The organism is Enterobacter cloacae complex sp. P38RS (assembly GCF_014930775.1).
GTDB classification, from domain to species: domain Bacteria; phylum Pseudomonadota; class Gammaproteobacteria; order Enterobacterales; family Enterobacteriaceae; genus Enterobacter; species Enterobacter bugandensis.
This window is the reverse complement of the sequence record NZ_JADBRS010000010.1, coordinates 1-177,756: the sequence shown is the minus strand read 5'-3', so window position 1 is coordinate 177,756 and position 177,756 is coordinate 1. Positions and strand designations below refer to the sequence as shown.

Here is a 177,756-nt window from a genome sequence, read left to right as displayed (position 1 = left end):
ACCATGGGTAAAGGATGTTAAAAAGTGTTCACCATGTCCCCGAACACCTGTCTACCATGTCCCCGGACTGTACACTCAAAGGGGAGAGGGTTAACACACTTTTGTGACTCAATAGTTAAAAAATATGATGTGACACGTAAAATCCAGCATTTTACTCTTCCGCCTTTCCCCGCTTTCCTTGATACTCAACCAGGCAAACAAATATTTACATCCTGAAATAAATGTGACTTAGAGCACATCCAGGATGGAACACAATTTCACTTAGGAATTTAGTATGAGCACACAATCTAAGGGCCTGCTTGCGCGTCTGACGCAGGGTAGCTTGGTTAAACAAATCCTGGTAGGTCTGGTTCTGGGTATTCTGCTGGCGCTGGTGTCAAAACCTGCCGCGGAAGCGACGGGGCTTCTCGGAACGCTTTTCGTGGGCGCGCTGAAGGCCGTTGCGCCGGTGCTGGTACTGATGCTGGTCATGGCTTCTATCGCCAATCACCAACACGGACAAAAAACCAACATTCGCCCGATTCTCTTTTTATATCTGCTGGGCACGTTTTCTGCTGCGCTGACCGCAGTGGTCTTTAGCTTCCTCTTCCCCTCCACGCTACATCTGACCTCTGCGGCGGGCGACGTCACGCCGCCTTCAGGCATTGTGGAAGTGCTGCGCGGCCTGCTGATGAGCATGGTTACGAACCCCATTGATGCCCTGCTGAATGCCAACTACATTGGCATCCTGGTGTGGGCGATCGGCCTGGGCTTCGCCCTGCGTCACGGCAACGAAACGACGAAAAACCTGGTCAACGACATGTCCAACGCCGTGACCTTTATCGTTAAGGTCGTGATTCGCTTTGCGCCCATCGGTATCTTCGGCCTGGTGTCGTCTACCCTGGCCACAACCGGCTTTGACGCGCTGTGGGGCTACGCGCAGCTGCTGATAGTGCTGGTCGGCTGTATGCTGCTGGTGGCGCTGGTGATCAACCCGCTGCTGGTGTTCTGGCAGATCCGCCGTAACCCGTATCCGCTGGTGCTCACCTGCCTGCGCGAGAGCGGCGTATACGCCTTCTTCACCCGCAGCTCGGCGGCAAACATTCCGGTCAACATGGCGCTGGCAGAGAAGCTGAACCTGGATCGCGATACCTATTCCGTGTCGATCCCGCTGGGTGCGACCGTGAACATGGCGGGTGCGGCGATCACCATCACCGTGCTGACCCTGGCGGCCGTGCAAACGCTGGGTATTCCTGTGGATCTGCCAACGGCGCTGCTGCTGAGCGTGGTGGCGTCGCTGTGTGCCTGTGGCGCATCCGGCGTGGCGGGCGGTTCGCTGCTGCTGATCCCGCTGGCGTGCAATATGTTCGGCATCCCGAACGAGATCGCCATGCAGGTTGTGGCCGTCGGCTTCATCATCGGCGTGCTGCAGGACTCCTGCGAAACCGCGCTGAACTCCTCTACCGACGTGCTGTTCACCGCAGCGGCCTGTCAGGCGGAAGACGCGCGTTTAGCGAAGAACGCGCTGCGAGGTTAACAGCAAAACGGCAACCCTGAGGTTGCCGTTTTTAGTGTTTGTACCCTCTCCCTGTGGGAGAGGGTCAGGGTGAGGGCATCAGGCCGCACCGATTAAAGTTCAGTAGGTCGGGTAAGCGCTAGCGCCACCCGACAAAACACTTAAAGCGTCACACCACTCTTAAAGATCGCCAGCTCGCGGAAGTCGTTCTTCTCGTTACAGGTCTGCCTGCCGTTAGCAAACTCCACGATAGTATCCACGAACTCCGTCAGCAGCTGCGGCATCGCTTTGCCGTGGATCAGCTGGCCTGCGTCGAAATCGATCCAGTGCTTTTTCTTCGCCGCCAGCTCGCTGTTGGTGGCGATTTTGACCGTCGGCACAAAACCGCCGTACGGCGTACCGCGACCGGTGCTGAACAACACCATGTGACAACCCGCCCCCGCCAGCGCGCTGGTGGCGACCGCATCGTTGCCCGGTGCGCTCAGCAGGTTCAGGCCGTGGGTTTTCAGGCGTTCACCGTAGCGCAGAACGTCCACCACCTGGCTGGCCCCCGCTTTCTGGGTGCAGCCGAGGGATTTCTCCTCCAGCGTGGTGATTCCGCCCGCCTTGTTCCCCGGCGACGGGTTCTCGTAAATCGGCTGATTGTGGGCAATGAAGTACTGTTTGAAGTCGTTCACCATGGTGACGGTCTTCTCAAACGTCTCTTCGTCGCGGCAGTGGCTCATCAGAATGCGCTCCGCGCCAAACATCTCCGGCACTTCGGTCAGCACCGTCGTGCCGCCGTTGGCAATCACGTAATCCGAGAAGCGGCCCAGCATTGGGTTAGCGGTAATGCCGGAAAGACCGTCAGACCCGCCGCACTCCAGGCCAAACTTCAGCTCGCTCAGCCTGCCCGGCTCGCGCCTGTCGTGGCGCATCACCTCATACAGCTGATGCAGCTGCTCAACGCCCGCTTCCACTTCGTCGTCCTGATGCTGGCACACCATGAAGTGAACGCGCGCAGGGTCGAATTTTCCCAGCGTGTCGCGGAAGGCGTCGACCTGGTTGTTCTCGCAGCCGAGGCCGATCACCAGCACCGCGCCCGCATTCGGGTGGCGCACCATGTTTTGCAGCATGGTGCGGGTGTTGATGTGGTCGTCACCCAGTTGGGAACAGCCGTAGGTGTGGCTGAACAGATGTACCCCGTCGATGCCCTCGGCATCGTGGGTCTCCTTCAGAAAGCGGGTCTGGATCTGACGCGCAATGCCGTTCACGCAGCCGACGGTCGGCAGGATCCACAGCTCGTTGCGGATCCCCACATCACCGTTTGCGCGACGGTAGATTTGCACCTCACGATCCCCCGCCTGCACGCCTGCCTTCGGTAGTTCAGGCTGATAGCTGTACTCGTCCAGATCGCTGAGATTGGTGCGGGTATTGTGGGAATGAATATATTCACCCGGCGCAATATCCGCCAGCGCATGGCCGATGGGCAAACCGTACTTCACCACGTTCTCCCCTTTTGCAATGGGGATCAGGGCAAACTTGTGTCCACGTCCAATGGCCTGGCGCAACGTGACCGACTGGTTATCGAAGGCTACTTCCGTGCCTTCGGTTAAATCTGCCAGCGCGACGGCCACGTTATCCAGCGAATGGATTTTGATGTATTGCATATCAACCTCAGACGGCCTTAGTTCAGTTCAATGGCGAAGTAGTCACGCGCATTGTTAAAGCAGATGTTTTTCACCATTTCGCCCAGCAGCTGGAGATCCGCTGGCGCTTCGCCCGCATGCACCCAGCGGCCAATCATCTGGCACAGAATGCGGCGGAAATATTCATGACGGGTATAGGACAGGAAGCTGCGGCTGTCGGTCAGCATACCTACGAAGCGGCTTAACAGACCGAGCTGCGCCAGCTGCGTCATCTGACGCTCCATGCCGTCTTTCTGATCGTTGAACCACCAGCCGGATCCGAACTGCATCTTGCCTGGCATCCCCTCGCCCTGGAAGTTGCCGACCATGGTGCCCAGCACTTCGTTATCGCGCGGGTTCAGGCAGTACAGAATGGTTTTCGGCAGCAGGTTTTGCTCGTTCTGTTTGCTCAGCAGTTTTGACAGCTCTTCCGCCAGCGGACGATCGTTGATGGAGTCAAAGCCCACGTCCGCGCCCAGCAGTTTGAACTGGCGCTGGTTGTTATTGCGCAGCGCACCGATGTGGTACTGCTGTACCCAGCCGCGATGGGCGTATTCCGCGCCGAGGAACACCAGCACCGCGGTTTTGAACTGCGCTACTTCATGCTGGCTAAGCGATTCACCGGAGAGGCGACGCGCCAGGATGCTGTCCAGTTCGGCTTCGTTGGATTCCGCGAACAGCACCACGTCCAGCGCATGGTCAGAGACTTTACAGCCGTGCGCCGCGAAGTGGTCCAGGCGTTTGGTCAGCGCGGTTTGCAGATCGGCGAAACGACGGATGTCGGTATCGGACACTTCCGCCAGCTTCGCCATGTAGTCGGTGAAGGTGGCCTGTTCGATGTTGAAGGCTTTGTCCGGGCGCCAGCTTGGCAGCACTTTAATGTCAAAAGAGGTGTCTTTGGCGACAACGGCATGATGCTCCAGGGAGTCAATCGGATCGTCGGTGGTGCCCACCATCTTCACGTTCATCTGCTTCATGATGCCGCGCGCGGAGAAGTTATCCTGCGCCAGCAGTTCGTTGCACTGGTCCCAGATTTCATCCGCCGTAGCGGGAGAAAGCAGCTTGCCGGTGATGCCAAACGGACGACGCAATTCGAGGTGCGTCCAGTGGTAAAGCGGGTTGCCGATAGTGTGCGGAACGGTCGCCGCCCAGGCGTCAAACTTCTCGCGATCGGTCGCGTCGCCGGTACACAGTCGCTCGGCCACGCCGTTGGTGCGCATTGCGCGCCATTTATAGTGATCACCCTTCAGCCAGATATCATACAGGTTTTTGAAACGGTAATTTTCGGCAACCTGCTGCGGGGGTAAGTGGCAGTGGTAGTCGAAAATCGGCTGGTCTTTAGCGTAGTCATGGTAAAGGCGGCGGGCAAATTCGGTATCTAATAGAAAATCGTCGGTCATAAACGGCGTCATTATCGTCTTCCTCATTACGGGAGCGTCAGAAAGCGTATGTTCATATGCTGCAAAGTTATCACACCAATTTCCACCCACCGAAGCTTTTTTCGTGAGTGAGATCAATAAACGCTAACAAATAACTTACCCTCAATGGGGTAAACCCTTCTACAGGCCGCGCCGTTGCTGGCTTTGCGCGCAGCGATTAATGCCCCTACAAAGAATCATACATTTGTGATGTCACTCACCTTTTAAAGTTGTATGACAAGTTATCGTTTCGCCGTCGCAAACACTAAGCCGACGGAATGCGTTACCGGTGTGAGACACATCGGATTTAACGGTACGGATACCGACTTATGCACGCTTACTTATGGCAAGGTTCGGGCCGTTCCGGGACATTCTCCCGGCTACGCCCCTCCCGTTACACAACTGCTCCCGGCAACGGTTGAGAGGTTGCCGTGCTCTGGCGCGGAAATAACATAACGATGAGGTTTTAGATGCGTAAAATTAGAGGGTTACGTTGGTATATGATCGCGCTGGTGACGCTGGGCACCGTGCTGGGCTACCTGACACGTAACACCGTGGCAGCCGCGGCGCCGACGTTGATGGAAGAGCTGCATATCTCCACGCAGCAATACTCTTACATCATCGCGGCCTATTCTGCCGCTTACACCGTCATGCAGCCTGTTGCTGGGTATGTTCTCGATATTCTGGGTACCAAAATCGGCTATGCCTTCTTCGCCATCGCCTGGGCGGTATTCTGCGGTGCAACCGCACTGGCAGGCAGCTGGGGCGGTCTGGCGCTGGCCCGTGGCGCGGTCGGTGCGGCAGAAGCCGCAATGATCCCGGCGGGGCTGAAAGCCAGCTCTGAGTGGTTCCCGGCAAAAGAACGTTCCATCGCGGTGGGCTACTTCAACGTGGGCTCGTCCATCGGCGCAATGATTGCGCCGCCGCTGGTGGTGTGGGCCATCGTGATGCACAGCTGGCAGATGGCATTCATTATCTCTGGCGTGCTGAGCTTTGCCTGGGCAATGGCGTGGCTGGTTTTCTATAAACACCCGCGCGATCAGAAAACACTCTCCGAGGAAGAACGCGAATACATTATTGGTGGTCAGGAAGCGCAGCATCAGACCAACAATGGCAAGAAGATGTCCGTCTGGCAGATCCTGGGCACCCGTCAGTTCTGGGGTATCGCCCTGCCGCGCTTCCTGGCTGAACCGGCCTGGGGTACCTTCAACGCGTGGATCCCACTGTTTATGTTTAAAGTCTACGGCTTTAACCTGAAAGAGATCGCGATGTTCGCCTGGATGCCGATGCTGTTCGCTGACCTGGGCTGTATCGTAGGCGGCTACCTGCCACCGCTGTTCCAGCGCTGGTTTGGGGTGAACCTGATTGTTTCCCGTAAGATGGTGGTGACCATGGGCGCCCTGCTGATGATTGGCCCGGGCATGATCGGCCTGTTCACCAGTCCGTATGTGGCTATCGCCCTACTGTGCATCGGTGGATTTGCGCACCAGTCCCTGTCCGGCGCGCTGATTACGCTCTCCTCTGACGTCTTCGGTCGCAACGAAGTGGCCACCGCCAACGGCCTGACCGGGATGGCCGCCTGGACCGCAAGTACGATGTTTGCGCTGGTCGTCGGCGCACTGGCGGATACCATCGGCTTCAGCCCGCTGTTCGCGGTACTGGCTATCTTCGACCTGATGGGCGCGGTGGTTATCTGGACGGTGCTGAAAAGCAAATCCGCAGAGGAGCTGGCGAAAGAGTCTCTCGGGCGACCGGCTACGCAGAGTTAGCGAAAATGCGTTTTACCGAAGCCGCCCCCGGGCGGCTTTTTTAATGGCAAAATCTGGAGAGTATCCCGTGAAAGTGGTATAACAAATCATCTGCCGTACCCTGCCTGGAGCGCATATGGAAATCACCGAACCACGTCGTTTATATCAACAACTTGCTGCCGAGCTGAAAGATCGCATCGAGCAAGGGGTCTATCTTGTCGGTGATAAACTTCCCGCCGAGCGCTTTATCGCGGATGAAAAAAGCGTAAGCCGAACCGTGGTGCGCGAAGCGATTATCATGCTGGAAGTGGAAGGCTACGTTGAGGTACGCAAAGGTTCCGGCATTCACGTTATTTCTAATCAGCCTAAACACTCTCCGGTGGCGGATGAAAGTCTAGAATTCGCCAGCTACGGTCCGTTTGAGCTGCTCCAGGCTCGCCAGCTGATCGAAAGCAATATTGCCGAATTTGCCGCCACGCAGGTGACCAAGCAGGACATCATGAAGCTGATGGAGATCCAGGAGAACGCTCGCAAGGAAAAATGTTTCCGTGATTCCGAGTGGGACCTGCAGTTTCACGTTCAGGTCGCCCTGGCAACCCAGAATACAGCGCTGGCGGCAATCGTTGAGAAAATGTGGACTCAGCGCGTTCACAACCCGTACTGGAAAAAACTTCACGATCATATTGATTCCCGTACCGTGGACAACTGGTGTGACGACCACGATCAAATTCTTAAGGCGCTGATTCGTAAAGACCCCCACGCCGCGAAGCTCGCCATGTGGCAGCACCTGGAAAACACCAAGCAGATGCTCTTCAATGAAACCAGCGACGACTTCGAATTTAACGCTGACCGTTATCTTTTTGCCGATAATCCTGTCGTTCATCTCGATACGGCCCCGAGCGGCGCAAAATAGGCGACCTTTCTACCGGCAGGCGCTTCGCTGCGCCTCCCCGCCTGAATGGGTAAGCAAAACATATATAGTGTCAGCCTTTGTAAAATCCCTCGCTCACTTTCAGGGCTTACGCCAAAATCACCTCACCCTGCAAATTCTGTGACGCAGAACGTTGGGCTTTGTTACAATTGGATTCACTTCGTTATTTTGAAGTTAGTGCTTGCTAACCAGCCAATTAACAGGGAACAGTGTTGGCCACACCGCAATGTGTCCGCGAGCGACCATAATGAAATCACAACAATGTCGCCGTGCTGTTTGTCCCGGATAACAGGCGAGACGTTAACCGATTTCCAGGAACACTGAATGGAACTTTTGACCCAACTGCTGCATGCCCTTTGGGCGCAGGATTTTGAAACGCTGGCCAACCCTTCCATGATTGGCATGCTCTATTTTGTCTTGTTTATGATTCTGTTCCTTGAGAATGGTTTGCTGCCTGCAGCCTTCTTGCCGGGTGACAGTTTGCTGGTGCTTGTCGGCGTGCTGTGTGCTAAAGGCGCAATGGCGTTCCCGCAAACCATTTTATTACTGACCGTCGCGGCCAGCCTTGGCTGCTGGGTGAGCTATATCCAGGGAAGATGGCTGGGCAATACCCGAATAGTACAGAACTGGCTTTCCCATCTGCCTGCGCACTATCACCAGCGGGCACACCACCTGTTCCATAAGCATGGGCTTTCCGCGCTGCTGATTGGCCGCTTTATCGCTTTTGTGCGCACCCTGCTGCCCACCATTGCCGGGCTGTCCGGGTTGAGCAGCGCACGCTTCCAGTTCTTCAACTGGATGAGCGGCCTGTTATGGGTTCTGATCCTGACGACGCTGGGCTATGCGCTGGGTAAGACGCCGGTCTTCATGAAATATGAAGATCAGCTGATGTCCTGCCTGATGCTGCTGCCTGTTGTTCTGCTGGTCTTCGGCCTGATCGGCTCGCTGGTTGTCCTGTGGAAGAAAAAATACGGAGCGCGAGGTTAACGATGGTTATCTCACCGCTCGCCATGCGCCGCTTTGCCTGTGCCTTTATTGCACTGGTGATGCTCAGCGCCGTACTGCTGGCCTGGAACACACTTTCACATCAGGACGCTACGCTGGCCATTCGCCCGGTAAACCAGGGGGGCGGTGTGCCTGACGGTTTTTCTGTCTGGCATCATCTGGATGCAAACGGCATCCGCTTTAAAAGCATCACCCCGCAGGACGATGTTTTACTGATTAAGTTTGATTCCCGTGCGCAGAGCGCTGCCGCGAAAGCGGTTCTTGACCGTACGCTGCCGCACGGCTATATCATTGCCCAGCAGGAAGATGACAACCCGCCAGCCGCGTGGTTATCATTGATTCGCGATACGTCGCATCGGTTTGGATAACTTCCTGGATTCCGAATCTTTTCACTCACTTTGGTGAATCCCCCGTTTACTTACTATGCTTAAGTACGCGGAGCACCCCTCGAATGTACTCCGCATCATTTTGGATAGCGGCTAACCCCGCAGCACAATGGAAGGTTTCGATAATGAAATTCCGCATGACCCTGGCTCTGGCCCTTTTTTCTTTAAGCACAACGACCTTCGCAAACTCTCTCTGTCAGGAGAAAGAACAGGATATTCAGCGTGAGATCGGTTATGCCGAAAAGCATAACAATCAGCACCGTGTTGATGGTCTCAAAAAAGCGCTGAGCGAAGTGAAAGCGAACTGTTCAGACAGCAAGCTGCGTGCCGATCACCAAAAGAAAATCGCTGAACAGAAGGACGAGATAGCCGAGCGCCGTCAAGACCTGCAGGAAGCGAAAGAGAAAGGGGATGCGGAAAAAATTGCTAAGCGCGAGAAGAAGTTGAAAGAGGCGCAGGACGACCTGAAAGCGCTGGAAGCTCGCGATTATTGAGTTAACGGAAATCTCAACAGGAGAGAATCATGTCAAAAGATACGACGTCTGAACATCTGCGCGCTGAACTGAAATCCCTGGCCGATACCCTTGAAGAGGTGCTGAACTCCTCTGCCGATAAGTCGAAAGAAGAAGTAAGCAAGCTGCGCAGCAAAGCGGAGCAGGCGCTGAAAGAGAGCCGCTACCGCCTGGGTGAAACCGGTGATGCACTGGCGAAACAGACCCGTGAAGCGGCTGCGCGTGCAGATGAATATGTGCGCGACAATCCATGGACGGGAGTTGGTATTGGTGCCGCAGTGGGTGTGGTACTGGGTGTCCTGCTGACGCGTCGTTGATATGGAAGATCCTCGTCACGCACAAGGGCCTGCTAATAACGTCCTCGGCATCGGCCAGCGTATTTTAACGACGCTGGTTGGGATTGCCGAAACGCGCGTCCGGCTGGCAGTGGTCGAACTGGAAGAGGAGAAAGCGAACCTCTTCCAGATGCTGCTGATGCTCGGGCTGACCATGCTCTTCGCCGCGTTTGGTCTGATGAGCCTGATGGTGTTAATCATCTGGGCCATTGACCCGCAGTATCGACTTAACGCGATGATTGCCACGACCGTCGTTCTGCTGGTCGCGGCGCTGATTGGCGGCATATGGACGATGCGTAAAGCGCGCAGGTCCACTTTCCTGCGCCACACGCGCCAGGAACTGGCTAACGATCGCGCCCTGCTGGAGGATGACAAGCCGTGAGCGATAAAGCGGAACGTCAGAAGCGAAAAGCGTACCTGTTAAGTCAGATCCAGCAGCAGCGGCTGGATCTGTCTGCCAGCCGCCGTGACTGGATCGACGCGACGCGACGGTTTGACCGTGGCTGGAATACCTTCCTGAGCCTGCGTTCGTGGGCGCTGGTCGGCAGCAGCGTGATGGCTATCTGGACGGTTCGTCATCCGAATATGCTCATCCGCTGGGCCCGACGCGGTTTTGGTGCCTGGAGCGCCTGGCGTCTGGTCAAAGCAACGTTGCGGCAACAACAGCTGCGGTGATAAACGCAAAACGGTAACTCAGGTTACCGTTTTTGTTTTTGCCCTTCTCCCCGTGGGCTGAGGGCACAAGCGCGCACCTGCCCTTACTCAATATCTTTGAAGAAGATTGACAGTTTTCCTTGCTAACAATTGCTACCCGCCCCGTTTACACTCCTCTCCATCGACAGCAGAGCCGCGGTATCTACCCGGAATTGCAGACAAATAATGTTCAGCCGCTTATGTGGTTTCCTGGAGAGTAAAATGAAAAAATTAGAAGATGTTGGTGTACTGGTCGCGCGTATTCTGATGCCAATTCTGTTTATCGTGGCAGGCTGGGGCAAAATCACCGGATATGCGGGTACCCAGCAGTATATGGAAGCCATGGGCGTTCCGGGGTTCCTGCTGCCGCTGACCATTCTGCTTGAGTTCGGCGGCGGTCTTGCAGTCCTGTTCGGCTTCCTGACCCGCACCACCGCGCTGTTTACCGCAGGCTTCACCCTGCTGACCGCGTTCATCTTCCACAGCAACTTTGCGGAAGGCGTGAACTCACTGATGTTTATGAAAAACCTGACCATCGCGGGTGGCTTCCTGCTGCTGGCGATCACCGGCCCAGGCGCATACAGCATCGACCGCGTTCTGAATAAGAAATGGTAAGCACGCTATACTGAATAAACACAAAGCGAGGAGACATCTCCTCGCTTTTGCTATCTGACGGAGGAGTAAAAAATGGGACAACTCGTAGACGGCGTCTGGCAGGATGTCTGGTATGACACCAAATCCACCGGTGGACGCTTTAAGCGCTCTGTTTCGGCCTTCCGTAACTGGCTGACCGCCGACGGCGCCCCCGGCCCGAGTGGCGAAGGGGGCTTCGCGGCGGAGAAAGATCGTTATCATCTGTACGTTTCCCTCGCCTGCCCGTGGGCGCACCGCACGCTGATCGTGCGCAAGCTAAAAGGCCTCGAATCCTTCATTCCGGTTTCAGTCGTCAACCCGTTGATGCTGGAAAACGGCTGGACGTTTGACAGTGATTTCCCCGCCGCGACCGGTGATGACCTGTATCACCACGATTTCCTCTACCAGCTCTATCTGCGCGCCGATCCGCACTACACCGGACGCGTGACCGTGCCGGTGCTGTGGGACAAGAAAAACCAGACGATCGTCAGCAATGAGTCCGCGGAAATCATCCGCATGTTCAATACCGCGTTTGATGCGCACGGCGCCCGCGCCGGGGATTACTACCCGGTTGAACTGCGCGATAAGATTGACGAGCTGAACAGCTGGATTTACGACAACGTCAACAACGGTGTCTATAAGGCCGGTTTCGCCACCAGCCAGGAAGCCTATGACGAAGCGGTCGGAAAGGTGTTTGAATCGCTGGAGCGCCTGGAGCAGATCCTGGGCCAGCATCGCTACCTGACGGGCGATCGCCTGACGGAAGCGGACATTCGCCTGTGGACCACGCTGGTTCGCTTTGACCCGGTCTATGTCACCCACTTTAAGTGCGATAAACACCGCATCAGCGACTACCTGAACCTGTATGGTTTCCTGCGAGACATCTACCAGATGCCGGGGATCGCGGAGACGGTCGATTTTGACCATATTCGCACCCACTATTTCCGCAGCCACAAGACCATCAACCCGACGGGAATCATCTCCATTGGCCCGTGGCAGGATCTGGATGAACCGCACGGGCGCGACGTGCGTTTCGGATAATTATTTAGGGAATCAATTGATTCCCTTTTTTAATTCACAGCATACATCTATCCTTACCTCGATCGCTTAGAAAACAAGTGATTGACTGATTAAGAGGCAAGGAAAATGGACTGGTATTTAAAAGTACTGCGCAACTACGTTGGATTTGGTGGCCGCGCCCGCCGCAAAGAGTACTGGATGTTCGTTCTGGTGAACTTCGTCCTGATTATGGTGCTGGGCATCGTGGATAAAATCCTCGGCTGGGAGCGCGCCGGCGGTGAAGGTGTACTCACTACGATTTATGGCTTGCTGGTTTTGCTGCCTTCATGGGCCGTGCTGTTTCGTCGTCTCCACGACACCGATCGTTCGGCGTGGTGGCTGCTGTTGCTGTTAATCCCGCTTGTCGGCTGGATCGTGATTTTAATTTTCAACTGTCAGAGCGGGACGCCGGGCGAAAACCGCTTTGGTCCGGATCCTAAGATCGGCGCGTAAATTACTGCCCGGTGGCGCTTACGCTTACCGGGCCTGCTCGCTTATTTGTTGTGATGCGCAAAGAGCTTTGGAATTTCGCGCAGGCACCACGATTTGGCTTCGCCCATGCTGTCGCGGCGCCACGCCATAATAATGTCCACTTCGCTGGTGTACTCCGGGCTCACCACCCTTAGTCGCCCTTCCGCAATATCTTTTTCCACAAACGGGTAAGGCATCGTCGCCACGCCCAAACCGGCCAGCAGCGCCTGCCGCTTGTCTTCCAGTGACGTGACCGTCAGACGCGGCTGTTTATCCAACAGCTGGACCGTCAGCACCGGACGCTCGCGCGCGGTATCCGCCACCGCCACGCCGCGGTACTTCACGCGCGTCACTTCAGAGAGCGGCTCCGGCTCCTGGTGAATCGGGTGATCCGGCGCGGCGACGTAGACGTTCATGACGCTGTAGAGCTTGCGCGAGTTGATTTCTGACGATGAGCGGAAATGCATGTCAGGCGCAATGACGATATCCGCCCTGCCCGTCTCCAGACGCTCCCACGCCCCGGCCAGCACCTCGGTGATGATCGACAGCTGCGTATTGGCCTTCGCCGCCAGGCGGTCTACCAGCGGGAACAGCGCTTCGGTCGGCACCAGCGCTTCGGTGACTAACGTCAGGTGGGTTTCCCAGCCTCGCGCCAGCGCTTCGGCGTCCGTGGTGAGCTTGTCCGCCGCTTCCAGCAGCACGCGACCTCGCTCCAGCAGCATCCGCCCCACGTTGGTGAATTTTGTTCGATGACCGGAGCGATCGAAGAGCACGACGTCCAGCTCTTCCTCCAGTTTTTGCATGGTGTAGCTTAGCGCAGACGGAACGCGCCCCAGTTCATCTGCCGCCGCGGCAAAGCTGCCGCGGCGGTCAATCGCGTCCATGACGCGAAGCGCCTCAAGCGTCAATGCTCTCTCTTTAGCCATCTCGTTCTCATTCAGGAAATTTGAACATACCAGGCAGAATATCTGGCTAACAATGCAGCGTCCATACCTTTACCATTGTTTTAGTGTAAAGAGAGGTCAAGTTTATGATTACGACAAGAACAGCGAAACAGTGCGGACAAGCCGATTTCGGTTGGCTGCAGGCCCGCTACACCTTTTCCTTTGGACACTACTTTGACCCTAAACTCCTCGGTTACGCTTCACTGCGCGTGTTGAACCAGGAAGTGCTCGCCCCGGGCGCCTCCTTCCAGCCGCGTACGTATCCGAAAGTCGATATCCTGAACCTGATCCTGGAAGGCGAGGCAGAATACCGCGATAGCGAGGGCAATCATGTCCAGGCAAAGGCTGGCGAAGCGTTGTTAATTTCCACGCAGCCGGGCATCAGCTACAGCGAGCATAACCTCAGCAAAGACAAAACGCTGACGCGCATGCAGCTGTGGCTCGACGCCTGCCCTGAGCGAGAAAACCCGCTGGTGCAGAAAATAGATCTGAAGGGCGATAAACAGCAGCTGATTGCCTCGCCTGACGGCAGCAAGGGCAGCCTGCAGCTGCGACAGCAGGTATGGCTACACCATATCGAACTGAAAAAAGGTGAACAGGCAAGCTTCCAGCTGCACGGCCCGCGCGCCTATTTGCAGTCCATTCACGGTACGGTGCATGCGGTAACGCACGCGGAAGAGAAAGAAGCGCTCACCTGCGGCGACGGGGCGTTTATTCGTGACGAAGCGAATATCACCCTGGTGGCAGATACGCCGCTGCGCGCGCTGCTGATTGATTTGCCGGTGTAAGAGTTGCTCGATCGGTCCCTCTCCCCTTTGGGAAGAGGGACGAATGCCAATCGCTACACCTTACTCGCCATAATCTCAATAATCTGCCGGTCCGTTGCCTGCATTGAGCGGCACGCCAGGGCGCACAGGTTAGAGATAGACTGTTCCACGTCGTGGGCCACAATTCCTTCGTTACCCGTCACGGCTGTATCATCCAGCGCCATCATCACGGCTTTCCAGGCGCTGGTGACGCTGGTCGAGACTTTCATGGCGCAGCTGTTAGACGCCCCGTCGCAGATCATCCCGCTGACGTCACCGATCATACTGCCGATGGCCATTGCTATCGTCTGATAGCTTCCGCCCATCAGCCACGCCATCCCTGAGGCGGCCCCCATACCGGCCGTTGTCGCCGCACACAGCGCGGACAAACGCGGAAGCTGGTAATGGATGTAGATAGCCGACAGATGCGAGAGCATCAGCGCCCGCGCCAGCCGTTCGTCATCGGCCTGAACATGTTCAGCGACCACGACAACCGGCATGGTGGCTGTAATTCCCTGATTCCCGGAGCCCGAGTTGCTCATCGCCGGCAGCGTCGCGCCGCCCATGCGGGCATCCGAGGCCGCGCTGGTGCGGATAACGATGTCTGAACCCAGATCCTGCGCCATCCATCCGCGTGCGCGCTGCTTATTGAGGGTGGTGCCAATGTGTAGCCCCCACTTCCCGCTAAGCCCTTCACGAGAGAGCGCGTCGTTCAGTTGCCCTGCTTCCAGGATAAAGCGGATCGCCTCGAACGGTACCTGTTCGACAAACTCCAGGATCTGCGAGAGCGTGGTGTTTGACAGTACAGCCAGCGGATCGTTACTTACCTCGGCCTGCCGCTCGTCAAGACTGAAGCGCGTTTCGCCGTGACAAACCACCTCCACCACGCGGGTATGTCCGCCCGCAATGGTCACCATGGCCGAGGCCTCACCGGCGTAGACGCAGGCACGTGAATAGAGGATCTCATCGCACGGCTCCTGCAATTTCACCTGCACCAGACCGGCGTTAAGCATTGCTTTGGCCCGCGCCAGCGCATCGGCGGTGACATCTTTCAGCACTTCCAGCCCCGCCTGCGCATTGCCACCGATGGCACCCAGCGCCGCCGCAATGGGCAGCCCGACCATGCCGGTGCCCGGCACCGTTACGCCAAGCCCGTTCTTCATCAGATTCGGCGATACCCACGCCTCAATCTTCGTGACGTCGCCGGGCAGTTGCTCTGCGGCAATCGCACAGGCAAGGGCCAGAGAAACGGGCTCGGTGCACCCCAGCGCAGGCTTAACTTCTTCCTGCACTACGCGAATAAAAAGATTCCATAAAGGATGAGTTTGCTCAGACATCGTTACGACCTTATTTGCCCTCAGGAAAATGCGAGGAAAGGAGAAACACAAAGCAGCAGCCCAGTGATGACAATAATCACCAGCGATACGCCCTTATATTTATGCAGCGCCGGTACCTTGTAGACCAGCCATGCAGGGATCAGGCAGCCCACCATGCCGAAGATGGGGCTACAGATAGAGGTGAAGCTCAGTACCGGCGCGTTTAACACGATCGCGCTCCAGGCCAGCAGGATAGCGAACAGCATGATCCCGCGCTGGACGATGCTTTCATTAATACGTTCAGCCGGCATTTTACGGCGCAGGATATTCATCACGATCCCCTGCGTGGCTTCGCGGAAGCCGAGATAGACGCCGAAAAAGGCGGTCATCACGGCAAAAATATTGAGGATCACGCTGACGATTTTGACCCAGCCCGCGCCGTCGCCGCTGATAAACTGCGCCGCAATCGCCAGGGCTGAAATGTTCTGCTCGTAGGCTTTCACCGCTTCGTCGTGTCCCATCGCCAGGGTGAAAGAGACGGCGTAGAAGAAGACCGTGACAAAGAGTATGCCAAAGGCGATATTCATCGCCCGCAGCGCCTTATGACGCGCCACCTCAACGGATTTTTCCCGTGAACGATAGGAAATCACCATCGGGCTTAAGGTCTGGATAAACAGAATGGAGGTTAAGGTAAAGGGCAGTGTAATAATGGCATTTTTTATCAGCAACCCCATCGGCGGCAGCATACCGACATTGGCTAAATGCCAGAGACCAATCATCGAAAGCCCCAGCGCCGCCACCACAAATAATTTGGTCAGCACCATTAGGCTGGACACTTTAAACAGCAGCTTTTCACCGCGCGAAGAGATGGCGACCAGAATACAGATCAGGAATAAGCCGTAGAAGGGATTTTCCGACAGCAACCCCTCGGTGACACCGAAGGTGTGCAAATAAGATGCGCTGTCGTTGGTGATAGCCGTGGAATAGACAAACATCCAGATGACCAGCATCACGAAATAGAGCGCACCTAATAAGATGCCCCAGTTTTTACCTAAATAACCGCTAATCACGCTCGGGTAGTCTTTACATTCCGGGGATTCCGCCAGCGTATTAATAAATAAACGCTGGAAGAGGTACATGGCCGGATAGCCAATAATCGAGGAGAGCAAAAAGACCCACAGCCCCATTAGTCCAACCTGCACCGGAAGAAAAACGATACCCGCGCCGATAGCCATCCCGATACTCATGATGACCCAGCCCGTGTCGGTGCTGTCGAATTTGATCGCCTCTCGCCATTCGCTTTCGCTCATTCCCGCCCGCCTTGCCGCAGGGGAATCACTCACAATCACACTGCTGTTTGTTGCCATATTCATTGGGCACTCGCTTATTTTGTAGGGTAAACAATTGTTTTTATTAGGTTCCGAACGCCAGCGATTGCGATTCGGAGAGTGCAGGTGTGTGTTGTTGGTATGGGAAGATCATATCCGTAGCGCGGGAGAAAAAAGTCACAATCTTTATGCGGACTTCCTAAACTTAGAGAAAAAAACGCCTCATTTTTAATGATGTTTGGTAAAAAATTCTAAAAGTGACGCATTTCACAGAATCAATATATTTAAGAAATGGATCTTTTTTAGGAATTTATAAAGATGATTGTTCTACTTTATGCCTTCAAATTTTTATACGATAGCATCACTGAAACCACTCTATTATTATGGCTATGATATGGATACCGTTGAAGAGCTCAATGGAACATACTTCTATAAAGGTGTATGTAATATCTCGGCGTCTGAGTTATTTTTTTGGATTTTCCTTGATACTACCGATGAACAATTCGGTGGATTAAAAGATGCAGTAATGATGGCTACTATGATCCTTGGTTTACCTATACTTGAGACCAGAACAAAGCCAGAAACGGCTACTATAGGTACTTCCGTGGCTTCTAAGTATCTTCGTGATCTTCTGAATGTACAGCTACCACACCGATTACCTACGATTACCCTCGCAAGCTTTAAATACCGAAAACCAATGTATACCAAAAACTTAGGTGCATTCATTGGTCGATGGATCCCTGCATTGGGGATAACCATACTTGCTGCTGATCTTGCAACGATAAGTTACAAAACACTCTCACGATATAATACGATTGCTCACCCTAAAGATCGGATTTGGTGAATATGAATAGTGAAAATGATGTTTTGAAGTTCTTCAGGGAACATTTACCAGAACAGGGAACATTTACGGGCAAGAGGATCCCGCTCGAGTTAGACGATGTTTTACAGGATTACACCGATCTGGATGATATCGTTTATGTCATTGAGAAGTTTGAGAAAAAGTATCTTATCAATGTGCCCACGCAAAACTATTTCCCCTGGACTCAAACCTGGTTTTTCAGAAAATGGTTTACGCAAGAACCCGTTAAACAAATATCGAAGCCATTAACCGTAAGAATGTTTGCTGAGGCGGTAAAAGCAGGCACATGGATCCACCACTGATTTTCGAAAGGAGCATGATTTATGGCTGTACCGGTTCATATGTGGTTTTTTGACGATGGCGGCTCACTTATTAAGGGTTCAAGTGATGTACAGGATCGGGAAGGGAGTGTTGAAATTAGAGGGTTAACCCATAATTTAAGTATTCCAACAGATCCTCTTTCCGGGAGATTAACCGGAACGCGCAAACATGCCCCTTTCTTGTTCGAGAAGGAGATAGATAGTTCATCTCCGTATCTTTATAAGGCTGTGGCTACAGGGCAAAACCTAAAAAAAGTTGAGATAAGATATTATCGAATTAACGATGCGGGAAGGGAAGTAGAATACTTCAGAACTGAACTGGAAGGTGTAAAGGTCGTATCAATCTCCCCTATTGTTAACGATACACGTAACTGTCCCGGTACGGGCCATCTTGAATCCATTCAGTTGAGATACGAAAAAGCAATCTGGACTTACTGCGATGGCAATATTCAATTTTCTGATGCATGGAATGAACGAACATCTGCATGATTTTTAGCAGACAAAAAAGCCCCCTTATCTGAAGGGGGCGGATTATTTGGCCTGCGTCACATCGCCTGCGTAAACGTCCTCGAAATCACGTCCTGCTGCTGCTCGCGCGTCAGAGCGTTAAACCGTACCGCATAGCCGGATACGCGAATTGTCAGGTTCGGGTAGTTCTCCGGATGGGCAATGGCATCCAGCAGCATCTCCCGGTTCATGACGTTGACGTTCAGGTGCTGCCCGCCCTCAATAGACGCTTCGTGATGGAAGTACCCATCCAGCAGCCCCACCAGGTTGGTTTTGCGCACCAGTTCATCCTTGCCCAGCGCCTGCGGCACAATGGAGAAGGTGTAGGAGATCCCGTCTTTCGCGTAGGTAAACGGCAGCTTGGCGACCGACGTTAGCGAAGCCACCGCCCCTTTCCTGTCGCGACCGTGCATCGGGTTGGCGCCAGGCGCAAACGGCGTACCGCCGCGGCGTCCGTCCGGCGTGTTGCCCGTTTTCTGACCGTAGACCACGTTGGAGGTGATAGTCAGGATCGACTGAGTCGGCACCGCGTTGCGATACGTCGGCAGCGCCTGGATCTTCTTCATAAAACGCTCCACCAGGTCGCAGGCGATGCTGTCCACGCGATCGTCATTATTGCCGTACTGCGGATAGTCCCCTTCGATGACGAAGTCCACCGCCAGGCCGGTGTGGTCGCGCACTGGTTTCACCGTGGCGTATTTAATCGCCGACAGGGAATCCGCCGCCACCGACAGCCCGGCAATGCCGCAGGCCATGGTGCGATAGACGTCACGATCGTGCAGCGCCATCAGCGAGGCTTCGTAACTGTACTTATCATGCATGTAGTGAATGAGATTCAGCGCGCTGATGTACTGCACCGCCAGCCAGTCCATAAAGTGATCCAGGCTCGCCATCACGGTGTCGTAATCCAGCACCTCATCCAGCAGCGGCTCGGTTTTCGGGCCGACCTGGATCTTCAGCTTCTCGTCCACCCCGCCGTTGATCGCGTACAGCAGCGTTTTAGCAAGGTTGGCGCGTGCGCCAAAGAACTGCATCTGCTTGCCGATCACCATCGGGCTGACGCAGCAGGCAATGGCGTAGTCGTCGCTGTTGAAGTCGGCGCGCATAAGATCGTCGTTCTCATACTGCAGCGACGAGGTGACGATCGACACCTGCGCGGCGTATTTCTTAAACGCGATCGGCAGCTGTTCAGACCAGAGGATCGTCAGGTTCGGCTCCGGCGCGGGCCCCATGGTGTGCAGGGTATGCAGGTAGCGGAAGCTGTTTTTGGTCACCAGCGTACGGCCATCCAGCCCCATGCCGCCGATCACTTCCGTGGCCCAGATCGGATCGCCGGAGAAGAGCGTGTCGAACTCCGGCGTGCGCAGGAAGCGCACCATGCGGATCTTCATGATGAAGTGGTCGATCAGCTCCTGGGCCTGCACCTCGTTCAGCCGCCCCGCCTGCATGTCGCGTTCAATGTAGATATCAAGGAACGAGGCCGTACGCCCCAGCGACATCGCCCCGCCGTTCTGGGATTTCACTGCGGCAAGGTAGGCAAAGTAGACCCACTGCACCGCTTCCTGCGCGTTCATCGCCGGACGTGAAATATCAAAGCCATAGTTCGACGCCATCTGCTGGATCTGCAGCAATGCACGCTTATGCTCCGCCAGTTCCTCGCGCAGGCGGATCGTCGCCTCCAGATCTTCACCGCGCTCCAGCCTGCCCTGCAGATCGGCGAACTGGAGTTCGCGCTCGCGCACCAGATAGCTGATGCCGTACAGCGCCACGCGGCGGTAGTCGCCGATAATGCGCCCGCGCCCGTAGCCGTCCGGCAGACCGGTCAGCACGCCAGATTTACGGCAGCGCATCATCTCCGGGGAGTAAACGTCAAACACGCCCTGGTTGTGGGTTTTACGCAGGTCGGTAAACAGGTATTCGAACTGCGGATCCATTTCCCGCCCGTAGGCTTCGAACGAGCTGCGGATCATATTGATCCCGCCGTACGGATGCAGGGCGCGCTTGAGCGGCTTGTCGGTTTGCAGGCCGACGATCGTCTCAAGATCCTGGTCGATATAGCCCGGTCCGTGGGCGGTAATGGTCGTGGCAATGTTGGTGTCGAAATCCACCGGGGCGTGGGTGGCATTCTCCTGGCGAATGCCGACCATCACCTTCTGCCACAGCGCCGTCGTTGCTGGCGTCGCCTGCGCGAGGAAAGTTTCATCGCCTTCATAAGGGGTGTAGTTATGCTGAATAAAATCGCGGACGTTAACGGCATTTTTCCATTCTTCACCGCGAAACCCGGCCCATGCGTCGCTGTAAGGCGCGACGCCCGTATCGATTGTTACTTTCATGTGATTCTCGCTTTATCAGGCGTAAGCCGCAGCCGGGGTGACCTTCCCAAGACGGAGGGCGTCCAGCGCGATCATTTTTTCTTCGTTGGTAGGGATAACCGCGCAGGTCACGCGGGACGACTCGGTGGAGATGACGCGCTCACCCGCGCTGCCCGGCAGAGCGTTTTTCGCCTCGTCGAGCGCGATGCCAAACACCTTCAGATGTTCCGCCACCAGCGCGCGGATCAGCGTGGAGTTTTCACCGATGCCGCCAGTGAAGATCACGCCATCCAGACGGTGCAGAGACGCGACGTGACCGGCGATATGCCGCGCTATGCGGTGGACAAAGGTCTTTATCGCCAGCTGTGCCCGGTCATTGCCGTCATGCCAGGCTTTCTCCAGCGCACGTAAATCGGAGGAGATACCGGAGATGCCAAGCAACCCGGACTCTTTGTTGACCACGCGCTCCAGATCCTCGAACGACTGGCCGGTCTGCTGGGCAATCCACGCCATTGCGCCGAAGTCCACGTCGCCGCAGCGCGTGCCCATCACCAGCCCCTCCAGCGGCGTCATCCCCATTGAGGTATCGACGCTTTTACCGTTGCGCACCGCGCAGATGGACGCCCCGTTGCCGAGATGGGCAATCACCAGGCCGCTGTCATCGTATGACAGCCCGAGGAGCGCGTGTGCCTGCGCGGACACGTAGCGGTGAGAGGTGCCGTGGAAGCCGTAGCGGCGCACGCCCAGCTCTTCAAAATAGCGGTACGGCAGACCGTACAGATACGCCTGCGGCGCCATGGTCTGGTGGAAGCTGGTGTCAAATACCGCCACCTGCTGCACGCCGGGGAACAGGCGCTCTGCGGCTTCCACGCCGCTCAGATTGGCGTAGTTATGCAGCGGCGCCAGCGGGGAAACCAGGCGGATCTGCTCAATGACCTCTTCCGTGATGAGGGTCGACTCGCTGAAGAGATCGCCGCCGTGAGCGATGCGGTGGCCAATCAGGGCCACGCTGCTCATCAAGTCGCGTTTCTCCAGCTCGAGGGCGATGGCGGCCAGCGCCCCTTCGTAGTCCTGGTGAGCCAGTCTGACCGGCTCACCCCCGTTCACGGAAATACAGGCTTTTTCAGTGTTGATGCCGTCCGCAATGCCCGTCAGCAGGGCATCGCAGCCTGCTGCGTCCAGCACCGAAAACTTAACGGAGGACGATCCGCAGTTAATAACCAGTACTACCGGAAATTCAGTCATGTATTACTCCGCTCTTCCTGAGCTTTGGCTTAAAACAGTTTGTAAACGATATTCAGAATGGTCAGCAGGCCGACCACGGTCACGAAGATGTTCTCGGTCCGGCCTTTGTATTTCGCCAGCGCGGGCGCTTTACGAATGGCGTACATCGGCAGCAGACACAGCAGAGAGGCGATAATTGGCGCCCCCATGGCTTCAATAAGGTCGAGAATGTTCGGGTTGGCGTAGGCCACAATCCAGGTGGAGCCCATGATGAAAATCATGCTGATGGTGTTCAGCTTGCCGACGGAGACGTTCTTCTTATCGCCCTTGTAGCCGAACTTGAGGATCAGGCCGTTCAGCCCCTCCAGCGTGCCCAGGTAGTGGCCGAAGAAGGATTTAAAGATAGCGACCAGCGCGATGATGGAGGCGCCGTATTCCAGCACCGTGGCGAACGTGGATTTACTGCCCGACATCGAGGCAAAGTGGTTCGCAAGGTAAGAGAGCACCGGAATGTTCTGCGCTTTGGCATCCGCCATGTTCTGCGGAGAGAGCGTAAACAGGCAGCTAAAGGCGAAGAACATCACCACCGCCACCATCAGCAGGCTGGCGCGACCGATGATTTTGGAACATTTCTGCTCGGTGAATGCTTTCCCGAACTCCGGCTCGTACTCTTCGCGCTTGGAGACCACAAACGAGGAGACGATGGGCGAGAAGTTAAAGGAGAAGACCATGATGGAGATCCCCAGCCACACCGTGACCAGAATGCCGTCATGACCGGTAAAGGCGATATCGCTCAGGTTGACCTGGTCGATCACCGCCGAGTTCCAGTACGGGATCAGCGACAGGGAAATCAGCACCAGGCTGGCAATGAACGGGAACACCAGGTAGCTCATCACCTTCACCATCAGGTCTTTCCCGAACCAGATCACAAAGGCCATCAGCAGCAGCAGGAACAGCGCCACCACGCCGCGGTTCAGCGCAGGCATCTGGAGCTGGTTTTCCCAGAAGGTCATAAAGGTGTTAGTAATGGTGACGCCGTAAATCCACAGCAGCGGGCAAATGGCGAAGAAGTAGAGGAAAGTGATCACCACCCCACCGGTTTTCCCGAAGTGCTCTTCCACCGTTTCGGTGATGTTGCCGGAGACGTTGCTGCCGGACAAACAGAGGCGCGCCAGCGCGCGGTGGCAGTAAAACGCAATCGGGAAGGCGAGTACCAGCATCAGCAGGATGGGGATCAGTCCGCCAAAGCCTGCGCGAATGGGGAAGAACAGCACGCCTGCGCCAATGGCGGTACCAAACAGGCCGAGCGTCCATGTGGTGTCAGACTTACGCCAGGAGGACGTTTTTGTCTGGCCAACGATAATGCTTTCTGTGTTGCTCATAGGTCACCTTTATGCGTCAACGAAGCCGGTAATTTGGGAAACACGGGAGAGATCGATATTGCCGCCGGAAATAATGCAGACGGTTTTACGGCCCTGAATATAGTGGTCAAGCTTGCCGCTTAATAACGCCGCGCAGGCCAGCGCGCCCGCACCTTCCGTCACCACTTTATTTCGCTGAATAAGGGCAATCATGCTGTTGCGAATATCGTCTTCACTCACCAGCACAATGTCATCGACCAGTTCACGAACAATTTCGAAGGTTAATTTACCCGGACGAGACACGTCGCAGCCGTCGGCTAATGTGCCGGTAACGCGATGGTTGGTTATTTCTCCGGCCTGCCAGGAAGCCGCCATTCCGTGAACGTTTTCAGACTGTACGCCGATAATATTGATTGTCGGGTTGATGGATTTAATTGCTGTCGCAATACCGGCAATTAAGCCGCCGCCGCCGATAGGGACAATCACGTTATCCACGTCGTAAAGATCTTCGAGAATTTCGAGGCCGATGGTGCCCTGCCCGGCAATGACTTTCGCATCGTCATAAGGCGGAATAAATATGCGCCCCTCCATCTCGACGATTTCGCTCACCTTAGCGATGGTGTCGTTAAAGTTCTCGCCGTGCAGCACCACTTCCGCCGAATAGTCGCGGGTAGCGGCGACCTTGGATTTTGGCGCGCCCATCGGCATCACCACTTTGCCGTCGATACCGAGCATGGCGCAGGAGAGCGACACCCCCTGAGCGTGGTTTCCTGCGGAGCAGGCCACTACCCCTTTGCGTTTTTCTGCGTCCGTCAACGAACTTAACTTATTAAACGCCCCGCGTATTTTAAACGAACCGGTACGCTGCATATTTTCAAACTTAAGAAATATCTCACCCTTACAGCGTTCGCTGAGATAATTTGAGCGCGGCATGCCGGTTTTATAAATTTTTCCCGCCAGGCGTTTTCTGGCGTCCTGAATATCTTCAATGGTCACCGGGAGATCGTAGGTAATGTGCATAATATCCTCGTTATAATAATTCATTGTTTTCAGGCAAAGTCAGGGTATCAGAGCGTTAAAAAGCGTCGCTCCGGGTGTTTTAAAACTTAATTATTTTTATCGTCGTTTATCGATATCCATCGACGAATATTGTTTTGCCAGTTCAACTAATACTGACGCCGATTTTTTAATACTGTAATTTTTCGACCACACGGCGGCATAGCGCGCCACGGGTAATTCATCTTCCACCGGCAGGACGATAAACTGGTCCGAACCGAACGGCGCAATCATGTCACGGGGGATCACCGTCAGGTAATCGGCATTAAGGACAAGGTTATAGATAGTGACGACGGAATCGGTCTGGACGATGTTTTCAATGCTGATGCGGTTGTCTTGCAGGGTGGTCAGGAGTTCGTTGTAGTAGCCCATATCGGTTTGCGGCATCACCCACTGCTCATGCGTAAGTGATGCCAATCTGGTCGGGCCGGTGCACGTTCGTGATTTACTCGCCACCAGCACAAACTCGGATTCAAACAGTGGCTCAACGTGAAGATCCTGAAGCAACATTCCGTCGCTCAGCGTGCCGATGGCAAAATCCAGCCGACCGTCGCGAATGGCGGGCAGGAATGAAGAGAGCTGCGCTTCATACATGGAGACGCGCGCTTTCGGGAACACTTCCCTGAATTTTTTGATCATCTCAGACAGGAAGGTGAAGCCAATCAGCGACGGATAGCCAAAGGAGACGTCCATGACGGTACTGAAACTGAGGCTGTTGATTTCGCTCACCATGTTTTTCATTTCGCGGGTGATCGACTCAGCGTATGACAGCAGCACCTGACCAGCAGCAGTGAGTTTTACGCCGGTGTTTTTACGCACCATCACTTCCACCCCGAAGTAGGATTCGATGTCGCTGATGATTTTGCTGACGGCGGGTTGCGTCAGGCCTAGTTGTCTTGCGGCAGAACCTATGGAGCCACTTTTAATGACTTCCTGAAATACCACGAGGTGCTGAGTTTTCGGTAGAATAATAGTATTCATAATATTCTGCGCTTATTTCCCTATGACGCAGCGGATTCTACCCAATAATGTTTCAGGGGGTATGTGCTGTTACTCACAATTTGCTTCCCCGCGCATTTTACGGGCACAACAAGAACCTAAAAAACACTTTACAATCAATATTATACAAAATTAAAAGCACACCATTACGCTGATATCGATCAATAAAATCAGCAGTAATAAATTTATTTTATGGCGATAACCTTGATAAATTTCTCTACGTTAAATAAATCAATAAAGATGAACTTTCAGACAATTAAAGGCCAATAAATAACCGTTATTCCTTTTAAACATTCTTTCAAATTATCAAATTTTGCAGAGGATTTTTGGACAGCTTTTTATAAACAGTGGAATACGTCACACATTCATAGCCTGAATGTTTTTAATTTCAATATGTTTATATCAAATAAGAAAATATTTGCGATCGTTCAGTTAACATTCGCAACAAATTAACAATACTGTAAATTCACCATTTTTTAGGGTGAAATCTTGTGATAACGATCGTTTGCGGTAGGCATAGCGATGCCAGAAAGGTTCATGCAGTGAAATGTGCTTAATGTCGCAAATATGAGAATTGATGTCGTTTGTGCGAGTTGCCGGGTGGCGATGCGCATACCTGGGCTACGAAACCCTAAAAGCAAAAACCCCGCCGAAGCGGGGTTCTGGAAGAAGTTGAAGCTGACCGATAAGCCGGGTTCTGTCGTGGACAGTCATTCATCTAGGCCAGCAATCGCTCACTGGCTCAAGCAGCCTACCCGGGTTCAGTACGGGCCGTACCATGTGAACCCCTATTTGGCCTTGCTCCGGGTGGAGTTTACCGTGCCACGGACTGTTACCAGCCGCGCGGTGCGCTCTTACCGCACCCTTTCACCCTTACCTGATCCCGCTTGCGCGGGCCATCGGCGGTTTGCTCTCTGTTGCACTGGTCGTGGGTTTCCCCCCCAGGCGTTACCTGGCACCCTGCCCTATGGAGCCCGGACTTTCCTCCCCTCCGCCCGTCTCCCCCGAAAGGGACGACGACGAAGCGGCGACTGTCTGGTCAGCTTCGGCGCGCAGTATAGAGGGTTTGCGCGCCGCTGTCACCCTCAGGTGCGGGCAAGATGCTATTAACGCGCCACTTCCACCTTCGCCAGTTTTTCGTAGTAGCACGCAATCGCGCTGTGATCGGCCGTACCCAGGCCATCCGCACGCAGCGCCTGCATCATCTCCATAACCGCAGCGGTCAGCGGCAGCTGTGCACCCACGCCGTGAGACGTATCCAGCGCGTTCGCCAGATCTTTGATGTGCAGATCAATGCGGAAACCGGGTTTGAAATTACGATCCATCACCATCGGCGCTTTGGCATCCAGCACCGTACTGCCCGCCAGACCGCCACGGATTGCCTGATAGACCAGGTCCGGATTGACGCCCGCCTTCGTTGCCAGCGTCAGCGCTTCAGACATGGCGGCAATGTTCAGCGCCACAATCACCTGGTTCGCGAGCTTGGTAACGTTGCCCGCGCCAATGTCTCCGGTATGCACTACGGAGCCCGCCATCGCCTTCATCAGGTCATAGTATTTGTCGAACACGGCCTTATCGCCGCCCACCATCACCGACAGGGTACCGTCGATGGCTTTCGGCTCGCCGCCGCTGACGGGCGCATCCAGCATCTCTACGCCCTTCGCTTTTAACGCCTCGCTGATTTCACGGCTCGCGAGCGGGGCGATAGAGCTCATATCAATCAGCACCAGGCCCGGCTTCGCACCCTCGATGATGCCGTTCTCCCCAAGCGCGACCTCTTTGACGTGAGGGGAATTTGGCAGCATGGTGATGATGACATCGCACTGCTCAGCAATGGCTTTAGGGGTAGTAGATGTTTCCGCGCCCGCCGCCATCACCTCAGCCACAGACTGTGGATTGTGATCGGATACCACCAGTGAGTAACCCGCTTTAATCAGGTTCTTACTCATTGGTTTACCCATGATCCCAAGACCAATAAAACCCACTTTCAGCGTCATAATCTGTTTCCTCAATGATGGTTATTTTTTAAAAGCGTCCGCTAATTTCTGCGTCGCTGAGCGGAACACGCCGAGGTCGCTGCCGACGGCAACGAACGTGGCTCCCCACTCCAGGTAGCGGCGAGCATCGGCTTCAACCGGCGCCAGAATGCCGCACGGTTTGCCGTGCGCTTTGGCGCGGGCAAAGATGTGCTGGATTGCGCGCTGTACGTCCGGGTGGCTGGCGTTGCCCAGATGCCCAAACGCCGCAGCCAGATCGCTTGGACCGACGAAGATACCGTCCACGCCGTCTGTGGCTGCAATCGCATCGACGTTATCAACGCCCTGCTGGCTTTCAATCTGAACCAGAATAGTGATGTTGCTATTGGACTGGGCGAAATAGTCCGGCACGGTGCCAAACATGTTGGCGCGGTGCGATACCGAGACGCCGCGGATCCCTTCCGGCGGATAGCGCGTTGTAGCCACGGCCAGCGCCGCCTGTTCTTCCGTTTCCACAAACGGGATCAGGAAATTGTAGAAACCGATATCCAGCAGACGCTTGATAATCACCGGCTCGTTAGTTGGCACGCGCACCACCGGAGTGCTGAGGCTACCTTTCAGCGCCATCAGCTGCGGAATAAAGGTGCTGATATCGTTCGGCGCGTGTTCACCGTCCAGCACCAGCCAGTCGAATCCGGCCAGGCCTAACACTTCGGTGCTGATAGGGTTTGCCAGCGCGGACCAACAGCCAATCTGAATCTGGTGCGCCGCGAGGGCAGCTTTAAACTTATTCGGGAAGATATCGTTATTCATCACTTAACCCTTTTTTAATTCCGCAGTTTTAGCCAGTAATATTTATTCCAGAACAGATTCTTTATATTTATTTCTCTGACTGAATGGTGGCGTTATAAAATCGTCATTCAGTATAATCGGCTCTACACGTCAGCACATTGTTTTGATGCTCAAGTATTGCGTTACATCTAAATGCTATTTTGAGCATATGCACAAAGCAGTGGGCGCTAATGCACAGAATCAAGGATTAGTCCGCCTGAAACGATCGCGATCACATTTTCACTTTTCTTCTCCTGACATGCTTTATTTCTACGTTAAGAAAACGATTATCCAACGAGTTATTTTTCATAGCTGAAACTTTGCCGGAGAAGAGTGAATAATGACCGATATTGCAATTAGAGAGGCACCCCCGACGGCGTTTTATATTAAGGTTCACGATACGGATAACGTGGCGATTATTGTCAACGACAATGGCTTAAAAGCAGGCACCCGCTTCCCGGACGGGCTGGAGCTGATTGAGCATATTCCGCAGGGGCACAAGGTCGCGTTGGTCGATATTCCTGCCCACGGTGAAATCGTACGCTACGGCGAAGTCATCGGCTATGCGGTAAGCGCTATCCCGCAGGGTAGCTGGATTGAGGAGTCGCTGGTGGCGCTGCCAGAAGCACCGCCGCTGAATACGCTTCCGCTGGCGACCCGCGTTCCTGAAGCTTTGCCGCCGCTGGAGGGCTATACCTTTGAAGGCTACCGCAATGCGGACGGTAGCGTCGGCACCAAAAACCTGCTCGGCATTACCACCAGCGTGCACTGCGTGGCGGGCGTGGTGGATTACGTGGTGAAAATCATTGAACGCGATCTGCTGCCAAAGTACCCGAACGTCGACGGCGTGGTGGGTCTTAACCACCTGTACGGCTGCGGCGTAGCGATCAATGCGCCCGCGGCGGTCGTGCCGATCCGTACTATCCACAATATCGCCCTGAATCCGAACTTTGGCGGCGAGGTGATGGTCATTGGCCTCGGCTGTGAAAAATTGCAGCCAGAGCGCCTGCTTCAGGGCACCGAAGATGTCAAAGCCATCCCGGCTGACGGGGCCAGCATCGTGCGTCTGCAGGACGAACGTCACGTTGGTTTTCGTTCAATGGTCGACGATATTTTGCAGGTAGCAGAGCATCATCTGGACAAACTCAACCGCCGCCAGCGCGAAACGTGTCCGGCGTCGGAACTGGTGGTGGGAACACAATGCGGCGGCAGCGATGCGTTTTCCGGCGTGACGGCCAACCCGGCAGTGGGCTATGCGTCCGATCTGCTGGTTCGCTGCGGCGCCACGGTGATGTTCTCCGAGGTAACCGAAGTGCGTGACGCCATCCATCTGCTGACGCCACGCGCAGTCAACGAAGAGGTGGGCAAACGCCTGCTGGAGGAGATGGCCTGGTACGATAATTATCTTGATATGGGCAAAACGGACCGCAGCGCCAACCCTTCGCCGGGCAACAAGAAAGGCGGCCTGGCGAACGTGGTGGAAAAAGCCCTCGGTTCGATTGCCAAATCCGGCCAGAGCGCGATTGTGGAAGTGCTCTCTCCGGGCCAGCGGCCAACCAGGCGCGGCCTTATTTATGCGGCAACACCTGCCAGCGATTTTGTGTGCGGCACCCAGCAGGTGGCCTCCGGTATTACAGTGCAGGTCTTTACCACCGGGCGCGGCACGCCGTACGGGCTGATGGCGGTCCCGGTGATCAAGATGGCGACGCGCACCGAGCTGGCAAACCGCTGGTATGACTTAATGGATATCAACGCGGGCACCATCGCCACCGGGGAAGAGAGTATTGAGGACGTGGGCTGGAAGCTGTTCCATTTTATTCTGGACGTAGCGAGCGGGCGGAAGAAAACCTTCTCGGACCAGTGGGGATTGCATAACCAGCTGGCGGTGTTTAACCCGGCGCCGGTGACGTGATGGCCCCTCAGCCTTCCCTCTCCCTATAGGGGAGAGGGTAAAAAATCTTAAACCAACACCACCTCAATCCCGCTTTTCCGTAATCCTTCCAGACTCTCCGCCGGAATACCTTCATCAACGATAATCATATCAATCCGTTGCGTATCAATGATTTTATGCAGGCTTGAGCGGTTAAACTTGCTGGAGTCGGTCACGACAATAATACGCTCTGCCACCTCGCACATTTTGCGGTTCAGGCGTGCTTCATCCTCGTTGTGCGTGCTCACACCGCGATCGAGATCGATAGCGTCGACGCCCAGGAACAGCAGATCAAAGTGATAATTCTGTAAGGACTGTTCCGCCTGGTCGCCGTAGAAGGACTGCGACTGACGACGCAAGTGACCGCCGGTCATCAGCAGCTCTACCCCTTCAGCTTCCAGCAACGCATTCGCCACGTTCATCCCGTTCGTCATCGCAATGACATCCGTGTGCTGGCGCAGCATACGAGCGATCTCAAAAGTCGTGGTGCCGGAATCCAGAATAATGCGGTGCCCCGGCTTCACCAGCGCGGCGGCGGCCTGAGCGATGCTGCGCTTCACCGCCGTATTGAGCGAGCTTTTATCCTCAACGGAAGGCTCGATGCCAGGCGCATTCCCTTCGCAGATCAGCGCCCCGCCGTAGGCACGAACGGCGATGCCCTGCTTTTCCAGAAACGCCAGATCGTTACGGATCGTCACCGTCGATACGCCGTACAGATGAGACAGATCGTTAACCTGCACGCTTCCCTGCGCCCGCAACCGCTGAATGATCTGCTCCCGCCTTTCACTGGTGCCGGTGATGCGCTTCTCTGCGGATGAATCGCTGCTGCTCATACGAGATCCTTAATCAATAAACTTTCATTTCATTTCGTTTTGTCTATTAACGCCTTTCTTTTTAGCGAATGCAAGCGCTGTCTGGAGGACATACGCTAGCCTGTGAACAGCTGAAACCTTTCATTGTGTTTCTTTTGTGAAACAGATCGGAAAACCATTATCTTTCGTTTTATTTTTACACCGCCATAATGCAGGATTAAATGAAACAAAACGAAAGATAAAAATCATTACCATCCGAAATGGAGAGGAAAGTGAAACATCTGACAGAAATGGTGGAACAACATAAACGGGGGAATGCAAACGGGATTTATGCCGTCTGTTCCGCACATCCACTGGTACTTGAAGCTGCCATTCGTTACGCCCATTCACGCCAAACGCCACTGCTGATTGAAGCCACCTCAAACCAGGTGGATCAGTTTGGCGGCTATACCGGCATGACGCCCGCTGATTTTCACGGGTTTGTCTGCCAGTTGGCGGACTCGCTTGGTTTCCCGACGTCACAGCTGATCCTCGGCGGCGATCATTTAGGGCCCAACCGCTGGCAAAACCTGCCGGCTTTGCAGGCGATGGCGAACGCCGACGATCTGATCAGGGACTACGTGACGGCCGGATTTAAAAAAATTCACCTCGATTGCAGCATGTCCTGTGAAGACGATCCGGTTCCTTTAACCGATGTGATCGTTGCCGGGCGCGCCGCGCGTCTGGCAAAAATTGCCGAAACAACCTGTCTTGAGCAATTTGGTGTAGCCGATCTGGTCTACGTTATCGGCACGGAAGTTCCGGTTCCCGGCGGCGCGCACGAAACGCTGACCGAGCTTGAGGTCACGACGCCAGAGGCGGCGCGCGCCACGCTTGAGGCACACCGCCACGCATTCGAGAAGGAAGGGTTAAGCGACATCTGGCCGCGCATTATTGGCCTGGTGGTTCAGCCCGGCGTTGAGTTCGACCATGCGCACGTTTGTGACTATCAGCCACATAAAGCCGTCGCGCTGAGCAAGATGGTTGAAGCCTATGACACGCTGGTATTTGAAGCACACTCTACCGATTACCAGACGCAACAGGCGCTGCGCCAGCTGGTGAACGATCACTTCGCTATTTTAAAAGTCGGCCCTGCCCTGACCTTTGCCCTGCGTGAAGCGCTGTTCTCACTGGCCGCCATTGAAGAAGAACTGCTCCCGGCGAAAGCCAGCTCGGGCCTGCGTCACGTTCTGGAAAACGTGATGCTCGATCGCCCGGAATACTGGCAAAGCCACTATCACGGTGACGGCAACGCCCGACGCCTGGCCCGCGGCTACAGCTACTCCGACCGCGTACGCTATTACTGGCCGGACAGCCAGATTGACGATGCCTTTGAACGACTGGTGCGCAATCTGGCAGACGAACCCATTCCGCTGCCGCTTATCAGCCAGTATTTGCCGTTGCAGTACAGCAAAGTTCGCGAGGGCGCTCTCAAGTCAACGCCGCGGGAACTCATCATTGACCACATTCAGGACATACTCCAGCAGTACCATGCCGCCTGCGAAGGCGTAACGACTCCACACGCATAATTAAAAAGAGGAAAACGCTATGCCAAACATTGTCTTATGCCGCATTGATGAACGCCTGATCCACGGACAGGTGGGCGTGCAGTGGGTGGGGTTTGCGGGGGCAAACCTGGTGCTGGTGGCAAATGACGAGGTTGCAGACGATCCGGTTCAACAAAACCTGATGGAAATGGTGCTCGCGGAAGGGATCGCCGTGCGTTTCTGGTCGCTGCAAAAAGTGATCGACAATATTCACCGCGCCGCTGACCGTCAGAAAATTCTGCTGGTCTGCAAATCACCCGCCGATTTTCTGAAGCTGGTTGAAGGCGGCGTGCCCATCACCCGTATCAATGTCGGAAACATGCACTACGCCAGTGGCAAACAGCAAATTGCCAAAACGGTCTCTGTCGACGCGAACGATATCGCTGCGTTCAACGGCCTGAAAGCGGCCGGGGTGGAATGCTTTGTTCAGGGCGTCCCAACAGAGACCGCTTTGGATCTCTTTAAACTGCTTTGAGGGATTCACAATGGAAATCAGTCTGTTGCAGGCTTTCGCGCTGGGGCTTCTTGCCTTTATCGCGGGCCTGGATATGTTTAACGGCTTAACACACATGCACCGCCCGGTGGTGCTTGGTCCTCTGGTCGGCCTGATACTGGGCGATCTGCATACCGGGATCCTGACCGGCGGTACCTTAGAGCTGGTCTGGATGGGTCTGGCGCCGCTGGCGGGCGCGCAGCCGCCAAACGTGATTATCGGCACCATCGTCGGCACCACGTTTGCCATCACCACGGGCGTGAAGCCGGATGTCGCCGTTGGGGTCGCGGTGCCGTTTGCCGTGGCGGTGCAGATGGGTATCACCTTCCTCTTCTCCGTGATGTCCGGCGTAATGTCCCGCTGCGATCGCATGGCAGCCAACGCGGACACCGACGGCATAGAGCGAGTCAACTATCTGGCGCTGCTGGCGCTCGGCATTTTTTATTTCCTGTGCGCGTTTCTGCCCATCTACTTTGGCGCTGAACACGCGAAAACCGCCATTGCTATCCTGCCGGAGCGTCTGATTGACGGTCTCGGCGTCGCGGGCGGCATCATGCCAGCGATCGGCTTCGCCGTGCTGCTGAAGATCATGATGAAAAACGTTTACATCCCTTATTTCATTATCGGTTTTGTCGCCGCGGCCTGGCTGAAGCTTCCGGTACTGGCGATTGCCGCAGCGGCGCTGGCGATGGCGCTGATCGACCTGCTGCGTAAATCGCCTGAACCGACGGCGCCCGCAGCCCAGAAAGAGGAATTTGAAGATGGCATCTAATCAAACCACCCTGCCGGGCACGTCTGTCAGTGAAGAGACGCTGCTGAGCGGCGTGAATGAAAACGTCTATGAAGACCAGACCATTGGCGCGGAGCTGACCAAAAATGACATTAACCGCGTGGCCTGGCGCTCCATGCTGCTGCAGGCCTCGTTTAACTATGAACGTATGCAGGCCTCCGGCTGGCTGTACGGGTTGCTGCCCGCGCTGAAAAAGATCCACACCAATAAGCGGGACCTGGCGCGGGCGATGAAAGGTCATATGGGCTTCTTTAACACCCACCCGTTTCTGGTGACCTTCGTTATCGGCATTATTCTGGCAATGGAGCGTTCCAAGCAGGATGTGAACAGCATCCAGAGCACCAAAATTGCGGTCGGTGCCCCGCTCGGAGGCATTGGTGACGCCATGTTCTGGCTGACCCTGTTACCCATCTGCGGGGGGATTGGTGCCAGCCTGGCGCTGCAAGGCTCCATTCTTGGCGCGGTAGTTTTTATCGTGCTGTTCAACGTGGTGCATCTCGGCCTTCGCTTTGGCCTGGCGCACTACGCATACCGAATGGGCGTTGCCGCCATTCCGCTGATCAAAGCCAACACCAAAAAGGTGGGCCACGCGGCCTCTATTGTCGGGATGACGGTGATCGGCGCGTTGGTGGCAACCTATGTCCGACTCAATACGACGCTTGAAATTAAGGCGGGTGATGCCGTCGTCAAACTGCAGGCCGACGTTATCGACAAGCTGATGCCCGCCTTCCTGCCGCTGGTCTACACCCTGACCATGTTCTGGCTGGTGCGCCGCGGCTGGAGTCCGCTGCGGCTGATCGGTATTACCGTACTGCTGGGCGTTGTCGGTAAATTCTGTCACTTCCTGTAAAAGCAAAGAGGTTGCGATGTTAGGCATAATTTTGACGGGTCACGGCGGCTTTGCCAGCGGGCTTGAACAGGCGATGAGGCAGATCCTTGGCGAGCAGCCGCAGTTTATCGCCATCGATTTTCCGGAAAACTCCACCACTGCCAGGCTGACCGCTCAGCTTGAGCAGGCGGTGAGTGAGCTGGACCCAGAGCAGGATATTATTTTCCTCACCGACCTTCTCGGCGGCACGCCGTTTCGCGTGGCGTCGACGCTCGCGATGCAAAGACCGGGTAGCGAAGTGATTACCGGCACCAACCTGCAGCTTTTGCTGGAAATGGTGCTGGAACGTGACGGATTAAGTAGCGAAGCGTTTCGTCTGCAGGCGCTGGAGTGCGGCCACCGCGGCCTGACCAGCCTGGTGGATGAGCTTGGTCGCTGTCGCGAGGAAGCCCCCGTAGAGGAAGGAATATGATCCGGTTACTTTCACAGCGTTCACCTTCGTAGTTTACATTGCGTGTCCCGGCGGCCTTACGGCATCAGATCGTAAGGCCTTTCTTTTCCTTTCCTTGGTTTTACCCTTTCCTTTCACGATCACACTTTTCGTTTTATTCCTTTTCCATTATTGAACTTTCGATTTCTTTCCTATAGATTTTGTTTAACTGCTAATGTGAATAAGTGAAACGAAACGAAAGATAGCGACACGTTTGCCAGCGTCTGATGTGGAATTCACACGACTAAGGACTGAGTTATGCAACAAACCACCGCCGCCACAACCGGCACCTGGACCGAAAAAGAGATCCGCCAGCAGCCTGCCTGCTGGATCCGCTCACTCAACAACATCGATAATCTGCGCACCTCGATTGACGGTTTCCTGACGCCGCTGCTGCGTAAGCGAGACCTGCGGATCGTCCTCACCGGCGCGGGCACCTCCGCGTTTATTGGCGAGATAATTGCCCCCTGGCTTGCGAGCCACACCGGTAAAAACGTCTCCGCCATACCGACAACCGATCTGGTCACCAACCCGATGGATTACTTCAGCCCGGCACACCCTCTGCTGCTGGTCTCTTTTGCCCGCTCCGGCAACAGTCCAGAGAGCGTCGCCGCCGTTGAGCTGGCGAACCGGTTCGTGCCCGAGTGCTACCACCTGTCGATCACCTGCAACGAGGCGGGAAGCCTGTACCAGAACGCCGTCGAGAGCGATAACGCCTTTGCCCTGCTGATGCCAGCCGAAACGCACGATCGCGGGTTCGCGATGACCAGCAGCATTACCACCATGATGGCGAGCTGTCTGGCCGTATTCGCACCAGAGACGATCGGCAGCCAAAGCTTCCGGGACGTAGCCGATCGCTGCCAGGCGATCCTCACCTCGCTCGGGGATTTCAGCGAGGGCGTCTTTGGCAACGAACCGTGGAAACGGATTGTTTACCTGGGAAGCGGCGGTCTGCAGGGCGCGGCGCGCGAGTCTGCGCTGAAGGTGCTGGAGCTGACTGCGGGCAAGCTGGCGGCGTTCTACGATTCACCAACGGGCTTTCGTCATGGGCCTAAGTCACTGGTGGATAACGAAACGCTGGTGGTGGTGTTTATCTCCAGCCATCCGTATACGCGTCAGTACGATCTGGATCTGCTGGCCGAACTGCGCCGCGATCGTCAGGCCATGCGCGTGGTCGCCATCGCCGCCGAAAACGATCCAGCCATTGAAGCGGGGCCGCATATCCTGCTGCCGCCTTCCCGTCCGTTCAACGATATGGAGCAGGCGTTCTGCTTTCTGATCTACGCCCAGGTCTTTGCGCTAACCCAGTCTCTGCATGTTGGCAACACGCCGGACACACCATCCGCCAGCGGAACGGTCAACCGTGTGGTACAGGGCGTGGTTATTCATCCGTGGCAGGCTTAAGAGGATCGTATTATGAGTATTATTTCGACCAAATATCTTCTGCAGGACGCGCAGACAAAGGGCTATGCCGTTCCGGCCTTTAACATCCATAACGCCGAGACGATCCAGGCGATCCTCGAAGTGTGCAGCGAAATGCGATCGCCGGTGATCCTCGCCGGGACGCCGGGTACTTTTAAACACATTGCGCTGGAGGAGATCTACGCTCTGTGCAGCGCATACTCCCTCAGCTACGACATGCCGCTGGCGCTGCATCTCGATCATCACGAATCGCTGGATGACATTCGTCGCAAGGTACATGCCGGCGTACGCAGCGCAATGATCGACGGTAGCCACTATCCCTTTGAAGAAAACGTGAAGCTGGTGAAATCGGTGGTCGATTTTTGCCACCTCAACGACTGTAGCGTTGAGGCGGAACTGGGCCGTCTGGGGGGTGTTGAAGATGACATGAGCGTCGACGCCGAAAGCGCATTCCTGACCGACCCGCAGGAGGCGAAACGCTTCGTTGAGCTGACCGGCGTGGACAGCCTCGCCGTTGCCATCGGCACCGCGCACGGCCTCTATACCAAACGCCCCAAAATTGACTTCCAGCGCCTGGCTGAGATCCGCGAGGTGGTAGCGGTTCCGCTGGTGCTGCACGGTGCGAGCGATGTTCCGGATGATGATGTGCGCCGCACTATTGAACTGGGCGTGTGCAAAGTTAATGTCGCAACCGAGTTGAAAATCGCCTTCTCTGATGCGGTCAAAGCCTGGTTTGCCGAGAACCCGCAGGGCAACGATCCGCGCTTCTACATGCGCGTCGGGATGGACGCCATGAAAGAGGTGGTCCGAAGCAAAATCGCCGTTTGCGGTTCGGCTAACCGTCTGCGTATTCCGGCAGAAGCATAACTAAGAGGATCTTACTTTAATGAAAAAAGTGCTCACCCTCTCAATGCTTGCCCTGTGCGTTTCCCATGGCGCGATGGCAGCGAACTACACGCTCACTAACGACAAGATTGCCCTGTCCTTTGATGACGCCAATTCAACGGTGGTGGTAACTGACAAAAAAGCCGACCACCCCATCACCCCGCAGGAACTGTTCTTTCTGACGTTGCCGGACGAAACCAAAATCCACACCGCTGATTTCAAAATCAAGCACGTCGAAAAGCAGGACAGCGCCATTGTCATCGACTTTTCGCGTCCGGATTTTAACGTGACGGTAAAGCTCAACCTGGTGAAAGATAAATACGCCAGCATCGATTACACCCTCGCGGCGGTAGGCCAGCCGCGTGACGTGGCGAAAATCACCTTCTTCCCGACGAAAAAGCAGTCACAGGCACCGTATGTTGACGGGGCGATCAACAGCTCGCCGATCGTTGCTGATTCGTTCTTTATTCTTCCAGATAAACCGATCGTGAATACTTACGCCTATGAAGCGACGACCAACCTCAACGTAGAGTTAAAAACGCCGATTCAGCCCGCAACGCCGGTCAGCTATACCACCTACTTCGGCACCTTCCCGGAAACCAGCCAGCTGCGCCGCAGCGTAAACCAGTTTATTAATGCCGTGCGTCCGCGTCCGTATAAGCCCTACCTGCACTACAACAGCTGGATGGATATTGGCTTCTTTACCCCCTATTCCGAACAGGACGTGCTGGGGCGGATGGATGAATGGAATAAGGAATTTATCGCCGGACGCGGCGTGGCGCTGGACGCCTTCTTGCTGGACGATGGCTGGGACGACCTGACCGGGCGCTGGCTGTTTGGCCCGGCATTCGGCAACGGTTTTGGCAAGGTACGGGAAAAAGCCGACAGCCTGCACAGCTCGGTCGGACTGTGGCTCTCACCGTGGGGAGGCTACAACAAACCGCGCGACATTCGCGTCTCGCATGCAAAAGAGTATGGGTTCGAAACCGTCGACGGGAAGCTGGCCCTGTCAGGGCCTAACTACTTTAAAAACTTCAATGAGCAGATCGTTAAGCTTATCAAAAACGAGCACATTACCTCGTTCAAGCTGGACGGGATGGGTAATGCCAACGCGCATATCCCGGGTAGCCCGTTCGCCTCGGATTTTGACGCCTCCATCGCTCTGCTGCATAACATGCGCAGCGCCAACCCGAATCTGTTTATCAACCTGACGACCGGCACCAACGCCAGTCCGTCCTGGCTGTTCTATGCGGATTCCATCTGGCGTCAGGGTGATGACATCAACCTGTACGGTCCCGGCACGCCGGTGCAGCAGTGGATGACCTACCGCGATGCCGAAACGTACCGCTCCATTGTGCGCAAAGGCCCGCTGTTTCCGCTGAACTCGTTGATGTACCACGGGATCGTCAGCGCGGAGAATGCCTACTACGGTCTGGAGAAGGTACAAACGGACAGCGATTTTGCCGATCAGGTCTGGAGCTACTTCGCCACCGGCACCCAGTTGCAGGAACTGTATATTACCCCTTCAATGCTGAACAAGGCGAAGTGGGATACGCTGGCGCAGGCCGCAAAATGGTCGCGTGACAATGCCAGCGTGCTGGTGGATACGCACTGGATTGGCGGAGACCCGACGGCACTGCAGGTTTACGGCTGGGCTTCGTGGAGTAAAGAGAAAGCCATACTCGGCTTGCGTAACCCCTCGGACAAGCCGCAAAGCTACTATCTGGATTTAGCGAAAGAATTCGAAATACCCACGGGAGACGCGGCGAAGTTTAGTCTCAAAGCGGTGTACGGCAGTAATTCAACCGTACCGGAGGAGTACAAAAACGCCGTGGTGATTACGCTGCAACCGCTGGAAACGCTGGTGTTTGAGGCGATACCAGTTAGCTAAAAGACGCAAAGATCTGTAGGCCGGGTAAGGCGCAGCCGCCACCCGGCAAAACTGGCAGGGGATGCCTTACTCCCCCTGCTGTTCCAGCGCATATTTATACAACGCATTTTTCTTCACGCCGTGAATTTCTGCCGCCAGCGCAGCGGCTTTCTTCAACGGCAGTTCCGCCTGCAGCAGCGCCAGCGTACGCAGCGCGTCGGCAGGAAGCGCGTCTTCTTCCGCCTTGTGCCCTTCGACAATCAGCACCATTTCGCCTTTGCGGCGGTTTTCGTCTTCCTTCACCCACGCCAGCAGTTCACCGACTGGCGCGCCGTGAATGGTTTCCCAGGTTTTGGTCAGCTCACGCGCCAGCACCACGTAGCGGGATTCGCCCCAGACGGTGACCATATCTTCCAGGCTTTCCAGCAGGCGGTGAGTGGATTCGTAGAAGATCAGGGTACGCGGCTCGGCTTCCAGTTCCTTTAATACATCGCGACGGCCTTTGGATTTGGCAGGGAGGAAGCCTTCATAGCAGAAACGGTCAGACGGCAAACCTGCGGCGCTCAATGCAGCAATCGCGGCGCACGGCCCCGGCAGTGGCACAACGCGAATCCCGGCTTCGCGACAGGTGCGCACCAGATGGTAGCCAGGATCGTTAATCAGCGGCGTCCCGGCGTCAGAGACCAGCGCGATGTTCTGCCCCTCTTTGAGCTTCGCCACCAGCGTTTCGGCTTTTTGTTGCTCATTGTGATCGTGCAGGGCAAACAAACGGGCGTTAATCGCGAAATGTTGCAGCAGTAAACCGGTGTGTCGGGTGTCTTCAGCGGCAATTAAATCAACAGTTTGCAATACGTTCAGCGCACGTTGGGTAATATCAGACAAATTCCCGATAGGAGTAGGTACAATATAAAGCCGGCCTTGAGAATTATCTGCCGTTTCGTGTTGTTTCATTGTTTCGTCCGTATTGCCGATTTAATATTGAGCATTGCGTAAAAAAAATCACTGGATACAGTATGGTACCGTTAACGTTTCTTCGAAAAAAAGCCACGCGCAGCGTGCCGCTGCTGCTCGCAGCCCTGATTTTTGCAGGCTGTGGCACCCAGGCACCTGACCAGAGCACCGCCCATCTTCAGGGCTCCGCTCAGGCTGATTCTGGCTTTTATCTGCAACAAATGTCGCAGAGTACAAATGATACCAGGATCAACTGGCAATTACTCGCCATTCGTGCACTGCTGAAAGAGGGCAAAACCCAGCAGGCTGCCGAGCTGTTCGGCCAACTGCCGAAAGAGCTTAACGATACTCAGCAACTTGAGCAGAGCCTGCTCTCTGCCGAGCTGAAGGTCGCGCAGAAAGATTATGATGGCGCGAAAAAGATCCTGGGGAGCATCGACCTGAGCGCGCTGGATAAAAACCAGCAGGCGCGCTTCTGGCAGGCGGGCATTACCGCTGAGCAGGGGCGCCCTTCCCTGACGCTCCTGCGTGCCTTGATTGCCCAGGAGCCGCTGCTCGCCGGTGCCGACAAGCAGAAAAACATTGATGCCACCTGGCAGGCGCTTGCCTCGATGACCCAGGATCAGGCAAAGGCGCTGGTCATTAACGCGGACGAAAACGTGCTTCAGGGCTGGCTTGATCTGCAGCAGATGTGGTTTAACAACCGCAGCGATCCAAAAATGCTGAAAGCCGGTATTACCGACTGGCAGACCCGTTACCCGCAGAACCCGGGCGCGAAAATGCTGCCAACCCAGCTGGTGAATGTGCAGAACTTTAAGCCTGCGTCGACAAGCAAAATTGCGCTGCTTCTGCCGCTGAATGGCCAGGCGGCAGTGTTTGGCCGTACGATTCAACAGGGCTTTGAAGCGGCGAAAAACGGCACCACGCCGGTAACGGGCAGTGCGGTTCCGGTGCAGGCAGCGCAGGCGGCCAACGTGAACGATGTTGTCAGCCCCTCCACCGCCGAGACCAGTGACCTGACCACCGCACAAACCCCGGCGCAGGGTACAATGCAAAACCCGGTTACCGCACCGACTACCCCTCCAGCGACGGCAGCACCGGCAGCACAGGCTCCGGCTGAGGCACAAGCGACGCCTGCACCAGAGGCAACGGCAGAACAGCCTCAACAGCAGCCGGCACAGCCAGCATCACAACCTGCCGCACAGCCGCAGGCCGTGGCGACCGCCAGCGCGAACCCTGGCGCTGAGCTGAAAATCTACGACACCAGTTCGAAGCCGCTTGACCAGGTGCTGGCGCAGGTTCAGCAGGACGGGGCAAGCATCGTTGTCGGCCCGCTGCTGAAAAACAACGTGGAAGAGCTGATGAAGAGCAATACCACGCTGAACGTACTGGCGCTCAACCAGCCGGAACAGGTTCAGAACCGGGCCAATATTTGCTACTTCGCACTCTCTCCGGAAGATGAAGCCCGCGATGCGGCGCGTCATATCCACGAGCAGGGTAAGCAGGCTCCGCTGCTGCTGATCCCGCGCAGTACGCTGGGCGATCGCGTGGCCAATGCCTTTGCCGATGAGTGGCAGAAGCTTGGCGGCGGCGTGGTGCTGCAGCAGAAATTCGGTTCCGCCTCGGAACTGCGCGCGGGCGTCAACGGCGGGGCAGGTATCGCGCTTAACGGCAGCCCTGTTACGGCGAGCCTGCCACAGCAGCAGAGCGTGACGATTGGCGGCCTGACGATCCCTGCGCCACCTACCGACGCGCAGATTAGCGGTGGCGGTAAAGTGGATGCGGCCTATATCGTTGCCACGCCACAGGAGATCGCCTTTATCAAGCCGATGATCGCGATGCGTAACGGCAGCCAGAGCGGCGCAACGCTCTACGCCAGCTCCCGCAGCGCACAGGGCACCGCAGGCCCGGATTTCCGTCTGGAAATGGACGGCCTGCAGTACAGCGAAATCCCGATGCTGGCGGGCAGCAACCCGGCGCTGATGCAGCAGGCGCTAAGCTCCGTACGTAACGACTACTCTCTGGCGCGTCTGTATGCGATGGGTGTTGATGCGTGGGCGCTGGCAAACCACTTTACCCAGATGCGTCAGGTGCCGGGCTTTGAGCTTAACGGCAACACCGGCGATCTGACCGCCACTCAGGACTGTGTGATTAACAGGAAGTTATCATGGCTCAAATACCAGCAGGGGCAAATCGTCCCGGCCAGTTAAGCCGTAAAGAGACCGGCGATGCGTGGGAGTTAAAAGCGCGTCGCTGGCTCGAAGGCAAAGGACTGCGCTTTATCGCCGCCAACGTCCGCGGGCGCGGCGGCGAAATTGATCTGATCATGAAAGACGGTCAGGTGATTGTGTTTGTAGAAGTCCGCTTTCGACAGTCTTCCCGTTTTGGCGGTGCTGCCGCCAGCGTGACGCTCGCCAAACAACATAAATTATTACAGACTGCCCACTTGTGGCTTGCCCGCCATAATGGGAGCTTTGATACTGTGGATTGCCGTTTCGATGTGATAGCCTTCACCGGAAATGAGATCGAATGGCTTAAAAACGCTTTTGGCGAAGACGCATAATTAAGATTTAAAAGGGATAACGTGCTCGAAAGAATTAAAGTGTGCTTCACAGAAAGCATCCAGACTCAGATTGCCGCGGCGGAAGCCCTTCCGGACGCGATCTCTCGCGCTGCAATGACGCTGGTGCAATCCCTGCTTAACGGCAACAAAATCCTCTGTTGTGGCAACGGAACCTCAGCCGCCAACGCACAGCATTTTGCTGCCAGCATGATTAACCGTTTTGAAACCGAACGCCCTAGTTTACCTGCCATTGCACTTAATACCGATAATGTGGTCTTAACAGCGATTGCTAACGATCGTCTGCATGACGAAATTTACGCAAAGCAGGTGCGCGCCCTGGGGCATGCCGGCGATGTGCTGCTGGCGATCTCCACGCGCGGCAACAGCCGGGACATCGTCAAAGCCGTTGAAGCCGCCGTTACCCGCGACATGACCATCGTCGCCTTAACCGGCTATGACGGCGGTGAGCTGGCGGGTCTGCTCGGGCCGCAGGATGTGGAAATCCGCATTCCGTCTCACCGTAGCGCACGTATCCAGGAGATGCATATGCTCACGGTGAACTGCTTATGCGATTTGATCGATAACACGCTTTTCCCTCACCAGGATGATTAAGGAGTTTTTATGAAGGCTTTATCGACCCTCGCAGTCCTTATGTCTGCATTACTGCTTCAGGGATGTATTGCTGCGGCCGTTGTGGGTACTGCCGCAGTAGGCACCAAAGCGGCGACCGATCCGCGCTCTGTGGGAACGCAGGTGGATGACGGTACGCTGGAGCTGCGGGTCAACAGTGCGCTGTCGAAAGACGAACAAATCAAGAAAGAAGCGCGTATCAACGTGACGGCTTATCAGGGCAAAGTCCTGCTGACGGGTCAGGCACCGAATACCGAACTCTCCAGCCGCGCGAAGCAGATCGCAATGGGCGTTGAGGGCACCACGGAAGTCTTCAATGAAATCCGCCAGGGTCAGCCAATCAGCCTGGGCACCGCGTCGTCTGACACCTGGATCACCACCAAAGTCCGCTCCCAGCTGCTGGGTTCAGACCAGGTGAAATCCTCAAACGTAAAAGTAACGACCGAAAATGGTGAAGTGTTCCTGCTGGGTCTGGTGACCGATCGTGAAGGGAAAGCGGCGGCGGATATCGCCAGCCGGGTGAGCGGCGTGAAGCACGTCACCACCGCGTTTACCTACATTAAGTAATCCACGTCTGACTAAAGGCCCGGTAGGCGCGAGCGCCACCGGGCTTTTTTTACATCAACGCAATACTCCCCACCATCACTCCGCTCAACGCCACCAGTCCCGCCGTCAGCCACAGCGCTTTCGCCGGGAAAGACTTACGCAGCATGATGAGCGACGGCAGGCTGATTGCCGGCAAGGTGATAAGCAGCGCCAGCGCCGGTGCGGTACCCATACCGGCCAGCATCATGGTCTGGACAATCGGAATTTCTGCCGCCGTGGGGATCACAAACAGGCAGCCTGCAACGGCCATCGCAATCACCCACATCAGCGTGTTGTCGATTGCGCCAACCGCATGCGGGAAGAGCCAGACGCGCGCCGCGCCCAGAACCAGTACCGCCAGGATATAGACCGGAATGGTGCTCCAGAAAAGCTGCCACAGCGCCTTACCCCAGCGAGTGAAGAAACCGCCCTGCGGTTCGCTGACGTCCAGTTCAACGGCTGCGGGTTCGACGGCAGTATCCTTCACCAGTTTTTGTACCAGCGTCGCCACCACCAGCACCGTCAGCAGCCCGGCAACCAGACGGATAGCGGCAAAATGCCAGCCGAGCACAAAGCCCATAAACACCAGCGTCGCCGGGTTGAGCAGCGGGTTCCCCATCCAGAATGCCAGCGCACCGCCCATGGATACGCGCTGGCGGCGCATACCCGCCGCTACCGGTGCGGCACAGCAGGAGCACATCATGCCCGGCAGAGAGAAAATCGTCCCCAGCAGCGTGCCCTGAAAGCGCGGCTGCCCGAGTGTTTTCACCAGCCAGTTTCGCGGAATAAGTACCTGAATCAGCGATCCCAGGATTACCCCTAAGACGGCAGCTTTCCACACCGCCAGGAAGTAGACCATGGCGTAATCCCATGCCGCCTTCAGCGGGCTGGCATCAGCCTGAGCGAGTATAGATTTACCGATGCTGTGCGTTTCGGCGGCGGTGAAGGCTTTGCCGTAGTACGGCTGCCATTTCACATACCAGAGGCCAATGATGACCACGAGAAAGAAGAGTGCGGGCTTCCACCATTGGACAGGTGTTGCCGCCTGAGATGAAGACTGACCAGTCATACCATTCCCCGGAGAGTGTTATTTAATAAGCCGGAGAAGTTTACGCCTCGCCCTGCGCGATTTCACGCAGTTTTGCCGAAGGGATGATATTGACGCCCTCCTGCGACGGTGCCAGCGCCTCTTTCAGCATCGCCTGCGCGACGTCCCGCGCCTCGATGGACTTCCAGTTACCCGGCAGGATGCGAAACAGCGGGGCGAAGAAGGATTCGTTAAAACGCCGTTCGTCGCGGTGGCCCATCAGCATGGAAGGCCGCACGATTGTCAGGCGCTCCCACTTCTGCGCAATCAGCGCCTCTTCCATTTTGCCCTTCACCTGATTGTAAAAAAACGGTGAGCCGGTGCTGGCACCGTGCGAGCTCACCACCAGGAAATGTTTTGCCCCCAGCTTTTTCGCCGTCAGGGCGGTATCCACCACCAGCGTGTAGTCCGCATGGACGAACGCTTCTTTACTGCCCGCCTCACGCCGCGTCGTGCCCAGGCAGCAAAAGGCGATATCTATAGGATCCTGCACCTGCGCCAGCGCGTCGGTGAGCTGGGGATCGTGCGGGTTATAGACGCCGGTGATATCCAACAGCGGGCGGCGCGTCGGGGCGGCAATATAGTTGATATGCCGGTCCTGGATCAGCAACCGCAGCAGATGTCCCCCCACCAGCCCGGTTGCGCCGGTAATCAGTACCTGACTCATCTTATCCCCTTTACAGAATTGTCCGTTTGCGATCTGGACCTGCTCTACCACACTTAAAAGTCTGTTACCGGTAAGTATTTACCACAAACGGGAAAAAAACAGTCTGAAGCGAAAACAACGGAGGAAGCATGGGTAAAAAAATCGCAGTCTTGATTACCGACGAGTTTGAAGATTCAGAATTTACGTCACCAGCTGAGGCATTCCGCAAGGCAGGCCACGAGGTCATCACCATTGAGAAAGAAGCGGGTAAAACCGTGAAGGGCCACAAGGGCGAAGCCAGCGTGACCATCGATGAGTCCATCGATAACGTCAGCCCGTCAGATTTCGACGCCCTGCTGTTACCGGGCGGCCATTCACCGGATTCCCTGCGCGGGGACGAGCGTTTCGTCACCTTTACCCGTGACTTCGTCGGCACCGGCAAGCCGGTCTTTGCCATCTGCCACGGCCCGCAGCTGCTGATCAGCGCTGAAGTGGTCCGCGGGCGTAAGCTTACGGCGGTGAAACCGATCGTTATCGATCTGAAAAACGCAGGGGCCGAGTTTTACGATCAGGAGGTGGTCAACGATAACGACCAGCTGATCACCAGCCGGACCCCGGACGATCTCCCGGCGTTTAACCGCGAAGCGCTACGCCTGCTCGGCGCGTAGCCAGTGAAGCTTCTTGCCAAAGCCCAGGGTGTTGTCGGTAAATTTCAGCTCATCAATCCGGATTTCCCACACCGGGGCTTTTAGCGCAGCAGCAACCGGGAAGCGGCGCGTGTAGCGTTTACGCTGTGCGTCGCTTTCTTCACCTTCCAGACGACGAATCTCACCTTTGAACTGCACGCCGCGGATCAGCGCGACGGTTTTGGGCTGGCCGTTGACCGTGCCCGCCACTTTTGCCTGCTGGCCGGTCATCTGGGCATGCCGCGTTTTGTCCTCACTCATGACGTAAAAAGCGACGCGTTCAGGATCGTAGTAGTAAAAGGCGTTGGCGCACCACATTTCGCCCTCGCTATATACGCACCAGGTCACGACGTGCTGCTTTGCCAGCCAGCGGTTAATGGCGGCCAGTATTTCCATTTTCGCTCTCTCTCATGCTATGGTGCGTTCACCTTAACATACTGAATCTGTTTACCGTGTGCTGGTTTCTCTATCTTGTCCGAACCGCTGATAACGCACTCTACACCGGGATCACCACCGATGTGGCGCGGCGTTTTTTACAACATCAAACGGGGAAAGGGGCAAAAGCGCTGCGGGGGAAAGGCGAACTGCAGCTGGCTTTTTCTGCCGCCGTGGGGGACAGATCGCTGGCACTCAGGCTGGAGTACCGTATTAAGCAGCTAACGAAGCGCCAGAAGGAGCGCCTCGTGACCGGAGACGGCTCCTTTGAGGCGCTACGCGAGAGCCTGATTAAAAGCGATTAAAATGGTCGTGGTAGTCCACCAGACCATTTACGCCGTTCAGGGCATCATCCGCCAGGCGATGCACCTGGAAGGCGGATTCGGTACCTGGCCAGCGGCAGCGAAGATCGTAATGCGCGGCCTGCTCGAAGCCTAAACGGCCATAGAACGCCGGATCGCCCAGCGTGACCACGGCGGCATAACCAAACTCATTCAGCGAGTCCAGCCCTTCATAGACCAGCTGGCGCGCCAGGCCCTGCCCGCGGTAGTTTTCATCTACCGCCAGCGGTGCCATGCCCACCCACTGAAGATCTTCACCCTGAACGATCACCGGGCTGAAGGCAACATAGCCGACAACCTGACCTTCGTCATCGGTGGCAACCAGCCCCAGCGTGATCAGGCCGTCTTCACGGAGATCGTGGACCAGTTGGGCTTCCGCATCGCTCTCAAAAGCGCGGCGTAATAACGCATCGATACCCGGTGCATCAATCCCTATTTCGACTCGAATCAGCATGGCTCACCTACTGAAGTGTGTTTACTGTCCGGCGGGGATTTCAGCCCCGCCTCAACAAAATCTGCCATTTGCATCAACATCACGCGCAGCGCTTTCGGCATCTGCTCCAGCTCAATGGCATCCATTAAATTCTTAACGTACAGGCCAAGCTCCGTGTCGCCCTCAATCACCAGACGGCGCTGGAAGAAGAGTGTGTCCGGGTCCTGCTTACGCGCGGCAATCATCAGCAGGTCGCTGGCGTTGGCGCTAAAGCTCACGTCCGCCACGGCAGACTCACGAACGATCAGCTGGTCGTTCTCTACGGAGGTGAACCAGCGCAGCCCGATGTCACGCACCTCAATGCTTAACCAGCGCCCTTCCAGAAACTCCAGCTCGCCATCCTGCAGCGCCTGACGGAACTGCCAGCTCAGGACCTGCTCCAGCACCTGGCGTTTAAGCGCGAACGGCGCCAGCCTGACCGGCACGCTCAGCATCGATGGACCGAATTGTACGAGACGTGAACGCAGTTTATCCAGCACGAGCTTTACTCCCTGATAGCTATAGTCCCGCTATTTTGCCACATCCATTCCACAACATAGCGGCGTAAATCAACAAACCATCGTCGGACGTACCCCATTATTGGTGCCATCAATACGCCATTAGCTGCCTTAAATCAAAAATTGTCGCGTATGGGTTAATTAAAATCCCAGCTCGTTAACAATTTTGCTATCGACTACATCAGGATAATTTATGGAGCTGCTCTGCCCTGCCGGAAACCTTCCGGCGCTTAAGGCGGCCATCGAGAATGGGGCCGATGCGGTCTATATCGGGCTGAAAGATGACACCAACGCCCGCCATTTTGCTGGCCTTAACTTTACGGAGAAAAAGCTTCAGGAAGCCGTTAACTTCGTTCATCAGCACCGCCGCAAGCTGCATATTGCCATCAACACGTTTGCCCATCCTGACGGTTACGCCCGCTGGCAGCGCGCGGTGGACATGGCAGCACAGCTGGGCGCCGATGCGTTAATCCTGGCCGACCTCGCCATGCTTGAGTATGCGGCAGAACGCTATCCGCATATTGAGCGCCACGTCTCTGTTCAGGCATCTGCCACCAACGAAGAGGCGGTGCGTTTTTACCATCAACACTTTGACGTCGCTCGCGTGGTGCTGCCGCGCGTGCTCTCTATTCATCAGGTTAAGCAACTCGCGCGCGTCACGCCAGTGCCGCTGGAGGTTTTTGCCTTTGGTAGTCTGTGCATCATGGCCGAAGGCCGTTGCTATCTTTCTTCTTACTTAACCGGTGAATCGCCGAATACCGTCGGGGCCTGCTCCCCTGCCCGCTTCGTCCGCTGGCAGCAGACCCCACAGGGGCTGGAGTCGCGTCTGAATGAAGTTCTGATCGACCGCTATCAGGACGGTGAAAACGCGGGTTATCCGACGCTGTGCAAAGGCCGCTACCTGGTCGACGGCGAGCGCTACCACGCGCTGGAAGAGCCCACCAGCCTTAACACGCTGGAGCTGCTGCCGGAGCTGCTGGCCGCCAATATTGCCTCGGTGAAAATTGAAGGTCGCCAGCGCAGTCCGGCCTATGTGAGCCAGGTGGCGAAAGTGTGGCGTCAGGCCATCGACCGCTGCATGGCGGACCCGCAGAGCTACGCCCCACAGGCGGCGTGGATGGAGACGCTCGGATCGATGTCCGAAGGCACGCAAACCACGCTGGGCGCGTATCACCGTAAATGGCAGTGAGATAACCATGAAATATTCATTAGGGCCGGTGCTCTACTACTGGCCAAAAGAGACGCTGGAAGATTTTTACCAACAGGCCGCCACCAGCAGCGCCGATGTGATTTACCTCGGTGAAGCAGTATGCAGCAAACGCCGCGCCACCAAAGTGGGCGACTGGCTGGAGATGGCGAAAAGCCTGGCCAGGAGCGGCAAGCAGGTGGTGCTGTCAACGCTCGCGCTGGTTCAGGCTTCGTCCGAACTGGGCGAGCTGAAGCGCTACGTCGAAAACGGTGAGTTTCTGCTGGAGGCGAGCGACCTGGGCGTGGTGAACATGTGCGCCGAACGCAGGCTGCCGTTTGTCGCAGGCCATGCGCTGAACTGCTATAACGCCGTCACCCTGCGCCTGCTGCTCAAACAGGGAATGACCCGCTGGTGCATGCCGGTGGAGCTCTCCCGTGACTGGCTGGCAAACCTGCTGAATCAGTGCGACGAGCTGGGCATTCGCCATCAGTTCGAAGTGGAAGTGCTGAGCTACGGTCATCTGCCGCTGGCCTACTCTGCCCGCTGCTTCACCGCGCGATCGGAAGACCGCCCGAAAGATGAATGTGAAACCTGCTGCATCAAGTACCCGAACGGGCGCAGCATGCTGTCGCAGGAGAACCAGCAGGTGTTTGTCCTGAACGGCATTCAGACCATGAGCGGTTACGTCTATAACCTCGGCAACGAGCTGGCGTCGATGGACGGGCTGGTGGACATGGTGCGCCTGTCGCCGCTGGATACCAGCGTTTTCGCGATGCTGGACGCCTTCCGCGCTAACGAAAACGGCGCGTCGCCGCTGCCGCTGGCGGCAAACAGCGACTGCAACGGTTACTGGAAACGTCTGGCCGGGCTGGAACTTCAGGCCTAAAAAAGGCTCACTTTGTTAACAACGGTTATCATTTTTTAATGCAGTATTAAAGATTGACCGTCGACAAAGTGAGCTGTTATGACTGACAAAACCATTCCGTTTTCGGTGCTGGATCTGGCGCCGATCCCACAAGGCTCCTCGGCAAGAGAAGCCTTCACGCACTCTCTCGATCTGGCTCAGCTGGCCGAAAAGCGTGGCTATCACCGCTACTGGCTGGCAGAACATCACAACATGGTCGGCATTGCCAGCGCCGCTACATCGGTGCTGATTGGCTACCTGGCAGCGAATACCACCACTTTGCACCTTGGCTCCGGTGGCGTGATGCTGCCGAACCACGCCCCGCTGGTGATAGCCGAGCAGTTCGGGACGCTGAACACCCTCTATCCGGGCCGTATTGACCTGGGGCTTGGCCGCGCGCCGGGCAGCGACCAGCCGACCATGCGCGCCCTGCGCCGCCATATGAGCGGCGATATCGATAACTTCCCGCGCGACGTGGCGGAACTGGTGGACTGGTTCGACGCGCGCGATCCGAACCCGCACGTGCGCCCGGTGCCGGGCTATGGCGAGAAGATCCCGGTGTGGCTGTTAGGCTCGAGCCTGTATAGCGCGCAGCTCGCCGCGCAGCTGGGGCTGCCGTTCGCGTTCGCCTCCCACTTCGCGCCGGATATGCTCCATCAGGCGCTGCACCTCTACCGTACGAACTTCAAACCGTCCGAGCGTCTGGAGAAGCCGTACGCGATGGTGTGTATCAACATCATTGCCGCTGACAGCAATCGCGACGCGGAATTCCTGTTTACCTCTATGCAGCAGGCGTTTGTGAAGCTGCGCCGCGGCGAGACGGGCCAGTTGCCGCCTCCGGTGGAAAATATGCATCAGCTGTGGTCGGCCTCCGAGCAGTATGGCGTGCAGCAGGCGTTGAGCATGTCGCTGGTGGGTGATAAGGCAAAAGTGCGTCACGGGCTGGAAGCAGTGCTGCGTGAAACACAGGCGGATGAAATTATGGTCAACGGCCAGATTTTCGATCACCAGGCGCGTTTACATTCGTTTGACCTGGCGATGCAGGTGAAAGAAGAATTGGTGGGGTAGTTTTTTGCCGGATGGCGGCTTCGCCTTATCCGGCCTACGCGGTCCCTGTAGGCCCGGTAAGCTTAGCGCCACCGGGCAATGTGTTTACTGGTACACAGGCAACAGGTTAAAGCTCGACAGCACGTGAACCAGCGCGTTACCCACCCCAAATACCAGGATCAGCGCAATCATCGGTTTACCGCCCCAGACGCGGAATTTCGGGCTGCCGAAGCGTTTACGTGATTTACGTGCCAGCAGCGCCGGCACAATCGCCGCCCAGATGGTGGCCGCCAGCCCTGCATAGCCGATGGCGTACAGGAAACCGTTCGGCCACAGCAGACCGCCGACAATCGGCGGCAGGAAGGTCAGCAGCGCCGTCTTGAAACGCCCCATCGCAGAATCGTCAAAGCCAAACAGATCCGCCAGGTAGTCAAACAGGCCCAGCGTCACACCGAGGAATGAACTCGCCACCGCAAAGTTGGAGAAGACCACCAGCAGCAGATCCAGACTGCGGCTGTTCAGTACGCCGCTCAGCGCCTGCACCAGCACGTCAATGTTACCGCCCTTTTGCGCAATGCCGATAAACTCCGGGCGCGGGATGTTGCCCATTGTCCCCAGCAGCCAAATCACATACAGCCCAAGCGCCAGCAGCGTGCCGTAGACCAGGCACTTCACGATGGTGCGCGGATCCTTGCCGTAGTACTTCATCAGGCTCGGCACGTTGCCGTGGTAGCCGAACGACGCCAGACAGAACGGCAGAGTCATTAGCAGATACGGCGTGTAGGAGGTATTAACTTCCGCAACGTTAAACAGCGTGGCGGGCGTAACGTGCCCCAGCAGGCTGCCGAAGGTCAGGAAGAAGGTGATGACCTTAGCGCCCAGCACAATCGCCGTCATGCGGCTCACCGCTTTGGTGCTCATCCAGACGATAAACGCCACGCCCAGCGCAAAGCAAAGCCCGGCCAGACGCGCCGGAACGTTCAGCGACATCTCCGAAAAGGTGTGATGCAGAATCGAGCCGCTTGCTGAGATGTACGCGTAGGTCAGGATGTAGAGCACAAATGCGATGGAAAGGCCGTTCACCAGGTTCCAGCCTTTGCCCAGCAGATCTTTGGTGATGGTGTCGAAGCTGGAGCCAATGCGGTAGTTCAGGTTCGCTTCAAGGATCATCAGGCCGGAATGCAGCATGCAGAACCAGGTGAACACCAGCGCGGCCAGCGACCAGAAGAACCACGCACCGGACATGACCACGGGCAGGGAAAACATCCCGGCACCTATAATGGTTCCGCCGATGATCACCACGCCGCCAAGCAGCGAAGGTGACGTTTGGGTGGTGGTTAGTGTCGCCATACAGCCTTTTCTCCAGTTAATCATGCGGTTCTGCATTTTAGTGTGTTGCACTGTACCAGTACAGGAGTACAAAGGGAATAAAAAAAGCCCCGATAGCGTGTATCGGGGCTGTATATTTTACTTTACGTCAGAAGCGAAAGGCTTACGCGTCACCGAAACGACGACGGCTGGTGCCTTCTTCACGACGTGGGCCACGGCTTTCGCGGCGCTCGCCTGAGAAACGACGACCTTCACCACCGCGACCTTCACTGCGACCGCCTTCACGACGCTCGCCGCCGAAACCGCGACCACCGCCACGACGTTCGCCACCGCGGTCAGGACGTGGCTGCGCATCGCCCAGCAGCTGCATGTTCATCGGCTTGTTCAGGATGCGGGTGCGAGTAAAGTGCTGCAGTACTTCGCCCGGCATGCCTTTTGGCAGTTCGATGGTAGAGTGGGATGCGAACAGCTTGATGTTACCAATGTAACGGCTGCTGATGTCGCCTTCGTTAGCAATCGCGCCAACGATGTGACGAACTTCAACACCATCATCACGGCCCACTTCAATGCGGTACAGTTCCATGTCGCCAGCGTCACGACGCTCACGACGTGGACGGTCTTCACCACCACGCTCTGGACGGTCGCCGCGTGGACCACGGTCGTTACGGTCGCCACGACGTTCGAAACGATCGTCACGGTCACGGAACTCACGCTTAGGACGCATCGGTGCATCTGGTGGCACGATCAGGCTACGTTCGCCCTGAGCCATTTTCAGCAGTGCTGCAGCCAGAGTTTCCATGTCCAGCTCTTCGCCTTCAGCGACAGGCTGGATCTGCGACAGCAGCGCGCGGTACTGATCCAGATCGCTGCTTTCCAGCTGCTGCTGTACTTTCGCGGCGAATTTTTCCAGACGGCGTTTGCCCAGCAGGTCTGCGTTTGGCAGGTCGGCTTCTGGAATGGTCAGCTTCATGGTGCGTTCAATGTTGCGCAGCAGACGACGCTCGCGGTTCTCAACGAACAGCAGCGCACGGCCAGCACGACCCGCACGACCGGTACGACCGATACGGTGAACGTAAGACTCGGAGTCCATCGGGATGTCGTAGTTGACAACCAGGCTGATACGCTCAACGTCCAGACCACGTGCTGCCACGTCTGTTGCAATCAGGATATCCAGACGACCGTCTTTCAGACGTTCCAGCGTCTGCTCACGCAGGGCCTGGTTCATGTCGCCGTTCAGCGCTGCGCTGTTGTAGCCGTTACGCTCCAGCGCTTCAGCCACTTCCAGGGTCGCATTTTTGGTACGCACGAAGATAATCGCCGCATCAAAATCTTCCGCTTCCAGGAAACGGACCAGCGCTTCGTTTTTGCGCATGCCGTACACGGACCAGTAGCTCTGGCTGATGTCCGGGCGAGTGGTCACGCTGGACTGAATACGCACTTCCTGCGGCTCTTTCATGAAGCGGCGGGTAATGCGACGGATCGCTTCTGGCATGGTTGCAGAGAACAGAGCGGTCTGGTGACCTTCCGGGATCTGCGCCATGATGGTTTCTACGTCTTCAATGAAGCCCATACGCAGCATTTCATCTGCTTCATCCAGTACCAGGCCGCTCAGTTTAGAGAGGTCCAGAGTACCGCGCTTCAGGTGATCCAGCAGACGGCCCGGCGTACCGACGACAATCTGTGGGCCCTGGCGCAGGGCGCGTAACTGCACGTCATAACGCTGGCCGCCGTACAGGGCTACCACGTTTACGCCGCGCATATGTTTAGAGAATTCCGTCATTGCTTCAGCAACCTGAACAGCCAGTTCACGAGTTGGAGCCAGGACGAGGATCTGCGGTGCACGCAGGTCCGGATCGATGTTGTTCAGCAGCGGCAGCGAGAACGCTGCAGTTTTACCGCTACCAGTCTGGGCCATGCCCAGCACGTCACGACCAGAAAGCAGATGCGGGATACATTCTGCCTGGATCGGAGATGGTTTTTCGTAACCCAGATCGTTAAGGGCTTCAAGGATAGGAGCCTTCAGGCCCAGATCTGCAAAAGTGGTTTCGAATTCAGCCATGTAGTACGAGTGCCTCAATGTCAATGGCGGCCAGTCTACTTAGCTCATCGTGAAAATGATTAGCAATTTTCATTGAAAAGTGTGAACCGGCTCAAAGTAGGTGTATTGACGAACAACAACGCCCTCACCAGTGAAGGTGATGGCAATCAAAAGATTACGGGCTGATGTTTATGTCGTCAGCTATTGCTGGTCCGATTCTGCCAGGTCGTCTTGCTCCTGGCCCAAGAGCGATAATTCCAACAATGCATAACGGTGCTCAACGAAGTTATGTACGTTGTTAGCAACCGCTAATTTGAACAGTGCCGTAGCGCTGTCCATATCCCCCAGACTTAGGTAGTACTTACCTAAATAGAAGTTGGTTTCACTGAGATGCTCAGCGAGCGAGGTGTTATCCGTTGCGTCCGCCTTGAGGCGTTCCATCAGCGTTGCTTCGCTAATGTTGCCCAGGTAGAACTCGACAATGTTCCATCCCCACTGTTCCTTATCCGATTTCTCGAAGCGCTGTTGTAGTGCTTCTTTTGCCTGCTTCTCATCGAGCTTCCGCTCAACGATGTAAAGCCACAGGCTACGGAAAGGATCATTAGGATCGTCTTGATAAAACGCCAGCAGATCATCTTGCGCTAACTTGTCACGACCGCCGTAATACAATGCGATACCGCGATTCAAGTGCGCGTAGTTGTAAGTTGGATCAAGCTCAAGTACAGAATCAAACGCTTCATAGGCAGCATCAAAATTGCCTGCCTGCGTTAAATAAATGCCTAAGTAATTGAATACTTCAGGCATATCAGGTCGGATAGCCAGCGCTTGTGAAAAATCATTTCGCGCTAATGCTCTCAGACCGAGACTATCATACAACACTCCGCGCTCATATAAAAGCTGTGCGCGTTCGTCATCGGTTAAAGCCCGACTGGCAAGTATTTGTTCCATGCGTGCCAGAATCACTTCCTGCTGCAAAGTCGGTTGCAATGGCACTGCGAGGACTTCGCTCTTACGCCAGGCAGAGTTGCTGCATCCTGCCAGCGTTAAAGCTGTCGCAACGAAACACCAGCGCAAAAAAGGCTTCATTTCCCACTCCCGAAGACAACTATTGGATGAACGTCCTGTCCCCCGGCGGCTTAACAAGGCGTCCTGCCTGATAACAGGCCCTCCGCAAAGCGGAGGGCAAATGGCAACTTACTCGCCTTGCTGTTCAGCAGCCGGAGCTTCCGGTGCCGCAGCAGGTTGAGACTGCTCGGTTGCTTCTTTAATGCTCAGACGGATACGGCCCTGACGGTCAACTTCCAGAACCTTAACCGGCACTTCCTGACCCATCTGCAGGTAATCGGTCACTTTCTCAACGCGCTTGTCAGCGATCTGAGAGATGTGAACCAGACCTTCTTTACCGCCACCGATGGCAACGAACGCACCAAAGTCAACGATACGGGTCACTTTACCCGCGTAGACGCGGCCCACTTCGATTTCAGCAGTGATTTCTTCGATGCGACGGATAGCGAATTTCGCTTTCTCGCCGTCGGTTGCTGCGATCTTCACAGTACCGTCATCTTCGATTTCGATGGTGGTGCCGGTCTCTTCGGTCAGCGCGCGGATAACAGAACCGCCCTTACCGATAACATCTTTGATCTTGTCTGGATTGATCTTGATGGTGTGAATACGCGGAGCGAATTCAGAGATATCACCGCGTGGCGCGTTGATAGCCTGTTCCATCACGCCCAGGATGTGCAGACGCGCACCTTTAGCCTGGTTCAGAGCAACCTGCATGATCTCTTTGGTGATACCTTCAATTTTGATATCCATCTGCAGGGCAGAGATACCGTCGCGGGAACCCGCTACTTTGAAGTCCATATCACCCAGGTGGTCTTCGTCACCCAGAATGTCAGACAGAACAACGAAGTTGTCGCCTTCTTTCACCAGACCCATTGCGATACCCGCAACGGCGGCTTTGATCGGCACGCCCGCATCCATCAGCGCCAGAGAGGCACCACATACGGAAGCCATGGAAGAAGAACCGTTGGATTCGGTGATTTCAGAAACCACGCGAACGGTGTACGGGAATTTGTCAGCTTCCGGCATCACTGCCAGCACGCCGCGCTTCGCCAGACGACCGTGACCAATTTCACGACGCTTCGGTGAGCCAACCATACCGGTTTCGCCCACAGAGTACGGAGGGAAGTTGTAGTGGAACAGGAAGTTGTCAGTACGCTCGCCCATCAGTTCATCGATGATCTGTGCGTCACGTGCGGTACCCAGGGTTGCGGTAACCAGCGCCTGCGTTTCACCACGGGTGAACAGCGCAGAACCATGAGTACGCGGCAGTACGCCAGTGCGTACGTCCAGACCACGAATCATGTCTTTTTCACGGCCATCGATACGCGGCTCGCCTGCCAGTACGCGGCTACGAACAACGTTTTTCTCGATAGCGTGCAGAATTTCGCCAATTTCGTTAGCGTCCAGCGTTTCGTCTTCGGCAACCAGGGTCGCGGTTACTTCAGATTTGATCGCGTCAACCTGAGCGTAACGCTCCTGTTTGTCGGTGATGCGGTAAGCGTCGCTCAGACGAGATTCTGCCAGTGCCGCAACGCGTGCGTTCAGCGCGTCGTTTGCTGCTTCTGGCTGCCAGTCCCAACGTGGCTTACCGGCTTCTTTCACCAGGTCGTTGATGTTCTGGATAACAATCTGCTGCTGCTCATGACCGAACACCACAGCGCCCAGCATCTGGTCTTCGCTCAGCAGTTCAGCTTCGGATTCAACCATCAGCACAGCCGCTTCAGTACCGGCAACAACCAGGTCCAGCTTACTTTCTTTCAGCTCTTCCTGAGTTGGGTTCAGCACGTACTGGTCGTTGATGTAACCGACGCGCGCGGCACCGATTGGGCCATTGAATGGAATACCAGACAGTGACAGGGCAGCGGAGGCACCGATCATCGCAACGATGTCCGGGTTAACCTGTGGGTTAACGGAAACAACGGTCGCAATAACCTGCACTTCGTTAACGAAGCCTTCCGGGAACAGCGGACGAACCGGGCGGTCAATCAGACGCGCGATCAGGGTTTCGCCTTCGCTTGGACGGCCTTCACGACGGAAGAAGCCACCCGGGATTTTGCCGGCAGCGTAGGTACGCTCCTGGTAGTTAACGGTCAGCGGGAAGAAGTCCTGACCTGGTTTAGCTTTTTTCTGGCCCACAACGGTCACGAATACCGCGGTGTCATCCATGCTTACCATAACGGCAGCAGTCGCCTGGCGTGCCATCATGCCGGTTTCCAGCGTGACGGTATGTTGACCATACTGGAATTTACGAACGATCGGATTCAGCAAAATTCTATCCTTTCTTAAATGTATGACAGCACACCGCCGGCGTGCTGTCGATTTAACCCGACCTTCTTCGCATCCTCGCGACTAATGACAACCGACACCCCCATGGGTGAAGCCTCTCATTAGCCGCGCGAACCTCTGCAATGAAGATCATTTATAGCAACAATACAATAGTTTCCATTGAATTGCTGCCGTCTGGTTGAAAAAAGGGGCCATCAGGCCCCCTTTTCTGAAACTCGCAAGACTTAGCGACGCAGACCCAGACGCTCGATCAGCGCGGTGTAGCGTGCAACATCTTTACGCTTCAGGTAGTCGAGCAGTTTACGACGCTGAGAAACCATGCGCAGCAGACCACGACGGCTGTGGTGATCTTTTTTGTGCTCTGCAAAGTGACCCTGCAGGTGGTTAATCTGTGCAGTCAGCAGTGCAACCTGAACTTCGGTAGAACCGCTGTCGTTAGTACCACGACCAAACTCAGAAACGATTTTAGCTTTAGCTTCAACGCTTAGAGACATTTTCAAACTCCAAAGTATAAAAAATGTAAGGGTGCCGATCTCTAATTCAGCGACCCCATGTACGCCCCGCAGATTGTTAAACAATTTACCGGGCGTTAAGCGGCGATATTCTACTCGTCTCCCCTGCTTATCGCAAGGTGAGGCGTAATCACCGTCACGCGTCGACCGGATATTCGACGACCAGACGACGCGGCGCAACGCGCCCTTCACCGTCCATTTCGCCCATACCGATGAATTTCCCTTCGTCACCTTCCGTCACGCGTACAAGTCCATCCAGCGGCGCATCCGCCGTACGAACCGGGTTTCCGTTCTTAAAGTAAACGGACGATGTTAAAGGAAGATTAACGATCGGGAAGTCCGCTGCCGGACTGTCCATTGGCATCAGCAGTGGATCCAGCAAATCTGCTGGTTCCACTCCCTGCGCTTGTGCCTGCTCAGCCAGCGCGCGCAGCTGCTCAAGCGTCACCATGCGTTCCACCGGATATTTACTGACCGCCAGACGACGCAGGTAGATCACATGCGCGCCGCAGCCCAGCTTTTCACCCAGGTCGTCGATGATGGTGCGAATATAGGTCCCTTTCGAACAGTGGACTTCCAGCTCCAGCTCGTCACCTTCGTGGCGAATGAACAGCAGCTCATACACGGTTATCGGACGCGCTTCGCGCGGGACGTCAATTCCCTGGCGCGCATATTCGTAGAGCTTCTTGCCCTGATATTTCAGTGCCGAATACATCGACGGCACCTGCATCGTGTCTCCGCGGAAGCTCTCCAGGGCCGCATCAAGCTGTTCAGCGCTGAAGGTCACCGGGCGCTCTTCCACCACCTGACCATCCGCGTCGGAGGTATCCGTACGCTGGCCAAGTTTAGCGATAACGCGGTAGCGTTTATCGGAATCGAGCAGGTACTGGGAAAACTTTGTCGCTTCACCCAGGCAAATCGGCAGCATGCCGGTCGCCAGCGGATCCAGCGCGCCGGTGTGGCCCGCACGGTTAGCGTTATAAATACGTTTCACTTTTTGCAGCACGTCGTTACTGGATGCACCCTGCGGTTTATCCAACAGCAGCACGCCATGCACGTCGCGACCGCGACGACGAGGACGACTCATCAGTCCTCCTTGCTGTCGTCCGTCGGGTTAACACGACGTTCGTCGTCATGTTTCACCACGCTGGTCACCAGGTTGGACATGCGCATACCTTCGACCAGCGAGTTGTCGTAGAAGAAGGTCAGCTCGGGAACAATACGCAGGCGCATCGCTTTGCCGAGCAGAGAGCGGATGAAACCAGAGGCTTCCTGCAGTGCTTTAATGCCGTTCTTCACCGCCGCTTCGTCCTGATCGTTCAGGAAGGTCACGAACACTTTGGCATAGGCCAGGTCACGAGACATTTCCACGCCAGAGACGGTGGTCATCATACCGATACGCGGGTCTTTGATTTCGCGTTGCAGGATAAGCGCAATCTCTTTCTGCATCTCCTGCGCCACGCGCTGTGGGCGACCAAATTCTTTCGCCATAATAAATTCTCCAGACAAAAAAGGGGCTAAAAGCCCCTTTTAAAATTATTGCCGGGTGGCACGAGGCGATCCCGGCCTACATATGGACTTATCCCTAAGGATTAGTCGATGCTGCGTTGGATCTCGATGATTTCGAACACTTCGATCATATCGCCAACGCGAACGTCGTTGTAGTTCTTAACGCCGATACCACATTCCATGCCGTTACGGACTTCGTTAACGTCATCTTTGAAGCGGCGCAGGGATTCCAGCTCGCCTTCGTAGATAACCACGTTGTCACGCAGTACGCGGATTGGGTTGTGACGCTTGATGGTACCTTCGGTAACCATACAGCCCGCGATCGCACCGAATTTCGGTGATTTGAACACGTCACGCACTTCAGCCAGACCGATGATCTGCTGTTTCAGCTCAGGAGACAGCATACCGCTCATCGCGGCTTTCACTTCGTCGATCAGGTTATAGATGACGGAGTAGTAGCGCAGATCCAGGCTTTCCGCTTCGATCACGCGGCGAGCAGATGCATCAGCACGCACGTTGAAGCCAACCAGGATAGCGTTGGACGCCGCAGCCAGGGTTGCGTCGGTTTCGGTGATACCACCTACGCCAGAACCGATGATCTTCACTTTCACTTCGTCGGTAGACAGTTTCAGCAAGGAGTCGGAGATCGCTTCCACAGAACCCTGAACGTCCGCTTTCAGAACGACGTTCACTTCGTGAACTTCGCCTTCAGCCATGTTCGCAAACATGTTCTCAAGTTTAGATTTCTGCTGACGCGCCAGCTTAACTTCACGGAACTTGCCCTGACGATACAGTGCCACTTCACGCGCTTTCTTCTCGTCACGCACAACGGTCACTTCATCACCGGCAGCCGGAACACCGGACAGCCCCAGGATTTCCACTGGAATGGACGGACCTGCTTCCAGCACTTCCTGACCCAATTCGTTACGCATCGCACGAACACGACCGTATTCGAAGCCACACAGAACGATGTCGCCCTTGTTCAGCGTACCTTCGCGAACCAGAACCGTTGCAACCGGACCACGACCTTTATCCAGGAAGGATTCGATTACCGCACCGCTCGCCATACCTTTACGAACGGCTTTCAGCTCCAGAACTTCGGCCTGAAGCAGGATAGCGTTCAGCAGGTCGTCGATACCAGTACCCGCTTTTGCAGATACAGGGATGAACTGCGCTTCGCCGCCCCACTCTTCCGGCATAACGCCGTACTGAGACAGTTCGTTCTTCACGCGGTCCAGATCGGCTTCTGGCTTATCGATTTTGTTGACCGCAACAACCAGAGGCACCTGCGCCGCTTTCGCGTGCTGGATAGCTTCAATGGTCTGTGGCATAACGCCATCGTCTGCTGCAACAACCAGTACAACGATATCCGTAGCCTGAGCACCACGAGCACGCATTGAGGTGAACGCTGCGTGGCCTGGGGTATCCAGGAAGGTGATCATGCCGTTTTCAGTTTCTACGTGGTAAGCACCGATGTGCTGGGTAATGCCACCCGCTTCGCCGGAGGCAACTTTCGTAGAACGAATGTAGTCGAGCAGAGAGGTTTTACCGTGGTCAACGTGACCCATGATGGTCACAACCGGTGCACGCGGTTCAGCCGCAGCGCCAGTGTCACGGTCGCTCATTACTGCTTCTTCCAGCTCGTTTTCACGACGCAGGATAACTTTGTGGCCCATCTCTTCGGCAACCAGCTGTGCGGTTTCCTGGTCGATAACCTGGTTGATGGTCGCCATTGCGCCCAGCTTCATCATCGCTTTGATGACCTGAGAGCCTTTAACCGCCATCTTGTTTGCCAGATCGCCAACGGTGATGGTTTCGCCAATCACGACGTCACGGTTAACCGCCTGAGCTGGCTTCTGGAAGCCCTGCTGCAGAGAAGAACCTTTACGCTTACCGCCTTTACCACCGCGAACCGCTGCACGAGCTTCTTCGCGGTCAGCTTTAGATTCAGCGTGTTTGTTACCTTTCTTAGCCGGACGCGCGGCTTTTGCATTACGACCACGGCCACGGCCGCCTTCTACTTCACGGTCGTTATCATCTTCAGCCTGACGCGCATGCTGAGAAGTGGTCACGTGATAGTCGCTGGTGTCTTCAGTCGGTTCAGCGGTATTCACGCCATTCTTCTCGTTTTCTTCTGCCATACGACGCGCTTCTTCAGCGACGCGGCGAGCTTCTTCTTCCAGCTTACGGCGGGCTTCTTCTTCCGCTTTACGCTTCAGCTCGGCAGCTTCATTTTCACGGCGGGCTTTTTCAGCCTGGGCGGTTTTGGTCATTTCGTCTGTCTGTTGATTGCTCACTTTGTCTTTTTCCGCAGCGTCACGCTTCACTTTATCACTGGCGTCGCGTTTCGCTTTTTCTGCGGCCTCACGTTCAGCTTTTAATTCTGCTTCACGTTTGGCGGCTGCTTCCGCCTCACGCTGAGCTTGTTCTTCCGCTTCACGCTGTGCCTGCTCTTCCGCGGCAAGGCGTTCTGCCTCTTGCGGATCACGTTTTACAAAGGTGCGCGTCTTGCGGACTTCAATTTGTACCGATTTGCTTTTGCCACCGGTACCAGGAATGTTTAACGTGCTGCGCGTTTTGCGCTGCAGCGTTAACTTGTCAGGCGTAGAACCGTGTTCGCGGTTCAGGTGCGTTAACAAGGTTTGTTTTTCTTGCGCGGTCACCGAGTCATCAGCGGACTTCGGGATCCCTGCATCAGCAAATTGCTGTACCAGGCGGTCCACGGAGGTCTGAATCTCAGCAGCCAGCGATTTTACAGTTACATCAGTCATGCTGTTCCTTCCTGCTACAGTTTATTACGCTTCGTCGCCGAACCAGCAAATATTACGTGCGGCCATGATGAGTTCGCCGGCTTTCTCGTCGGTTAAACCTTCGATATCGGCCAGGTCATCAACGCCTTGCTCAGCGAGATCTTCCAGCGTACAAACACCACGGGCAGCCAGCTTGAACGCAATCGCACGATCAAGACCTTCCAGATTCAGCAGGTCATCAGCCGGCTTCTTATCGCCAAGGCTTTCTTCCTGAGCCAGTGCCAGGGTGGTCAGTGCGTTTTTAGCGCGTTCACGCAGGGCTTCAACGGTTGGCTCATCCAGACCGTCAATTTCCAGCAGCTCTTTCATTGGCACATAGGCCAGTTCTTCCAGCGTAGAGAAACCTTCTTCTACCAGAACAGTGGCGAAGTCTTCGTCAATGTCGAGGTATTTGGTGAAGGTATCGATCGCCGCATGGGCTTCAGCCTGATGCTTAGCCTGCAGGTCATCAACGGTCATGACGTTGAGTTCCCAGCCGCTCAGCTGTGACGCCAGGCGTACGTTCTGACCGTTACGGCCAATCGCCTGCGCCAGGTTGCCCGCTTCAACAGCGATATCCATGGTGTGTTTGTCTTCGTCAACAACGATAGACGCGACATCAGCCGGAGCCATTGCGTTGATCACGAACTGCGCCGGGTTGTCGTCCCACAGAACGATATCAATACGCTCGCCGCCCAGTTCGGTAGAAACCGCCTGAACGCGCGCACCGCGCATACCGACGCAAGCACCGACCGGGTCGATACGCTTGTCGTTGGTTTTCACCGCAATTTTCGCACGAGAGCCTGGATCGCGAGCTGCTGCTTTGATCTCAATAACTTCTTCGCCGATTTCCGGCACTTCGATGCGGAACAGTTCAACCAGCATTTCTGGTTTAGAACGGGTCACGAACAGCTGTGCACCACGCGCTTCAGGGCGCACGGCGTACAGAACACCACGAATACGGTCGCCCGGGCGGAAGTTTTCACGCGGCAGCATGTCTTCACGCAGGATCACGGCTTCAGCGTTGCCCGGCATCCCTTCGGATTTAATTTCCAGAGAGATGTTGTCACGGTTTACTTTCTTCACCACGCCGGTGATGATTTCGCCTTCCTGATCGCGGAACTGATCGACAACCAGCGCGCGCTCGGCTTCGCGCACTTTCTGCACGATAACCTGCTTAGCGGTCTGGGTGGTGATACGGTCGAAGGTCACAGATTCAATCTGATCTTCAACGTAGTCACCCACGTTCAGACTTTCGTCTTCAAAACGTGCCGCTTCCAGGGTGATCTCTTTGGTCGGCTGGGTCACTTCTTCAACGATTACCCAACGACGGAATGTATCGAAGTCACCGCTTTTACGATCGATTTCTACGCGAACATCGATCTCTTGTTCGTATTTTTTCTTGGTTGCTGTAGCCAGTGCACTTTCCAGCGCTTCGAAAATTTTCTCACGCGGCAGTGATTTCTCGTTGGAGACGGCTTCAACAACAGCCAAAATTTCTTTGTTCATCGCGGGCTTTTCACCTCAATCCAGACTGTTAAAAGTGGGGAACCAGGTTCGCCTTCTGGATATTACTCAGCGCGAACACTTCATCTTTGCCTTCGACTGTTACCGTGATCATTTCACCATCAACGGCTTTGATAATTCCCTGCCATTTACGGCGGTTCTGTACGGCCATACGCAGAACGAGAGCCACTTCTTCACCGGTAAAGCGCACATAGTGCTCGGCCGTGAACATCGGGCGATCCAGGCCAGGTGAGGAAACTTCCAGGTTGTACGCAACGGTAATCGGGTCTTCAACATCAAGAACCGCACTCACCTGGTGGCTGACATCAGCACAATCATCAACATTGATGCCATCTTCACTATCAATATAGATGCGCAGCGTCGATGTACGGCCGCGAACGAATTCGATGCCGACCAGTTCGTAGCCCAGTGCTTCGACCGGTGCAGTAATCATCTCTGTTAATTTTTGCTCTAATGTGGACAAGCCCACCCCCAAGACATAAAAAAAGGGCGTAAAGCCCAGTTATTCTGTAGTCAGATAACAAAAAACCCCGATAAATCGGGGCTTTAGATAACTGAACCCTATAGCCACAACTGTGGCCTGGAGCACTCTCCGAAAGAATTTTTTCAAATCCAGCTACGAAGGCTCTAAGTCTTCACAGTATATTTGAAAAAGAACTTTATGGGAAAGTGGTTGCGGGGGCCGGATTTGAACCGACGACCTTCGGGTTATGAGCCCGACGAGCTACCAGGCTGCTCCACCCCGCGCCTGAAACGTGGCAAATTCTACGCGTTTTGGACAGAATTTGCAAATAATGCTGGGATTTGGTACCGAAGACGGGACGTAAAATCGGCGTTTAGTATATTGATAGTTGACCCCACCTGTCAACCCAGCTTCCGCCAGAGAGAACAGACCAAATTTTTTACAAAAAACGCATGAGTCTCTTCCGGTATTCGATAAAAGATGATTAAATGAATACTCACTTATTTTGCATAAAAATGCACAAGAGAACGAAAGCGGTCTCTAATCAGTCAATCAAGCAGGGTTTTATTCTATGACGACGATTCTCAAGCATCTTCCGGTAGGACAACGTATTGGCATCGCTTTCTCAGGCGGCCTGGATACCAGCGCTGCACTGCTGTGGATGCGCCAGAAGGGAGCGGTTCCGTATGCATATACTGCGAACCTGGGTCAGCCGGATGAGGACGATTACGACGCTATTCCTCGTCGCGCTAAAGAGTATGGCGCAGAAAACGCGCGACTGATTGACTGCCGTAAGCAACTGGTTGCAGAAGGTATCGCCGCTATTCAGTGCGGTGCGTTCCATAACACCACGGGCGGCCTGACCTATTTCAACACCACCCCGCTGGGTCGTGCCGTCACCGGCACCATGCTGGTTGCCGCCATGAAAGAAGATGGCGTAAACATCTGGGGTGATGGCAGCACCTATAAAGGCAACGATATCGAACGTTTCTATCGTTATGGCCTGCTGACCAACGCGGAGCTGCAGATCTATAAGCCGTGGCTGGACACCGACTTCATCGACGAGCTGGGTGGTCGTCATGAGATGTCTGAGTTTATGATTGCCTGCGGTTTTGACTATAAGATGTCCGTCGAGAAAGCCTACTCCACCGACTCCAACATGCTGGGTGCGACGCACGAAGCGAAAGACCTGGAATTCCTGAACTCCAGCGTGAAGATCGTTAACCCGATCATGGGCGTGAAGTTCTGGGACGAGAGCGTGAAGATCCCGGCAGAAGAAGTGACCGTGCGTTTCGAACGTGGTCATCCGGTTGCCCTGAACGGTAAGACCTTCTCTGACGACGTTGAACTGATGCTGGAAGCAAACCGCATCGGCGGTCGTCACGGTCTGGGCATGAGCGATCAGATTGAAAACCGTATCATCGAAGCGAAAAGCCGCGGTATCTATGAAGCTCCGGGGATGGCGCTGCTGCACATCGCTTACGAGCGTCTGCTGACCGGTATTCACAACGAAGACACCATCGAGCAGTATCACTCTCATGGCCGTCAGCTGGGCAAACTGCTGTATCAGGGTCGCTGGTTCGATCCGCAGGCGCTGATGCTGCGTGACGCGCTGCAGCGTTGGGTAGCGAGCGCGATCACCGGTGAAGTGACGCTGGAACTGCGTCGTGGTAACGACTACTCCATTCTTAACACCGTGTCGGACAACCTGACCTATAAAGCCGAGCGTCTGACCATGGAAAAAGGTGAGTCTGTGTTTTCTCCGGACGACCGTATTGGTCAGTTGACCATGCGTAACCTGGACATCACCGATACCCGCGAGAAGCTGTTCAACTACGTTGAGAATGGCCTGCTCTCCGCGAATTCCGGTAACGGCCTGCCGCAGGTTGAAAACCTGGAGAATAGCGATAAGAAGTAATCGCTGATGAAACATGCAAAAGGCGCCCTCTGGGCGCCTTTTTGTTTGGCTTTTGTAGGGCGGGTGGCGCTGCGCTTACCGGGCCTACAAACGGCAAAAGCTACAGACGAAAAAAAAGACGCCTTTCGACGTCTTTCTTCTGGAATATTGGTACCGAGGATGGGACTCGAACCCACAAGCCCGTTAGGGCACTACCACCTCAAGGTAGCGTGTCTACCAATTCCACCACCTCGGTACGGAATACTTACTGCGGGATATCGCTGGTTGGCTTAGCCGGTGCAGCTGGCTGAGTCTGCTCAGTTTTTGCTGGCGCGCTCAGATTTTCCCACTCGCTTCCTTTGCTGGTCTTGTTGCTGTTGATATTGCCAAGCACCAGACTGATGATGAAGAACAGCGTAGCCAGAATCGCCGTCGTGCGGGTCATGAAGTTCGCAGAACCACTTGAACCGAACAGCGTACCGGAAGCGCCTGCTCCGAAGGAGGCTCCCATATCAGCGCCTTTACCTTGCTGCAGCATGATCAACGCTACGAGAGCGATGGCTACAATAAGGAAAACAACTAAAAGAGCTTCGTACATAATCAACCTGTTCCTTGCGGATTTGCCGCATACCAATGCTTCGACCAATTAGCAGGATTTCTGTTTCCCACTGAAGCGGGTGTGAATACTAACCAAAGCGAATCACCTTCGCAAGGGCATTTTCGACGCATTGTATCAACTGCGGAAAAAAACAGCAAAAAGCCATTAATTGCTTAAAACAAAGGCGGCAAACGCCGCCTTTTTAAACATTTAGCATGCAAGATTATGCAGCTTTTACGGCATCCGCAATTCGGTGCGCAAATTCGGTGACCTGCGCTTCGTCTTCGCCTTCCACCATCACGCGGATCAGCGGTTCGGTACCAGACTTACGCAGCAGCACGCGCCCACGGCTGCCCAGGGCCGCTTCAACCTCAGCCATCACCGCTTTCACGTTGTCATTTTCCAGCGGATCGCCTTTACCCGCAGTGAAACGCACGTTCACCAGGATCTGCGGGAACATTTTCATCCCGCTGCACAGATCGTGCAGGCTCATATGGTTGCGCGCCATCGCGGCAACCACCTGAAGCGCGGCAACAATGCCGTCACCGGTAGTGGTTTTGTCGAGCAGGATCACGTGGCCGGAGTTCTCAGCACCAATGCGCCAGCCTTTCTCCTGCAGCTTTTCCAGCACGTAGCGGTCGCCCACCTTCGCGCGAACAAACGGAATACCGAGCTGTTTCAGCGCCAGTTCGAGGCCCATGTTGCTCATCAGGGTCCCTACCGCACCGCCGCGCAGCTGCCCCTGGCGCAGGCCTTCACGAGCAATGATGTAGAGGATCTGATCGCCGTCGACTTTATTACCTTCGTGGTCAACCATGATCACGCGGTCACCGTCGCCGTCCAGGGCAATACCCAGATCGGCTTTTTCCGCCAGCACGCGCGCCTGCAGGGCGCGCACGTCCGTCGCCCCGACTTCTTCGTTAATGTTCAGACCATCCGGCTCGCAGCCGATGGCGATCACTTTCGCACCCAGCTCGCGGAAGACATTCGGCGCAATGTGATAGGTCGCACCGTTCGCACAGTCCACCACAATTTTAAGATGCGCCAGGCTCAGCTCGTTCGGGAAGGTGCCTTTGCAGAATTCGATATAACGACCCGCCGCATCGACGATACGGTTCGCTTTACCCAGCTCGGCGGAATCAACACAGGTGATCTCTTTTTCCATTTCGGCTTCAATGGCCTCTTCCACTTCGTCCGGCAGCTTAGTGCCGTCAATGGAGAAGAACTTGATGCCGTTGTCGTAGAACGGGTTATGAGACGCCGAGATCACAATTCCCGCTTCCGCGCGGAAGGTGCGCGTAAGGTAGGCAACAGCAGGCGTTGGCATTGGGCCAGTAAAAGAGGCTGAAAGCCCTGCAGCCGCCAGACCCGCTTCCAACGCAGATTCCAGCATATAGCCCGAAATACGGGTATCTTTACCAATAATGATCTTACGTGAGCCATGACGCGCCAGCACCTTGCCGGCAGCCCAGCCGAGCTTCAGAACAAAATCAGGGGTAATTGGAGCATCGCCTACGCGCCCACGGATACCATCGGTACCAAAATATTTACGGTTACTCATAGCGTTTGTTTTCCTTCGCTGCCAGTGTGGCTTCCACCACACGCATGGCTTCTACTGTTTCTTTGACGTCATGGACACGGATAATGTGCGCGCCTTGCATCGCCGCAATTACCGCGCAGGCCAGGCTGCCACTCAGGCGCTCGCTCGGTCCTACATTCAGCAATTGGCCAATCATCGACTTTCTCGACATACCCACCAGCAGCGGCAGACCAAAGTGATGAAATTCCGATAAGCGCGCAAGCAACGCATAATTGTGTGAGAGATTTTTACCGAAACCGAACCCCGGGTCGAGCAGCAATTTCTCTTTTGGGATGCCTGCACGCTCACAGCGTTCAATATGCTCAATAAAGAAGCGATTCACGTCGGCAAAGACATCATCATACTTCGGCGCTTCCTGCATGGTTTTCGGTTGCCCCTGCATATGCATCAGGCATACCGGCAGGCCGGTTTCTGCAGCGGCCTCGATCGCACCCGGTTCGGTCAGCGAGCGGATGTCATTAATAATGTGAGCACCCACTCTCGCCACTTCACGAATCACTTCTGGTTTGGACGTGTCGACGGAGATCCACACCTCGAAACGTTGCGCGATTGCCTCAACCACCGGCACCACGCGCGCCAGCTCTTCTTCCACCGAAACATCTGCCGCGCCGGGACGCGTCGATTCACCGCCCACGTCAATGATAGTGGCACCCGCGTTGATCATTAGATTTGCGTGCTTAACCGCGTCGATAAGCGTGTTATGCGTGCCGCCGTCAGAGAAGGAGTCAGGGGTAACATTCAGGATCCCCATCACGTGCGGATGTGAAAGATCGAGATGCGAGTCCTGGGCGAAGAGTTTCATGGTCAAATCCCTGGTTTTAGTATGGTTTAACGGAAAAGAAAAACCCCGGAGCAAGCTCCAGGGTTTGGGGTACAGACAAACGCTTCAACAGCAGTGACTTACTTGTCGCCCAACTGCTCTGACATGGTGTTGCCCGGGTTTGGCGTACGCGGTTCATCGACCGGACGCGGCGCGCGCGGGGTACCATTGTTGTCAGAATTGTTGGAAGCGCCTGGGTCTTCCCAGCCTGCTGGCGGGCGCACTTCGCGGCGAGCCATCAGGTCGTCAATCTGCGGTGCATCGATGGTCTCATATTTCATGAGCGCATCTTTCATCGAATGCAGAATGTCCATATTGTCGTTCAGGATCTGACGCGCGCGACCGTAGTTACGTTCAATCAGCGCTTTCACTTCCTGGTCGATGATACGTGCCGTCTCATCGGACATATGTTTTGCTTTCGCCACGGAGCGGCCCAGGAATACTTCACCCTCTTCCTCTGCATACAGCAGCGGACCGAGTTTGTCGGAGAAGCCCCACTGAGTCACCATGTTACGTGCCAGGTTTGTCGCCACTTTAATGTCGTTCGACGCACCGGTAGAAACATGTTCTGGCCCGTAGATGATCTCTTCCGCCAGACGACCGCCGTACAGGGTCGAAATCTGGCTTTCCAGCTTCTGACGGCTGGCGCTGATCGCGTCGCCCTCAGGCAGGAAGAAGGTCACACCCAGCGCACGGCCGCGCGGAATAATCGTTACCTTGTGTACCGGATCGTGTTCCGGCACCAGGCGACCGATAATCGCGTGACCCGCTTCGTGGTAAGCCGTGGACTCTTTCTGCGCTTCCGTCATCACCATGGAGCGACGTTCCGCACCCATCATGATTTTGTCTTTCGCTTTCTCGAACTCAACCATGGAGACCACGCGCTTGTTACCGCGAGCGGCAAACAGTGCAGCTTCGTTGACCAGGTTAGCCAGGTCCGCGCCGGAGAAGCCCGGCGTACCGCGCGCAATGATTGCCGCGTCGATATCTGGCGCCAGCGGTACGCGACGCATGTGCACTTTCAGAATCTGTTCACGACCACGAACATCCGGCAGACCGACAACAACCTGACGGTCGAAACGGCCTGGACGCAGCAGCGCAGGGTCAAGTACGTCCGGACGGTTAGTCGCCGCGATAACGATAATACCTTCGTTACCTTCGAAGCCGTCCATCTCAACCAGCATCTGGTTCAGGGTCTGCTCACGCTCATCGTGACCACCGCCCAGGCCCGCGCCACGCTGGCGGCCTACGGCGTCGATTTCATCGATAAAGATGATGCACGGTGCTGCCTTCTTGGCCTGCTCGAACATGTCACGCACACGAGATGCACCGACACCCACGAACATTTCAACGAAGTCAGAACCTGAAATAGTAAAGAACGGCACCTTCGCTTCACCCGCGATGGCTTTCGCCAGCAGGGTTTTACCGGTACCCGGAGGGCCTACCATCAGGACGCCTTTCGGGATTTTACCGCCCAGTTTCTGGAAACGGCTCGGCTCGCGCAGGTATTCAACCAGTTCACCCACTTCTTCTTTTGCTTCGTCACAACCGGCGACGTCAGCAAACGTGGTCTTGATCTGGTCTTCCGTCAGCATACGCGCCTTGCTCTTACCGAACGACATGGCACCTTTGCCACCGCCGCCCTGCATCTGGCGCATAAAGAAGATCCAGACGCCGATAAGAAGCAGCATCGGGAACCAGGAAATGAAGATAGAAGCCAGCAGGCTTGGTTCTTCTGGCGGCTCGCCTACCACTTTGACGTTTTTGGTCAGAAGGTTATCAAGCAGCTTAGGATCGTTCACCGGGATGTAAGTCGTGTAACGGTTACTATCTTTCTTGGTAACGTTGATCTCACGTCCGTTGATACGCGCTTCGCGAACCTGGTCCTGATTGACCTCTTGCAGGAAGGTAGAATAATCCACCTTGCGGCCATTCGACTCGCTGGGCCCAAAGCTCTGGAATACTGACATCAGCACAACGGCAATGACCAGCCAGAGTATTAGGTTTTTCGCCATGTCACTCAAGGGATTAACCTCATATTACAACTGTGTTAAAAACAGCGTCAGGATACTCTATATCCAGTTTCATTCAAACTTTCGTCTGAAATCTCCCGGTTATCATTTTCGCCCGGTCGCTACAATATACACTTCACGGGAACGGGCCCGGGAAGAGTCCGGCTTACGAACTTTGACCTTCGCAAACAGGGAGCGAATTTCCTTAAGATACTCCTCGAAACCTTCGCCCTGAAACACCTTCACAACAAAACTACCACCAGGCGCTAGTACATCACGACACATTTCTAACGCTAGCTCCACCAGATACATGGCGCGGGGGATATCCACCGCCGGTGTTCCGCACATATTTGGTGCCATATCCGACATGACAACCTGGACCTTACTGTCACCAACACGATCAAGTAACGCTTTCAGCACTAATTCATCACGAAAGTCGCCCTGAAGGAAGTCGACACCAACGATGGGATCCATTGGTAAAAGATCGCACGCGATGATTCGGCCCGTTCCGCCGATCTGCGTTACCGCATACTGGGACCATCCGCCAGGTGCCGCACCGAGGTCGACAACCGTCATCCCCGGCTTAAAAAGTTTGTCACTTTGCTGTATTTCATCAAGTTTAAACCAGGCACGGGAACGTAACCCCTTTTTCTGTGCCTGTTGAACATATTTATCGCTAAAGTGTTCCTGAAGCCAGCGGCTGGAACTGGCAGAACGCTTTTTACCTGTCATTTAACATTTCCGTCCTGGTTCATCGTTGCTTGCCTGTGACGTAAATTTCTACGCAGCTATTTGGCGATATAAGGGAGATGGCGGTAGAATGAACCGTTTTCAATCCCAACGTAAGCAAAAATATACGATGAATCTGAGTACTAAACAAAAACAGCACCTTAAAGGTCTGGCACATCCGCTCAAGCCTGTAGTCATGCTTGGCAACAATGGTTTGACCGAAGGGGTGCTTGCCGAGATTGAACAAGCGCTGGAACACCACGAGCTGATCAAGGTGAAAATCGCCTCTGAAGACAGAGACACTAAAAACCTGATCGTGGAAGCCATCGTGCGCGAAACCGGCGCCTGTAATGTACAGGTCATCGGTAAAACGCTGGTGCTCTATCGCCCATCTAAAGAGCGTAAAATCTCGCTGCCACGCTAAGGATATCCTGAATCAATCACATTTTCTGTGTGAAACGAGGGATTTCTTTCAGCAGGCTCAGCAAAATGCCATGCTCCTTGAGTTGATAAAAGGCCGCTATGCGGCCTTTTTCTTTTCTTTACAATGTATCAACATCTTAGTAGAGAAGCGAATTACAGGTATTCAACCTTGATAATTTCGTATTCCACTTCACCGCCAGGGGTGCGGATGGTGACAACATCGTCCTGCTCTTTGCCAATCAGGCCGCGAGCAATGGGTGAGTTCACCGAAATCAGGTTCTGTTTAAAGTCTGCTTCATCATCGCCCACGATGCGATAGGTTTGCTCTTCATCGTTGTCGAGGTTCAGAACGCTGACGGTAGAACCAAAGATCACGCGACCGTTGTTAGGCATTTTGGTGATATCGATAACCTGCGCATTAGACAGTTTCGCTTCGATATCTTTAATGCGCCCTTCACAGAAACCCTGCTGCTCGCGCGCCGCATGGTATTCAGCATTCTCTTTCAGGTCGCCATGCTCACGGGCTTCCGCGATAGCGGCGATGATTTCAGGGCGACGCACGGATTTCAGGAAATCCAGCTCTTCGCGCAGTTTTTCGGCACCACGTAAGGTCATCGGAATAGCTTGCATTTGTTATACCTCTTAAACATTCCTGTTGGGAGCAGTGTTCCCTGCTCCTGCCCCCCGAAGCGGGCAAGAAGCAAAAAGAAAACCGACCCGGGAGCGACGCCCCAGGTCAGCAGCAATTTTTCAATTTGATACGCATTTTACCGCGAAGTTCACTATGGGTCATCGTTTACTTTGCAGTGCCATGCACCGTAGTATGACGGTTTGTTTTCGGGTTGTTAGCGCGAGATTATGCGATTTTCCAGTTTTATCATCGGATTGACTACCAGTATAACGTTCACCGCCCAGGCCGCGAATGTTGATGAGTACATTAATCAGCTCCCCGCAGGCGCGAACCTCGCCCTGATGGTGCAGAAGGTTGGCGCACAGGCTCCCGAGATTGACTATCACAGTCAACAGATGGCGCTGCCTGCCAGTACCCAGAAGGTGATCACTGCCCTCGCCGCCCTGCTCCAACTCGGGCCTGACTTCCGTTTTACCACCACGCTTGAAACCAAAGGTAACGTCGACGGTGGCGAACTGAAAGGCGATCTTATCGCCCGTTTCGGTGGTGATCCCACCTTTAAGCGCCAGGATATCCGCAACATGGTAGCGGTGTTGAAAAAATCCGGCGTGACAAAAATCGATGGCAACGTGCTGATCGATACCTCCATTTTTGCCAGCCACGATAAAGCACCAGGCTGGCCGTGGAACGACATGACGCAGTGCTTTAGCGCCCCGCCAGCCGCCGCGATTGTTGACCGCAACTGCTTCTCGATCTCCCTTTACAGCGCGCCCAAGCCAGATGATTTAGCGTTCATTCGCGTGGCATCTTACTATCCGGTGACCATGTTTAGCCAGGTGCGAACGCTGGCTAAAGGCTCCCCTGATGCCCAGTACTGCGAACTGGACGTGGTGCCTGGCGATCTTAACCGCTACACCCTCACCGGCTGCCTGACGCAGCGCGCCGATCCCCTGCCGCTGGCCTTCGCGATTCAGGATGGCGCAAGCTATGCGGGTGCGATTCTCAAGGATGAGCTGAAGCAGGCGGGAATAACCTACTCCGGCACGCTGCTACGCCAGACGCAGGTCAACCAGCCCGGAACGGTCATTGCCAGCAAACAGTCGCCACCGCTGCACGATTTGCTGCGAATTATGCTGAAAAAGTCTGACAACATGATTGCCGACACCGTGTTCCGCATGATTGGCCACGCGCGTTTCGGCGTGCCGGGAACCTGGCGCGCGGGCTCAGACGCTGTTCGTCAGATCCTGCGCCAGCAGGCGGGAATCGATCTGGGTAACACTATCGCCGTTGATGGTTCAGGATTATCGCGTCATAACCTGATTGCCCCGGCCACCATGATGCAGGTGCTTCAGTACATTGCACAACATGACACTGAGCTAAACTTTATCTCAATGCTGCCGCTTGCCGGACACGACGGTTCGCTGCAGTACCGCGCCGGGCTTCACGCGGCAGGTGTGGATGGCAAAGTATCCGCGAAAACAGGTTCACTGCAGGGGGTGTATAACCTGGCAGGGTTCATCACGACCGCCAGCGGACAGCGCATGGCATTCGTGCAGTATCTTTCCGGCTATGCCGTCGAACCGACCGACCAGCGCAACCGCCGTATTCCACTGGTTCGCTTCGAAAGCAGGCTTTATAAAGACATCTACCAGAATAACTAGCGATGAAACTACTTATAGTTGAAGACGATCTGTTATTACAGGAAGGACTGGCTCTGGGACTCGCCAATGAAGGCTATGCCCTGGACTGTGCCGGCACCGCGGCAGAAGCAGATGCCCTGATCCAGAGCGGCGAATACAGCCTGGTGATCCTTGACCTGGGCTTGCCGGACAAAGACGGCGCGACGCTGCTTACCCAGTGGCGTCGCCGGGGCATCGCCAATCCGGTGTTAATCCTGACGGCACGCGACGCCATTGAAGATCGTATTACCGGCCTTGATGCTGGCGCCGATGATTACCTGGTGAAGCCCTTTGCGCTTGCAGAACTTCAGGCTCGGGTGCGAGCGTTAATACGCCGTTATCAGGGCCATAGTGATAACTTACTAACCGACGGGGACATTACCCTGAATCTGCAAACCCAGCAGGTATTGCGCCAGTCCCAGCCCGTTGAAGTCACACCAAAAGAGTTCGCCTTGTTGACGCGTCTGATCATGCGCAGCGGACAAACGGTACACAGAGAAACCCTTCAGCAGGATATCTATTCCTGGCAGGACGATCCGGGGTCAAATACCCTGGAAGTCCACATCCACAACCTGCGTCGTAAGCTCGGCAAAGACCGGATTAAAACCGTCCGCGGCGTTGGCTACCGCCTGGAGAGCCAGAAATGAACAGCATGCGTCGGCGATTAATGGTGTTGCTGGCGGTCATTCTGTTATTTTTCCAGCTGATAAGCGTCATTTGGTTGTGGCACGAAAGCCGCGAGCAGATTGGCTTTCTGGTGAACGAAACGCTGTCGGCAAAATCGCGTAACAACCACGTCGAGAAAGAGATCCGTGAAGCGATTGCCTCGCTGCTGGTTCCTTCTCTGGTGATGGTTGGGTTTACGTTGTTTTTCTCGTTCTGGGCGGTCACCTGGATAACCCGACCGCTGAATAAACTGCGCGTGAGCCTGGCTAACCGTTCGGCGGATAACCTAACCCCACTTCCTATGTATTCCGACATGGAAGAAATCGGCGCCGTTACCACCTCGCTCAATCAGCTACTCGCCAGGCTGGACAGTACCATTCAGCAGGAGCGTCTCTTTACGGCTGACGCCGCCCATGAACTGCGAACGCCTCTTGCCGGAATCAGGCTCCATCTGGAGCTCATGGCCCAGTCAGGCTCTACGCAGGCCACGACGCTCATCAGCCGTATTGACCAGCTAATGCACACCGTTGAGCAACTGCTGATGCTGGCCCGTGCAGGACAGGCAATGGCGAGCGGCCACTATGAAACCATCAACTGGACGGACACCATTATCACGCCTCTTGGTCTTGAGCATGAAGCCAAAGAGCATACGGTGATTTGGCCTGCTAAAAGCGCGCTCACGGTTCAGGGAGACGCGGTACTGCTGCGGCTGATGCTGCGCAACCTGCTGGAGAATGCCGGGCGCTACAGCCCGACAGGCACCACGATTACCGTGACGCTTACCGAGGTCGAAGGCGGTACGCAGCTCAGCGTTATCGATCAGGGGCCTGGTATTGACGAAGCGCATCGACAGTCGATCACGGAGCCGTTCCGTCGCCTCGATCAGCGTTACGGCGGCAGCGGCCTGGGCCTGAGTATCGTACAGCGCATCCTGCAGCTTCATCACGGTAAGCTGATGCTGGAGAATGGTGCTGAAGGCGGCCTGATAGCAAGCTGCTGGCTGCCCTCAACGCTGGAATGAAAAAAGCCCCCGGATGGGGGCTTTGGACAGATATCAGTGCTTGTAGATGAACTCGACGCCTTCTTCGTCGTCTTCATCCCAGTCATCGTCCCAGTCGTCTTCCTCTTCCGCTTCCAGCTCTTCGAGCTGCTGGCGGTGGTAGTCATCCCACATGAATTCGACTTTTTCTGGCTGTTTCGCTTCTTCAGCCTGAACGACAGGGTTCTCGATGATGAAGGTCATCACATCCCAGCAGAGATCTTTCACGCCAACCTGGCTTGCCGCGGAGATAAGGTAGTATTTATCTTCCCAGCCCATCGCTTCAGCAATCGCTTTGGCTTTCGCTTCGGCTTCCGCTTTATCCATCAGGTCGATCTTGTTGAAGACCAGCCAGCGTGGCTTACTCGCCAGTTTTTCGCTGTATTTTTCCAGCTCACCGATAATGATACGGGCGTTTTCAACCGGATCGGAACCGTCGATCGGATCGATGTCGATGAGGTGCAACAGTACGCGGCAACGCTCAAGGTGCTTCAGGAAGCGAATACCCAGGCCAGCCCCTTCCGCAGCGCCTTCAATCAGGCCTGGGATATCAGCCACGACGAAGCTCTTCTCGTTATCCATACGGACAACGCCGAGGCTTGGTACCAGCGTGGTAAACGGATAGTCCGCTACTTTTGGTTTCGCAGCAGAAACAGCGCGGATAAAGGTCGATTTACCGGCGTTTGGCATACCCAGCATGCCCACGTCTGCCAGCAGCATCAGCTCAAGCTGCAGGTCACGCTTATCACCCGGGGTACCCATCGTTTTCTGACGCGGGGTACGGTTAACGGAAGATTTGAAACGGCTGTTACCCAGACCGTGCCAGCCGCCTTTCGCCACCATCAGGCGCTGACCGTGTTTAGTCATATCGCCCATGGTTTCACCGGTGCCCTGATCGATAACGCGCGTACCGACCGGAACCTTAATGGTCACGTCTTTACCGCGTTTACCGGTACAGTCACGGCTCTGGCCGTTCTGTCCGCGTTCTGCGCGGAAGGATTTTTCAAAGCGGTAGTCGATCAGCGTGTTGAGGTTTTCATCCGCCTCCAGCCACACGTCACCACCATCGCCACCGTCACCGCCGTCAGGGCCGCCACGAGGAATATATTTTTCACGGCGGAAGCTTACACAACCGTTACCGCCATCACCTGCCACGACCAGAATCGTCGCTTCATCAACAAACTTCATTTTACTCTCCGTAACTCATTCGCCTGAGCGGGGGACTACTACGACCGCTTCATTTTTGCGCCAACGTCCCCAAAGACGATGACCAATGGCGGAATACATCGCGCCCGCAACCACGACAAACGCACCGAGATAGCCCAACAGGTTGAGCATCGGTCTGACGAAGACATCGGGCCAGGCCATTGATAACAAATCTGAAAATAACAGCGTAAACAGCGGGGTAAGCGTGATCAATGCGCTCACCTGTGCTGCCTGCCAGCGCGCCATCGCTTCCGCCAGCGCGCCATAACCGACCAGCGTGTTAAGCCCACAAAAAATGAGGCACGCCAGTTGCCAGTCGCTCAGCTGGCTAATGACGCCCGGCTTCGCTAACGGCAATAATGCCACTGTACACAAAGTGTACAGCAAAAAAAGGATCTGCTGTGAGGCCAGGCGACGCAATAATACCTTTTGCGCGACGCCATAGCTCACCCAGACCGTTGCTGCACCCACGCCGAAGATCACGCCCCAGGTGTAGTCCGTAAGCCGGGTAAAAATCTCGATCAGGCTGGTGTTGAAGAACATCACCAGGCCGCATAGCAGCATGCTTGCCCCGATAATCTGCGTCCCGCGCATCTTCTCTTTGAGGATGAACACACTCGCGACCATCATGCCGACAGGCGAAAGCTGACCAATCACCTGAGACGCCGTAGGGCTCAAATACTGCAGGGAAGAGCTGAACAGGATAAAGTTACCGAACAGACCGCCCGTCGCAATGGCCAGTAACACCAGCCATCGAGGTTTGCGGAAGAGCCGTAGCGGTGGAAGCTTGCCTTTAACTGCAAGGATGGTCCCGAGACCAATGCTTGCCATCAGGAAGCGATAAAAGACCACCGTAGGCGGCTCCATCACTTCCAGTACCTGCTTCATTGCAATCGGCAGCGCACCCCAGCACATTGCGGTCGTGAGCGCCAAAAGAATACCAATGCCGGCCTGCTGCTTCATGCCCGTTTTCCCTACAGAAAATTTTCCGGGTTTCCAATGTAAAAAGCCCCGCAACACGTTGCGGGGCTTTAATCCGTTACCGGACCGAGAAAACCTTACTCAGCAACGATGCTGATGTATTTACGGTTGTTCGGGCCTTTAACTTCAAATTTCACTTTACCGTCTGCTTTAGCAAACAGAGTGTGGTCACGACCGCAACCTACGTTGTTGCCAGCGTGGAATTTGGTACCACGTTGACGAACGATGATGCTACCCGCCAGAACGGATTCGCCACCGAAACGCTTAACGCCCAGGCGTTTAGCTTCTGAATCGCGACCGTTACGTGTGGAGCCGCCAGCCTTTTTATGTGCCATTTAAATCTCTCCTCAGGTCTTAGGCGCTGATGCCAGTAATTTTCACATCAGTGAACCACTGACGGTGGCCCTGCTGCTTACGGTAGTGTTTACGACGACGAAACTTAACGATTTTAACTTTCTCGCCACGACCGTGTGCAACAACTTCAGCTTTGATAACGCCGCCATCAACGAAAGGAACGCCGATTTTGACTTCTTCACCGTTTGCGATCATCAGAACTTCTGCGAACTCAACAGATTCGCCAGTTGCGATGTCCAGCTTTTCCAGGCGAACGGTCTGACCTTCGCTTACTCGGTGTTGTTTACCACCACTTTGGAAAACCGCGTACATATAAACTCCGCTTCCGCGCACGTCCTCGTATGAATCAGAGTGCGCTATAAATATTCACAATAGGGCGCGAATATTACGCAAAACGCGAGCCTTTGACAAGTGCTACCGTCAATACATGAAGAAAAAAAACACAACACGTACGGTAACGTTTATCTGAGCCGTTTTTTCAGTACAATCAGCACTACTATTGATAAACCGAAACCCTTCGTTACCCCATTGAAGATGGGATCAACAGGATAAAAAGCCCGGCTTTTGCGATGAATTTAGAAAAAATCAACGAGTTAACCGCGCAAGATATGGCGGGTGTAAATGCAGCAATCCTGGAGCAACTCAACTCTGACGTTCAGCTGATCAATCAGTTGGGCTATTACATTGTCAGCGGCGGCGGTAAACGCATTCGCCCGATGATTGCCATTCTGGCTGCCAGAGCCGTTGGCTATCAGGGAAATGCCCACGTGACGATCGCCGCGCTGATCGAATTTATTCACACCGCGACGCTTCTGCATGACGATGTTGTGGATGAATCCGATATGCGTCGTGGCAAAGCCACGGCAAACGCTGCCTTCGGGAACGCCGCCAGCGTTCTGGTCGGGGACTTTATCTATACCCGCGCCTTCCAGATGATGACCAGCCTGGGCTCTCTGAAAGTGCTCGAGGTGATGTCCGAAGCCGTCAACGTCATCGCTGAAGGCGAAGTGCTGCAGCTGATGAACGTCAATGACCCCGATATCACCGAAGAAAACTACATGCGCGTTATCTACAGCAAAACAGCGCGCCTGTTTGAAGCGGCCGCCCAGTGTTCCGGCATCCTGGCTGGCTGTTCCGAGGCGCAGGAAAAAGGACTGCAGGATTATGGACGCTACCTGGGTACTGCCTTCCAGCTGATTGATGATTTGCTGGACTACAGCGCGGACGGCGAAACGCTCGGCAAAAACGTTGGCGATGACCTGAACGAAGGCAAACCGACCCTGCCGCTGCTTCACGCGATGCGTCACGGAACGGCCGACCAGGCGAAAATGATCCGTGAGGCGATCGAACAGGGAAATGGTCGCCATCTTCTGGAACCTGTACTGGAAACGATGGCCATCTGCGGCTCGCTGGAATGGACCCGCCAGCGTGCTGAAGAAGAGGCTGACAAAGCCATCGAAGCTCTCCAGGTTATTCCAGACAGCCCATGGCGCGATGCCCTGATTGGTCTTGCCCACATCGCTGTTCAACGCGACCGTTAATCTTGCCCCCACCTCCCCGTATCCATCGCGGGGAGGTTCAAAAACGCACCAGTAAATTCCGCATTCATGTAAATGAATCGGGTTAGAGCCCGCATGAATAAAGCCATGTCTTATTCTGAATATCCCTTCAAGTAACGCGAACTTTTTAGAACAAGAAGTCGAAATGAGTATAGTAAGCCAGTCGTTTCAGAAGAAACGGCGTAGGTGAATCCGAACTTAAGGACAGCGTTATGGATACGAAATTTATCGACTGGCATACGGCAGATATCATTGCGGCACTGCGCAAAAGAGGTACGTCACTTGCAGCAGAGTCCCGCCGCCATGGTCTGAGTTCTTCCACCCTGGCCAACGCCCTGACCCGCCCCTGGCCAAAGGGAGAATTGATTATCGCGACGGCGCTGGAAACGCACCCGTGGGTGATCTGGCCTTCACGTTATCACGATCCTGTTACTCATGAATTTATCGACAGAACGCGCATGATGCGCCAGAGAAAAGCAAAAACAGAACCGCAGGGATAACGGTTTTTTGACAGGAATAGCAACCCCCCGGTCATTTCTGGCAGGGGGCTGCCGGAACGATTACTCGCCCTTCACACGCTCGATATTGGCACCCAGCGCGCGCAGTTTGTCTTCAATACGTTCATAGCCACGATCGATGTGATAAATACGATCCACCACCGTTGTGCCTTCCGCGATACAGCCCGCCAGCACCAGGCTTGCAGACGCACGCAGATCCGTTGCCATTACCTGAGCACCGGACAGTTTCTCAACGCCATGGCAAATCACGGTATTACTTTCGATCTCAGCATGTGCACCCATACGGATCAGTTCCGGTACGTGCATAAAACGGTTTTCGAAAATCGTCTCGGTAATCACACCGGTTCCTTCGGCAACCAGGTTCAGCAGAGTGAACTGTGCCTGCATATCGGTCGGGAATGCCGGATGCGGAGCCGTACGCACGGTCACCGCTTTAGGACGCTTGCCTTGCATGTCGAGGCTGATCCAGTCTTCACCGGTTTCAACATCGGCACCCGCTTCACGCAGCTTCGCCAGAACGGCATCCAGAGTGTCTGGCTGTGCATTACGGCAGACAATCTTACCGCCGGAAATGGCCGCAGCCACCAGGAAGGTGCCGGTTTCGATACGGTCCGGCAGAACGCGATACACACCACCGCCCAGACGCTCAACGCCTTCAATGGTGATGCGGTCAGTACCCTGGCCGGAAATCTTCGCGCCCAGCGCCACGAGGAAATTGGCGGTATCCACGATCTCCGGTTCACGCGCGGCGTTTTCGATGATGGTGGTACCTTCTGCCAGCGTTGCCGCAGACATGATGGTAACGGTAGCGCCTACGCTCACTTTGTCCATGACAATGTGTGCGCCTTTCAGACGACCGTTGACGGAGGCCTTAACGTAACCCTCTTCCAGCTTGATCTCTGCGCCCAGTTTCTCCAGGCCAAAGATATGCAGGTCAACCGGACGCGCGCCGATGGCGCAACCGCCCGGCAGCGAAACCTGACCCTGACCGAAACGTGCCACCAGCGGGCCAAGCGCCCAGATAGATGCACGCATGGTTTTAACCAGATCGTAAGGCGCAGAGAAGTTGTTCACGTTGCTGGCGTCGATCCAGACGGAACCGTTGCGCTCAACTTTAGTGCCCAACTGGGTGAGCAACTTCATGGTCGTGTCGATATCTTTCAGCTTCGGTACGTTCTGAATTTCTACCGGCTCTTCCGCGAGCAGCGCAGCAAAGAGGATTGGTAGCGCGGCGTTCTTCGCGCCAGAAATTGTGACTTCGCCCTGGAGACGCGTTGGCCCCTGTACACGAAATTTATCCATTGTGTGCTCTCTTATAAATTCAACCGTGCTGCGGGCCTGTCGCCCTCAGCTCAAAAACCGTTTAGTTTGCGATCGCGTGCCCACTCTTGCGGGGTGAACGCTTTAATCGACAGGGCGTGGATGCGGTTATCCGCAATATATTCCATCAGCGGCGCGTACACAGCCTGCTGCTTCTTCACACGGCTCATACCGTCGAACATCTCACCCACAGCAATAACCTGGAAGTGACTGCCATCGCCAGTGACGTGGGCTTCCTGAAGGGAGAGTGCATTCATCAGCACTGTCTGGATTTCATGATTTTCCATGGGCTCTTAATCATCTGATAGTGAAAACAAGCCCAACATCTTAGAGCAAAGTGGCGTCGTCTTAAACAAGCAAAAAGCCCCGACGATGAAACTGTCAGGGCTTTCGGAAGTAACGCACTGAAAATATTAACGAGGCAGTACGTCCTGAGGCAGATTGTAGAGTTGCGCAAGGGTAACGACATTGTCACTTGCGCCATGAAGCATGACGCTTGTTCCCTGCTTTTTGCCCACGGCAACCAGATGGGCGAGCAGCGCAACGCCTGCCGTATCCACCCGCGTGACGTCGGTTAAGTCGATAAGCGTCACGCCCTGCATCGCTTCCTGGCGTTTATCCCACAGTGGGTTCAGCAGATCCTGGTCCAGCTCACCGGACAGCCTTAACGTCTCACCTTCACGCGACCAGCGGAGTTGCTGCGACATTACTTCTTCTCGTCCAGGGTAATTTTCTGACGAGCAATGGACTGCAGCTGTGCGGTCAGACCATCAATGCCCTTGGTGCGCAGCAGGTCGCTCCACTCGTTTTGTTTAGTGGTGATCATGCTCACCCCTTCGGCGATCATGTCATACGCCTGCCAGTGGCCGGTCTGGCTATTTTTACGCCACTGGAAATCCAGGCGCACCGGCGGACGGCCGTTAGGATCGATGATCGTTACGCGAATAGGCACGATGGTCGCATCACCCAGCGGCTGCTCCGGGGCGATCTGATAGGTCTGACCGTGGTACATCGCCAGCGCCTGACCATACGCTTGCTTCAGGTATTCACGGAATGCGGCAAAATAGGCCTCACGCTGCGCCGGGGTGGCGTCTTTGTAATAGCGGCCCAGCACCAGCGCTCCCGCATATTTGATCTGCACATACGGCAGCAGTTCCTGGTCAACCACGTCACGCAGATAGTCAGGATTCGCGCGAATTTTTGGCTGTTCGTTTTTGAGACGGTCGAAGGTTTTCTTCGCAGCTTCGTCCATCAGTTTGTACGGGTTGCTCTGATCCGCAGCATGTGCCGCAGCGAGAGGGGCAATGACCAGCATGGCAACCATTAACAGTCGTTTAAACATGAATGACTTCTCCTGAATTAATTCGCAGCACCAGGGGTCGGCGCAACGTTGGTATGGTCTTCACTCTGCGCAGGGGCATCGTCAGACTTTTTATCATCCCCTTTACTGTTGTAAAGGAACTGACCAATCATGTCCTCCAGCACCATCGCGGACTTCGTATCCTGGATAACGCTACCGTCTTTAAGGATAGTCGTTCCCAGCTCAGGATCTTCAAAGCCGACGTTAAGTGCCAGATATTGTTCACCCAGCAGGCCGGAAGTACGGATAGAAAGGGAGCTGGTGTCCGGAATGTGGTTGTAACGTTCTTCGATATCCATCGCGACGCGCGGCAGATAGGTCTTCTCATCCAGCGTAATGTCAGTTACGCGTCCGATCACCACACCGCCAATGCGGACCGGTGAACGCGCCTTCAGCCCGCCGATGTTATCGAACGTGGCATAGATGCGATACGTCGGCTCGGTGCGTACTGAGGTGATATCCGCCGCTCTCAGGCAGATAAACAGCGCCGCCAGCAGCGCCAGCAGCAGGAAAACGCCGACCCAAATTTCATTTTTTCTCGTTTGCATGAACTCAATTCCCAAACATCAGTGCGGTGAGCACAAAATCCAGGCCCAGTACGGCCAGCGACGAATGTACGACAGTACGTGTTGTTGCACGGCTAATGCCCGCCGAGGTCGGGATAGCATCGTAACCATTGAACAATGCAATCCAGGTGACCGTAATGGCAAACACCACGCTTTTAATCAGGCAGTTAACCAGATCCATTCGCAGGTCGATGGCGTCCTGCATCGCGGACCAGAAGAAGCCGGCATCGATGCCTTTCCAGTGGACCCCAACCAGCGAACCGCCCCAGATCCCCACGGCGACAAACAGAATAGTCAGTAGCGGGAGCGAGATCACCCCCGCCCAGAAACGCGGCGAGATCACGCGACGCAGCGGATCGACCGCCATCATTTCCATGCTGGATAGCTGCTCGGTCGCACGCATCAGGCCAATCTCAGCCGTTAATGCCGACCCAGCGCGTCCGGCAAACAGCAGTGCCGCCACAACCGGACCCAATTCGCGCAGCAGCGAAAGCGCCACCAGCATTCCGAGGCTGGTTTCCGCACTGTAGGTTGTCAGAACAAGGTAGCCCTGCAGCCCAAGCACCATACCGATAAACAGACCGGAAACAATAATGATGAGCATCGACAGCACGCCGACATTATAAAGCTGACGCACCAGCAGAGGGGCGTGCTTACTAAACTCCGGCTTGCCGACCAGCGCGTTGAATAACATCAATCCGGCACGCCCGAACGTCCTGATGGTTTTTATGCCACGGTGTCCGAGAGCGGCCAACGCATTTAACAGCATGAGTGGCTTAACTCCCTATTCCCAGTAAATCGTCACGATAATCGCCCGCCGGGTAGCGGAACGGTACGGGTCCGTCAGCAATACCGTCGAGGAACTGCCGCACGCGCGGATCGCAATTTTCCTGCAGCGCCTGGGCGCTGCCGTGTGCAACGATCTTTTTGTCCGCCACGATATAGGCGTAATCGGCAATGCTCAACACTTCCGGTACATCGTGAGACACCACGATACAGGTGACGCCGAGCGCGCTGTTCAGTTCAGAGATGAGCTTTACCAGCACGCCCATCGTGATGGGATCCTGCCCGACGAACGGTTCGTCGAACATGATTAAATCGGGCTCTAATGCAATAGCTCGCGCCAGCGCGGCGCGGCGCGCCATCCCGCCGGACAGCTCCGAAGGCATTAGCTTCGCGGCTCCCCGCAACCCCACAGCTTCAAGCTTCATCATCACCGTGCTTTTCAGCAGCTCAGGCGGCAGGCTGGTATGCTCGCGCAGCGGATAGGCCACGTTATCAAAGACGTTCATGTCGGTGAACAACGCCCCCGACTGAAAGAGCATACTCATACGTTTGCGGACAGTATACAGGCGCGAGCGCGACATCTCCGGGACGTTTTCGCCATCGAAGAGGATTTCACCGCTATCCGGTGGGATCTGACCACCAATAAGGCGCAGGAGGGTCGTTTTACCGATCCCAGACGGCCCCATGATGGCGGTGATTTTGCCACGCGGTACGGTCAACGAAATATCATCGAATATCAGTCGATTGCCGCGAGAAAAACTCACACCGCGGACATCGACGATATTCGCCATCGTTTGGCTCATTTATAGTTCCTTTCTTACCCTGCTCACGTTAAGACGTGCAGCCTGAATCAGCCCTTAACCCCGCATTTTTACAGAATATTAGCCGTTGAGGTTAGCGAAAGCTGGCATTTGTTTTACTTTTCCGGCGCATAAAGTCAAAATTAGGAATTCGTTACGCCTCAGACCGTATGCAGTCCAGCCATTCCCGCGCGATGGACCGACAAGTATACCTGAAGAAAGGACTTTTGATGCTTTTAGCAACAGCACTGTTAATCATTGGTTTACTGTTAGTGGTCTACAGTGCTGACCGTTTAGTCTTTGCTGCATCTATCCTGTGTCGCCTGACGGGTGTACCGCCTGTAGTCATCGGGATGACCGTGGTCAGCGTTGGCACGTCACTTCCTGAAATCATCGTCTCCGTCTCGGCGTCGCTGCATGGTCAGTTAGACCTGGCAATTGGCACCGCGATTGGCTCTAACATCGTCAATATATTACTGATTTTAGGCCTTGCGGCACTGCTCCATCCATTTCGCGTGCATTCTGATGTTCTGCGCCGTGAATTGCCGCTAATGTTAGTCGTAAGCCTGCTGGCAGGGTGCGTATTTTATGATGGCGTACTGAGCTATAGCGACGGCATTTTCCTGCTGGCGTTGGCCGTCATCTGGTTGCTGTATAGTGTTAAAATTGCCCGCCAGGCGGAAAAACAGGGTCAGGATAGCCTGACGCGTGAACAGGTTGCCGAACTCCCGCGGGAAGGCACGCTGCCGGTCGCCCTCCTCTGGCTTGGCGTTGCGCTGATCATCATGCCGATGGCAACGCGCATGGTCGTGGATAACGCGACGGTACTGGCGAACTATTTCGCCATGAGCGAACTGACGATTGGCCTGACGGTTATTGCTATCGGCACCAGCCTGCCGGAGCTGGCCACCGCCATTGCGGGGGCGCGTAAAGGGGAAGATGACATCGCCATTGGTAATATCATCGGCTCCAACATATTTAATATCGCGATTGTCATGGGCCTGCCGGCTCTGATTACGCCGGGGCCGTTTAATCCTCTGGCGTTTTCACGCGATTACGGGGTGATGTTGCTGGTCAGCGTGATATTTGCCCTGCTCTGCTGGCGGCGGCAACGCCAGATCGGCAAAGGCGCAGGCGCGCTGCTGACGGGTGGATTTATCGTATGGATGGCGATGCTGTACTGGCTCTCGCCTCTTCTCTCTGGGTAAACGGAAACGCATTATGTCGCAAATAGAATTGCAGCCGGGTTTTGACTTTCAGAAAGCAGGCAAAGAGGTTCTGGAGATTGAACGTGAAGGTCTGGCGCAGTTAGATCAGTACATTAACCAGGATTTTAGTCTGGCATGTGAGAAGATATTCTACTGTGCCGGGAAAGTCGTGGTGATGGGGATGGGCAAGTCCGGCCACATTGGGCGCAAAATGGCGGCAACGTTTGCCAGCACCGGAACCTCGTCCTTCTTTGTACACCCGGGGGAAGCCGCGCACGGCGACCTGGGGATGGTCACGCCGCAGGATGTCGTTATCGCGCTGTCCAACTCCGGTGAGTCCAATGAAATTCTGGCATTGATCCCCGTACTGAAGCGTCTGCAGGTGCCGCTGATTTGCATGACCAGCCGTCCGGAAAGTAGCATGGCGCGTGCGGCCGATATTCATCTGTGCGTTAAAGTACCGAAAGAGGCCTGCCCGCTCGGCCTGGCGCCAACATCCAGCACCACCGCCGCGCTGGTCATGGGCGATGCGCTTGCCGTCGCGCTGCTTGAAGCCCGCGGTTTTACGCCGGAAGATTTCGCGCTCTCCCATCCGGGCGGCGCGCTGGGGCGCAAGCTGCTGCTGCGGGTAAACGATATTATGCACACCGGGGATGAGATCCCTCACGTCAGCAAAGAAGCCTCCCTGCGTGATGCGCTGCTGGAAATCACCCGTAAGAATCTGGGTATGACGGTCGTGTGCGACGATCTGATGAAAATTCAGGGGATCTTCACCGATGGCGACCTGCGTCGCGTGTTCGACATGGGTGTAGATGTCCGCACGCTCGGCATTGCCGATGTGATGACGCCCGGCGGCATTCGCGTGCGTCCGGGAACGCTGGCCGTGGATGTGCTGAACCTGATGCAGTCCCGCCATATCACCTCCGTTATGGTTGCCGATGGCGACCAGTTGCTGGGTGTGGTACATATGCATGATCTGCTGCGCGCTGGCGTAGTGTAATAAAGGATAAGACAATGAGTAATGCGGGTGCATCCCTTGCAACCTGTTATGGTCCGGTCAGTACCCAGATGATGGCAAAGGCGGAAAATATTCGTCTGCTCATTCTGGATGTGGATGGCGTACTTTCCGATGGCCTGATTTACATGGGCAATAATGGTGAAGAGCTGAAAGCGTTTAACGTTCGCGATGGCTACGGTATCCGCTGTGCGCTCACCTCGGGTATTGAGGTTGCTATCATCACCGGACGAAAAGCTAAACTGGTAGAAGACCGCTGTGAAACCTTAGGCATTACCCATCTTTACCAGGGTCAATCCGATAAGATGGCAGCGTTCAATGATTTACTGGGTAAACTGGCTATCGCACCGGAAAACGTGGCCTACGTCGGGGACGACCTGATTGACTGGCCGGTGATGGCTGAAGTCGGTCTCAGCATCGCGGTTGCTGATGCTCATCCGCTGTTGATCCCGCGCGCTGACTACGTTACCCACATCAACGGTGGCCGGGGTGCCGTCCGTGAAGTCTGCGATCTGCTTCTGCTGGCGCAGGGCAAGCTTGATGAAGCCAAAGGGCAATCGATATGAGTAAAACCAGACGTTGGGTTATCATTCTGCTTTCGCTTGTCGCACTGGTATTGATTGGCGTGAACCTTGCCGATCGCGACGATACGCAAACGGAAGTCGTCAACAATAACGATCCAACCTATAAAAGCGATCACAGTGACACCGTGGTCTATAGCCCGGAAGGTGCGCTGAATTATCGCCTGATTGCCCAGCACGTTGAATACTTTTCCGATGACGGCGTTTCGTGGTTTACCCAACCTGTCATGACCACTTTCGATAAAGACAAAGTGCCGACGTGGTCAATTAAGTCAGATCGGGCCAAACTGACAAATGATCGTATGCTTTATCTGTATGGCCACGTTGAAGTCAACGCCCTGACCGCTGACTCGCAACTGCGAAAAATTACGACGGATAATGCCCAGATCAACCTGGTAACCCAGGACGTGACGTCGCAGGATCTGGTCACACTGTATGGCACAACATTTAATTCCAGCGGTTTAAGAATGCGCGGGAACTTACGCAGCAAGAACGCCGAGCTGATTGAAAAGGTTAGAACCTCCTATGAAATTCAAAACAAACAAACTCAGCCTTAAAGTAATTATCGCCAGCGCGATGCTGGCGGCCAGTCTCCCCGCGCTTGCTGTAACGGGCGATACCGACCAGCCGATCCATATCGAGTCCGACACTCAGTCTCTCGATATGCAGGGTAACGTCGTCACCTTCACGGGTAACGTCGTCATGACTCAGGGGACCATCAAAATTAACGCCGATAAAGTGGTCGTTACCCGTCCGGGCGGCGAGCAGGGCAAAGAGATCATTGATGGTTACGGCAACCCGGCCACCTTCTACCAGATGCAGGACAACGGCAAGCCGGTGAAAGGCCACGCCTCGCATATGCACTATGAGCTGGCGAAGGACCTGGTCATCCTGACCGGAAACGCGTATCTGGAACAGCTGGACAGCAATATTACCGGTGACCAGATTACCTATCTGGTGAAAGAGCAAAAAATGCAGGCCTCCAGCGAGAAAGGCAAACGCGTAACCACCGTGCTGGTTCCGTCGCAGCTGCAGGACAAAGGCAAGGGCCAGGCCCCGGCACAGAAGAAGAGTAACTAATTCGCTATGGCAACATTAACTGCAAAAAATCTCGCGAAGGCCTATAAGGGCCGCCGTGTCGTAGAAGATGTCAGTCTGACCGTCAACTCCGGCGAAATTGTGGGCCTGCTTGGCCCGAACGGTGCGGGTAAAACCACCACCTTCTACATGGTGGTGGGTATTGTGCCGCGCGATGCCGGCAACATTATTATTGACGATGAAGATATCAGCCTGCTGCCGCTGCACGCCCGCGCGCGCCGTGGCATTGGCTATCTGCCGCAGGAAGCCTCTATTTTCCGTCGTCTGAGCGTCTTTGATAACCTGATGGCGGTCCTGCAAATTCGCGACGACCTGACCAACGAACAGCGTCAGGATCGCGCCAACGAGCTGATGGAAGAGTTTCATATCGAACACCTGCGCGACAGCCTGGGCCAGGCCTTGTCCGGGGGGGAACGCCGTCGTGTTGAGATTGCGCGCGCGCTGGCCGCCAATCCGAAGTTTATCCTTCTGGATGAACCGTTTGCGGGCGTTGACCCGATCTCCGTTATCGACATTAAACGCATTATCGAGCATCTGCGTGACAGCGGACTTGGCGTGCTGATCACCGACCACAACGTTCGTGAAACGCTGGCGGTATGTGAACGCGCGTATATCGTGAGCCAGGGCAATCTGATTGCTCACGGTACGCCGCAGCAGATCCTCGAAGACGATCATGTTAAGCGCGTCTATCTTGGGGAAGACTTCAGACTCTGATAGGGTAGAGGTAACGTAACGCCGAACCGGAGAAAAATGCTCTGAACATGAAGCAAGGTTTGCAATTAAGGCTCAGCCAACAGCTGGCGATGACGCCGCAGTTACAGCAGGCAATTCGTCTGTTGCAACTGTCCACCTTAGAACTCCAGCAGGAGCTCCAGCAGGCGCTGGACAGCAATCCCCTACTGGAGCATGCCGATCTTCATGACGAGGTAGATACCCAGCAGTCACAGGACACAGAAGCGCTCGACACCGCGGATGCACTCGAACAAAAAGAGATGCCGGACGAGCTTCCGCTGGATGCCAGCTGGGATGAAATCTATACCGCCGGGACCCCTTCCGGCACGCGTGCAGACTACCAGGACGACGAGCTACCGGTCTACCAGGGCGAAACCACCCAGTCGCTGCAGGATTACCTGATGTGGCAGGTAGAGCTTACCCCCTTCTCCGATACCGACCGCGCTATTGCCACGTCGATTGTCGACGCCGTTGATGACACCGGTTATTTGACCGTCACGCTGGACGACATTCTGGAAAGCATGGGCGATGAAGAGATTGAGATTGAGGAGATTGAAGCGGTACTGAAACGCATTCAGCGCTTCGATCCGGTCGGGGTGGCCGCGAAGGACCTGCGCGACTGTCTGCTGATCCAGCTTTCTCAGTTCAGCAAAGAGACGCCGTGGCTCGACGAGGCACGCTTAATCATCAGCGATCATCTGGATCTTCTGGCTAACCACGATTTCCGCACCCTGATGCGCGTGACGCGCCTGAAGGAAGAGGTGCTGAAAGAGGCGGTAAATCTGATCCAGTCCCTCGATCCGCGTCCCGGTCAGTCGATCCAGACCAGCGAACCCGAGTACGTTATCCCGGACGTGCTGGTCAGAAAACACAATGACCGCTGGGTCGTTGAACTGAACTCTGACAGCATCCCTCGCCTGCAAATCAACCAGCAGTACGCCTCCATGTGTACCAGCGCGCGCAACGACTCCGACAATCAATATATTCGCAGCAATCTTCAGGAAGCGCGATGGTTGATCAAGAGCCTGGAGAGCCGGAATGATACCCTGCTTCGCGTGAGCCGCTGCATCGTCGAACAGCAGCAGGCCTTCTTTGAGCAGGGCGAAGAGTATATGAAACCGATGGTGCTGGCGGATATCGCCCAGGCCGTCGAGATGCATGAATCCACTATTTCCCGCGTTACTACGCAGAAGTATCTGCACAGTCCGCGCGGTATTTTTGAGCTTAAGTATTTCTTCTCCAGCCACGTGAACACCGAGGGTGGCGGCGAAGCCTCCTCAACGGCGATTCGCGCCCTGGTGAAGAAGTTGATCGCCGCGGAGAATCCCGCGAAGCCACTAAGTGACAGTAAGTTGACCACCATGCTGTCCGATCAGGGTATTATGGTGGCACGTCGTACTGTTGCGAAGTATCGAGAGTCTTTATCCATTCCGCCGTCTAACCAGCGTAAACAACTGGTCTGACACAACCGATAAGGAAGACACTATGCAGCTCAATATCACAGGACATAACGTCGAGATTACTGAGGCTTTACGTGACTTCGTGAACGCTAAGTTCGCGAAACTCGAGCAGTATTTCGAAAGGATCAATCAGGTCTACGTTGTGTTAAAAGTGGAGAAAGTGACTCATATCTCGGATGCAACCCTGCATGTTAACGGGGGTGAACTCCATGCCAGTGCGGAAGGGCAAGACATGTACGCGGCTATCGACGGCTTGATTGACAAGCTTGCGCGACAGCTCAATAAACATAAAGATAAACTGAAACAACACTAATTGTCCGGGCAGTTAACGGGTGCAGGACGGCCTGTTGTGAAACACAACGGGCCATTTGTACAGTTAGCGCTTAGGTGAAATTATGATGAACAACGATTCCGCTCTTCAACTGAGCAATGTCCTTAACCAGGAATGTACCCGCAGTGCCGTTCACTGCCAGAGCAAAAAACGTGCGCTGGAGATCATCAGTGAATTGGCTGCAAAACAGCTGGGCCTGCCGCCGCAGGTGGTGTTCGAAGCCATTCTGACCCGTGAAAAGATGGGCAGTACCGGTATCGGCAACGGCATCGCGATCCCGCACGGCAAGCTGGAAGAGGACACCCTGCGTGCCGTCGGTGTGTTTGTGCAGCTGGAAACCCCAATCGCTTTTGACGCCATTGATAACCAGCCCGTCGATCTCCTCTTCGCGCTGTTGGTGCCTGCCGACCAGACCAAGACCCACCTGCATACGCTTTCGCTGGTTGCTAAACGTCTGGCGGATAAAACCATCTGCCGTCGACTGCGCTCAGCCCAAAGTGATGAAGAGCTTTATCAAATTATCACTGAAGCAGAAGGCAATCAGGATGACGCATAACCAGGTGATGGCCTTCACATCTGTTGTCCTGAGGAGAAACGGAACATGGTGCTGATGATTGTCAGCGGTCGTTCAGGGTCGGGGAAATCCGTTGCTCTGCGCGCGCTGGAAGACATGGGTTTTTACTGCGTCGATAACCTGCCGGTCGTGTTATTGCCCGATCTGGCACGCACGTTAGCGGAGAGACAAACCTCCGCCGCCGTCAGTATCGACGTTCGTAACATGCCGGAATCGCCAGAGATCTTCGAACAGGCAATGAGTAACCTGCCTGACGCGTTCTCGCCTCAGCTGCTGTTCCTTGATGCCGACCGCAATACCCTGATCCGCCGCTACAGCGACACCCGTCGTCTGCATCCGCTTTCCAGCAAGAATCTCTCGCTGGAGAGCGCCATCGACGAAGAGAGCGATCTGCTTGAGCCGCTGCGCTCTCGTGCCGATCTGATTGTCGACACCTCAGAGATGTCCGTTCACGAGCTGGCGGAAATGCTGCGAACCCGGCTGCTGGGCAAACGCGAGCGCGAGCTGACGATGGTGTTCGAATCCTTCGGCTTTAAGCACGGTATTCCGATTGATGCGGACTATGTTTTCGACGTGCGCTTCCTGCCGAACCCGCACTGGGATCCTAAACTGCGTCCAATGACCGGTCTGGATAAGCCCGTGGCGGCGTTCCTCGACCGACACACAGAAGTTCACAATTTTATCTACCAGACGCGAAGCTACCTTGAGCTATGGTTACCTATGCTGGAGACAAACAATCGTAGCTACCTGACGGTGGCGATTGGCTGTACCGGCGGTAAACATCGTTCGGTCTACATCGCCGAACAGCTGGCCGACTATTTCCGCTCGCGCGGTAAGAACGTTCAGTCCCGTCATCGCACGCTGGAAAAACGTAAAACATGACCGTAAAACAAACCGTTGAGATCACCAATAAGCTGGGCATGCATGCACGCCCGGCGATGAAGCTGTTTGAGCTGATGCAGGGTTTCGATGCAGAAGTGCTGCTGCGTAATGACGAAGGCACCGAAGCGGAAGCCAACAGCGTAATTGCGCTGCTGATGCTGGACTCCGCCAAAGGGCGTCAGATTGAGGTTGAAGCCACCGGTCCTCAGGAAGAGGAAGCTCTGGCAGCGGTAGTTGCGCTGTTTAACGCCGGGTTCGACGAAGATTAGGCCTGCTATTCTGGCGGGTGGCGCTGCGCTTACCCGCCCTACATTAACGCATTTCTCTCCATAAACCCTTCCCCACCCAGCTGGCGCATCTGGCGCATGATCCACGCCTGACGGCTTCGCACGTACCCTGACGGGGCGCTGGCCTTGAAGCGGACAGGATTAGGCAGAACAGCCGCGAGCAGCGCCGCCTCCGACATGCTCAGCCTGCTGGCAGGTTTATTAAAATAGCGTTGTGATGCAGCTTCGACACCAAATACCCCGTCGCCGAACTCGGCGATATTAAGGTAAACGGTCAGAATACGCTTTTTGCTCCAGACCGTTTCCATTCCCAGGGTCAGGCCCGCTTCCAGCCCTTTTCGCACCCAGCTTCGGCCATCCCACAGGAACAGGTTTTTAGCCGTCTGCTGCGACAGCGTTGACGCACCGCGCACGCGGTTTTCGTGACGTTCGTTATGGGCCAGCGCCTTTTCGATCGCGGCCACATCGAACCCCCAGTGCTCCGGGAATTTTTGATCTTCCGCCGCGATAACCGCCAGCCCCATGAACGGAGAAATTTCATCCATGCTCACCCAGTCAGAATGGGCAACATAGCCGAAATCAACGGAGAACCACGCGCTAAGCTGGCGCTCAACCATGACCGCTGAAAACGGTACCGGCAAAATGCTGAACACGGCCAGGCCGCCCCCCCAGAACACCGCCAGGACGAGAACGATGCGTAAAAGAAGGCGTTTCAACCATGCGCCTGCGGAAGACTGACGCCTCATTCCGTCAGCACCAGCACCCGGGCGACCAGCTTTTCAATGCCCACGGCGGCTTCCGCAATATTCTTCGCCAGCATATACGCGGGCGTGGTGACAACTTTGTTGTCTTCATCCACCACAATGTCATCGACCGGGCACGGAACGTGTTCGCCCCCCATATCCTCGACGACCTCTGCGGTATCAATATCGGTTCCGATCGTCAGCCGTAACGGAAAATCGAAAATATTTGGCAGCATGGCCGGTGCAATACAGATAAAGCCCAGCGGCTTGCCCGCGGCATGCATCGCCAGCGTCAGCGCTTTGAGATCAGGGTCCACCGTGCATGCGGCACCCTCGGCAGCAAAGGTGCTGAGATTTTTCGCGTCGCCGAAGCCGCCCGGCACAATGAGCGCATCCAGTTCAGCGGCATCTGCCTTCGCCAGCGGATGAATCTCTCCCCGGGCAATACGCGCGGCTTCAATCAGGACGTTACGCGTTTCGGCCATCGGCTCGCCGGTCAGATGGTTAATCACATCCGACTGATTTTTGTCGGGTGCAAAACAGATAACCTCTGCTCCCTGTTTCGTCAGGGCCAGCAGCGTGATTACGGCTTCATGTATTTCTGAACCATCAAAAACACCGCATCCGCTCAGGACAACACCAATTTTTTTCATCTTGACGATCCTTCTTTGCAACTCGCTGAAGCACATTAATAATTTTGATTAAAACGCTATGCTTCACACATTTCACTGATTCATGTAACAAACCATTTAAGATTTGCTATCTTATCTGCGTGCGGCCTAAATTTTTACGGCGGCGCCCATTAGAAAATTACTTTAAAAAACAGGCGCAGCCACGATTTCCCTGGTGTTGGCGCAGTATTCGCGCACCCCGGTCTAGCCGGGGTCATTTTTTTCTGGCATCCACCCAGGCTTTAAGCACCGCAACATCGTTCTGCCACTCTTGTTTCATCTCTTCAACCCAATCACCAACGTTATCTTCCCAGGCTGGTAAATCAGGCGACTGAATCTGTTGACCCAGCTGCTGCAGGTGGCGTAACCCGACCGAGCCGGCTGCGCCTTTGATTTTATGCCCTTCTTCCACGATGCCCTTCTGGTCACGCGCCGTCAGGTTTGACTCCAGCACGCTCAGATAACCCGGCATCATTTTTTCAAACACCGCCAGGCCGTCGGTAATCAGTTTCGGGCCGACCAGATCGATATACTGCTCCAGCATCGCGGTATCGAGTATCGTTTGGGCTTTTGCGCTATCAACAGACGTCATGGTGCTCTCCTCTTCATCGTGGGTATCCCAAAACTTCTTGATCATGGCGGTCAGAGCAGGCACCGCCAGAGGCTTGCTGAGTACATCGTCCATACCGGCGTCGAGATACTCTTTTTTATCTTTCAGCACGTTCGCCGTCAGCGCCACCAGCGGCGGCAGTTCATCAGCCGCGTACTGACGCGTCAGTTCACGCGAGATATCCAGCCCGGTCATATCCGGCAACTGGATATCCAGCAGAACGAGGTCATATTCACCCGGTGTAAACATCTCCAGCGCGGCTTTACCGGTCATCGCGACATCCACGCTGTTGCCCAGTTTTTCCAGCACCGAGCGCGCTACAATCACGTTAAGCTCAATATCCTCCACCAGCAGGACGTGCAGCGCAGGCAGCGGCATATCGTCATTTTCAAAGGTATCCTCTACCTCTTCCGCCACCGCCGGCGCATGCACCGTCAGCGTGAAGGTTGACCCTTTGCCCGCCTGGCTGGCAACGGTGATGTCACCACCCATGCTCTTCGCCAGCCGCTTAGACACCGCCAGGCCGATTCCGGTACCAGTGGCCGGTTTTCCACCGTTGCTGTCCTTCACCTGGTAGTACATCGCGAAAATCTTGTCCTGCTCCTCCTGCGGAATACCAATCCCGGAGTCCTCCACCTCGAAGTGCAGCATGTCGCCGTCGTCATAGCGAATACGCACCGCCACCTGCCCCTTCTGGGTAAATTTCACCGCGTTGCTGATGAGGTTCCACAGGATCTGACGCAGCCGCGTGCCGTCGGTAATCACTTTATGCGGCAGCGGCAGGGTGGGCTCCATGACAAAATTCAGCCCCTTCTGCTGAGCCTGCAGACCAGACAAGTTTTCCAGATCGGCAAGGAAGCTGGTGAAATCAACCGGCTGGTTATCAAGCTGAACCTTTCGGCGCTCCATCTTATCCATGTCAATAATATCGTTGAAGATATTACCCAGCGTGACCGCCGAGACGTGAATCGTTTTGAGGTAATTTTCCTGCTCTGCGGTCAGGTCGGTATCCAGCAGAATGCGGCTCAGCCCCACAATGCCGTTAAGCGGCGTACGAAGCTCATGGCTGATGGTGGAGATGAAGGTGGTCTTGTCGCGGCTGGCGCGCTCCAGCGCATCCTGATAGCGCTTACGCTCGGTAATATCACGGCCGAAGCCCATCAGGCCGTGGCGCTTCCCGACGCGGTCATAGTACGGCACCTTACGGATCTCAAAGCAGGCTTTGCGCCCGTCTGGGTAATCCAGCCACTGTTCGTAGGTCAGCGAGACGTTATGGCGGAACACTTTTTCATCCGTCTCCATGACCTTGGCGGCCGCCTCTTCGGAGTAAACGTCCTGCGGCTTGAGGTGAATCAGCTGCTTCTCGCTTTTCCCGGTCAGGAGCTCCATCGCCCGGTTACAGCCTGAAAATTCTTTATCTTCGTTACGGTAGAATACCAGATCCGGCGAAGCGTCCAGGAACGAACGCAGGAAGGAGGATTGCTGCTCAAGCTGGATCTGCGTCACCTCGCGCTCTTTCATTTCGATTTTCAGCTGTTCCAGCGTGGCCTGACGCTCTGCCTCCGCCTTCTCACGATCTGAAATTTCCTGATTCAACTGAGCAATGTTGTCTTTAAGCTGAACATTGAGCTTCAGGTCGCGCTCGCGCATCTCCTCCAGCTTATCGACCAGTTTTGATAAGCGCTGACGGGACTCCTCCAGCTGCTCGACCACCACGGAAAGGAAATAGACCGCCCAGGGGGTAATGAGCAGGCCGAAGAAGATAGAGCGGATAACGTCGATACTCTCGACCTGACCATGCAGAACCATCGTAACGGCCATCTGCACGACAATCGCCAGAACGACCAGCGCCAGCGCCAGCAGCATGGAGAAACGCACCAGCCCAAGCTTCATCATCAGGTCGACGTAGTACTGGGCTAGCATTCGAATTTGCTTCATAGAGGATCCCTTCACGACTTTATCGCTCAATAATACTCAAATTCGAGGCGGGACGTTGAAGGTTGTGAGAAAAAGTGCGGGTTGAAACAGGAGATTAGCCTCGCCTCCGGTTCACCGGAAGCGAGGAGAGGTCAATCAGGAGCGTTTCAGCAGCAGCCAGAGGCTGATCAGGAAGAAGCTGGCGCTCGGCAGCAGCGCACCGATAATCGGCGGGATGCCATAAACCAGCGTCAGCGGACCGAAGATCTGATCGAGTACATAGAAGACAAAGCCGAAGCTAATACCGGTCACGACGCGCACGCCCATCGGCACGCTACGCAGCGGACCGAAGATAAACGACAGCGCCATCAGCATCATCACCGCCACGGACATCGGCTGGAAGATTTTGCTCCACATGTTGAGCTGATAGCGTCCGGCATCCTGCCCGCTCGACTTCAGGTACTTCACATAGTTGTGCAAGCCGCTGATAGAGAGCGCGTCAGGATCCAGCGCAACAACCCCGAGCTTATCCGGCGTGAGGTTGGTCTTCCAGGTGCCGGTCACCGTCTGTGACCCGGTAATCTGTTTTGGATCGGTCAGGTCAGACTCATCAACCTGCGACAAACGCCACTGCTTATGTTCAGCGTCAAACTTCGCGGAAGAGGCGTGTCGGACAGACTCCAGACGGCGCTGGTCGTTGAACGCATAGATGCTAACCCCGCCCAGTTCATCATTACCCTTTACCCGTTCGATGTAGACAAAGTTTTTCCCGTCTTTCGCCCATAAACCTTGCTGAGTCGAGAGCAGTGAACCACCGTACATTGCCTGAGCACGATAGTTACGCGCCATCTGCTCGCCCTGCGGTGCCACCCACTCGCCAATCGCCATGGTCAACAGCACCAGCGGGATTGCGGTTTTCATTACCGACAGCGCAACCTGCATACGGGTAAAGCCTGAGGCCTGCATCACCACCAGCTCGCTGCGCTGAGCCAGCATCCCCAGCCCCAGCAGCGCGCCCAGCAGAGCCGCCATCGGGAAGAAGATCTGCACATCTTTTGGCACGCTGAGCAGGGTGTACATCCCCGCCCCCATCGCGTCATAGCTGCCCTGTCCGGCTTTTTTCAGCTGATCGACAAATTTGATAATGCCGGAGAGCGACACCAGCATGAACAACGTCATCATGATGGTAGTGAAAATGGTTTTACCGATATAGCGATCAAGAACGCCAAACGCCTGCATTAGATGGCTCCTTTACGCGAGAATCGGGCACGTATGCGGCGCACAGGCACCGTATCCCACAGGTTTAATCCCAGCGCCAGTAAGATGTACAGGCTGTTAACGAACCACGTCCAGACCATCGGATCCAGTTTACCCTTCGCGCCGTTAGAGCGAATCGAGGTTTGCAGCAGGAAGTAGATCAGGTAAAGCAGCATCGCTGGCAGCATAGATAGCACGCGGCCCTGGCGCGGGTTCACCACGCTCAGCGGCACGACAATCAGTGCCATCATAAACACGGTGAATACGAGCGTAATACGCCAGTGGAACTCAGCCCGCGCTCTGTCGGTATCGGTATTCCACAGCGTGCGCATATCCATTTGCTCGGTATCCGTCGGATCGAGCGCCACCGCCTGATGACCAATAATGGCCTGATAGTTCTGGAAATCCGTAATACGGAAGTCACGCAGCATCGCGGTGCCTTCGAAACGGGTGCCTTTATTCAGCGTGACGACCTGAGAACCGTCTTTGCGCTGAGAAAGCTGGCCAGAATCGGCAACCACCACTGACGGACGCGCGTTACCTTTAGGACGCAGCTGCGCCAGAAATACATCGTTGAATTTACTGCCGTCAACGCTCTCAATAAACAGCACGGAGTTTCCGTCAGTCGCCTGCTGGAACTGCCCCTGCGCGAGCGCCGCCAAGCCGGGGTTTGCTTTCGCCTCGGCCAGCACTTCGTCCTGATGACGGGAAGACATAGGGCCCGCCCACATCACATTCACCGCCGCAACAATGCCCGTGAACAGCGCCAGTATCATCGCCGCTTTCACCAGTACGGCTTTACTCAGGCCGCAGGCATGCATCACCGTAATTTCACTCTCGGTGTACAGCTTACCGAGGGTCATCAGCAGGCCGAGGAATAGACTCAGCGGCAGAATAAGCTGCGCCATTTCCGGGATCCCCAGCCCAAGCAGGGAAAGCACCAGATTCGTTGGAATTTCGCCGTCAACGGCCGCACCGAGGATCTTAACCAGCTTCTGACAGAAAAAAATCAGCAGCAGGATGAAGAGGATCGCCAGTTGGCTTTTGAGCGTCTCCCGCACCAGATATCTTATGATTATCACTTTAAATACGCCCGTAAAAACCCGTCTCTTTGCTGGAAAATCGCTTGTTTCATGGCTTAAACGTCATTTATTCTCTTGAGTCGTCGAAATCGTCGCTAAGATTAAAACATCCGGCGGATTCACGCTTCAGGACTTTTTCTGACGTGTCGAAACCGTAGTAACGTAAGATTAACACGAAGTCACCACAACAGCGGACATGAGTTACGAAAGGTTTCAATTCTATCCGTAGCAGCCGCCGTTGTCTTTAAGATTCAGGAGCGTAGTGCATGGAGTTCAGTGTAAAAAGCGGTAGCCCGGAGAAACAGCGGAGTGCCTGCATCGTTGTGGGCGTCTTTGAACCGCGCCGACTCTCCCCGATCGCCGAGCAACTCGATAAAATCAGTGACGGCTATATCAGCGCCCTGCTGCGCCGTGGCGAACTGGAAGGCAAACCTGGGCAGACGCTGTTACTGCACCATGTTCCGAACGTCCTGTCAGAGCGTATTCTGCTGATTGGCTGCGGCAAAGAGCGCGAGCTGGATGAACGTCAGTATAAGCAGGTTATTCAGAAAACCATTAATACGCTGAATGACACCGGTTCAATGGAAGCCGTCTGCTTCCTGACCGAGCTGCACGTCAAAGGCCGTAACACCTACTGGAAAGTGCGTCAGGCCGTCGAAACGGCAAAAGAGAGCCTTTACAGCTTCGATCAGCTTAAGACCAACAAAAGCGAGCCGCGTCGTCCGCTGCGCAAAATGGTCTTTAACGTGCCAACCCGTCGCGAACTGACCAGCGGCGAGCGCGCCATCCAGCATGGTCTAGCGATTGCCGCCGGTATTAAAGCGGCAAAAGATCTCGGCAACATGCCGCCAAACATCTGTAACGCCGCCTACCTCGCCTCTCAGGCGCGCCAGCTGGCTGACTCCTACAGCAAAAACGTCATCACCCGCGTCATCGGCGAACAGCAGATGAAAGAGCTGGGGATGCACTCTTATCTGGCGGTGGGTAACGGCTCGCAGAACGAATCCCTGATGTCGGTCATCGAATACAAAGGCAATCCGTCTGAAGACGCGCGTCCGATCGTGCTCGTCGGTAAAGGGCTGACCTTTGACTCCGGCGGTATCTCCATCAAGCCTTCAGAAGGCATGGACGAGATGAAGTACGACATGTGCGGCGCGGCGGCGGTTTACGGCGTCATGCGCATGGTTGCGGAGCTTCAGCTGCCCATCAACGTAATCGGCGTGCTGGCAGGCTGCGAAAACATGCCTGGCGGTCGCGCGTATCGTCCGGGCGACGTCCTGACCACCATGTCCGGCCAGACCGTTGAAGTGCTGAATACCGACGCCGAAGGCCGTCTTGTACTCTGTGACGTGTTGACCTACGTTGAGCGCTTCGAGCCAGAAGCGGTTATCGACGTGGCCACACTTACCGGTGCCTGCGTGATTGCCCTGGGCCATCACATCACCGGCCTGATGTCGAACCACAACCCGCTGGCGCACGAGCTTATCGGCGCGTCCGAGCAGGCCGGTGACCGCGCATGGCGTCTGCCGCTGGGTGACGAGTATCAGGAACAGCTGGAGTCTAACTTTGCGGACATGGCTAACATTGGTGGTCGTCCTGGCGGCGCAATTACCGCTGGCTGCTTCCTGGCGCGCTTCACCCGTAAATATAACTGGGCGCACCTGGACATCGCGGGTACCGCATGGCGCTCCGGTAAAGCCAAAGGCGCTACCGGACGTCCGGTTGCCCTGCTGTCGCAGTTCCTGCTTAATCGTGCGGGTTTTAACGGCGACGAGTGATGTAATGTGCCGGGTGGCGGCTTCGCCTTACCCGGCCTACACGCCGCTCAACCGTAGGCCGGGTAAGCGAAGCGCCACCCGGCTTTGCATTTAAATCCACGACAAGAAGCCCCATATATGAAGAATGCAACGTTCTACCTTCTGGACAACGACACCCATCAGGATGGCCTCAGCGCCGTTGAACAGCTGGTGTGTGAAATTGCCGCAGAACGTTGGCGCGCAGGTAAACGCGTACTGATTGCCTGTGAAGATGAGCAGCAGGCGATTCGCCTGGATGAAGCGCTATGGGCGCGTCCGCCGGAAAGTTTTGTTCCGCATAACCTGTCGGGCGAAGGTCCACGCGGCGGGGCTCCGGTCGAAATTGCCTGGCCGCAAAAGCGCAACAGCAGCGCGCGCGATATTCTCATTAGCCTGCGGACAGACTTTGCAGATTTTGCCACCGCTTTCACAGAAGTGGTAGACTTTGTCCCTTACGAAGAATCCTTGAAACAACTGGCGCGCGAACGCTATAAAGCGTACCGCCTGGCCGGTTTTAACCTGAATACGGCAACCTGGAAATAATGGAAAAGACATATAACCCACGCGATATCGAACAGCCGCTTTACGAGCACTGGGAACAGCAGGGCTATTTCAAGCCTAACGGCGACGAAAGCAAAGAGTCCTTCTGCATCATGATCCCGCCGCCGAACGTCACCGGCAGTTTGCATATGGGGCATGCTTTCCAGCAGACCATCATGGACACCATGATCCGCTACCAGCGCATGCAGGGCAAAAACACCCTGTGGCAGGCGGGGACTGACCACGCGGGTATCGCGACCCAGATGGTGGTTGAGCGTAAAATTGCCGCTGAAGAAGGTAAAACTCGTCACGACTACGGTCGCGATGCGTTCATCGACAAAATCTGGCAGTGGAAGGCAGAATCCGGCGGCACCATTACCCGTCAGATGCGCCGTCTCGGCAACTCCGTGGACTGGGAGCGCGAGCGCTTCACCATGGACGAAGGCCTGTCCAACGCCGTAAAAGAAGTGTTCGTCCGTCTGTACAAAGAAGACCTGATTTACCGCGGCAAACGCCTGGTAAACTGGGATCCGAAACTGCGCACCGCAATTTCTGACCTGGAAGTGGAAAACCGCGAGTCTAAAGGCTCCATGTGGCACATCCGCTATCCGCTGGCCGACGGCGCAAAAACCGCAGACGGTAAAGATTACCTGGTGGTGGCGACCACCCGTCCGGAAACCCTGCTGGGCGATACCGGCGTGGCCGTTAACCCGGAAGATCCGCGCTATAAAGATCTGATCGGCAAATTTGTGGTGCTGCCGCTGGTGAACCGCCGCATTCCGATTGTGGGCGACGAACACGCCGACATGGAAAAAGGCACCGGCTGCGTGAAAATCACCCCGGCGCACGATTTCAACGACTATGAAGTGGGTCGTCGTCACGCCCTGCCGATGATCAACATTCTGACCTTCGACGGCGATATCCGCGAAAGCGCAGAGGTGTACGACACCAAAGGCAACGAATCCGACGTTTACTCCAGCGAGATCCCGGCGGAGTTCCAGAAGCTGGAGCGCTTTGCTGCACGTAAAGCCATCGTAGCCGCCGTTGATGCGCTCGGCCTGCTGGAAGAGATTAAGCCTCACGATCTGACCGTGCCGTACGGCGACCGTGGCGGCGTGGTTATTGAGCCAATGCTGACCGACCAGTGGTACGTCCGTGCCGACGTGCTGGCAAAACCGGCTGTGGAAGCGGTTGAGAACGGCAGCATTCAGTTCGTGCCGAAGCAGTACGAAAACATGTACTTCTCCTGGATGCGCGACATTCAGGACTGGTGTATCTCCCGTCAGCTGTGGTGGGGTCACCGCATCCCGGCATGGTACGACAACGAAGGCAACGTCTACGTTGGCCGTAGCGAAGACGAAGTGCGTCAGGAAAACAACCTGAGCGCTGACGTGGCCCTGCGCCAGGATGAAGACGTTCTGGATACCTGGTTCTCCTCCGCGCTGTGGACCTTCTCTACCCTCGGCTGGCCGGAAAACACCGACGCGCTGCGTCAGTTCCACCCTACCAGCGTAATGGTGTCCGGCTTCGACATCATCTTCTTCTGGATTGCCCGCATGATCATGATGACCATGCACTTCATCAAAGACGAAGACGGCAAGCCGCAGGTTCCGTTCCATACCGTCTACATGACCGGCCTTATCCGCGACGACGAAGGGCAGAAGATGTCCAAGTCCAAGGGCAACGTGATTGACCCGCTGGACATGGTTGACGGGATCTCCCTGGAAGACCTGTTGGAAAAACGTACCGGCAACATGATGCAGCCGCAGCTGGCTGAGAAAATCCGCAAGCGTACCGAGAAGCAGTTCCCGAACGGGATCGAATCTCACGGTACCGACGCCCTGCGCTTCACCTTGGCGGCGCTGGCCTCGACCGGCCGCGACATCAACTGGGACATGAAGCGTCTGGAAGGTTACCGTAACTTCTGTAACAAGCTGTGGAACGCCAGCCGCTTCGTGCTGATGAACACCGAAGATCAGGACTGCGGCTTCAACGGCGGCGAGATGACCCTGTCTCTGGCGGACCGCTGGATCCTGGCGGAATTTAACCAGACGGTGAAAGCCTTCCGCGAGGCGCTGGACAGCTACCGCTTCGATATTGCAGCGGGCATTCTGTATGAATTCACCTGGAACCAGTTCTGTGACTGGTATCTGGAGCTGGCGAAGCCGGTCATGAACGGCGGTTCTGAAGCAGAGCTGCGCGGCACGCGCAACACGCTGATTACCGTCCTGGAAGGCCTGCTGCGCCTGGCGCATCCGGTTATTCCATTCATCACCGAGACCATCTGGCAGCGCGTGAAGGTCATTGCGGGCATCAGCGCCGATACCATCATGCTGCAGCCGTTCCCGGAATTCGATGCGGCTAAGGTTGATGAAGCCGCGTCAGCGGATACCGAGTGGCTGAAGCAGGCGATCGTTGCGGTACGTAACATCCGTGCCGAAATGAACATCGCCCCGGGTAAACCACTGGAGCTGCTGCTGCGCGGCTGCAGCGACGCTGCCGTTCGTCGCGTCACCGAGAACAACACCTTCCTGAAAACCATGGCGCGTCTGGAAAGCATCACCGTGCTGCCTGCCGATGACAAGGGTCCGGTTTCCGTGACTAAAATTATCGACGGTGCGGAGCTGCTGATCCCGATGGCGGGCCTGGTCGACAAAGACGCAGAGCTGGCGCGTCTGGCGAAAGAAGTGGCGAAGGTCGACGTGGAAATTGGCAAAATCGAAAGTAAGCTGGCGAACGAAGGCTTTGTTGCCCGCGCGCCGGAAGCTGTCATTGCCAAAGAGCGTGAGCGTCTGGTTGCCTTCGCCGATGCGAAGACCAAACTGATCGAGCAGCAGGCCGTTATCGCAGCCCTGTAATGCTTTTACCCCTTACGCTTCAGGGCGTAAGGGGTAACCTTCCTGAAAACTCCTCGCTTGCACTCCCTTTTCTGCGGTGCTATTAACAGCAACTGTGTGTCAATTTTTGTAATGAGTAATGCTATGAGCGTGATTACCCCCGTCGCGACGACGATGCGTCGGATCACTGAGCAGGACAATCCGGCTATCGCCGCCGTTATCCGCACCGTTTCTGCAGAGTTTGGGCTGACGGCGGATAAAGGTTACACCGTTGCCGACCCGAATCTTGACGAACTGTTTAAGCTGTACAGCCAGCCGGGCCACGCCTACTGGGTCATTGAGCAGGACGGCCAGGTTGTGGGCGGCGGCGGTGTTGCACCGCTGAGCTGCAGCGAGCCGGATATCTGTGAGCTGCAGAAAATGTATTTCTTGCCGTCGGTTCGTGGACAGGGTCTGGCGAAAAAGCTGGCGCTGGTCGCCCTGGAGCACGCGCGCAATCAGGGTTTTAAACGCTGTTACCTCGAAACCACCGCCTTCCTCAAAGAGGCCATCGGCCTGTATGAACATCTGGGCTTTGAGCATATCGATGCGCCGCTGGGCTGCACGGGCCACGTTGACTGCGAAGTCAGAATGCTGAAAAGTCTGTAAGTTTCGTTCCTGCCCCCTTCTGTTAAGCGGCTGTAAACTGAATGCTCTACACTCTCAGTTCACACCACAACGGGGGAAACACGATGTCGAAGATAAAAAGCTACGCCGCACCGCAGGCGGGTGCAGAACTTGAGCTGTACGAGTACGATGCGGGCGAACTAAAAGCAGAAGACGTCGAAGTACAGGTTGATTACTGCGGGGTCTGCCACTCAGATCTCTCGATGATCGACAACGAATGGGGCTTCTCCAGCTATCCGCTGGTTGCCGGGCACGAAGTGATTGGCCGCGTCGTCGCGCTCGGCAGCGCCGCGCAGGACAAAGGGCTGAAGGTTGGCCAGCGCGTGGGCATTGGCTGGACAGCACGCAGCTGCGGCCACTGCGACGCCTGTATCAGCGGCAACCAGATCAACTGCCTTGAAGGCGCAGTGCCCACCATCCTGAACAAGGGCGGTTTCGCCGATAAGCTGCGCGCCGACTGGCAATGGGTCATCCCGCTGCCGGACAGCATTGATATTGAATCTGCTGGTCCACTGCTGTGCGGCGGGATCACCGTCTTTAAACCGCTGCTGATGCACCACGTCACCGCCACCAGCCGCGTGGGCGTGATCGGTATCGGCGGTCTGGGCCATATCGCCATCAAGCTGCTGCACGCGATGGGCTGTGAAGTGACGGCGTTTAGCTCGAACCCGGCGAAGGAGAAAGAAGTGCTGGCAATGGGCGCGGACAAAGTCGTGAACAGCCGCGATCCGGACGCGCTGAACGCGCTGGCTGGGCAGTTTGACCTGATCATCAACACCGTGAACGTCGATCTCAACTGGCAGCCGTACTTTGAAGCGCTGGCCTACGGCGGTAACTTCCACACCGTGGGTGCGGTGATGAAGCCGCTGCCGGTTCCGGCCTTTACCCTGATCGGCGGGGATCGCAGCGTGTCAGGCTCCGCGACCGGTACGCCATACGAGCTGCGCAAGCTGATGAAGTTTGCCGGCCGCACCAAAGTGACGCCGACCACCGAGCTGTATCCAATGTCGAAAATTAACGAAGCCATCCAGCACGTGCGCGACGGCAAAGCCCGTTATCGCGTGGTGTTGAAAGCGGATTTCTGATGTGAGTTTGCCGGGTGGCGGCTTCGCCTGACCCGGCCTACTTTTGCTACTGCGCCAATGTATTAAACACTTCCGCCACCGCGACCGCCCCCGGGTCCATTACCCCATCCAGATTCTCTTTATTCACATACGATGAGCGCCCTGCTCCGGCTTTCGCCATTTTCGCCGTTGCCTCCGCTCCCTGCTGCGCAGCCTGCGCTGCCGCCTGAAGATCTTTTTTCTTCAAGGCTTCCAGCGCCGGTTGCAGCGCATCGATCAGCGTACGATCGCCGAGATCTGCCCCGCCATACTGCTTCATCTGCGCCAGTCCGCTCAGCAATGCTTCAGGTAGCGGCTGTCCATCGTGAAGCTTTTGCCCCGCCGCCGTGAAGAAGATCGACATGAGTACACCGCTCGATCCGCCCATCACCGTGGCCAGTCGTTCCCCCACCAGCAACAGCAGCTTAGGCACGTCATTCAGCGGGAGAGTGTTTTCTTCCAGGCGCTGCGCAATATCCCGTGCACCTTGCGCAAACGTAGAGCCGGTATCGCCATCGCCCACTTTGGCATCCAGCGCATTCAGGCGGTTTTCAAGCTGTATGAGCGTCTTCGTCACCTGTGAAACAGACTCCTTCACCTGCGGATTGTCGGACGCGGCATATTCCACGCTATCGTGAATAGCGCTTTGCGGAACGGTACGCAGAGGGGCAAACGCCACAGGCTTCTGCCAGCCCAGCGTCTCGACCTCGGCGTGAATCGCCTTTTCAAAGTAATCGTTGAGCTTTAGCAGCGTCAGAGAAAAGCCCTTCATATCCAGCGCGCTCACCAGCGGCGCAGGGCCAATCAGGTACGCAATATTCTCTTTCAGCGCTGAATGTGCCAGCTCTTTGGTGAGCAGAGCCATCTCCAGCGCGGAAACGCCGCCGAGGTTGTTGATCAGCACCGCGAAACGCCCCTCGCCCGCCTGCGCTTTGAGCGGCGACACCAGCGTGTCGATAATCGCTTTACTGTTTTGCGTATCAACCACCGAGGCACCCGGCTCCCCGTGGATCCCCAGCCCCAGCTCGACATGGCCCTGCTTGATGCGCCCCTCTTCATCGTCGCTGCCCGGCAGGTTGCAGGTTTGCATCGCAACGCCCAAGCTCCAGAGGTTATCGCAGGCCTGCTGCGCAATATCCCGCACCTCGCTCAGCGATTTTCCTTGCTCCGCTGCATAGCCCGCAATCTTGTGCACCAGCGCCGTGCCGGCAATGCCGCGCGGCTGCTTGTTGTCGGGCAGCGCGATATCGTCCGCCACAATCACCATCTCGACCTTCAGGCCGTAGCGTTTGGCCTTTTCTGCTGCCAGGCCAAAGTTAAGCCGGTCACCGGTATAGTTTTTGACGTTCAGCAGGCAGCCGCGATCGCCCGTCACCGCCACAATAGCGTTCAGCACCGCATCCACGCTCGGGGAGGCGAACAGATCGCCACACACTGCCGCCGTCAGCATGCCTTTACCGACAAATCCGGCGTGCGCCGGTTCGTGCCCGGAGCCACCGCCGGAGATCACCGCCACGCGGCTTTTATCCCAGTCGCCGCGGGCGACAACCCTGATAGCTGGATCGATATCAAGTTTGACGAGATTCGCATGTGGCGCAGAAAGCAGTATGCCTTCAATGGCGTCATTGACCAGCTGTTTGCGATCGTTAAAGAAGAATCTGGACATTGTTTTCCACTATTTTATGAACCGTATGCAAAAGCATAGTCCGCGCTGGACAATGCGCCGCAAAGTCAGCAATTTACTCAACCATTTTGCCGTCATGTTGCCTATACTCCACCCAGGACTAAGAGAGGAAGCGCATCATGAGTACACCATTGTTAATTGCCCGGACGCTGGAAAAAGAGCTGTATCTACTGCCCGCGATGGCGAACCGCCACGGTCTGATTACCGGCGCCACCGGCACAGGGAAAACAGTCACTCTCCAGAAGCTGGCGGAGTCACTTTCAGAGATTGGCGTGCCGGTCTTTATGGCTGACGTAAAAGGCGATTTAACCGGTGTGGCTCAGGAGGGTAGCGCTTCTGAAAAACTGCTCGAACGACTGAAGAATATTGGCATTACGGACTGGACGCCGCACGGCAACCCGGTGGTGGTCTGGGACATCTTCGGTGAGAAAGGCCACCCGGTACGCGCCACCGTTTCCGATCTCGGCCCGCTGCTGCTGGCCCGCCTGCTCAACCTCAACGACGTGCAGTCCGGCGTGCTGAACATCATCTTCCGTATCGCCGACGATCAGGGGCTGCTGCTGCTCGATTTCAAAGATCTGCGCGCCATCACCCAGTACATCGGCGATAACGCCAAATCTTTCCAGAACCAGTACGGCAATATCAGCAGCGCCTCTGTCGGTGCCATTCAGCGTGGGCTACTGACGCTGGAGCAGCAGGGCGCCGAACACTTCTTCGGCGAGCCGATGCTGGACATTAAAGACTGGATGCGCACCGACAGCAGCGGCAAAGGCATCATCAACATTCTGAGTTCAGAGAAGCTCTACCAGATGCCAAAGCTTTACGCCGCCAGCCTGCTGTGGATGCTCTCCGAACTGTACGAGCAGTTACCGGAAGCGGGCGATCTGGAAAAACCCAAACTGGTCTTCTTCTTTGACGAAGCACACCTGCTGTTTAACGACGCGCCGCAGGTGCTGCTGGATAAAATTGAACAGGTTATCCGCCTGATCCGCTCCAAAGGGGTCGGCGTCTGGTTTGTGTCGCAAAACCCGTCGGATATTCCTGACAATGTGCTGGGCCAGCTTGGTAACCGCGTGCAGCACGCCCTGCGCGCCTTTACGCCGAAGGATCAGAAAGCGGTGAAAGCCGCCGCGCAAACCATGCGTGCCAATCCGGCCTTTGATACCGAAGCCGCGATTCAGGCGCTGGGCACCGGTGAAGCGCTGATCTCGTTCCTGGATGCCAAGGGCAGCCCGTCCGTGGTGGAACGCGCAATGGTGATCGCGCCCTGCTCGCGCATGGGGCCGGTTACCGACGATGAACGTAACAGCCTGATTAATCACTCCCCGGTGTACGGCAAGTATGAAGACGAGGTGGATCGAGAGTCTGCGTTCGAGATGCTGCAAAAAGGGGTACAGGCAACCACCGAATCGCAGGATGCTCCACCCGCTAAGGGCCAGTCAGTCGCAGTGGATGACGGCATTCTCGGTGGGCTAAAAGACATTTTGTTTGGCACAACCGGACCGCGCGGCGGCAAGCGCGACGGCGTGGTACAGACTATGGCGAAAAGCGCCGCGCGGCAGGTCACCAATCAGATTGTGCGCGGCATGCTGGGGAGTCTGCTAGGCGGCCGCCGTCGGTAGACGGGGAACCCACGGGCGGCCCAGCGCCGAACCCTGTACGCCGTTTTCCTGAAGATAGCGGTCGATTTCCACCATCCCCGTCCACCGGTTCTCGCACCAGAGCGGTGCCAGAAGCGTTGGACGGCGGGCGCTGGCGGAGATGCGGTGGTAGACAATCTCCGGCGGCGTGTGGCGAATCATCTCTCCCGCCGTCACCGTATAGTCGTCGAGCTCGATACTGCTTAACCGCCCGGCTTCCCAGGCTTTCGCCATTATGCTTCCCTTCACGATATGCAGCGGGTGCAGCTTAATGCCGTCTACGCCGGTTTCCACGACTTTTTCCAGCGTCTCCAGGCTGTGCTGCTGCCCTTCTCCGGGCAAGCCGACAATCAGATGCGAACAGACTTTCAGGCCACGCTCGCGGGCGAGACGCGTGGTGCGCTGGTAGCAGGCGAAATCATGCCCACGATTGATACGGTGCAGGGTTTTATCGTGCGCGGTCTGCAGGCCCAGCTCCAGCCAGATCTCATAGCCCTTCTCTCTGTACTCGCTAAGTAAATCCAGCACCGCCTCCGGTACGCAGTCCGGGCGCGTACCCACGCACAGCCCGACAATGTTCGCCTGAGCAACCGCCTGCTGATACATGGAACGCAGCACCTGCACCTCCGCCCACGTACTGGTGTAGGCCTGGAAATAGGCCAGATACTGCTTCGCGCGGTTCACCAGGCTGGCCTGATGGGCGAGCTGTTCCGCGATGGATTTATGCTGCTGGGCTTCGTCAGCAAACGACGCAACGTTACAGAAGGTGCAGCCACCGCGCCCGATGGTGCCGTCGCGGTTCGGGCAGCTAAAGCCGCCGTGCAGCGTCAGCTTATGCACCTTTTGACCGTACCGCTGCAAAAGATCCCCACCAAACATATTGACTAATTTCTGTAACTGCATAATCTGATAGACCGTCCCGAAGAAAGGGGACAAGCCTGCCATTTTTAGCCTCTGTCGGCGATGACCTGGATCAATCGCCCTGGACGGCCTTTATCCATTTGAATAAATAATCACGATTACCGAGATTTCATTCACCCGCCACGTAATTACTTTTCCTTATGTTCTGATGGTTTTTTTCATTTATAGCGCCAGGACTGAAAAACAGTGATTTTATGCGGGTTCGAAGACTGCGCCAGATTATTATTCTGCCATAAAACCGCATTTCAGCACGCTGCATCAATAATACCGCTTTCATATAGTGAGTCAGATCACACTCCCCTGCACCTTCCTGGCGCTTTCAGTGGTTGTAAAATTAGTAAAATAACCAATAAAAACAAAATGATAATTACGCTTTAGCACATTTTTGTATAAATAAGATTGCCATTTGACCTGTGTACCAATTCCCGATAAGTTGGAAATCCGCTGGAAGCTTTCTGGATGAGCGGCCTGCTCATCATATTTATGCAGTAATTGAGATTCCCTCTGAAGCAAGTCCTCAAACTTGTTTACCTGCGCGAAAGGATGAAAAAGAGGGCGAATGCGAGGTCCGCGTATGAAACGCTAACCCCGTCGCCATGCTCTTTCTGCGCCTGTGCGCCACGGTAAAGTTCAGTGGGAAGCCCGACGAGCCTGGGGAGGTTCACTGATATGTTGTACGATAAATCCCTTGAGAAGGATAACTGTGGTTTCGGCCTGATCGCCCACATAGAAGGCGAACCTAGCCACAAGGTAGTGCGTACCGCTATTCACGCACTGGCCCGTATGCAGCACCGTGGCGCCATCCTGGCCGATGGTAAAACCGGCGACGGTTGCGGCCTGCTGCTGCAAAAACCGGATCGTTTCTTCCGCATCGTGGCGGAAGAGCGCGGCTGGCGTTTAGCCAAAAACTACGCTGTCGGCATGCTGTTCCTGAATCAGGATCCTGAAAAAGCTGCCGCCTCACGCCGCATCGTTGAAGAAGAACTTCAGCGCGAAACCCTGTCGATTGTCGGCTGGCGCGATGTGCCAACCAACGAAGGGGTACTCGGTGAAATCGCCCTCTCCTCGCTGCCTCGTATTGAGCAGATTTTCGTTAACGCGCCTGCGGGCTGGCGTCCGCGCGATATGGAACGCCGTCTGTTTATCGCCCGTCGCCGCATTGAAAAACGTCTCCAGGACGATAAAGAGTTCTACGTCTGTAGCCTCTCTAACCTGGTGAACATCTATAAAGGTCTGTGTATGCCGGCTGACCTGCCGCGCTTCTACCTGGACCTGGCGGACCTGCGTCTGGAATCGGCCATTTGCCTGTTCCACCAGCGCTTCTCCACCAACACCGTACCACGCTGGCCGCTGGCTCAGCCGTTCCGCTACCTGGCGCACAACGGCGAGATCAACACCATCACCGGCAACCGCCAGTGGGCGCGTGCTCGTACCTATAAGTTCCAGACCCCTCTGATCCCTGACCTGCACGATGCCGCGCCGTTCGTGAACGAAACCGGCTCTGACTCCAGCTCCATGGATAACATGCTGGAACTGCTGCTGGCGGGCGGGATGGATATCGTGCGCGCCATGCGTCTGCTCGTGCCGCCGGCCTGGCAGAACAACCCGGATATGGATCCGGAGCTGCGCGCGTTCTTCGACTTTAACTCCATGCACATGGAGCCGTGGGACGGTCCGGCAGGTATCGTGATGTCCGACGGTCGCTTCGCTGCGTGTAACCTGGACCGTAACGGCCTGCGTCCGGCGCGCTACGTCATCACCAAAGACAAGCTCATCACCTGCGCCTCTGAAGTGGGGATCTGGGATTACCAGCCTGACGAAGTGGTCGAGAAAGGCCGCGTCGGTCCGGGCGAGCTGATGGTGATCGACACCCGCGGTGGGCGCATCCTGCACTCCGCCGAAACCGACAACGATCTGAAGAGCCGCCACCCGTACAAAGAGTGGATGGAGAAGAACGTGCGTCGCCTCGTGCCGTTCGAAGATTTATCGGATGAAGAAGTGGGCAGCCGCGAGCTGGACGATGACACTCTCGCCAGCTACCAGAAGCAGTTTAACTACAGCGCGGAAGAGCTGGACTCGGTTATCCGCGTGCTCGGCGAAAACGGCCAGGAAGCGGTCGGCTCGATGGGTGACGATACCCCGTTTGCCGTGCTCTCCAGCCAGCCGCGCATCATCTATGATTACTTCCGTCAGCAGTTCGCGCAGGTCACCAACCCGCCAATCGATCCGCTGCGCGAAGCACACGTGATGTCGCTGGCCACCAGCATCGGTCGCGAGATGAACGTCTTCTGCGAGGCCGAAGGCCAGGCGCACCGTCTGACCTTTAAATCGCCGATCCTGCTGTACTCCGATTTCAAGCAGCTCACCACCATGACCGAGGAGCACTACCGCGCCGACACGCTCGACATTACCTTCGACGTGAATGAAGCGAGCCTCGAAGAGACGGTGAATGCGCTGTGTGACAAAGCCGAACAGATGGTGCGCAACGGTACCGTGCTGCTGGTATTGTCCGACCGCAACATCGCGAAAAACCGTCTACCGGTGCCTGCCCCGATGGCGGTGGGCGCTATCCAGACGCGTCTGGTCGACAAGAGCCTGCGCTGCGACGCCAACATCATTGTAGAAACCGCAAGCGCCCGCGATCCACACCACTTTGCCGTGCTGTTAGGCTTTGGCGCGACGGCGATCTACCCGTATCTGGCCTACGAAACGCTGGCCCGTCTGGTGGATACCCGCGCGATCGATAAAGATTACCGCGCGGTGATGCTGAACTACCGTAACGGCATCAACAAGGGTCTATACAAGATCATGTCCAAAATGGGCATCTCGACCATTGCCTCCTACCGCTGCTCGAAGCTGTTTGAAGCGGTCGGCCTGCATGACGAGGTCGCCAACCTCTGCTTCCAGGGCGTGGTCAGCCGCATCGGCGGCGCCGGTTTTGCTGACTTCCAGCAGGATCTGGTGAACCTGTCCAAGCGCGCCTGGCTGGCACGTAAGCCGCTGGATCAGGGCGGCCTGCTGAAATACGTTCACGGCGGCGAGTATCACGCCTATAACCCGGACGTGGTGCGCACGCTGCAGCAGGCGGTTCAGAGCGGCGAATACCGTGATTATCAGCAGTATGCTGAGCTGGTGAACAACCGTCCGGCGGCAACGCTTCGCGACCTCATTGCCCTGAATCCGGGTGATGAAGCGGTCAGCATTGACGACGTTGAACCGGCATCCGAACTGTTCAAACGCTTCGATACCGCGGCGATGTCCATCGGCGCCTTGAGCCCGGAAGCCCACGAAGCGCTGGCGGAAGCCATGAACAGCATCGGCGGTAACTCCAACTCCGGCGAAGGCGGTGAAGATCCGGCCCGTTACGGCACCAACAAAGTGTCGCGTATCAAGCAGGTGGCATCCGGCCGCTTTGGCGTGACGCCAGCGTACCTGGTCAACGCCGACGTGATCCAGATTAAGGTCGCTCAGGGTGCAAAACCGGGCGAAGGCGGTCAGTTGCCGGGTGATAAAGTCACCCCGTACATCGCCAAACTGCGCTACTCGGTGCCGGGCGTGACGCTGATTTCCCCGCCGCCGCACCACGATATCTACTCTATCGAGGATCTGGCGCAGCTCATTTTCGACCTGAAGCAGGTCAACCCGAAAGCGATGATCTCCGTGAAGCTGGTTTCCGAGCCGGGCGTCGGCACCATCGCCACCGGCGTGGCGAAAGCCTATGCGGATCTGATCACCATTGCCGGCTACGACGGCGGTACCGGCGCAAGCCCGCTCTCCTCAGTGAAATACGCGGGCTGCCCGTGGGAGCTTGGCCTGGTGGAAACCCAGCAGGCGCTGGTGGCTAACGGTCTGCGTCACAAGATCCGTTTGCAGGTGGACGGCGGTCTGAAAACCGGCCTCGACATCATCAAAGCGGCGATTCTGGGTGCGGAAAGCTTCGGCTTCGGTACCGGCCCGATGGTTGCGCTCGGCTGTAAATACCTGCGCATTTGCCACCTGAACAACTGCGCAACCGGCGTTGCAACCCAGGACGAGAAGCTGCGTAAGAATCACTATCATGGCCTGCCGTTCAAGGTGACTAACTACTTTGACTTCATCGCCCGTGAAACCCGCGAGCTGATGGCGCAGCTGGGCGTGAAGCGTCTGGTGGATCTGATTGGCCGTACCGACCTGCTGAAAGAGCTGAAAGGCTTCACCGCCAAGCAGCAGAAGCTGGAGCTGTCTAAGCTGCTGGAAACGGCTGAGCCGCATCCTGGCAAAGCGGTTTACTGCACCGAGAACAACCCGCCGTTCGACAACGGCGTGCTGAACGCGCAGCTACTGCAACAGGCGAAGCCGTACGTGGACGAGAAGCAGAGCAAAACGTTCTGGTTTGATATCCGCAACACCGACCGTTCTGTCGGCGCGTCCCTCTCCGGCTACATCGCGCAAACGCACGGTGACCAGGGGCTGGCATCGGATCCGATTACCGCGCACTTCAGCGGTACCGCGGGCCAGAGCTTCGGCGTGTGGAACGCCGGCGGCGTTGAGTTATACCTGACCGGCGATGCCAACGACTACGTCGGCAAAGGCATGGCGGGCGGTCTGCTGGCGGTGCGTCCTCCGGTCGGTTCAGCCTTCCGCAGCCATGAAGCCAGCATCATCGGCAACACCTGTCTGTACGGTGCGACCGGCGGTCGTCTGTTTGCCGCGGGCCGTGCGGGCGAGCGTTTTGCGGTGCGTAACTCCGGTGCCATCACCGTGGTGGAAGGCATCGGCGATAACGGCTGCGAATACATGACGGGCGGAATTGTGTGCGTCTTGGGTAAAACCGGCGTGAACTTTGGCGCCGGTATGACGGGCGGTTTTGCCTACGTGCTGGATGAAGACGGTGAGTTCCGCAAGCGCGTGAACCCGGAACTGGTGGAAGTGCTGGACGTTGATTCGCTGGCCATTCATGAAGAACACCTGCGCGGTTTGATTACCGAACACGTGCAGCATACCGGTTCTTCGCGCGGCGAAGAGATCCTGGCGAACTGGCCAGCGTTCTCTGCGAAATTCGCGCTCGTTAAGCCGAAGTCCAGCGATGTTAAAGCCCTGTTGGGTCACCGTAGTCGTAGCGCAGCAGAGCTGCGCGTGCAGGCGCAGTAAGGAATTCAGATGAGCCAGAACGTATACCAGTTTATCGACCTGCAGCGTGTTGATCCGCCAAAGAAACCGCTGAAGATACGTAAAATTGAATTTGTTGAAATCTATGAGCCGTTTTCAGAAGGCCAGGCCAAAGCACAGGCAGACCGCTGCCTGTCCTGCGGTAACCCTTACTGCGAATGGAAATGTCCGGTCCATAACTACATTCCGAACTGGCTGAAGCTGGCCAACGAAGGGCGTATTTTTGAAGCCGCCGAGCTGTCTCACCAGACCAATACCCTGCCGGAAGTGTGCGGCCGCGTGTGTCCTCAGGATCGCCTGTGCGAAGGCTCCTGTACGCTGAACGACGAGTTTGGCGCGGTGACCATCGGCAACATCGAACGCTATATCAACGATAAAGCGTTCGAGATGGGCTGGCGTCCGGATATGACCGGCGTGAAGCAAACCGACAAGCGCGTGGCGATCGTCGGCGCGGGTCCGGCAGGCCTCGCCTGTGCGGACGTGCTGACACGCAACGGCGTGAAGGCGGTGGTTTTTGACCGTCACCCGGAAATCGGCGGTCTGCTGACCTTCGGTATCCCGGCCTTCAAGCTGGAAAAAGAGGTAATGACCCGCCGCCGTGAAATCTTCACCGGCATGGGCATTGAGTTCAAACTCAACACCGAAGTGGGCCGCGACGTGCAGCTCGACGATCTGCTGAAGGATTACGACGCCGTGTTCCTGGGCGTGGGTACCTATCAGTCCATGCGCGGTGGTCTGGAGAACGAAGATGCGCCAGGCGTGTACGACGCGCTGCCGTTCCTGATTGCTAACACCAAACAGCTGATGGGCTACGGCGAAACTGCCGACGAGCCGTTTGTCAGCATGGAAGGTAAACGCGTTGTCGTGCTGGGCGGCGGTGATACCGCGATGGACTGCGTGCGTACGTCCATTCGTCAGAACGCGGCGCACGTCATCTGTGCTTACCGTCGTGACGAAGAGAACATGCCGGGCTCTAAGCGCGAAGTGAAAAACGCGCGTGAAGAGGGCGTAGAGTTCCAGTTCAACATCCAGCCTCTGGGCATTGAAGTGAACGCCAACGGTAAGGTGAGCGGCGTGAAGATGGCGCGCACGGAGATGGGTGCGCCGGATGCGAAAGGCCGTCGTCGCGCGGAGATCGTGGCTGGCTCTGAGCACGTGATCCCGGCCGACGCCGTGGTGATGGCGTTTGGTTTCCGCCCTCACAGCATGGAGTGGCTGGCGAAGCACAGCGTAGAGCTGGACTCACAGGGCCGCGTGATTGCGCCGGAAGGCAGCGACAACGCCTTCCAGACCAGCAACCCGAAAATCTTCGCCGGTGGCGATATCGTTCGCGGTTCAGACCTGGTGGTTACCGCGATTGCCGAAGGACGTAAAGCGGCTGACGGGATCATGAACTTCCTGGAAGTGTAAGCCCCTCTGACTCCCCGGCAGAAGCATAAAGCGGAACGCCGGGGAGCCTGTTTTCAGTAACCTCCCCTTCAGTTAACGACACCCTTTTCCCTACAAATGCAGTGTAAACCCCGGACGTAAACGTTTGCATTGATGAAAAAAATGGATATTATGCGGCGGATTTTTTGGCCAAAATTCAAGGAGGCGTTGTGTCGCAAGATAACAATTATAGCCAGGGCCCCGTCCCTCTGGCGGCGCGGAAAGGCGTGGTTCCACTCACTTTTGTGATGTTAGGGTTAACGTTTTTTTCCGCCAGTATGTGGACCGGAGGCACGCTCGGTACCGGTCTTTCCTATAATGATTTCTTCCTCGCAGTTCTCTTCGGCAATCTCCTCCTCGGTATTTACACTGCTTTTCTTGGCTACATTGGCGCAAAAACCGGCCTCTCAACCCATCTTCTTGCGCGTTACTCGTTCGGTATAAAAGGTTCCTGGCTTCCCTCCATGCTTTTAGGCGGTACGCAGGTAGGATGGTTTGGCGTCGGCGTAGCGATGTTTGCCATCCCGGTGAGTAAAGCCACGGGCATCGACGTGAACATCCTGATTGCGGTTTCCGGCCTGCTGATGACGTTGACCATTTTTTTTGGCATCTCGGCACTGACGATTTTATCCATCATCGCCGTACCCGCTATCGTCATCCTGGGTAGCTATTCCGTCTGGCTGGCGGTGGACGGCGTGGGAGGGTTGGACCACCTCAAATCCATTGTGCCGCAGACGCCGCTCAACTTTTCCAGCGCGCTGGCGCTGGTTGTAGGTTCGTTTATCAGCGCAGGCACGCTGACCGCCGACTTCGTCCGCTTTGGCCGCAATGCTAAAGGTGCCGTTCTGGTGGCGATGGTGGCATTTTTCCTTGGCAACTCGCTGATGTTTATCTTCGGTGCGGCAGGCGCTGCTGCCGTAGGACAGGCCGATATTTCTGACGTGATGATCGCCCAGGGACTGCTGCTGCCGGCGATTGTCGTTCTCGGCCTGAATATCTGGACCACCAATGACAACGCGCTGTACGCCTCTGGTCTGGGTTTCGCCAATATTACTGGCCTTTCCAGCCGTACGCTGTCGGTGGCGAATGGCATTATCGGTACGCTGTGCGCGCTGTGGTTATACAACAACTTCGTTGGCTGGCTGACCTTTCTGTCGGCAGCGATTCCGCCGATTGGCGGGGTGATTATCGCCGACTACCTGATTAATCGCCGCCTCTATGCCAGCTTCGACCACGCAAAATTTGTGTCCGTTAACTGGATTGCCATTTTCTCGGTCGCCCTGGGAGTTGCTGCCGGGCACTACATTCCGGGAATTGTCCCCGTTAACGCAGTATTGGGTGGCGTCTTCAGCTATTTGGTGTTAAACCCATTCGCCAGACGTACCCTTGTCAATCCTTCGGAGGCTTCCCATGCAGAATAATTCCCTCACTATCCGTCAGGCCCGTTTGCAGGGGCAGGAGGGTTTATGGCAGATCACGATTGAGGACGGACGCTTCAGCCGTATCGATCCTCAGGAAACCGCCTCTGCGCCAGTCGGTCAGGTGCTGGACGCCGAATGCGGGCTGGTTATCCCTCCTTTCATCGAACCGCATATCCATCTGGATACAACGCAAACGGCGGGTGAACCGAACTGGAACCAGTCAGGCACCCTTTTCGAGGGAATCGAGCGCTGGGCCGAACGTAAGGCGATGCTCACCCACGAAGACGTTAAAGCTCGCGCGATGCAAACCCTGAAGTGGCAGATCGCCAACGGCATTCAGTACGTACGTACACACGTTGACGTCTCGGACCCTACCCTTACTGCACTGAAAGCCATGCTGGAGGTGAAGCAGGAAGTCGCCCCGTGGGTCGATATACAAATTGTGGCATTCCCGCAGGAAGGCATTCTTTCTTATCCGAACGGTGAAGCATTGCTTGAGGAAGCCGTGCGTTTAGGGGCGGATGTCATCGGTGCAATCCCGCACTTTGAATTTACGCGTGAATATGGCGTGGAGTCGCTGCATAAAACGTTTTCCCTGGCCAGAAAGTACGACCGGCTGATCGATGTCCACTGTGACGAAATTGATGATGAGCAATCGCGCTTCGTTGAAACCGTTGCAGCCCTGGCACATCGTGACGGAATGGGTTCGCGCGTGACCGCCAGCCATACCACGGCGATGCACTCCTATAATGGCGCGTATACGTCCCGGCTGTTCCGCCTGTTAAAAATGTCAGGCATTAACTTCGTGGCAAACCCGCTGGTTAACACGCATTTGCAGGGCCGTTTCGATACCTATCCCAAACGCCGCGGCATTACACGCGTCAAAGAAATGCTGGAAGCGGAGATCAACGTCTGCTTCGGTCATGACGACGTTTTCGATCCGTGGTATCCGCTGGGAACCGCGAATATGCTTCAGGTTCTGCATATGGGACTGCACGTTTGCCAACTGATGGGTTACGGGCAAATAAACGATGGGCTTAACCTGATCACTACCCACAGCGCGAAAACGCTTAATTTGCAGGACTATGGCGTGCGCGTTGGGAATTCAGCAAACCTGGTGATCCTCCCGGCAGAGAATGGGTTTGATGCCGTTCGTCGCCAGACGCCGGCACGATACTCTGTTCGCCACGGCAAGGTGATTGCCGAGACGGTGCCCAGCCAGACAACCTTGCATCTGACGCAGCCGGAAGCGGTGACGTTTAAGCGCTAATTCAGGGTTGGTAACCGTGTGGCAAACGTCATCGCGTACATAAAGATATCCTCACGGCGGAGCTAACGCCCTGCCGCTTTTTCCAGCGGATTAACTTTTGCTTTTGGCTAAAGCGCTTTTATCGCCGCCAAACGGGACGGCTCCGCTGAAAGGTTTACCGTCGATGGCGTCGTGGGTTCGAATCGCCTCCGGCCGCAGCCAGCGCTGAACGCGGGACGGCATATCCAGTCCAATCAGCAGGATCACCACAAAGGTCAGGCCGAAGGAGAGCGATCCCAGGGCTGTGCCCAGCGCCATATTCTGCGACAGCAGCGCACCAATCACCGGGGCGATCGCCCCGCCCAGCGCCCCGACGTTATAGGTAAAGCCCAGACCCGCCGCACGCTGGTCGGTGTCGAAATAACCGCCGATGAGTTTCGGTAAGATCCCCGAGATCCCCTGCCCCAGCATCTGCTGGAAAAAGAGCAGCAGGCCCAGCACCCAGACATTTGCGCCACCGATCGCAAAGACGGGAACGATCAGCAGCTGTGAGGCCAGCAGGCTACAGACGTAGGCCTTCCGGGTGCCCAACCAGTCGCCGAGAAAACCACCCACGCAGCAGCCTACAGCCGCGCCGAAGCCGCTAAAAAACAGCACCTTCGCCACCGTTGACGGATCATAGGCCAGGTCGGTTTTCAGATACGTGGGTAATAGCGCCTGAATCGGCCAGGAGTAGAGGAACGCGAAGAGCACGACAACCATCAGCGTGACGCCCGTAGGCCAGCGTTTACCGCTGCTTTGCACCATAAAGCTGATAAACACAATGGCGCACAGCAGGCCGAGAATAACCACCAGCCCGGCGTTGTTGAGTTCGCCGGCAAAGCAGAACCACAGCGCCGTGCCGGCAAACAGCGTCATCGCCATATTGATCAGGCGGTATTTGCCGCGATAAAGAATATCAACCATTGTACGTACCGGCGCCTGACCTTCGTGCTTCGCTTTCCAGTCTTCAGCCTCCGGAATATTTTTCCGCAGCCACAGGGCAAAGACGATGGGCAGGATGCCGATAAAGAACAGCGCTCGCCAGCCCCAGACGGGCACGACAAGGCTGTAGACCTGGGCCGCAACCACGGCACCGATGGAGAAGCCAGAAATCAGAAAACCACTCGCCTTATTGCGCAGGTGTTTCGGCCAGCTTTCGATTACGTAGGTTGCGCTGGAGCCGTATTCCCCTGCCATCCCCATACCAATCACCATGCGGGCGATAAACAGGGTGACGTAACCCGGCGCAAAACCGCAGGCCAGCGTACCGCAGGAGAAGAGTACGATGCTGGTTATCATTGCCAGCTTGCGGCCATAGCGGTCGCCCATGGCGCCCAGCAGCAGGCCGCCGAACCAGCGCGAAATAAAGGCCGCCGAAATGAGGCTCGCCGCTTCCACGGTCGTCAGGCCAAATTCACTTTTAATTTCTGTCAGGACTAAGGCAATCAGGACAAAATCGAAGCCATCAAGCAGATATCCCAGCCAGGCGGCAGAGAAGGCGCGCCACTGAGGGCGGCTTAGATGGCGGTACCACGGGATGCTTTGGGTAGACTTACTCATTTCACTCTCCCGACGATTTCTCTGTCGTTTTACCGAATGGCGCGTCGCTTATCCGGCAGTACGTTAGCGTTTTTCCGCCATTAACTGCTCCGCCAGCGCCTTCAGCGCCGGCACGAATTTCTCGTCTACAGGGGCAAACGGTTTACGGCACAGCGGCACGGACACCACGTCCATGTAGTGCAGAACCGTTTTCAGACCACGGAAGACCCCGGTTTTGATCAGCAGGTCGATGACCTTGTTGCATTCGCTTTGCAGGCGCTGTGCGGTGGCGTTATCCCCCTCACGAACCGCGTTGGCGATAGCCCGGTAGCGCCAGCCCATAATGTTGTAGGTGCTGCCGATCCCCCCGTCCGCGCCGGCCAGCAGGCCGGAGGCAAAGATTTCGTCATAGCCGTTGTAGAGCACCAGATCCGGATGCTCACGGCGGATCTGCTCCATCTGGAAGAGATCGCCGGAGGTTTGTTTTAACGCGCCGACGCCGGGCAGCGTCACCAGACTGTTGATCTGATCCAGGCTTAGCTTCACGCCGCTTAACGCCGGGATGTTGTAGACCACCATCGGCAGACCATCCGCCGAATCAATAATTGCACGGTAGTGATCACAATGTTCTTCAAAGCTAAAGGGGTAATAAAACGGCGTGACGGCGGACACGGCGTCAAAGCCCAGGCGGACAGCGGCGGTGGCCAGCTGCTGGCTTTCCGCAGTGCTCACGCAGCCAACGTGGGCAATAAGCGTGATTTTTCCTTTCGCCTCCTCCGCCACGATCTCCATCACCTGCTCGCGTTCAGAAAGGCTTTGGACAAAGGCTTCCCCCGTTGAACCGCCGACATAAAGCCCGTCGATGCCCTGCGCAATATTGAATTGCACCAGACGGCGCAGGCTCTCCTTATCCAGCGCCTGCTGTTGGGTAAACGGAGTCAGAAGTGCGGCCATTACGCCGCGGAGTTGCGTTGCCATAGATACCTCAATCATTCGTGTGTTTGTTATAACGATATACCTTTATACCTGTTATACCAGATCAATTAAGCAGCAGTGGGATACAGAACGCTTATATTGCGATCTGCTTCACTAAAGGATCGTTACTTTTTAGCTTTTGAATGCTGGCCGAAGGCGTGCCAGGTAGCGGAAACGCTGTTGAGGTGAGTTTGCAACGCCCGATCGGCTTCATCGGGATCGCGGCGGCGGATCGCGTCAACGATCGCGATATGCTGGCGATAGCTGGCTGCGTTATGTTGATAAAGCTCTGCATCCGGCACTTTAGGACGCGCCGCGATTAGCCAGTCGAGCAGCGCAACGTGGATCGCGTTGAAGATTGGGTTGCCGGGGATCTCCGCCAGCACGCGGTGAAAATCGACGTCGGATCGAATGAACAGCGCGTTGTCATCCAGGGACTGGCTGTTGATCTCCAGCGCTTTCGTCAGCCGCGCAATCTGATCGTCCGTGGCGTACTCTGCGGCATAACGCACGAGGCTGGATTCAAAGAACAGACGGAGCTGCTCAAAATGGGCAATACCACCGGGCTGGGTCAGAAAATCTTTCGCCATCCCCGACAGCTCGCTGATGATGGTATCGGCAGACGGCAGGGTGACGCGGGCGCGTTCACCGTTGTTAATCTGTACCAGACCTTTACGCTTCAGCGCCGCCAGCGCTTCGCGCACCGAGGGGCGGCCCACGTTGAAGAACGCCATCAGCTCGCGCTCGGAGGGCAGTTGCTCTCCCTGGGCAAATTCCTTCCGGCGGATCATCTGCTCTAGCTCTTCTTCCACCATATCCGACAGCTTTTTGCGCGTCAGCGGTCGGCGACGCAGGCTGCGGCCAAGGGTTTCATCTGAGTTTTCAGCGTTACGATCGGTCGGTTTCATTGCAGTCCGGTGCCATTGAAGGAAAACGCTGCATCATAACACAGGAAATTAGAGGGGGCGAAAAGGGGCAGAAAGCAAAACAGGCCCGTCGGGCCTGTTTGTTTATTTCACAACGCGCAGTGCGGGACGACCACCGCGCGGTGGCGGTTCATCATCGGGACCCTCGTCGTCGTCCTGACGATCGGGCTTGTCGCCATCAATCACAGACATTACCGGGTCGCTTTCGCGTTCATCGGATGCCTCATCGTCATTCAGGCTGGCAACCTCTTCATCATACGCCGCTTCCGGCTCGAACATGGTGCCTGCACCGTTTTCACGGGCGTAGATAGCCAGAACCGCAGCCAGCGGAACGGAAACCTGACGCGGCACGCCGCCGAAACGCGCATTAAAGCGCACTTCGTCGTTTGCCAGCTCCAGGTTACCCACTGCACGTGGCGCAATATTCAGTACAATCTGTCCGTCGCGTGCGTATTCCATTGGAACCTGCACGCCCGGCAACGTCACATCCACAACCAGGTGCGGCGTGAGCTGGTTATCCAGCAGCCATTCATAGAAGGCGCGCAGCAGATACGGACGGCGTGGGGTAAGTTGTGACATTTCCACAGTCATTAGCCTCGGCCGAGACGCATTTCACGTTCCGGTTCAGTTAAAGATGCCAGGAAAGAGTCGCGCTCAAATACGCGAGTCATATAGCCTTTCAGCTCTTTTGCGCCAGGGCCGCTGAACTCAACGCCCAGAATTGGCAGACGCCACAGCAGCGGGGCCAGATAGCAATCCACCAGGCTGAACTCGTCGCTCAGGAAGAACGGTTTCTGACCAAACACAGGGGCAATTGCCAGCAGCTCTTCACGCAGTTGCTTACGCGCAGCGTCGGCTTCAGAAGCGGAGCCGCTGGTAATGACGTTCATCAGCGAGTACCAGTCTTTTTCGATACGCTGCATGTACAGGCGGCTTTCACCACGTGCAACAGGGTAAACAGGCATCAGCGGCGGATGCGGGAAACGCTCATCCAGATATTCCATAATGATACGGGATTCCCACAGGGTCAGCTCGCGATCTACCAGCGTCGGTACGCTTTGGCTCGGGTTGAGATCGATCAGATCCTGAGGCGGGTTATCCTTTTCCACATGCTCGATCTCAAAACTGACACCCTTCTCGGCCAGCACGATACGAACCTGATGGCTATAAATGTCAGTAGGACCAGAAAACAGCGTCATTACCGAACGTTTGTTGGCAGCGACAGCCATGAAAACCTCCAGGTATATTCAGAATTTTTACTGCTACCAGCCCAACGGGGCCAGCCAGATGAAGTATCGCCCATCCCAGAGAAGACACATTGTTCAAGAATCGAACAAAAATCGAGTATTCACCGATATTTGGGCAGAAAATTGGATGATAGTTTACCAGATTTTGATGGCTTTGTGGTGAGGGGATGCCGGAAATGTGGAAAAAGAGAAGATATATGAAATGTTACTGTGGATAACCTGCGCATTATCCATAAAAAAACCCGCCGAAGCGGGTTTTTCGCCAATCGTTCTGCGTAAGCAGAATGGATTAACGTTTGGAGAACTGTGGACGACGACGTGCTTTACGCAGACCCACTTTCTTACGTTCAACCTGACGAGCGTCACGAGTAACGAAGCCAGCTTTACGCAGTTCAGAACGCAGGGATTCGTCGTACTCCATCAGAGCGCGGGTGATACCGTGACGGATCGCACCTGCCTGACCGGAGATACCACCACCTTTAACGGTGATGTACAGATCCAGTTTTTCTACCATATCAACCAGTTCCAGCGGCTGGCGAACTACCATGCGGGCAGTTTCGCGACCGAAGTACTGTTCCAGAGAACGCTGGTTGATTACGATTTTACCACTGCCCGGTTTGATGAAAACGCGAGCTGCGGAACTTTTGCGGCGACCAGTGCCGTAGTATTGATTTTCAGCCATTGCCTATAATCCCGATTAGATGTCAAGAACTTGCGGTTGCTGTGCCGCGTGGTTGTGCTCGTTGCCTGCGTAAACTTTCAGTTTACGGAACATAGCACGACCCAGCGGGCCTTTTGGCAGCATGCCTTTAACCGCGATTTCAATCACACGCTCAGGACGGCGGGCAATCATCTCTTCAAAGGTCGCTTCTTTGATACCACCGATGTGGCCGGTGTGGTGGTAGTACACTTTGTCAGTACGCTTGTTGCCGGTAACAGCAACTTTGTCAGCGTTCAGAACGATGATGTAATCACCGGTATCAACGTGCGGAGTGTATTCCGCTTTATGCTTACCGCGCAGGCGACGAGCCAGTTCAGTAGCCAGACGGCCCAGAGTTTTACCGGTCGCGTCAACAACATACCAGTCGCGCTGTACGGTTTCTGGTTTAGCTGTAAAAGTTTTCATTAAAAGCTTACCCAAATAATAAGTTACACGTTGGTGAACACCCAAACGTTTAGTCAGTTGAGGTTCACACGACAAAGTCCGGCAAACCTACCCCTTCGAATAGCACATGCCGACACATAGAAAGTTTCGGGAAAAAAACCTTCTCGTAACGTGGGGTCGCAAGATTATAGAGAAGTTGAGGTCAAAGATCGACCCTTAAATGTGATTTGGAATGGGTTTTTCGGGGGGCGCGTTTGTGCGGTCTGGCACCCTCACCCCCAGCCCCTCTCCCCGTGGGAGAGAGGAGCATTGATTAGGGCATATGCTCACGCTTAAGATACTCTTCGCTCTGCATCTCTTGCAGGCGCGAGAGGCAGCGCTGGAACTCAAACTTCAGCCGCTCGCCCTGGTAGATCTCATATAAAGGCACCTCGGCGCTGACGACAAGCTTGACGTGGCGCTCGTAAAACTCGTCCACCAGCGCAATGAAGCGCCGCGCTTCGCTCTCCATCAGCCGCGTCATCACCGGCACATCCAGCATCATCACGGTGTGGAACAGGCGCGAAAGCGCAATATAGTCATGCTGGCTGCGGGCATCCACGCAGAGCGTCGCAAAAGAGACCGCCAGCGTCTGGTTTTCTACGCCAAGGGTGGGTAACGGGCGATGGTTAATCTCCAGCGTCGGTGCGTTTTCGCGTTTTGCGCCCGCCAGCGCCAGCCAGAGTTTATCCATCTCGCGAGCGGTATCGGCGTTTAACGGCGAAAGCCACAGGTGCGCCTGCGTTAACGTGCGCAGACGATAATCGACACCGGCATCGACATTCATGATGTCGCAATGCTGTTTGATAGCATCAATAGCCGGCAGGAAACGCGCCCGCTGCAGGCCGTTGCGATAGAGTTCATCCGGCGGGATATTCGACGTGGCAACGAGCGTGATCCCGCGGGCAAACAGCGCTTTCATCAGCCCGCCTAACAGCATGGCGTCGGTAATGTCAGAAACAAAAAACTCATCGAAGCAGAGCACGTCCGTTTCCGCCTTGAACCTGTCAGCCACAATCTCCAGCGGATCGCTTTTGCCCTGCAGCGCTGTAAGCTCTTCATGCACCCGCAGCATAAAGCGATGGAAGTGGAGGCGCTGTTTACGCTCCCCCGGCAGGCTGAGATAAAACAGATCCATCAGCCAGGTTTTTCCGCGACCGACGCCGCCCCACATATATAAACCGCGCACCGGAGCCTGAGCCTGCGGCGCTTTTTTGCCGAGCAGTCGGCCAAACGCCGCTTTGAGCCCACCACTCTGTTCTACTTCAGCAGGTTTTGCCGTGAGCGCCTGATAAATCATCTCCAGACGGTTTACCGCCTCACGTTGAACGTCATCAGGCTGATGAGTACCCTCATTCAGGGCCAGTTGATATCGCGATGCAGGGGACAGGATTTGCATAATCTTATTGTTATTCCTTCAATTAATGCTCATCAGCAGGCGTGACTGATGAAAAAAAGGCCGTTCTACACTACGCGATGATACGTCAGGATTCCACTTCTGCGGAAATAGCGGTTATAGTGGCATTATCAGGCACAGGCAGGAGCCGAGCCAACACCCTACGGAACAACAAGACAACGGGAGAAGTTCATGACCTGGGAATATGCGCTAATCGGTTTAGTCGTCGGCATCGTGATCGGTGCTGTGGCCATGCGTTTCGGCAACCGCAAATTGCGTCAGCAGCAGTCACTGCAGTACGAACTGGAAAAGAATAAAGCAGAGCTGGAAGAGTATCGCGAAGAGCTGGTCAGCCACTTTGCCCGTAGCGCTGAGCTGCTGGACAACATGGCGACCGACTACCGTCAGCTGTATCAGCATATGGCGAAAAGCTCCAGCAGCCTGCTGCCGGAAATGACCGCGGAGACTAACCCGTTCCGCAACCGTCTGGCCGACTCAGAAGCGGGTAACGATCAGGCTCCGGTTCAGATGCCACGCGACTACTCTGACGGCGCGTCCGGCCTGCTGCGCGGTGGCGCAAAACGCGATTAATCGCACAACATAAATATATTTTACGGGCGCATCTCTTGCGCCCGTCCTTTCTTCCCGTCCCCAGCTATTATTTAGTCAAACACCTCATTGTTCAGCGGTATAAAATTCAATAACATCATCATGATTTTGGGCCGTTCTTCTTTCATTCCAGGATACGAGAGTCAGCATCAATGAAGAAAAAAAACCAGCTGTTGAGCGCTATAGCGTTAAGTGTCGGGTTATCTCTCTCGGCGTCCTTCCCTGCCGGTGCGGCGCTGCCTTCGCAGGTGCCGGGACAGGCAGCCACTCCCAGCCTCGCGCCAATGCTGGAAAAAGTGTTGCCCGCGGTCGTGAGCGTTCAGGTAGAAGGCACGGCGGTTCAAAGCCAGCGCGTACCGGAAGAACTGAAAAAATATTTTGGCGATGAGTCCCCCAACCAGCAGGCTCAGCCTTTTGAAGGCCTGGGCTCTGGCGTCATCATTGATGCGGCTAAAGGCTATATCCTGACCAACAATCATGTCATCAGCCAGGCCGATAAAATCAGCGTCCAGCTGAACGATGGTCGTGAATTTGATGCCAAACTGATTGGCGGCGATGATCAGAGCGACATCGCGCTATTGCAGGTGCAGAACCCGAGCAACCTGACCCAGATTGCCATTGCGGATTCCGACAAGCTGCGCGTCGGTGATTTTGCCGTCGCCGTGGGCAACCCCTTTGGTTTAGGTCAAACCGCCACCTCCGGCATAGTCTCGGCGCTGGGACGCAGTGGTCTGAATCTGGAAGGTCTGGAAAACTTCATCCAGACCGATGCCTCAATCAACCGGGGCAACTCCGGCGGGGCATTACTCAACCTTAACGGCGAGCTGATTGGCATTAACACGGCAATTCTGGCTCCGGGCGGCGGCAGCATTGGGATTGGCTTTGCGATCCCGAGCAATATGGCTAAAACGCTGGCGCAGCAGCTAATCCAGTTCGGCGAAGTCAAACGTGGACTGCTGGGTATTAAAGGCATGGAGATGAGCGCGGATATCGCGAAAGCGTTCAATATCAACGTGCAGCGCGGTGCGTTTGTCAGTGAAGTGCTACCAAACTCCGGCTCGGCAAAAGCAGGCATTAAATCGGGCGATGTGATCGTCAGCCTTAACGACAAGCCGCTGAGCAGCTTTGCTGAACTGCGTTCGCGTATCGCCACCACCGAACCGGGGGCCAAAGTGAAGCTGGGCCTGATCCGTGACGGTAAGCCGCTGAACGTCGATGTGACGCTGGATAAAAGCACCTCGTCCTCTGCCAGCGCGGAGCTTATCGCCCCGGCGCTGCAGGGAGCAACGTTAAGCGATGGGCAGTTGAAAGACGGTACGAAAGGCATTCGCCTGGACACCGTCGAGAAGAGCAGCCCTGCCGCGCAGGCCGGATTGCATCAGGAAGATGTCATCATTGGCGTGAACCGCAATCGCGTGCAGTCCATTGCCGAACTGCGCAAGGTGCTGGAGAGCAAACCGGCGGTCATTGCCCTGCAGGTCATGCGTGGCAATGAGTCTATCTACATTCTGTTGCGCTAAGCATTTGCGATCCCGGACATCACCGCTGCGTGTGATGTCCGGATAACTCATGTTATGCTGCAAATCGTTCCTTTTTTCACGACACGCGCATCATGCTTTTAAAGCTCTTACGTTCCATTGTCATCGGTTTGATTGTCGCTGGCCTGCTGCTGCTGGCGATGCCGTCTTTGCGTCAGTTTAATAAGCTGTCTGCCCCCCAGTTCGACAGCACGGATGAAACGCCGGCGACCTATAACCAGGCCGTTCGCCGTGCCGCCCCTGCCGTGGTTAACGTTTATAACCGCGGCCTCAACAGCTCAGCACATAACCAGCTTGAGATCCGCACCCTTGGCTCCGGGGTGATTATGGACGAGCGCGGCTACATTATTACGAACAAACACGTGATCAACGATGCCGACCAGATCATCGTCGCCCTGCAGGATGGCCGCGTGTTTGAGGCGTTGCTTGTGGGTTCAGACAGCCTGACCGATCTGGCCGTGCTGAAGATTAACGCCACGGGCGGATTGCCGGTCATTCCGATCAACCGTAAACGTACGCCGCACATCGGCGATGTGGTGCTGGCGATCGGTAACCCGTACAACCTGGGCCAGACCATCACGCAAGGAATTATCAGCGCGACCGGTCGAATCGGCCTCAACCCGTCAGGACGGCAGAACTTCCTGCAGACGGATGCGTCAATCAACCACGGCAACTCCGGCGGCGCGCTGGTCAACTCGCTGGGCGAACTGATGGGCATCAACACCCTCTCGTTCGATAAAAGCAACGACGGCGAGACGCCGGAAGGGATCGGCTTTGCTATTCCGTTCCAGCTGGCGACCAAGATTATGGATAAGCTGATCCGCGACGGACGCGTGATCCGCGGCTATATCGGTATCGGCGGGCGCGAAATTGCGCCAATGCATACTCAGGGCGGCGGTATCGACCAGATTCAGGGCATCGTCGTCAACGAGGTGGCACCGGGTGGCCCGGCGGCTAACGCGGGGATTCAGGTTAATGATGTCATCGTGTCGGTCAACGGCACGCCGGCAGTCTCTGCCCTGGAGACGATGGACCAGGTGGCCGAAATTCGCCCTGGCTCGATCATCCCTGTGGAAATCATGCGCAACGATAAGAAAATGACGCTGCACGTGACGATTCAGGAATACCCGGCAACAAATTAGCCCCATAAAAAAACCGAAGCGCTTACTGGCTTCGGTTTTTTTGCCGGGTGGCGCTAACGCTTACCCGGCCTACGGGAGACACTTCGTTTTACTTGTTAACGAACTCTTCACCCAGAGTGATATCTTTCTTCAGCGTGTCCAGCATGCCTTCCATCGCGTTTTGCTCAAACGCGCTCAGCGTACCGATAGGCTTACGCTCTTCAATACCGTTTTTGCCCAGCAGCAGCGGCTGAGAGAAGAAGCGGGCATGTTCACCGTCGCCTTCAACGTAAGCACATTCAACAACGCCTTTCTCGCCCTGCAGGGCGCGAACCAGTGACAGACCGAAACGTGCAGCCGCCTGGCCCATAGACAGGGTTGCAGAACCGCCACCCGCCTTCGCTTCCACCACTTCGGTGCCCGCGTTCTGGATTCGTTTGGTCAGGTCAGCCACTTCCTGCTCGGTGAAGCTCACGCCCGGGATCTGCGACAGCAGAGGCAGAATAGTCACGCCAGAGTGGCCGCCGATAACCGGCACTTCCACTTCTGTTGGCTGTTTGCCTTTCAGCTCAGCAACGAAGGTGTTGGAACGGATGATATCCAGCGTGGTCACGCCGAACAGTTTGTTTTTGTCGTACACACCCGCTTTCTTCAGCACTTCGGCTGCGATAGCAACGGTGGTGTTCACCGGGTTAGTGATGATACCGATGCATGCTTTCGGGCACACTTCAGCGATCTGCTGCACCAGGTTTTTCACGATGCCCGCGTTGACGTTGAACAGGTCTGAACGATCCATGCCTGGCTTACGCGCCACGCCTGCAGAAATCAGGACCACGTCAGCACCCTGCAGCGCAGGACGCGCATCTTCACCGGAGAAGCCTTTGATTTTTACAGCGGTCGGGATGTGGCTCAGGTCAACCGCCACGCCTGGGGTTACCGGAGCAATATCGTACAGGGAGAGTTCTGAGCCTGAAGGCAGTTGGGTTTTCAGTAGTAGGGCAAGCGCCTGGCCGATACCACCAGCAGCGCCGAGGACTGCGACTTTCATCCTAAACTCCTTATTATGGTTAACTTAAGTATCTGTAAATCCGTTGCCGCGACCTTAAATCAGCATGTCTTTAATTACAATTTTCGAAGCTAAAGAATTTGAGGTCACACGACTTTATCTCTCACCAGAAAGCTATCTGACGACAGATGGCAACGAATTAAGAGGTGGTTACAATACACCCTGCCACGCCACCAAAACAACATCATTTTGATAACATTTAATTTACTTTTAAGCTTATTTGCGCGGCGTGACCCAGGCATGTTTTCTGATAACGAAATCTGATAAAATCACTCCCTTTCATAACATTATTTCAGCCTGCCGTTGAGCAGATAATTTGCATAAAAATTCATCCACATGCATAATAATGTTGTTTCTTTCGTCATATTCCGGGTGACTTATGCGAAGCTCGTCTAAGCAAGAAGAATTGGTAAAAGCGTTTAAGGCGCTACTTAAAGAAGAGAAATTCAGTTCTCAGGGAGAAATTGTTCAGGCGCTGCAGGAACAAGGCTTCGATAACATCAACCAGTCGAAAGTCTCCCGCATGTTAACCAAGTTTGGCGCGGTGCGTACCCGCAACGCCAAGATGGAGATGGTCTATTGCCTGCCGGCTGAACTTGGCGTGCCGACCACCTCCAGCCCGCTCAAGAATTTGGTTCTGGATATCGACTATAACGACGCCGTTGTGGTCATCCACACAAGCCCGGGTGCCGCGCAGCTGATTGCCCGCATGCTGGACTCGTTAGGTAAAACAGAGGGTATCCTTGGCACCATTGCCGGTGATGACACCATCTTTACCACCCCGGCTAGCGGTTTCTCCGTGAAGGATCTCCACGAAGCGATTCTGGTTCTGTTCGAACAGGAACTGTAATGCGCTTTCCCCGTAGCGCCGCTGCGGGGATCATTCTGCTCTCGCATCATTTCCCCCTTTATTTCACTGCCCTTGCTTTGACGATTAGTGCTTTTTACCACTCATTAACATTCATCCAGTGAATAGCAATCCCGCAAATCGCACAAAAAATCAAAAAGCATTATCCCTATGATTTTCTTATAAATACCAGCAAAAATTGCTCATAAAACACCCAACATTATGCAATTAGGTTATAAAAAAAAGCGTGTTTAACACGTAATAACAAGGGAAACCATTAGTCTGGTATTAATTTTTTACGTTATTAGTGTATACTTGATTTTGTGATGAGGGTCACGAAACAAGACCCCACTAAAAAATTCGACGAGGTAAGAATCATGAAAATCAAAACTACTGTAGCGGCGCTGAGCGTCCTGTCTGTCCTGTCCTTCGGTGCTTTCGCGGCTGACGCTATTAATGCTGACCAGGCGCAATCCCGTGAGGCAATCGGTACGGTTTCTGTCGGCGCTGTTGGCACGTCTCCAATGGACATGCATGAGATGCTGAACAAAAAAGCGGAAGAAAAAGGTGCGTCATCCTATCGCATTATCGAAGCGCGTTCCGGTGACCACTGGCACGCCACCGCCGAGCTGTACAAATAAGTTTAAGTAATCACTGAAGACATAACTCTCCACTCAACGGCACCAGGCATAAAAATAGCAGTTCAACCCTTCTCGCCGTTGAGCAAAAAACCTGTTCAGGAGTAAAGACTATGAAAACCAAATTGATCATCGCAACCCTGGGTCTGGCATCCGCTCTCTCTTTCGGCGCAAGCGCAGCCGTACAGCAAGTGAATGCCGATCAGGCACAAAATCTGCAGCCAATGGGCAGCGTCTCCGTGACGTCAGTCACCGGCTCCCCGATGGACATTCGTCAGGAGCTTGCCGCCAAAGCTGAAAAAGCAGGCGCCAGCAGCTATCGCGTCACCGAACTGAATCAAGGTGACCACTGGCACGCCACGGCTGAACTGTATAAATAAACCCTCGTCGTATCTCATCATACGACTTGCCCCTGGCCTCGTGGTCAGGGGCTTTTTTCATTTAATGCCGCGCGTTAAAGCGAAGCTGACCTTCAAGCTCTTCCTCCGCTTCATCGAAGAGTAATATCAGCGCGCCGAAACGTCTGCGCAGCTTATCGGGCAGATGGATAAACTCAATCTCCAGCGGTAGCGGCAGCATGCTGCCGGTGACCACGTCCCACAGCGTATCCAGATTGGTCACGCTTTCCCGTTCAAGATCAAACGCCCGGATAAATTCCCGATAAAAGTCTTCCTGACTGTCGATTTCGTCAAAATCAAAAGTATAGGTTTTCATTGCCAGCCACCCAGTCCAGGCGGGCGGCAGATGCCGCCCAGTCTATTATAATCCCCCGATATGCAGGGTTTTAACTTCCAGATACTCTTCCAGCCCCAGCACGGATCCCTCACGTCCAAGACCGGACTCTTTTACGCCGCCGAAAGGCCCCAACTCGGTGGAAACGGCGCACTCGTTAATGCCAATCATCCCGCTCTCGATGGCCTGTGAAACGCGGAAAACCCGAGAAAGGTTCTGGGTGTAGAAGTAAGCTGCCAGCCCGTAAGGCGTGTTATTCGCACGCTGGATGACTTCATCTTCCGAGGTGAAGCGGAAACACGCCGCAACCGGACCAAACGTCTCTTCTTCTGCCAGCTTCATGCCTTCGTGACAGTCGCCCAGCACGGTTGGCATCCAGAAATTACCGCCCAGCGGATGGGGTTTGCCGCCCGCCAGCACGGTCGCCCCTCGTGTGACAGCATCTTCAACATGCTCACGGACCTTGTCGACCGCGGCGGATTCAATCAGCGGCCCGACGACGACGCCGTCCTCAAGGCCATTCCCCACCTTAAGGGCATTAACCGCATCTGCGAGTTTATTCACAAACTTGTCGTAGACGGTTTCCTGAATGTAGAAGCGGTTCACGCTGACGCAGACCTGCCCGGCATTGCGGAATTTATTGGCAATCGCGCCTTTTACCGCAGCCTCGATGTCGGCATCCTCAAAGACGATATACGGAGCATTTCCCCCCAGCTCCATCGAGACTTTTTTCATGGTTTCTGCGGCGTTGCGCACCAGCGTTTTGCCGACGGAGGTCGAACCGGTAAAGGAGATTTTACGCACATCGTGGCTGGCCATGATCGCATCGCTGATTTCATGGGTATTTCCGGCCACCGCGTTGAGTACACCGTCGGGCACGCCCGCCTGTTTTGCCAGCGTCAGCAGCGCAAAGGCGCTGAGCGGCGTGTTATTGGCCGGTTTGATGACACCGGTACACCCGGCTGCCAGCGCCGGGCCTAGCTTGCGGGTGAGCATCGCCATCGGGAAGTTCCACGGCGTGATGGCCGCGACCACGCCGATGGGTTCACGGGTCGCCAGAATGCGCGAGCCGGGCTTGATTGGCGGAATAATTTCACCGTTCGCGCGCTTGGCCTCTTCGGCAAACCACTGGATAAAGCTGGCGGCATACTCCACTTCCCCTTCCGCCTCTTTCAGGGGCTTGCCCTGCTCGGTGGTCATTAACCGCCCGAGCCAGCTTTTATTTTCAATAATCAGTTCGTACCAGCGGTACAGAATCGCCGAACGCTCTTTCGCGGTTTTGGCACGCCATGCCGGGAAGGCTTTGGTGGCCGCTGCGATCGCTTCTTCGGTTTGCGCTTTACCCGCTTTCGCAACTTTAGCGATGACCTCACCGGTCGCGGGGTTCAGCACATCAAACGTTGTGTCCAGCGTTTTCCAGATGCCGTCGACCAGATAGCCGGTCTGAAAAAGGGTGTTGTCCTGAAGCGCCTGAGTCGTCATGTGTCCTCCCTTCCTGAATGTAAGTACGTGCTGGAATAAGTATAGCCACAAAAAAACCGGCGCTTTTGGCGTCGGTTTTTTTACTTCAGTCAGTTATCCGTGAGGGCATTCTGGTAGCGATGCAGCATAAACACCAGCCGCCCTACCGGCTCGGTCACCTGTGGCGGCGCTTGCCAGTGCTTGAGCTTTTCCTGATAAATATCCAGTTCTTCAAGCAGTTGGGTAAAGTAACGACGGCGTTTGTCGTCACTGCTGGCGGAAAGCACATGGTCGGCGGTACGACGCAGCTGACGGTGGAAGGCCGAGAGATCGTCGTTGATCGGCACCGGCGCGTTGCGCAGACGCTGGTGCGCGATGATCATGGTTAACGCCAGGCGGAACTTCGCTATGTCGCCCGGGAACTTGTTCAGCAGTAAAAACAGCTGCTGGTAGAGCGCGGGCAGGTGGTTCTCTTTACGACGCGCGGTATTGGTAGTCATCGACGACACGGCAGCCGATACAAACTGGTTCAGCAATACGCGCCCCGTCCGCGCCTGCGAGTTATCCCGGACCAGCAGAATCACCATCATCGCCAGGAAGCAGCCCACCAGCTGACCCAGCGCGCTGTCGAGGAACTGGCTGAAGTGGAAGGTCATCGGGTTATCCAGCACGATGATGTTAATCGTACTCGCCAGCGCCCCCAGCGATCCCAGGCGGCGCTTTTGCACTTCAATGCCGATAAAGAACGCCATCACCGCCAGGCTAATACAGAGCAGCAGCATGCTCTGCTGCGTCGACGGGATGATGACCAGGAAATAGAGCGCGCCTATCGGCAGCGCGGCGATGGTGCCGTAGAGGAAATCAATGGCGACCATGCGCGGGTTAGGCAGACGCATCGCCAGTGCGGTCACGACGGCAATCATCACCATCGCGCCGCTGCCGGACGTCCAGCCCGTCCACAGCCAGAACAGCGTGCCGAGCATACAGGCAAGCGTGGTACGCCAGAAGTTGACCATCGCGTGATGGCGCTCGGCAGACTCCGCCTTGATCACCACTTCGCCCTGGAGCACCTCTTCTTCCGCCGCGCTGATTTTGGTGTTACCGATCACGCCGCGCTTAAGCAGCAGATAACGCGTTGCAGCCCCAACCCAGGTGTAGATCGTCACCGGCGTCTCGCGCTCCCCGGTCCAGGCAATCACCCGGCGCATGCGCTTAAGCTGCTTATGCACGTCCTGCACGGTCTCTACCGGCTCGGCAAACAGCTCACGGAACGTATCGGTGACCGATTCCGGGCGGGTGTTCTGGATAAGATAGGTTTCGCACGCCTGGGTAATCAGCGTTAAGGAGACGGTATTCAGGGCTTTAAGGCGACGATTCGCCCGCGCCCAGCGAGACGACTCCATATTGAGGTTGCTGCGCATCCCTTCCAGCGCCTGCGTACGACGAACCAGCCCGCTCCATGCTTTATCCACCTCTTCGCTATCGCCGTGTTTAATGCACAGCTGCATCAGTTGGTACTGGGCAACGATCAGCGCGTCCAGCTCGCGATCCACCTCTTGCTTGATCGAGCGCGGGGAGAAAAGCAGGTCGGCCACGATCGCGCAGACAATACCAATCACAATCTCGCTGCAGCGCTCCACGGCAAACTGCGGCGCGAGCAGCGGTTCGCTTTGGATGGTGATGACAATGATCAGCGCGGTATAGCCCGCCAGCCCCCAGGCGTAGGAGTTCTCGACTTTTACCAGAGACGAGACCCAGGTGCAGAAGCCCGCCCAGATGCAGCAGACCATTAGCATCAGCAGCGGCGTGCGGATCATCAGAATAATAATGGTCAGCGCCGCGAAACAGCCGATAAACGTCCCGATGATACGTAGCATCCCGCGATAGCGGATCGCACCAGAGTAGGGTTCTCCACCCGCGGCGAAGGCAGGGCCCGCCGCGACAATCGCGGCGGTCAGCACCGCCCAGCGAGGGGTTTCAAGCTGGAAGTGGAAGCCAACGAACAGCGCCAGCACGATGGCGCACGCCAGCTTCACGGCGAAGCGAATGTGCTGACTGGCGATGGAAAAGATACCCATGGCGATTAACCAAACTCGCGCAGGCGATGGGCAATTTTACGGAAGAGGGAGTCCTGGCTGGCATCCCGATCTTTTTCTCCGGTGATCACCACCGTCGCCGTGGTACCCGCTGGCCACAGGTTGCCCTGCTGCTCATCCAGATGAATACGTACCGGCACGCGCTGCGCCAGACGCACCCACTCCAGGTTAGAATCCACCGTCGCCATCCCTTTGGCATCGTTAGAGCTGCTGGAGTTGGTTACCCCTGCGGCGACGCTGTCGACGGTACCTTTAAAGACGCGGTTGCTGCCAAGCGGCGTGACTTCTGCGCGATAACCCGGACGAACGCCCTCCAGCTTGGTCTCTTCCATATAGGCGAGCACGTAGAAGGAGTTCTGTTTAACCAGCGCCACGGCGGTTGAGCCACGGGTGATAAACTCCCCGGCATAGACGTTCAGGTTGGTCACCCAGCCATCGGCCGGCGCGCGGATCACGGTACGCTCCAGGTCGAGCTTCGCCAGATCGCGCGTTGCCTGCGCTTTCGCTAACTGGTGCAGCACGGTTTGCAGCACGTTGTTGGACTGGTCAATCTCTTCGCGGGACATGGCCTGAACGCCCAGCTGGTTACGACGGCCTGCCTCACGGCGTTTCTCTGCGGCCAGCGCCTGGTAATAGGCCACGTCTGCTTCTGCTTCCTCCAGCGCCTTCTGGTAACGAGGCTGGTCGATGGTGAACAGGACCTGATCTTTCTTCACCAGCTGGTTATCGTGAACGTTAACCGCCGTGATAAGGCCGGCCACGTCGGGGGCAATTGCCACCACATCGGCGCTAAAGCGCGCGTCACGCGTCCACGGTGATTCGGTGTAATAAACCCAGGCGCGAAAAATAGCGATGAACGCGAGGATAACCAGCGCCATGGTAATGGCGGTGCGGGAGATTTTTCTTGTTAGCGTTTTCACATCAACCTCAGACAAACATGCGCGATATCAGATAAAACAGGCAGCAATACAGCGCGGTATTGAACAATGCAGGGTGCCAGACGAAATCGTAGATCCCGGTCGGGACCAGCACCTTGCGCACCAGCCAGAAGATCGCCAGTGATAAAAGAAGCTCGAAAAATATCGGTGGGAACGACAGACCGAACACCACGATAACGGGAAACAGACTCATGTTGACCTTGATAAGAGAGAGTGCAGGCTTCAGAATTTTTTAGCGCACGCCATCGCAGGAGAGCTAGAAACGCAGGGCGAGAATGGCGCAGCCGTTATGTAATTAATAATATATTAACGTAACTGTTATGCTGTTATCTATCATATGTGATCTAAATCACTTTTAAGCCAGAGTGAACAATGGAACGTTTAAAACGCATGTCCGTCTTCGCCAAAGTGGTTGAACTCGGCTCATTTACCGCCGCTGCGCGCCAGCTTCAGATGAGCGTCTCATCCATCAGCCAGACGGTGTCCAAACTGGAAGATGAGCTTCAGGTTAAGCTGCTCAACCGCAGCACCCGCAGCATCGGGTTGACGGAAGCCGGTAAAATTTACTATCAGGGCTGTCGCCGCATGCTGCATGAAGTGCAGGATGTTCACGAACAACTCTATGCCTTTAACAACACGCCCATCGGCACGCTGCGTATAGGGTGTTCTTCAACTATGGCACAAAATGTTCTCGCTGCCATGACGGCGGACATGCTGAAAGAGTACCCTGGGCTTACCGTCAATCTGGTGACGGGCATCCCTGCCCCAGACCTGATCGCCGATGGATTAGACGTGGTGATCCGCGTTGGCGCGTTGCAGGACTCCAGCCTGTTCTCGCGTCGCCTCGGAAGTATGCCGATGGTGGTCTGTGCCTCGAAGAGCTATCTGGCGCAGTACGGTGTGCCCGAGAAACCTGCCGATCTCGCTAACCACTCCTGGCTGGAGTACAGCGTCCGCCCCGATAATGAATTTGAGCTGATTGCTCCGGAAGGGATCTCCACCAGGCTGCTGCCGGAAGGCCGGTTCGTCACCAACGATCCGATGACCATTTCGCGCTGGCTGGTGGCCGGCGCCGGGATCGCCTACGTGCCGCTGATGTGGGTGATCAATGAGATCAACAGCGGCGTGCTGGAGATCCTCTTCCCGCGCTATCAGTCCGATCCACGCCCGGTCTACGCCCTGTATACCGAGAAGGACAAGCTGCCCCTCAAAGTACAGGTGTGTATTAACTATCTGACCGACTATTTTGTCGACGTAGCAGAGCTGTTTCAGGGAATGCGCGGTAGAAGAAAGGAATAAGTAATTAATTTCTGAAATATCCGCGCCATTAATATTTCAGGATGAAGCCGGCCTTCATTCAGGGATATTCTTTAGCTTCTATCAGGAATAGCGAATTGACACTGCCGCCGCCTGCCCTTTACCTTATAAACAGTCTGGCATTCAGACTGTTATTATTTTGTTGCTGATTTGAATAATAAAATGTATTTCGCAGGATGACGTTAAACAAGGAAACGAAATGAATCTATTTGAACAAACACCGCCGTCACGCAGGCGCTACGGACTCGCCGCGTTCATTGGCTTAATTGCAGGAATTGTCTCCGCGTTTGTCAAATGGGGAGCCGAGGTACCACTCCCGCCACGCAGTCCCACCGATTTATTTACCGGCGCATGTGGCCCTGAGCAATTAATAAGAGCCGCAGGACAAATAGATTGCTCCCGCAATTTTTTAAATCCACCCTATGTTTTTTTACGCGACTGGCTGGGCGTAGTTGATCCTAACGCAGCAGTTTATACCTTTGCCGGACATATATTTAACTGGGTCGGCGTAACGCATATTATTTTCTCAATCGTCTTCGCGGTTGGGTATTGTGTCGTTGCTGAAGTCTTCCCGAAAATTAAACTCTGGCAGGGTTTGCTGGCGGGTGCATTGGCACAGCTTTTTGTTCACATGCTCTCCTTCCCGCTGATGGGGCTGACGCCACCGCTGTTTGATCTGCCCTGGTATGAACACGTGTCAGAGATCGTGGGTCATCTGGTCTGGTTCTGGTCGATCGAAATCATTCGACGTGACTTGCGTAACCGCATTACTCACGAGCCGGATCCGGAGATCCCGCTGGGTAACTTACGTTAAAAAAATGGCGCTACATCTGTAGCGCCATTTTTTATGTTTGCTCAGGTCAGGCCGTGCCGCCCACCGTCAGATTATCCACTTTCAGCGTTGGCTGACCCACGCCAACCGGCAGGCTCTGGCCTTCTTTACCGCAGACGCCCACGCCGTTATCCAGCTTCAGATCGTTACCGACCATGGAGATCTGCTGCATGGCTTCAATGCCGGAGCCAATCAGGGTTGCGCCCTTCACCGCTTTGGTCACTTTGCCCTTCTCGATCAGATACGCTTCTGAGGTAGAGAAGACAAACTTACCGGAGGTGATATCCACCTGGCCGCCGCCAAAGTTTGGCGCAAAGATACCGTAATCCACGGATTCGATAATCTCCTGCGGCGTGGATTTGCCCGGCAGCATATAGGTGTTGGTCATGCGCGGCATCGGCAGGTGCGCGTAAGATTCACGGCGGCCGTTACCCGTTGGCGCTACGCCCATCAGGCGCGCGTTGAGTTTGTCCTGCATGTAGCCTTTCAGCACGCCGTTTTCGATCAGCACGTTGTACTGGCCTGGCGTACCTTCATCGTCGATAGAAATCGAGCCGCGGCGGTCAAGCATGGTGCCATCATCCACTACGGTGCAAAGTTCAGAGGAGACGAGCTGTCCGATCTGGCCGCTGAACACGGACGTCCCGCGACGGTTAAAATCGCCTTCCAGACCGTGGCCCACCGCTTCGTGCAGCAGCACGCCCGGCCAGCCTGCGCCCAGCACCACCGGGAATGTCCCGGCCGGCGCCGCAACAGCATTAAGATTCACCAGCGCCATGCGCACGGCTTCTTTAGCCCACGCGTCAGCGCGCGCTTCGCCGTCAACATCACCCAGGAACCAGTCATAGCCGAAACGACCGCCGCCGCCGCTTGAGCCGCGCTCGCGTTTGCCGTTGTCATCGACCTGCACGCTGATGGAGAGACGCACCAGCGGACGCACATCGGCCGCCAGCGTACCGTCCGTTGCCGCCACCAGAATCAGTTCATACACACCGCTCAGGCTGGCGGAGACTTCCTGAACACGTTTGTCGGCGGCGCGCGCCACTTTGTCCACGCGGCGCAGGATGTCCAGCTTCTCTTCACGGCTCATGCTCTGCAGCGGGTCGATGCTGGTATAAAGCGCGGAGTGCTGCACTTCACCCAGGGTTTTCACGCGACCGTCGCCGGCATCGCGCACAATGGTACGCGCGGCCTGAGCGCTCTGCTCAAGCGCGGCCAGGCTAATCTGGTCGGCATAGGCAAAACCGGTTTTTTCGCCGCTGATGGCGCGCACGCCGACGCCCTGGTCAATGTTATATGAGCCATCTTTGATGATGCTGTCTTCTAAAACCCAGGATTCGTGATAGCTCGACTGGAAATAGAGATCGCCGTAGTCGAGACGGCGTTCGGTCAGTTGACCAAGAATGGAGAACAGGTCCTGATGGCTCAGGCCGTTCGCTGCGAGCAAATGTTCACTTACCAGGTTCAGACTCATCGTATTGCTACTCGTTCGTTGCCGCCCGTGGCGGTATAAAGATCGTATTTATTGAGAGTGAGGCAATTACCAGCCCACGTCAAATCATTGCTGTGCATCTTTGCGCGGCTGGCGCAGCACCTCGTTAATCTGCGGTTTATCCACCGGACCGGTAATGCGGTAGCGCAGAATGGAGACCTTGCTCCACAGCGGCCCCAGCACTTTACTGGCGGCAAACACCGCCGCACCGACAATCGGGTTAACCACAAAGGCCGCCGCCACGCCCACGCTGGCGGAAATTTCCGGCGCCACCACGGCTTCCATATCCAGCTCGCGACGCACGAGGTTGACCGAGCCTTTCATGGCGATGTCCGCTTCCAGCCCATCCACCAGCGTGTCGTCCGTGTGCAGAACGCCGTCCTTGATCCACGCCGTACTGCGGATGGAATCGTAATAGAAACCTTCGCTGAAGGTGTCGCTGAAATCGAAGCGCAGCTTGCGCAGCAGCGCATCAAAGCTGAGGAGGCGCAGGATCTGCCCGGCGCGCCCCGTGCTCACATCGGCGATTTCACCTTTGCCAAAGTGTGTTTTCAGAATACCGTTCAATGACGCTTCGTCCGGTGTCCACGGCGCGGCACGCCAGTGAAGATCGTAATTAACGTTAAACGAGGAGCCGCGCAGCGGCGTGCTGATGCCAAAGAAGTTGGCTGCCGCATCCAGCTTGTTGCCTTTAATGTCGCCCTTCAGGGACGTGCGCTGCTCGCCCGGGTTATTCACCCACTCTCCACCCGCCGTCATGCGGCCAAAGCCGGTGTCGATCAATCCGCCGGAGAGCTTGAGCGTATTCCCCTGGATGGCAAAATCACCGTCGATACGGCCATATTTTTGCCCCCACAGCCAGCACTCCGCGCAGCGCAGCTGCAGATCGGGCCAGCCGCTAAAATCGACGCGGGTAGTATTACTCAGCGGCGATGTATTCGCCGGTTTATCTTTATTCGCGGCAGCCGGGTTGTAGTAGAGATAGCGGATCGCTGCCTGCCACGGCGCGTTATTGCGCATGGTCAGCGTGCCGTTGATCTCCCGGCCCTGCGCCTCCACTTTTGAGCCGTTAGCGGTTGGCTGGGAGACAATGCTCAGATTGTTCCACTGCTGTCCGCCCAGCATCAGCGACGGCGTGCGTACGGTAATGGTCTGCGGGAACTGGGCGGCCTCATCAACGTTTTGCCCAACGCCTTTCTGGAAGAGCGCCAGCCACTCCGCGCCGTCCATCGGCGGGAGATTCAGCTCAACGCCCGCATGCTCAGGCAACGGCGGCGTGGTTTTGCTGTCCGTCGTCCAGATGGCTCTGTCGAGGGTAAGCTTGCGGTTAAGCAGCCAGCGGCTGTTAAAGTGGTTCGTTCCGCCCGCACTTCCGGTCAGCGCGAAGCTGTCCAGATTGCCATCCACGTTAAGCTTCACCGGCAGCGGCTGTCCGGCCTGTTTATCCAGCGGCGCAGGCAGCTGGCTTTGAAGATTCTTCAGGTCACCCGTAATGTCGACCTTATAGTGTGCACCCGCGTGATAAGGCAGGTCGATTGCCACTTTGCCCTGCCAGGCGACCGCGCCCGCTACTGACGCCTCAATCGGCTTCGGCAGGACGTCCATACGCGACGGCTGCCAGTTGCCGTCCAGATTAACGGCCACCTGATAAGCCTTTTGCCCCTCGGCTGTTGAGAAGTCGATATTCACCGGCTGATTAAACCAGCTGGCGGTCAGCGGTTCGCTTTTCAAATTACCGTTCACAAAGCTGAACTGTCCGCTGAGGTCTTTCAGGGTGCTATCAAGCGGTTTAATGTACAGGCTGTTGTTCTTCAGACGGACGTCACCTTTGGCGGTGGTCATTTCACCGTCCAGCGGGATATCAAGATGTAAGCGAGCATTCACATCGCCATCGAGCTGGAGCTGCTGAAGGGTCGCCGCCAGCGACTCTTTGAGTGGCGTCTCCTCAAAGTACGGCCCCACCGCTTTCCCCGGGCCGTTGATGTCGGCATCAATCAGCAGCTTCTCTTTTGAGTAGTCTGGGATGTTGGCCGTCAGGTTGCTGGCCGTTACGCCTCCCAGCGCAACGCTGTCCGCCTTCATCCATAATCCGTCGTTGAGGAAGTTAAGCTCGATATCCAGGTTTTTCAGCGCGGGCCAGCCCGGCTGGAACGCGAAGGTGGCGTCGTGCAGCGGCACCAGCACCTGGAACTGCCCCTCATTATGTTTGTACGGGAAAAGATGCGGGTTACCGCCGTAGACCAGCGTGGCGTTTTCCGCCTGACCGCCCTGAATTGCGCCGCTCAGATAGTCGACCAGCGCTTTACCCATCAGATTTTCAGGGAAATATCGCCAGGCCTGAGAACCGTCATCGGTACTGATCCCGGCCAGAATGCCCAGCCACGGTTCGTCGCCCTGCGGCTGTAAATAGCGGAAGTCACCCCGCGCGTGTACCGCTTTGGCTTTGACGTCGATATGGCGACCATCAAGCTGGAAGCCCTTATCGTTACGGAGCCAGTTAAGCACCGCGCTGCCCTGTTCAATTTCCAGTGGCGCGCGGAAGACCGTCTCGTACGGCATTTTAGCGTTGTGCATATCGGCCGTGAGCCTGCCGTTCTCCACGCTGCCTTCCAGCTTGCCGCTGAAATGCTCCGCGCCCGGCAGCATCTTCCACTGCTTCCAGGCAAGATCTTTCCACGTTGCCTGGAAACGGGTTTTTTCCGTCGCCTGAAGCGGGATATCCAGCGCCAGAGAATCAATTTTTCCGCTCGGCTGCGTTGCCAGCCAGATCTCGCCCAGGTCCGAAGAGAGCTTTGCCGCCATGGAGCGCAGGCCTTCAATGGCCGCCAGATCCAGGTTACTGGCGCGGATGCGCAGCTCATCGCTGCGTTTACTCGCCGCGCCGCCCACGTCCTGCTCCGGCATCCAGGCCAGCGTCAACGCACCGCGCGGCCACGGCTTGCCGTCCATCGTGATGCGCGTATCCGGGATGGCGAACTGCCAGCCCTCTTTTTCCTGCGTCACGTGCGCGGTGAGGTTATCGACGGAAAGCTGATGCTGCTGTCTTTCACCCTTCCAGCTCGCGCCCCCTTGCTTCAGCCAGATATCGCCGCTGGCAAATTTCCCTTTCGTCAGGGTCATCCAGCCCTCAAGGCTGAAACGGGCGGTTTCCAGCTGCATGTTTTGCTGCAGCCAGTCGCCGAGCCAGGGCTTTACATCCACATCGTCGGCCTGCAGCCAGACTTTGCCGTTGTTTAACAGGCCGTCATCGTCACGCAAGTCCATACGCACCTGCATGACGCCGTGCTGGCCGTTCAGGCTGGAAAGATTGACCTGCCCTTCGGCGCGGTGTCGATCCTTGCCGTTAAGCCAGGTCAGCTGCGGGATCGCCAGTTCGGCGCGCTGGCCAGAAAGGGTAATAAAGCTCACTTCGCTGTCGCGCAGATCGAAATGATCGAACTGGCGGAGGAAGAGATCGCTGAAGCGGTTGGCTTCCAGGCCCTGATTGTTATCACCGCCAGTCAGCGGCGTATTGGTCAGAAACTGGAGTTGATAAAAGGTGAGATCGCGAAACTGCCAGCGCAGATGCAGCAGGCTTTGCCAGACGTCCAGCGCCAGGGTTACGCGTTTGATTTTGAGATGACCGCCATCTTTCAGGCTGGCGTTGATGTCACGGACATCCAGCGTCGGGCCAAAATTCTGCCAGCTGGCGCTAACCTGGCTTACGTCGACCGGTACGCCGGTGGTGGATTCGATTTTCGCCAGCAGCTGCGGACGCCAGCTGTCCAGATGCGGTAAAACGAGGCGTAGCCCGCTCACGAGCAACGCGACAATCACGACCAGCGTTGCCCCTGTAAGCACTAAAATCCCCGGCAATCGCCTCACGCATCTCTCCTTGTCAGCTTTCGTCACGCAGCGTACTGCGTTTTACATCATTACGACGTCAAACTGCTCCTGGTTATAGAGCGGTTCAATTTGTACTTTTACCTGTTTGCCGACAAAGATTTCCACTTCCGCCAGCGCGTGCGACTCTTCGCCTTTCAGGGCTTCAGCCACCGCAGGGGAAGCATAGACCAGAAAACGATCGGAGTCGTAGGCATGATGGACACGGACAATTTCACGCATGATCTCGTAGCAGACCGTCTCCACCGTCTTTACCGTTCCGCGTCCATGGCAGGTTGGACACTCATTACACAGGACATGTTCCACGCTTTCGCGGGTCCGTTTCCGGGTCATTTCCACCAGGCCGAGCTGCGAGAAGCCATTGATGCTGGTCTTCACGCGATCTTTACTCAGCGCCTGCTCCAGCGAGTGCAGCACACGACGACGATGGTCTTCATTACTCATATCGATAAAGTCGATGATGATAATGCCGCCGAGGTTGCGCAGACGAAGCTGACGCGCAATCGCCTGCGTGGCTTCGATGTTGGTGTTGAAGATGGTGTCGTCCAGATTGCGATGACCGACAAACGCGCCGGTGTTGATATCGACGGTGGTCATCGCTTCGGTCTGATCGATGATCAGATAGCCGCCGGACTTCAGTTCAACCTTACGCTCCAGGGCTCGCTGGATCTCGTTTTCGACATCATAGAGATCGAAGATCGGCTGACGCCCGGTGTAATGCTCCAGCAGGCCCGGCATTTCCGGGATGTATTCAGCGGTAAACTCCAGCAGCGCTTCATACGTCAGGCGAGAATCCACGCGGATGCGGTCGAGTTGCGCGTCGGCAAAATCACGCAGCACGCGCTGCGCAAGCGCCAGCTCACCGTACAGCTGGTAGCGAGTCTGGTTGCGTTTTTTACGCTCCATCACTTTGGTCCAGACGCGCTTCAGGTAAGCCGCATCCGACGCCAGGTCTTCTTCGCTGATCCCTTCTGCAGCGGTACGGATAATAAACCCGCCCTGTTCATCGCAGTAGGCGCTGACCACTTTCTTCAGCCGCTCGCGCTCGCTTTCGCTCTCAATACGCTGCGAAACGCCCACGTGCGATGCGCCGGGCATAAAGACCAGATAGCGGGAAGGTAAGGTAATGTCGGTGGTCAGACGGGCACCTTTGGTGCCAAGGGGATCTTTCACCACCTGCACCATTAAGTCCTGGCCCTGACGCACCAGCTCGGAAATGTCGCGCACGGCAAACTGCTTTTGCTCTTCGCCCGCGACGCACTCGGTGTGCGGCATGATGTCGGAGGCATGTAAAAATGCCGCCTTATCCAGTCCAATATCTACAAAAGCCGCCTGCATACCCGGCAGTACACGACTGACACGACCTTTGTAGATATTGCCTACTATTCCGCGCCGCGCTTCACGCTCAATATGAATTTCCTGAAGAATGCCACCGTCAATATAGGCCACACGGGTTTCCGATGGCGTTACGTTTACCAACAATTCAGCCGTCATAATTATCCCTTCCCTCACGCAGTGAGTTAAAATTGCTCAGCAACTCATACGTTTCCACCAGCGGTAAGCCGACTACGGCGTGATAGCTGCCATTAATCTTCCTGACAAAACAGCCACCCAACCCTTGAATACCGTATGCACCTGCTTTATCCATCGGTTCACCGCTGGCAATATAAGCGGCGATCTCGTCGTCGGTAATCACTCTGAACGTGACATCCGTAACCACCAGGCAATCCAGCACGTGCTGGCTGTCCGCCAGCGCGACGGCCGTCATCACCTGGTGCGTTTGCCCGGACATCTTGCGCAGCATGCGCGCCGCATGGCCAGCGTCATGCGGTTTCTCGAGGACTTCACCGTTAAGGATAACGATGGTATCTGCTCCCAGCACGGGCAGATCGCGCGGCACACAGGCCACGCCCGCCTGCGCTTTCTCGCGTGCCAGGCGAGACACGTACTGCTGAGCACTTTCGCCCTCAGCACGTTTTTCTTCAATGCCGGTCACGATGCGTTCAAAAGAGACCCCTAACTGCGTCAGGAGTTCCTGACGGCGCGGGGAGCCGGAAGCAAGATACAGAGACGTCATAGAAACCTTTTATTGCACAGCAAACTGCTGGCGAACCTTACGCATCAGCAGGAATAGCCACGGCCAGAGCACACCGTTTACTACACTACTCCAGAACACTTCCGGTCGGAAAGAGACGTTGATCACTAAAAACTCTGCCCAGAAAACAACGATATCCGCAGCAAGCGACAACAGCATCACGACCAGGGCCTGTTGCCAGAGCGCGAGGTTACGGAAGAGCTGGAATTTCAGTGCGACGAGGTACGCAATAATGCTCATGGACAGGGCGCGCACGCCCAGCGTAGAGCCACTAATGAGATCCAGTATGGCACCCATCACAAAACCCGTGCCGACATTTACGCGATGCGGCAGGGCAAGGATCCAGTAAAGTAAAATGAGCAAGACCCAGTTTGGCCGGAAAACGAGAATGTTATCCGGCCAGGGCATAATCTGCAGCAACAGTGCAATGAGGAACGAGAGCCAGATGACCCAGCGTCCCTGGCTACGATAGCTTGCCACTACTGCCCTCCCGAAGAGAGTTTAGGCGGTGGCGGCGCATCAGGCTGCGGCTGCGTTAACCCGGTTGCCGGCGCAGGCACGGGCGCAGGCGGCCCCATAGAGTCCGCTGGCGGAAGAACCTGCGGCATCATCTGCATCAGGCGTTCGTTCGCCACGCGATGCACCTCTTCAGGCGTCATCGGGTTAGCACCGTTACGATCGGCACCCCAGAGCAGCAGCAGGTAGCGCAGACGCTGTAAACCGGCGGTTGGACGGGCCTGAATCACGGTGTATGCACGCTGCGTATCCAGCTTAACCGAAGAGACCACCGCAACCGGGTAACCTTCAGGGAAGCGTCCACCGAGACCGGACGTCACCAGCACGTCGCCGACACGGATGTCCGTGTTAGCAGGCAGATGTTCCAGCTGCAGATCGTCCGTGCAGCCGTTACCGGCCGCAATCACGCGGATATCGTTACGCAGGACCTGGATCGGCAGCGCGTGGGTGGCGTCGCAAATCAGCAGCACACGGCTGGTCAGTTTGGCGACAGCAACGACCTGGCCTACTACGCCCTTATCACTGATGACGGGCTGACCTTCATACACCCCGTTCACGCTCCCTTTGTCGATCACAACCTGATCGCTGTAAGGGTCGTTCACGGTGGAGATCACCTGGGTAACCATCTTCTGCTCGTCCTGACGCAGCGGCGAGCCGAGCAGTTCACGCAGACGCGCGTTTTCCTGCTTGTATTGCCCCAGCATCAGCAGTTCGCTGTTTTTCAGCAGCAGTTCCTGGCGTAATGCCCGGTTTTCAAGTTCGAGCTGGTCTCGTGAAGACAGCGTTTGAGAAACGGAGTCGAGCAGTTCACGGGGACCATTTGATATAAAGTAGAAAGGACTGACGGCGGTATCCATGTACGTTCGGATCTGGCTGAACGTACCGAGGCGGCTATCGGCAATAATGACGCCAAGCGCAACCAGAACCGCCAGAATGAGGCGAAACTGTAGCGATGGGCCACGGCTAAAAATTGGCTTCATAGGCTATGCGTATTCTCGTGTCAGAGAGAAAGGGTAGCGATTCGCTACCCTTTCACCATGACTACTCTTCGCTGAACAAGTCGCCGCCGTGCATGTCGATCATTTCCAGCGCCTTGCCACCACCGCGGGCGACGCAAGTCAGTGGATCTTCTGCAACTACGACAGGAATACCTGTCTCTTCCATCAACAGGCGGTCGAGGTTACGCAGCAGCGCACCACCACCGGTCAGAACCATACCGCGCTCGGAGATGTCGGACGCCAGCTCTGGTGGGCACTGTTCCAGCGCAACCATTACCGCGCTCACGATGCCCGTCAGTGGTTCCTGCAGTGCTTCCAGAATTTCGTTGGAGTTCAGGGTAAAGCCGCGTGGAACACCTTCCGCCAGGTTACGGCCACGCACTTCGATCTCACGCACTTCATCGCCCGGATACGCAGAACCGATTTCGTGTTTGATACGCTCTGCGGTGGCTTCACCGATCAGAGAGCCGTAGTTACGGCGCACGTAATTGATGATGGCTTCATCGAAGCGGTCACCACCGATACGTACGGAGGAGGAGTACACCACGCCGTTCAGTGAGATAACGGCCACTTCAGTGGTACCACCACCGATATCCACCACCATAGAACCGGTGGCTTCAGAAACAGGCAGACCCGCACCGATTGCCGCAGCCATTGGCTCTTCAATCAGGAACACTTCACGTGCGCCTGCACCCTGGGCAGATTCACGGATTGCGCGACGTTCTACCTGGGTTGCGCCAACCGGCACACACACCAGAACACGCGGGCTTGGGCGCATGAAGCTGTTGCTGTGAACCTGCTTGATGAAGTGCTGAAGCATTTTTTCAGTCACGAAGAAATCAGCGATAACGCCGTCTTTCATTGGGCGAATAGCGGCGATGTTGCCAGGGGTACGACCCAGCATCTGCTTCGCGTCATGACCCACTGCGGCCACGCTTTTCGGCGAGCCTGCACGATCCTGACGAATGGCCACAACAGAAGGCTCATTCAATACGATGCCTTGTCCTTTTACATAAATAAGGGTATTCGCGGTACCCAGGTCAATGGACAGGTCATTGGAAAACATGCCACGAAATTTTTTCAACATACTAAGGGATAATCCTGAAAGCTGGGGCGGAAAACAAAATCCGCTTACTTTACCAACCACACGCAGCAGCGACAAGGCGCAAAAATCATCTGCAACGGTGAAAATTTGTGCAGTACGTTTCCTGTTGTTACAAATTCATCCCCTGACTCCCTCAGGGCTGAGTAAACAGTCGTGTTCCTCACTGATATTTGTAACCCATTAAAGGTCGTTCACTGGCTTTTTGCTCGACATACTCAAAGCTACAGGCGCGATATTCTACGTGAAAACAACGTAAACGGCAGGTCAAACAGAGTATCTTTGCAAATATTTTTTCACGTTGGTGTCAAGCGGCTGAGAGGCGGCAAAAAAATCGCCCTGACCGCCCGTCACTCCGCGCTCTGTTAACATCTGCCATTCGCCTCTGGAGCGCACGCCTGCGGCAAATACCTGTGTTCGCGTTCCCTTACACGCTTCAACCAGACTCTGAACCAGCAGCTGGTTTTCCGTGCGCTTCTCAATATTCCTTACCAGCCCCGGATGTAGCTTTAATAGCTCCACATCCAGCTCCTTGATCCAACTGGTACTGACCAGCGTTAAACCCGCCTGCGTTACCGCGACACGGGCACCGAGCGCGTTGATCAAACGGACCACCGGACGCAACCGGCTGATGTGTTGACCCACATCCGCCTCAGCAAGTTCAAAAATAATGCGTTTGCGTTGCGATTTTTCGCATTGCATTAATGTATCACGCAGCCAGCGCTGAAAACGCGGGCGTATTAATGACTCAACGGTAACCTGTAACGCCAGATTCTCTTCAGGCCAGAATGATAAAAATGGAATCAAGCGTGTAATTTGCTGGCGGTCATACTCTTCGGAGAGCCCAAATTGCAGAACCATCGGCAGATATTCCGCAGAAATAACCTCTTCCGTCCCGTCGAAAATACGGCACATCAATTCCCGGTGGTGGACAAAACCGTTCTTCATGACCGCCGGTTTTTGATAAATACGCGGCCCGCCGCGACTCAGCATTTGCTCAATCAAAGTACGCCAGCGCACGTTTCCACGCCCCTTTTCAGGCAGCGAATCATCATAGACCGCCCATCCGTTCGCCCCTTGCAATACCGCGTTGCGGGTGGCCGCTTCCGCATGCTCCATCACCTGCTCTGTCGACTGTCCGCCGCGCCAGGCGCAAATCCCCATATGGACCATATCGTCTCTGTCGAGCATTTTGCTCTGCGGCAGCGCGTCGACGGCCTTAAGTAGCTGGCTGGCAATGCTTTCTGATTCCTTCAGCGTGCGATGCGGCAGCAATACGGCAAAGTCACTGCGGTGGTAGCGGGCCAGCAGCGCCCCCGGATAGCGCATAATAAAGGTGGAGAGCAGGTTGATCAGCGTAAAGAGATTTTCTTCCGCCGCCCGCTGCCCCCATGTGTCGCGCAGCAGATCGAAATCGGGCAGGCGAATCATCATCACCACCCCGTGCGTGCCCACTTTTTCCGGGTCGTCGAGCAGCGTGGCGAGTTGATTGTCAAAGAAAAGGCGGTTGTTCAGGCCGGTTTTATTATCCTGCGCGGCATAAGAGCGGATCAGCGTATCCATTCGGCTGCGCTGGTCGCTGGCAAACTGGATCTCTGAGAGCAGCGTATCCAGCGCGCTGCTGGCGCGTGAGGGCCATTCATGGACCGAGCCGCGAACCTGCGGGCCGCGTTCACCGTTCAGGATACGCACGGAGCGGATCTCCAGCAGTTCCTGGCCTGAAAGCTGGCGGCGCAGCCAGCGGACCGCGAGAAAAATCAGCAAAATAATGAAGGCGACGGCAACAGTGAGCGGCGCGGTGGTCATCATAGAACGGAAATAGCTGGCCATCGGATCGAGGTAGACCATGTGTATGGTCATCCCCGGATTTTTGAGGGAGTGTACCGTTACTTCCCGATACTGACTCACCACGCCCGCAGGTCGATAGCTGTCCTGTCGTTCATGGCTTAAAACCGGATGCTTTCCCTGCTGGATGTCGACCTGAATAATATCAACCGGCACCATCAACTCATCCAGCTCCCGGGATAGCTCAGGAAGTGGAGTGGTCAACAGACGCGTATCAATGACCGACGCAACGGACTGCACCCGGTTGACCAGTTTGTCCTGAATGGCGTTATAAAAGCTCAGAGAGCAACCAAGAAGCGTGACAAAGATGGTAAGCCCCGTCAGCAGGGTGATAAAAGCCGAGAACTTCGTCGTTAATCGCATCCTTGAGATTACTCCGTGGGTTGATGGGGTAGCGAGTAAGCGCTAACTTGCATTTCAAATGCGGCATACTACCAAACCTGGCGTATCTGGCAATTTATTGCGTTAAATCGGCATTGCTTTACCCTGAGCGAGTATAGTCTTCAGGAACTCTTTTCCAATCATCTGAGCCGTGAGGACCCCGTATGCAGGCTTTAATCTTAGAACAGCAGGACGGCAAAACGCTTGCCTCAGTACAGGCCGTAGAAGAGACTCGCCTGCCGGAAGGCGACGTCACCGTCGACATCGACTGGTCCAGTTTAAATTATAAAGATGCGCTGGCGATCACCGGCAAGGGTAAAATCATCCGAAATTTCCCTATGGTGCCGGGTATTGATTTTGCTGGCCGGGTTCATAGCAGCGAAGATCCCCGTTTTCATGCGGGCCAGCAGGTGCTGCTCACCGGCTGGGGCGTGGGCGAAAATCACTGGGGCGGGCTGGCAACGCAGGCGCGCGTGAAGGGCGACTGGCTGGTGCCTATGCCGAAAGGCATAGATGGTCGCAAAGCGATGATCGTTGGTACCGCAGGCTTTACCGCCATGCTGTGCGTGATGGCGCTGGAAGAGGCGGGTGTTCGCCCCGAGTCGGGTGAAATTGTTGTGACCGGGGCCAGCGGTGGCGTGGGCAGCACGGCGGTCACGCTGCTGCACAAGCTGGGTTATCAGGTTGCGGCGGTTTCCGGCCGTGAAAGCACGCATGATTATCTGCGCCAGCTCGGCGCCAGCCGCATTCTTGGCCGCGATGAGTTTGCCGAGACCCGCCCGCTGGAAAAACAGGTCTGGGCAGGTGCGGTGGATACCGTCGGTGACAAGGTGCTTGCAAAAGTCCTGGCGCAGATGAACTACGGCGGCTGCGTGGCAGCCTGCGGCCTGGCGGGCGGATTTGCCCTGCCAACGACCGTCATGCCATTTATTCTGCGTAACGTCCGCCTGCAGGGCGTGGATTCCGTGATGACGCCTGCGGCTCGCCGTGCAGAGGCATGGGAGCGTCTGGTGCGCGATTTGCCGGAATCGTTCTATACCCAGAGCGCTACCGAAATTACGCTCAGCCAGGCACCTGAATATGCCAGTAAGATCATGGATAACCAGTTCCACGGCCGCGCGCTGGTGAAAATCGCCTAATCTTCAAATTTTCGTGACATATTCGCGCTAACGCTTCTCCTCCGTCATGCTTAGAAAAACGCATGACGGAGGATGCCATGAAAAACCGAAAACTGACGGAAGCCGACGTAACGTCTGAGTCTGTCTTTATGTTACAGCGCCGCCAGATCCTGAAAATGCTTGGCATCAGCGCCACGGCACTGACGCTCTCTCCAGCGGCACACGCCGACCTGCTCGACTGGTTTAAAGGCAACGATCGCCCTAAGGCGCCTTCCGGTGCCCCGCTTACCTTTACCAAACCCGCAGAATGGCAAAACACGCTGGCGCTCACGCCGGAAGATAAAGTCACCGGCTACAACAACTTCTACGAATTTGGTCTGGATAAAGCCGATCCTGCCGCCAATGCCGGCAGCATGAAAACCGATCCGTGGACGCTGAAAATCGACGGTGAAGTGGCAAAACCTCTGACGCTGGATCATCACGATCTGACCACCCGCTTCCCGCTTGAAGAGCGTATCTATCGCATGCGCTGCGTAGAGGCCTGGTCGATGGTGGTGCCCTGGGTAGGCTTCCCGCTGCATAAGCTACTGGCGATGGTTGAACCCACCAGCAACGCAAAATACGTCGCCTTCCAGACGCGCTACGCCCCGGACGAGATGCCGGGCCAGAAAGACCGGTTCATCGGCGGCGGGCTGGAGTATCCCTACGTTGAAGGGTTACGTCTTGACGAAGCCATGCATCCCCTTACCCTCCTGACCGTCGGCGTTTACGGCAAGGCGCTTCCGCCGCAGAACGGTGCCCCCATCCGTTTAACCGTGCCGTGGAAATACGGTTTCAAAGGGATTAAATCGATCGTCAGCATTAAGCTGACCCGCGAACGTCCGCCGACGACATGGAACCTGGCGGCGCCGGGTGAATACGGCTTCTTCGCCAACGTGAACCCGCATGTGGATCATCCCCGCTGGTCGCAGGCGACGGAACGCTTTATTGGCTCCGGCGGCGCGCTGGACGTGAAGCGCCAGCCCACGCTGCTGTTTAACGGGTATGCGGATGAAGTGGCGTCCCTTTACCGTGGCCTCAATTTACGGGAGAACTTCTGAGTGCGTTTAACGGCAAAGCAGATTACCTGGCTGAAAGTGCTGCTGCATTTAGCCGGGATACTTCCTTTTATCTGGCTGTTCTGGGCGGCCAGCCAGGGCCTCTTTAGCGCCGATCCGGCAAAGGATATCCAGCATTTTACCGGTCGGATGGCTCTGAAATTTTTGCTGGCCACCTTGCTCGTCTCGCCGCTGGCGCGCTACGCTAAACAGCCATTATTGATACGCACCCGTCGACTTTTGGGGCTATGGTGTTTTGCCTGGGCGACCCTGCACCTCACCAGTTACGCCCTGCTGGAACTGGGAATTAACAATCTGACACTGCTTGGCCGCGAGCTGGTAACACGCCCTTACCTGATGCTGGGCATTGTTAGCTGGCTGATCCTGCTGGCGTTAGCGCTGACATCCACGCAATATGCGCAGCGAAAGCTGGGCCGTCGCTGGCAGTTGCTGCACAACTTCGTCTATCTTGTCGCGATCCTCGCCCCCATTCATTATCTGTGGTCGGTGAAGATCCTCTCTCCGCAGCCGGTCCTTTACGCGCTGGCAGCCGTGGCGCTTTTAGCATGGCGTTACAAGAAGTTCCGCCAGTGGTTGCGATAGTTCGCGAAACTGTGCGTTTTCCCGCAGATTACCTCTCAACCGCAAATCTTTTTTGGATTGCGGTTGATAATCTTCCCTGATAAGACCAGTATTTAGCTGCCAAATGCTACGAAATCGTTATAATGTGCGACCTTGGTTCGCCTGACAGCGGTTTTGGGCCTCTGAAAAGGTGACATTTGCGCTTCGACGGTATATTTTGTTTTTTACCCGACAATCGCAGGAGATAGCGGCATAATGACTGATAAGTTCCACATCTTAGTTTTAAACGGACCGAACCTGAACATGCTCGGCACCCGTGAGCCAGAGAAGTACGGCACGCTGACATTGAGCGAAATTGTTAACCGTCTGAGCACGGAAGCAGCCTCGCTGAATGTGGATTTGGATCATTTTCAGTCAAACGCGGAGTACGCAATCATCGACCGTATTCATCAGGCTAAAGACACTGTGGACTATATCCTGATCAATCCGGCCGCGTTTACGCACACCAGTGTTGCTATCCGCGACGCACTGCTCGCGGTGAGTATCCCGTTTATCGAGATCCACCTGAGTAACGTGCACGCCCGAGAGCCGTTCCGCCACCATTCGTATCTGTCGGATATCGCTGCTGGCGTTATCTGCGGACTGGGCGCAGACGGCTATTCATACGCTTTACAGACAGCGGTAAAACGCTTGTCACAATCACACTAAACAAGAGTACGGAACCCACTCATGGATATTCGTAAGATTAAAAAACTGATCGAGCTGGTTGAAGAATCAGGCATCTCCGAACTGGAAATTTCTGAAGGCGAAGAGTCTGTACGCATCAGCCGTGCAGCCCCAGCCGCTAGCTTCCCGGTAATGCAGCAAGCTTACGCTGCGCCAGTGCAGCAGCCTGCGCTTTCCGCAGCCGTTGCACCAGCAGCTGAAGCCGCACCTGCCGCTGCAGCAGAAATCAGTGGTCACATCGTACGTTCCCCAATGGTTGGTACTTTCTACCGCACCCCGAGCCCGGACGCGAAGGCGTTCATCGAAGTGGGTCAGAAAGTCAACGTAGGCGATACCCTGTGCATCGTTGAAGCGATGAAAATGATGAACCAGATCGAAGCTGACAAGTCAGGTACTGTGAAAGCGATTCTGGTCGAAAGTGGTCAGCCGGTTGAATTTGACGAGCCGCTGGTCGTCATCGAGTAACGAGGCGAACATGCTGGATAAAATTGTTATCGCCAACCGTGGCGAGATTGCACTGCGTATTCTTCGTGCCTGTAAAGAACTGGGCATCAAGACCGTGGCCGTGCACTCAAGCGCGGATCGCGATTTAAAACACGTATTGCTGGCGGATGAGACGGTCTGTATTGGCCCGGCTCCGTCCGTAAAAAGCTATCTGAACATCCCGGCTATCATCAGCGCCGCTGAAATCACCGGCGCGGTGGCAATTCATCCGGGTTACGGCTTCCTCTCTGAGAACGCCAACTTTGCTGAGCAGGTTGAACGCTCAGGCTTTATCTTCATCGGTCCGAAAGCCGACACCATTCGCCTGATGGGCGACAAAGTGTCTGCAATCACCGCAATGAAAAAAGCCGGTGTTCCAACCGTGCCAGGCTCTGACGGCCCTCTGACCGACGACATGGATGCTAACCGTGCTCATGCTAAACGCATTGGCTACCCGGTTATCATCAAGGCGTCCGGCGGCGGCGGCGGTCGCGGTATGCGCGTTGTGCGCAGCGATGCTGAACTGGCGCAGTCCATCTCCATGACCAAAGCGGAAGCGAAAGCGGCTTTCAGCAATGACATGGTGTACATGGAAAAATACCTGGAAAACCCACGCCACATCGAAATTCAGGTGCTGGCTGACGGTCAGGGTAACGCGATCTATCTGGCAGAACGTGACTGCTCCATGCAGCGTCGTCACCAGAAAGTGGTCGAAGAAGCGCCAGCGCCGGGCATTACCCCGGAACTGCGTCGCTACATCGGCGAGCGTTGCGCCAAAGCGTGCGTTGATATCGGCTATCGCGGGGCGGGTACCTTTGAGTTCCTGTTCGAAAACGGCGAGTTCTACTTCATTGAGATGAACACCCGTATTCAGGTTGAACACCCGGTTACCGAAATGATCACCGGCGTTGACCTGATCAAAGAGCAGCTGCGTATCGCAGCCGGTCAGCCTCTGTCCATCAAGCAGGAAGAAGTTGTGGTGAAAGGCCATGCGGTAGAGTGCCGTATCAACGCCGAAGACCCGAACACCTTCCTGCCAAGCCCGGGTAAAATCACGCGTTTCCACGCGCCGGGTGGTTTTGGCGTGCGCTGGGAGTCTCATATCTACGCCGGCTACACCGTACCGCCGTACTATGACTCAATGATCGGCAAGCTCATCTGCTACGGCGAAAACCGTGACGTGGCCATTGCCCGCATGAAGAACGCCCTGCAGGAGCTGATCATCGACGGTATTAAAACCAACGTTGATCTGCAGATGCGTATCATGAGCGACGAGCACTTCCAGAATGGTGGAACGAATATCCACTACCTGGAGAAAAAACTCGGCCTGAACGAGAAGTAAGAGAGCTGTGTTGCTAAAAGGCCGGATTATCCGGCCTTTTTTTATTTCTGGGGATCGCAAAGCCCCATCATGTACAATCCCCGCTTTCTGCATCCACAAGGGACAAAAAATGGACAAACGTTTTGTTCAGGCCCATAAAGAAGCGCGCTGGGCGCTGTGGCTGACCCTTCTCTATCTTGCTGCATGGTTAGTAACTGCTTACTTACCTGACTCCGCTATTGGCATCACCGGCCTGCCGCACTGGTTCGAAATGGCCTGCCTGCTGGTACCGCTGGTGTTTATCCTGCTGTGCTGGGCAATGGTGAAATTCATCTATCGCGATATTCCGCTGGAGGACGATGATGCAGCTTGAAGTCATTCTGCCGCTTGTCGCATACCTGCTGGTCGTGTTTGGTTTATCCATTTACGCCATGCGCAAAAGAACGACCGGTGCTTTTCTGAACGAGTATTTCCTCGGCAGCCGTTCGATGGGCGGCGTTGTGCTGGCAATGACGCTGACCGCGACCTATATCAGCGCCAGCTCGTTTATTGGCGGCCCCGGTGCGGCCTACAAGTACGGGTTAGGCTGGGTACTGCTGGCGATGATCCAGCTGCCTGCCGTCTGGCTCTCCCTCGGTATTCTTGGTAAGAAATTTGCCATTCTGGCGCGCCGCTATAATGCCGTCACGCTCAACGACATGCTGTTTGCCCGTTACCAGAGCCGCTTACTGGTGTGGCTGGCGAGCTTAAGCCTGCTGGTAGCCTTTATTGGCGCGATGACCGTACAGTTTATCGGCGGGGCACGCCTGCTGGAAACGGCGGCCGGGATCCCTTACGAGACAGGCCTGCTTATCTTCGGGGTAAGCATCGCGCTCTATACCGCGTTTGGCGGGTTCCGCGCCAGCGTGCTGAACGATACGCTGCAGGGAATGGTCATGCTCATCGGCACGATTGTTCTGCTGGTGGGGATTGTTCATGCCGCGGGTGGACTCACTCATGCGGTGGAAACCCTGGAAGCGATTGACCCGAAACTGATTTCACCGCAGGGCGCGGATGATATCCTCTCGCCGACCTTTATGACCTCGTTCTGGGTGTTAGTCTGCTTCGGGGTGATTGGTCTGCCGCATACCGCCGTGCGCTGTATCTCCTATAAAGACAGTAAAGCCGTTCACAAGGGCATCATCATCGGGACGATTGTAGTCGCGGTCCTGATGTTTGGTATGCACCTGGCAGGTGCATTAGGGCGCGCGGTGATTCCCGACCTTACCGTGCCGGATCTGGTGATCCCGACGCTGATGGTTAAAGTGCTGCCGCCCTTCGCCGCCGGCATTTTCCTCGCAGCGCCAATGGCCGCCATTATGTCGACCATTAACGCCCAGTTACTGCAAAGTTCCGCTACGATCATTAAAGATCTCTATCTGAACCTGCGCCCTGAGCAGGTTGAAAATGAACGTCGCCTGAAGCGGATGTCTGCCGTCATTACGCTGGTGTTAGGAGCTTTGCTGATGTTAGCTGCATGGCGTCCGCCGGAGATGATCATCTGGCTGAACCTGCTTGCGTTTGGTGGGCTTGAAGCCGTTTTCCTGTGGCCGCTGGTATTAGGTCTTTACTGGGAACGCGCGAACGCTGCAGGCGCGCTGAGCGCGATGATTGTTGGCGGTGTGCTGTATGCCATCCTTGCGACATTTAAGATTCAGTATCTGGGCTTCCATCCGATTGTGCCTTCGTTACTGCTAAGTTTACTGGCGTTTGTGGTGGGGAACCGTTTCGGTCAGCCCGCCCCACAACCCGCTATGATTTCTACTGATAAATAAAGAGTTTTGCCATGCCGTGGATCCAACTAAAACTGAACACAACCGGCGCGAACGCCGAAGAGCTAAGCGATGCGCTGATGGAAGCCGGCTCTGTCTCCATCACCTTTCAGGACACGCACGACACGCCGGTCTTTGAACCGCTGCCGGGCGAAACGCGCCTGTGGGGTGATACCGACGTGATCGGCCTGTTCGATGCCGAAACCGACATGAAAGAGGTGGTGGCGATTCTGGAAAACCATCCGCTGCTGGGAGCAGGCTTCGCGCATAAAATCGAACAGCTGGAAGACAAAGACTGGGAACGCGAGTGGATGGACAACTTCCACCCGATGCAGTTCGGCAAACGTCTGTGGATCTGCCCAAGCTGGCGCGAGGTTCCCGATGAAAACGCGGTGAACGTGATGCTTGACCCAGGCCTGGCGTTTGGCACCGGCACCCATCCAACCACGTCTCTGTGCCTGCAGTGGCTGGATGGTCTGGATCTGGAAGGTAAGACGGTGATCGACTTCGGCTGCGGTTCCGGGATCCTCGCGATTGCCGCCCTGAAACTGGGCGCGGCGAAAGCCATCGGGATCGATATCGATCCGCAGGCCATTCAGGCCAGCCGCGATAATGCCGAGCGTAACGGCGTCTCCGATCGTCTGGAGCTCTACCTGCCGGAAGCGCAGCCAGAAGCCATGAAAGCCGATGTGGTGGTCGCAAACATTCTCGCGGGCCCACTGCGTGAACTGGCGCCATTAATCAGCGTGCTGCCGGTTGAGGGCGGTCTGCTGGGACTTTCAGGCATCCTGGCAAGCCAGGCGGAGAGCGTTTGCGAAGCCTACGCCGATCTCTTTGCGCTCGACCCGGTCGTCGAGAAAGAAGAGTGGTGCCGCATTACCGGTCGTAAAAAATAAGTATTTGGCGTGGTCCTCTGACCACGCCTTTTCTCCTCGAATATTCCTCCCGCACCTGGCCTGCCTCCGGTAAAATAACCCTACAAATCATATTGATAAATTTTGATTTGGATAATAAAAATTCACGGGAAGAATATTATGAAACACGTTTATAGCAAGGCAGCGCTGTTAGCGCTGAGCATGATCTCGGCTTCAGCATGCGCATCACACTGGAGCTACAAAGGAGAAAGTTCACCTGAGCACTGGGGCGAACTGGATGAGGCCTACAAGACCTGCCAAAGCGGGATGAACCAGTCCCCGATTGACATCGATTCCACCGTTAACGCCCATCTTTCCCCGCTGCAAACGCACTACGTTGACGGCCCTGTGACGCTGACAAATAATGGCCATACCATTCAGGCAAGCGAGCAGGCCGACACTCGCGACACTATCACGCTGGATAAGCAAACCTGGGCATTACAGCAGTTCCACTTCCACGCGCCGAGCGAAAACACCGTACACGGCAAGCATTACGCGATGGAAATGCACCTTGTGCATAAAAATGCGAAGGGGGAACTGGCGGTGGTCGCGGTCATGTTCGACAAAGGGGCAGAGAACCGTGAACTTGATAAACTGTGGGACGTTATGCCTCAGCAGGCTGAGCTGAACGTCTCCATCAAGCAGGAGCTCAACCTGAATAAGCTGCTGCCGGAAGATAAAACGTACTGGCGCTTTAGCGGCTCGCTGACAACGCCACCGTGTTCAGAAGGCGTCACCTGGATCGTGCTTAAGCATCCTCTGACGGTCTCCGCCGGGCAGCTCGAGAAATTCACCCACACAATGCATCACGATAATAACCGGCCGGTACAGTCTCTCCATGGTCGTGTTATCCTCGAATAACGTCTATTTTTTGCCCTGAGATCATGTTCTAAAATGCGACGCAGATCGCAAAGAAGTGGGGAAATCTGCTGTTAAAAACAGCAGATTATCCCGCTCATCTGTCGCATTTATTCAGAAATGATGAGAAGTTACGGGAAATTGTAAGCGCACATAAAATAGCCATCAGCGCATAACTCAATGATTTCAATAATGAATAATTTTAAACGAAAAGATTGCGCGGCGATTCCTTGATCTACAACAGTGGATTGTTCAAAGTTTGGCCTTTCATCTCGTGCAAAAAATGCGTAATATACGCCGCCTTGCAGTCACAGTATGGTCATTTCTTAACTCATGCGCATCGGACACCACCAGCTTAGAAATCGCCTGATCGCAGCCCCAATGGCAGGTATTACCGACCGGCCGTTCAGGACGCTGTGCTATGAGATGGGAGCCGGTTTAACCGTATCCGAGATGATGTCGTCTAACCCACAGGTTTGGGAAAGCGATAAATCCCGCCTTCGGATGGTGCACATTGATGAACCAGGTATTCGCACCGTGCAAATTGCCGGAAGCGTGCCTGAAGAGATGGCAGATGCCGCGCGTATTAACGTGGAAAGTGGTGCCCAGATTATTGATATCAATATGGGTTGCCCGGCCAAAAAGGTGAATCGCAAGCTTGCAGGTTCAGCCCTTCTGCAATACCCCGACCAGGTGAAAGCTATCCTGACGGCGGTTGTCAGCGCAGTGGACGTTCCTGTTACGTTGAAGATTCGCACGGGTTGGTCGCCGGAACACCGTAACTGTGTAGAGATTGCCCAACTGGCCGAAGATTGTGGTATTCAGGCCCTGACCATCCACGGACGCACTCGCGCCTGTTTGTTCAATGGTGAAGCTGAATACGACAGCATTCGGGCAGTTAAGCAGAAGGTTTCCATTCCGATTATCGCGAATGGCGACATAACTGACCCGCTTAAAGCCAGGGCTGTACTCGACTATACGGGAGCTGATGCTCTGATGATAGGACGTGCAGCTCAGGGAAGACCCTGGATCTTCCGGGAAATCCAGCATTATCTGGACACTGGGGAGCTGCTTGCCCCACTGCCTCTGGCAGAGGTAAAGCGCTTGCTTTGTTCGCATGTTCGGGAACTGCATGACCACTACGGTCAGGCAAAAGGGTACCGAATTGCGCGTAAACACGTCTCCTGGTATCTCCAGGAGCACGCTCCAGATGACCAGTTTCGGCGCACATTCAACGCCATTGAGGATGCCAGCGAACAGCTGGAGGCGTTGGAGGCATACTTCGAAAATCTTGCGTAATGAAATAAAGAGCTGACAGAACTATGTTCGAACAACGCGTAAATTCTGACGTACTGACCGTTTCTACCGTTAACTCTCAGGATCAGGTAACTCAAAAGCCCCTGCGTGACTCGGTTAAACAGGCACTGAAGAACTATTTTGCTCAACTGAATGGTCAGGATGTTAATGACCTGTATGAGCTGGTACTGGCTGAAGTTGAACAGCCACTGTTGGACATGGTGATGCAATACACCCGCGGTAACCAGACCCGCGCTGCGCTGATGATGGGTATCAACCGTGGTACTCTGCGTAAGAAACTGAAAAAATACGGCATGAACTAATTTAGATTAGCTAACTGCTTGTTTAAAAAGGCGCTACCTGGCATGGGGATGCGCCTTTTTTATTGTCTTATTCTTTCACCGTCAACGCTTTGTAAACCTTTGCTTATCTCGCTTTTAAACCGCTTCTTTTCGTGTATATTTCCACCACTTCAGTGGCTCTCTTCTCGCGGAATGACACAATGATTCGTAAATACTGGTGGCTGGTCGTCTTTGCAATCTCCGTTTTTCTATTCGATGCCCTCCTGATGCAGTGGATTGAACTGATGAGCACCGAAACCGACAAGTGCCGCAATATGAACTCCGTCAATCCGCTGAAATTAGTGAACTGTTCAGAACTCGATTAACCCCCTGCCGTCACCAACCTCCCCGTATTACTCACTAAAAACGGGGATTTAAATCCCTTTGAGCCGTTACCTGACGGTGATAATGTCTCGCCCTTCTCAACCTCTCCTGCGTAACGTCATACTCGAGTAGAACCGACCATGCTGGTTAGCCAATACAACCCTATCCTTGTAGCCCTCTCCTTTGCTGTTGCCATCCTTGCTGCTTACACCGCGCTGAATATGGCTGCACGCGTCGCCGGGAGTCAGGGCGTCGCAGCGCGCATCTGGCTGGCGGGAGGCGGTGTTGCGATGGGTATTGGCATATGGGCAATGCACTTTATCGGCATGCTGGCGATGGATCTCTCCATGAGCATGAGCTACAACGCGACCCTGACGATTTTATCTATGGTCATCGCCGTGGGGTCGTCACTGTTTGCGCTATGGCTCGTCAGCTGTGAACAGCTGCGCATGCGCCGCCTGCTCCCCGGCGCTCTGGTGATGGGAATCGGCATTGTTGCCATGCATTACACCGGTATGGCGGCGCTGGAGGTGAGGCCGGGGATCGTTTGGGACACGCTGTGGGTGGCCATTTCGGTCGTGATTGCGCTTGCCGCTTCGCTTGCAGCATTGTGGCTGACCTTCCGCCTGCGTCACGAAGCCGCTCAGGTGGTGCTGATGCGCCTGGGTGCCGCCATCACGATGGGAATTGCTATCGCCGGTATGCACTACGCCGGGATGAAGGCCGCGCAGTTTCCAATGTCCACCATGGTTCACCATCATGGTATTAACGGCAGCTGGCTGGCCGTGCTGGTCAGCGTCGTCGCGCTCTCTATTCTTGGGATCACCCTGCTGGTGTCGATGCTGGATGCCCGCCTGCAGGCACGAACCGCCCTTCTGGCCTCGTCGCTGGCAGAAGCGAACCGGGAACTTGCGCAGCTGGCGCTGCACGATACGCTGACGCGTCTGCCCAACCGTATCCTGCTGGAGGACCGGCTCGATCAGGCCATCAGCAAAGCTGACCGTGAAGGTACCCATTTCGCCCTGATGTTCATGGATCTTGACGGTTTTAAAGCCATCAATGACGCCTACGGCCATGATGTCGGTGACAGGCTGCTGGTCGCCGTTACGCAGCGTCTGCTGCATCTCCTGAAGGGCCAGTTTACCCTTGCACGCATTGGCGGAGATGAGTTTGTTCTGCTGGCTGAGGGAGAAGGTCCGGACGATGCGGCCTCGCTGGCAAATTCGCTGGTGCGGGCGATCGATAGCCCGTTCACTCTCGACCCCTACGAACTGGTGGTAACGCTTAGCATTGGTATCGCCCTGTACCCTCACGACGGCAAAACCGAACGTGAGCTGATGTTTAACGCCGACGCGGCGATGTATCACACCAAGCATATGGGCCGAAACGGCTATCACTTTTTCCAGCCCTCCATGAACACTCTGGCGCAGACCCATCTTCAGTTAATGAACGATCTGTGGATGGCCGTCGATCGTAATGAACTGCGCCTGCTTTATCAGCCAAAGTTTCACGCGCCCGCGGGCCCTCTCCTCGGGTTTGAAGCGCTGCTGCGCTGGCAGCATCCGAAGCAGGGTTTACTGACGCCGGATCTTTTCCTGCCGCTGGCGGAAAAAACCGGGCTTATCATCCCTATTGGTAACTGGGTGCTCAATGAAGCCTGTCGCCAGCTGAGAGAATGGCATCTGCAGGGGCATCGAAACTGGTCAATGGCAGTAAACCTGTCGACGTTGCAGTTCGAACAGCCCTCGCTGGTTAAAACAGTGCTCGACTGCCTGGAGCGCCATCACGTCCCGCCGGAAATGTTGATCCTGGAAGTCACGGAAACTACGGCGATGAGCAACCCCGATGAGAGTGTGCGGGTGCTGACAGAGCTGACGGATGCTGGGGTGAAAGCCTCGATTGATGATTTTGGGACCGGATATTCGAGCCTGCTGTATCTCAAGCGTTTACCGGCCTGTGAACTGAAGATAGACAGAGCGTTTGTGAAAGAGTTAAGCGGTGAAAGCGAGGATGCCACCATTGTCTCTGCGATTGTGGCCCTCGCGAAAACGCTCAACCTGAAAGTCGTGGCCGAAGGTGTGGAAACCGAAGCGCAGCAAGCCTTTTTGACGGAGCTGGGCTGTAATACCTTACAGGGTTATCTGTTAGGTAAACCCGCCAGCGCGCAGACCATCGAGGCGCTTTGTGCACGGGGGGAAATGTTGCCAGGCGCTGAGCCGTAATCATTCTGAGGCGACACGCGCAAGAGAGGGAGTGTCGCCAGAATACTGTCGACCAGGGCTGGCGCCTGCTGATAAAGATTAAAACTGTCGGTATTCATTAACCAGTTTTTAATGATGCCGCTAAAAAAACCGTGGAATACTATCATGGTCAGCTCAACGTTCACCTGCGACGAAATGATGTTTCGAGAAATACATTTTTCCAGCGTAACGCGCAAAGAATCATAATTGAACCCAATACGTTTCCGAATTTCATCCTCTGAAATCATATCGCTAGTAAATTCACATTTATGATACAAAATTTGTAATAGCGCACATTGACGGGGTTCGCATGCGATATACTGAAGCGCAGTAATGAATTGCTCACGAAGTATTAACAACGGATCATCATTTTCGGAGAGAGAAAGCCTGTCGCGAATGATTTCACGTAGCGGTAATTGCTGTTCCCAAATGGCATTAAATATCTCTGCTTTACTGGTAAAGTGCCAGTAGATAGCACCACGCGTAACCTTTGCGGCATCGGCGATATCCGTCAGCGTCGTGCTGGCTACGCCTCGCGTCGCAAACTGCCCGATAGCCGCCTCAATCAACTGCTGTCGGGTTTGTTGAGCCTCTTCTTTCTTTTTACGCGCCATTGACAGCTACTCTTTACTCGCAGGGTATATACATAACATCAGGTTCGGATGGCTGGAAGTATTCACTAAAAGCCGTTTTAATTTTGCACAAAAAAAGTCAATTTACTTAATCTATAAATAATCTAAATACATACCCAGAATTAAATTCACGAAATGGATAAATTTACCGGTTAAGCTCTATTAGCCTGATTTAGCGGGCAGAAGTATAGCCGTATTTTCTACGGGACTGATTCTGATTTTCCTCTCAGGCCTCGTCATTCGCACTTATAAATTAAAAAACATTAAATACCCTCATTATTATACGCAGCTACATTTTATTTTTTCCCTCTGCCCCACTACCGATCTACGGCAAACATCGGTTAATGGGTATTTAAAGGAACAGTCATGACGAATCATTTCAGACGTTTACCCTTAGCCGGTTTCATTGTCTGCGCTGTACTGCTCACTGGATGCGATGGCCAGGAAAATCAACAACAACATGCACAGGCGCCTCAGGTCAGCGTCCATATCGTGAAAAGTGCGCCGCTGGCCGTCACAACTGAACTCCCGGGCAGAACAGATGCGTTCCGCGTTGCGGAGGTTCGTCCACAGGTTAGCGGTATCATTCTGCGTCGCAACTTCACGGAAGGTAGCGATGTAAAAGCTGGGGACTCACTTTATCAAATTGATCCTGCGACCTATCAGGCGGCTTACGACAGCGCGAAAGGCGAGCTGGCAAAGGCGCAGGCGGCGGCCAATATTGCACACCTGACGGTGAAACGTTATCTCCCACTGGTGGGAACACAGTATGTCAGTAAACAAGAGTATGACCAGGCCGTGGCTACGGCCCAGCAGGCAGATGCCAGCGTTGTCGCCGCAAAAGCGGGCGTTGAAAGCGCACGTATCAACCTTGCGTATACCAAAGTAACGTCCCCTGTCGATGGCCGCATCGGCAAATCCAGCGTGACGGAAGGGGCGCTCGTGACGAACGGGCAGGCCGCAGCGCTGGCGACGGTCCAGCAGCTTGATCCGATTTATGTCGATGTGACCCAGTCGAGCAATGAATTTATGCGCCTGAAGCAGACGAGCCTGCAAAAAGGCGACACGGCCAGCAGCGTTGAGCTGCTGATGGAGAATGGTCAGCCCTATCCGCTGAAAGGCACCCTGCAGTTCTCCGACGTTACGGTGGATGAAAGCACCGGCTCAATCACGCTGCGCGCCATTTTCCCGAATCCTCAACACCTGCTGTTACCGGGGATGTTCGTTCGCGCCCGCATTGATGAAGGCACACAACCAGATGCCATTCTGGTTCCGCAGCAGGGCGTGACCCGAACGCCGCGAGGCGACGCAACCGTGCTGGTGGTTAATGATAAAAACCAGGTTGAATCACGTACCGTCGTTGCGCCTCAGGCCATTGGCGACCGCTGGCTGGTGACGGAAGGGCTGAAAAACGGTGACCGCGTGATTGTCAGCGGATTACAAAAAGTCAGACCAGGGGCTACCGTCGTCGCCACGCCAGATACCACCACGACTCCCGCCAGTTAAGGAACGACGACATGGCTAATTTCTTTATTCAAAGGCCGGTTTTCGCCTGGGTACTTGCCATCATTTTGATGATTGCAGGCGGGCTGGCCATTCTCAAACTGCCCGTCGCCCAGTATCCGACGATTGCTCCGCCAGCCGTGGCGATTTCTGCGACCTACCCCGGCGCTGATGCCCAGACGGTGCAGGATACCGTGACCCAGGTTATCGAACAGAACATGAACGGTATCGACAACCTGATGTACATGTCTTCCACCAGCGATTCAGCAGGTAATGTCACCATCACACTGACCTTCGAGTCAGGAACGGATCCGGACATCGCCCAGGTGCAGGTGCAGAACAAGCTGCAGCTCGCCATGCCGCTGCTGCCGCAAGAGGTACAGCAGCAAGGGATTGGCGTTGAGAAATCCAGCAGCAGCTTCCTGCTGGTCGCCGGTTTTGTGTCGGACAACAAAAACCTCACTCAGGATGATATCTCCGACTATGTCGCCTCGAACGTCAAAGATGCTATCAGCCGAACGACGGGTGTCGGCGACGTTCAGCTGTTTGGCGCCCAGTATGCGATGCGCATCTGGCTCGACAGCAACGCGATGAATAAATACCAGCTGACGCCGCTGGATATTATCAACCAGCTGAAAACGCAGAACGACCAGATAGCGGCAGGTCAGTTGGGCGGTACGCCGTCTGTGCCCGGACAGCAGTTGAATGCCTCCATCATCGCGCAAACTCGCCTGAAATCACCGGAAGAGTTTGGCCGCGTGACGCTCAAGGTGAACCAGGACGGCTCGATGGTTCACCTGAAGGATGTCGCTCGCATTGAGCTCGGCGGCGAAAACTACAATATGGTGACCAAAATCAACGGGCAGGCAGCCACCGGCCTGGGGATTAAGCTGGCAACCGGGGCAAACGCGCTGGATACCGCGGCAGCCATCAAGAGCAAACTGGCGCAACTGCAACAGTTCTTCCCGCAGGGGTTGAAGGTCGTCTATCCCTATGACACCACGCCTTTTGTGAAAATTTCTATTCATGAAGTGGTGAAGACCCTGTTTGAAGCGATCGTTCTGGTCTTCCTGGTCATGTATCTGTTCCTGCAAAACCTGCGCGCGACGCTCATTCCGACTATCGCGGTGCCGGTGGTTCTGCTGGGTACCTTCGCGGTTCTTGCGGCGTTCGGTTTCTCCATCAACACCCTGACGATGTTCGGGATGGTACTGGCGATAGGGCTACTCGTTGATGACGCCATCGTGGTGGTCGAGAACGTTGAGCGCGTGATGGTAGAGGACAAGCTGCCGCCGAAAGAGGCCACGCAGAAGTCGATGGAGCAGATCCAGGGCGCGCTGGTGGGGATCGCGATGGTTCTCTCGGCGGTCTTTGTCCCGATGGCCTTTTTTGGTGGCTCGACGGGCGCCATCTATCGCCAGTTCTCGCTGACTATCGTTTCCGCCATGGCGCTCTCCGTGCTGGTTGCGCTGATCCTGACGCCCGCACTCTGCGCAACGCTGCTTAAGCCCGTCTCTGGCGATCATCATGAGAAGAAAGGGGGGTTCTTTGGCTGGTTCAATGCGCTCTTTGATAAGAGCGTGGAGCACTACAGCAACAGCGTAAGCGGTATTTTGCGTAAGACCGGCCGCTATCTGGTGGTGTACGTCCTTATTGTCGGTGGGATGGCGGTGCTGTTCCTGCGCTTACCTACCTCCTTCCTGCCTGAAGAGGATCAGGGGGTATTTATGACGATGGTTCAACTCCCGGCGGGTGCGACCCAGACGCGTACTCAGCAGGTTCTCGACCAGGTTCAGGACTACTATCTGACCCAAGAGAAAGCGAACGTTGAATCCGTCTTTACCGTTAACGGCTTTAGCTTTAGCGGTCAGGGCCAGAACTCCGGTATCGCCTTCGTCAGCCTGAAACCCTGGGAAGAACGTTCTGGGGAGAAAAATAGCGTTGAGGCCATCGTGGGCCGAGCGACAAAAGCGTTCAGCCAGATTAAAGACGGCCTTGTATTTCCGTTTAACCTGCCTGCCATTATCGAACTGGGAACCGCAACGGGCTTCGACTTTGAACTTATCGATCAGGCAAACCTGGGGCATACCCAGCTGACGCAGGCGCGTAATCAGCTGCTCGGCATGGTGAAAGAGCACCCTGACCTGCTGGTTCGCGTGCGTCCTAACGGCCTGGAGGATACACCGCAGTTCAAACTGGATGTCGATCAGGAGAAAGCGCAGGCTCTGGGGATTAGCATTTCTGACGTCAACCAGACGATATCGACGGCGTTGGGTGGTACCTATGTGAATGACTTTATCGATCATGGCCGCGTGAAAAAAGTTTACGTCCAGGCGGATGCGAAATTCCGTATGTTGCCGGGGGACATCAACAATCTCTACGTGCGCAGCGCGAATGGGGAAATGGTGCCGTTCTCATCCTTTAGCAGCGCTCACTGGGTTTACGGTTCTCCTCGTCTGGAACGCTATAACGGCATGCCGTCCATGGAGATCCTCGGTGAGTCAGCCCCAGGGAAAAGTACCGGTGAGGCCATGGTGATGATGGAAAGCCTGGCGGCAAAACTGCCTTCCGGCATCGGCTATGACTGGACGGGAATGTCTTATCAGGAACGCCTTTCCGGTAACCAGGCGCCTGCACTGTACGCCATTTCACTGATCGTGGTGTTCCTGTGCCTGGCTGCACTGTATGAAAGCTGGTCCATACCCTTCTCTGTCATGCTGGTTGTGCCGTTAGGCGTCATCGGGGCTCTTTTCGCAGCGTCGCTGCGCGGGTTAAACAATGACGTATATTTCCAGGTCGGCCTGCTGACAACGATTGGGTTATCGGCGAAAAACGCCATCCTGATCGTCGAATTTGCTAAGGACCTGATGGATAAAGAAGGTAAAGGTATCATCGAGGCCACGCTGGAAGCCTCAAGAATGCGCCTTCGCCCGATCCTGATGACCTCCCTGGCCTTCATTCTTGGCGTCATGCCGCTGGTAATTAGCACCGGAGCCGGGAGCGGCGCGCAAAACGCCGTCGGTACGGGTGTGATGGGAGGCATGCTTTCCGCAACGCTTCTGGCTATTTTCTTTGTGCCCGTTTTCTTTGTGGTTGTCCGGAGACGGTTTACCAACCATAAGGATTAACGTATCCCTGAAGGCACCGTTTGGTGCCTTTTTTATTTTAATATAAACAATGGATTAGTCATTATTGAATCGCATATTAAAAATTCATGAGTTTGCATTAAGTAAAAGCGCCCTCTTGCGACTCCATAATTTCTCCATGAATTTATCCAGAAAACGCTTTTTCTCCATGATTTTTACAAACTACATAATTTGAGATTATTCCACGTGTAACGGGAACTTACCCTGGTGGTAAAATAATCTCCAGTTCGTTAATAGCCCTCCTGGCTTTGTAGCGAATAAGAAATAATACTGAGGTAACATCATGAAAAGATTCATTTCCGTTGCACTTCTCGCTGCGCTGCTTGCTGGTTGCGCGCACGACTCTCCTTGTGTACCGGTTTACGATGATCAGGGCCGACTGGTTCATACCAATACCTGTATGAAAGGCACCACCCAGGATAATTGGGAAACAGCGGGTGCCATCGCCGGCGGCGCTGCCGCAGTAGCGGGTTTAACGTTAGGTATTGTTGCCCTGACGAAGTAACATCTGTTCAGAAAGCGCGGCTCCGGCCGCGCTTTTGCTTTTAATGAGTTCATTATTTTCTAATAAATAACAAAGTTCCGCATTTATTCTTATATTTCATTTCAACCAACCGCTATCAACACCTTTTTCTTATCTCTGATGATTTTCATACATTAATACTATTGAATACTCTGCCAATATTCACCTCAGAAACTATCTCTCCTTTTTATTTCATCCCGGTTAAAACTTTTGCTCCAATTTGTGGCACAGGTTGTCATTTCGCACTGTTTCGGGGCGCTCATTTTATTTAAGCCTGTCTACACTCTGCATTAAGCGTTCAGTTTTCTCTTATCTCGCTGAACTCAAAACTGGCATTACGTTTGCTTTATAAACGTTGGCCAATGCCACAGACAGGTTAAGCGCTTAAAAACGCTTCTATAACAATAAATTTCGCCACACAGGATCCATTATGAAAAAGACGATGATAGCCAGCCTGACCGCTGCAGGCATGTTGTTTGCCATAGCCGGTCAAGCCCATGCGGGAACGACGCTGGATGCCGTTAAAAAGAAAGGTTTTGTTCAATGCGGTATCAGCGACGGTCTGCCTGGCTTCTCTTATGCCGATGCGAACGGCAAATTTACCGGAATTGATGTGGATGTCTGCCGTGGCGTCGCAGCAGCGGTTTTTGGTGATGACAGCAAAGTAAAATACACCCCGCTGACGGCGAAAGAGCGCTTTACGGCGCTGCAGTCCGGCGAGGTTGACATGCTCTCGCGTAACACCACCTGGACCTCCTCCCGCGATGCAGGTATGGGAATGTCATTTACGGGCGTGACCTATTATGACGGCATCGGCTTTCTGACACACAATAAAGCAGGCCTGAAAAGCGCCAAAGAACTGGATGGCGCCACCGTGTGTATCCAGGCGGGTACCGATACCGAGCTGAACGTCGCGGATTATTTCAAAGCAAATAAGATGAAATACACCCCTGTGACTTTCGACCGCTCGGATGAATCAGCCAAAGCGCTGGAATCCGGTCGCTGCGACACCCTGGCCTCTGACCAGTCACAGCTGTATGCCTTACGCATTAAGCTGAGCAATCCGGCGGAATGGATTGTCCTGCCTGAAGTGATCTCCAAAGAACCTCTCGGACCGGTTGTGCGTCGTGGCGATGAAGACTGGTTCTCTATCGTTCGCTGGACGCTGTTTGCCATGCTGAATGCAGAAGAGATGGGCATCAACTCGAAAAATGTTGATGAGAAAGCGGCGAATCCTTCCACCCCGGATATGGCGCACCTGCTCGGTAAAGAAGGTGATTTTGGCAAGGATCTGAAGCTGGATAACAAGTGGGCTTACAACATCATCAAACAGGTGGGTAACTACGCAGAGATCTTCGAGCGTAACGTGGGATCGGAAAGCCCGCTGAAGATCAAACGCGGCCAGAACAATCTCTGGAATAACGGCGGTATTCAGTACGCGCCACCAGTACGTTAAGTCATAGCTGTAACGGGCACTGCTCGGGCAGTGCCCACTCCAGAGTCATGGTTACTGAGGTTTCTTTATGTCCCATCGCCGCTCAGCCGTAAAAGGATCGCTATCCTTTTCTCATCCCGCGGTCCGCGCCTGGCTATTCCAGATTATTGCTATTGTTGCGGTTGTTCTTATCGCCGTGTATCTCATCCATAACACCATCACTAACCTGAATAATCGCGGTATCACCTCCGGTTTTGCGTTTCTGGATCGCAGCGCGGGCTTTGGGATTGTTCAGCACCTTATCGACTATCAGGAGGGTGACACGTACGGACGCGTGTTTGTGGTCGGTTTACTGAATACGCTGTTGGTATCGGCACTTTGTATTGTCTTCGCGTCCATCCTGGGCTTCTTTATTGGGCTGGCGCGTCTTTCTGAAAACTGGCTGCTGCGAAAGCTTTCCACCATCTATATTGAGACGTTTCGCAACATCCCACCGCTGCTGCAGATCTTCTTCTGGTATTTCGCGGTGCTGCGTAATCTTCCCGGTCCCCGCCAGGCCCTCGATGCGTTTGAGCTGTTTTTCCTGAGTAATCGTGGGTTATACATTCCCTCTCCGCAGGTGGCCGAAGGGATTTACTCCTTTATCGTCGCCATTATTGTTGCGCTCGCGATTTCCGTCGGCCTGTTCCGCTATAACCGTAAGCATCAGATTAAAACCGGACAGCTTCGTAAAACATGGGCAGTTGCCGCTGCGCTGATTGTTGGCTTACCGTTAGTTGCTCACTGGCTTTTTGGTGCAGCCTTGCACTGGGATATTCCTCACCTACGCGGATTCAACTTCCAGGGTGGTATGGTGTTAATTCCTGAACTGGCAGCACTCACGCTGGCACTTTCAATTTATACCTCCGCGTTTATTGCGGAAATCATCCGCTCCGGGATCCAGGCCGTGCCTTACGGGCAGCACGAGGCGGCACGTTCACTCGGTTTGCCGAATACCGTGACGCTTCGCCAGGTCATTATTCCGCAGGCTTTACGGGTGATCATTCCGCCCCTGACCAGCCAGTATCTCAACATTGTCAAAAACTCATCGCTGGCAGCTGCCATTGGTTATCCGGATATGGTGTCTCTCTTCGCCGGAACCGTGCTTAACCAGACCGGACAGGCCATAGAAACCATTGCCATCACCATGTCCGTCTATCTAATCATCAGTCTGGCTATTTCGTTGCTGATGAACCTTTATAACCGTCGTATAGCACTGGTCGAGCGCTAAGGATCTATGATGACAAAAGCGATACTGTCGCACTCCTCGCGCCCTGCCAGCTCGACGGGTGGACGTTTTATTCTCTGGGCACGCAAGAATCTCTTCTCCAGCTGGAGTAATAGCCTGCTGACGATTGTCTGCCTGTGGCTAATGTGGGAATTGATTCCTCCCCTGCTGAACTGGGCGGTTATACAGGCCAACTGGGTCGGTTCAACCCGAGCTGATTGCACAAAAGCCGGCGCTTGCTGGGTATTTATTCATGAGCGCTTCGGTCAGTTCATGTATGGGTTGTATCCCCACGAACAGCGTTGGCGGATTAATCTGGCGCTGGTTATCGGCCTGCTCTCTGTTGCAGTCATGTTCTGGAAAAAGCTGCCTCACCGTGGACGCTATATTGCCGTCTGGGCGGTGGTTTATCCGATTATTGTCTGGGTGCTGCTGTATGGCGGTTTTCTGGGGCTGGAACGCGTTGAAACACGCCAGTGGGGTGGCCTGACGCTGACATTGATTATCGCTTCAGTAGGGATCGCCGGCGCGCTACCGTTGGGTATTTTACTCGCCCTGGGTCGCCGTTCAAAAATGCCGGTCGTACGCGTGCTCTCCGTTATCTTTATTGAGTTCTGGCGCGGCGTACCGCTTATCACCGTACTGTTTATGTCGTCGGTCATGCTGCCACTGTTTATGGCGGAAGGTACAACGATCGACAAGCTGATCCGTGCCCTGGTCGGGGTGATTCTCTTCCAGTCCGCCTATGTCGCTGAAGTTGTACGCGGTGGCCTGCAGGCATTGCCTAAAGGCCAGTACGAAGCGGCGGAATCACTGGCGCTCGGTTACTGGAAAACGCAGGGACTGGTGATCCTTCCGCAAGCGCTCAAGCTGGTTATCCCTGGGCTGGTCAATACGATCATTGCTCTCTTTAAAGATACCAGCCTGGTGATCATCATCGGATTGTTCGATCTCTTTAGCAGCGTGCAGCAGGCAACCGTTGACCCTGTCTGGCTGGGTATGTCCACCGAGGGATATGTCTTTGCCGCTCTGATCTACTGGATCTTTTGTTTTAGCATGTCGCGCTACAGCCAGCATCTGGAAAAGCGCTTTAACACCGGGCGTACACCGCACTGAGGAAATTATGAGCCAAATGACTATGACAACCGCCAACGCGATGATTACGCTGGAAAACGTCAATAAATGGTATGGACAGTTTCATGTCCTGAAGGACATCAATCTTAAGGTAAAGCAGGGCGAACGCATCGTCCTTTGCGGCCCTTCCGGTTCAGGTAAATCCACAACCATTCGCTGTATTAACCATCTTGAAGAGCATCAGCAAGGGCGCATTGTGGTTGATGGTATTGAACTGAATGAAGATATCCGCAATATCGAACGCGTGCGGCAGGAAGTGGGAATGGTATTTCAGCACTTTAATCTGTTTCCACACCTGACCGTTCTGCAGAACTGTACGCTTGCGCCGATTTGGGTCCGAAAGATGCCGAAACAGGAAGCGGAGGCGCTGGCGATGCACTACCTTGAACGCGTACGCATCGCGGAACATGCCAATAAGTTTCCAGGTCAGATCTCGGGCGGGCAACAACAGCGCGTGGCTATCGCCCGTTCGCTGTGCATGAAACCCAAAATCATGCTGTTTGACGAACCAACATCTGCGCTGGATCCCGAAATGGTGAAAGAAGTACTGGATACCATGATTGGGCTGGCCCAATCCGGCATGACGATGCTGTGCGTAACGCATGAGATGGGATTCGCGAGAACCGTGGCCGACCGGGTGATCTTTATGGATCGCGGGGAGATTGTTGAGCAAGCACCGCCGGATGAGTTCTTTGCGCATCCGAAGTCAGAACGTACGCGAGCATTTTTATCGCAGGTGATACATTAGTCGTTTGCTCTGCCGGGTGGCGGCTTCGCCTTACCCGGCCTACCGTTTTTCCGGCGCATAAACGCAAAAAGGCCATCCTTTCGGATGGCCTTTTCACTTATTTGATGTCTGGCAGTTCCCTACTCTCACATGGGGAGACCCCACACTACCATCGGCGCTACGGCGTTTCACTTCTGAGTTCGG

At 55.4% G+C, this 177,756-nt stretch carries 169 protein-coding genes, 2 tRNA genes and 1 other RNA gene; 91 read left to right on the top strand and 81 right to left on the bottom strand.

The genetic code is table 11. The features are described from left to right. Positions 1-274 precede the first annotated feature (274 nt). Positions 275-1,516, top strand: a complete 1,242-nt coding sequence (gene sstT / locus IM303_RS15015; protein WP_048999506.1) for a serine/threonine transporter SstT — start codon at positions 275-277, stop codon at positions 1,514-1,516. 140 nt (positions 1,517-1,656) lie between these two features. On the opposite strand, the gene IM303_RS15010 is transcribed toward sstT, so the two are convergent. Both IM303_RS15010 and uxaC read right to left on the bottom strand, forming a co-directional pair. After that, positions 1,657-3,144 (bottom strand): UxaA family hydrolase, encoded by a 1,488-nt coding sequence (locus IM303_RS15010; protein WP_193360056.1) that lies wholly within the window; start codon positions 3,142-3,144, stop codon positions 1,657-1,659. A 17-nt stretch (positions 3,145-3,161) separates the two neighbouring features. Continuing rightward, entirely contained in the window at positions 3,162-4,574 is a 1,413-nt protein-coding gene (gene uxaC / locus IM303_RS15005) for a glucuronate isomerase (RefSeq protein ID WP_193360055.1), read from the bottom strand. A gap of 476 nt (positions 4,575-5,050) precedes the next feature. On the opposite strand from uxaC, the gene IM303_RS15000 reads away from it, so the two are divergent. The 11 genes from IM303_RS15000 to IM303_RS14950 all read left to right on the top strand — a co-directional run bounded on the left by IM303_RS15000 (position 5,051) and on the right by IM303_RS14950 (position 12,335). Next, on the top strand, positions 5,051-6,349 hold the full coding sequence (locus IM303_RS15000) for an MFS transporter (RefSeq protein WP_193360054.1): 1,299 nt from the start codon (positions 5,051-5,053) through the stop codon (positions 6,347-6,349). Between the two features lie 115 nt (positions 6,350-6,464). After that, positions 6,465-7,241, top strand: coding sequence for a transcriptional regulator ExuR (exuR, locus tag IM303_RS14995; RefSeq protein WP_028014506.1), 777 nt, complete (start codon positions 6,465-6,467; stop codon positions 7,239-7,241). A 342-nt stretch (positions 7,242-7,583) separates the two neighbouring features. Beyond that, on the top strand, positions 7,584-8,246 hold the full coding sequence (gene yqjA / locus IM303_RS14990; protein WP_008503144.1) for a DedA family general envelope maintenance protein YqjA: 663 nt from the start codon (positions 7,584-7,586) through the stop codon (positions 8,244-8,246). Between the two features lie 2 nt (positions 8,247-8,248). Continuing rightward, complete coding sequence (gene mzrA, locus IM303_RS14985; RefSeq protein WP_028014507.1) at positions 8,249-8,632, top strand: EnvZ/OmpR regulon moderator MzrA; 384 nt, start codon at positions 8,249-8,251, stop codon at positions 8,630-8,632. A gap of 143 nt (positions 8,633-8,775) precedes the next feature. Then, on the top strand, positions 8,776-9,144 hold the full coding sequence (locus IM303_RS14980; protein WP_028014508.1) for a DUF1090 domain-containing protein: 369 nt from the start codon (positions 8,776-8,778) through the stop codon (positions 9,142-9,144). Between the two features lie 29 nt (positions 9,145-9,173). Continuing rightward, positions 9,174-9,479 (top strand): YqjD family protein, encoded by a 306-nt coding sequence (locus IM303_RS14975; protein ID WP_008503141.1) that lies wholly within the window; start codon positions 9,174-9,176, stop codon positions 9,477-9,479. 1 nt (position 9,480) lies between these two features. After that, positions 9,481-9,879 (top strand): phage holin family protein, encoded by a 399-nt coding sequence (locus IM303_RS14970; protein ID WP_041907961.1) that lies wholly within the window; start codon positions 9,481-9,483, stop codon positions 9,877-9,879. Further along, positions 9,876-10,172, top strand: a complete 297-nt coding sequence (locus IM303_RS14965; RefSeq protein WP_014885330.1) for a YqjK-like family protein — start codon at positions 9,876-9,878, stop codon at positions 10,170-10,172. The genes IM303_RS14970 and IM303_RS14965 overlap by 4 nt, the downstream gene beginning before the upstream one ends. A gap of 240 nt (positions 10,173-10,412) precedes the next feature. Beyond that, the gene (locus IM303_RS14960) at positions 10,413-10,805 is read left to right on the top strand and encodes a DoxX family protein (protein WP_014833394.1); all 393 of its coding nucleotides are present in this window, start codon (positions 10,413-10,415) and stop codon (positions 10,803-10,805) included. Positions 10,806-10,877: 72 nt separating this feature from the next. Beyond that, positions 10,878-11,864, top strand: coding sequence for a glutathione S-transferase family protein (locus IM303_RS14955; RefSeq protein ID WP_048999509.1), 987 nt, complete (start codon positions 10,878-10,880; stop codon positions 11,862-11,864). Between the two features lie 105 nt (positions 11,865-11,969). Further along, on the top strand, positions 11,970-12,335 hold the full coding sequence (locus tag IM303_RS14950) for a DUF805 domain-containing protein (RefSeq protein ID WP_028014511.1): 366 nt from the start codon (positions 11,970-11,972) through the stop codon (positions 12,333-12,335). A 41-nt stretch (positions 12,336-12,376) separates the two neighbouring features. On the opposite strand, the gene yhaJ is transcribed toward IM303_RS14950, so the two are convergent. Further along, on the bottom strand, positions 12,377-13,279 hold the full coding sequence (gene yhaJ, locus IM303_RS14945; protein ID WP_003862655.1) for a DNA-binding transcriptional regulator YhaJ: 903 nt from the start codon (positions 13,277-13,279) through the stop codon (positions 12,377-12,379). 104 nt (positions 13,280-13,383) lie between these two features. Between yhaJ and IM303_RS14940 the strand changes: the two genes are divergently transcribed. Next, positions 13,384-14,085 carry a pirin family protein gene (locus tag IM303_RS14940; RefSeq protein WP_022649481.1) on the top strand — a complete coding sequence of 234 codons (702 nt, stop codon included), beginning with the start codon at positions 13,384-13,386 and terminating at the stop codon, positions 14,083-14,085. A gap of 53 nt (positions 14,086-14,138) precedes the next feature. Here the strand turns inward: IM303_RS14940 and IM303_RS14935 are convergent, their stop codons facing one another. Further along, on the bottom strand, positions 14,139-15,440 hold the full coding sequence (locus tag IM303_RS14935; RefSeq protein ID WP_193360053.1) for a serine dehydratase subunit alpha family protein: 1,302 nt from the start codon (positions 15,438-15,440) through the stop codon (positions 14,139-14,141). A gap of 20 nt (positions 15,441-15,460) precedes the next feature. Beyond that, positions 15,461-16,792, bottom strand: a complete 1,332-nt coding sequence (locus tag IM303_RS14930) for an amino acid permease (RefSeq protein ID WP_041907950.1) — start codon at positions 16,790-16,792, stop codon at positions 15,461-15,463. A 349-nt stretch (positions 16,793-17,141) separates the two neighbouring features. Here IM303_RS14930 and IM303_RS14925 point away from each other — a divergent pair, with 349 nt between their 5' ends. The 3 genes from IM303_RS14925 to IM303_RS14915 are packed head-to-tail and all read left to right on the top strand — an operon-like array spanning position 17,142 to position 18,418. Continuing rightward, on the top strand, positions 17,142-17,591 hold the full coding sequence (locus IM303_RS14925) for an STM2901 family protein (RefSeq protein WP_045260104.1): 450 nt from the start codon (positions 17,142-17,144) through the stop codon (positions 17,589-17,591). Between the two features lie 2 nt (positions 17,592-17,593). Further along, positions 17,594-17,911, top strand: coding sequence for a DUF1493 family protein (locus tag IM303_RS14920; RefSeq protein WP_193360057.1), 318 nt, complete (start codon positions 17,594-17,596; stop codon positions 17,909-17,911). Positions 17,912-17,932: 21 nt separating this feature from the next. Next, on the top strand, positions 17,933-18,418 hold the full coding sequence (locus tag IM303_RS14915) for a type VI secretion system tube protein TssD (RefSeq protein ID WP_193360052.1): 486 nt from the start codon (positions 17,933-17,935) through the stop codon (positions 18,416-18,418). A gap of 56 nt (positions 18,419-18,474) precedes the next feature. Here IM303_RS14915 and pflB read toward each other — a convergent pair whose 3' ends face one another. From pflB to garL, 8 genes are all read right to left on the bottom strand, one after another. Then, on the bottom strand, positions 18,475-20,769 hold the full coding sequence (gene pflB / locus IM303_RS14910; protein ID WP_193360051.1) for a formate C-acetyltransferase: 2,295 nt from the start codon (positions 20,767-20,769) through the stop codon (positions 18,475-18,477). A 15-nt stretch (positions 20,770-20,784) separates the two neighbouring features. After that, positions 20,785-21,993: a propionate kinase gene (gene tdcD / locus IM303_RS14905; protein WP_193360050.1), complete on the bottom strand. Its 1,209-nt coding sequence runs from the start codon at positions 21,991-21,993 to the stop codon at positions 20,785-20,787. A 29-nt stretch (positions 21,994-22,022) separates the two neighbouring features. After that, entirely contained in the window at positions 22,023-23,354 is a 1,332-nt protein-coding gene (gene tdcC / locus IM303_RS14900; RefSeq protein ID WP_047367071.1) for a threonine/serine transporter TdcC, read from the bottom strand. A gap of 9 nt (positions 23,355-23,363) precedes the next feature. Continuing rightward, positions 23,364-24,353, bottom strand: a complete 990-nt coding sequence (gene tdcB, locus IM303_RS14895) for a bifunctional threonine ammonia-lyase/L-serine ammonia-lyase TdcB (RefSeq protein ID WP_023326154.1) — start codon at positions 24,351-24,353, stop codon at positions 23,364-23,366. A gap of 96 nt (positions 24,354-24,449) precedes the next feature. Further along, positions 24,450-25,370 (bottom strand): transcriptional regulator TdcA, encoded by a 921-nt coding sequence (tdcA, locus tag IM303_RS14890; protein ID WP_045260099.1) that lies wholly within the window; start codon positions 25,368-25,370, stop codon positions 24,450-24,452. A gap of 688 nt (positions 25,371-26,058) precedes the next feature. Then, an RNA gene (rnpB, locus tag IM303_RS14885) (RNase P RNA component class A) lies at positions 26,059-26,435 on the bottom strand. Between the two features lie 59 nt (positions 26,436-26,494). Beyond that, positions 26,495-27,385: a 2-hydroxy-3-oxopropionate reductase gene (garR, locus tag IM303_RS14880; protein WP_192971999.1), complete on the bottom strand. Its 891-nt coding sequence runs from the start codon at positions 27,383-27,385 to the stop codon at positions 26,495-26,497. 21 nt (positions 27,386-27,406) lie between these two features. Continuing rightward, positions 27,407-28,177 (bottom strand): 2-dehydro-3-deoxyglucarate aldolase, encoded by a 771-nt coding sequence (garL, locus tag IM303_RS14875; RefSeq protein WP_193360049.1) that lies wholly within the window; start codon positions 28,175-28,177, stop codon positions 27,407-27,409. Between the two features lie 358 nt (positions 28,178-28,535). Here garL and garD point away from each other — a divergent pair, with 358 nt between their 5' ends. After that, positions 28,536-30,107: a galactarate dehydratase gene (garD, locus tag IM303_RS14870; protein ID WP_045630708.1), complete on the top strand. Its 1,572-nt coding sequence runs from the start codon at positions 28,536-28,538 to the stop codon at positions 30,105-30,107. A 47-nt stretch (positions 30,108-30,154) separates the two neighbouring features. Here garD and IM303_RS14865 read toward each other — a convergent pair whose 3' ends face one another. Further along, positions 30,155-30,958 carry a DeoR family transcriptional regulator gene (locus IM303_RS14865; protein ID WP_048999518.1) on the bottom strand — a complete coding sequence of 268 codons (804 nt, stop codon included), beginning with the start codon at positions 30,956-30,958 and terminating at the stop codon, positions 30,155-30,157. 239 nt (positions 30,959-31,197) lie between these two features. Between IM303_RS14865 and kbaZ the strand changes: the two genes are divergently transcribed. The 8 genes from kbaZ (at position 31,198) to IM303_RS14825 (ending at position 39,323) form a co-directional block, all read left to right on the top strand. Next, positions 31,198-32,505, top strand: a complete 1,308-nt coding sequence (kbaZ, locus tag IM303_RS14860; protein WP_048999519.1) for a tagatose-bisphosphate aldolase subunit KbaZ — start codon at positions 31,198-31,200, stop codon at positions 32,503-32,505. 19 nt (positions 32,506-32,524) lie between these two features. Further along, positions 32,525-32,998: a PTS N-acetylgalactosamine transporter subunit IIB gene (gene agaV, locus IM303_RS14855; protein WP_028014524.1), complete on the top strand. Its 474-nt coding sequence runs from the start codon at positions 32,525-32,527 to the stop codon at positions 32,996-32,998. A 10-nt stretch (positions 32,999-33,008) separates the two neighbouring features. Beyond that, entirely contained in the window at positions 33,009-33,788 is a 780-nt protein-coding gene (agaW, locus tag IM303_RS14850; protein WP_028014525.1) for a PTS N-acetylgalactosamine transporter subunit IIC, read from the top strand. Further along, a complete protein-coding gene (gene agaE / locus IM303_RS14845; protein ID WP_192987581.1) occupies positions 33,778-34,656 on the top strand; it encodes a PTS N-acetylgalactosamine transporter subunit IID in 879 nt (292 codons plus the stop codon). Before agaW ends, agaE begins: the two co-directional genes overlap by 11 nt. Positions 34,657-34,672: 16 nt before the next feature. Then, positions 34,673-35,107 carry a PTS galactosamine/N-acetylgalactosamine transporter subunit IIA gene (gene agaF, locus IM303_RS14840; RefSeq protein ID WP_047367065.1) on the top strand — a complete coding sequence of 145 codons (435 nt, stop codon included), beginning with the start codon at positions 34,673-34,675 and terminating at the stop codon, positions 35,105-35,107. A 276-nt stretch (positions 35,108-35,383) separates the two neighbouring features. Further along, positions 35,384-36,529 (top strand): SIS domain-containing protein, encoded by a 1,146-nt coding sequence (locus IM303_RS14835; protein WP_048960551.1) that lies wholly within the window; start codon positions 35,384-35,386, stop codon positions 36,527-36,529. 12 nt (positions 36,530-36,541) lie between these two features. After that, positions 36,542-37,414 (top strand): tagatose-bisphosphate aldolase subunit KbaY, encoded by an 873-nt coding sequence (gene kbaY, locus IM303_RS14830; RefSeq protein WP_048999522.1) that lies wholly within the window; start codon positions 36,542-36,544, stop codon positions 37,412-37,414. 19 nt (positions 37,415-37,433) lie between these two features. Continuing rightward, on the top strand, positions 37,434-39,323 hold the full coding sequence (locus IM303_RS14825; protein WP_048999523.1) for an enterotoxin: 1,890 nt from the start codon (positions 37,434-37,436) through the stop codon (positions 39,321-39,323). A 66-nt stretch (positions 39,324-39,389) separates the two neighbouring features. Here IM303_RS14825 and rsmI read toward each other — a convergent pair whose 3' ends face one another. Next, entirely contained in the window at positions 39,390-40,253 is an 864-nt protein-coding gene (gene rsmI, locus IM303_RS14820; protein ID WP_048999524.1) for a 16S rRNA (cytidine(1402)-2'-O)-methyltransferase, read from the bottom strand. A gap of 62 nt (positions 40,254-40,315) precedes the next feature. On the opposite strand from rsmI, the gene IM303_RS14815 reads away from it, so the two are divergent. Genes IM303_RS14815 through dolP form a run of 4 tightly spaced genes read left to right on the top strand, consistent with a single transcriptional unit; the run spans position 40,316 to position 44,013 of the window. After that, on the top strand, positions 40,316-42,463 hold the full coding sequence (locus IM303_RS14815; protein ID WP_048999525.1) for a penicillin-binding protein activator: 2,148 nt from the start codon (positions 40,316-40,318) through the stop codon (positions 42,461-42,463). Beyond that, positions 42,421-42,816: a YraN family protein gene (locus tag IM303_RS14810; protein ID WP_028014533.1), complete on the top strand. Its 396-nt coding sequence runs from the start codon at positions 42,421-42,423 to the stop codon at positions 42,814-42,816. Before IM303_RS14815 ends, IM303_RS14810 begins: the two co-directional genes overlap by 43 nt. 21 nt (positions 42,817-42,837) lie before the next feature. Further along, on the top strand, positions 42,838-43,428 hold the full coding sequence (gene diaA, locus IM303_RS14805) for a DnaA initiator-associating protein DiaA (RefSeq protein ID WP_003861754.1): 591 nt from the start codon (positions 42,838-42,840) through the stop codon (positions 43,426-43,428). 9 nt (positions 43,429-43,437) lie between these two features. After that, positions 43,438-44,013, top strand: a complete 576-nt coding sequence (dolP, locus tag IM303_RS14800; RefSeq protein WP_028014534.1) for a division/outer membrane stress-associated lipid-binding lipoprotein — start codon at positions 43,438-43,440, stop codon at positions 44,011-44,013. Positions 44,014-44,062: 49 nt separating this feature from the next. Here the strand turns inward: dolP and IM303_RS14795 are convergent, their stop codons facing one another. Both IM303_RS14795 and IM303_RS14790 read right to left on the bottom strand, forming a co-directional pair. Further along, positions 44,063-45,100: a permease gene (locus tag IM303_RS14795; protein WP_192971990.1), complete on the bottom strand. Its 1,038-nt coding sequence runs from the start codon at positions 45,098-45,100 to the stop codon at positions 44,063-44,065. A gap of 40 nt (positions 45,101-45,140) precedes the next feature. Further along, positions 45,141-45,785, bottom strand: a complete 645-nt coding sequence (locus IM303_RS14790) for an NAD(P)H-binding protein (protein ID WP_032644919.1) — start codon at positions 45,783-45,785, stop codon at positions 45,141-45,143. Positions 45,786-45,913: 128 nt separating this feature from the next. Here IM303_RS14790 and IM303_RS14785 point away from each other — a divergent pair, with 128 nt between their 5' ends. Then, positions 45,914-46,432, top strand: a complete 519-nt coding sequence (locus IM303_RS14785) for a type 1 glutamine amidotransferase domain-containing protein (RefSeq protein WP_028014537.1) — start codon at positions 45,914-45,916, stop codon at positions 46,430-46,432. Here IM303_RS14785 and IM303_RS14780 read toward each other — a convergent pair. Beyond that, positions 46,412-46,846 carry a YhbP family protein gene (locus IM303_RS14780; RefSeq protein ID WP_048999527.1) on the bottom strand — a complete coding sequence of 145 codons (435 nt, stop codon included), beginning with the start codon at positions 46,844-46,846 and terminating at the stop codon, positions 46,412-46,414. The two genes, IM303_RS14785 and IM303_RS14780, sit on opposite strands and share 21 nt — an antisense overlap. 14 nt (positions 46,847-46,860) lie before the next feature. Here IM303_RS14780 and IM303_RS14775 point away from each other — a divergent pair, with 14 nt between their 5' ends. Continuing rightward, positions 46,861-47,190 carry a GIY-YIG nuclease family protein gene (locus IM303_RS14775; protein WP_045260079.1) on the top strand — a complete coding sequence of 110 codons (330 nt, stop codon included), beginning with the start codon at positions 46,861-46,863 and terminating at the stop codon, positions 47,188-47,190. Here IM303_RS14775 and IM303_RS14770 read toward each other — a convergent pair. Together IM303_RS14770 and IM303_RS14765 are read right to left on the bottom strand one after the other, a co-directional pair. After that, a complete protein-coding gene (locus tag IM303_RS14770; RefSeq protein ID WP_028014540.1) occupies positions 47,177-47,680 on the bottom strand; it encodes a GNAT family N-acetyltransferase in 504 nt (167 codons plus the stop codon). The genes IM303_RS14775 and IM303_RS14770 overlap by 14 nt on opposite strands. After that, positions 47,674-48,198 (bottom strand): SCP2 domain-containing protein, encoded by a 525-nt coding sequence (locus IM303_RS14765; RefSeq protein WP_192987589.1) that lies wholly within the window; start codon positions 48,196-48,198, stop codon positions 47,674-47,676. The genes IM303_RS14770 and IM303_RS14765 overlap by 7 nt, the downstream gene beginning before the upstream one ends. Before the next feature lie 211 nt (positions 48,199-48,409). On the opposite strand from IM303_RS14765, the gene IM303_RS14760 reads away from it, so the two are divergent. The 3 genes from IM303_RS14760 to IM303_RS14750 all read left to right on the top strand — a co-directional run bounded on the left by IM303_RS14760 (position 48,410) and on the right by IM303_RS14750 (position 51,377). Next, positions 48,410-49,405, top strand: a complete 996-nt coding sequence (locus tag IM303_RS14760; RefSeq protein ID WP_048999528.1) for a peptidase U32 family protein — start codon at positions 48,410-48,412, stop codon at positions 49,403-49,405. A 7-nt stretch (positions 49,406-49,412) separates the two neighbouring features. Beyond that, positions 49,413-50,291 (top strand): U32 family peptidase, encoded by an 879-nt coding sequence (locus IM303_RS14755; RefSeq protein WP_193360048.1) that lies wholly within the window; start codon positions 49,413-49,415, stop codon positions 50,289-50,291. 78 nt (positions 50,292-50,369) lie between these two features. Further along, positions 50,370-51,377 carry an LLM class flavin-dependent oxidoreductase gene (locus tag IM303_RS14750; protein ID WP_047367057.1) on the top strand — a complete coding sequence of 336 codons (1,008 nt, stop codon included), beginning with the start codon at positions 50,370-50,372 and terminating at the stop codon, positions 51,375-51,377. Between the two features lie 84 nt (positions 51,378-51,461). On the opposite strand, the gene mtr is transcribed toward IM303_RS14750, so the two are convergent. The 12 genes from mtr to IM303_RS14690 all read right to left on the bottom strand — a co-directional run bounded on the left by mtr (position 51,462) and on the right by IM303_RS14690 (position 65,158). After that, the gene (mtr, locus tag IM303_RS14745; RefSeq protein ID WP_028014544.1) at positions 51,462-52,706 is read right to left on the bottom strand and encodes a tryptophan permease; all 1,245 of its coding nucleotides are present in this window, start codon (positions 52,704-52,706) and stop codon (positions 51,462-51,464) included. A 142-nt stretch (positions 52,707-52,848) separates the two neighbouring features. Continuing rightward, positions 52,849-54,744, bottom strand: a complete 1,896-nt coding sequence (locus IM303_RS14740) for a DEAD/DEAH family ATP-dependent RNA helicase (protein WP_041907893.1) — start codon at positions 54,742-54,744, stop codon at positions 52,849-52,851. Next, a complete protein-coding gene (gene yrbN, locus IM303_RS22395; RefSeq protein WP_100122156.1) occupies positions 54,737-54,817 on the bottom strand; it encodes a protein YrbN in 81 nt (26 codons plus the stop codon). Before yrbN ends, IM303_RS14740 begins: the two co-directional genes overlap by 8 nt. A gap of 107 nt (positions 54,818-54,924) precedes the next feature. Then, positions 54,925-55,809: a lipoprotein NlpI gene (gene nlpI, locus IM303_RS14730; protein WP_028014546.1), complete on the bottom strand. Its 885-nt coding sequence runs from the start codon at positions 55,807-55,809 to the stop codon at positions 54,925-54,927. Positions 55,810-55,917: 108 nt separating this feature from the next. Continuing rightward, on the bottom strand, positions 55,918-58,056 hold the full coding sequence (gene pnp / locus IM303_RS14725; RefSeq protein ID WP_028014547.1) for a polyribonucleotide nucleotidyltransferase: 2,139 nt from the start codon (positions 58,054-58,056) through the stop codon (positions 55,918-55,920). A gap of 242 nt (positions 58,057-58,298) precedes the next feature. Further along, entirely contained in the window at positions 58,299-58,568 is a 270-nt protein-coding gene (gene rpsO, locus IM303_RS14720; RefSeq protein WP_003861789.1) for a 30S ribosomal protein S15, read from the bottom strand. A gap of 154 nt (positions 58,569-58,722) precedes the next feature. After that, positions 58,723-59,673, bottom strand: a complete 951-nt coding sequence (gene truB / locus IM303_RS14715) for a tRNA pseudouridine(55) synthase TruB (protein WP_045260076.1) — start codon at positions 59,671-59,673, stop codon at positions 58,723-58,725. Then, the gene (gene rbfA / locus IM303_RS14710) at positions 59,673-60,077 is read right to left on the bottom strand and encodes a 30S ribosome-binding factor RbfA (RefSeq protein WP_041907887.1); all 405 of its coding nucleotides are present in this window, start codon (positions 60,075-60,077) and stop codon (positions 59,673-59,675) included. Before rbfA ends, truB begins: the two co-directional genes overlap by 1 nt. Before the next feature lie 101 nt (positions 60,078-60,178). Continuing rightward, positions 60,179-62,866: a translation initiation factor IF-2 gene (gene infB / locus IM303_RS14705; protein ID WP_041907885.1), complete on the bottom strand. Its 2,688-nt coding sequence runs from the start codon at positions 62,864-62,866 to the stop codon at positions 60,179-60,181. 24 nt (positions 62,867-62,890) lie between these two features. Further along, on the bottom strand, positions 62,891-64,393 hold the full coding sequence (gene nusA, locus IM303_RS14700) for a transcription termination factor NusA (protein WP_014885374.1): 1,503 nt from the start codon (positions 64,391-64,393) through the stop codon (positions 62,891-62,893). A gap of 28 nt (positions 64,394-64,421) precedes the next feature. Then, positions 64,422-64,874 carry a ribosome maturation factor RimP gene (gene rimP, locus IM303_RS14695; protein WP_014833432.1) on the bottom strand — a complete coding sequence of 151 codons (453 nt, stop codon included), beginning with the start codon at positions 64,872-64,874 and terminating at the stop codon, positions 64,422-64,424. A 207-nt stretch (positions 64,875-65,081) separates the two neighbouring features. After that, positions 65,082-65,158: transfer RNA gene (locus tag IM303_RS14690), tRNA-Met, on the bottom strand. Between the two features lie 287 nt (positions 65,159-65,445). Here IM303_RS14690 and argG point away from each other — a divergent pair. Then, on the top strand, positions 65,446-66,792 hold the full coding sequence (gene argG / locus IM303_RS14685; RefSeq protein ID WP_028014551.1) for an argininosuccinate synthase: 1,347 nt from the start codon (positions 65,446-65,448) through the stop codon (positions 66,790-66,792). A 148-nt stretch (positions 66,793-66,940) separates the two neighbouring features. Here the strand turns inward: argG and IM303_RS14680 are convergent. The 6 genes from IM303_RS14680 to rlmE all read right to left on the bottom strand — a co-directional run bounded on the left by IM303_RS14680 (position 66,941) and on the right by rlmE (position 72,533). Then, positions 66,941-67,027, bottom strand: a tRNA-Leu gene (locus IM303_RS14680). 9 nt (positions 67,028-67,036) lie between these two features. Continuing rightward, entirely contained in the window at positions 67,037-67,369 is a 333-nt protein-coding gene (secG, locus tag IM303_RS14675; protein WP_021242256.1) for a preprotein translocase subunit SecG, read from the bottom strand. Between the two features lie 223 nt (positions 67,370-67,592). Continuing rightward, positions 67,593-68,930 (bottom strand): phosphoglucosamine mutase, encoded by a 1,338-nt coding sequence (gene glmM, locus IM303_RS14670; RefSeq protein WP_041907881.1) that lies wholly within the window; start codon positions 68,928-68,930, stop codon positions 67,593-67,595. Then, on the bottom strand, positions 68,923-69,771 hold the full coding sequence (gene folP, locus IM303_RS14665) for a dihydropteroate synthase (protein WP_014885377.1): 849 nt from the start codon (positions 69,769-69,771) through the stop codon (positions 68,923-68,925). The genes glmM and folP overlap by 8 nt, the downstream gene beginning before the upstream one ends. Positions 69,772-69,869: 98 nt before the next feature. Beyond that, entirely contained in the window at positions 69,870-71,804 is a 1,935-nt protein-coding gene (gene ftsH / locus IM303_RS14660; RefSeq protein ID WP_013098921.1) for an ATP-dependent zinc metalloprotease FtsH, read from the bottom strand. Between the two features lie 102 nt (positions 71,805-71,906). Next, positions 71,907-72,533 (bottom strand): 23S rRNA (uridine(2552)-2'-O)-methyltransferase RlmE, encoded by a 627-nt coding sequence (rlmE, locus tag IM303_RS14655; RefSeq protein WP_003861812.1) that lies wholly within the window; start codon positions 72,531-72,533, stop codon positions 71,907-71,909. A gap of 127 nt (positions 72,534-72,660) precedes the next feature. On the opposite strand from rlmE, the gene yhbY reads away from it, so the two are divergent. Continuing rightward, positions 72,661-72,954 (top strand): ribosome assembly RNA-binding protein YhbY, encoded by a 294-nt coding sequence (gene yhbY / locus IM303_RS14650; RefSeq protein ID WP_003861814.1) that lies wholly within the window; start codon positions 72,661-72,663, stop codon positions 72,952-72,954. Between the two features lie 152 nt (positions 72,955-73,106). On the opposite strand, the gene greA is transcribed toward yhbY, so the two are convergent. Then, entirely contained in the window at positions 73,107-73,583 is a 477-nt protein-coding gene (gene greA / locus IM303_RS14645; RefSeq protein ID WP_006812122.1) for a transcription elongation factor GreA, read from the bottom strand. Positions 73,584-73,811: 228 nt separating this feature from the next. Here greA and dacB point away from each other — a divergent pair, with 228 nt between their 5' ends. From dacB to pmrB, 3 genes are read left to right on the top strand one after another with little or no spacing between them, the layout of a single operon-like run. After that, a complete protein-coding gene (dacB, locus tag IM303_RS14640) occupies positions 73,812-75,245 on the top strand; it encodes a serine-type D-Ala-D-Ala carboxypeptidase (RefSeq protein ID WP_028014554.1) in 1,434 nt (477 codons plus the stop codon). 2 nt (positions 75,246-75,247) lie between these two features. Then, a complete protein-coding gene (pmrA, locus tag IM303_RS14635; RefSeq protein WP_028014555.1) occupies positions 75,248-75,910 on the top strand; it encodes a two-component system response regulator PmrA in 663 nt (220 codons plus the stop codon). Beyond that, the gene (pmrB, locus tag IM303_RS14630; RefSeq protein ID WP_041907874.1) at positions 75,907-76,950 is read left to right on the top strand and encodes a two-component system sensor histidine kinase PmrB; all 1,044 of its coding nucleotides are present in this window, start codon (positions 75,907-75,909) and stop codon (positions 76,948-76,950) included. The genes pmrA and pmrB overlap by 4 nt, the downstream gene beginning before the upstream one ends. Positions 76,951-76,983: 33 nt before the next feature. On the opposite strand, the gene cgtA is transcribed toward pmrB, so the two are convergent. From cgtA to rplU, 4 genes are all read right to left on the bottom strand, one after another. Continuing rightward, positions 76,984-78,156: an Obg family GTPase CgtA gene (cgtA, locus tag IM303_RS14625; protein ID WP_014885381.1), complete on the bottom strand. Its 1,173-nt coding sequence runs from the start codon at positions 78,154-78,156 to the stop codon at positions 76,984-76,986. Positions 78,157-78,171: 15 nt separating this feature from the next. Further along, complete coding sequence (locus IM303_RS14620; protein ID WP_192971984.1) at positions 78,172-79,137, bottom strand: DMT family transporter; 966 nt, start codon at positions 79,135-79,137, stop codon at positions 78,172-78,174. Between the two features lie 95 nt (positions 79,138-79,232). After that, positions 79,233-79,490: a 50S ribosomal protein L27 gene (rpmA, locus tag IM303_RS14615; RefSeq protein WP_004385076.1), complete on the bottom strand. Its 258-nt coding sequence runs from the start codon at positions 79,488-79,490 to the stop codon at positions 79,233-79,235. A 19-nt stretch (positions 79,491-79,509) separates the two neighbouring features. Beyond that, positions 79,510-79,821 carry a 50S ribosomal protein L21 gene (gene rplU, locus IM303_RS14610; RefSeq protein WP_003025032.1) on the bottom strand — a complete coding sequence of 104 codons (312 nt, stop codon included), beginning with the start codon at positions 79,819-79,821 and terminating at the stop codon, positions 79,510-79,512. Positions 79,822-80,078: 257 nt separating this feature from the next. Here rplU and ispB point away from each other — a divergent pair, with 257 nt between their 5' ends. Both ispB and sfsB read left to right on the top strand, forming a co-directional pair. Next, positions 80,079-81,050: an octaprenyl diphosphate synthase gene (gene ispB / locus IM303_RS14605; RefSeq protein ID WP_045260467.1), complete on the top strand. Its 972-nt coding sequence runs from the start codon at positions 80,079-80,081 to the stop codon at positions 81,048-81,050. A gap of 230 nt (positions 81,051-81,280) precedes the next feature. Beyond that, positions 81,281-81,568 (top strand): DNA-binding transcriptional regulator SfsB, encoded by a 288-nt coding sequence (gene sfsB / locus IM303_RS14600; protein ID WP_028014559.1) that lies wholly within the window; start codon positions 81,281-81,283, stop codon positions 81,566-81,568. Between the two features lie 60 nt (positions 81,569-81,628). Here the strand turns inward: sfsB and murA are convergent, their stop codons facing one another. The 7 genes from murA to mlaF form a co-directional block, all read right to left on the bottom strand. After that, positions 81,629-82,888 carry a UDP-N-acetylglucosamine 1-carboxyvinyltransferase gene (murA, locus tag IM303_RS14595; protein WP_193360047.1) on the bottom strand — a complete coding sequence of 420 codons (1,260 nt, stop codon included), beginning with the start codon at positions 82,886-82,888 and terminating at the stop codon, positions 81,629-81,631. 50 nt (positions 82,889-82,938) lie between these two features. Further along, the gene (ibaG, locus tag IM303_RS14590; RefSeq protein ID WP_008501458.1) at positions 82,939-83,193 is read right to left on the bottom strand and encodes a BolA family iron metabolism protein IbaG; all 255 of its coding nucleotides are present in this window, start codon (positions 83,191-83,193) and stop codon (positions 82,939-82,941) included. Between the two features lie 126 nt (positions 83,194-83,319). After that, a complete protein-coding gene (gene mlaB / locus IM303_RS14585) occupies positions 83,320-83,613 on the bottom strand; it encodes a lipid asymmetry maintenance protein MlaB (protein WP_028014561.1) in 294 nt (97 codons plus the stop codon). After that, positions 83,613-84,248: a phospholipid-binding protein MlaC gene (mlaC, locus tag IM303_RS14580; protein WP_193360046.1), complete on the bottom strand. Its 636-nt coding sequence runs from the start codon at positions 84,246-84,248 to the stop codon at positions 83,613-83,615. The genes mlaB and mlaC overlap by 1 nt, the downstream gene beginning before the upstream one ends. Before the next feature lie 17 nt (positions 84,249-84,265). Continuing rightward, positions 84,266-84,814, bottom strand: coding sequence for an outer membrane lipid asymmetry maintenance protein MlaD (gene mlaD / locus IM303_RS14575; RefSeq protein WP_028014563.1), 549 nt, complete (start codon positions 84,812-84,814; stop codon positions 84,266-84,268). Between the two features lie 4 nt (positions 84,815-84,818). After that, positions 84,819-85,601, bottom strand: a complete 783-nt coding sequence (mlaE, locus tag IM303_RS14570) for a lipid asymmetry maintenance ABC transporter permease subunit MlaE (RefSeq protein WP_028014564.1) — start codon at positions 85,599-85,601, stop codon at positions 84,819-84,821. Positions 85,602-85,608: 7 nt separating this feature from the next. Beyond that, a complete protein-coding gene (gene mlaF, locus IM303_RS14565; protein ID WP_028014565.1) occupies positions 85,609-86,421 on the bottom strand; it encodes a phospholipid ABC transporter ATP-binding protein MlaF in 813 nt (270 codons plus the stop codon). A gap of 227 nt (positions 86,422-86,648) precedes the next feature. On the opposite strand from mlaF, the gene IM303_RS14560 reads away from it, so the two are divergent. From IM303_RS14560 to npr, 11 genes are all read left to right on the top strand, one after another. Continuing rightward, on the top strand, positions 86,649-87,626 hold the full coding sequence (locus IM303_RS14560; RefSeq protein ID WP_028014566.1) for a calcium/sodium antiporter: 978 nt from the start codon (positions 86,649-86,651) through the stop codon (positions 87,624-87,626). A 13-nt stretch (positions 87,627-87,639) separates the two neighbouring features. After that, positions 87,640-88,626, top strand: coding sequence for an arabinose-5-phosphate isomerase KdsD (kdsD, locus tag IM303_RS14555; protein WP_028014567.1), 987 nt, complete (start codon positions 87,640-87,642; stop codon positions 88,624-88,626). Between the two features lie 14 nt (positions 88,627-88,640). Further along, positions 88,641-89,207 (top strand): 3-deoxy-manno-octulosonate-8-phosphatase KdsC, encoded by a 567-nt coding sequence (gene kdsC / locus IM303_RS14550; RefSeq protein WP_025756695.1) that lies wholly within the window; start codon positions 88,641-88,643, stop codon positions 89,205-89,207. Then, positions 89,204-89,779, top strand: a complete 576-nt coding sequence (gene lptC / locus IM303_RS14545; protein ID WP_028014568.1) for an LPS export ABC transporter periplasmic protein LptC — start codon at positions 89,204-89,206, stop codon at positions 89,777-89,779. Before kdsC ends, lptC begins: the two co-directional genes overlap by 4 nt. Further along, on the top strand, positions 89,748-90,302 hold the full coding sequence (lptA, locus tag IM303_RS14540; protein ID WP_028014569.1) for a lipopolysaccharide ABC transporter substrate-binding protein LptA: 555 nt from the start codon (positions 89,748-89,750) through the stop codon (positions 90,300-90,302). Before lptC ends, lptA begins: the two co-directional genes overlap by 32 nt. Before the next feature lie 6 nt (positions 90,303-90,308). Continuing rightward, positions 90,309-91,034: an LPS export ABC transporter ATP-binding protein gene (lptB, locus tag IM303_RS14535; RefSeq protein ID WP_028014570.1), complete on the top strand. Its 726-nt coding sequence runs from the start codon at positions 90,309-90,311 to the stop codon at positions 91,032-91,034. Positions 91,035-91,081: 47 nt separating this feature from the next. Continuing rightward, positions 91,082-92,515, top strand: a complete 1,434-nt coding sequence (rpoN, locus tag IM303_RS14530; protein WP_193360045.1) for an RNA polymerase factor sigma-54 — start codon at positions 91,082-91,084, stop codon at positions 92,513-92,515. Between the two features lie 22 nt (positions 92,516-92,537). Continuing rightward, positions 92,538-92,825, top strand: a complete 288-nt coding sequence (gene hpf / locus IM303_RS14525) for a ribosome hibernation promoting factor (protein WP_014171818.1) — start codon at positions 92,538-92,540, stop codon at positions 92,823-92,825. Positions 92,826-92,907: 82 nt separating this feature from the next. Next, complete coding sequence (gene ptsN, locus IM303_RS14520) at positions 92,908-93,399, top strand: PTS IIA-like nitrogen regulatory protein PtsN (protein ID WP_008501443.1); 492 nt, start codon at positions 92,908-92,910, stop codon at positions 93,397-93,399. Positions 93,400-93,444: 45 nt separating this feature from the next. Next, positions 93,445-94,299, top strand: coding sequence for an RNase adapter RapZ (rapZ, locus tag IM303_RS14515; RefSeq protein WP_014885397.1), 855 nt, complete (start codon positions 93,445-93,447; stop codon positions 94,297-94,299). Further along, on the top strand, positions 94,296-94,568 hold the full coding sequence (gene npr / locus IM303_RS14510) for a PTS phosphocarrier protein NPr (protein WP_025756690.1): 273 nt from the start codon (positions 94,296-94,298) through the stop codon (positions 94,566-94,568). Before rapZ ends, npr begins: the two co-directional genes overlap by 4 nt. A gap of 38 nt (positions 94,569-94,606) precedes the next feature. On the opposite strand, the gene mtgA is transcribed toward npr, so the two are convergent. The 6 genes from mtgA to IM303_RS22390 all read right to left on the bottom strand — a co-directional run bounded on the left by mtgA (position 94,607) and on the right by IM303_RS22390 (position 100,989). Next, a complete protein-coding gene (gene mtgA, locus IM303_RS14505; RefSeq protein ID WP_048999208.1) occupies positions 94,607-95,332 on the bottom strand; it encodes a monofunctional biosynthetic peptidoglycan transglycosylase in 726 nt (241 codons plus the stop codon). Further along, positions 95,329-95,982: an isoprenoid biosynthesis glyoxalase ElbB gene (gene elbB, locus IM303_RS14500; RefSeq protein WP_028014573.1), complete on the bottom strand. Its 654-nt coding sequence runs from the start codon at positions 95,980-95,982 to the stop codon at positions 95,329-95,331. The genes mtgA and elbB overlap by 4 nt, the downstream gene beginning before the upstream one ends. 232 nt (positions 95,983-96,214) lie before the next feature. Then, positions 96,215-98,548: an aerobic respiration two-component sensor histidine kinase ArcB gene (arcB, locus tag IM303_RS14495; protein WP_193360044.1), complete on the bottom strand. Its 2,334-nt coding sequence runs from the start codon at positions 98,546-98,548 to the stop codon at positions 96,215-96,217. 135 nt (positions 98,549-98,683) lie between these two features. Next, complete coding sequence (gene lptG / locus IM303_RS14490; RefSeq protein WP_028014575.1) at positions 98,684-99,766, bottom strand: LPS export ABC transporter permease LptG; 1,083 nt, start codon at positions 99,764-99,766, stop codon at positions 98,684-98,686. Then, positions 99,766-100,866 (bottom strand): LPS export ABC transporter permease LptF, encoded by a 1,101-nt coding sequence (gene lptF, locus IM303_RS14485; protein ID WP_048999210.1) that lies wholly within the window; start codon positions 100,864-100,866, stop codon positions 99,766-99,768. The genes lptG and lptF overlap by 1 nt, the downstream gene beginning before the upstream one ends. Positions 100,867-100,929: 63 nt before the next feature. Further along, the gene (locus IM303_RS22390) at positions 100,930-100,989 is read right to left on the bottom strand and encodes a hypothetical protein (RefSeq protein ID WP_213743486.1); all 60 of its coding nucleotides are present in this window, start codon (positions 100,987-100,989) and stop codon (positions 100,930-100,932) included. A 143-nt stretch (positions 100,990-101,132) separates the two neighbouring features. On the opposite strand from IM303_RS22390, the gene pepA reads away from it, so the two are divergent. From pepA to IM303_RS14460, 5 genes are all read left to right on the top strand, one after another. After that, positions 101,133-102,644 (top strand): leucyl aminopeptidase, encoded by a 1,512-nt coding sequence (gene pepA, locus IM303_RS14480; protein ID WP_028014577.1) that lies wholly within the window; start codon positions 101,133-101,135, stop codon positions 102,642-102,644. 117 nt (positions 102,645-102,761) lie between these two features. Beyond that, the gene (gene holC, locus IM303_RS14475) at positions 102,762-103,205 is read left to right on the top strand and encodes a DNA polymerase III subunit chi (protein WP_003861884.1); all 444 of its coding nucleotides are present in this window, start codon (positions 102,762-102,764) and stop codon (positions 103,203-103,205) included. After that, positions 103,205-106,060 carry a valine--tRNA ligase gene (locus IM303_RS14470; protein WP_048999212.1) on the top strand — a complete coding sequence of 952 codons (2,856 nt, stop codon included), beginning with the start codon at positions 103,205-103,207 and terminating at the stop codon, positions 106,058-106,060. Before holC ends, IM303_RS14470 begins: the two co-directional genes overlap by 1 nt. Positions 106,061-106,183: 123 nt before the next feature. Then, positions 106,184-106,687 carry a GNAT family N-acetyltransferase gene (locus IM303_RS14465; protein WP_028014579.1) on the top strand — a complete coding sequence of 168 codons (504 nt, stop codon included), beginning with the start codon at positions 106,184-106,186 and terminating at the stop codon, positions 106,685-106,687. Between the two features lie 83 nt (positions 106,688-106,770). After that, a complete protein-coding gene (locus IM303_RS14460) occupies positions 106,771-107,790 on the top strand; it encodes an NAD(P)-dependent alcohol dehydrogenase (protein ID WP_028014580.1) in 1,020 nt (339 codons plus the stop codon). A gap of 46 nt (positions 107,791-107,836) precedes the next feature. Here IM303_RS14460 and IM303_RS14455 read toward each other — a convergent pair whose 3' ends face one another. Continuing rightward, entirely contained in the window at positions 107,837-109,474 is a 1,638-nt protein-coding gene (locus IM303_RS14455; protein WP_193360043.1) for a dihydroxyacetone kinase subunit DhaK, read from the bottom strand. 137 nt (positions 109,475-109,611) lie between these two features. Between IM303_RS14455 and IM303_RS14450 the strand changes: the two genes are divergently transcribed. After that, positions 109,612-111,114: a helicase HerA-like C-terminal domain-containing protein gene (locus tag IM303_RS14450; RefSeq protein WP_062935875.1), complete on the top strand. Its 1,503-nt coding sequence runs from the start codon at positions 109,612-109,614 to the stop codon at positions 111,112-111,114. On the opposite strand, the gene IM303_RS14445 is transcribed toward IM303_RS14450, so the two are convergent. Beyond that, entirely contained in the window at positions 111,094-112,035 is a 942-nt protein-coding gene (locus IM303_RS14445; protein ID WP_100170953.1) for a TIGR01212 family radical SAM protein, read from the bottom strand. The two genes, IM303_RS14450 and IM303_RS14445, sit on opposite strands and share 21 nt — an antisense overlap. A 687-nt stretch (positions 112,036-112,722) precedes the next feature. Between IM303_RS14445 and gltB the strand changes: the two genes are divergently transcribed. From gltB to codA, 4 genes are all read left to right on the top strand, one after another. Next, complete coding sequence (gene gltB / locus IM303_RS14440; protein WP_193360042.1) at positions 112,723-117,183, top strand: glutamate synthase large subunit; 4,461 nt, start codon at positions 112,723-112,725, stop codon at positions 117,181-117,183. 9 nt (positions 117,184-117,192) lie between these two features. Next, complete coding sequence (gltD, locus tag IM303_RS14435; protein WP_041907852.1) at positions 117,193-118,611, top strand: glutamate synthase subunit GltD; 1,419 nt, start codon at positions 117,193-117,195, stop codon at positions 118,609-118,611. A gap of 188 nt (positions 118,612-118,799) precedes the next feature. Continuing rightward, a complete protein-coding gene (codB, locus tag IM303_RS14430; protein WP_193360041.1) occupies positions 118,800-120,050 on the top strand; it encodes a cytosine permease in 1,251 nt (416 codons plus the stop codon). Next, complete coding sequence (codA, locus tag IM303_RS14425) at positions 120,040-121,320, top strand: cytosine/isoguanine deaminase (RefSeq protein ID WP_048999218.1); 1,281 nt, start codon at positions 120,040-120,042, stop codon at positions 121,318-121,320. The genes codB and codA overlap by 11 nt, the downstream gene beginning before the upstream one ends. A gap of 90 nt (positions 121,321-121,410) precedes the next feature. Here codA and IM303_RS14420 read toward each other — a convergent pair whose 3' ends face one another. The 8 genes from IM303_RS14420 to zapE all read right to left on the bottom strand — a co-directional run bounded on the left by IM303_RS14420 (position 121,411) and on the right by zapE (position 128,571). Further along, positions 121,411-122,901, bottom strand: a complete 1,491-nt coding sequence (locus IM303_RS14420; RefSeq protein WP_048999219.1) for an MFS transporter — start codon at positions 122,899-122,901, stop codon at positions 121,411-121,413. A 63-nt stretch (positions 122,902-122,964) separates the two neighbouring features. Beyond that, complete coding sequence (gene nanA, locus IM303_RS14415; RefSeq protein ID WP_048999220.1) at positions 122,965-123,858, bottom strand: N-acetylneuraminate lyase; 894 nt, start codon at positions 123,856-123,858, stop codon at positions 122,965-122,967. 122 nt (positions 123,859-123,980) lie between these two features. Next, positions 123,981-124,763: a transcriptional regulator NanR gene (gene nanR / locus IM303_RS14410; RefSeq protein ID WP_045260455.1), complete on the bottom strand. Its 783-nt coding sequence runs from the start codon at positions 124,761-124,763 to the stop codon at positions 123,981-123,983. Between the two features lie 102 nt (positions 124,764-124,865). Next, positions 124,866-125,366, bottom strand: coding sequence for a ClpXP protease specificity-enhancing factor (gene sspB / locus IM303_RS14405; RefSeq protein ID WP_028014588.1), 501 nt, complete (start codon positions 125,364-125,366; stop codon positions 124,866-124,868). A gap of 5 nt (positions 125,367-125,371) precedes the next feature. Beyond that, entirely contained in the window at positions 125,372-126,010 is a 639-nt protein-coding gene (gene sspA, locus IM303_RS14400; RefSeq protein WP_028014589.1) for a stringent starvation protein SspA, read from the bottom strand. A gap of 307 nt (positions 126,011-126,317) precedes the next feature. Then, entirely contained in the window at positions 126,318-126,710 is a 393-nt protein-coding gene (gene rpsI / locus IM303_RS14395; protein ID WP_003860436.1) for a 30S ribosomal protein S9, read from the bottom strand. Between the two features lie 15 nt (positions 126,711-126,725). Further along, the gene (gene rplM / locus IM303_RS14390) at positions 126,726-127,154 is read right to left on the bottom strand and encodes a 50S ribosomal protein L13 (RefSeq protein ID WP_006178824.1); all 429 of its coding nucleotides are present in this window, start codon (positions 127,152-127,154) and stop codon (positions 126,726-126,728) included. Between the two features lie 292 nt (positions 127,155-127,446). Further along, positions 127,447-128,571, bottom strand: a complete 1,125-nt coding sequence (gene zapE / locus IM303_RS14385; protein ID WP_041907841.1) for a cell division protein ZapE — start codon at positions 128,569-128,571, stop codon at positions 127,447-127,449. Positions 128,572-128,760: 189 nt separating this feature from the next. On the opposite strand from zapE, the gene zapG reads away from it, so the two are divergent. The 3 genes from zapG to degS all read left to right on the top strand — a co-directional run bounded on the left by zapG (position 128,761) and on the right by degS (position 131,857). Then, positions 128,761-129,159, top strand: a complete 399-nt coding sequence (gene zapG, locus IM303_RS14380; RefSeq protein ID WP_010436126.1) for a Z-ring associated protein ZapG — start codon at positions 128,761-128,763, stop codon at positions 129,157-129,159. Between the two features lie 170 nt (positions 129,160-129,329). Continuing rightward, complete coding sequence (degQ, locus tag IM303_RS14375) at positions 129,330-130,697, top strand: serine endoprotease DegQ (RefSeq protein WP_193360040.1); 1,368 nt, start codon at positions 129,330-129,332, stop codon at positions 130,695-130,697. Positions 130,698-130,789: 92 nt separating this feature from the next. Further along, a complete protein-coding gene (gene degS, locus IM303_RS14370; protein WP_028014593.1) occupies positions 130,790-131,857 on the top strand; it encodes an outer membrane-stress sensor serine endopeptidase DegS in 1,068 nt (355 codons plus the stop codon). Positions 131,858-131,945: 88 nt separating this feature from the next. On the opposite strand, the gene mdh is transcribed toward degS, so the two are convergent. Beyond that, complete coding sequence (mdh, locus tag IM303_RS14365; RefSeq protein WP_028014594.1) at positions 131,946-132,884, bottom strand: malate dehydrogenase; 939 nt, start codon at positions 132,882-132,884, stop codon at positions 131,946-131,948. 397 nt (positions 132,885-133,281) lie between these two features. Here mdh and argR point away from each other — a divergent pair, with 397 nt between their 5' ends. The 3 genes from argR to yhcN (IM303_RS14350) all read left to right on the top strand — a co-directional run bounded on the left by argR (position 133,282) and on the right by yhcN (IM303_RS14350) (position 134,767). Beyond that, positions 133,282-133,752, top strand: coding sequence for a transcriptional regulator ArgR (gene argR, locus IM303_RS14360; protein WP_008502836.1), 471 nt, complete (start codon positions 133,282-133,284; stop codon positions 133,750-133,752). 374 nt (positions 133,753-134,126) lie between these two features. Continuing rightward, positions 134,127-134,390 (top strand): peroxide/acid stress response protein YhcN, encoded by a 264-nt coding sequence (gene yhcN, locus IM303_RS14355; RefSeq protein WP_014885423.1) that lies wholly within the window; start codon positions 134,127-134,129, stop codon positions 134,388-134,390. 110 nt (positions 134,391-134,500) lie between these two features. Beyond that, positions 134,501-134,767 (top strand): peroxide/acid stress response protein YhcN, encoded by a 267-nt coding sequence (yhcN, locus tag IM303_RS14350; protein ID WP_028014595.1) that lies wholly within the window; start codon positions 134,501-134,503, stop codon positions 134,765-134,767. Between the two features lie 61 nt (positions 134,768-134,828). Here yhcN (IM303_RS14350) and IM303_RS14345 read toward each other — a convergent pair whose 3' ends face one another. From IM303_RS14345 to aaeX, 5 genes are all read right to left on the bottom strand, one after another. Then, the gene (locus IM303_RS14345) at positions 134,829-135,101 is read right to left on the bottom strand and encodes a barstar family protein (protein WP_028014596.1); all 273 of its coding nucleotides are present in this window, start codon (positions 135,099-135,101) and stop codon (positions 134,829-134,831) included. Between the two features lie 45 nt (positions 135,102-135,146). Beyond that, complete coding sequence (locus tag IM303_RS14340; RefSeq protein WP_028014597.1) at positions 135,147-136,601, bottom strand: NAD-dependent succinate-semialdehyde dehydrogenase; 1,455 nt, start codon at positions 136,599-136,601, stop codon at positions 135,147-135,149. A gap of 89 nt (positions 136,602-136,690) precedes the next feature. Next, positions 136,691-138,658, bottom strand: a complete 1,968-nt coding sequence (aaeB, locus tag IM303_RS14335) for a p-hydroxybenzoic acid efflux pump subunit AaeB (protein WP_047367037.1) — start codon at positions 138,656-138,658, stop codon at positions 136,691-136,693. Between the two features lie 5 nt (positions 138,659-138,663). After that, entirely contained in the window at positions 138,664-139,596 is a 933-nt protein-coding gene (gene aaeA / locus IM303_RS14330; protein ID WP_028014599.1) for a p-hydroxybenzoic acid efflux pump subunit AaeA, read from the bottom strand. A gap of 7 nt (positions 139,597-139,603) precedes the next feature. Further along, entirely contained in the window at positions 139,604-139,807 is a 204-nt protein-coding gene (aaeX, locus tag IM303_RS14325; protein WP_003860416.1) for a p-hydroxybenzoic acid efflux pump operon protein AaeX, read from the bottom strand. Positions 139,808-139,986: 179 nt separating this feature from the next. Between aaeX and aaeR the strand changes: the two genes are divergently transcribed. Next, the gene (aaeR, locus tag IM303_RS14320; protein WP_028014600.1) at positions 139,987-140,913 is read left to right on the top strand and encodes an HTH-type transcriptional activator AaeR; all 927 of its coding nucleotides are present in this window, start codon (positions 139,987-139,989) and stop codon (positions 140,911-140,913) included. A gap of 217 nt (positions 140,914-141,130) precedes the next feature. Further along, the gene (locus IM303_RS14315; protein ID WP_032644925.1) at positions 141,131-141,745 is read left to right on the top strand and encodes a YagU family protein; all 615 of its coding nucleotides are present in this window, start codon (positions 141,131-141,133) and stop codon (positions 141,743-141,745) included. 46 nt (positions 141,746-141,791) lie between these two features. On the opposite strand, the gene tldD is transcribed toward IM303_RS14315, so the two are convergent. The 8 genes from tldD to csrD form a co-directional block, all read right to left on the bottom strand. Next, positions 141,792-143,237, bottom strand: a complete 1,446-nt coding sequence (tldD, locus tag IM303_RS14310; protein WP_028014602.1) for a metalloprotease TldD — start codon at positions 143,235-143,237, stop codon at positions 141,792-141,794. An 84-nt stretch (positions 143,238-143,321) separates the two neighbouring features. After that, entirely contained in the window at positions 143,322-147,119 is a 3,798-nt protein-coding gene (gene yhdP, locus IM303_RS14305; protein WP_193360039.1) for an AsmA2 domain-containing protein YhdP, read from the bottom strand. 42 nt (positions 147,120-147,161) lie between these two features. Continuing rightward, on the bottom strand, positions 147,162-148,631 hold the full coding sequence (rng, locus tag IM303_RS14300; RefSeq protein WP_008502847.1) for a ribonuclease G: 1,470 nt from the start codon (positions 148,629-148,631) through the stop codon (positions 147,162-147,164). Continuing rightward, a complete protein-coding gene (locus tag IM303_RS14295; RefSeq protein ID WP_041907832.1) occupies positions 148,621-149,214 on the bottom strand; it encodes a nucleoside triphosphate pyrophosphatase in 594 nt (197 codons plus the stop codon). The genes rng and IM303_RS14295 overlap by 11 nt, the downstream gene beginning before the upstream one ends. A gap of 9 nt (positions 149,215-149,223) precedes the next feature. Then, complete coding sequence (mreD, locus tag IM303_RS14290; protein WP_008502849.1) at positions 149,224-149,712, bottom strand: rod shape-determining protein MreD; 489 nt, start codon at positions 149,710-149,712, stop codon at positions 149,224-149,226. Next, complete coding sequence (gene mreC, locus IM303_RS14285) at positions 149,712-150,728, bottom strand: rod shape-determining protein MreC (RefSeq protein WP_028014605.1); 1,017 nt, start codon at positions 150,726-150,728, stop codon at positions 149,712-149,714. Before mreC ends, mreD begins: the two co-directional genes overlap by 1 nt. 61 nt (positions 150,729-150,789) lie before the next feature. Continuing rightward, positions 150,790-151,833, bottom strand: coding sequence for a rod shape-determining protein MreB (gene mreB, locus IM303_RS14280; protein ID WP_000913396.1), 1,044 nt, complete (start codon positions 151,831-151,833; stop codon positions 150,790-150,792). A 282-nt stretch (positions 151,834-152,115) separates the two neighbouring features. Further along, positions 152,116-154,056 carry an RNase E specificity factor CsrD gene (gene csrD, locus IM303_RS14275; RefSeq protein WP_041907831.1) on the bottom strand — a complete coding sequence of 647 codons (1,941 nt, stop codon included), beginning with the start codon at positions 154,054-154,056 and terminating at the stop codon, positions 152,116-152,118. Between the two features lie 182 nt (positions 154,057-154,238). On the opposite strand from csrD, the gene IM303_RS14270 reads away from it, so the two are divergent. From IM303_RS14270 to IM303_RS14205, 14 genes are all read left to right on the top strand, one after another. Continuing rightward, positions 154,239-155,213, top strand: a complete 975-nt coding sequence (locus IM303_RS14270) for an MDR family oxidoreductase (RefSeq protein ID WP_041907830.1) — start codon at positions 154,239-154,241, stop codon at positions 155,211-155,213. Between the two features lie 77 nt (positions 155,214-155,290). Beyond that, entirely contained in the window at positions 155,291-156,292 is a 1,002-nt protein-coding gene (msrP, locus tag IM303_RS14265; RefSeq protein WP_028014608.1) for a protein-methionine-sulfoxide reductase catalytic subunit MsrP, read from the top strand. Then, positions 156,293-156,892, top strand: coding sequence for a protein-methionine-sulfoxide reductase heme-binding subunit MsrQ (gene msrQ, locus IM303_RS14260; protein ID WP_028014609.1), 600 nt, complete (start codon positions 156,293-156,295; stop codon positions 156,890-156,892). Between the two features lie 234 nt (positions 156,893-157,126). Continuing rightward, on the top strand, positions 157,127-157,579 hold the full coding sequence (aroQ, locus tag IM303_RS14255) for a type II 3-dehydroquinate dehydratase (protein ID WP_028014610.1): 453 nt from the start codon (positions 157,127-157,129) through the stop codon (positions 157,577-157,579). A gap of 21 nt (positions 157,580-157,600) precedes the next feature. Next, positions 157,601-158,062, top strand: a complete 462-nt coding sequence (gene accB / locus IM303_RS14250; RefSeq protein ID WP_010436174.1) for an acetyl-CoA carboxylase biotin carboxyl carrier protein — start codon at positions 157,601-157,603, stop codon at positions 158,060-158,062. A gap of 10 nt (positions 158,063-158,072) precedes the next feature. Further along, complete coding sequence (accC, locus tag IM303_RS14245) at positions 158,073-159,422, top strand: acetyl-CoA carboxylase biotin carboxylase subunit (protein ID WP_003860388.1); 1,350 nt, start codon at positions 158,073-158,075, stop codon at positions 159,420-159,422. 109 nt (positions 159,423-159,531) lie between these two features. Then, positions 159,532-159,774: a YhdT family protein gene (locus tag IM303_RS14240; RefSeq protein WP_006178860.1), complete on the top strand. Its 243-nt coding sequence runs from the start codon at positions 159,532-159,534 to the stop codon at positions 159,772-159,774. Beyond that, a complete protein-coding gene (panF, locus tag IM303_RS14235; protein ID WP_028014612.1) occupies positions 159,764-161,215 on the top strand; it encodes a sodium/pantothenate symporter in 1,452 nt (483 codons plus the stop codon). Before IM303_RS14240 ends, panF begins: the two co-directional genes overlap by 11 nt. 11 nt (positions 161,216-161,226) lie before the next feature. Continuing rightward, complete coding sequence (gene prmA / locus IM303_RS14230; RefSeq protein WP_028014613.1) at positions 161,227-162,108, top strand: 50S ribosomal protein L11 methyltransferase; 882 nt, start codon at positions 161,227-161,229, stop codon at positions 162,106-162,108. A gap of 138 nt (positions 162,109-162,246) precedes the next feature. Beyond that, positions 162,247-162,987, top strand: coding sequence for a carbonic anhydrase (locus IM303_RS14225; RefSeq protein ID WP_048999228.1), 741 nt, complete (start codon positions 162,247-162,249; stop codon positions 162,985-162,987). Between the two features lie 330 nt (positions 162,988-163,317). Continuing rightward, a complete protein-coding gene (gene dusB / locus IM303_RS14220) occupies positions 163,318-164,283 on the top strand; it encodes a tRNA dihydrouridine synthase DusB (RefSeq protein ID WP_008502861.1) in 966 nt (321 codons plus the stop codon). Between the two features lie 23 nt (positions 164,284-164,306). Next, complete coding sequence (gene fis, locus IM303_RS14215; protein WP_000462905.1) at positions 164,307-164,603, top strand: DNA-binding transcriptional regulator Fis; 297 nt, start codon at positions 164,307-164,309, stop codon at positions 164,601-164,603. A gap of 179 nt (positions 164,604-164,782) precedes the next feature. Then, on the top strand, positions 164,783-164,947 hold the full coding sequence (locus tag IM303_RS14210) for a DUF2556 family protein (RefSeq protein WP_014885446.1): 165 nt from the start codon (positions 164,783-164,785) through the stop codon (positions 164,945-164,947). Positions 164,948-165,085: 138 nt separating this feature from the next. After that, on the top strand, positions 165,086-167,167 hold the full coding sequence (locus tag IM303_RS14205) for a bifunctional diguanylate cyclase/phosphodiesterase (protein ID WP_193360038.1): 2,082 nt from the start codon (positions 165,086-165,088) through the stop codon (positions 167,165-167,167). Here IM303_RS14205 and envR read toward each other — a convergent pair. Next, a complete protein-coding gene (gene envR, locus IM303_RS14200; RefSeq protein ID WP_193360037.1) occupies positions 167,083-167,799 on the bottom strand; it encodes an acrEF/envCD operon transcriptional regulator in 717 nt (238 codons plus the stop codon). The two genes, IM303_RS14205 and envR, sit on opposite strands and share 85 nt — an antisense overlap. Positions 167,800-168,183: 384 nt before the next feature. On the opposite strand from envR, the gene IM303_RS14195 reads away from it, so the two are divergent. From IM303_RS14195 to IM303_RS14165, 7 genes are all read left to right on the top strand, one after another. Continuing rightward, a complete protein-coding gene (locus tag IM303_RS14195) occupies positions 168,184-169,323 on the top strand; it encodes an efflux RND transporter periplasmic adaptor subunit (RefSeq protein WP_028014617.1) in 1,140 nt (379 codons plus the stop codon). Positions 169,324-169,334: 11 nt separating this feature from the next. Further along, positions 169,335-172,448 carry an efflux RND transporter permease subunit gene (locus IM303_RS14190; protein ID WP_049136867.1) on the top strand — a complete coding sequence of 1,038 codons (3,114 nt, stop codon included), beginning with the start codon at positions 169,335-169,337 and terminating at the stop codon, positions 172,446-172,448. Positions 172,449-172,749: 301 nt separating this feature from the next. Further along, on the top strand, positions 172,750-172,971 hold the full coding sequence (locus IM303_RS14185; protein WP_008502867.1) for a lipoprotein: 222 nt from the start codon (positions 172,750-172,752) through the stop codon (positions 172,969-172,971). Between the two features lie 448 nt (positions 172,972-173,419). Beyond that, positions 173,420-174,445, top strand: coding sequence for an amino acid ABC transporter substrate-binding protein (locus IM303_RS14180; protein WP_028014619.1), 1,026 nt, complete (start codon positions 173,420-173,422; stop codon positions 174,443-174,445). Between the two features lie 67 nt (positions 174,446-174,512). Beyond that, entirely contained in the window at positions 174,513-175,694 is a 1,182-nt protein-coding gene (locus IM303_RS14175; protein ID WP_193360036.1) for an amino acid ABC transporter permease, read from the top strand. 9 nt (positions 175,695-175,703) lie between these two features. Continuing rightward, the gene (locus tag IM303_RS14170; RefSeq protein WP_047367023.1) at positions 175,704-176,807 is read left to right on the top strand and encodes an amino acid ABC transporter permease; all 1,104 of its coding nucleotides are present in this window, start codon (positions 175,704-175,706) and stop codon (positions 176,805-176,807) included. A 7-nt stretch (positions 176,808-176,814) separates the two neighbouring features. Next, positions 176,815-177,573: an amino acid ABC transporter ATP-binding protein gene (locus tag IM303_RS14165; RefSeq protein ID WP_041907797.1), complete on the top strand. Its 759-nt coding sequence runs from the start codon at positions 176,815-176,817 to the stop codon at positions 177,571-177,573. Positions 177,574-177,756: the final 183 nt, after the last annotated feature.

What these genes read in the sequence shown, in the direction of transcription:
- sstT (WP_048999506.1), top strand. Translation starts at nt 275, where the DNA reads ATGAGCACACAATCTAAGGGCCTGCTTGCGCGTCTGACGCAGGGTAGC.
- IM303_RS15010 (WP_193360056.1), bottom strand. Translation starts at nt 3,144, where the DNA reads ATGCAATACATCAAAATCCATTCGCTGGATAACGTGGCCGTCGCGCTG.
- uxaC (WP_193360055.1), bottom strand. Translation starts at nt 4,574, where the DNA reads ATGACGCCGTTTATGACCGACGATTTTCTATTAGATACCGAATTTGCC.
- IM303_RS15000 (WP_193360054.1), top strand. Translation starts at nt 5,051, where the DNA reads ATGCGTAAAATTAGAGGGTTACGTTGGTATATGATCGCGCTGGTGACG.
- exuR (WP_028014506.1), top strand. Translation starts at nt 6,465, where the DNA reads ATGGAAATCACCGAACCACGTCGTTTATATCAACAACTTGCTGCCGAG.
- yqjA (WP_008503144.1), top strand. Translation starts at nt 7,584, where the DNA reads ATGGAACTTTTGACCCAACTGCTGCATGCCCTTTGGGCGCAGGATTTT.
- mzrA (WP_028014507.1), top strand. Translation starts at nt 8,249, where the DNA reads ATGGTTATCTCACCGCTCGCCATGCGCCGCTTTGCCTGTGCCTTTATT.
- IM303_RS14980 (WP_028014508.1), top strand. Translation starts at nt 8,776, where the DNA reads ATGAAATTCCGCATGACCCTGGCTCTGGCCCTTTTTTCTTTAAGCACA.
- IM303_RS14975 (WP_008503141.1), top strand. Translation starts at nt 9,174, where the DNA reads ATGTCAAAAGATACGACGTCTGAACATCTGCGCGCTGAACTGAAATCC.
- IM303_RS14970 (WP_041907961.1), top strand. Translation starts at nt 9,481, where the DNA reads ATGGAAGATCCTCGTCACGCACAAGGGCCTGCTAATAACGTCCTCGGC.
- IM303_RS14960 (WP_014833394.1), top strand. Translation starts at nt 10,413, where the DNA reads ATGAAAAAATTAGAAGATGTTGGTGTACTGGTCGCGCGTATTCTGATG.
- IM303_RS14955 (WP_048999509.1), top strand. Translation starts at nt 10,878, where the DNA reads ATGGGACAACTCGTAGACGGCGTCTGGCAGGATGTCTGGTATGACACC.
- IM303_RS14950 (WP_028014511.1), top strand. Translation starts at nt 11,970, where the DNA reads ATGGACTGGTATTTAAAAGTACTGCGCAACTACGTTGGATTTGGTGGC.
- yhaJ (WP_003862655.1), bottom strand. Translation starts at nt 13,279, where the DNA reads ATGGCTAAAGAGAGAGCATTGACGCTTGAGGCGCTTCGCGTCATGGAC.
- IM303_RS14940 (WP_022649481.1), top strand. Translation starts at nt 13,384, where the DNA reads ATGATTACGACAAGAACAGCGAAACAGTGCGGACAAGCCGATTTCGGT.
- IM303_RS14935 (WP_193360053.1), bottom strand. Translation starts at nt 15,440, where the DNA reads ATGTCTGAGCAAACTCATCCTTTATGGAATCTTTTTATTCGCGTAGTG.
- IM303_RS14930 (WP_041907950.1), bottom strand. Translation starts at nt 16,792, where the DNA reads ATGAATATGGCAACAAACAGCAGTGTGATTGTGAGTGATTCCCCTGCG.
- IM303_RS14925 (WP_045260104.1), top strand. Translation starts at nt 17,142, where the DNA reads ATGGATACCGTTGAAGAGCTCAATGGAACATACTTCTATAAAGGTGTA.
- IM303_RS14920 (WP_193360057.1), top strand. Translation starts at nt 17,594, where the DNA reads ATGAATAGTGAAAATGATGTTTTGAAGTTCTTCAGGGAACATTTACCA.
- IM303_RS14915 (WP_193360052.1), top strand. Translation starts at nt 17,933, where the DNA reads ATGGCTGTACCGGTTCATATGTGGTTTTTTGACGATGGCGGCTCACTT.
- pflB (WP_193360051.1), bottom strand. Translation starts at nt 20,769, where the DNA reads ATGAAAGTAACAATCGATACGGGCGTCGCGCCTTACAGCGACGCATGG.
- tdcD (WP_193360050.1), bottom strand. Translation starts at nt 21,993, where the DNA reads ATGACTGAATTTCCGGTAGTACTGGTTATTAACTGCGGATCGTCCTCC.
- tdcC (WP_047367071.1), bottom strand. Translation starts at nt 23,354, where the DNA reads ATGAGCAACACAGAAAGCATTATCGTTGGCCAGACAAAAACGTCCTCC.
- tdcB (WP_023326154.1), bottom strand. Translation starts at nt 24,353, where the DNA reads ATGCACATTACCTACGATCTCCCGGTGACCATTGAAGATATTCAGGAC.
- tdcA (WP_045260099.1), bottom strand. Translation starts at nt 25,370, where the DNA reads ATGAATACTATTATTCTACCGAAAACTCAGCACCTCGTGGTATTTCAG.
- garR (WP_192971999.1), bottom strand. Translation starts at nt 27,385, where the DNA reads ATGACGCTGAAAGTGGGTTTTATTGGTCTTGGGATCATGGGTAAACCA.
- garL (WP_193360049.1), bottom strand. Translation starts at nt 28,177, where the DNA reads ATGAATAACGATATCTTCCCGAATAAGTTTAAAGCTGCCCTCGCGGCG.
- garD (WP_045630708.1), top strand. Translation starts at nt 28,536, where the DNA reads ATGACCGATATTGCAATTAGAGAGGCACCCCCGACGGCGTTTTATATT.
- IM303_RS14865 (WP_048999518.1), bottom strand. Translation starts at nt 30,958, where the DNA reads ATGAGCAGCAGCGATTCATCCGCAGAGAAGCGCATCACCGGCACCAGT.
- kbaZ (WP_048999519.1), top strand. Translation starts at nt 31,198, where the DNA reads ATGGAGAGGAAAGTGAAACATCTGACAGAAATGGTGGAACAACATAAA.
- agaV (WP_028014524.1), top strand. Translation starts at nt 32,525, where the DNA reads ATGCCAAACATTGTCTTATGCCGCATTGATGAACGCCTGATCCACGGA.
- agaW (WP_028014525.1), top strand. Translation starts at nt 33,009, where the DNA reads ATGGAAATCAGTCTGTTGCAGGCTTTCGCGCTGGGGCTTCTTGCCTTT.
- agaE (WP_192987581.1), top strand. Translation starts at nt 33,778, where the DNA reads ATGGCATCTAATCAAACCACCCTGCCGGGCACGTCTGTCAGTGAAGAG.
- agaF (WP_047367065.1), top strand. Translation starts at nt 34,673, where the DNA reads ATGTTAGGCATAATTTTGACGGGTCACGGCGGCTTTGCCAGCGGGCTT.
- IM303_RS14835 (WP_048960551.1), top strand. Translation starts at nt 35,384, where the DNA reads ATGCAACAAACCACCGCCGCCACAACCGGCACCTGGACCGAAAAAGAG.
- kbaY (WP_048999522.1), top strand. Translation starts at nt 36,542, where the DNA reads ATGAGTATTATTTCGACCAAATATCTTCTGCAGGACGCGCAGACAAAG.
- IM303_RS14825 (WP_048999523.1), top strand. Translation starts at nt 37,434, where the DNA reads ATGAAAAAAGTGCTCACCCTCTCAATGCTTGCCCTGTGCGTTTCCCAT.
- rsmI (WP_048999524.1), bottom strand. Translation starts at nt 40,253, where the DNA reads ATGAAACAACACGAAACGGCAGATAATTCTCAAGGCCGGCTTTATATT.
- IM303_RS14815 (WP_048999525.1), top strand. Translation starts at nt 40,316, where the DNA reads ATGGTACCGTTAACGTTTCTTCGAAAAAAAGCCACGCGCAGCGTGCCG.
- IM303_RS14810 (WP_028014533.1), top strand. Translation starts at nt 42,421, where the DNA reads ATGGCTCAAATACCAGCAGGGGCAAATCGTCCCGGCCAGTTAAGCCGT.
- dolP (WP_028014534.1), top strand. Translation starts at nt 43,438, where the DNA reads ATGAAGGCTTTATCGACCCTCGCAGTCCTTATGTCTGCATTACTGCTT.
- IM303_RS14795 (WP_192971990.1), bottom strand. Translation starts at nt 45,100, where the DNA reads ATGACTGGTCAGTCTTCATCTCAGGCGGCAACACCTGTCCAATGGTGG.
- IM303_RS14790 (WP_032644919.1), bottom strand. Translation starts at nt 45,785, where the DNA reads ATGAGTCAGGTACTGATTACCGGCGCAACCGGGCTGGTGGGGGGACAT.
- IM303_RS14785 (WP_028014537.1), top strand. Translation starts at nt 45,914, where the DNA reads ATGGGTAAAAAAATCGCAGTCTTGATTACCGACGAGTTTGAAGATTCA.
- IM303_RS14780 (WP_048999527.1), bottom strand. Translation starts at nt 46,846, where the DNA reads ATGGAAATACTGGCCGCCATTAACCGCTGGCTGGCAAAGCAGCACGTC.
- IM303_RS14775 (WP_045260079.1), top strand. Translation starts at nt 46,861, where the DNA reads ATGCTATGGTGCGTTCACCTTAACATACTGAATCTGTTTACCGTGTGC.
- IM303_RS14770 (WP_028014540.1), bottom strand. Translation starts at nt 47,680, where the DNA reads ATGCTGATTCGAGTCGAAATAGGGATTGATGCACCGGGTATCGATGCG.
- IM303_RS14760 (WP_048999528.1), top strand. Translation starts at nt 48,410, where the DNA reads ATGGAGCTGCTCTGCCCTGCCGGAAACCTTCCGGCGCTTAAGGCGGCC.
- IM303_RS14755 (WP_193360048.1), top strand. Translation starts at nt 49,413, where the DNA reads ATGAAATATTCATTAGGGCCGGTGCTCTACTACTGGCCAAAAGAGACG.
- IM303_RS14750 (WP_047367057.1), top strand. Translation starts at nt 50,370, where the DNA reads ATGACTGACAAAACCATTCCGTTTTCGGTGCTGGATCTGGCGCCGATC.
- mtr (WP_028014544.1), bottom strand. Translation starts at nt 52,706, where the DNA reads ATGGCGACACTAACCACCACCCAAACGTCACCTTCGCTGCTTGGCGGC.
- IM303_RS14740 (WP_041907893.1), bottom strand. Translation starts at nt 54,744, where the DNA reads ATGGCTGAATTCGAAACCACTTTTGCAGATCTGGGCCTGAAGGCTCCT.
- yrbN (WP_100122156.1), bottom strand. Translation starts at nt 54,817, where the DNA reads ATGAAAATTGCTAATCATTTTCACGATGAGCTAAGTAGACTGGCCGCC.
- nlpI (WP_028014546.1), bottom strand. Translation starts at nt 55,809, where the DNA reads ATGAAGCCTTTTTTGCGCTGGTGTTTCGTTGCGACAGCTTTAACGCTG.
- rpsO (WP_003861789.1), bottom strand. Translation starts at nt 58,568, where the DNA reads ATGTCTCTAAGCGTTGAAGCTAAAGCTAAAATCGTTTCTGAGTTTGGT.
- truB (WP_045260076.1), bottom strand. Translation starts at nt 59,673, where the DNA reads ATGAGTCGTCCTCGTCGTCGCGGTCGCGACGTGCATGGCGTGCTGCTG.
- rbfA (WP_041907887.1), bottom strand. Translation starts at nt 60,077, where the DNA reads ATGGCGAAAGAATTTGGTCGCCCACAGCGCGTGGCGCAGGAGATGCAG.
- infB (WP_041907885.1), bottom strand. Translation starts at nt 62,866, where the DNA reads ATGACTGATGTAACTGTAAAATCGCTGGCTGCTGAGATTCAGACCTCC.
- nusA (WP_014885374.1), bottom strand. Translation starts at nt 64,393, where the DNA reads ATGAACAAAGAAATTTTGGCTGTTGTTGAAGCCGTCTCCAACGAGAAA.
- argG (WP_028014551.1), top strand. Translation starts at nt 65,446, where the DNA reads ATGACGACGATTCTCAAGCATCTTCCGGTAGGACAACGTATTGGCATC.
- secG (WP_021242256.1), bottom strand. Translation starts at nt 67,369, where the DNA reads ATGTACGAAGCTCTTTTAGTTGTTTTCCTTATTGTAGCCATCGCTCTC.
- glmM (WP_041907881.1), bottom strand. Translation starts at nt 68,930, where the DNA reads ATGAGTAACCGTAAATATTTTGGTACCGATGGTATCCGTGGGCGCGTA.
- folP (WP_014885377.1), bottom strand. Translation starts at nt 69,771, where the DNA reads ATGAAACTCTTCGCCCAGGACTCGCATCTCGATCTTTCACATCCGCAC.
- ftsH (WP_013098921.1), bottom strand. Translation starts at nt 71,804, where the DNA reads ATGGCGAAAAACCTAATACTCTGGCTGGTCATTGCCGTTGTGCTGATG.
- rlmE (WP_003861812.1), bottom strand. Translation starts at nt 72,533, where the DNA reads ATGACAGGTAAAAAGCGTTCTGCCAGTTCCAGCCGCTGGCTTCAGGAA.
- yhbY (WP_003861814.1), top strand. Translation starts at nt 72,661, where the DNA reads ATGAATCTGAGTACTAAACAAAAACAGCACCTTAAAGGTCTGGCACAT.
- greA (WP_006812122.1), bottom strand. Translation starts at nt 73,583, where the DNA reads ATGCAAGCTATTCCGATGACCTTACGTGGTGCCGAAAAACTGCGCGAA.
- dacB (WP_028014554.1), top strand. Translation starts at nt 73,812, where the DNA reads ATGCGATTTTCCAGTTTTATCATCGGATTGACTACCAGTATAACGTTC.
- pmrA (WP_028014555.1), top strand. Translation starts at nt 75,248, where the DNA reads ATGAAACTACTTATAGTTGAAGACGATCTGTTATTACAGGAAGGACTG.
- pmrB (WP_041907874.1), top strand. Translation starts at nt 75,907, where the DNA reads ATGAACAGCATGCGTCGGCGATTAATGGTGTTGCTGGCGGTCATTCTG.
- cgtA (WP_014885381.1), bottom strand. Translation starts at nt 78,156, where the DNA reads ATGAAGTTTGTTGATGAAGCGACGATTCTGGTCGTGGCAGGTGATGGC.
- IM303_RS14620 (WP_192971984.1), bottom strand. Translation starts at nt 79,137, where the DNA reads ATGAAGCAGCAGGCCGGCATTGGTATTCTTTTGGCGCTCACGACCGCA.
- rpmA (WP_004385076.1), bottom strand. Translation starts at nt 79,490, where the DNA reads ATGGCACATAAAAAGGCTGGCGGCTCCACACGTAACGGTCGCGATTCA.
- rplU (WP_003025032.1), bottom strand. Translation starts at nt 79,821, where the DNA reads ATGTACGCGGTTTTCCAAAGTGGTGGTAAACAACACCGAGTAAGCGAA.
- ispB (WP_045260467.1), top strand. Translation starts at nt 80,079, where the DNA reads ATGAATTTAGAAAAAATCAACGAGTTAACCGCGCAAGATATGGCGGGT.
- sfsB (WP_028014559.1), top strand. Translation starts at nt 81,281, where the DNA reads ATGGATACGAAATTTATCGACTGGCATACGGCAGATATCATTGCGGCA.
- murA (WP_193360047.1), bottom strand. Translation starts at nt 82,888, where the DNA reads ATGGATAAATTTCGTGTACAGGGGCCAACGCGTCTCCAGGGCGAAGTC.
- ibaG (WP_008501458.1), bottom strand. Translation starts at nt 83,193, where the DNA reads ATGGAAAATCATGAAATCCAGACAGTGCTGATGAATGCACTCTCCCTT.
- mlaB (WP_028014561.1), bottom strand. Translation starts at nt 83,613, where the DNA reads ATGTCGCAGCAACTCCGCTGGTCGCGTGAAGGTGAGACGTTAAGGCTG.
- mlaC (WP_193360046.1), bottom strand. Translation starts at nt 84,248, where the DNA reads ATGTTTAAACGACTGTTAATGGTTGCCATGCTGGTCATTGCCCCTCTC.
- mlaD (WP_028014563.1), bottom strand. Translation starts at nt 84,814, where the DNA reads ATGCAAACGAGAAAAAATGAAATTTGGGTCGGCGTTTTCCTGCTGCTG.
- mlaE (WP_028014564.1), bottom strand. Translation starts at nt 85,601, where the DNA reads ATGCTGTTAAATGCGTTGGCCGCTCTCGGACACCGTGGCATAAAAACC.
- mlaF (WP_028014565.1), bottom strand. Translation starts at nt 86,421, where the DNA reads ATGAGCCAAACGATGGCGAATATCGTCGATGTCCGCGGTGTGAGTTTT.
- IM303_RS14560 (WP_028014566.1), top strand. Translation starts at nt 86,649, where the DNA reads ATGCTTTTAGCAACAGCACTGTTAATCATTGGTTTACTGTTAGTGGTC.
- kdsD (WP_028014567.1), top strand. Translation starts at nt 87,640, where the DNA reads ATGTCGCAAATAGAATTGCAGCCGGGTTTTGACTTTCAGAAAGCAGGC.
- kdsC (WP_025756695.1), top strand. Translation starts at nt 88,641, where the DNA reads ATGAGTAATGCGGGTGCATCCCTTGCAACCTGTTATGGTCCGGTCAGT.
- lptC (WP_028014568.1), top strand. Translation starts at nt 89,204, where the DNA reads ATGAGTAAAACCAGACGTTGGGTTATCATTCTGCTTTCGCTTGTCGCA.
- lptA (WP_028014569.1), top strand. Translation starts at nt 89,748, where the DNA reads ATGAAATTCAAAACAAACAAACTCAGCCTTAAAGTAATTATCGCCAGC.
- lptB (WP_028014570.1), top strand. Translation starts at nt 90,309, where the DNA reads ATGGCAACATTAACTGCAAAAAATCTCGCGAAGGCCTATAAGGGCCGC.
- rpoN (WP_193360045.1), top strand. Translation starts at nt 91,082, where the DNA reads ATGAAGCAAGGTTTGCAATTAAGGCTCAGCCAACAGCTGGCGATGACG.
- hpf (WP_014171818.1), top strand. Translation starts at nt 92,538, where the DNA reads ATGCAGCTCAATATCACAGGACATAACGTCGAGATTACTGAGGCTTTA.
- ptsN (WP_008501443.1), top strand. Translation starts at nt 92,908, where the DNA reads ATGATGAACAACGATTCCGCTCTTCAACTGAGCAATGTCCTTAACCAG.
- rapZ (WP_014885397.1), top strand. Translation starts at nt 93,445, where the DNA reads ATGGTGCTGATGATTGTCAGCGGTCGTTCAGGGTCGGGGAAATCCGTT.
- npr (WP_025756690.1), top strand. Translation starts at nt 94,296, where the DNA reads ATGACCGTAAAACAAACCGTTGAGATCACCAATAAGCTGGGCATGCAT.
- mtgA (WP_048999208.1), bottom strand. Translation starts at nt 95,332, where the DNA reads ATGAGGCGTCAGTCTTCCGCAGGCGCATGGTTGAAACGCCTTCTTTTA.
- elbB (WP_028014573.1), bottom strand. Translation starts at nt 95,982, where the DNA reads ATGAAAAAAATTGGTGTTGTCCTGAGCGGATGCGGTGTTTTTGATGGT.
- arcB (WP_193360044.1), bottom strand. Translation starts at nt 98,548, where the DNA reads ATGAAGCAAATTCGAATGCTAGCCCAGTACTACGTCGACCTGATGATG.
- lptG (WP_028014575.1), bottom strand. Translation starts at nt 99,766, where the DNA reads ATGCAGGCGTTTGGCGTTCTTGATCGCTATATCGGTAAAACCATTTTC.
- pepA (WP_028014577.1), top strand. Translation starts at nt 101,133, where the DNA reads ATGGAGTTCAGTGTAAAAAGCGGTAGCCCGGAGAAACAGCGGAGTGCC.
- holC (WP_003861884.1), top strand. Translation starts at nt 102,762, where the DNA reads ATGAAGAATGCAACGTTCTACCTTCTGGACAACGACACCCATCAGGAT.
- IM303_RS14470 (WP_048999212.1), top strand. Translation starts at nt 103,205, where the DNA reads ATGGAAAAGACATATAACCCACGCGATATCGAACAGCCGCTTTACGAG.
- IM303_RS14465 (WP_028014579.1), top strand. Translation starts at nt 106,184, where the DNA reads ATGAGCGTGATTACCCCCGTCGCGACGACGATGCGTCGGATCACTGAG.
- IM303_RS14460 (WP_028014580.1), top strand. Translation starts at nt 106,771, where the DNA reads ATGTCGAAGATAAAAAGCTACGCCGCACCGCAGGCGGGTGCAGAACTT.
- IM303_RS14455 (WP_193360043.1), bottom strand. Translation starts at nt 109,474, where the DNA reads ATGTCCAGATTCTTCTTTAACGATCGCAAACAGCTGGTCAATGACGCC.
- IM303_RS14450 (WP_062935875.1), top strand. Translation starts at nt 109,612, where the DNA reads ATGAGTACACCATTGTTAATTGCCCGGACGCTGGAAAAAGAGCTGTAT.
- IM303_RS14445 (WP_100170953.1), bottom strand. Translation starts at nt 112,035, where the DNA reads ATGCAGTTACAGAAATTAGTCAATATGTTTGGTGGGGATCTTTTGCAG.
- gltB (WP_193360042.1), top strand. Translation starts at nt 112,723, where the DNA reads ATGTTGTACGATAAATCCCTTGAGAAGGATAACTGTGGTTTCGGCCTG.
- gltD (WP_041907852.1), top strand. Translation starts at nt 117,193, where the DNA reads ATGAGCCAGAACGTATACCAGTTTATCGACCTGCAGCGTGTTGATCCG.
- codA (WP_048999218.1), top strand. Translation starts at nt 120,040, where the DNA reads ATGCAGAATAATTCCCTCACTATCCGTCAGGCCCGTTTGCAGGGGCAG.
- IM303_RS14420 (WP_048999219.1), bottom strand. Translation starts at nt 122,901, where the DNA reads ATGAGTAAGTCTACCCAAAGCATCCCGTGGTACCGCCATCTAAGCCGC.
- nanA (WP_048999220.1), bottom strand. Translation starts at nt 123,858, where the DNA reads ATGGCAACGCAACTCCGCGGCGTAATGGCCGCACTTCTGACTCCGTTT.
- nanR (WP_045260455.1), bottom strand. Translation starts at nt 124,763, where the DNA reads ATGAAACCGACCGATCGTAACGCTGAAAACTCAGATGAAACCCTTGGC.
- sspA (WP_028014589.1), bottom strand. Translation starts at nt 126,010, where the DNA reads ATGGCTGTCGCTGCCAACAAACGTTCGGTAATGACGCTGTTTTCTGGT.
- rpsI (WP_003860436.1), bottom strand. Translation starts at nt 126,710, where the DNA reads ATGGCTGAAAATCAATACTACGGCACTGGTCGCCGCAAAAGTTCCGCA.
- rplM (WP_006178824.1), bottom strand. Translation starts at nt 127,154, where the DNA reads ATGAAAACTTTTACAGCTAAACCAGAAACCGTACAGCGCGACTGGTAT.
- zapE (WP_041907841.1), bottom strand. Translation starts at nt 128,571, where the DNA reads ATGCAAATCCTGTCCCCTGCATCGCGATATCAACTGGCCCTGAATGAG.
- zapG (WP_010436126.1), top strand. Translation starts at nt 128,761, where the DNA reads ATGACCTGGGAATATGCGCTAATCGGTTTAGTCGTCGGCATCGTGATC.
- degQ (WP_193360040.1), top strand. Translation starts at nt 129,330, where the DNA reads ATGAAGAAAAAAAACCAGCTGTTGAGCGCTATAGCGTTAAGTGTCGGG.
- degS (WP_028014593.1), top strand. Translation starts at nt 130,790, where the DNA reads ATGCTTTTAAAGCTCTTACGTTCCATTGTCATCGGTTTGATTGTCGCT.
- mdh (WP_028014594.1), bottom strand. Translation starts at nt 132,884, where the DNA reads ATGAAAGTCGCAGTCCTCGGCGCTGCTGGTGGTATCGGCCAGGCGCTT.
- argR (WP_008502836.1), top strand. Translation starts at nt 133,282, where the DNA reads ATGCGAAGCTCGTCTAAGCAAGAAGAATTGGTAAAAGCGTTTAAGGCG.
- yhcN (WP_014885423.1), top strand. Translation starts at nt 134,127, where the DNA reads ATGAAAATCAAAACTACTGTAGCGGCGCTGAGCGTCCTGTCTGTCCTG.
- yhcN (WP_028014595.1), top strand. Translation starts at nt 134,501, where the DNA reads ATGAAAACCAAATTGATCATCGCAACCCTGGGTCTGGCATCCGCTCTC.
- IM303_RS14345 (WP_028014596.1), bottom strand. Translation starts at nt 135,101, where the DNA reads ATGAAAACCTATACTTTTGATTTTGACGAAATCGACAGTCAGGAAGAC.
- IM303_RS14340 (WP_028014597.1), bottom strand. Translation starts at nt 136,601, where the DNA reads ATGACGACTCAGGCGCTTCAGGACAACACCCTTTTTCAGACCGGCTAT.
- aaeB (WP_047367037.1), bottom strand. Translation starts at nt 138,658, where the DNA reads ATGGGTATCTTTTCCATCGCCAGTCAGCACATTCGCTTCGCCGTGAAG.
- aaeX (WP_003860416.1), bottom strand. Translation starts at nt 139,807, where the DNA reads ATGAGTCTGTTTCCCGTTATCGTGGTGTTCGGTCTGTCGTTCCCACCG.
- aaeR (WP_028014600.1), top strand. Translation starts at nt 139,987, where the DNA reads ATGGAACGTTTAAAACGCATGTCCGTCTTCGCCAAAGTGGTTGAACTC.
- IM303_RS14315 (WP_032644925.1), top strand. Translation starts at nt 141,131, where the DNA reads ATGAATCTATTTGAACAAACACCGCCGTCACGCAGGCGCTACGGACTC.
- tldD (WP_028014602.1), bottom strand. Translation starts at nt 143,237, where the DNA reads ATGAGTCTGAACCTGGTAAGTGAACATTTGCTCGCAGCGAACGGCCTG.
- rng (WP_008502847.1), bottom strand. Translation starts at nt 148,631, where the DNA reads ATGACGGCTGAATTGTTGGTAAACGTAACGCCATCGGAAACCCGTGTG.
- IM303_RS14295 (WP_041907832.1), bottom strand. Translation starts at nt 149,214, where the DNA reads ATGACGTCTCTGTATCTTGCTTCCGGCTCCCCGCGCCGTCAGGAACTC.
- mreC (WP_028014605.1), bottom strand. Translation starts at nt 150,728, where the DNA reads ATGAAGCCAATTTTTAGCCGTGGCCCATCGCTACAGTTTCGCCTCATT.
- mreB (WP_000913396.1), bottom strand. Translation starts at nt 151,833, where the DNA reads ATGTTGAAAAAATTTCGTGGCATGTTTTCCAATGACCTGTCCATTGAC.
- csrD (WP_041907831.1), bottom strand. Translation starts at nt 154,056, where the DNA reads ATGCGATTAACGACGAAGTTCTCGGCTTTTATCACCCTGCTGACGGGG.
- IM303_RS14270 (WP_041907830.1), top strand. Translation starts at nt 154,239, where the DNA reads ATGCAGGCTTTAATCTTAGAACAGCAGGACGGCAAAACGCTTGCCTCA.
- msrP (WP_028014608.1), top strand. Translation starts at nt 155,291, where the DNA reads ATGAAAAACCGAAAACTGACGGAAGCCGACGTAACGTCTGAGTCTGTC.
- aroQ (WP_028014610.1), top strand. Translation starts at nt 157,127, where the DNA reads ATGACTGATAAGTTCCACATCTTAGTTTTAAACGGACCGAACCTGAAC.
- accB (WP_010436174.1), top strand. Translation starts at nt 157,601, where the DNA reads ATGGATATTCGTAAGATTAAAAAACTGATCGAGCTGGTTGAAGAATCA.
- accC (WP_003860388.1), top strand. Translation starts at nt 158,073, where the DNA reads ATGCTGGATAAAATTGTTATCGCCAACCGTGGCGAGATTGCACTGCGT.
- IM303_RS14240 (WP_006178860.1), top strand. Translation starts at nt 159,532, where the DNA reads ATGGACAAACGTTTTGTTCAGGCCCATAAAGAAGCGCGCTGGGCGCTG.
- panF (WP_028014612.1), top strand. Translation starts at nt 159,764, where the DNA reads ATGCAGCTTGAAGTCATTCTGCCGCTTGTCGCATACCTGCTGGTCGTG.
- prmA (WP_028014613.1), top strand. Translation starts at nt 161,227, where the DNA reads ATGCCGTGGATCCAACTAAAACTGAACACAACCGGCGCGAACGCCGAA.
- IM303_RS14225 (WP_048999228.1), top strand. Translation starts at nt 162,247, where the DNA reads ATGAAACACGTTTATAGCAAGGCAGCGCTGTTAGCGCTGAGCATGATC.
- dusB (WP_008502861.1), top strand. Translation starts at nt 163,318, where the DNA reads ATGCGCATCGGACACCACCAGCTTAGAAATCGCCTGATCGCAGCCCCA.
- fis (WP_000462905.1), top strand. Translation starts at nt 164,307, where the DNA reads ATGTTCGAACAACGCGTAAATTCTGACGTACTGACCGTTTCTACCGTT.
- IM303_RS14210 (WP_014885446.1), top strand. Translation starts at nt 164,783, where the DNA reads ATGATTCGTAAATACTGGTGGCTGGTCGTCTTTGCAATCTCCGTTTTT.
- IM303_RS14205 (WP_193360038.1), top strand. Translation starts at nt 165,086, where the DNA reads ATGCTGGTTAGCCAATACAACCCTATCCTTGTAGCCCTCTCCTTTGCT.
- envR (WP_193360037.1), bottom strand. Translation starts at nt 167,799, where the DNA reads ATGGCGCGTAAAAAGAAAGAAGAGGCTCAACAAACCCGACAGCAGTTG.
- IM303_RS14195 (WP_028014617.1), top strand. Translation starts at nt 168,184, where the DNA reads ATGACGAATCATTTCAGACGTTTACCCTTAGCCGGTTTCATTGTCTGC.
- IM303_RS14190 (WP_049136867.1), top strand. Translation starts at nt 169,335, where the DNA reads ATGGCTAATTTCTTTATTCAAAGGCCGGTTTTCGCCTGGGTACTTGCC.
- IM303_RS14185 (WP_008502867.1), top strand. Translation starts at nt 172,750, where the DNA reads ATGAAAAGATTCATTTCCGTTGCACTTCTCGCTGCGCTGCTTGCTGGT.
- IM303_RS14180 (WP_028014619.1), top strand. Translation starts at nt 173,420, where the DNA reads ATGAAAAAGACGATGATAGCCAGCCTGACCGCTGCAGGCATGTTGTTT.
- IM303_RS14175 (WP_193360036.1), top strand. Translation starts at nt 174,513, where the DNA reads ATGTCCCATCGCCGCTCAGCCGTAAAAGGATCGCTATCCTTTTCTCAT.
- IM303_RS14170 (WP_047367023.1), top strand. Translation starts at nt 175,704, where the DNA reads ATGACAAAAGCGATACTGTCGCACTCCTCGCGCCCTGCCAGCTCGACG.
- IM303_RS14165 (WP_041907797.1), top strand. Translation starts at nt 176,815, where the DNA reads ATGAGCCAAATGACTATGACAACCGCCAACGCGATGATTACGCTGGAA.